At 65.1% G+C, this 226639-nt stretch carries 206 protein-coding genes, 1 tRNA gene, 1 pseudogene and 1 riboswitch (2 of these 209 running past the window's edge); of the genes and pseudogenes, 104 read left to right on the top strand and 104 right to left on the bottom strand.

Annotated elements, in window-relative coordinates; all coding sequences use genetic code 11:
- The 4 genes from AB8841_RS10760 to AB8841_RS10775 form a co-directional block, all read left to right on the top strand.
- On the top strand, positions 1-1380 hold the 3' end of the coding sequence (locus AB8841_RS10760) for a 2-oxoglutarate dehydrogenase E1 component (RefSeq protein WP_370435848.1). 1581 nt of this gene lie to the left of the window's left edge; only the last 1380 of its 2961 coding nucleotides appear in the window; its start codon lies off the left edge, out of view; the stop codon is at positions 1378-1380.
- Positions 1381-1441: 61 nt separating this feature from the next.
- Complete coding sequence (gene odhB, locus AB8841_RS10765) at positions 1442-2668, top strand: 2-oxoglutarate dehydrogenase complex dihydrolipoyllysine-residue succinyltransferase (protein WP_370435849.1); 1227 nt, start codon at positions 1442-1444, stop codon at positions 2666-2668.
- A gap of 120 nt (positions 2669-2788) precedes the next feature.
- Positions 2789-4189, top strand: a complete 1401-nt coding sequence (gene lpdA, locus AB8841_RS10770; RefSeq protein ID WP_370435850.1) for a dihydrolipoyl dehydrogenase — start codon at positions 2789-2791, stop codon at positions 4187-4189.
- Positions 4190-4198: 9 nt separating this feature from the next.
- Positions 4199-4825, top strand: a complete 627-nt coding sequence (locus tag AB8841_RS10775; protein ID WP_370435851.1) for a thymidine kinase — start codon at positions 4199-4201, stop codon at positions 4823-4825.
- Positions 4826-4838: 13 nt separating this feature from the next.
- On the opposite strand, the gene AB8841_RS10780 is transcribed toward AB8841_RS10775, so the two are convergent.
- Positions 4839-5819, bottom strand: coding sequence for a tyrosine recombinase XerC (locus tag AB8841_RS10780; RefSeq protein ID WP_370435852.1), 981 nt, complete (start codon positions 5817-5819; stop codon positions 4839-4841).
- Positions 5820-5913: 94 nt separating this feature from the next.
- Between AB8841_RS10780 and AB8841_RS10785 the strand changes: the two genes are divergently transcribed.
- Positions 5914-6534 (top strand): class I SAM-dependent methyltransferase, encoded by a 621-nt coding sequence (locus AB8841_RS10785; RefSeq protein ID WP_370435853.1) that lies wholly within the window; start codon positions 5914-5916, stop codon positions 6532-6534.
- Between the two features lie 42 nt (positions 6535-6576).
- Positions 6577-8739 (top strand): primosomal protein N', encoded by a 2163-nt coding sequence (locus tag AB8841_RS10790; protein WP_370435854.1) that lies wholly within the window; start codon positions 6577-6579, stop codon positions 8737-8739.
- Here AB8841_RS10790 and AB8841_RS10795 read toward each other — a convergent pair.
- Positions 8708-8956 carry a hypothetical protein gene (locus AB8841_RS10795; RefSeq protein WP_370435855.1) on the bottom strand — a complete coding sequence of 83 codons (249 nt, stop codon included), beginning with the start codon at positions 8954-8956 and terminating at the stop codon, positions 8708-8710. The two genes, AB8841_RS10790 and AB8841_RS10795, sit on opposite strands and share 32 nt — an antisense overlap.
- Positions 8957-9306: 350 nt before the next feature.
- Between AB8841_RS10795 and AB8841_RS10800 the strand changes: the two genes are divergently transcribed.
- The 7 genes from AB8841_RS10800 to AB8841_RS10830 all read left to right on the top strand — a co-directional run bounded on the left by AB8841_RS10800 (position 9307) and on the right by AB8841_RS10830 (position 15704).
- Complete coding sequence (locus AB8841_RS10800; protein WP_370435856.1) at positions 9307-9867, top strand: histidine phosphatase family protein; 561 nt, start codon at positions 9307-9309, stop codon at positions 9865-9867.
- 285 nt (positions 9868-10152) lie between these two features.
- Positions 10153-10725 (top strand): F0F1 ATP synthase subunit delta, encoded by a 573-nt coding sequence (locus AB8841_RS10805; protein WP_370435857.1) that lies wholly within the window; start codon positions 10153-10155, stop codon positions 10723-10725.
- Complete coding sequence (atpA, locus tag AB8841_RS10810) at positions 10725-12254, top strand: F0F1 ATP synthase subunit alpha (protein ID WP_370435858.1); 1530 nt, start codon at positions 10725-10727, stop codon at positions 12252-12254. Before AB8841_RS10805 ends, atpA begins: the two co-directional genes overlap by 1 nt.
- A 37-nt stretch (positions 12255-12291) precedes the next feature.
- Positions 12292-13164: a F0F1 ATP synthase subunit gamma gene (locus AB8841_RS10815; RefSeq protein WP_370435859.1), complete on the top strand. Its 873-nt coding sequence runs from the start codon at positions 12292-12294 to the stop codon at positions 13162-13164.
- Between the two features lie 21 nt (positions 13165-13185).
- Positions 13186-14640 carry a F0F1 ATP synthase subunit beta gene (gene atpD, locus AB8841_RS10820; protein WP_370435860.1) on the top strand — a complete coding sequence of 485 codons (1455 nt, stop codon included), beginning with the start codon at positions 13186-13188 and terminating at the stop codon, positions 14638-14640.
- 114 nt (positions 14641-14754) lie between these two features.
- Positions 14755-15156 carry a F0F1 ATP synthase subunit epsilon gene (locus AB8841_RS10825; RefSeq protein WP_370435861.1) on the top strand — a complete coding sequence of 134 codons (402 nt, stop codon included), beginning with the start codon at positions 14755-14757 and terminating at the stop codon, positions 15154-15156.
- Positions 15157-15194: 38 nt separating this feature from the next.
- The gene (locus AB8841_RS10830; RefSeq protein WP_370435862.1) at positions 15195-15704 is read left to right on the top strand and encodes a 2'-5' RNA ligase family protein; all 510 of its coding nucleotides are present in this window, start codon (positions 15195-15197) and stop codon (positions 15702-15704) included.
- Positions 15705-15786: 82 nt separating this feature from the next.
- Here AB8841_RS10830 and putA read toward each other — a convergent pair whose 3' ends face one another.
- Positions 15787-18885: a bifunctional proline dehydrogenase/L-glutamate gamma-semialdehyde dehydrogenase PutA gene (gene putA, locus AB8841_RS10835; RefSeq protein ID WP_370435863.1), complete on the bottom strand. Its 3099-nt coding sequence runs from the start codon at positions 18883-18885 to the stop codon at positions 15787-15789.
- A 113-nt stretch (positions 18886-18998) separates the two neighbouring features.
- Between putA and AB8841_RS10840 the strand changes: the two genes are divergently transcribed.
- Positions 18999-19460 (top strand): Lrp/AsnC ligand binding domain-containing protein, encoded by a 462-nt coding sequence (locus AB8841_RS10840; protein WP_370435864.1) that lies wholly within the window; start codon positions 18999-19001, stop codon positions 19458-19460.
- A gap of 126 nt (positions 19461-19586) precedes the next feature.
- Here AB8841_RS10840 and AB8841_RS10845 read toward each other — a convergent pair whose 3' ends face one another.
- The gene (locus tag AB8841_RS10845; protein WP_370435865.1) at positions 19587-20621 is read right to left on the bottom strand and encodes a TerC family protein; all 1035 of its coding nucleotides are present in this window, start codon (positions 20619-20621) and stop codon (positions 19587-19589) included.
- 247 nt (positions 20622-20868) lie between these two features.
- Between AB8841_RS10845 and AB8841_RS10850 the strand changes: the two genes are divergently transcribed.
- Complete coding sequence (locus AB8841_RS10850) at positions 20869-21906, top strand: ABC transporter substrate-binding protein (protein ID WP_370435866.1); 1038 nt, start codon at positions 20869-20871, stop codon at positions 21904-21906.
- A 229-nt stretch (positions 21907-22135) separates the two neighbouring features.
- On the opposite strand, the gene AB8841_RS10855 is transcribed toward AB8841_RS10850, so the two are convergent.
- From AB8841_RS10855 to AB8841_RS10865, 3 genes are all read right to left on the bottom strand, one after another.
- A complete protein-coding gene (locus tag AB8841_RS10855; protein ID WP_370435867.1) occupies positions 22136-23287 on the bottom strand; it encodes a GTP-binding protein in 1152 nt (383 codons plus the stop codon).
- Between the two features lie 3 nt (positions 23288-23290).
- Complete coding sequence (locus AB8841_RS10860; RefSeq protein WP_370435868.1) at positions 23291-24196, bottom strand: DMT family transporter; 906 nt, start codon at positions 24194-24196, stop codon at positions 23291-23293.
- A 203-nt stretch (positions 24197-24399) separates the two neighbouring features.
- The gene (locus tag AB8841_RS10865) at positions 24400-25737 is read right to left on the bottom strand and encodes a serine hydrolase (protein WP_370435869.1); all 1338 of its coding nucleotides are present in this window, start codon (positions 25735-25737) and stop codon (positions 24400-24402) included.
- 287 nt (positions 25738-26024) lie between these two features.
- On the opposite strand from AB8841_RS10865, the gene AB8841_RS10870 reads away from it, so the two are divergent.
- A complete protein-coding gene (locus AB8841_RS10870) occupies positions 26025-27179 on the top strand; it encodes a 2OG-Fe(II) oxygenase (protein ID WP_370435870.1) in 1155 nt (384 codons plus the stop codon).
- Here the strand turns inward: AB8841_RS10870 and AB8841_RS10875 are convergent.
- Positions 27167-27571, bottom strand: a complete 405-nt coding sequence (locus tag AB8841_RS10875) for an NUDIX domain-containing protein (protein WP_370435871.1) — start codon at positions 27569-27571, stop codon at positions 27167-27169. The genes AB8841_RS10870 and AB8841_RS10875 overlap by 13 nt on opposite strands.
- Positions 27568-28146 carry a TIGR00730 family Rossman fold protein gene (locus AB8841_RS10880; protein ID WP_370435872.1) on the bottom strand — a complete coding sequence of 193 codons (579 nt, stop codon included), beginning with the start codon at positions 28144-28146 and terminating at the stop codon, positions 27568-27570. The genes AB8841_RS10875 and AB8841_RS10880 overlap by 4 nt, the downstream gene beginning before the upstream one ends.
- A 151-nt stretch (positions 28147-28297) precedes the next feature.
- Between AB8841_RS10880 and AB8841_RS10885 the strand changes: the two genes are divergently transcribed.
- Positions 28298-29464 carry an acetyl-CoA acetyltransferase gene (locus tag AB8841_RS10885; RefSeq protein WP_370435873.1) on the top strand — a complete coding sequence of 389 codons (1167 nt, stop codon included), beginning with the start codon at positions 28298-28300 and terminating at the stop codon, positions 29462-29464.
- Positions 29465-29534: 70 nt separating this feature from the next.
- Here AB8841_RS10885 and AB8841_RS10890 read toward each other — a convergent pair whose 3' ends face one another.
- Complete coding sequence (locus tag AB8841_RS10890) at positions 29535-29801, bottom strand: BolA family protein (RefSeq protein ID WP_370435874.1); 267 nt, start codon at positions 29799-29801, stop codon at positions 29535-29537.
- Positions 29802-29890: 89 nt separating this feature from the next.
- On the opposite strand from AB8841_RS10890, the gene AB8841_RS10895 reads away from it, so the two are divergent.
- From AB8841_RS10895 to AB8841_RS10910, 4 genes are all read left to right on the top strand, one after another.
- Positions 29891-30520: a J domain-containing protein gene (locus AB8841_RS10895; protein ID WP_370435875.1), complete on the top strand. Its 630-nt coding sequence runs from the start codon at positions 29891-29893 to the stop codon at positions 30518-30520.
- Between the two features lie 113 nt (positions 30521-30633).
- Positions 30634-31623, top strand: a complete 990-nt coding sequence (gene cobS / locus AB8841_RS10900; RefSeq protein ID WP_370435876.1) for a cobaltochelatase subunit CobS — start codon at positions 30634-30636, stop codon at positions 31621-31623.
- Between the two features lie 139 nt (positions 31624-31762).
- Entirely contained in the window at positions 31763-33658 is a 1896-nt protein-coding gene (cobT, locus tag AB8841_RS10905) for a cobaltochelatase subunit CobT (RefSeq protein ID WP_370435877.1), read from the top strand.
- Positions 33655-34674, top strand: coding sequence for an esterase-like activity of phytase family protein (locus tag AB8841_RS10910; protein WP_370435878.1), 1020 nt, complete (start codon positions 33655-33657; stop codon positions 34672-34674). The genes cobT and AB8841_RS10910 overlap by 4 nt, the downstream gene beginning before the upstream one ends.
- Positions 34675-34817: 143 nt before the next feature.
- On the opposite strand, the gene AB8841_RS10915 is transcribed toward AB8841_RS10910, so the two are convergent.
- Entirely contained in the window at positions 34818-35447 is a 630-nt protein-coding gene (locus AB8841_RS10915) for a queuosine precursor transporter (RefSeq protein ID WP_370435879.1), read from the bottom strand.
- Positions 35448-35591: 144 nt separating this feature from the next.
- Positions 35592-35882, bottom strand: a complete 291-nt coding sequence (gene rpmB, locus AB8841_RS10920) for a 50S ribosomal protein L28 (protein WP_370435880.1) — start codon at positions 35880-35882, stop codon at positions 35592-35594.
- Positions 35883-36124: 242 nt separating this feature from the next.
- On the opposite strand from rpmB, the gene AB8841_RS10925 reads away from it, so the two are divergent.
- The 6 genes from AB8841_RS10925 (at position 36125) to AB8841_RS10950 (ending at position 43212) form a co-directional block, all read left to right on the top strand.
- Complete coding sequence (locus tag AB8841_RS10925) at positions 36125-36991, top strand: DUF3108 domain-containing protein (protein ID WP_370435881.1); 867 nt, start codon at positions 36125-36127, stop codon at positions 36989-36991.
- A gap of 192 nt (positions 36992-37183) precedes the next feature.
- On the top strand, positions 37184-40321 hold the full coding sequence (locus AB8841_RS10930; RefSeq protein ID WP_370435882.1) for a helicase-related protein: 3138 nt from the start codon (positions 37184-37186) through the stop codon (positions 40319-40321).
- 9 nt (positions 40322-40330) lie between these two features.
- Positions 40331-40633 (top strand): RNA-binding S4 domain-containing protein, encoded by a 303-nt coding sequence (locus AB8841_RS10935; protein ID WP_370435883.1) that lies wholly within the window; start codon positions 40331-40333, stop codon positions 40631-40633.
- A gap of 165 nt (positions 40634-40798) precedes the next feature.
- Complete coding sequence (gene fdxA, locus AB8841_RS10940; RefSeq protein WP_370435884.1) at positions 40799-41137, top strand: ferredoxin FdxA; 339 nt, start codon at positions 40799-40801, stop codon at positions 41135-41137.
- Between the two features lie 443 nt (positions 41138-41580).
- Entirely contained in the window at positions 41581-42165 is a 585-nt protein-coding gene (locus AB8841_RS10945) for a CarD family transcriptional regulator (RefSeq protein ID WP_370435885.1), read from the top strand.
- A 174-nt stretch (positions 42166-42339) separates the two neighbouring features.
- The gene (locus AB8841_RS10950) at positions 42340-43212 is read left to right on the top strand and encodes an RNA polymerase factor sigma-32 (protein WP_370435886.1); all 873 of its coding nucleotides are present in this window, start codon (positions 42340-42342) and stop codon (positions 43210-43212) included.
- Between the two features lie 248 nt (positions 43213-43460).
- Here AB8841_RS10950 and AB8841_RS10955 read toward each other — a convergent pair whose 3' ends face one another.
- The 4 genes from AB8841_RS10955 to AB8841_RS10970 all read right to left on the bottom strand — a co-directional run bounded on the left by AB8841_RS10955 (position 43461) and on the right by AB8841_RS10970 (position 46539).
- Complete coding sequence (locus AB8841_RS10955; protein WP_370435887.1) at positions 43461-44885, bottom strand: M48 family metalloprotease; 1425 nt, start codon at positions 44883-44885, stop codon at positions 43461-43463.
- 6 nt (positions 44886-44891) lie between these two features.
- Positions 44892-45734 (bottom strand): thermonuclease family protein, encoded by an 843-nt coding sequence (locus tag AB8841_RS10960; protein WP_370435888.1) that lies wholly within the window; start codon positions 45732-45734, stop codon positions 44892-44894.
- Between the two features lie 228 nt (positions 45735-45962).
- Complete coding sequence (locus tag AB8841_RS10965) at positions 45963-46304, bottom strand: hypothetical protein (RefSeq protein WP_370435889.1); 342 nt, start codon at positions 46302-46304, stop codon at positions 45963-45965.
- Positions 46276-46539, bottom strand: coding sequence for a hypothetical protein (locus AB8841_RS10970; RefSeq protein ID WP_370435890.1), 264 nt, complete (start codon positions 46537-46539; stop codon positions 46276-46278). The genes AB8841_RS10965 and AB8841_RS10970 overlap by 29 nt, the downstream gene beginning before the upstream one ends.
- Positions 46540-47275: 736 nt before the next feature.
- Here AB8841_RS10970 and AB8841_RS10975 point away from each other — a divergent pair.
- Complete coding sequence (locus tag AB8841_RS10975; RefSeq protein ID WP_370435891.1) at positions 47276-48034, top strand: outer membrane protein; 759 nt, start codon at positions 47276-47278, stop codon at positions 48032-48034.
- A 74-nt stretch (positions 48035-48108) separates the two neighbouring features.
- Here the strand turns inward: AB8841_RS10975 and AB8841_RS10980 are convergent, their stop codons facing one another.
- Positions 48109-48321 carry a sugar phosphorylase gene (locus tag AB8841_RS10980; protein ID WP_370435892.1) on the bottom strand — a complete coding sequence of 71 codons (213 nt, stop codon included), beginning with the start codon at positions 48319-48321 and terminating at the stop codon, positions 48109-48111.
- Between the two features lie 608 nt (positions 48322-48929).
- Between AB8841_RS10980 and AB8841_RS10985 the strand changes: the two genes are divergently transcribed.
- Positions 48930-49006 (top strand) — tRNA-Arg (locus tag AB8841_RS10985).
- Here AB8841_RS10985 and AB8841_RS10990 read toward each other — a convergent pair.
- The 6 genes from AB8841_RS10990 to AB8841_RS11015 all read right to left on the bottom strand — a co-directional run bounded on the left by AB8841_RS10990 (position 48965) and on the right by AB8841_RS11015 (position 56903).
- Complete coding sequence (locus tag AB8841_RS10990; RefSeq protein WP_370439243.1) at positions 48965-51697, bottom strand: AMP-binding protein; 2733 nt, start codon at positions 51695-51697, stop codon at positions 48965-48967. The genes AB8841_RS10985 and AB8841_RS10990 overlap by 42 nt on opposite strands.
- Positions 51698-51920: 223 nt before the next feature.
- The gene (locus AB8841_RS10995; protein ID WP_370435893.1) at positions 51921-54146 is read right to left on the bottom strand and encodes a PAS domain S-box protein; all 2226 of its coding nucleotides are present in this window, start codon (positions 54144-54146) and stop codon (positions 51921-51923) included.
- Positions 54147-54390: 244 nt separating this feature from the next.
- On the bottom strand, positions 54391-55260 hold the full coding sequence (locus AB8841_RS11000) for a TonB family protein (RefSeq protein ID WP_370435894.1): 870 nt from the start codon (positions 55258-55260) through the stop codon (positions 54391-54393).
- 38 nt (positions 55261-55298) lie between these two features.
- On the bottom strand, positions 55299-55742 hold the full coding sequence (locus tag AB8841_RS11005; protein ID WP_370435895.1) for an ExbD/TolR family protein: 444 nt from the start codon (positions 55740-55742) through the stop codon (positions 55299-55301).
- Positions 55742-56428, bottom strand: coding sequence for a MotA/TolQ/ExbB proton channel family protein (locus AB8841_RS11010; protein ID WP_370435896.1), 687 nt, complete (start codon positions 56426-56428; stop codon positions 55742-55744). The genes AB8841_RS11005 and AB8841_RS11010 overlap by 1 nt, the downstream gene beginning before the upstream one ends.
- Positions 56429-56438: 10 nt before the next feature.
- A complete protein-coding gene (locus AB8841_RS11015) occupies positions 56439-56903 on the bottom strand; it encodes a Tat pathway signal protein (RefSeq protein ID WP_370435897.1) in 465 nt (154 codons plus the stop codon).
- Between the two features lie 672 nt (positions 56904-57575).
- Here AB8841_RS11015 and AB8841_RS11020 point away from each other — a divergent pair.
- Positions 57576-57767 (top strand): hypothetical protein, encoded by a 192-nt coding sequence (locus AB8841_RS11020; protein WP_370435898.1) that lies wholly within the window; start codon positions 57576-57578, stop codon positions 57765-57767.
- A 112-nt stretch (positions 57768-57879) separates the two neighbouring features.
- Positions 57880-58161 carry a DUF2218 domain-containing protein gene (locus AB8841_RS11025; RefSeq protein WP_370435899.1) on the top strand — a complete coding sequence of 94 codons (282 nt, stop codon included), beginning with the start codon at positions 57880-57882 and terminating at the stop codon, positions 58159-58161.
- A 350-nt stretch (positions 58162-58511) separates the two neighbouring features.
- On the opposite strand, the gene AB8841_RS11030 is transcribed toward AB8841_RS11025, so the two are convergent.
- Entirely contained in the window at positions 58512-59474 is a 963-nt protein-coding gene (locus tag AB8841_RS11030) for a catechol 2,3-dioxygenase (RefSeq protein ID WP_370435900.1), read from the bottom strand.
- 242 nt (positions 59475-59716) lie between these two features.
- A complete protein-coding gene (locus tag AB8841_RS11035) occupies positions 59717-60604 on the bottom strand; it encodes a LysR family transcriptional regulator (RefSeq protein WP_370435901.1) in 888 nt (295 codons plus the stop codon).
- Positions 60605-60791: 187 nt separating this feature from the next.
- Here AB8841_RS11035 and AB8841_RS11040 point away from each other — a divergent pair, with 187 nt between their 5' ends.
- From AB8841_RS11040 to AB8841_RS11070, 7 genes are all read left to right on the top strand, one after another.
- Entirely contained in the window at positions 60792-61814 is a 1023-nt protein-coding gene (locus tag AB8841_RS11040; RefSeq protein ID WP_370435902.1) for a Bug family tripartite tricarboxylate transporter substrate binding protein, read from the top strand.
- A 176-nt stretch (positions 61815-61990) separates the two neighbouring features.
- The gene (locus tag AB8841_RS11045; protein ID WP_370435903.1) at positions 61991-63166 is read left to right on the top strand and encodes an ABC transporter substrate-binding protein; all 1176 of its coding nucleotides are present in this window, start codon (positions 61991-61993) and stop codon (positions 63164-63166) included.
- 63 nt (positions 63167-63229) lie between these two features.
- A complete protein-coding gene (locus AB8841_RS11050; protein WP_370435904.1) occupies positions 63230-64084 on the top strand; it encodes a branched-chain amino acid ABC transporter permease in 855 nt (284 codons plus the stop codon).
- 31 nt (positions 64085-64115) lie between these two features.
- Positions 64116-65138, top strand: a complete 1023-nt coding sequence (locus AB8841_RS11055) for a branched-chain amino acid ABC transporter permease (RefSeq protein WP_370439244.1) — start codon at positions 64116-64118, stop codon at positions 65136-65138.
- A gap of 1 nt (position 65139) precedes the next feature.
- On the top strand, positions 65140-65892 hold the full coding sequence (locus AB8841_RS11060) for an ABC transporter ATP-binding protein (RefSeq protein WP_370435905.1): 753 nt from the start codon (positions 65140-65142) through the stop codon (positions 65890-65892).
- Positions 65885-66619 carry an ABC transporter ATP-binding protein gene (locus tag AB8841_RS11065; RefSeq protein WP_370435906.1) on the top strand — a complete coding sequence of 245 codons (735 nt, stop codon included), beginning with the start codon at positions 65885-65887 and terminating at the stop codon, positions 66617-66619. Before AB8841_RS11060 ends, AB8841_RS11065 begins: the two co-directional genes overlap by 8 nt.
- 23 nt (positions 66620-66642) lie before the next feature.
- Positions 66643-67743 carry a 5-methyltetrahydropteroyltriglutamate--homocysteine S-methyltransferase gene (locus AB8841_RS11070; RefSeq protein ID WP_370435907.1) on the top strand — a complete coding sequence of 367 codons (1101 nt, stop codon included), beginning with the start codon at positions 66643-66645 and terminating at the stop codon, positions 67741-67743.
- An 84-nt stretch (positions 67744-67827) separates the two neighbouring features.
- Here the strand turns inward: AB8841_RS11070 and AB8841_RS11075 are convergent, their stop codons facing one another.
- The 3 genes from AB8841_RS11075 to bglX all read right to left on the bottom strand — a co-directional run bounded on the left by AB8841_RS11075 (position 67828) and on the right by bglX (position 71979).
- Positions 67828-68667 carry a DUF1206 domain-containing protein gene (locus tag AB8841_RS11075; RefSeq protein WP_370435908.1) on the bottom strand — a complete coding sequence of 280 codons (840 nt, stop codon included), beginning with the start codon at positions 68665-68667 and terminating at the stop codon, positions 67828-67830.
- Between the two features lie 182 nt (positions 68668-68849).
- Entirely contained in the window at positions 68850-69644 is a 795-nt protein-coding gene (locus AB8841_RS11080) for a YoaK family protein (RefSeq protein ID WP_370435909.1), read from the bottom strand.
- Positions 69645-69744: 100 nt separating this feature from the next.
- Entirely contained in the window at positions 69745-71979 is a 2235-nt protein-coding gene (gene bglX / locus AB8841_RS11085; RefSeq protein WP_370435910.1) for a beta-glucosidase BglX, read from the bottom strand.
- Between the two features lie 142 nt (positions 71980-72121).
- Between bglX and AB8841_RS11090 the strand changes: the two genes are divergently transcribed.
- A complete protein-coding gene (locus AB8841_RS11090) occupies positions 72122-73597 on the top strand; it encodes a response regulator (RefSeq protein ID WP_370435911.1) in 1476 nt (491 codons plus the stop codon).
- 6 nt (positions 73598-73603) lie between these two features.
- Here AB8841_RS11090 and AB8841_RS11095 read toward each other — a convergent pair whose 3' ends face one another.
- On the bottom strand, positions 73604-74305 hold the full coding sequence (locus tag AB8841_RS11095; protein ID WP_370435912.1) for a gamma-glutamyl-gamma-aminobutyrate hydrolase family protein: 702 nt from the start codon (positions 74303-74305) through the stop codon (positions 73604-73606).
- Positions 74302-75279 (bottom strand): amidoligase family protein, encoded by a 978-nt coding sequence (locus AB8841_RS11100; protein WP_370435913.1) that lies wholly within the window; start codon positions 75277-75279, stop codon positions 74302-74304. Before AB8841_RS11100 ends, AB8841_RS11095 begins: the two co-directional genes overlap by 4 nt.
- Before the next feature lie 116 nt (positions 75280-75395).
- Here AB8841_RS11100 and AB8841_RS11105 point away from each other — a divergent pair, with 116 nt between their 5' ends.
- Positions 75396-76844 carry an MATE family efflux transporter gene (locus AB8841_RS11105; protein ID WP_370435914.1) on the top strand — a complete coding sequence of 483 codons (1449 nt, stop codon included), beginning with the start codon at positions 75396-75398 and terminating at the stop codon, positions 76842-76844.
- A gap of 97 nt (positions 76845-76941) precedes the next feature.
- Here the strand turns inward: AB8841_RS11105 and AB8841_RS11110 are convergent, their stop codons facing one another.
- The 8 genes from AB8841_RS11110 to crtI all read right to left on the bottom strand — a co-directional run bounded on the left by AB8841_RS11110 (position 76942) and on the right by crtI (position 86542).
- On the bottom strand, positions 76942-78228 hold the full coding sequence (locus tag AB8841_RS11110) for an FAD-dependent oxidoreductase (RefSeq protein ID WP_370435915.1): 1287 nt from the start codon (positions 78226-78228) through the stop codon (positions 76942-76944).
- Positions 78225-79883, bottom strand: coding sequence for a squalene/phytoene synthase family protein (locus AB8841_RS11115; protein WP_370435916.1), 1659 nt, complete (start codon positions 79881-79883; stop codon positions 78225-78227). Before AB8841_RS11115 ends, AB8841_RS11110 begins: the two co-directional genes overlap by 4 nt.
- Before the next feature lie 4 nt (positions 79884-79887).
- Positions 79888-80991 (bottom strand): glycosyltransferase family 2 protein, encoded by a 1104-nt coding sequence (locus AB8841_RS11120; RefSeq protein WP_370435917.1) that lies wholly within the window; start codon positions 80989-80991, stop codon positions 79888-79890.
- Positions 80988-81728: a lysophospholipid acyltransferase family protein gene (locus AB8841_RS11125; RefSeq protein WP_370439245.1), complete on the bottom strand. Its 741-nt coding sequence runs from the start codon at positions 81726-81728 to the stop codon at positions 80988-80990. The genes AB8841_RS11120 and AB8841_RS11125 overlap by 4 nt, the downstream gene beginning before the upstream one ends.
- Before the next feature lie 92 nt (positions 81729-81820).
- A complete protein-coding gene (locus AB8841_RS11130) occupies positions 81821-83356 on the bottom strand; it encodes a phytoene desaturase family protein (RefSeq protein ID WP_370435918.1) in 1536 nt (511 codons plus the stop codon).
- 130 nt (positions 83357-83486) lie between these two features.
- Positions 83487-84569, bottom strand: coding sequence for a cyclopropane-fatty-acyl-phospholipid synthase family protein (locus AB8841_RS11135; protein WP_370435919.1), 1083 nt, complete (start codon positions 84567-84569; stop codon positions 83487-83489).
- A gap of 7 nt (positions 84570-84576) precedes the next feature.
- Positions 84577-84981: a DUF2141 domain-containing protein gene (locus tag AB8841_RS11140; protein ID WP_370435920.1), complete on the bottom strand. Its 405-nt coding sequence runs from the start codon at positions 84979-84981 to the stop codon at positions 84577-84579.
- A 10-nt stretch (positions 84982-84991) separates the two neighbouring features.
- The gene (gene crtI / locus AB8841_RS11145) at positions 84992-86542 is read right to left on the bottom strand and encodes a phytoene desaturase family protein (RefSeq protein ID WP_370435921.1); all 1551 of its coding nucleotides are present in this window, start codon (positions 86540-86542) and stop codon (positions 84992-84994) included.
- Here crtI and AB8841_RS11150 point away from each other — a divergent pair.
- The 8 genes from AB8841_RS11150 (at position 86541) to AB8841_RS11185 (ending at position 93395) form a co-directional block, all read left to right on the top strand.
- Positions 86541-86702 (top strand): hypothetical protein, encoded by a 162-nt coding sequence (locus tag AB8841_RS11150; protein ID WP_370435922.1) that lies wholly within the window; start codon positions 86541-86543, stop codon positions 86700-86702. The two genes, crtI and AB8841_RS11150, sit on opposite strands and share 2 nt — an antisense overlap.
- 170 nt (positions 86703-86872) lie before the next feature.
- Positions 86873-87256 carry a septal ring lytic transglycosylase RlpA family protein gene (locus AB8841_RS11155; protein ID WP_370435923.1) on the top strand — a complete coding sequence of 128 codons (384 nt, stop codon included), beginning with the start codon at positions 86873-86875 and terminating at the stop codon, positions 87254-87256.
- A gap of 79 nt (positions 87257-87335) precedes the next feature.
- On the top strand, positions 87336-87692 hold the full coding sequence (locus AB8841_RS11160; RefSeq protein ID WP_370435924.1) for a hypothetical protein: 357 nt from the start codon (positions 87336-87338) through the stop codon (positions 87690-87692).
- Positions 87693-87794: 102 nt separating this feature from the next.
- Positions 87795-88100, top strand: coding sequence for a hypothetical protein (locus AB8841_RS11165; protein ID WP_370435925.1), 306 nt, complete (start codon positions 87795-87797; stop codon positions 88098-88100).
- A 165-nt stretch (positions 88101-88265) separates the two neighbouring features.
- Positions 88266-88577, top strand: coding sequence for a polyhydroxyalkanoic acid system family protein (locus AB8841_RS11170; protein WP_370435926.1), 312 nt, complete (start codon positions 88266-88268; stop codon positions 88575-88577).
- Between the two features lie 193 nt (positions 88578-88770).
- A complete protein-coding gene (locus AB8841_RS11175) occupies positions 88771-89988 on the top strand; it encodes a glycosyltransferase (protein WP_370435927.1) in 1218 nt (405 codons plus the stop codon).
- Between the two features lie 5 nt (positions 89989-89993).
- On the top strand, positions 89994-91148 hold the full coding sequence (glf, locus tag AB8841_RS11180; RefSeq protein WP_370435928.1) for a UDP-galactopyranose mutase: 1155 nt from the start codon (positions 89994-89996) through the stop codon (positions 91146-91148).
- A 75-nt stretch (positions 91149-91223) separates the two neighbouring features.
- A complete protein-coding gene (locus AB8841_RS11185; protein WP_370435929.1) occupies positions 91224-93395 on the top strand; it encodes a family 1 glycosylhydrolase in 2172 nt (723 codons plus the stop codon).
- A gap of 255 nt (positions 93396-93650) precedes the next feature.
- On the opposite strand, the gene AB8841_RS11190 is transcribed toward AB8841_RS11185, so the two are convergent.
- Complete coding sequence (locus AB8841_RS11190; protein WP_370435930.1) at positions 93651-96401, bottom strand: glycoside hydrolase family 2 protein; 2751 nt, start codon at positions 96399-96401, stop codon at positions 93651-93653.
- Positions 96402-96725: 324 nt separating this feature from the next.
- On the opposite strand from AB8841_RS11190, the gene AB8841_RS11195 reads away from it, so the two are divergent.
- The 6 genes from AB8841_RS11195 to AB8841_RS11220 all read left to right on the top strand — a co-directional run bounded on the left by AB8841_RS11195 (position 96726) and on the right by AB8841_RS11220 (position 105085).
- The gene (locus AB8841_RS11195; protein WP_370435931.1) at positions 96726-97016 is read left to right on the top strand and encodes a hypothetical protein; all 291 of its coding nucleotides are present in this window, start codon (positions 96726-96728) and stop codon (positions 97014-97016) included.
- Positions 97017-97151: 135 nt separating this feature from the next.
- On the top strand, positions 97152-99698 hold the full coding sequence (locus AB8841_RS11200) for a DUF3772 domain-containing protein (RefSeq protein WP_370435932.1): 2547 nt from the start codon (positions 97152-97154) through the stop codon (positions 99696-99698).
- The gene (locus AB8841_RS11205; protein ID WP_370435933.1) at positions 99695-100192 is read left to right on the top strand and encodes a CAP domain-containing protein; all 498 of its coding nucleotides are present in this window, start codon (positions 99695-99697) and stop codon (positions 100190-100192) included. Before AB8841_RS11200 ends, AB8841_RS11205 begins: the two co-directional genes overlap by 4 nt.
- Positions 100193-100327: 135 nt before the next feature.
- Positions 100328-102274: an ABC transporter ATP-binding protein/permease gene (locus AB8841_RS11210; RefSeq protein WP_370435934.1), complete on the top strand. Its 1947-nt coding sequence runs from the start codon at positions 100328-100330 to the stop codon at positions 102272-102274.
- Between the two features lie 108 nt (positions 102275-102382).
- Positions 102383-104185 (top strand): glucan ABC transporter ATP-binding protein/ permease, encoded by a 1803-nt coding sequence (locus AB8841_RS11215; protein WP_370435935.1) that lies wholly within the window; start codon positions 102383-102385, stop codon positions 104183-104185.
- Between the two features lie 27 nt (positions 104186-104212).
- Complete coding sequence (locus AB8841_RS11220; protein ID WP_370439246.1) at positions 104213-105085, top strand: alpha/beta fold hydrolase; 873 nt, start codon at positions 104213-104215, stop codon at positions 105083-105085.
- A gap of 119 nt (positions 105086-105204) precedes the next feature.
- Here AB8841_RS11220 and AB8841_RS11225 read toward each other — a convergent pair whose 3' ends face one another.
- The 3 genes from AB8841_RS11225 to AB8841_RS11235 are packed head-to-tail and all read right to left on the bottom strand — an operon-like array spanning position 105205 to position 108277.
- Complete coding sequence (locus AB8841_RS11225) at positions 105205-106506, bottom strand: HlyC/CorC family transporter (protein ID WP_370435936.1); 1302 nt, start codon at positions 106504-106506, stop codon at positions 105205-105207.
- A gap of 2 nt (positions 106507-106508) precedes the next feature.
- The gene (gene aroB / locus AB8841_RS11230; protein ID WP_370435937.1) at positions 106509-107651 is read right to left on the bottom strand and encodes a 3-dehydroquinate synthase; all 1143 of its coding nucleotides are present in this window, start codon (positions 107649-107651) and stop codon (positions 106509-106511) included.
- Positions 107648-108277 carry a shikimate kinase gene (locus AB8841_RS11235; RefSeq protein WP_370435938.1) on the bottom strand — a complete coding sequence of 210 codons (630 nt, stop codon included), beginning with the start codon at positions 108275-108277 and terminating at the stop codon, positions 107648-107650. The genes aroB and AB8841_RS11235 overlap by 4 nt, the downstream gene beginning before the upstream one ends.
- Positions 108278-108411: 134 nt before the next feature.
- Here AB8841_RS11235 and AB8841_RS11240 point away from each other — a divergent pair, with 134 nt between their 5' ends.
- Both AB8841_RS11240 and xerD read left to right on the top strand, forming a co-directional pair.
- Positions 108412-108561, top strand: a complete 150-nt coding sequence (locus AB8841_RS11240) for a histidine kinase (RefSeq protein ID WP_370435939.1) — start codon at positions 108412-108414, stop codon at positions 108559-108561.
- The gene (gene xerD, locus AB8841_RS11245) at positions 108558-109490 is read left to right on the top strand and encodes a site-specific tyrosine recombinase XerD (protein ID WP_370435940.1); all 933 of its coding nucleotides are present in this window, start codon (positions 108558-108560) and stop codon (positions 109488-109490) included. Before AB8841_RS11240 ends, xerD begins: the two co-directional genes overlap by 4 nt.
- Positions 109491-109523: 33 nt before the next feature.
- Here xerD and metW read toward each other — a convergent pair whose 3' ends face one another.
- On the bottom strand, positions 109524-110108 hold the full coding sequence (gene metW / locus AB8841_RS11250) for a methionine biosynthesis protein MetW (protein ID WP_370439247.1): 585 nt from the start codon (positions 110106-110108) through the stop codon (positions 109524-109526).
- Positions 110109-110167: 59 nt separating this feature from the next.
- A complete protein-coding gene (locus tag AB8841_RS11255; RefSeq protein ID WP_370439248.1) occupies positions 110168-111337 on the bottom strand; it encodes a homoserine O-acetyltransferase in 1170 nt (389 codons plus the stop codon).
- Between the two features lie 197 nt (positions 111338-111534).
- Here AB8841_RS11255 and AB8841_RS11260 point away from each other — a divergent pair, with 197 nt between their 5' ends.
- From AB8841_RS11260 to AB8841_RS11270, 3 genes are read left to right on the top strand one after another with little or no spacing between them, the layout of a single operon-like run.
- The gene (locus tag AB8841_RS11260) at positions 111535-112374 is read left to right on the top strand and encodes a chorismate mutase (RefSeq protein WP_370435941.1); all 840 of its coding nucleotides are present in this window, start codon (positions 111535-111537) and stop codon (positions 112372-112374) included.
- Positions 112375-112421: 47 nt separating this feature from the next.
- Positions 112422-113531: a histidinol-phosphate transaminase gene (hisC, locus tag AB8841_RS11265; protein WP_370435942.1), complete on the top strand. Its 1110-nt coding sequence runs from the start codon at positions 112422-112424 to the stop codon at positions 113529-113531.
- Positions 113524-114474 (top strand): prephenate/arogenate dehydrogenase family protein, encoded by a 951-nt coding sequence (locus AB8841_RS11270; RefSeq protein WP_370435943.1) that lies wholly within the window; start codon positions 113524-113526, stop codon positions 114472-114474. The genes hisC and AB8841_RS11270 overlap by 8 nt, the downstream gene beginning before the upstream one ends.
- Positions 114475-114636: 162 nt before the next feature.
- On the opposite strand, the gene AB8841_RS11275 is transcribed toward AB8841_RS11270, so the two are convergent.
- Complete coding sequence (locus AB8841_RS11275; protein WP_370435944.1) at positions 114637-115686, bottom strand: DUF2125 domain-containing protein; 1050 nt, start codon at positions 115684-115686, stop codon at positions 114637-114639.
- Between the two features lie 123 nt (positions 115687-115809).
- On the opposite strand from AB8841_RS11275, the gene AB8841_RS11280 reads away from it, so the two are divergent.
- Positions 115810-116346 (top strand): gamma-glutamylcyclotransferase, encoded by a 537-nt coding sequence (locus tag AB8841_RS11280; RefSeq protein ID WP_370435945.1) that lies wholly within the window; start codon positions 115810-115812, stop codon positions 116344-116346.
- On the opposite strand, the gene AB8841_RS11285 is transcribed toward AB8841_RS11280, so the two are convergent.
- From AB8841_RS11285 to ftsE, 5 genes are all read right to left on the bottom strand, one after another.
- Positions 116334-116732, bottom strand: a complete 399-nt coding sequence (locus tag AB8841_RS11285) for a hypothetical protein (protein ID WP_370435946.1) — start codon at positions 116730-116732, stop codon at positions 116334-116336. The genes AB8841_RS11280 and AB8841_RS11285 overlap by 13 nt on opposite strands.
- A gap of 95 nt (positions 116733-116827) precedes the next feature.
- Entirely contained in the window at positions 116828-117598 is a 771-nt protein-coding gene (locus AB8841_RS11290) for a lysophospholipid acyltransferase family protein (RefSeq protein ID WP_370435947.1), read from the bottom strand.
- Positions 117599-117846: 248 nt separating this feature from the next.
- On the bottom strand, positions 117847-118638 hold the full coding sequence (locus AB8841_RS11295; protein ID WP_370435948.1) for a YdcF family protein: 792 nt from the start codon (positions 118636-118638) through the stop codon (positions 117847-117849).
- 81 nt (positions 118639-118719) lie between these two features.
- Positions 118720-119700: a cell division protein FtsX gene (locus AB8841_RS11300; protein WP_370435949.1), complete on the bottom strand. Its 981-nt coding sequence runs from the start codon at positions 119698-119700 to the stop codon at positions 118720-118722.
- Positions 119701-119705: 5 nt separating this feature from the next.
- On the bottom strand, positions 119706-120413 hold the full coding sequence (ftsE, locus tag AB8841_RS11305) for a cell division ATP-binding protein FtsE (RefSeq protein ID WP_370435950.1): 708 nt from the start codon (positions 120411-120413) through the stop codon (positions 119706-119708).
- 287 nt (positions 120414-120700) lie between these two features.
- On the opposite strand from ftsE, the gene hpt reads away from it, so the two are divergent.
- Positions 120701-121270 (top strand): hypoxanthine phosphoribosyltransferase, encoded by a 570-nt coding sequence (hpt, locus tag AB8841_RS11310; protein ID WP_370435951.1) that lies wholly within the window; start codon positions 120701-120703, stop codon positions 121268-121270.
- A 104-nt stretch (positions 121271-121374) separates the two neighbouring features.
- On the opposite strand, the gene AB8841_RS11315 is transcribed toward hpt, so the two are convergent.
- Complete coding sequence (locus AB8841_RS11315; protein WP_370435952.1) at positions 121375-121884, bottom strand: TspO/MBR family protein; 510 nt, start codon at positions 121882-121884, stop codon at positions 121375-121377.
- Positions 121885-121956: 72 nt separating this feature from the next.
- On the opposite strand from AB8841_RS11315, the gene AB8841_RS11320 reads away from it, so the two are divergent.
- The 3 genes from AB8841_RS11320 to AB8841_RS11330 all read left to right on the top strand — a co-directional run bounded on the left by AB8841_RS11320 (position 121957) and on the right by AB8841_RS11330 (position 126388).
- Entirely contained in the window at positions 121957-123108 is a 1152-nt protein-coding gene (locus AB8841_RS11320; protein WP_370435953.1) for a PLP-dependent aspartate aminotransferase family protein, read from the top strand.
- Positions 123109-123350: 242 nt separating this feature from the next.
- On the top strand, positions 123351-125294 hold the full coding sequence (locus AB8841_RS11325; protein WP_370435954.1) for a bifunctional 2',3'-cyclic-nucleotide 2'-phosphodiesterase/3'-nucleotidase: 1944 nt from the start codon (positions 123351-123353) through the stop codon (positions 125292-125294).
- Positions 125295-125665: 371 nt separating this feature from the next.
- Positions 125666-126388, top strand: a complete 723-nt coding sequence (locus tag AB8841_RS11330; protein ID WP_370435955.1) for a hypothetical protein — start codon at positions 125666-125668, stop codon at positions 126386-126388.
- Between the two features lie 19 nt (positions 126389-126407).
- Here AB8841_RS11330 and AB8841_RS11335 read toward each other — a convergent pair whose 3' ends face one another.
- On the bottom strand, positions 126408-127295 hold the full coding sequence (locus tag AB8841_RS11335; protein WP_370435956.1) for a YihY/virulence factor BrkB family protein: 888 nt from the start codon (positions 127293-127295) through the stop codon (positions 126408-126410).
- A 460-nt stretch (positions 127296-127755) separates the two neighbouring features.
- Between AB8841_RS11335 and AB8841_RS11340 the strand changes: the two genes are divergently transcribed.
- Positions 127756-128610 (top strand): DMT family transporter, encoded by an 855-nt coding sequence (locus AB8841_RS11340; RefSeq protein WP_370435957.1) that lies wholly within the window; start codon positions 127756-127758, stop codon positions 128608-128610.
- A gap of 54 nt (positions 128611-128664) precedes the next feature.
- Here AB8841_RS11340 and AB8841_RS11345 read toward each other — a convergent pair whose 3' ends face one another.
- From AB8841_RS11345 to AB8841_RS11360, 4 genes are all read right to left on the bottom strand, one after another.
- Positions 128665-128832, bottom strand: a complete 168-nt coding sequence (locus AB8841_RS11345; protein ID WP_370435958.1) for a hypothetical protein — start codon at positions 128830-128832, stop codon at positions 128665-128667.
- 146 nt (positions 128833-128978) lie between these two features.
- Positions 128979-130067, bottom strand: a complete 1089-nt coding sequence (locus AB8841_RS11350) for a TRAP transporter substrate-binding protein (protein ID WP_370435959.1) — start codon at positions 130065-130067, stop codon at positions 128979-128981.
- Positions 130068-130252: 185 nt separating this feature from the next.
- Positions 130253-130867 (bottom strand): hypothetical protein, encoded by a 615-nt coding sequence (locus AB8841_RS11355; RefSeq protein WP_370435960.1) that lies wholly within the window; start codon positions 130865-130867, stop codon positions 130253-130255.
- Between the two features lie 119 nt (positions 130868-130986).
- Entirely contained in the window at positions 130987-131733 is a 747-nt protein-coding gene (locus AB8841_RS11360) for a DUF4142 domain-containing protein (RefSeq protein ID WP_370435961.1), read from the bottom strand.
- 139 nt (positions 131734-131872) lie between these two features.
- Between AB8841_RS11360 and AB8841_RS11365 the strand changes: the two genes are divergently transcribed.
- Positions 131873-132979, top strand: a complete 1107-nt coding sequence (locus AB8841_RS11365; RefSeq protein WP_370435962.1) for a S1C family serine protease — start codon at positions 131873-131875, stop codon at positions 132977-132979.
- 94 nt (positions 132980-133073) lie between these two features.
- The gene (gene hpf, locus AB8841_RS11370) at positions 133074-133478 is read left to right on the top strand and encodes a ribosome hibernation-promoting factor, HPF/YfiA family (RefSeq protein ID WP_370435963.1); all 405 of its coding nucleotides are present in this window, start codon (positions 133074-133076) and stop codon (positions 133476-133478) included.
- A gap of 431 nt (positions 133479-133909) precedes the next feature.
- Here hpf and clpB read toward each other — a convergent pair whose 3' ends face one another.
- On the bottom strand, positions 133910-136534 hold the full coding sequence (gene clpB, locus AB8841_RS11375) for an ATP-dependent chaperone ClpB (protein WP_370435964.1): 2625 nt from the start codon (positions 136532-136534) through the stop codon (positions 133910-133912).
- A gap of 189 nt (positions 136535-136723) precedes the next feature.
- On the opposite strand from clpB, the gene AB8841_RS11380 reads away from it, so the two are divergent.
- The 3 genes from AB8841_RS11380 (at position 136724) to AB8841_RS11390 (ending at position 138310) form a co-directional block, all read left to right on the top strand.
- A complete protein-coding gene (locus AB8841_RS11380) occupies positions 136724-137047 on the top strand; it encodes a hypothetical protein (RefSeq protein WP_370435965.1) in 324 nt (107 codons plus the stop codon).
- 6 nt (positions 137048-137053) lie between these two features.
- On the top strand, positions 137054-137323 hold the full coding sequence (locus AB8841_RS11385) for a hypothetical protein (protein WP_370435966.1): 270 nt from the start codon (positions 137054-137056) through the stop codon (positions 137321-137323).
- Positions 137324-137527: 204 nt separating this feature from the next.
- Positions 137528-138310, top strand: a complete 783-nt coding sequence (locus tag AB8841_RS11390; protein WP_370435967.1) for an MOSC domain-containing protein — start codon at positions 137528-137530, stop codon at positions 138308-138310.
- A gap of 207 nt (positions 138311-138517) precedes the next feature.
- Here AB8841_RS11390 and AB8841_RS11395 read toward each other — a convergent pair whose 3' ends face one another.
- The 6 genes and pseudogenes from AB8841_RS11395 to AB8841_RS11420 form a co-directional block, all read right to left on the bottom strand.
- Entirely contained in the window at positions 138518-139414 is an 897-nt protein-coding gene (locus tag AB8841_RS11395) for a DUF4167 domain-containing protein (RefSeq protein WP_370435968.1), read from the bottom strand.
- 381 nt (positions 139415-139795) lie between these two features.
- Positions 139796-140650 (bottom strand): peptide chain release factor N(5)-glutamine methyltransferase, encoded by an 855-nt coding sequence (prmC, locus tag AB8841_RS11400; protein ID WP_370435969.1) that lies wholly within the window; start codon positions 140648-140650, stop codon positions 139796-139798.
- Positions 140647-140775 (bottom strand): annotated as a pseudogene (locus AB8841_RS11405) (FosX/FosE/FosI family fosfomycin resistance thiol transferase); the annotation flags it as partial. The pseudogene AB8841_RS11405 and the gene prmC, both read right to left, overlap by 4 nt.
- 395 nt (positions 140776-141170) lie before the next feature.
- On the bottom strand, positions 141171-142259 hold the full coding sequence (prfA, locus tag AB8841_RS11410) for a peptide chain release factor 1 (protein ID WP_370435970.1): 1089 nt from the start codon (positions 142257-142259) through the stop codon (positions 141171-141173).
- Entirely contained in the window at positions 142259-144526 is a 2268-nt protein-coding gene (gene ptsP, locus AB8841_RS11415) for a phosphoenolpyruvate--protein phosphotransferase (RefSeq protein ID WP_370435971.1), read from the bottom strand. The genes prfA and ptsP overlap by 1 nt, the downstream gene beginning before the upstream one ends.
- A gap of 103 nt (positions 144527-144629) precedes the next feature.
- Positions 144630-145868: an aspartate kinase gene (locus AB8841_RS11420; RefSeq protein WP_370435972.1), complete on the bottom strand. Its 1239-nt coding sequence runs from the start codon at positions 145866-145868 to the stop codon at positions 144630-144632.
- A gap of 130 nt (positions 145869-145998) precedes the next feature.
- On the opposite strand from AB8841_RS11420, the gene ubiG reads away from it, so the two are divergent.
- Positions 145999-146742 carry a bifunctional 2-polyprenyl-6-hydroxyphenol methylase/3-demethylubiquinol 3-O-methyltransferase UbiG gene (gene ubiG, locus AB8841_RS11425; protein WP_370435973.1) on the top strand — a complete coding sequence of 248 codons (744 nt, stop codon included), beginning with the start codon at positions 145999-146001 and terminating at the stop codon, positions 146740-146742.
- Here ubiG and nhaA read toward each other — a convergent pair.
- Positions 146715-147929 (bottom strand): Na+/H+ antiporter NhaA, encoded by a 1215-nt coding sequence (nhaA, locus tag AB8841_RS11430; RefSeq protein WP_370435974.1) that lies wholly within the window; start codon positions 147927-147929, stop codon positions 146715-146717. The two genes, ubiG and nhaA, sit on opposite strands and share 28 nt — an antisense overlap.
- Positions 147930-148101: 172 nt before the next feature.
- Between nhaA and aac(3) the strand changes: the two genes are divergently transcribed.
- Entirely contained in the window at positions 148102-148938 is an 837-nt protein-coding gene (gene aac(3) / locus AB8841_RS11435; RefSeq protein ID WP_370435975.1) for an aminoglycoside 3-N-acetyltransferase, read from the top strand.
- Between the two features lie 39 nt (positions 148939-148977).
- Here aac(3) and AB8841_RS11440 read toward each other — a convergent pair whose 3' ends face one another.
- Positions 148978-149499 carry a metallophosphoesterase family protein gene (locus AB8841_RS11440; protein ID WP_370435976.1) on the bottom strand — a complete coding sequence of 174 codons (522 nt, stop codon included), beginning with the start codon at positions 149497-149499 and terminating at the stop codon, positions 148978-148980.
- A 273-nt stretch (positions 149500-149772) separates the two neighbouring features.
- Here AB8841_RS11440 and AB8841_RS11445 point away from each other — a divergent pair, with 273 nt between their 5' ends.
- Positions 149773-150102: a hypothetical protein gene (locus AB8841_RS11445; RefSeq protein ID WP_370435977.1), complete on the top strand. Its 330-nt coding sequence runs from the start codon at positions 149773-149775 to the stop codon at positions 150100-150102.
- Between the two features lie 3 nt (positions 150103-150105).
- On the opposite strand, the gene AB8841_RS11450 is transcribed toward AB8841_RS11445, so the two are convergent.
- The 4 genes from AB8841_RS11450 to AB8841_RS11465 form a co-directional block, all read right to left on the bottom strand.
- On the bottom strand, positions 150106-150549 hold the full coding sequence (locus AB8841_RS11450) for a DUF1178 family protein (RefSeq protein ID WP_370435978.1): 444 nt from the start codon (positions 150547-150549) through the stop codon (positions 150106-150108).
- Positions 150550-150585: 36 nt separating this feature from the next.
- Positions 150586-151452: a carbon-nitrogen hydrolase family protein gene (locus AB8841_RS11455; protein ID WP_370435979.1), complete on the bottom strand. Its 867-nt coding sequence runs from the start codon at positions 151450-151452 to the stop codon at positions 150586-150588.
- Between the two features lie 13 nt (positions 151453-151465).
- Complete coding sequence (gene grxC / locus AB8841_RS11460; protein ID WP_370435980.1) at positions 151466-151723, bottom strand: glutaredoxin 3; 258 nt, start codon at positions 151721-151723, stop codon at positions 151466-151468.
- A gap of 156 nt (positions 151724-151879) precedes the next feature.
- Positions 151880-152587, bottom strand: a complete 708-nt coding sequence (locus AB8841_RS11465; protein WP_370439249.1) for a ComF family protein — start codon at positions 152585-152587, stop codon at positions 151880-151882.
- Positions 152588-152808: 221 nt separating this feature from the next.
- Here AB8841_RS11465 and AB8841_RS11470 point away from each other — a divergent pair, with 221 nt between their 5' ends.
- The 4 genes from AB8841_RS11470 to AB8841_RS11485 all read left to right on the top strand — a co-directional run bounded on the left by AB8841_RS11470 (position 152809) and on the right by AB8841_RS11485 (position 155817).
- On the top strand, positions 152809-153690 hold the full coding sequence (locus AB8841_RS11470) for a methyltransferase domain-containing protein (protein WP_370435981.1): 882 nt from the start codon (positions 152809-152811) through the stop codon (positions 153688-153690).
- A 77-nt stretch (positions 153691-153767) separates the two neighbouring features.
- On the top strand, positions 153768-154133 hold the full coding sequence (locus AB8841_RS11475) for a DUF427 domain-containing protein (RefSeq protein ID WP_370435982.1): 366 nt from the start codon (positions 153768-153770) through the stop codon (positions 154131-154133).
- A gap of 92 nt (positions 154134-154225) precedes the next feature.
- Positions 154226-155374, top strand: a complete 1149-nt coding sequence (locus AB8841_RS11480; protein WP_370435983.1) for an iron-containing alcohol dehydrogenase — start codon at positions 154226-154228, stop codon at positions 155372-155374.
- Positions 155375-155382: 8 nt separating this feature from the next.
- Positions 155383-155817: an acyl-CoA thioesterase gene (locus tag AB8841_RS11485; RefSeq protein ID WP_370435984.1), complete on the top strand. Its 435-nt coding sequence runs from the start codon at positions 155383-155385 to the stop codon at positions 155815-155817.
- Here the strand turns inward: AB8841_RS11485 and AB8841_RS11490 are convergent.
- From AB8841_RS11490 to argJ, 3 genes are read right to left on the bottom strand one after another with little or no spacing between them, the layout of a single operon-like run.
- Positions 155801-156727: a DMT family transporter gene (locus AB8841_RS11490; protein ID WP_370435985.1), complete on the bottom strand. Its 927-nt coding sequence runs from the start codon at positions 156725-156727 to the stop codon at positions 155801-155803. The two genes, AB8841_RS11485 and AB8841_RS11490, sit on opposite strands and share 17 nt — an antisense overlap.
- A 9-nt stretch (positions 156728-156736) precedes the next feature.
- Entirely contained in the window at positions 156737-157150 is a 414-nt protein-coding gene (gene mutT, locus AB8841_RS11495; RefSeq protein WP_370435986.1) for an 8-oxo-dGTP diphosphatase MutT, read from the bottom strand.
- Positions 157151-157162: 12 nt separating this feature from the next.
- On the bottom strand, positions 157163-158404 hold the full coding sequence (gene argJ, locus AB8841_RS11500; protein WP_370435987.1) for a bifunctional glutamate N-acetyltransferase/amino-acid acetyltransferase ArgJ: 1242 nt from the start codon (positions 158402-158404) through the stop codon (positions 157163-157165).
- Positions 158405-158583: 179 nt separating this feature from the next.
- Between argJ and AB8841_RS11505 the strand changes: the two genes are divergently transcribed.
- The gene (locus tag AB8841_RS11505; RefSeq protein ID WP_370435988.1) at positions 158584-158766 is read left to right on the top strand and encodes a hypothetical protein; all 183 of its coding nucleotides are present in this window, start codon (positions 158584-158586) and stop codon (positions 158764-158766) included.
- Positions 158767-158968: 202 nt separating this feature from the next.
- Here AB8841_RS11505 and AB8841_RS11510 read toward each other — a convergent pair whose 3' ends face one another.
- Positions 158969-159865: a peptidylprolyl isomerase gene (locus AB8841_RS11510; RefSeq protein ID WP_370435989.1), complete on the bottom strand. Its 897-nt coding sequence runs from the start codon at positions 159863-159865 to the stop codon at positions 158969-158971.
- A 252-nt stretch (positions 159866-160117) separates the two neighbouring features.
- On the opposite strand from AB8841_RS11510, the gene secA reads away from it, so the two are divergent.
- The gene (gene secA / locus AB8841_RS11515; protein WP_370435990.1) at positions 160118-162931 is read left to right on the top strand and encodes a preprotein translocase subunit SecA; all 2814 of its coding nucleotides are present in this window, start codon (positions 160118-160120) and stop codon (positions 162929-162931) included.
- 258 nt (positions 162932-163189) lie between these two features.
- On the opposite strand, the gene AB8841_RS11520 is transcribed toward secA, so the two are convergent.
- From AB8841_RS11520 to AB8841_RS11535, 4 genes are all read right to left on the bottom strand, one after another.
- Positions 163190-164107, bottom strand: a complete 918-nt coding sequence (locus tag AB8841_RS11520) for an oxygenase MpaB family protein (RefSeq protein ID WP_370435991.1) — start codon at positions 164105-164107, stop codon at positions 163190-163192.
- 151 nt (positions 164108-164258) lie between these two features.
- Positions 164259-165521 carry a L,D-transpeptidase family protein gene (locus AB8841_RS11525; RefSeq protein WP_370435992.1) on the bottom strand — a complete coding sequence of 421 codons (1263 nt, stop codon included), beginning with the start codon at positions 165519-165521 and terminating at the stop codon, positions 164259-164261.
- Positions 165522-165876: 355 nt separating this feature from the next.
- Complete coding sequence (locus AB8841_RS11530; RefSeq protein WP_370435993.1) at positions 165877-166830, bottom strand: acetyl-CoA carboxylase carboxyltransferase subunit alpha; 954 nt, start codon at positions 166828-166830, stop codon at positions 165877-165879.
- Between the two features lie 82 nt (positions 166831-166912).
- Entirely contained in the window at positions 166913-167332 is a 420-nt protein-coding gene (locus AB8841_RS11535; RefSeq protein ID WP_370435994.1) for a DUF2306 domain-containing protein, read from the bottom strand.
- A 72-nt stretch (positions 167333-167404) separates the two neighbouring features.
- On the opposite strand from AB8841_RS11535, the gene AB8841_RS11540 reads away from it, so the two are divergent.
- Positions 167405-168004, top strand: coding sequence for a TetR/AcrR family transcriptional regulator (locus tag AB8841_RS11540; protein ID WP_370435995.1), 600 nt, complete (start codon positions 167405-167407; stop codon positions 168002-168004).
- Between the two features lie 184 nt (positions 168005-168188).
- On the opposite strand, the gene AB8841_RS11545 is transcribed toward AB8841_RS11540, so the two are convergent.
- On the bottom strand, positions 168189-168932 hold the full coding sequence (locus tag AB8841_RS11545) for a methyltransferase domain-containing protein (protein ID WP_370435996.1): 744 nt from the start codon (positions 168930-168932) through the stop codon (positions 168189-168191).
- 278 nt (positions 168933-169210) lie between these two features.
- Here AB8841_RS11545 and gloB point away from each other — a divergent pair, with 278 nt between their 5' ends.
- Together gloB and AB8841_RS11555 are read left to right on the top strand one after the other, a co-directional pair.
- Positions 169211-169978: a hydroxyacylglutathione hydrolase gene (gloB, locus tag AB8841_RS11550; RefSeq protein WP_370435997.1), complete on the top strand. Its 768-nt coding sequence runs from the start codon at positions 169211-169213 to the stop codon at positions 169976-169978.
- A 31-nt stretch (positions 169979-170009) separates the two neighbouring features.
- Positions 170010-170768 carry a GNAT family N-acetyltransferase gene (locus AB8841_RS11555; RefSeq protein WP_370435998.1) on the top strand — a complete coding sequence of 253 codons (759 nt, stop codon included), beginning with the start codon at positions 170010-170012 and terminating at the stop codon, positions 170766-170768.
- Here the strand turns inward: AB8841_RS11555 and AB8841_RS11560 are convergent.
- From AB8841_RS11560 to AB8841_RS11570, 3 genes are all read right to left on the bottom strand, one after another.
- Positions 170746-171621, bottom strand: a complete 876-nt coding sequence (locus AB8841_RS11560) for a DMT family transporter (protein ID WP_370435999.1) — start codon at positions 171619-171621, stop codon at positions 170746-170748. The genes AB8841_RS11555 and AB8841_RS11560 overlap by 23 nt on opposite strands.
- Before the next feature lie 238 nt (positions 171622-171859).
- Positions 171860-172585 carry an acetoacetyl-CoA reductase gene (gene phbB / locus AB8841_RS11565; RefSeq protein WP_370436000.1) on the bottom strand — a complete coding sequence of 242 codons (726 nt, stop codon included), beginning with the start codon at positions 172583-172585 and terminating at the stop codon, positions 171860-171862.
- A gap of 396 nt (positions 172586-172981) precedes the next feature.
- Positions 172982-174160, bottom strand: a complete 1179-nt coding sequence (locus AB8841_RS11570; protein WP_370436001.1) for an acetyl-CoA C-acetyltransferase — start codon at positions 174158-174160, stop codon at positions 172982-172984.
- 217 nt (positions 174161-174377) lie between these two features.
- Between AB8841_RS11570 and phaR the strand changes: the two genes are divergently transcribed.
- Complete coding sequence (phaR, locus tag AB8841_RS11575; protein ID WP_370436002.1) at positions 174378-174956, top strand: polyhydroxyalkanoate synthesis repressor PhaR; 579 nt, start codon at positions 174378-174380, stop codon at positions 174954-174956.
- Between the two features lie 315 nt (positions 174957-175271).
- Here phaR and AB8841_RS11580 read toward each other — a convergent pair whose 3' ends face one another.
- The 3 genes from AB8841_RS11580 to mtgA form a co-directional block, all read right to left on the bottom strand.
- The gene (locus AB8841_RS11580) at positions 175272-176885 is read right to left on the bottom strand and encodes an EAL domain-containing protein (protein WP_370436003.1); all 1614 of its coding nucleotides are present in this window, start codon (positions 176883-176885) and stop codon (positions 175272-175274) included.
- Positions 176886-177084: 199 nt separating this feature from the next.
- Positions 177085-177270, bottom strand: coding sequence for a 50S ribosomal protein L32 (rpmF, locus tag AB8841_RS11585; RefSeq protein WP_036358586.1), 186 nt, complete (start codon positions 177268-177270; stop codon positions 177085-177087).
- 145 nt (positions 177271-177415) lie between these two features.
- Positions 177416-178198 carry a monofunctional biosynthetic peptidoglycan transglycosylase gene (gene mtgA, locus AB8841_RS11590; RefSeq protein WP_370436004.1) on the bottom strand — a complete coding sequence of 261 codons (783 nt, stop codon included), beginning with the start codon at positions 178196-178198 and terminating at the stop codon, positions 177416-177418.
- Here mtgA and AB8841_RS11595 point away from each other — a divergent pair.
- Positions 178197-179123, top strand: coding sequence for a polyprenyl synthetase family protein (locus tag AB8841_RS11595; protein ID WP_370436005.1), 927 nt, complete (start codon positions 178197-178199; stop codon positions 179121-179123). The two genes, mtgA and AB8841_RS11595, sit on opposite strands and share 2 nt — an antisense overlap.
- Positions 179124-179149: 26 nt before the next feature.
- Here the strand turns inward: AB8841_RS11595 and AB8841_RS11600 are convergent, their stop codons facing one another.
- The 7 genes from AB8841_RS11600 to AB8841_RS11630 form a co-directional block, all read right to left on the bottom strand.
- Complete coding sequence (locus AB8841_RS11600; RefSeq protein ID WP_370436006.1) at positions 179150-180064, bottom strand: DMT family transporter; 915 nt, start codon at positions 180062-180064, stop codon at positions 179150-179152.
- Between the two features lie 77 nt (positions 180065-180141).
- The gene (locus AB8841_RS11605) at positions 180142-180690 is read right to left on the bottom strand and encodes a GNAT family N-acetyltransferase (protein WP_370436007.1); all 549 of its coding nucleotides are present in this window, start codon (positions 180688-180690) and stop codon (positions 180142-180144) included.
- A gap of 18 nt (positions 180691-180708) precedes the next feature.
- Positions 180709-182640, bottom strand: coding sequence for a potassium transporter Kup (locus AB8841_RS11610; RefSeq protein WP_370436008.1), 1932 nt, complete (start codon positions 182638-182640; stop codon positions 180709-180711).
- A 310-nt stretch (positions 182641-182950) separates the two neighbouring features.
- Positions 182951-184237, bottom strand: a complete 1287-nt coding sequence (gene ispG / locus AB8841_RS11615; protein WP_370436009.1) for a flavodoxin-dependent (E)-4-hydroxy-3-methylbut-2-enyl-diphosphate synthase — start codon at positions 184235-184237, stop codon at positions 182951-182953.
- Between the two features lie 285 nt (positions 184238-184522).
- Entirely contained in the window at positions 184523-185017 is a 495-nt protein-coding gene (locus AB8841_RS11620) for a Fur family transcriptional regulator (RefSeq protein ID WP_370436010.1), read from the bottom strand.
- Between the two features lie 168 nt (positions 185018-185185).
- Entirely contained in the window at positions 185186-185836 is a 651-nt protein-coding gene (locus tag AB8841_RS11625) for a methyltransferase (RefSeq protein WP_370436011.1), read from the bottom strand.
- Complete coding sequence (locus AB8841_RS11630; RefSeq protein WP_370436012.1) at positions 185833-186981, bottom strand: glycosyltransferase family 4 protein; 1149 nt, start codon at positions 186979-186981, stop codon at positions 185833-185835. The genes AB8841_RS11625 and AB8841_RS11630 overlap by 4 nt, the downstream gene beginning before the upstream one ends.
- A gap of 228 nt (positions 186982-187209) precedes the next feature.
- On the opposite strand from AB8841_RS11630, the gene AB8841_RS11635 reads away from it, so the two are divergent.
- The 15 genes from AB8841_RS11635 (at position 187210) to AB8841_RS11705 (ending at position 206319) form a co-directional block, all read left to right on the top strand.
- The gene (locus tag AB8841_RS11635) at positions 187210-187584 is read left to right on the top strand and encodes a SemiSWEET family sugar transporter (protein WP_370436013.1); all 375 of its coding nucleotides are present in this window, start codon (positions 187210-187212) and stop codon (positions 187582-187584) included.
- A 26-nt stretch (positions 187585-187610) separates the two neighbouring features.
- Entirely contained in the window at positions 187611-188792 is a 1182-nt protein-coding gene (locus AB8841_RS11640; protein ID WP_370436014.1) for a DNA topoisomerase IB, read from the top strand.
- A 60-nt stretch (positions 188793-188852) separates the two neighbouring features.
- Positions 188853-189191, top strand: a complete 339-nt coding sequence (locus AB8841_RS11645) for a hypothetical protein (protein WP_370436015.1) — start codon at positions 188853-188855, stop codon at positions 189189-189191.
- A gap of 271 nt (positions 189192-189462) precedes the next feature.
- On the top strand, positions 189463-190266 hold the full coding sequence (locus tag AB8841_RS11650; RefSeq protein WP_370436016.1) for an MBL fold metallo-hydrolase: 804 nt from the start codon (positions 189463-189465) through the stop codon (positions 190264-190266).
- Positions 190267-190416: 150 nt separating this feature from the next.
- Positions 190417-191853 (top strand): cytochrome ubiquinol oxidase subunit I, encoded by a 1437-nt coding sequence (locus AB8841_RS11655; RefSeq protein ID WP_370436017.1) that lies wholly within the window; start codon positions 190417-190419, stop codon positions 191851-191853.
- Positions 191854-191864: 11 nt separating this feature from the next.
- Positions 191865-192908 (top strand): cytochrome d ubiquinol oxidase subunit II, encoded by a 1044-nt coding sequence (cydB, locus tag AB8841_RS11660; RefSeq protein ID WP_370436018.1) that lies wholly within the window; start codon positions 191865-191867, stop codon positions 192906-192908.
- 117 nt (positions 192909-193025) lie between these two features.
- A complete protein-coding gene (locus AB8841_RS11665) occupies positions 193026-193157 on the top strand; it encodes a hypothetical protein (protein WP_370436019.1) in 132 nt (43 codons plus the stop codon).
- A 722-nt stretch (positions 193158-193879) separates the two neighbouring features.
- Positions 193880-195655: a type I secretion system permease/ATPase gene (locus tag AB8841_RS11670; RefSeq protein WP_370436020.1), complete on the top strand. Its 1776-nt coding sequence runs from the start codon at positions 193880-193882 to the stop codon at positions 195653-195655.
- Complete coding sequence (locus AB8841_RS11675; RefSeq protein WP_370436021.1) at positions 195656-196978, top strand: HlyD family type I secretion periplasmic adaptor subunit; 1323 nt, start codon at positions 195656-195658, stop codon at positions 196976-196978. It begins immediately after the preceding gene.
- 316 nt (positions 196979-197294) lie between these two features.
- The gene (locus AB8841_RS11680; RefSeq protein WP_370436022.1) at positions 197295-199529 is read left to right on the top strand and encodes a trehalose-6-phosphate synthase; all 2235 of its coding nucleotides are present in this window, start codon (positions 197295-197297) and stop codon (positions 199527-199529) included.
- On the top strand, positions 199522-200292 hold the full coding sequence (otsB, locus tag AB8841_RS11685; RefSeq protein WP_370436023.1) for a trehalose-phosphatase: 771 nt from the start codon (positions 199522-199524) through the stop codon (positions 200290-200292). Before AB8841_RS11680 ends, otsB begins: the two co-directional genes overlap by 8 nt.
- A 4-nt stretch (positions 200293-200296) precedes the next feature.
- Positions 200297-202108: a glycoside hydrolase family 15 protein gene (locus tag AB8841_RS11690; RefSeq protein ID WP_370436024.1), complete on the top strand. Its 1812-nt coding sequence runs from the start codon at positions 200297-200299 to the stop codon at positions 202106-202108.
- A 101-nt stretch (positions 202109-202209) separates the two neighbouring features.
- On the top strand, positions 202210-203145 hold the full coding sequence (locus AB8841_RS11695) for a glucokinase (protein ID WP_370439250.1): 936 nt from the start codon (positions 202210-202212) through the stop codon (positions 203143-203145).
- Between the two features lie 69 nt (positions 203146-203214).
- Positions 203215-204330: a succinylglutamate desuccinylase/aspartoacylase family protein gene (locus AB8841_RS11700; RefSeq protein WP_370436025.1), complete on the top strand. Its 1116-nt coding sequence runs from the start codon at positions 203215-203217 to the stop codon at positions 204328-204330.
- Positions 204331-204735: 405 nt separating this feature from the next.
- Positions 204736-206319, top strand: a complete 1584-nt coding sequence (locus tag AB8841_RS11705) for a peptide chain release factor 3 (protein ID WP_370436026.1) — start codon at positions 204736-204738, stop codon at positions 206317-206319.
- Between the two features lie 96 nt (positions 206320-206415).
- On the opposite strand, the gene AB8841_RS11710 is transcribed toward AB8841_RS11705, so the two are convergent.
- From AB8841_RS11710 to AB8841_RS11730, 5 genes are all read right to left on the bottom strand, one after another.
- Complete coding sequence (locus tag AB8841_RS11710; protein WP_370436027.1) at positions 206416-207318, bottom strand: sugar kinase; 903 nt, start codon at positions 207316-207318, stop codon at positions 206416-206418.
- Between the two features lie 78 nt (positions 207319-207396).
- The gene (locus tag AB8841_RS11715) at positions 207397-208305 is read right to left on the bottom strand and encodes an N-acetylglucosamine kinase (protein WP_370436028.1); all 909 of its coding nucleotides are present in this window, start codon (positions 208303-208305) and stop codon (positions 207397-207399) included.
- Between the two features lie 45 nt (positions 208306-208350).
- Entirely contained in the window at positions 208351-209244 is an 894-nt protein-coding gene (locus AB8841_RS11720) for an N-acetylmuramic acid 6-phosphate etherase (protein ID WP_370436029.1), read from the bottom strand.
- A 216-nt stretch (positions 209245-209460) separates the two neighbouring features.
- A complete protein-coding gene (locus AB8841_RS11725; RefSeq protein WP_370436030.1) occupies positions 209461-210486 on the bottom strand; it encodes a serine hydrolase domain-containing protein in 1026 nt (341 codons plus the stop codon).
- 6 nt (positions 210487-210492) lie between these two features.
- Positions 210493-211590 carry an anhydro-N-acetylmuramic acid kinase gene (locus tag AB8841_RS11730; protein WP_370436031.1) on the bottom strand — a complete coding sequence of 366 codons (1098 nt, stop codon included), beginning with the start codon at positions 211588-211590 and terminating at the stop codon, positions 210493-210495.
- Between the two features lie 140 nt (positions 211591-211730).
- Between AB8841_RS11730 and AB8841_RS11735 the strand changes: the two genes are divergently transcribed.
- From AB8841_RS11735 to AB8841_RS11750, 4 genes are all read left to right on the top strand, one after another.
- On the top strand, positions 211731-213230 hold the full coding sequence (locus AB8841_RS11735) for an ABC transporter substrate-binding protein (RefSeq protein ID WP_370436032.1): 1500 nt from the start codon (positions 211731-211733) through the stop codon (positions 213228-213230).
- Between the two features lie 73 nt (positions 213231-213303).
- Positions 213304-214251, top strand: coding sequence for an ABC transporter permease (locus AB8841_RS11740; RefSeq protein ID WP_370436033.1), 948 nt, complete (start codon positions 213304-213306; stop codon positions 214249-214251).
- Between the two features lie 3 nt (positions 214252-214254).
- Positions 214255-215094, top strand: a complete 840-nt coding sequence (locus AB8841_RS11745) for an ABC transporter permease (protein WP_370436034.1) — start codon at positions 214255-214257, stop codon at positions 215092-215094.
- A gap of 2 nt (positions 215095-215096) precedes the next feature.
- Complete coding sequence (locus AB8841_RS11750) at positions 215097-215537, top strand: GNAT family N-acetyltransferase (RefSeq protein ID WP_370436035.1); 441 nt, start codon at positions 215097-215099, stop codon at positions 215535-215537.
- A 111-nt stretch (positions 215538-215648) separates the two neighbouring features.
- Here the strand turns inward: AB8841_RS11750 and nagA are convergent, their stop codons facing one another.
- The 7 genes from nagA to thiB all read right to left on the bottom strand — a co-directional run bounded on the left by nagA (position 215649) and on the right by thiB (position 222883).
- Entirely contained in the window at positions 215649-216785 is a 1137-nt protein-coding gene (nagA, locus tag AB8841_RS11755) for an N-acetylglucosamine-6-phosphate deacetylase (protein ID WP_370436036.1), read from the bottom strand.
- On the bottom strand, positions 216785-217834 hold the full coding sequence (locus AB8841_RS11760) for an SIS domain-containing protein (protein ID WP_370436037.1): 1050 nt from the start codon (positions 217832-217834) through the stop codon (positions 216785-216787). Before AB8841_RS11760 ends, nagA begins: the two co-directional genes overlap by 1 nt.
- The gene (locus AB8841_RS11765) at positions 217824-218603 is read right to left on the bottom strand and encodes a GntR family transcriptional regulator (RefSeq protein WP_370436038.1); all 780 of its coding nucleotides are present in this window, start codon (positions 218601-218603) and stop codon (positions 217824-217826) included. The genes AB8841_RS11760 and AB8841_RS11765 overlap by 11 nt, the downstream gene beginning before the upstream one ends.
- Positions 218600-219481, bottom strand: a complete 882-nt coding sequence (locus tag AB8841_RS11770) for a BadF/BadG/BcrA/BcrD ATPase family protein (RefSeq protein WP_370436039.1) — start codon at positions 219479-219481, stop codon at positions 218600-218602. The genes AB8841_RS11765 and AB8841_RS11770 overlap by 4 nt, the downstream gene beginning before the upstream one ends.
- Before the next feature lie 124 nt (positions 219482-219605).
- Entirely contained in the window at positions 219606-220307 is a 702-nt protein-coding gene (locus AB8841_RS11775; RefSeq protein WP_370436040.1) for an ATP-binding cassette domain-containing protein, read from the bottom strand.
- The gene (locus AB8841_RS11780) at positions 220294-221868 is read right to left on the bottom strand and encodes an ABC transporter permease subunit (RefSeq protein WP_370436041.1); all 1575 of its coding nucleotides are present in this window, start codon (positions 221866-221868) and stop codon (positions 220294-220296) included. Before AB8841_RS11780 ends, AB8841_RS11775 begins: the two co-directional genes overlap by 14 nt.
- 10 nt (positions 221869-221878) lie before the next feature.
- Positions 221879-222883 (bottom strand): thiamine ABC transporter substrate binding subunit, encoded by a 1005-nt coding sequence (gene thiB, locus AB8841_RS11785; protein ID WP_370436042.1) that lies wholly within the window; start codon positions 222881-222883, stop codon positions 221879-221881.
- Between the two features lie 68 nt (positions 222884-222951).
- A riboswitch (TPP riboswitch) is annotated at positions 222952-223059 on the bottom strand.
- A gap of 127 nt (positions 223060-223186) precedes the next feature.
- On the opposite strand from thiB, the gene solA reads away from it, so the two are divergent.
- A complete protein-coding gene (gene solA, locus AB8841_RS11790) occupies positions 223187-224365 on the top strand; it encodes an N-methyl-L-tryptophan oxidase (RefSeq protein ID WP_370436043.1) in 1179 nt (392 codons plus the stop codon).
- Between the two features lie 93 nt (positions 224366-224458).
- Here the strand turns inward: solA and AB8841_RS11795 are convergent, their stop codons facing one another.
- Positions 224459-226639, bottom strand: the 3' portion of a protein-coding gene (locus tag AB8841_RS11795; protein ID WP_370436044.1) for a Tex family protein. 168 nt of this gene lie beyond the right edge of the window; the window shows 2181 of its 2349 coding nt (coding positions 169-2349); the start codon falls outside the window, past its right edge; it ends in the stop codon at positions 224459-224461.

The following is a 226639-nucleotide window of genomic DNA, read 5'->3' on the forward strand; positions in this document are numbered from 1 at the left end:
CGGGACGAGGGAATCGTCACTGAGGCCGACATCGAGGAGATGAGGAACAGCTGGCGCTCCAAGCTCGACGCCGAGTTCGACATCGCATCCAACTACAAGCCCAACAAGGCCGATTGGCTCGACGGCCGCTGGTCGGGCCTCAAGGCCGTGCGCGAGGACCAGGACGATCCGCGCCGCGGCAAGACGGGCGTGTCGGTCGAGACTCTGCAGCAGATCGGCAAGGCTCTGACCTCGGTTCCGGAAGGATTCCACGTTCACCGCACGATCCAGCGCTTCCTCGACAACCGCAAGAAGATGCTGGAAACCGGCGAGGGGATCGACTGGGCCATGGCCGAGGCGCTCGCCTTCGGTTCACTGCTCGTCGAAGGCCATCGCGTGCGCCTGTCCGGCCAGGATTGCGAGCGCGGCACCTTCTCGCAGCGCCACTCCGTCCTCACCGACCAGGAGAACGAGGAGCGTTACACCAACCTCAACCACATCAGCGAGAAGCAGGCCCGCTACGAGGTCATCAACTCGATGCTCTCGGAAGAGGCGGTGCTGGGCTTCGAATACGGCTACACGCTCTCCGAGCCGAACGCGCTGACCCTGTGGGAGGCGCAGTTCGGCGACTTCGCCAACGGCGCGCAGGTGGTGTTCGACCAGTTCATCTCGTCGGGCGAGCGCAAGTGGCTGCGCATGTCGGGTCTCGTATGCCTTCTGCCGCACGGCTATGAAGGCCAGGGCCCCGAGCACTCCTCCGCCCGTCTGGAGCGCTATCTCCAGATGTGCGCCGAGGACAACATGCAGGTGGCCTACTGCTCGACGCCCGCCAACTACTTCCACATCCTGCGCCGTCAGCTGAAGCGCGACTTCCGCAAGCCGCTCATCCTGATGACGCCGAAGAGCCTGCTGCGTCACAAGCGCTGCACCTCGACGCTTGCCGCAATCTCGGAGGGAACGTCCTTCCATCGCGTTCTGCAGGACGATGCGCAGACGGGCCGCGAGGGCGTCAAGCTGGTCAAGGACGACAAGATCCGGCGCGTGGTGATCTGCACCGGCAAGGTCTATTACGACCTGCTCGAAGAGCGCGAGAAGCGCGGGCTGGACGACGTCTACCTCCTGCGCGTCGAGCAGCTCTATCCCTTCCCGGCAAAGTCGCTGGCGGCCGAGCTCTCGCGCTTCAAGAAGGCCGATGTGGTGTGGTGCCAGGAGGAGCCGAAGAACATGGGCTCCTGGAACTTCGTCGAGCCCTATCTCGAATGGGTGCTCAAGACGGCAGGCTCCAAGGTGGACCGTCCGCGCTATGTGGGCCGTCCCGCTTCCGCCGCCACCGCCACCGGCCTGATGTCCAAGCATCTCGCCCAGCTCCAGGCATTCCTCGACGAGGCTTTCGCGGCTTAACCCCGCGAAGGCTCCCATCCTGTCCCCGTGCCCCGGCACGCCCGAAAAGACTAGAACGAACATGGCAACCGAAATCCGCGTACCCACTCTCGGCGAATCCGTTTCAGAGGCCACCATCGGCCGCTGGTTCAAGAAGCCCGGCGATCCCGTGAAGGCCGACGAGCCCGTTCTCGAGCTCGAGACCGACAAGGTCACTCTCGAGGTCAATGCTCCTGCGAGCGGCACTCTCGGCGAGATCGTCGCCAAGGACGGCGAGACGGTCGCACCGGGCGCGGTGCTCGGCTCGATCGTCGAAGGCGGCGCGGCTGCCTCGGCTCCCGCCCCCAAGGCCGAGGCTCCCAAGGCTGCGGCTCCGGCTCCTGCCGTTTCAGCTCCGGCTCCGGCCGCCCCCGGCGCCGCCCAGGCTCACGGCCCCGCCGTGGCCCGTCTGGCGGCCGAAAGCGGCGTCAGCCCGGCAGGCGTTTCCGGCACCGGCAAGGACGGCCGCGTGACGAAGGGCGACATGCTCGCCGCGATCGCCACCGGCGCTGCGGCTCCGGCCCCTGCCGCTCCGGTCTCCGTGCGGGCTCCCTCCGCTCCGGTCGATGCCGAGCGCGAAGAGCGCGTGAAGATGACGAAGCTGCGCCAGACCATCGCGCGCCGCCTCAAGGACGCCCAGAACACCGCCGCCATGCTCACCACGTTCAACGACGTGGACATGAGCGCCGTGATGAACCTGCGCAGCCAGTACAAGGACGTGTTCGAGAAGAAGCACGGCACCAAGCTCGGCTTCATGGGCTTCTTCACCAAGGCCGTGATCCAGGCCCTGAAGGACGTTCCGGCCGTGAACGCCGAGATCGACGGACAGGACCTCGTCTACAAGAACTACTACCACATCGGCATCGCGGTCGGCACCGAGAAGGGTCTCGTGGTTCCTGTGGTGCGCAACGCGGATCTGCTTTCGGTTGCCGGCATCGAGAAGACCATCGCCGATTTCGGACGCCGCGCCCGCGACGGCAAGCTCGGCATCGACGAGATGCAGGGCGGTACTTTCACCATCACCAACGGCGGCATCTACGGCTCGCTCATGTCGACGCCGATCCTCAATGCGCCGCAATCGGGCATTCTGGGCATGCACCGCATCGAGGAGCGCCCCGTGGTCCGCAACGGCCAGGTGGTCGTGCGCCCGATGATGTATCTCGCGCTGTCCTACGATCACCGCATCGTCGACGGCAAGGAAGCCGTGACCTTCCTCGTGCGCGTCAAGGACGCCCTCGAGGATCCGGCCCGCCTCGTTCTCGACCTGTAAGAATCATCTTCCGTTCAGCGTCATGGCCGGGCTCGCCCCGGCCATCCACGACTTCAAACCTTCTGACAAGACGTGGATGCCCGGACCAGGTCCGGGCATCGCGTTAAGTGGAGACAAAAGATGTCCTACGACCTCATCGTCATCGGCACGGGTCCCGGCGGCTACGTGGCCGCCATCCGGGCCGCGCAGCTCGGCCTCAAGACCGCCGTCGTCGAGAAGCGCAAGACCCATGGCGGCACCTGCCTCAACGTGGGCTGCATCCCCTCGAAGGCGCTGCTCCATGCCTCGCATATGTTCGAGGACGCGCGCGATCACTTCGCCGGTCTCGGCATCGGCGTCTCCGCCCCGAAGCTCGATCTGACGACCATGCAGGCCTTCAAGCAGGAAGGCGTCGACGGCAACACCAAGGGCGTCGAGTTCCTGCTCAAGAAGAACAAGATCGACGCCTTCCACGGCACCGCGCGCATCGCCGCCGTCGGCCAGGTCGAGGTGAAAGCTGAGGACGGCTCCAACCAGGTTCTCCAGACCAAGAACATTCTCATCGCCACGGGCTCCGACGTGACGCGTCTGCCCGGAATCGAGATCGACGAGAAGGTGGTTGTCTCCTCCACCGGAGCGCTCGAACTCGACGGCGTTCCGAAGCGCCTCGTGGTGATCGGCGCCGGCGTGATCGGCCTCGAGCTCGGCTCCGTCTGGCGCCGTCTCGGCTCCGAGGTGACGGTCGTGGAATATCTCGACCGCATCCTGCCCGGCATGGACGGCGAGGTCGCCAAGAACTTCCAGCGCATCCTGTCCAAGCAGGGCTTCCAGTTCAAGCTCGGCGCGAAGGTCACCGGCGTCGAGAAGACCGACAAGGGCGCGACGCTCACCTATGAGCCCGCTGCCGGCGGCGCCGCAGAGACCATCGAAGCCGATGTGGTGCTCGTGGCCGTGGGCCGCGTGCCCTATACGCAGGGCCTCGGCCTCGACCATGTGGGCGTCCAGCTCGACAGCCGCGGTCGTATTCAGACCGACGCGCATTTCGCCACGAACGTCACGGGCATCTACGCTATCGGCGACGTAATCGCCGGCCCGATGCTCGCGCACAAGGCCGAGGACGAGGGCGTCGCGGTGGCGGAGATTCTCGCCGGCAAGGCAGGCCACGTGAACTACGACGTGATCCCGAGCGTGGTCTACACGTTCCCCGAGGTCGCCTCCGTCGGCAAGACGGAAGAGGAACTGAAAGCCGCGAGCGTCGCATACAATGTCGGCAAGTTCCCCTTCACGGCCAACGGCCGCGCCAAGGTGAACCGGACCACGGACGGCTTCGTGAAGATCCTGGCGGACGCTTCCACCGACAAGGTGCTCGGCGTGCATATCATCGGTCCCGAGGCCGGCAACCTCATCCACGAGGCGGCCATCGCCATGGAGTTCGGCGCTTCGTCCGAGGACATCGCCCGCACCTGCCACGCGCACCCCACGCTCGCGGAAGCTGTGAAGGAAGCAGCCCTCGCGGTAGAGAAGCGCGCCATCCATATGTAATATGGATTCATGGCAAAACTTCACTTCCTCTACTCGGTGATGAACGCAGGCAAGACCACGCATCTCCTGCAGGTTCGTCACAACTACATCGAGAACGGCGGCCATGTGCTGCTGTTCACGAGCCCCATCGACGACCGGTTCGGCGTCGGCAAGGTGAAATCGCGCATCGGCATCGAAGCCGATGCGACGGTTCTGAGGAAGGACGAGGCCGTCGACGCCATCGTGGCGGCCGAGCACGCCAGGAGGAAGGTCACGGCAATCCTCATCGACGAGGTGCAGTTCATGACGGCCGATCAGGTCCGCCAACTCGCCTGGATCGTCGATGAGCTCGGCATCCCGGTCATGGCCTACGGCCTCAAGAACAACGTGTACGGCACGCTGTTCAGCGAAGCGATCCAGGCGATGATGGCCCTGGCCGACGACTTTCAGGAAATCAAGCAGCTCTGCCATTGCGGCCGAAAGGCCACGATGATCCTGAAGTTCGACCCAAACGGCGAGCCCGTGCGTTCGGGCGAGGTGGTCGAGGTCGGCGGCGAGAACCGCTACGTATCGGTCTGCCGTCCGCATTGGATGAAGGGCGACATCGGCCCCGCCGCGCGCCAGCTTCTCGCCCGGGCCGTCATCGCGGCGGAATAACAACGGCTGTGGGCTACTTGACCCGCGCCCTCGGATGCGCTGCGTTGAAAGCATCCATGAGCCGTGCCGCATCCACCTTCGTGTAGAGCTGCGTCGTCGAGAGCGACGCATGGCCCAGAAGCTCCTGGATGCCGCGCAGATCGCCGCCCTTGGCGAGAAGATGCGTGGCGAACGAATGGCGCAGGGCGTGCGGCGTCGCGCTGTCGGGCAGTCCCAAAGCGCCGCGCAACTCCTCCACCGCGAGCTGGATGATGCGGGGCGACAACGGTCCGCCGCGCGCGCCGACGAAGAGCGGGCCTTCCGGCGGGACCGCGTACGGGCAAAGGTGCAGGTATTCCTCCACCGCGCGCTGGATCGGCGGAATCACGGGAACGCTGCGCATTTTGCTGCCCTTGCCCGTCACCGTGATCGAATCGACCCCGTTGACAGGGGCATCCCGGCGCTGGAGGCCGAGCGCCTCGGAAATGCGCAGGCCCGCGCCGTAGAGCAGCGACAGCACGGCGGCGTCGCGCGCCAGGATCCACGGCTTGCGGGCCTCGGAGGCGCGGGTCTCCTTGTCGGTCACCGCAACGGCCGAGGAGGCGGAGAGGGGGCGAGGCAGGTTCTTGTCGACCTTCGGCGAGCGGATCGCCGCAAAGGCGGAGGCCGTGCCGTGGCCCTCCCGCTCGAGATGGCGGGCGAAGGAGCGCAAAGCCGCGAGCTGGCGCATGAGGGAGCGGCTCCCCACCCCTTTCATGCGGCGGGCGGCGAGAAAGGACCGGATATCGAGCGGCTTCAGGCCAAGCACGCCCCTGATGGAGGGAGGTTCGCCCAGATGCTCCGTCAGGAAGGTCAGGAACTGCCGCAGGTCGCGCCCATAGGCCTCCACGGTCTTGGGCGAGAGCCGCCGCTCCTTCGCAAGGCCGTTGAGCCAGGCGATCACCTCCCGGCGCGTATCCTCCGCGCCGGGCAGCACGAGATCGAGGGCTGAAGGTTGGTTCTGTCCGTTGGTCACGGGCTCAATATCGGATGGCGACCTTGCCAAATGATGAAACAGGAGGTCCATTGGAGGGCATGAACAATGTTCTATCCCCATGGGGAGGATGGATGTGAGCGCCGATGAGGGACAGGTGCCGGGAATCGCCGGCTATGCCGAGGCGGCCGATTCGCTGGTCGATTCGTATGAGAGCATTACCTTCGAGGACGTCTATCGTCCGGTCCTGGATCTTCTCCCGAAAAGAGGCCTGGCCCTCGATATCGGCGCGGGAACCGGCCGCGATGCGGCCGCGCTGGCGGTCAGAGGATTTCGCGTCCACGCGGCCGAGCCGACGGCGGAAATGCGCGCTCATGCCCGGCGTCTTCATCCCGATCACGGCATCGTATGGACGGACGACGCCCTGCCGGATCTCGCGCGACTGCGTGCCGAAGGTCTCCGCTTCGATCTCATTCTGATGACGGCCGTGTGGATGCATCTCGACGAGGCCGAGCGTGAGAGAGCGCTTCCGAACATCGTTCATCGGCTCGCTCCGGGCGGGCGCTTGTTCATGACCGTCAGAAAGGGCCCCGTTCCTCCGGGACGGTGCATGTTCCCCATTCCGATCGGACCGTTGATTGCGGCGGCGAGGACGTCCGGCCTCCATCTTCTGCGGCGCTGCGACTTTCCGGATGTCCTCGGCCGTCACGACGTCAGCTGGACCCTGCTTGCCTTCGAGAGGGAAAATCGGGTCTAAGCATTGCGACCCGATGCACGAGATGGACCCGTTCGCTCCCTGATGGCCTCCAAGATTGCCGATGTCCTCATTCCGCTGGCGCTGGATACGGCCTATTCCTATGCCGTGCCGGACGACCTCGCGCTCGAGGAGGGCGATGTCGTGCAGGTGCCGCTCGCGACCCGGGAGGTGGCGGGCGTGGTGTGGACCCTGCGCGAAGGGCAGGGCGCCAATTTCAAGAAGGTGACGGGCCTCCTCGAAGGGCCGAACCTGTCGCCCAAGATGCGCAAGTTCATCGATTGGGTGTCCTGGTACACCCTGTCGCCCAAGGGCTCCGCGCTCGCCATGAGCCTGAAATTTCCCGATCCGGACCGTACGGAGGTCGTGCGGGTGGGCGTCAGGCTGACCGAGAGCAGGCCCAAGCGCATGACGCCCGCACGGCAGAGAGTGATCGAGGTCGCGCAGGACGGCGTGGTGCGCCTGAAGAGCGAGCTTGCCCATGCCGCCGGCGTCAGCCCCGGCGTCATCGACGGGCTCATCGACGAGAACGTTCTCGAAACGCTGACGCTTCTGCAGGAGCCGGTGGCCGGACGGCCCGATCCCGGTTTCGGCGATACCACGCTCTCCGATGGCCAGGGAGAGGCCGCGAGGGAGCTCGTCGCCGCCTTGGGGGAAGAGCACCCGCCCGTCATCCTGCTCGAAGGCGTGACCGGATCCGGAAAGACGGAGGTGTATTTCGAGGCGGTGGCCGAGGCCGTCCGCAAAGGCAGGCAGGCCCTGATCCTCATGCCGGAAATCGCCCTCACGGCGCAGTTCCTCGACCGGTTCGCGGCGCGATTCGGGGTCAAGCCCGCGACCTGGCATTCGGGCGTCACGGGCCGCAAGCGCGAGCGACTCTATGCGGCGATCGCCTCGGGCGAGGTCAAGGTGGTGGCGGGCGCGCGCTCGGCTCTGTTCCTGCCCTACGCGGATCTTTCGCTCATCGTGGTCGATGAGGAGCACGAGACCGCCTACAAGCAGGATGACGGCGTGCACTACCATGCCCGTGACATGGCGGTGGTGCGGGGCAAGATCGAAAACGCCATGGTGGTCCTGGCCTCGGCCACGCCGTCCATCGAGAGCCGGGTGAATGCGGAGCGCGGACGCTATCGTCACGTCAAGCTGCCGGAGCGCTTCGGCGGACGCTCCATGCCGCAGATCCGCGCCGTGGACCTGCGGCGCGAGCAGGTCCCGAAGGGGCGCTGGCTCTCGCCCACGCTCGTCGCCTGCGTGGAGGAAACTCTCGGGCGCGGCGAGCAGGCGCTGCTCTTCCTCAACCGCCGGGGATATGCGCCGCTCACGCTCTGCCGTGCCTGCGCCCATCGCTACGAATGCCCGAACTGCTCGGCTTGGCTGGTGGAGCACCGCTTCAGGCGCGCCCTCGTGTGCCATCATTGCGGCCATGTGGAGCGCACGCCGCACGCCTGCGTGGAATGCGGCAGCATCGATTCGCTGGTGCCCTGCGGGCCCGGCGTGGAGCGGATCGCCGAGGAGGTGGCCGAGCTCTTCCCCGACAAGCGCTCCATCGTACTCTCCAGCGACTTCCCAGGCGGTACGGAGCGGTTGCGGTCGGAACTCGCCGCCATCGCGGCGGGCGAGGTCGACATCGTCATCGGCACCCAGCTCGTGGCGAAGGGGCACAATTTCCCGCTCATGACCCTGGTCGGCGTGCTGGATGCCGATATCGGCCTGACCTCCGGCGATCCGCGCGCCGCGGAGCGAACCTTCCAGATGCTGCAGCAGGTGACGGGCCGCGCCGGGCGCGGCGAGAAGCCCGGGAGGGCGCTCGTCCAGACCTGGCAGCCGGACCATCCGGTCATCGCCGCCCTGGTGTCCGGTGATGCGGAGCGATTCTACGAGGAGGAGACCCGCGTCCGCGAGATGGCAGGCCTGCCGCCCTTCGGACGGCTCGCGTCGCTGATCGTATCGGCGGAGGACCGGGCGGTCGCCGAAGCCCATGCCAGGGCCATGGCCCTGGTGGCGGAGCCGCCACCAGGCGTCATGGTGCTCGGGCCCGCCGAGGCGCCGCTCGCCCTGATCCGGGGGCGTTATCGCTACAGGCTGCTGGCGAAGACGGAGCGGGAGGTCGATCTCCAGGGCTATCTCCGGGCCTGGATGACCCGCTGTCCGAAGGTGAGGGGCAGTATCCGCGTCTCTATCGACGTGGATCCGCAGAGCTTTCTGTAAGAGCGTTTTCCGCAAGGTTTACCGCGGCGGTCTCGCCGGGCCGCCCCCGAATGTCCTTCGGCGCGAGCACGAGGACGGGCTCGCGCGGAGCCGGCCAGGACACGACCTTGGAGGACGCGACCTTCGCGCGCAGGGTCCTTTCGAGCCCCGGGCCCAGGAAGGGATAGCTCCAGAACAGACCCAAGGCGAGCAGGGTGAAGCCGGCGAACAGGCGCATGGAGGCCTCCTTGGGTTACCGACGCCTCACAACGTCGGACGGGCAATCGAAATCACGTCCGACGCTGTAACATTCTGATTGTGAGCATCTTTTCACGCAAAACTGGTTCCCACTTTTGCGCTCGATGCTCTAATGGTGTCGCCCAGCTCCGGGTTCTCAAGGGCACAAAGACCCATCTGCGACCGAGTACCTCAATCGGGTCGACCCGAAGACGCTTTTGTGATCGGTAGCACCCTGTGCGGAAGGGCAGATCCGGCCCGACGCCCCATACACCGGCTGAAACTGAACACCGGACGGATCCGCGAAGGTGGATTTCACTTTTTCGTCCGGTTCTCCAGCGAAAGGACCCCATGCCCAAGATCGTTCACTGCATCCGCCACGGCCAATCCACCTTCAATGCCCATTTCGCCGAAACTGGCGAAGACCCGCTGCACTTCGATGCGCCGCTTACCGAGCTCGGTCTCAGACAGGTTCAGGAGCGGGCCCGTGAGCTGCACTGGCACCCTTACGAGCTCGTCATCACCACGCCGCTCACCCGGGCGATCCAGACGACCATGGGGCTGTTCGGCGACCATCCGGCGAGACCTCCGATCCATGTGGAATGCCTCCATCGGGAGCATCTGGAGAGCAGCTGCGATGTGGGGCGTGCTCCGGCCCTGCTGATGCAGGACTTTCCGCACCTCGCCTTCGACCACCTGGCCGAGGTCTGGTGGCACCACGAGGGCGAGCCGGATCCGCGCGGCTTCGTGTATGAGCCCAGCCACATCTTCGAGGGACGGGTCGAGCAGTTCCGGCGCTGGCTCGAGGACCGGCCGGAACGGATGATCGCCGTCGTGGGGCACGGCACCTTCTTCAGCCGGCTCACCGGCCGGTACCTCGGCAATTGCGAAGTCGCCGTTCTGGAACTCTGACCCGGTCCTTCCACGTACCGGGCGATGCGGCCCGCGAAAAGTTCGGGCCGCGCATGAAACGGCATTCCGTCCCGGGGCGATGCTTCCGGGCGGGCTCACCGAATTTTTACAGGCCGCTCCTGGCTTAGCTCGCCTTGCGTCCCGGGAAAACCCATGCTAGTGCACCCCCGCCTGTGGGCGGAGACGGTCCCGCCTAAGGCTCACTTCCATCGACCCGACGGGTTTCCCGACAGCTCGCTTCAAAGCTCGCCGGTGAGAAACCCGTAACTTGAGAGAGACGATTACGTGGCGCAAAGCGGTTCGCAAGAAGGACCCCTCCTGTCGGGCGTAGCGTTGCGCTATGCATCGGCGCTGTTCGAGCTCGCTCGGGAGGCCAATGCCGTGGACGCCGTCGCTGGCGACCTCGGCCGCTTCGAAGAGATGATCCGGGGCAGCGAAGACCTGCAGCGCCTGATCCGCAATCCCATTTTCACGGCTGAAGAGCAGTCCCGCGCGATGGATGCCCTCCTGGCGAAGGCCGGCATCGCGGGCCTGGCGGGGAACTTCATCCGCCTGGTGGCCTCCAAGCGCCGCCTGTTCGCCCTTCCGGACATGATTCGCGCCTATCAGGCGCACGTGTCCGACGCGAAGGGAATCGTCCGGGCTCAGGTGACCCTGGCGGAGGCTCCGTCGGATGCCGTTCTCAACGAAATCAAGGCGGCGCTGCGCGACGTCGCCAAGGCTGACGTCGCTGTCGACGTCAAGATCGACCCGAGCCTCATCGGCGGCCTCATCGTGAAGGTGGGCTCCCGCATGGTGGACGCATCGGTGCGCACCAAACTCAATTCCATTCGTCTAGCGATGAAAGAGGTCCGCTGATGGACATTCGAGCCGCTGAGATCTCCGCGATCCTCAAAGAGCAGATCAAGAACTTCGGCACCGAGGCTGAAGTCACCGAAGTCGGTCAGGTCCTGTCCGTCGGTGACGGTATCGCCCGTTGCTACGGCCTCGACAAGGTCCAGGCCGGTGAGATGGTCGAATTCGAGAGCGGCGTGCGCGGCATGGCCCTCAACCTCGAGACCGACAACGTCGGCGTCGTGATCTTCGGTTCCGACCGCGAGATTGCCGAAGGCCAGACCGTGAAGCGCACGGGCGCCATCGTGGACGTGCCGGTCGGCAAGGGTCTCCTCGGCCGCGTCGTCGACGCCCTGGGCAACCCGATCGACGGCAAGGGTCCGATCGAGTTCACCGAGCGTCGCCGCGTCGACGTGAAGGCTCCCGGCATCATTCCGCGCAAGTCGGTGCACGAGCCGATGGCGACGGGCCTCAAGGCCATCGACGCGCTCATCCCGGTCGGCCGCGGCCAGCGCGAGCTGATCATCGGCGACCGTCAGACCGGCAAGACCGCGATCGCCCTCGACACGATCCTGAACCAGAAGCCTCTCAACCAGGGCAACGACGAATCGCAGAAGCTGTACTGCGTGTACGTCGCCGTCGGCCAGAAGCGCTCCACGGTCGCTCAGTTCGTGAAGGCCCTCGAGGACAACGGCGCTCTGGAATACTCCATCGTGGTCGCCGCGACCGCTTCCGATCCGGCCCCGATGCAGTTCCTGGCTCCCTTCGCCGGCTGCGCCATGGGCGAATTCTTCCGCGACAACGGCATGCACGCCGTGATCACCTACGACGACCTGTCCAAGCAGGCCGTTGCCTACCGCCAGATGTCGCTTCTGCTTCGCCGTCCTCCGGGCCGCGAGGCTTACCCCGGCGACGTGTTCTACCTGCACTCCCGCTTGCTGGAGCGCGCCGCGAAGCTGAATGACGCCAACGGCGCCGGTTCGCTCACCGCTCTGCCGGTCATCGAGACGCAGGCGAACGACGTGTCGGCCTACATCCCGACCAACGTGATCTCGATCACCGACGGCCAGATCTTCCTCGAGACGGATCTGTTCTACCAGGGCATCCGTCCGGCCGTGAACGTCGGCCTCTCCGTGTCGCGCGTGGGCTCCTCGGCCCAGACGAAGGCGATGAAGAAGGTCGCGGGCAAGATCAAGGGCGAGCTGGCGCAGTACCGCGAGATGGCGGCCTTCGCTCAGTTCGGCTCCGACCTCGACGCCACGACGCAGCGCCTTCTGAACCGCGGCTCGCGCCTGACCGAACTCCTGAAGCAGCCGCAGTTCTCGCCGCTGAAGATGGAAGAGCAGGTCGCCGTGATCTATGCCGGCGTCAACGGCTACCTCGACAACCTGCCGCTCAACCGCGTGCGCGCTTTCGAGGACGGTCTCCTGGCGCTCCTGCGCGGCAAGCACGCCGACATCCTGGAATCGATCCGCGCTTCCAAGGACCTGTCGAGCGACACCGAAGCGAAGCTCAAGGACGTCGTCCAGTCCTTCGCAAAGTCGTTCTCGTAAGATCCAGCCGGAATTCCGGAGAGGGTAGGGCCGCTCGATGCCGAGCTTGAAAGACCTTCGTAACCGCATCGCCTCGGTCAAGGCGACGCAGAAGATCACCAAGGCCATGCAGATGGTCGCCGCCGCGAAGCTGCGCCGCGCGCAGACCGCGGCGGAGGCCGCGCGTCCCTATGCGGAGCGCATGGCCACGGTGCTCGGCAACCTCGCGTCCGGCATTACGGTCGGGCCCGAGACGCCGCGTCTGCTGGCCGGAACGGGCGCAAACCAGGTTCATCTCCTGGTCGTCTGCACGGCCGAGCGCGGCCTTTGCGGTGCGTTCAACTCCTCGATCGCGCGTCTTGCCCGAGAGCACGCCAACCGGCTCCTGGCCGAAGGCAAGACGGTCAAGATCATCTGCGTCGGCAAGAAGGGCTACGACATCCTGCGTCGTCAGTTCGCCGAGCAGATCATCGATCTCGTCGATCTCCGCTCCGTGCGTCAGATCGGCTTCGAGCAGGCGGACCAGATCGCCCAGAAAGTGCTCGGACTCTTCGAGGCCGGCGAATTCGACATCGCGACCCTGTTCTACTCGCGTTTCCGCTCCGTGATCGCCCAGATCCCGACCGCGCAGCAGATCATCCCCGCCCAGATCGAAGCCACCGGCACCACATCGGACGCAGTCTACGATTACGAGCCCGACGAGGGCGAGATTCTGACGACGCTTCTGCCGCGCAATCTCACGGTGCAGATCTTCCGCGCGCTCCTGGAGAACGCCGCCTCCGAACAGGGCGCCCGCATGAGCGCCATGGACAACGCGACCCGCAACGCGGGCGAGATGATCAAGAAGCAGACGATGACCTACAACCGGTCGCGTCAGGCGATGATCACCAAGGAACTGATCGAAATCATTTCGGGCGCCGAGGCGCTCTGACGAATCCGAGAGGAGCCTCACATGGCTAACACCGCTAATCCCGCCGGCAACGTCGGCCACATCACGCAGGTCATCGGCGCCGTCGTCGACGTGCAGTTCGAGGGCCATCTCCCCGAGATCCTCAACGCTCTCGAGACCACCAACCAGGGCAATCGCCTGGTGCTCGAAGTCTCGCAGCAGCTCGGCGAGAACACCGTGCGCTGCATCGCCATGGACACTTCCGAGGGTCTGGTGCGCGGCCAGGAAGTCACCGACACCGGCGCCCCGATCTCCGTGCCGGTCGGAGCCGCCACCCTCGGCCGCATCATGAACGTCATCGGCGAGCCCGTGGACGAGGCCGGCCCCATCGTCGGCGAGACCGAGCGCGCCATTCACCAGCCCGCTCCGTCCTACGCCGAGCAGTCCACCGAGGGCCAGATCCTCGTGACGGGCATCAAGGTCGTCGACCTGCTCGCTCCCTACGCCAAGGGCGGTAAGATCGGCCTCTTCGGGGGCGCAGGCGTCGGCAAGACCGTGCTCATCATGGAGCTCATCAACAACGTCGCGAAGGCGCACGGCGGCTACTCCGTGTTCGCCGGCGTCGGCGAGCGCACCCGCGAGGGCAACGACCTCTATCACGAGATGATCGAGTCCCGCGTGAACGTGAACCCGGCCGAGAACAACGGCTCGGCCGCCGGTTCCAAATGCGCTCTCGTGTACGGCCAGATGAACGAGCCCCCGGGCGCCCGCGCCCGCGTCGCTCTGACCGGTCTGACGGTCGCCGAGCACTTCCGCGACCAGGGCCAGGACGTGCTGTTCTTCGTGGACAACATCTTCCGCTTCACCCAGGCAGGGTCCGAGGTGTCGGCGCTTCTCGGCCGCATTCCCTCGGCCGTGGGCTATCAGCCGACGCTCTCTACCGACATGGGTGCCCTGCAGGAGCGCATCACCACCACCACCAAGGGCTCGATCACCTCGGTGCAGGCCATCTACGTGCCCGCCGACGATCTGACCGACCCGGCGCCGGCCACGTCCTTCGCCCACCTCGACGCCACGACCGTGCTGTCGCGTTCGATCGCCGAGAAGGGCATCTACCCGGCCGTGGACCCGCTCGACTCGACCTCGCGCATGCTGTCCGCCGCCATCGTCGGCGAAGAGCACTACAACGTCGCCCGTCAGGTCCAGCAGGTGCTGCAGCGCTACAAGGCGCTCCAGGACATCATCGCGATCCTGGGCATGGACGAGCTCTCCGAAGAGGACAAGCTCTCCGTGGCCCGCGCCCGCAAGATCGAGCGCTTCCTGTCGCAGCCCTTCCACGTGGCGGAAGTCTTCACCGGCTCGCCCGGCAAGCTCGTCGCGCTTGAAGACACCATCAAGGGCTTCAAGGGCCTCGTCGACGGTCAGTACGATCACCTCCCGGAGGCCGCCTTCTACATGGTCGGCACCATCGAGGAAGCGATCGAGAAGGCCCAGCGCCTCGCGGCTGAAGCTGCTTAATTGAACGTAAGGCTCGTCCCGGAGCGTGCCCTCACGCTCCGGGACTCGCTTTTAAAGCCTGTCTCCAACGACCCCGGACCGCTCCCCTCGAGCGGCGGATGACGAGAAGCTCAGATGGCCACCTTCACTTTCGAACTCGTCTCTCCCGAGCGCGTGCTGTTCTCAGGCTCCGTCGATGCGGTTGTCCTGCCCGCGAGCGAAGGCGACATGACGGTTCTCGCCGGTCACGCGCCGACGATGACGACCCTCAAGACCGGCTTCCTCGTCATTACGAGCAATCCCGGCAACGGTCGCCGGGTGCTGGTGCGCGGCGGCTTCGCCGACATCAACCAGAGCGGCCTCACGGTGCTGGCCGAGCGCGCTCTTCCCGAGGAGGAGCTGACGCAGGAGCTCCTGGACAAGGAAATCCTCCAGGCCGAGATGATCTGGGACTCCACCGCGGAGCCGGCTGCCAAGCACGCAGCCGAATCGACCATCGCGCAGCTGCGCGAAGCGAAGGCGGCGCTGAACTACTGAATCGAAACAACCCGGCCCCGAGCCGGGTTTTTCTTTGCATGACCAAGTCTGCGCCCCTGATCCTGACGCTCGCTCTCGACGAGCGCTCCTTCGCCTTTCTCGACCAACAGAGGCGGCGCTATTTCCCGCCCGAGCGAAACTTCATTCCGGCGCATCTGACGCTGTTCCACCAGCTACCCGGCGAGCGGGTTGCCGCCATCCAGGACTTCCTTGAACAGACGAGCCGCGAACAGGCCCGATTCGCGCTGAGCGTCACGGGTCTGCGCTCGCTCGGACGCGGCGTTGCCTACATGCTCGACGCTCCTGAACTCACGGGTTTTCGCAGCACTCTCGCTCGTGAATGGGGATCCTGGCTGACGGCTCAAGACAGACAGAAGCATCAGCCCCACGTCACGATCCAGAACAACGTCGATCCCAAAGACGCGAGAGACCTGTTGCTGAGGCTCTCGGCCGAGTTCGTGCCGTTCGAAGCGACAGGCATCGGCGTGGACCTCTGGTGGTATCGCGGTGGTCCATGGGAAAAGGTGGCGCGCTCCGCATTCCGCTGAACGGCACGACCATCGGTTGTGCCGAAGATGAAGATGCCCGGTTCAACACCGGGCATCACGGCAGACGCGAGCGATCCGACGATTATTCGCCCATCGCGATCAGATTGGCGTTTCCGCCAGCAGCAGCCGTGTTGATCGTCACGGTCTGTTCCGTTGCGAACCGCAGCAGGTAGTGAGGGCCGCCGGCCTTCGGACCCGTGCCCGACAGGCCATGGCCGCCGAAGGGCTGCACGCCGACCACAGCGCCGATCATGTTGCGGTTCACATAGACGTTGCCCACGGAGAGCGCATCGACGATGCGTTTCACGGTGGCGTCGATGCGGGAGTGAACGCCGAGCGTCAGGCCATATCCCGTCCCTTCGACGGCCTGGATCACATCCTCAAGGCGGTTGGCCTTGTAGCGCACCACGTGCAGCACGGGGCCGAACACCTCCTGGGCCAGATCGTGCGGCCGGTTGAGCTCGAAGATATGCGGCGCCACGAAGGTCCCCGCGCTGGGCGCAGTGCCCGCATAGCGCACCTTTGCCTGCGTTTGCATGGCCGCGATATGGGCATCGAGCTTGTCTTTCGCCTCGCGGTCGATCACCGGCCCCACCTGGACCGAGATGTCTCGAGGGTCGCCGAGCTTCAGTTCGCGCGCATTGCCCGCGATCATCTCGATCATCCGGTCGGCCACGTCCTCCTGCACGCACAGGAGCCGCAGCGCCGAGCAGCGCTGGCCCGCCGAACGGAAGGCCGACATCACCACGTCGTCCGCCACCTGTTCCGGAAGCGCCGTCGCATCCACGATCATGGCGTTGATGCCGCCGGTTTCCGCGATCAGCGGGACGATGGCCGCGTCCTTGTTCGCGAGCGTCCGATTGATGATCCGCGCCACGTCCGTGGAACCGGTGAACACGACGCCCGCCACATCCCTGTGCTCGACGAGGCGCGCGCCCACGCGGCCGTCTCCCGGAACGAGATGAAGGGCGGTCTTCGGTACGCCCGCCTCATGCAGAATGCGCACCGCCATATCGGCGATCAGCGGCGTCTGTTCGGCGGGCTTCGCCACGACAGCGTTGCCCGCCATCAGGGCCGCGCTCACCTGCCCGAGGAAGATCGCGAGCGGGAAATTCCAGGGAGAGATCGCCACGAACACGCCACGTCCGCGAAGGCGCAGCACATTGCTCTCCCCGGTCGGCCCGGGCATGGCCTCGCCGGAGCCGAAGAGGGTGCGGCCCTGGACTGCGTAATAGCGGCAGAAATCCACCGCCTCACGGACTTCCGAAAGCGCGTCGTCGAGGGTCTTGCCCGCCTCGACCTGCAGCAGATGCAGCAGCGCGCCGCGCCGTTCCTCCAGAAGATCGGCCGCCCGCTCCAGCGCTTCGGCGCGGGCCGTGGCATCCGTACGGCTCCACGGACCGAAGCCTGCCCGGGCCGACGCCATGGCGCGGTCGGCGACCTCCGGCGTCGCTTCCGCAACCTGGCCGACGACCGTCGTTCCGTCGACGGGGCTGACGACCGGGCGCGTCTCACCGGACGCGGCCTTGCCGTCGATCAGGGGATCGGCGCGGAAGCTCCGCTGGCCCGCGTGTGAGATCTCCTTGAGCAGGCCTTCGAGCGAGGTGCGATGACCGAACTCCACGCCCTTCGAATTGGCGCGCCCGGCTCCGTAGAGATCGCGGGGCAGCGGCACCTTCGGGTGGCGGGCCTGATCGGCCGAGACGATGATGTCGGCCGGCCGCTTGAGCAAGGCCTCCACCGGCACGTTCGGATCGGCAGCCACCGACACGAAGGAGGAGTTCGCGCCGTTCTCCAGCAGGCGGCGCACGAGATAAGCCAGTAGATCGCGGTGGCCGCCGACCGGGGCGTAGGCGCGGCAGGCCAAGCCCGGATTGTCCTCCAGCAGGCGCGCATAAAGCGCTTCGCCCATGCCGTGCAGACGCTGGAACTCGTAGCCTTCCGTACCGCCGGCGCGCTCGAGAATCGACGCGACCGTGAGGGCGTTGTGGGTGGCGAATTGCGGATAGATGCGCGGCCGCAGGCTGAGCATCTTCTCGGCGCAGGCGACATAGTGCAGGTCCGTCATCGCCTTGCGGGTGAAGACCGGATAATCGTCGAGCCCGCGCTCCTGGGCGCGCTTGACCTCGGTATCCCAGTAGGCACCTTTCACGAGACGCACCATCATCTGGCGATCATAGCGTTCCGCGATGGCCGCGATCGCGTCGACCACGGAGCCCGCGCGCTTCTGATAGGCCTGAATGGCAAGGCCAAAGCCCTTCCAGTCCGCCAGCGACGGATCGGCCACCACGGCCTCGATCACCTCGAGCGAGAGTTCGAGACGGTCGGCCTCCTCGGCATCGATGGTGAAGTTGAGGTCGTAGGACTTCGCCTTCTGGGCGAGCTGGATCACCAGGGGGACGAGCTCGCGCATCACGCGGTCGCGGCTCGTCGCCTCGTAACGCGGGTGCAGCGCCGAGAGCTTCACGGAAATACCGGGGCGGTTCGGCAGCGGCTCGTTGCCTGCCGAGCGGCCGATGGCGTCGATGGCGGAGGCGTAGGACTCGAAGTACCGCCGCGCGTCATCCGCCGTGCGGGCTCCTTCGCCCAGCATGTCGAAGGAGTAACGATAGATGCGGCCCTTGGAGGAAGAGGCGCGCTTGAGCGCCTCCTCGATGGTCTGGCCCAGCACGAAATGGTTGCCCATCACGCGCATGGCCTGACGGGTGGCGGTGCGGACGGCGGGAACACCGATGCGCTTCGTGAGCTGGCCCAGGATGCTCTCCGGCGTCTCACCCGGCTGGATCACCCGGGCGGTGATGCCGAGCGCCCAGGCCGAAGCCGAGACCAGGAAGGCATCGGATTTCGCCTCGTGCCCGGCGAAATCCGCCTGGCCGAGCTTGTCTTCGATGAGCTTGTCGGCGGTGGCGGAATCGGGCACCCGCAGCAGCGCTTCCGCCAGCACCATGAGGGCCAAGCCCTCCTTGGTGGAAAGGGCATATTCCCGCAGCATCTCCTCCACGCCGCCGAGGCCGCCGCCCTTGGCGCGGATGGCCTCGATCAGTCGTGTGGCGCGCTCGTCCACGCGGCGCTCACGCTCCGGAGGCAGGCGGGAGCTCGCCAGAAGGCGGGCGGCGATCGCCTTGTCGTCCTCGGCGAAGGGCGGATTGAAGGAAAGGGCAATGCTGGGATTGACGGTCATGGCGGGCCTCTGAAGGTTTCCGCAACATATAAGCGGTCCACGGCCGTGTTTCGATGGCAATATTGCGGGTTTGTCCTTAAGATACGCGGCCAAGCTGGCAATCGGGCGTGAAAATGACGGAAATTGACCGGATCGATAGGAAGATCCTAAAGCTGTTGCAGCAGGACGGCAGGATTTCCACGGTGGACCTCGCCGAGAAGGTCGGCCTTTCGGCGACTTCCACCAGCGACCGGGTGAAGCGCCTGCAGCGGGAGGGCTATATCGCGGGCTTCGGCGCGAGGCTCGATCCCCATCGGCTCGGCCTGGAGCTTCTGGTCTTCGTGGAAGTCTCCCTCGACAAGACCACGCCGGACGTCTTCGAGAAATTCGCGGAAGCCGTGAAGCGGGCACCCGAGGTTCTCGAATGCCACATGGTGGCGGGCGGGTTCGACTATCTGGTCAAGACGCGCGTCGCCGACATGGGAGCGTACCGCCACTTCCTCGGAGAGATCCTGCTGGCGCTGCCAGGCGTCAAGGAGACCCGCACCTATGCGGTGATGGAGGAGGTCAAGAGCGACGGCGTGCTGCCGGTCTGATGGCCTTTGCACGATCATGGCCGGATCAGGTCCGGCCATGACGTCTTCAGGAACGATGCGCTCATCGAAGAAGGGAGCAAAGGTTTCGATCCCAAAAGTGCAAATCCACTTTTCATGTCCGATGCTTTAACCGGCGACCCGGTCGCCTTCAGGAGCTTCATCGCGCGTTTTCCAGAGGCTCCACCCCACGCCCGCGGCCAGGATCGCGAAGGTCACGCCGAGCGAGACCGAAGCCGGGATCTTCGCAAGGCCCAGCAGGTCGGCCACGAAGATCTTGGAGCCGATGAAGATCAGCACGAACGCCAGGGCGTATTTCAGGTAATGGAAGCGGTGCACCATGGCGGCGAGCGCGAAATAGAGCGCGCGCAGACCCAGGATCGCAAAGATGTTCGACGTGTAGACGATGAATGGGTCCGTCGTGATGGCGAAGATGGCCGGAACCGAATCCACCGCGAAGATCACGTCCGCGATCTCGACGAGCACCAGCGCCATGAAGAGCGGCGTCATGAACCACGCGAGCCTGCCGGTCTTCGGATGCGGCTTCTTCACGAAGAAGTGCTGACCATGGTGCTCGTCGGTGACGTTGAAGCGCCGCCGCATGAAGCCGATCACCGGATTCTTCGCGATGTCGTATTCCGTGTCCGAGAAAGCGAGCATCTTCACGCCCGTGCCGATGAGGAACGCGGCGAAGAGATAGAGCACCCATGAGAACTGGGAGATCACCGCCGCGCCGAAGCCGATCATGAGGGCACGCAGAACGATGACGCCCAGAATGCCCCAGAACAGCACCCGGTGCTGATAGAGGCGCGGCACCGCGAAGAAGGAGAAGATCATGGCGATGACGAACACGTTGTCCATCGCCAGCGCCTTTTCGACCGCAAAGCCGGTCAGGTAGTTCATGCCCGCCTCGGGGCCGATATGCCACCAGACGAAGCTGCCGAAGGCGACGCCGAGGGTGATGTAGAAGGCGCTCATGAGAAGGCTCTCACGCACGCCGATCTCACGGTGCTTGCGATGCAGCACGCCGAGGTCGAGCACAAGGAGAGCGACGACGATTCCAAAGAAGGCGAGCCACATCCATAAAGGCGTGCCAAGCCAGCTTAAGCCTAAGACTTCAAGCATATGACCGAACCCGTTGTTGAACCACGTCGGTTCCGACATCGCAGGGCTTCATGCGCCTGCCAGAGGGGCCCGGTCACCGACGAAAGCCAACATGGGAACGGTATCGAAATGCTTCAAGGGTCCCGCGAACCGAAGACGGTGCTCAATTTTTCGTCAGATGACGGCCCACAGGGCAGGCGTGTCCCGGCAACGGACTTGACCCGGCGCGCCGATCTGTTTGCATGGTTCTCAACCAGGCAAAGCTGGCATTCGGGACAGCTCGGCTAGAACAAAGGTGGTGATAGTGATGGTGTCGGAACGTTCGGCGAAGGCGCAATGGGTCAGGGGGCTTCTGGCCGGTGCCGCAGTGCTTTTCGGCACTGTCGTCGCGCAGGCGCAGACTCCCGTGCGGTTTTCTCTCGACTGGCGCTGGGAAGGCCCGGCGGCTCCCTTCGCCGTGGCGCTCGACAAGGGCTACTTCAAGGCCGAGGGACTGGACGTCACGATCGATCCGGGAGCGGGCTCCCGCGAGCCGATCTCGCGCATCGCCTCCGGCACTTACGATGCAGGCTTGGGCGACGTGAACTCGCTGGTGCGCTTCCGCGACGAGAATCCCGGCATGGACATCAAGGCGGTCATGATGATGTACGACCGCCCGCCTTTCGCGATCATCGGCCGCAAAAGCCGTGGCATCACCAAGGATGTCTCGAGCCTGCAGGGCAAGACGTTCGGTGCACCGGCCGCGGATGGCGCCTTCGCGCAATGGCCGATCTTCAAGGCGGTCAACTCCATCGACGATTCCAGCATGAAGTTCGAGAATGTGGGGTTTCCGGTCCGCGAGCCGATGCTGGCGCAGGGCGAGGTCGATGCCGTGTTCGGTTTCGCCATGTCCTCCTATATCAACCTGAAGTCCCGCGGCGTGCCGGCCGACGACATCATCGTCCTGCTCATGAGCGATTACGGCGTGGACCTCTACGGCAACGCCATCATCGTGTCGGACAAGTTCGCGAAGGAGAAGCCCGAGGCAGTGAAAGGTCTTCTGCGTGCGATCATGAAGGGCGTGCACGACACGATCAAGGATCCGGCAAGTGCCGTGGATTCGGTCATCAGGCGCAACGACGTCGCCAAGAAGGACGTGGAACTCGAACGTCTCAAAATGGTGCTGGAGCAGAACATGATCACGCCCTGGGTGAAGGAGAACGGCTTCGGCGGCATCGACCAGGAGCGTTTCGCCAGGGCTCTCGACCAGATCGGGCTTACCTTCAGCTACAAGAAGAAGCCGACCGTGGAGAGCGTGTTCACGGACGAGTTTCTTCCCGCGGCCGATCAGCGGAAAGTAAACTGAGCCATTCCGAGGCGCGGTCGCAGCCGTGACCGAACCTCTTTCATTTCGCATGGAAGCGGCCCGCAGCATGATCCCGACGGGCTTCGGGCTCGCCATGGAGTTCCCGTGCAGGTTGCGTTCGATGCGCTAGAACCTTTTCCATGAACTTCGGTTCATGGAAAAGGCTCTTGTTGTTTGAGAAAGACGCCTTTTCTTCGCAAAACCGGCATCCACTTTTGCGGAAAAGGCCCTAGCGCCTCAGCGACAGGGGATTGTCCGAGAGCGCGGCCGCATCGGGCTGGTCGATGGCGGGACGTCCGAGAAAGGCGTTCCAGAGCTTTTCCACCGTCTCGCGCTCCAGGTCGTCCACGATGAAGACGAGACGGCTGCGCCGGTCCTCGCTCGGCCAGCGCGGCAGGATGGCCGGAACATGGATCACGTGCTGCACGCCGTGAATGACCACGGGATGCTCCGGATCTTCCGCGAGAGCAACGAGCCCCTTCACGCGCAGGAGCTTCGCGCCTTGGGTGGAGCGGAGCAGATCCAGGAACATGTCGAGCGTGCCCTGGCGGATCGGCCGGTCGCTGGTAAGGCAGAAGGCGCGGATGCGCTCGTCGTGCCGATTCACGTCGTGATGGTGATGATGGTCGTGACGACCAGGATGGCCATGGTGATGATGCCCGTGCTGATGGGTGTGGCTCGCATGCTCGGCTTCTTCCACCGCCTCCGTCTTCAGCCACTCGGCCACGTCGGAGATCTTGCCCTCGAGATCGAACAGGCCCCCCGCGATGATCTCGCCCACCGGTGCGTTGCCTTCGAGAATCGTTGCGCCCGGGTTGAGCCGGTGCAGTCTTTCCCTCAGGCCGTCGAGGGCCGCCTTGTCCTGGGCCAGATCGGTCTTGGTCAGGACGATTCGCTCCGCGACGGCCGCCTGCTTCACCGCTTCATGATGCGCATCGAGGGTTCGGGGGCCGTTCACCGCATCGATGACCGTCACCACGCCCTCGACTGCGTAGCGCATGGACAGATACGGGTGATAGAGCATGGCGTGGAGGATGGGCGCAGGATCGGCGAGACCCGTGGTCTCGATGATCACGCGCCTGAAGGGCATGATGCGGTCGTTGTCGCGCTTGCGCAGAAGATCCTCGAGGGTTGCGATCAGATCGCCCCGTACGGTGCAGCACAGGCAGCCGGCGGACAGAAGCACCATGCCCTCATCGATCGTCTCCACGAGCAGATGGTCGAGGCCGATCTCTCCGAACTCGTTGATGATCACGACCGTATCCTGCAGCGCCGGATCCTTCAGCATCCGGTTGAGCAGGGTGGTCTTGCCCGCTCCCAGGAAGCCCGTGAGGATCGTCAGCGGGATCGGTTGAGGCGGGGTCATGGGAGTGTTCGTCATGGCTTAATCCGCAATCGGAATCAGATGGGCGTTCTTCAGGCGGCGCTGTTCCAGAAGAACGTTGGTGATGATGGCGGCCAGCACAAGGGCTCCGCCTGCGACCTGTATCGGAGAAAGGACCTCGTCCAGGATCAGGGCCGAGACGACGGAGGCGACCACAGGCTCCGTGCAGAAGACGATGCCGGCCGCGACCGCCGGGATCCGCCCGAGAGCCAAGAGCTGGAGCACGAAGCCGCCGACATAGCCGCCGATGGTCATCGTGACCGCAAAAGGGGCCAGGGCCAGGGTCGATGGCGGCGCGAGCTGCCCCGCCACGAGGCTGACGAGGATGGCGGTGGGCAGTACGATCAGCTGAACCCAGAACACCTTCGCCACCACATCCGATTTCGGGCAGCGCGCCGCCGCGAAGAACTGGACGGCCGTTCCCACGCTGCCGCCGAAGGCAAGCGCCAGGCCACGCCAGTCGAGCCCCGTGAAGGCCGGGCCCACGACCAGGCAGACGCCCGCGGATGCGACCGCGGCTACGCCAAGAAGCTCAGGCGTCAGCGGCGTCTTCTCCACGAGCGGGTTCGTAAGGACGATGATAATCGGATAGGTGTAGAAGACCACTGCGGCGACCGTCACCGGAATGAAGGCGACGGAGGACAGATAGCAGATGCCCTGCATGGCGCTGGCGATGCCGAGCAGAAGAAGCGGCCCTCGCTCCTTTTCGACCATGGCGAGCGAACGCCGCGCGATCAGGGCCACGGCGGCCACGAGCGCCAGCATCACGAAAACGCGGTAGACCACGATGGCCGACCCGCTGGCGCCGGCAAAGGAGGCCATGCGCGCGAAGACGATGTTGAAGCCGTACAGGCCGGCGGAGCCGATGGCGAGGACGAGGCCGGAGGCGTGGGCGGAGCGCGTCATGTCCAGGATGGGGTTCGCGGAATGTGTAACCGTTCGCCCGGATCGGCAGGGAATGCAAGAGGCTGGGATATCGGCGGAAAGTCGGGTCCGGTCTTCACGCCCGCGGCCCTTCGGGCGCCGATGCGGAGCTCCCGTTCTCTCCGATGCACCAACGCAAAACGCCCGGCGCTGGGCCGGGCGTTGCTCTTCATGGAGAAGGGAGATCAGTTCGCGGCCGACTTGGCCTTCGAGGATGCTTGCGCCTTCTGGTCCTTCTTGGCGGGCGCTTTCTTGTCCTGGCCCGCCACCGGCTTCACGGTAACGCTGACGCGGCCTTTGGACTTGGCCTTGTCGCCCTCCTCGATCACGGGCGTCACGTCCGGCTTCTTGGCCGCCTGCTTGCCATTCTTCTTAGAGGAGGCCGCTCTCTTCTTCTGACGGGCCTGTTCGGCCGCCTCCTCGGCCGCAGCCTGCGCGGCAAGCTCTGCCTCCGAAGGCGGATTCAGGCCGACCCAGACGCGCTCGGGCTGCACGGCGGTGCGGGGGCCAAGCACCGTGCGCACGGGCTTCTGCGTATCGCCCGCGAAGGCCATGACGTCGGACGAGAAGAGATTGGGAATGTTCGAGGTGTCGTCCTCGGCCACCACCGGAGCATCTTCTTCCTGCGGCACCGGCCCGCGGCGGTCGCAGATCACCGAGCGCATATCGGGCGGCGTCGCGTTGGCCGAGGCTGGCAGAGCGGTGAGTTCGGGATTCGTGAAGTTCACGCGGCTGTTGAAGCCGCGGTCGAACAGTTCGGCGGCCTGCATCGTCCGCTCGTTGGCGGAAGGCGCGCCGAGCACGACCGTGATCAGGTGGCGGCCGTTGCGGGTGGCGGTGGCCACCACGTTGAAGCCGGACGAGCAGATGAAGCCGGTCTTCATGCCGTCGGCACCCGGATAGCGGCCGATGAGGCCGTTGGTGTTGCGCATGATCCGACGGCCGAACTGCACCGCACCGATATGGAACAGGTCCTGATATTCGGGAAACTCCCGCAGCAAGGCACGGGCGAGGATCGCCATGTCGCGGGCGGTGGTCTGGTTGCGCTCGTCGGGCAGGCCGTGCGGATTGGCGAAATGGCTGCCCGTCATGCCGAGCCGCTGCGCCTGGGCGTTCATGAGCGCCGCGAAACCGTCGGTCGATCCTCCGATATTATCCGCGATGGTGGCCGCCACATCGTTCGCCGATTTCACCAGCAAGATCTTGAGGGCGTTGTCGAGGCGGATCTGGGTGCCCGGCTTGAAGCCCATCTTGGAGGGCGGCAGTGCGGCGGCGCCGTCGGTCACCGTCAGGAGGGTATCCATGCTCAGCTGTCCGGAGCGCACTTTGTCGAGGGCGACATAGGTTGTCATGAGCTTGGTGATGGAGGCCGGATACCACGGATCCGTCGCTCGCTCCGCGTGCAGCACGCGGCCGGACTCGACCTCGACCACGAGGGCGGGGGTTCCGGCGGCCAAAGCCTGACCGCCCAGAAGGGCGGCCACGGCAAAGGCGGTCACGCGAAGGGCTCGGCTAACGTTCATAAGGAACGACTCCTTGACTTAAGCAACGTTCGGAGAGGGGATCTGAAAGCCCCGCTTGCCAGCTGAGCTATATTGTTAGTCCCAAACCTCGGATTTGACTAGGTAAGGGCAGTGCGTCGCAATCCCAGTCTGACCTTTGTACCAAACTCCGTGGCAAGAGAGTGGCAAGAGCCGCTCCCTTTTAAAGAACAACCAAGCGCGGCCATTGTTTCCGGTGGATCGAGTCTTGTGGTATGTGAGGATGATCGATATAAAATTACGTCAAGCGACGCCTCAATGATCTTGTCATGACCGATACTGCCGATTCTGCCATCGTGAAGCCCGCCTATCGCGTCCTGCAGGTCGGCGATCCCGCCCCCTGGTTCACGCAAAATTCGACGAGCAATCCCCGCTATCACTTCGAAGCGGCGGCTGGGCGTTATCTAGTCCTCTGCTTTTACGGGACGGGATCGGACGAGGTCGGGCGGGAGGCTCTGAGAACCGTCCAGGAAACGCACCGGCATCTCTTCGATGACGACAAGATCGCCCTGTTCGGGGTGAGCGTCGATCCGTCGGATCTGTCGGAGCAGCGGGCCCGCCAGATCCTGCCCGGAATCCGGCATTTCTGGGACTTCGACGCAAGCATCGGCCGGCTCTACGGCGCCATCCCGCACGATGCCGAGCCGGGCCGGAGGGAGGTCCCAACGCGCCGGTTCTGGATGGTGCTCAATCCGACGCTTCGCATCCGCGCCATCTTCCCGTTCAAGAGCGACGGCAGCGACCGCGAGGAGGTGATGGCCTATCTGCGCGACCTGCCGCCGGTCGACCGCTTCGCCGGTTTCGAGATGCCGGCGCCCATCCTCGTCATTCCGGACGTGTTCGAGCCCGCCCTCTGCCGGCATCTCATCGGCCTCTATCAGACGCACGGGGGGCAGGAATCGGGCTTCATGCGCGAGGTCGACGGCAGGACCGTTCCGGCGCACGATCCGGACCACAAGCGGCGCAAGGACTTCACCATCACGGATCCCGAGCTGATCGGGCAGTTGCAGCGCCGCATCCTTCGCCGCGTCAATCCCGAGATCGAGAAGGTGCACTTCTTCACCCCGACCCGCATGGAGCGCTATATCGTCTCCTGCTACGCGGCGGAGGATGGCGGACATTTCCGTCCGCATCGCGACAACACCACCAAGGGGACGGCCCACCGGCGCTTTGCCGTATCGATCAACCTCAACGACGATTTCGAGGGCGGGGAGGTGAGCTTCCCCGAATACGGATCGCGCAGCTACAAGGCCCCGCTCGGAGGCGCCGTCGTATTCTCGGCTCCGCTGCTTCACGCCGTGTCCAAAGTCACCGCGGGGCGGCGCTTCGCCTTCCTGCCCTTCCTCTATGACGAGGCTGCCGCCAAGGTCCGTGAAGCGAACAATGCTGCCCTTGGGGAGGGGGTGGGAGCCTACAGAGCCTGATTCCCCAGCGACAGGGCGAGCGGCAGGATCGTGTCCCGCGTGAGGGGAGCGAGGATCCGCTCGCCCGGCTCGCGCGGATCCACCCAGGCATATTCGACGATTTCCGCCCGGCAGGCGACGGAGCCTCCGATCCGGGCCGCATAGGCCCGGGCCCGCACCCATTGACCGGGCTCGTTGGCGGCAGGGGCCTCGAAAACGCCGAGCGCCCGCGTAGAGCCCGGAACGAGGGTGCAGCCGAGCTCTTCGCTCACCTCCCGCATGAGCGCCGCTTCGTCGCTCTCGCCGGGTTCAGGCTTGCCGCCCGGCTGCATGAAGCTCTGCGTGCCGCGCTTTCGGACGAGCAGCACATGGCCTTGCCCGTTGCGGATGAGGGCCGTGACGATATCGATCAACGCTCGCCCGCCTTGATCCATTTCGTGACCTTCGGCGGCTCGTATCGACGAATCTCATCGATCAGGGCCGCCGGTTCGTCATGGACGATCAGCATGGCGCGGTGAATGGGTTTGACGAAGCCGCGTTCCACCACGTCGTCGAGGAAGTCCGCCAGCTTGTCGTAGAAGCCGGCGGCATTGAGCAGGGCGCACGGCTTCTTGTGATAGCCGAGCTGGGCCCAGGTCCAGACCTCGAATAACTCCTCGAAGGTGCCAAGGCCGCCCGGCAGGGCGATGAAGCCGTCGGACAGCTCGGCCATCAGGGCCTTGCGCTCATGCATCGAGCCGACCACCCGCAACTCGCTCAGGCCCGCATGGGCGATCTCCTTGTCGACAAGGGATTGGGGCATCACGCCGACCACGCGGCCGCCGGCGGCCAGCACCGCATCCGCCACGGCGCCCATCAGGCCGACCGAGGCGCCGCCATAGACGAGCTCGATGCCGTTTCGCGCCAGGGTCTCGCCCAGCACGCGGGCGGTCTCGACATAGACGGGATCCTGGCCCGCGCTGGAGCCGCAGAAGACGCAAAGACGCATGGGACTTGTCCGTTGATTCGTTCCGAAACGTCTATGGAGGCCGAGAGCGCCCCAAATTCAAGGCTGTTCCACCCTGTGCCGAGGCCAGCTTGCCGAATGGTCGGAAGCATTCCACCTTATGCCGAAGCACCAAACTCCCGAGGAGATCCCCATGACCGCCTGCATCGTCGGTTGGGCCCATACGCCCTTCGGCAAGCTCGACGCCGAGAGCGTCGAGAGCCTCATCGTCCGCGTGACCAACGAAGCGTTGGACCACGCGGGAATCGGCCCGGAGGATGTGGACGAGGTGGTGCTCGGCCATTTCAACGGCGGGTTCTCGCCCCAGGAATTCACGGCCTCCCTGGTGTTCCAGGCGAGCGATAAATTCCGCTTCAAGCCCGCCACCCGGGTGGAGAATGCCTGCGCCACGGGCTCCGCAGCCGTCCACCAGGCCATCAAAACCATCGAGGCGAAGCGCGCCAGGACGGTGCTGGTCGTGGGCGTCGAGCAGATGACCCGCACGCCGGGGCCGGAGATCGGCAATATCCTGCTCAAGGCCTCCTATCTGCCGGAGGACGGTGACACGCAGGGAGGATTCGCCGGCGTGTTCGGCAAGATCGCGGGCCAGTATTTCCAGCGCTACGGCGATCAATCCGATGCGCTGGCGCTGATCGCTGCCAAGAACCACAAGAACGGCGTGGACAATCCCTATGCGCAGATGCGCAAGGATCTCGGCTTCGCGTTCTGCCGCGCCGAGAGCGAGAAGAATCCGTTCGTGGCCGGTCCCCTGAAGCGGACCGACTGCTCGCTCGTCTCCGACGGCGCGGCCGCTCTTGTGATCGCCGACACGGAAACGGCGCTTCGCATGCGCCGCGCCGTCGCCTTCCGGGCGAGCGCGCACGCGCAGGATTTCCTGCCCATGTCGAAGCGCGACATCGTCGATTTCGAGGGCTGCGCAGAAGCGTGGCGGCGGGCGCTGGACCAGGCCGGAATCCAGCTCTCCGACCTCTCCTTCGTCGAAACCCACGATTGCTTCACCATCGCCGAGCTCATCGAATACGAGGCGATGGGGCTCACCCCGCGCGGGCAGGGGGCGATCGCCGTCAAGGAAGGCTGGACGAACCGCGACGGCCGGCTGCCGGTGAATCCCTCCGGCGGCCTCAAGTCCAAGGGACATCCCATCGGCGCGACTGGCGTGTCCATGCATGCCCTGTCGGCCATGCAGCTCTGCGAGGAGGCCGGCGGCATCCAGGTCAGGAACCCGGTGCTGGGCGGCATTTTCAACATGGGAGGCGCGGCGGTCGCCAATTACGTGAGCGTGCTCGAGCGAATCAAATAGCGACGGGATGACATTCCGAACGCCGTCCCCGGACGTGTTCCGGGGACGGCCATGACGGCGAGGGGAAGCACTACTCGCCCGGCGCCTTGGCATGGACGGCCAGGGCGTGCAGGCCCTTGTCGAAGGCCTCCTTCAGCACCTCGTTGACGAGGCGGTGGCGCTCGACCCGGCTCTTGCCGGAGAAGGCCTCAGACACGATATGAAGCCTGAAGTGAGTTTCACCCCCCTCCCGCCATCCGCCGTGACCGCGATGCTGTTCCGACTCGTCCGTGACGGTCAGTTGGGACGGGTGCAGGCGCTCCTGCAGAGTTTGCGTGATCCAGTGATGAAGGGTCATGCGTCTTGATAAACCTTTTTGAACGGGTCTGCGGCGAAAAGCTCTTAAGCCTTGGCTCAGGGCCTCAAGCCCCTCATAATGTTTGAATCATGGATCTCAACTCGCCACTTTTCGACCGAATCCGGATTAAGCCTTCCTGCGAGGAGCCGCGGGACACGAAGGGACCTGCCTGCGAGCATCCCGGCTGCAAGGCCTCGGGTGAATACCGCGCGCCCAAGGGACGGGACCGAGAGGGCCAGTATTGGCGCTTCTGCCTCCAGCACGTGCGCGAGTACAACGCATCCTACAACTATTTTTCCGGCATGTCCGATTCGGCCGTCGCAGCCTATCAGAAGGACGCGATCATCGGGCACCGCCCCACCTGGGCCATGGGCGTGAACGCCTCCGGCAAGGCCGAGGAGACGGAACCGAAACAGGACACCCGCGACTGGGCATATTTCGATCCCCTGGGAATCCTCCGGGGGGAGGATTTCACCCAGGCGCGCGGCCGCAGGACGCAAGCCGAGCCCCGGCGCCCCCGCTATACGGGCGCTGTCCGACGGGCGCTGGACATCCTCGGGTTGGACGAAACGGCCGACGGGCCCGCCATCAAGGCCCAGTACAAGTCCCTGGTGAAACGCTTCCACCCGGATGCCAATGGCGGGGACCGCTCCTTCGAGGAGCGGCTTCGCGACATCATCAAGGCGCACGACACCCTCAAAAGCGCCGGTCTGTGCTGAAGCGCTGTCGTTTCACGCAGCCCCTTAGGCGTTTAGGAAATTGCACCACACAGCCATGGGGTTTAAGAAGCCATGGCACATATCTGAAACCACCATCCGATCGAGAGGCCCCTATGACGGCACAAACCGATACAACGACCCTACTGCCGGATATGAAGGTCTCCGTGCGACAGGTCTTCGGCATCGATTCGGATCTGGAAGTTCCGGCCTTCTCCCAAGCGGAAGAGCATGTGCCCGATCTCGATCCGGATTATCTGTTCGACCGGGAGACCACGCTGGCCATTCTGGCAGGTTTCGCGCGCAACCGCCGCGTGATGATCACGGGCTACCACGGCACGGGCAAGTCCACCCATATCGAGCAGGTGGCCGCCCGCCTCAACTGGCCCTGCGTCCGCGTGAACCTGGACAGCCATGTGTCCCGCATCGACCTGGTCGGCAAGGACGCCATCGTCCTCCAGGAGGGCAAGCAGGTGACCGCCTTCCAGGACGGCATTCTTCCCTGGGCGCTGCAGCACAACGTGGCCCTGGTCTTCGACGAGTACGATGCCGGCCGTCCCGACGTGATGTTCGTGATCCAGCGCGTGCTTGAGCAGTCCGGCAAGCTCACGCTGCTCGATCAGAAGCGCGTCATCCGTCCTCACCCCGCCTTCCGCCTCTTCGCCACCGCCAACACGGTAGGCCTGGGCGATACCTCGGGCCTGTATCACGGCACGCAGCAGATCAACCAGGGCCAGATGGACCGCTGGTCCATCGTCACCACGCTCAATTATCTGCCGCACGACAAGGAGGTGGACATCGTCCTCTCCAAGGCGAAGCATTATCAGGACAGCCCGGAAGGGCGCGACATCGTCAACAAGATGGTGCGCGTGGCCGATCTCACCCGCAGCGCCTTCATGAACGGGGATCTCTCCACCGTCATGAGCCCGCGCACGGTGATCACCTGGGCCGAGAATGCCGAGATCTTCGGCGATACGGGCTTCGCCTTCCGCGTCACCTTCCTCAACAAGTGCGACGAACTGGAACGCGCCCTCGTGGCCGAGTTCTATCAGCGCTCCTTCGGCAAGGAGCTGCCGGAGAGCGCCGTGAACATGGTGCTGTCGTAATTGCACTCCTGTCATCCTGGGCCGCGGAAGCGGAGCCTAGGATCCATAACCGCTGACGATGCAAGGCTGGAGAACGGCCTGTGTTTATGGATCCCCGCCTTCGCGGGGATGACAGAAAGCGGATGTCAGGAGAGGTGAGATGTCCATCTCGAACCGCAAGCCGGGTGAGAAGAAGGAAGCGCCGGCGGAGCCACTGAAGCGCTCCATCGCCGGAGCCATGAAGGCCATCGCCCGCAAGCCCGATCTGGAGGTCGCCTTCGCGTCCGACCGGCCGGTGCTCATGGGCCAGGAGAAGGCCCGCCTGCCCGAGCCGCCCCGCCGGCTCACGCCCCAGGATGTCGCCATTCTCCGCGGTAACGCGGATTCCATGGCCCTGAGGCTCGCCTGTCACGATGTCGGTCTCCACCGGCGGCTCGCCCCCGAGGGGCAGGCCGCCCGCGCCGCGTTCGACGCGGTGGAGCAGGCGCGCGTGGAATCCATCGGATCGCGGCGCATGGCCGGTATTTCGTCCAACATCACGGCGATGCTGGAGGACCGCTATCACCGCGGCGGCAAATACGAGGAGATCACCGATCGCGCCGATGCGCCCATCGAGGATGCGCTGGCGCTCATGGTGCGCGAGCGGCTGACCGGCCAGAAGCCGCCCGCTGCCGCCGCCAAGATCGTCGATCTCTGGCGCGACTTCATCGAGGAGCGCGCGGGCAGGAACCTCGACGGGCTGTTGAAGAACATCGACAGCCAGCGCGATTTCGCGCGCGGCATCCGCGAGATGCTCTCCTCCCTGGACATGGCCGAGGACGTGTCCCTCGACCAGGAGGACGAGGAGAACGAGGAAGACAACGAATCCGAGCAGCAGGAGCAGCAGGGCGAGGGCGAATCCGAGCAGGAATCGCAAGGCGACCGCGCCGATGTCGAGGTCAGCGAGGATTCGAGCGACGACATCGAGGAGGGCGCAACCGAGGAGGCCGATGGTCCTTCCGGCGAGTTGCCCGAGGAGGCGGACGAGGCGGATTCGGACGAGGCCGGCGAGTCCTGGCGTCCGCCGTCCCGCTCCAACGAGGCGCGCGGACCCGACTACAAGGCCTATACGAACAAGTTCGACGAGATCATCCATGCGGAGGATCTCTGCGATGCGGATGAGCTGACGCGCCTGCGCGCCTATCTCGACAAGCAGCTCGCCCATCTTCAGGGTGTGGTGGGGCGTCTCGCCAACCGTCTGCAGCGCCGCCTGATGGCGCAGCAGAACCGCTCCTGGGAGTTCGACCTGGAAGAGGGAACGCTCGATCCGGTGCGCCTACCGCGCATCATCATGGATCCGTTCCAGCCCTTGAGCTTCAAGCAGGAACAGGACACCAATTTCCGCGATACGGTGGTGACGCTGCTGCTCGATAATTCCGGCTCCATGCGCGGACGTCCGATCACGGTGGCGGCGACCTGCGCTGATATTCTCGCGCGCACGCTGGAGCGCTGCGGCGTGAAGGTGGAGATCCTCGGCTTCACGACCCGCGCCTGGAAGGGCGGACAGTCCCGCGAGACGTGGCTGCAGAGCGGCAAACCGGCCAATCCCGGACGTCTCAACGATCTGCGCCACATCATCTACAAGTCTGCGGATGCGCCCTGGCGGCGCGCGCGCAAGAACCTGGGCCTGATGATGCGCGAAGGCCTGCTAAAGGAAAACATCGACGGCGAGGCGCTCGACTGGGCGCACAAGCGCCTGCTCGGCCGGCCCGAGCAGCGGCGCATCCTGATGGTGATCTCCGACGGCGCGCCGGTGGACGACTCGACGCTTTCCGTCAATCCGGGCAATTACCTCGAGCGGCATCTGCGCTACATCATCGAGGAAATCGAGACCCGCTCGCCGGTCGAGCTCATCGCCATCGGCATCGGCCACGATGTAACGCGCTATTACCGCCGTGCCGTGACCATCGTCGACGCGGAGGAACTCGGCGGCGTGATGACCGAAAAGCTGGCGGAGCTGTTCGAGGAAAACGCGCAGCCTGCGCGAGGAGCGCCCCGTCGACGGGCTCACGCGTGAGGCTTCTCACCCGGCGAAATCTGCTTGTGGGCGGCGGTGCTCTCACCGCCGCGGCCGTTGCAGGCGCGGCTCTCGCGCAGCGACCGCAGGCTTTTCATGGTGCGACACCGATCAGGGTCGCGGCTCAGCCGATCAGCCACCTATCCAATACCGATCCCGACCGGACGCGGTTCGGATCGCTCGTCTTCCGTTCCGGCCTCGTCCTCAAATCGGATGTCTCCGCCTTCGGTGGTTTCTCCGCCCTTTGGCGGTCCCCGGAGGGTGATGAGATCGCGGCGCTGGCGGACAATGCGCAGATCCTGAAGGCGCGCGTGGACATCTCGGACGGGCGACTATCGGGGCTCTCCCAGGCGGCGATGGCGCCTCTGCTGCTGAGCGACGGAACGCTCGCGCGCCGCTCCCCCTACTACGATACGGAAAGCCTCGCGATCTCCGGCAACGTGGCGTTCGTCGGGGTCGAGCGCAACCACGCGGTGCTCCGCTTTCAGCGCGACCGGGAAGGGAGGCTCGTGCAGGGTGTCCCGATTGCGGTGCCGGGGGATCTCAAGGAGGATCTCAAGGACCTGCCGAACAACGGAGGGCTCGAGGCGCTCGCGCTGACGCCGCCGCGATCAAGCCTCGCGGGTGCGCTGGTGGGCATCTCGGAGGGTGGCCGGGGCTTCATTCTCACGGGCGCGCGGCCGGGTTCGTTCGAACTGGTGCGCCGCGACGGCTACGACGTGACGGACCTGGCGTTCGTCGATTCCGACGATGCGCTCGTCCTGGAGCGCCGCTTCTCGCTGCTCGGCGGTTTCGGATGCCGCCTGCGCCGCATCGCCTCATCCGCCGTGAGGCCCGGCGCGAGCGTGGACGGCGAAGTGATCTATCAGAGCGAGGCCTCGCACCAGATCGACAACATGGAAGGTCTCGCGGTTCATCGGGAAGGGCGCGAAACCGTCGTCTCGATGATCTCGGATAACAATTTCAACGCCAGTCTTCAGCGAACGCTGCTGCTTGAGTTCGCCCTCGTGGCGTGAGGGACGGGTTTTCTGGATCAGGAACCCGGACAAACGGCCCTACAGCATCGGGTGTGAAATCGAACCCATATCCGATGCTGTCAGTCTAGGGTCTTGCGCATCTTTTCACGCAAAACCGGTTCCCACTTCCCGCGTCCGATGCTCTACACCGTAGCGCGCTGCGCCAAGCCTGGACTCATGAGGCGCAGCACCACGCCGTAGGGCAGGATGGAGAAGACCGAGAGCGCGAGCTTGACGCCGTAATCCGCGAGGCCCAGCGTCACCCAGGGAAGCGCGATGCACTGATCGGTGATGCCTGCCTGAGCGAGCACCTGATCGATCGTCAGGCCGATGCCCGGAATCGCGCCGCAATAGAATGCGAAGGAAAAGAAAATCGTCGTGTCGACGGCCGCCGAGATCGTCGAGGAGGCGAAGGGCGGCAGCCACCAGGCCATGTTCCTCAGGCGCGAGAAGATGCCGATATCGAGCAGCTGCGCCGTCAGGAAGGCGCTGCCCGAAGCGATGGCGATGCGCGGGGTCGCGAGAATGATCGAGAGCGCGACCGCCAGGACGAAGCCTACATAGACGACCTTCCGGGCTCCTTTGGGTCCGAAGCGGCGGTTGGCCAGCTCCGTTACCAGGAACGAGAAGGGATAGGTGAAGGCGCCCCAGGTGAAATAATCCTGAAGGCCCCAGGCCTCGAAGGGATATTGCACGAGGATGTTCGAGGCCAGCACGACGATGGTCATCGCGACGAGGGCGATCGTGAAGTCGCGGCGATCGAGGGCGGTCATCTCATCCGGCTCCTGAGGGTCCTGGTCGTCTGCCTTGCAAGAGACGGGACCTTGCAGGAGCAGAGAAGATAAGCCCGTCGATTGCAACGCAAAACGGGCGGCCGTGAGGCCGCCCGCAGCGTCGAAGACGGGAAGAGGTCGAGATCAGCTCGCAGCCGCGAGCTTCTTCTCGATCTCGCGCTTCACAGCGAGGGCGGTGGTCGACAGCTCGGTAGCCGAGGCCTTCGCCAGGAAGGCGTCGAGGCCGCCGCGATGCTCGACAGAGCGCAGAGCATGGGCGGACACGCGCAGGCGCACGGAGCGCTGCAGGGTCTCAGACTGGAGCGTGACGTTGCAGAGGTTCGGCAGGAACTTCCGCTTCGTCTTGCGGTTCGAGTGGCTCACCAGATGGCCACTCAGCACGGCCTTGCCGGTCAGTTCGCAACGGCGCGACATGGGTTCAATCCTATCGTCATAAGGGTCGCGGCTTCATTTCGCGGGTTTGCCTCATCGCAGATCCCACGCCGCCGGACACCAGAAGTCCTTGGAAGGTGCAGGGCTATAGGCCGAAAACCTGGCCCGCGTCAAGAATAGTGCGGTGGCACAACGCCTTTTTTTGCGCCCCCTCGGTCATGATTTATTCGGAATCTCATGCGATGCAACAAAATAGACTAACGGGACAGCCCCGGGAAAACTCAATGCGCCTCCTCGCTTCAGCCCTGTTGACCGTAAGCCTGGCCGGAATCGGCTCTCAGGCCGAGGCTCAGCCTGCCCAGACGCTCAAGGTGAACTACAATCTCTCCTTGGCGGGCCTGCCGTTGGGGAAGGCCGACCTGTCGTCGACATTCACCGGGCCGAAATACGAGATGCAGGGCAGCGTGAAGCTCTCGGGCCTCGTGAAGATGATCACGGGCGGCAAGGGGGCGGGCACGGCCTCCGGCACGATCGCGGGCGCTCAGCCTCAGCCACGGGGCTTTGCCGTCAACACCAAGTCTTCGGGCGAGCAGCGCGTCGTGCGCATGGCGCTCGACGAAGGCAACGTCGCCGAGGTCGAGGTCGTCCCGCCCATCGAGGCGAAGGAGGATCGAGTGCCGGTCAAGGAGGCCGACAAGAAGGGGGTCATCGATCCCTTGAGCGCCCTCATCATGCCCGCGGTGGCGTCAAAAAGCCTCACCGACCAGGCGAATTGCAACCGCACCATCCCGGTCTTCGACGGAGGGGCGCGCCAGAATATCGTGCTCTCCTATTCCGAGACGAAGACCATCAAGGTTCCGGGCTATTCCGGTCCCGTCCTCGTCTGTAACGTCCGCTGGGTGCCGATCTCCGGCCATCGCCCGCAGCGCGCCACCGTCAAGTTCATGCAGGAGAACAGGGACATGAACGTGTGGCTGGCGCCCGTGGAGGGCCCCCGCGTGCTCTTCCCGATCAAGGTCGTCGTGCGCACCATGATCGGCATGGGCGAGCTCGAGGCAGCGAGCTGGTCGGTGGAGGGCAACGGCGCGGCGGCCACGGCAGGGCGCGGGACCAAGGGGCGCGAGCCCGTCAGGGCCGGGGCCGGTCAATAAGCTCTCAAGAATCCTGACGAATTCCGGAAAAAGCCGGTAGCGAAACCGGCGCAAGGTCCCATATAAGGGGGAGCCTGCCGCCGGACGTTCGGGCCAGGCCCGTTTTGTGAGAAGGCTGCCTGCATCCCCCGATGCGGGAGCGTCTCGTCCCTCTCACCCGGGATCGTATCCGACATTACCCCGCATTCAGGCATGGTTCGTCGTTCCCTTCCTCCGCAGGTGCGTGCGCGCGGCGTCACCGCCGTGCTCGGCCCTACCAATACCGGCAAGACCCATCTCGCTATCGAGCGCATGCTCGGGCACGACAGCGGCATGATCGGCCTGCCGCTGCGCCTGCTCGCGCGCGAGGTCTACGGCCGGGTCGTCGAGAAGGCCGGCCCGCACAATGTCGCCCTCATCACGGGCGAGGAAAAGATCAAGCCGGATCGGCCCCGCTACTGGATCTCCACCGTGGAGGCCATGCCCCGCGACATCGACGCGGCCTTCGTGGCGATCGACGAGATCCAGCTCGCCGCCGACCTCGACCGCGGCCATGTGTTCACCGACCGGCTCCTGAACCAGCGCGGCCGGGAGGAGACGATGCTGATCGGCTCCTCGACCATGCGCCCGCTCATCGAGGCGCTGATTCCCGGCGTCCATGTGGTCACGCGTCCGCGCCTCTCCCAGCTCACCTTCGCGGGCGAGAAGAAGGTCTCGCGTCTGCCCCGCCGCTCCGCCATCGTGGCCTTCTCGGCCGAGGAGGTCTACGGCATCGCGGAGCTGATCCGGCGCCAGAGCGGCGGCGCCGCGGTGGTCCTGGGCGCGCTCTCGCCCCGCACCCGCAACGCGCAGGTCGAGCTCTACCAGAACGGCGACGTGGATTACCTGATCGCCACGGACGCCATCGGCATGGGCCTCAACCTCGACGTGGACCATGTGGCCTTCGCGTCCGACAAGAAGTTCGACGGTTTCCGCTACCGCAAGCTCTACAACCCGGAGCTCGCCCAGATCGCGGGCCGTGCCGGCCGCCACATGCGCGACGGCACCTTCGGCTCAACGGGCCGCTGCCCGCCTTTCGATGCGGAAACCGTGGAGGCCCTGGAGAATCACACCTTCGATCCGGTCCGGATCCTGCAATGGCGCAACCCCGACCTCGATTTCTCGACCCTCGGGCGCCTGCGGGACTCCTTGAGCCAGCAGCCCCGGGAGCACGGCCTCGTACGCGCCCCGATGGGAGAAGACCTGGCGGCCCTCGAATTGCTGGCCCGGGACGACGACATCCAGGCCTTCGCCCGCACGAAATATGCCGTCGAGCGCCTCTGGCAGATCTGCCAGGTGCCCGATTACCGAAAAGTTTCGCCCCAGACCCATGCGGATCTGGTTGGCCAGCTCTACCGTTTCCTCATGAAGGAGGGGGCGGTTCCAGCAGACTGGTTCGCCCGTCATTTGTCGGCTTCCGACCGTACGGATGGCGATATCGACACCCTGTCCAACCGCATCGCCCAGGTGCGAACTTGGTCTTTCGTCGCTAACCGTCCCGACTGGTTGAAGGATCCGGAGCATTGGCAGGGTGTTGCGCGTCAGGTAGAGGACAAGCTATCGGATGCGCTTCATGAACGTCTCGCCCAAAGATTCATCGACCGGCGGACGAGCGTTCTCATGCGGCGCTTGAGAGAGAACACGATGCTCGAAGCGGAAATCACGACCACCGGCGACGTCACTGTCGAGGGGCAACATATCGGCCATCTGCATGGCTTCCATTTCGTGCCTGATTCCCAGGCCGATGCCACGGAGGCCAAGACCCTGCGCAATGCTGCCAGCAAGGCCCTGGCCGGCGAAATCGAGGCGCGGGCCGATCGGTTCGCCGAGGCGCCCGACACCACCCTGGTGCTGTCCAATGACGGCACGATCCGCTGGATGGGCGATCCCGTGGCCAAGCTGGAGACCGGCGACAAGCTGTTCGAGCCGCGGGTTCGGATCCTGTCGGACGAGCATCTCACGGGCCCCGCCCGCGACAAGGTCGAGAGCCGCCTGCGCGCCTGGCTCAAGGCCTATGTGGTGCGCCTGCTCGGGCCGGTGATGGATCTCGAGACCAATGCCGAGCTGACCGGGATCGCCCGGGGCATCGCCTTCCAAGTCGGCGAGGCGCTCGGCGTGCTGGAGCGCGCCAAGGTTCTCAACGAGGTGCGCAGCCTCGACCAGGATGCCCGCGCGGCCCTGCGCAAGGCGGGCATCCGCTTCGGGGCCTATCATCTCTATCTGCCGGCCCTTCTGAAGCCCGCGCCCCGCGTCCTCGCGACGCAGCTCTGGGCGCTCCAGAACGGCGGCCTGGACCAGAAGGGGATCGACGAGATCGCCCATCTCGCCCAGTCGGGCCGCACCTCGATCCCGGTCGACCCGGAGATCGCGTCGGGCCTCTACCGCGCCGCGGGGTTCCGGGTCTGCGGTGGCCGTGCCGTGCGCGTCGACATCCTCGAGCGACTGGCGGACCTGATCCGTCCGGCGATCGCCTATCGTCCCGGCATCACGCCCGGCGAGCCGCCGGCAGGCGCCGCCGACGGAGAGGGCTTCGTGCCGACCGTGGCCATGACCTCCCTGGTCGGCTGCGCGGGCGAGGATTTCGCCACGATTCTGAAGTCGCTCGGCTATGCGATGGAACGTCGTCCCGGCCCGGCCATCACCGTGCCGCTGGCGGCGGCGCCGCAACCTGCCGCGATCGAGGCCGCGCCTGCCGAGGTTCCCGCCGAGGCGTCTGCCGAGACAGCGGCGGAGACGGCGGCCGAAGCGCCCGCTGAAGCGCCGCCCGTGGCAGAGGAGACCGGTGCCGTGGCCGTGGAGGCTCCCGAACCCTCCGTTCCGGCCGAGGCTGTCGAGGCCAGCGCCGCCGAGGCCGTGGCTTCGCCCGAAGGGCAGGCAATGGGTCCGGCCGAAGAGGCTGCGGAGGAACCAGCTCAGGCTCCGGCCGAGCCCGAAATGATCGAGGTCTGGCGCCAGCACCGGCGTCACCACGAAGGCGGGCAGGCCCGTCAGGGCCGCGAGGCCCGCGGAAATCGTGGCGAACGCGGCGAGCGTGGTGAGCGCGGCGATCGACGCCCGCGTCACGGCGAAGGCAAGGGCGAGCGTCCGCGCCGGGAGGCCCAAGGGGAGGGTGGACGTCCGGAGGGCGGACGTCCGCAGAACCGTCCGCCGCGGGGACCTCGGCCCGACGACCGCCGCGGCCCGCGTCCCGACAAGCGCGGCGAGAACCGCCGCGACGGGGGCCAGGAGCGCCGCGAGAAGCAGCCCGATCCGAATTCGCCGTTCGCCAAGCTCATGGCCCTCAAGGCTCAGCTCGAAGACGGGAAGAAGTGAGATCGGCATATGCGTGAGGACCGGCAGCGGCTCGACAAGTGGCTCTGGTTCGCACGTTTCGCCAAAACCCGGACGCTGGCCGCCAAGCTCGTGACGAGCGGCTTCGTCCGGGTCAACGGCCAGCGCATCGACAACGCCGCCAAGGCGTTATCCATCGGTGACGTGGTCACCGTCGCTCTGGCCCGCACGACCCTGGTGGTGCGGGTCGAAGGCCTCGGCGAGCGCCGCGGGCCTGCGCCGGAAGCAAGACAGCTCTACGCCGACCTCAACGAGGGCGACGGAGTGCTTGTCAGGGAAGGCGACAAGAGCTAGAGCATCGGTCCCAAAAGTGGAATCCACTTTTGGGATTGAATCCGATGCTCCCTCCTTGGAAAGAGCGCATCGTTCTCGCGAAAAACCGGATCCACTTTTTCGCACGATGCGCTAGAGCGGCGATAGTCGCGCGCTTTTTTGGAATAGACTCTCGAAGGACCGTTCATGACCTACGTCGTCACTGAAAATTGCATCAAATGCAAATACATGGACTGCGTCGAGGTATGCCCGGTGGATTGTTTCTACGAGGGCGACAACATGCTCGTCATTCACCCGGACGAGTGCATCGATTGCGGCGTCTGCGAGCCGGAATGCCCCGCGGAGGCGATCAAGCCGGATGCGGAACCCGGCCTCGAGCAATGGCTGAAGCTCAACGCCGATATGGCCAAGAGCTGGCCCAACATCACGCAGAAGAAGGATCCTCCGGCCGACGCCAAGGATTTCGACGGCGTGGCCGGCAAGTTCGAGCAGTATTTCTCGCCCAATCCCGGCGAGGGCGATTAACGGAGCGACGTGCCGGGCAAGGCCCGCTCTCGCGGTTCGGCCATCCGGGCTCGTCCCGGGCGAATCTGCCGATCCGGCAGGTCCGAAGCCCGGACATAAGGCGAGCTTCTTTACGCTACGCTTTGAAATATTTTTGCTTTTTGGGCCAGACTGTGATAGGGTCTGCGAATGCCGTCGCTTGCGCTCAAGCCGTGCACCGTCCCAGCAGGTCGTCGGTTCACACACTGAAGCAATGATGCACGAAACCTGATCGGAGGAAGATAATCCCCTTCCTTGGGTCCAGGGTGAGCGTGTTCTAGCTGCTGGCTTACATCAGGGAGTCGGGCGGAATAGTCAAGTTCCGTTCTCGCTCAGCTCATTCCTGTTTCCCTGGGTCCCTGCCCAGGGGAACCACCGCTCTCGCGCCTGTCAGGCCGGGAGCCATGCAAGGAGGCCTCTCTCGCATGACAACCGCTAAGAAGTCCGCCCAGCGCCTGGGTTTCAAATCCGGTGAAGCCATCGTTTACCCCGCTCACGGCGTCGGCCGCATCACGGCCATCGAAGAGCAGGAAATCGCCGGCTTCAAGCTGGAGCTTTACGTGGTCTCCTTCGACAAGGACAAGATGGTCCTGCGGGTTCCGACCGCGAAAGCCGCGAGCGTCGGGATGCGTAAGCTCGCCGAGCCGGCCGTGGTTCAAAAGGCTCTGGACGTTCTGACGGGTCGTGCCCGTGTGAAGCGCACCATGTGGTCGCGCCGCGCCCAGGAATATGAGGCGAAGATCAATTCCGGCGACCTTCTCTCCGTCACCGAGGTCGTGCGCGACCTGTACCGGTCCGAGGCGCAGCCGGAACAGTCCTATAGCGAGCGTCAGCTCTACGAATCCGCCCTCGACCGGGTCGTGCGTGAAATCGCCGCCGTAAACAAGATCACCGACACCGAAGCCCTCAAGCTCATCGAGCAGAGCCTCGCCAAGTCTCCGCGCCGCGCCAAGGGCGCCGAGGCGGACGCCGACGGCGAAGGCGACGACATGCAGGAAGAAGCGGCCTGATCGAACGGCCCAAATTCATTATGATTGCTTTGGAAAGCCTGGCTTTGCGCCAGGCTTTTTTATTGGCCGCAAACCCTTGTTTTCGCAGGACGGGAATCTATTTCGCAAAACTTGGCTGTTGAGGGTGAACTTTTTCCCGCCTCGACCGTTGTGTCTCTGCCAAGGGAGGACACAATGGGAGAAATCTCAGGCGTTCGTCGTCGTTTCGTCCGCGCTGCAATGAATGCGCCTTTTCTCGAAAGGGAAGAGGAGCATGCTCTCGCCGTGCGCTGGAAGGAGAACCGCGACGAAACAGCTCTTCACCAACTGACGGCCGCGCATATGCGCCTCGTCATCGCTCTGGCGGCCCGTTTCCGCCATTATGGCCTGCCGATGGCGGATCTCGTCCAGGAAGGGCATGTGGGCCTTCTCGAGGCCGCCGCCCGGTTCGAGCCTGAACGGGAGGTCCGTTTCTCGACTTACGCGACCTGGTGGATCCGCGCTTCGGTGCAGGACTATATCCTTCGTAACTGGTCAATCGTCCGCGGCGGAACAAGTTCCGCCCAGAAGGCCCTCTTCTTCAACCTGCGCCGGCTGCGCGCCCGCCTGACCCGTGGCGGCGAGGAGCGCATTTCGTCGGACGTACACGAGAAGATCGCCGAAGCCATCGGCGTCTCCAAGGCCGATGTGGCCCTTATGGATGCCCGCCTTTCGGCCCCCGATACGTCTCTCAACGCGCCGGTTCTCGATGCGGACCCGTCGAATTCGGCTGAGCGCATGGAATTCCTCGTCGATACGAGCCCGCTTCCGGATGAGAGCGTGAGCGACGTGATCGACACCGAGCGCCGGGTGCGCTGGCTCAAGCAGGCGCTCGAAGTGCTCAATGAACGCGAGCTGCGCATCCTTCGGGCGCGCCGCCTCGACGACGAGCAGGTGACCCTTGAATTCCTGGGCGACCGCCTGGGAATTTCCAAGGAGCGCGTCCGTCAGATCGAGAATCGTGCCCTTGAGAAGCTCAAGCGGGCCCTGATGGACAAGTATCCTCAGGCCTCGGGCGCTTTCGTCTAAGGAAGTCGAGACCCTTAGAGAACCCCAAGTCAGGCGGGCCGGCTACCGGCCCGCCTGACTGCTATTTTACGAGCCGTTATCGGCGAAGAGCGGAGTTCCTTGACGCATCGTGCGAAAGAGCGAACTCGGTTTTTCGCAAGAACGATGCGCTCCTTCCAGGAAGAGAGCATCGGAGAGAATCCCAAAAGGGCAAATCCAAGTCCCGCGTCCGATGCTATGAGAAAGTGAATCTCACCCTGAGGTAAGGCTCATTCGACGATGATCTTGTACCGCTCGCCGACCCTCAAGGGGCCGCCGCGGTCGAGCCCGTTGAGCAAAAGGAACCGGTCGAGCGCCTTGTCGACGGGCATGCGGGCGGACAACGACTGGGCGGTGTCGCCGCGCTGAGCCGCCACGATCTGGAGCTTGAGCGGCCGGATGCGGCGGGCTTCCTCCGGCTGCACTTGGCGTATGCTGCCGAGGGTCCGCTGGAACATGTCTTCCAGATCCGGGCCGCCGCTGCGGGCCGCCATGATGAGGCGGTAGGTCGTGTTGCCGATGCGAATGGCCGAAAGCCGGAAGGTCCATTCCTTGCCGTTGGAGAGGGCCGTCACGACGGGGAGGTCGTTGAGGGTGGTCGTGACCAGGCTGCCCGCCTCGATGGTGTCGGTCCAGGTGGAGCGCAGAACCTCTTCCAGGCTCTGCCCGGCGGGCGTGTCTGCCGCATCGAAGAGCAGGCGGCGCTCGCCGTCGTTCGAGGAGCCGAGAACGGCCTGGGAGGTGTTTTCCAGGGTGAAGCCCGCCGGCGCCTCGAAGGCGACGCCGAGGCGGGCATGGATGAAGCGGCGGCCCTTCACGACGCCGTCGCTCGGGTCGTCCCCGTAGGCGAGCCCGTCGAGGGCCGTCAGGTATTCGAGCCGTCCGGTCTCTCCCATGCCCGGAGGTCCGGCGCGCCGGGCCGCCTGGAGAGCCTTCGCGACGCGCGCGGCCGTGCTGGGATGGGAAGCGACCCGGTCAGGGCCCGTATTGCCGCTGCTGCTCGCCGAGCGGCCGAGGGCCGTGAGGAAGCGGGGTGCGCCATAGGGGTCGAAGCCCGCCCGGGTGAGAACGGTGATTCCGGTCTGATCGGCCTCGAGCTCCTGCGAGCGGGAGAAGCTGGCAAGCGTCGAACGGGCCTGGTCCTGCACCACGGCCGCTTCCTGGGAATTGTTCAGGACGTTTTCCGCCACGCGCTCGATCAGCTCCGAACGGGCCTGCAGCTCGCTGCGCTGAGAGGCATGGCGGAGCGTGACATGGGCGATCTCGTGCGAGAGCACGGCTGCCACCTCCGACGTGTCGTTCGCCAGGGCGAGCAGCCCGCGCGTGACATAGAGCCGTCCGTTCGGCAGGGCGAAGGCGTTCACCACGGGCGAATTGAGGATGGTGACCTGGTACGACTCGTCCGGCCGGTCGGTTGCCATGACGAGCCGGTTCACCGCGTCGGTCAGAAGACGCTGGAGCTGAGGCGCGCGGCCTTCGCCGCCGAAGGCCGACACGAGGCGGATATGGTCGCGGTCGCGGTCCGGCCCGAGCACCCGGGGCGCATTGGCCGGCAGGGCGCCGTTTCCGCCAAAGCTCGAGCAGCCCGACACCAGGCCTGCGAGCATCAGACTGGCCGCGATCCGGATCTTACCTCTGTGACGTCTATCCTGCATGCTTGCTCATCGGGCCAAGCGTCGATTGTCTTCCCCGTCGCCTTGAGGACGGCTGTCGTCAAGGCGCTCGATCATCTCCGGTAGATCAATGGTAAGGGCAGTGCCCTGCCAAGACTGCAAAATGCCTCGGGCCCGGAGGGGTCTGCCTTTCAGCGAAGCCGCCGAAATGCCCCTCTCCGCCATCCGGATCCAGGCTTTCCGAGAAATGATGATCGTGAAGTCGTCTGCCCACTGCCCCCCGAAATTCAAATAGGTTCTCTGTTTGCGCTCGCCGACGCTGCGAACCCGCCCCTCGATGATGACGAAACGGCCGACTCGCTCGTTCAAGAGCTCGGCTTGGTCTACTGGGACGGGGTTATAGCGGTCATCGGCCCAAAGACCAAGGCGTCGTTCACGCGCCGTTTCCTCAAAAGCGAGCAGTTCGGTCTGACAGAAGACGGAATCGGCCCCTGGATCGACGAGGGCGAGGCCCGCCTCGACGAGACCGTGGCTCAGGTCGAGAGGCTGCGGCTCACCGAGACGCGCGCGCAAGGGAAGGCGGTTCCAGCGGTCCCGGCCGCCCTGAACGGTGACGTCGAGGGGCTGGCCGATGCGGGCCTTGAGCCAGTCCAGGGCCTCACCCCTATGGAGCGCGTCATCGGGAAGCCGGATGCCCGGAAGCCGGGCCAACCCCAGCCCTTCGAGCAGCAACTCGCCTTCGGGCGTGATGCCGGCGAGACGGTCTTGCCGCGTCTCGCCTGCGCAGCTGGGGGATGCGGCCCGACCCGGATGAGGCGATGCGGAAACCTGCACCGCCCCGAGCCCCGTCGCAAGCACGGCCCAAACACTGATCGCCACTCCGCCCCGCATGAGAGATCCCGGTTGAACATTGTATCATACGGGGTGCGGACAGGACGGCTAGAGCAAATTGCATTCTGACGGGATCGGAATGCTTGCTCCCTCTTTGATGAAGCATCGTTCTTCGCGAAAAACTGGTTCCCACTTCTCCGCACGATACTCCAGGCCCGGGAGGGCGCCATCAGCGCTTTTCCTGTGCGGGAGTGCGCTTTTGGGGTTTGTGTCCGCTTCGACACACATCTATTGCCCGGAGCGCGATGCTGTCTGATCGGGCGCCGGAGCCTGGGGCGCGAGGGTGATCGAGGCCCCGGAGGGACCGCCGCCACTACCGCCACCGAGATAACGCTTCGTCGCTTTGTCGACGCGCTGACTGTTTGCGGTGAGACGGGTGTTGCCCGAATTCGGGGGCCAGGGATCGTCGATATGCACGACCTTGTCGAAGGCTAGGGCATCTCCGGCGGAGGCCGTGACCGTATCGCTGCGCTTCACGTAATCCGCGCATGCGCTAAGAGCGAGCACCGGCAGAAGCGTCGCGCAGGCGATGAGGCAGGGCTTAACGTTTGACGATTTTCTTGGGGGCATTGCTCTGCTCCGGCTTCAGGTTGACGATATGCCCGTAGGGTCCGACGACGCCCGTACCCTCGACGAAGCGGCGGCGCATGTCGCCGCTGACTTCCAGGTTGCCGAGCAGGAAGAACTCCGCATCGTTGCTGGGCTTTGCGGAATCGAGCGGCGTGCGCAGGGGCTGTCCCGGCTTCGCGGGGCGGACCAGATGGGGCGTGACCTGTACGCATGGCCTTCTCCAGTGCTTGTGCATGGGGCGATCGCAATGCCGCCGGGGAGCGGGCTTTGGCAATGGGAGCCGCAGCGCGCTTAACGGAGCTTAGAGATCGTTTCGTGGATACAACGATATAATGTTTAAAAACGCCAGCAGTAAACACGGGCGTTCCACGACGGGGAGCGTCGCGGAAAGCTCGAATTGCGAAGGTCTTACGCTGGACTATGACCGGGAGCGGTGTAGTCAATATTACAAATCATGCCCGGACTCGCTTCTGCCTAAATTACGTTACAGAATCCGGATGGGAAACTCTTCATTGGTTCAAGGATTTAGAGCTGGCGGTCGAGAAAGGTAGCGGGATCGCAAGACACCGGGTCCTCCGAAAGCTTCCGTAACGAGAGTGCAGTCGCGATAGCACGCGAACTTTGCAACATTGCATGCGGCCAATTGCTAAATCGCACAGGCTCGGCATCGCTTCATACTCCGCAGCATCTTCCCCGGGAAGCCCCGGCTATCTTCGGGCGCAGTGTTCCCTTTCCCAACCAGGACACCGTCCTGAAAGGCACTTGCGGCCCGCGAAATGCTTTTTTATGCAAACAACTGACGAAATGTGCCTCCGGTTAGTGTGGCCGCCGCCAGTCCCCAGTCTCGTTCAGGGACCATGGTCGTACCAAGCATTAAGCTTAACTCTCCCTTTACATGAATCGTTTCATCATAACGTTGCTGCACGATGTCGCAGCGGCATCAGTGACTCGTTGAGTGAAGAAGAATTCCTATGAACGTGATCAGGATCGTGGCCGTGACAGGCCTTTGCGCAGCAACGGGGTCGGCCGCCTTGGCCGCCGACCTGCCCCAGACTTTCCTTGCTCCGACGCCCGTCCTGCGGGAAACGAGGGAGACCGCTCTCGGCTGGTATCTGCGGGGCGAGGTCGGCTATGTCGACTACAAGCGTCCCGAGGCAGACTTCGCCGTTCAGCCTTTCACCGCCGGTTTCACGCATGAGACCATGGGCAATGCCGCCGTGATCGGTGCCGGCGTGGGGTATCGCTTCAACCCGAATGTCCGGCTGGATCTGACGCTGGATCATGCCTTCGATGCCCGGTTCAAAGGGATCGCTCCTGCCCCCACCCTCGCCACGGCATCGATCACGGATCGGGCGGCCTTCCAGACCTCGACGTTCATGGTGAACGGCTATCTGGATTTCAGGCCCGTCCTGGGGTTCACGCCCTATGTCGGCGCCGGTATCGGGGTGGCGCACAACGTGCTCTCCCGCCACATGCTGACGACCTATGATGCGGCGACGAGAGACGAGGTGACGGAGCGTCTGGCGGGGGGCGATTCCTTCAATTTCGCTTGGGCGCTCATGGCGGGTTTGGGATATCAGATGTCCTCGAACTTCACGCTCGATCTCGGCTACCGCTATGTCAGCCTCGGCGATGTGAAGACGCGCTCCTATGGCGACGGCACCGGGGTCGATGTCGGTTCGATCGGCGCACATGAAGTCCGGATGGGGGTCCGTTACAACTTCAGATGAGGACACCCATTCTCATCTGACATGACGCTCGCAGCCGGTATGGCTCTACCGATCGCTCGGCTGAAAGGGGGCCACTACCAGCGGATCACCACCACCGTCTGATGGCCGTTGCCGAGCTCGACGGCTTCCAGTCCCTCGGTTCTCTTGGTCTGCTGCTTGGCATTCTCGACGATCTCGAACTCCTCCACATGCGTGGCGAAAGCCTCATCCACTTCCGCAACGCAGAGCAGGGTGTCGGGGGGAAGATTTTCAACTTTCCTGAGAAAATCACGCAGGGTCTGAGCCATGGAATGCCTCCGGTTCCTGTCACAAACCGATCCACGGGAAGGGAGTTCCGGCAAGCGTGGCGCTTTCGTGCTCAATCGGTCATTCTTCGGACTATAGAGAGGAGTAGAGGAGGCGGGCCGGTCGCGCAACAATGGGCGATGAGTCATGAAAAGACATCATGCTCTCGCGTGGGTCGCATCCGGCATCACGGCTGCCGCCGGAGCCGTCACGGCATGGGCCCGTGCGGGTTCGTGGGGGTACAAGTACCGATGGGAGGCTGTCCCGGACCCGAGAGGCCCGACACGCCGCAGCCCTCTGTCGTGCGGCCGGACACGTCCCACGGGCACCTCATGCCTCCAGTTCGCATGCCGGAGGCCGCGAAGCATTCAGGTCCCGATGGCCCCTATGTCGATGACGAGGCTTCGGGCTTTGCCTAACCGAAGCGTTACGGTCTTCTACCGTAACGGCAGGCCATTTCGGAGAGGAGACCGGCACGCTCCATATGGTCGAACGGAAAAACATGCCGCCGGACCGGACTTCAGCGCGACGGTGCAGCCCGCATGAGGAGCATTCCTCCACAAGGGTCTGGTCCCCCGGGGGTGACCGTGCTAAATCCCCTTCTCTCAGCGGTCCCGTAGCTCAGCAGGACAGAGCAGCGGTTTCCTAAACCGAAGGTCGGAAGTTCGAGTCTTCCCGGGATCGCCAGTCTTTCGCGATGATCGCAGATTTCATGATGCCGATCGCCGTGGTCGGCTGGTGTCGGGCCAGAGCACCGAAGCGCTGCCGGATATCTCCGGCCAAGATTTCAGCCCCTACCGAGATGCAGAGGTTGTGCTTGCCGGGCAACTCAACGACCGTAAGGTCAGGGCTGAGCCGCCGCCATCTGCGCCCGTCGAATTCGGCTGCGTAATACACCACCGGCACGGCCAAGGGCCGGGGCCTGTAGCGGGCCATGAGGGGGGTGTAGATTTCGTTAAGGGTCGACAAGGGAGCGCCGGAGGCGCCCCGCCCTTTGGCCATAAGGGCCGTTGACCTGGCCAGTCGCTGGCCCCAGGGCATCTTCGGCAGCCTCTCGTACCGGTTCATCTGCTCGTAGACCCAGGCGAGCGCCGCAGGTGGCGCGACATGGTCGACCAGTGAGAGGGCAAGACGCATGGGCACATGCGCGCTGGTGGTGGGGATATCGACCAATCCCACGAACTCGACCCTTTGGCCCGCCTGCGTCAACAGATGAGCCACTTCAAACGCGACCAATGCACCCTTGCATGAACCGATGATCCGATACGGTCCGGTGGGCTGCCGCTCCAGGATCAGCTGCAGGCGCTCCTCCGCCATGTCCTCGATTGACCGGGGAGCGGGCCCGCCGCGCGAGCCATGGGGCTCGATCAGGACAATGGGTTGATCCGGCGGCAACAGATGCACCAGTCGGCGGACCAGGAGGCTGCCCGTATCCAGATCGCCGTGGAGGAAGAAGAACAGAGGAGGCTGGTCGCCCTCGGCATTGAACACGGCGCAAGGACCTTCGGGGGCATGGATCTGCCGAGCCATCTTCGGCGCGAGGAGACGGATGGTTTCGCCCTGAAACAGGACCGAGGCTGGAAGCAGGAGGCCGATCGTTCTCTCAACCTCCAGCAACATCTCGACGGCCAGCAGGGAGTCGCCCCCGCGCTCGAAGAAGTCGTCGTCGACCGTCAGGTCCTCCAGCTTGAGCACCCTGCGCCATATTTCCAGCAACTCGCGCTCGAGCCACCGGATGCGTGCGCAGTCGGACGGGACGCCGGACCCTTTGGCCTCGTCCGAGCCTGCCGTGAGGAGATCCGCCAGTTGCCGGCGCTGAACCTTGCCGGTGATCCCCTTCGGCAGCTGTTCCAGGACCAGGATGGTGCGTGGGATCTTGTAGGGTGTCAGCTTGTCTTCGAGGAACAGGCGAAGGTCCGACGGTTCGGCGGACGCGCCGGGATGGAGGACGACGGCCGCAGCGACATCCTCGCCGTAACGGGGATGGGGAGCCGCGAAGGCGGCGGCTTCCGCCACCGCCGGATGGCGCAGGAGCGCATGATCGATCTCGGCGGGTGAGACCTTCTCGCCTCCGCGATTGATCACTTCCGTCAGACGCCCATGGAGGGAGAGAAAGCCGTCCTCGTCGATGCTGCCGAGATCGCCCGTTCGCAGCCAGCCGTCGACGAAAGCGGATCGATTGAGTTCAGGATCATCCAGATAGCCGGCGATCAGGGTGGGGCCGCGGACCCAGACCTCGCCCTGCTTGCCGTGCGGCAGGGGAAGTCCCGCTTCGTCGACGATCGCCACGGTTCCAGGCCAGGGCACGCCACAGGTTCCCGGCTTGCTCGGACCCGGCGGCGGCAGATCGGCGGCGATCTGCGCGGCCTCGCTGGAGCCGTAATGCTCCAGGACCGGCACATTCAGGGTTGTCTGCAGGTTCTCGCGCACGGCCTGGGGGAGCGGCGAACCGCCCGAGGTGATGAACCGCAGGGCGTGCCTCGCGGCGATATCCGCGATCGCGACGGCCTTGTCCAGCACGGCACGGTGGAGCGTCGGCCCTGCCGAGTACCAGGTCGGGCGAAGCGTCTCGAACCACTCCGTCAGATCGACCGAGGAGGGATCCGCTGGAAGCGCGATGCTTCCGCCGGTGAGCAGGGGCGTGAAGGCCGTCACCTTCAGGCCATGCGAGTAGAAGGGCGGCGACACGCTGAGGCAGCGGTCCTGGGGCGTAAGCCCGAACCAAGCCTGAAGCCGGGCCGCCGCTGCCAGCATGTTGGCGTGACTGAACGGGATCAGCTTCTGGCGCCCGGTCGTTCCGGATGTCTGCAGGATGAAGGCCGGGTCGTGGGGCGCGGGCTCGCCGTCAGGGGCGGGGGAGCGGGAATCCGGAACGTTCAGGTCCAGGCTGAGCCGGTCACCCCCTTTGGGTGCAGCCTCGATAATGGCGAGGTCGCGCCGTTCGGCCGCCAGCCGCAGCTCGAGATGGCTGCCTTGCAGCACCAGGAGGGCGTCCAACCGGAGAGCCCCAACGCGTTGATCGAGCTCGGCGGTCGTCAGCCTTGGATCGAGCGGTACGGCCACGGCCGCACAGGCGATGGCCACGATGGCGATGACCGCCTGCGGCCCGTTCGGCAGCAGCACCCCGATCCGGGCGCGGTGGGACAGTCCACCGCGACGCAGCCGGCTGCGGACCTCGTCGATCCGGCTCTGCAGGTCGAGATAGCTCAAGGGTGCAAAACCGGGAGTGAGAATGGCCGGATTCTGCGGTTGCAGGGCGGCAAGCCGGCCGATCACCTGGCCTAGAGTCAGCTGCGCCTCCGCGGCAGGCGCACGATCCGGCGTCAACAGGGCAGAGGACGCCAGGGCGGCCCGCAGGTTATGGTTCTCGCTCGTCACCGAGGCCGTCCTTCGGATTACATGCCAAGCACGCGGCTGATCACGGATAGTGAAGAACGTCCTAGTGCGCGATTTTCTCCCGTGGATACTCCCGAAGAGGTGATCATCATCCCATTTGGCTGATGATCATCCCATCAAGGCACCAATCGAGGTGTTTATCCTCCGATTAAGTCTGAAGTTCCATCGGCTCGGGCCTCAGCGGATGGAACTCGGGGCGGCCCGGTCACGACGGCTTGGGCAACGTTCTCAAAGGGAAATCGATGCTGCAGACGACCCCTGTCGGCGCGTAGCAAAGGCGAACATCGCCATTCAGTTCGCGGGCCAGGCCGCGCTCGAGAAGGCGGGTTCCGAAGCCGTTGCGGAGCGGGGGCGAGACGGCAGGACCGTCACGTTCCTCCCAGCGGATGGCAAGACAGGGACTGTCTCCGGACGGGCGCTCGGTCCAGGTGATCTCGACCCGCCCTCCGGGCTTGCTCAAGGCACCGTGCTTGACGGCATTGGTGCTGAGTTCGTGAAAGGCCATGGAAAGGCTGAGAGCGGTCTGAGGCGGCAGGCGGATGTCGGCCCCCGACAACCGAAAGGGATCGCTGCCGGTCAATCGTCCCTGATAGGGGGCGATCGCCTGCCTGAGAAGATCGACGAGACTGACGGTATCCCAGTTCTCCCGCGTCAGAATGTCGTGAGCCCGAGCCAGCGCAAAGAGGCGCTCCTCGAAGGCGCTCTTTGCGGCGAGTGCCGTGCCTTCGTCCGACAGCCGGACCTCGCGGAGGCTTTGAGCTGCGAGCGACTGGACCGTCGCCAGGGTATTTTTGACCCGGTGGTTCAGCTCGTTGATCAGCAGACGCAGGTGCTCCTCGGCGCGGGTTCTCTCCGTCACGTCGTAGAACGTGCTCATGGCCAAGGTCTCGCTGCCGATGCCTTCGACCGGCGCGGAACTGACCACCAGGCTCATGGTCCGGCCATCCGCCCGGCGGTAGACGACCTCGTCCTGATCCACGCTTACGCCGCGCAGGATGGTCCGGATGACGGATTCCTGCTCCTTACGGGGAGCCCCGCCGCGGCGCATCGCTTCGAACCTTGCCTCTCCCGGATCCTGAAGGAACGCCGCCCGCTGCCCGAGCAGATCGACGGCCATCGCGTTCTGGAAGAGGATTTCGCCCGTCGGAAGCCTTGCCAGGGTCACCCCGACGGGCATGCGCTCCAGCAGCTTTCTGAGACGCTCTTCGCTGGCCCTGACCGCATCCTCGGCGCGCCGATGCTCGGTCACGTCGATTTGCACGCCGTCCCAGATCACTTCATCTTCGGATGAGAGGCGCGGGGCCCAGATGAGCCGGCACCAGCGGATTTCGCCGCTTCGCGCGTGACGGATCGCGATCTCGACATCCAGCGGCTGGAGGTCGCGCAAAGCCGCCGTTTCGGCCGCCGCGAGCACGGGGACGTATTCGGGCAGAACCAGCTGGTAGAGAAGAGATGGGTCTTTCATGACGTCGTCCGACGCCACGCCGTTCACCGGCCGGCAGCTGCGGGAGACATAGACGAACCTGCGCTGGGATCCGTCCCTGGAGCTCACGATCTGGTAGATCATCGTCAAGGGGATGTTGTCGGCCACCGCCATCAGCCTTGCTTCGCTCTCGCGAAGGGCGTCCTCCACGGCCTTGCGATCCGTAATGTCCAGGAGCACGCCGATCATCCGGACCGGAGCGGCCTTTTCGAAGAGGATCTCCGCTCGCAGAAGGAACCATCTCCAGATGCCGTCCCCGCAGCAGAACCGGAACTCGGCATCGAAGTGTCTCTCACCGCGGGAGACCGCGTCCTCGGCGATCGCACCGAGGCGTTCCCGATCCTCCGGATGGTACCGGTTTCGAAGCTCCTGGGTGGTGAGGTCCTGGTCCGGGCGAAATCCCAGGAGCATCCTGAGCTCCCGCGAGGGATGGAGAACCCTCCCCGGAACATCGTATTCCCAGACCGCGAGGCGGCCTGCATTGATGGCCAGCCGAAGCCGGGTCTCGCTTTTGCGCAGAGCCTCTTCCGTCCGGCTCTCGCCCGTCCTGTCCCTGAACTGGACTCCAAGGCCGTCGCCGTAGCGAAACAGGCGGACCTCGCAGATCCTGTTCGGAAGCCGTGCCGATGCCGTCGTGAAGATGGCGGGGACGCCCGTTTCCAGAACCTGCTCGCAGCGCGCTTTGAGATCGCCGCCATCGGTCCAGGGAACCGCGTCCCAGATCATCGTTCCCAGCATCGCGTCCTGCGGTTTGCCGCAATAGGCCGCGGCGGCCCGGTTGACGGAGATGTAGCGCCAGTTGCGGTCGAGGGCGCAAAACGCATCGCCGATTCCCTCAAGGATGTCGGCCAGGCGCTTTTCCGCCGTAGCCGGCCCGAAAGCCGTCCCGGGCAAGCCAGGCTCTGTTGGTGCGGCGCTCTCCGCGCTTTCGTAGGAATTCAGGGTCACGGCCGATCCAGACGTCATTGCCATTCCGATGACGGGATTGCGCTCGGGGAAGCCATCATCACTCCCGGTTCAGGGGGAATTTTCTTTCTATATAACGATACAACAATTCTGGCTATCGGGCGAAAGCCTAAAATGCTGCCGGGATCCGAGGGAGGAGAGGTTGGACAACCTGGCGGGACACTCCGGAGATCGCGCTCCGGTCGCAGACCCGGTTTCGGAGCTGAAGAGGAGCGCCGGCTTCCCTTCAGCGGAGATTGAAGCGCAGAGGGACCGTGAAGGTGAACTGCTGCTGCGGCAGGGCATCCGGCGCCGCGGGAAGAGACGAGCCCGGACGCGCCGCCGCGAGGGCCGCTTCGTCGAGCAGGGGGTGCCCCGCGCTGCGGACGAGGGCGGCGCTGAGGATCCGTCCCGAGCGATCCATGGAGAACCGCACGAGGGCGATCCCGGTCGTGCTCTGGCTGCGTGCCCGATCGGGATAGCGAAGGCGGTTGCGGAGAGAGGCTGCAACGCTTGCGACATAATGGTTGAGCACGTTCGGATCCGCCGACGCGGCCGCTCCTTGCAGATTCTCGCGCGAGGATGACGCTTGCCCTCGGTGGGGATCGGCAGGTGGCGGGCTGCGCTCCGCCGTCACGCGGCGCGGCTTGGCCACGGGCTTGCGCTCCACCTCCTTGGGCGGTGCGGGCTTCACGGGTTTGGGCGCGGATTTCTCTTCGATCGGCTGGGCGACGACAGCATCTGCGGGGTCGAGGGCCGGCACGGCCTCGGGCGCAAGGCTCTCCTCCGCAGGCACGGCCTCGACCTCCGTCGCCTCCGTCAGCTCCAAGAGGGGGTCCTCGGCCATCTCCTCGACCATGTCCTCCGTGACGTCTTCGGTAACGTCCTCGACGGGCAGCGCCTCGGCCTCGACTGGCTGGACCTCGGGCGCGGCTACCTCGGCCGGCGCGACCGACTCGACATTGTCCATGGCGGGGGCGAGATCGATGGTGATCTGCTGCTCGCCGGGCGGACTCACGGCCTTCTGCGACTGCCAGAGCGCCACCGCCAGCAGCACCCCCGCATGGAGGGCGAGCGCCGTCAGAAATGCCAGGCCGACCCGGCCCGACTCCTGCATCGATCCTGTGCTCTGAGCAAACATGGGATGGCGGCCGCTTAACGATTGGACCCGCCGGGCGCCTGCGCGATCAGCGAGACTTTCTGAAAGCCCGCTGCATTGATCTGGCCCATGATTTCGACGATGCGCCCGTAAGGCACGGCTGTGTCCCCGCGCACCAGAACGACCTGCGTGGGATCGGCGCCGGCGAGATCCCTCAGGCGCGGCATGACCGCCTCGGGAGCCAGCGGCTCCTTGTCGAGGAAGGGCTGACCCTGGGCGTCGATGGTGACGACGACCGGCTGCTTCGGCTGCGAAACCTTCGGCGCGGCGGTCTTCGGCAGCTGCACGGGAACGCCGACCGTCATGAGGGGCGCCGCGACCATGAAGATGATGAGCAGCACGAGCATCACGTCGACCATGGGCGTGACGTTTATCTCGGACAGAGGGGCTGCGGTGAACTCGTCCCCTGAATCCGTCGTGCGGAGCGGTCCCATGCCCATTATTCGGCGGCCTCCGATCGGAGGTGAAGCTTGCGGTCGCGGGCCAGACGATCCCCGAGCGAGGCGATCCCCGCCGCGAAGGATTGCTGAAGGCGTCCGAGATCGGTGGTGAGCTTGTTGTAGGCGATCACGGCGGGGATCGCCGCCACGAGCCCGATGGCGGTGGCGAAGAGAGCTTCCGCAATGCCGGGAGCGACCACGGAGAGGCTCGTGTCCTGGCTCGACGCGATGGCCGAGAACGAATTCATGATACCCCAGACGGTGCCGAACAGGCCGATGAAGGGAGCGGCCGAGCCGGTGGTGGCCAGAAAGGCAAGACCCACCTGGAGCTGCCGAAGATCGACGGAGAGCGCCCCGCGCATGGCGCGCTCGATCCGCTCGCGGCGTTCCGCGCGGGTTTCCGAGGCGTCCTGATCGCGCCATGCCTCGTAGCCTGCCGCCACGATGCGACCGCTGGTTCCGGGCATCTGCGGGTCGATCTTGGCGCCGGCGCGGGCCGATGTCTCGAAGGCGCGCGCCTGCCGGCGGATGGTCATGAAACGCAGGAGCTTGTCCAGGATGATGGTCCAGCAGCCCAGGGATGCCAGTGCGAGCAGGATCATGACCCCTTTGACGATGGGGTCCGCCTGCAGAAAGAGGCTCAGGAAAGAGAGATCATGCGAGGGAGCGGCAGCGATCTGATCCATGGCGCGATCCTCACTTGGCAAAGGTGACGGCGTCGATCTTCGACGCCGTTTCGATGGCGGCCAGGCACTCCTCCCGCGAGGAGGCTGCACCGTCGCAGGCCACGACGTCGTTGAGGAGGACGCTCCCGATCCGCGGACAGCTCAGGCCCGGGAAGTCGAAGAGCTTGATGAGTTTCTTGCTGCCCGGCACGGGGCCCACTTCCACGGCGAGCCGCTTGGCGGCGACGCCGTCCTTGTCGAGGGCGAACAGATCGAGTTTGAGCGAACGCCAGGATTCCTGCTGCCGGTTGTCGATCATGAAATAGGTGCGGCAGTTTTCCCCGGCCGCTTCGATCTTGTTCAGCTCGACGCGCAGGGGCGTCGCGCCCTTCGAGGCTTCCTGGGCGACCGTCATGGTGCTGAAGCAGGCGATCGCGGAGATGCAGGCAGCCCCCCTGATGGTCGACGTCACGGCATTCCGCCTGTTCCAGCGCATGGCCACAATCTCCTTGGACCGGCAAGCATCTCGGATGCGGCGAGCGCCCGGATGCAGCCTCCAGTAAAGGCGCCGATCGCAAAAACTCGTCGGCAACTTCGATCAATCGCAGGCCGTCCGATCGAGATCAGTCGGCGACAATCTGGAGATATCTGAAAGAAGATAGGAAGATCAAGGCTTTGAGAGTAAGTCAGATCTATTCTAAAAAAGCCTCTACTGCTTTGAGTTTCGAGTGGGAATGGCTTCTTTATAAACGCTTCAAAGTGTTTTTCTTCTCCGTCGGGCCCGGTCTGTTGTGCAAATGGCTGCCTCTCGAGGTGGGATGGCCGCCTGCCGCCTGCCGCCTGCCGCCGAGCCGTGACGTTCGTTTATGGAAGTTCTTTTATGAAGGAGGCCGCCACGTGCCCGAGAGCACCGCCAGGACAGCGATGATCCATTACAGATCTGTAATGCGACTGTAAGCATGGCGTTGCTCCGGCACGCCTAGGCTCATGACGAAGCGGCGGGCCGTCGAATCCTCAGCTCACATGCTGATGGGCAATGAGGGCTTCGGGGCCTCAAGGAATTGGCGGCCCGCAAGCCACCCGGCCATCCACCGGGACATTGTTGGATTTTCGCGATTGCATCGAACCAAGTGGAGCCATGCCGATGATTATGGAACGGAGTTCGATCATGGACGAAGCCCTGCCTGTTGCGGCTCATTCCATCAGCGAGATCAAGGACGCGGTGCGGGAACTCAGGGATTCGATGCCCGACAGTGTGCTGGCCAAACTTGCAGAGCAGAAGATCGAGAGGCTCGAACGGGAGCGGCCGACGGATCCCGGCATCGGCGACGAGGGCATCGCCGGCTTTCGCGGGCTGTGAAACCCGTTCCGTCCTCTGGTACTCTGCGGGAAAGGGCCTGCCTCGTCCCGGGTTGCCGTTCCTGACGGTGTGCCACGTGTCCGCCATCACTCAGGAAGAAGGATCAAAAGACATGGTTTCGACCGAAGCCGAGGTCGCCACGGCGAATGCGAGCCGATACCTGCAGCAGCTGAGCAAGCACTGGTCGCATAAATTCGTCGTGACGTTCGACGAGACGAAGAGCACGATTATCTTTGCCGAGGACCGGAAGGCCGAGCTCACGGCCGCGCCGGATCGTCTTCGGATCAGGCTCAGGGTGCCGGACGAAGAAACACGGGATCGGATGCGCCGGGTTCTCGAGGAGCATCTGAACCGTTTCGCATTCAGGGAGGCCCTCGAATACCGGTGGACATGATGACCATGAACCCCGGACGCTCGCGACATCTCCGTCGGAGCTACAGCATCGGACACGGGAAGTGGATTTGCACTTTTGGGACCCATCCGATGCTTCCTCCTTGAATGAGAGCATCGTTCGGGCGGACCCGAAGGGCCGCGTCAGCGAATACCGGATCCACTTTTCGCTAGAGCATCGAACGCAAAAGTGGGAACCGATTTTGCGTGAAAAGATGCTCAAGACCATAGACTTATAGCGTCGGACGTGAGTTCGATTTCACGCCCGACGCTGTAGCGCGGCCCGCTGGGTCCGCACGATGCACTAATGCGCTCGCCTCGCCTGACGGCCTCTTGACGCACGCCGGCCAGTGCTCACTCCCTCGCGTCGACGGAAGGGGTTCCGTAGGTGTGGAAGGATTCGACCGTCTTCATGCCCCAGGCCTGGCCCTTCTTCCGCTCTTCCTCCGTCCAGACGATCGGCTTCCAATCCGGAGCCAGGATGAGGCGTGCGCCCGCGTTGCACACCTCGACGCGGTTGCCGCCCGGTTCGTAGACGTACAGGAAGAACGTCTGCTGCACGGCATGCTTGTGCGGGCCGGATTCGATCGGGACGCCGGCCTCCAGGAAGATGTCGGCTGCTCTGAGGACGTCCTCGCGGCTGTCGAGGGCATAGGTCAGGTGGTGAAAGCGTCCCTTCGCTCCCGTATGGTCGCGGGTATACGCGAAATCGTAGCTCTTGTTGGTGACCGTCATCCACATGCCGGCCTCCGTGCCGTCATTCATGACGATCTGCTCGGTGAGGCGGCATCCCAGATACTCCTCGAAGAAGATGCGGTTCGCCCGGACGTCGGATGCGAGGCAGTTGACGTGGTCGAGCCTGCGCACGTTGACGCCGCGCGCCGGGAAGCGCTGCGCCTGGTTCTTCAGGGCGGGCTTCAGCTCGGGCGGCGGTGCATACCATTCAGTCTCGTAATAGAGCTCGATCGCGTGGCCGTCGGGATCCTGGCAGCGGAAAGCCGGTCCGTGGCCGAGATCGCCATCCGTCCAGCCGATATCGTAGCCGGATCCCTTCAGGGCGGCGACGCGCCGCTCCAGCGCCTGCGGACTGCGCGTGCGGAAAGCCATGTGCCCCATACCGGGCTTCTTCGCCGCCGTGAGCTTCAAGGTATGATGCTCGTAATCGTCCCAGCCGCGAAGATAGACGGAATCTCCCTGGCGGCCGCTCTCCGTCATTCCCATGACATCGACGAAGAAACGCAGGCTCTCGTCCGGCCTGGGCGTGAGCATTTCAAGATGGCTCAGATGGGCAAGATCGAGCACGGGTTCGGGCGGCATTCTCAATGTCCTTCTCAGGAAGTCCTGTTGCGCGTTTCCTCCAAAGTCGGGCGGGCGGGTCGAGAGCGCGAGAACGGTTCTTTCGTCTCTCCAAACCCGATGTCGTCGTGTGGGGACACGCAATCGTCAAGCGCCTCAACCTGCCCGATGCCGCAGGATGTAACAAATGGCTTTTTTGGCACCTTCCGTGAATTCGATTCATGAGCGTCTGCCCCTTATCGCGCGGCCGCAGGTGCCGTGCCTCACGCGAAGGTCCGGACGACGATCCTTCGGAATTCATCGGCGAGGGGGGACAGGGGAACCCCGCGCTTCGAGACGATGCCGAGTTGGCGGGTCACGCTCGGATTCTTCAAGGGGACCAGCCTGAGACCGCGCTCGTCGACCGTATCCATGGAGAGGCGCGGCACCACCGTCAAAGCGACGCCGGTCCTGACCAGGGCGACGGCCGTTTGGATGTGCTGGACCTCGAAGCGCCAGCACTGAGACTCGCGCCGGCTCCCCAGGGCGTCGTCGATGATGATCCTGTTGCCGGCGCGGGCGCTGATCCTGATCAGGGGCTCCTCGGCGATATCCGACCAGCTCAGGGAGGTGTGCGAGGCCAGGGGATGGTCCTTCGGGCATACCAGCACGAAGGAATCCTTGATCAGCAGCTCGATATCGAAGTCCCATCGATGGGCCGCCACCATGGTGATGCCGAATTCGACCGCGCCCGACTGGACGAGTTCGGCGATCTCCGAGGCGGAGTTGTCGTAGATGCGGACGAAGACGTCCGGGTGCCGTTCCTGAAAACACTGCAGCGCCTGCGGCAGCCGCCCGGATGCGACCGTGGGAAGGCAGCCGATCGCGAGGGTCTCCTGGCGGCTGCGTCCCGCCCGGCGGAGTTCGTCCAGCGAGCCCGCCAGGCCCTCGATGGTTTCCTTCACCTTGGGCAGGAGGCCGAGGCCGGCCTGGGTCAGCGAAACCTCCCGGGTCGTCCGGGACAGGAGCTTGACGCCGAGATCCTCCTCGAGCTTGCGGATGCGATGGCTGAGGGCCGTCTGCGACAGGTTCAGATGGGCCGCAGCATGCTGAAAGCTGCCGCGCTCGGCGATGGCGACGAAAGCGTGAAGACCCAGAAAATCGATACGCATACCAAGCTCCGGCAGGGGCCGTTCTCATCGGGGGACGATCGAGCCCCAATAGCAGCATGAGTTATATTCATGAATAGTGCAAAATAAACCATTTGCTTCAGGTCGCGTTTGCTGGCGTGCTGATGGTGAAGCCACAACGCCATGAACCTGCGCGAAGACGCGGGGCGACGTGGGAGGAGACTTTGCTATGACCGACAGCCCGAGCCCGTCCCGCGGGTCGATCCGTCCGGACATGACGCGCCGCGGCGTCCTTCGGGGAGCGGCGGTCTGCGCCGCGGCCGCTTTGCGCCCGGGGCGGGCTGCGGCGCAAACCTATCCGAGCCGCAACATCCTTCTGGTGGTTCCGTTCACGCCCGGTGGATCGACCGATATCCTGGCCCGGCTTCTCGGGCAGAGGCTCGAGACCGCCTTGAAAGTTCCGGTCATCGTCGAATCCAGACCCGGGGCGGGTGGCTCCGTCGGCGTGGGATCGGTGGCTCGCGCCGATGCCGACGGGCATACGCTCGTGATGGGCCATATCGGGACATTGGCCGTGAACCCGGCCCTTTATCCAAAGCTTCCGTACGATCCTCTGAAGAGCTTCGAGCCCGTCAGCGGCATCGGGAACGTGCACAACATGCTCGTCGTCCATCCGGATGTTCCGGCCAGGACGCTTCAGGAGCTGGTCGCTTATGCCAAGCAAAAGCCCGGAGAGCTGAATTACGCGTCGGGCGGCATCGGGAGCGCCGCCCATATCGCGATGGTGGCCCTTGCCGACCGGGCCGGCATCACCATGACCCACGTGCCCTATCGGGGCACCGCGCCGGCCGTGACGGACCTGCTCGGCGGGCGCGTGCAGCTCACCTTCACGGGAGCGCCCAATCTCGTCCAGCATGTGGAGGCCGGCACGATGCGCGCCCTCGCGGTCTCCGGATCGTCGCGCCTGAAGGCGGCTCCCACGGTCCCGACGGTCGCGGAATCGGGTTATCCCGGGTTCGAGGCGTCCCAATGGTACGGGATCCTGGCGCCGGCCGGCACGCCGAAACCCGTGATCGAGACGCTCAACGCCGAAATCCGGACCGCGATGGCGGCTCCCGAGATTGCCGAAAGATTGTCTCTTGAAGGCGCCGAAGTCTGGACCAATACTCCGCAGGAGTTCCGCGAGCACATCACGAAGGAAATGGCGCGCTGGGGGGATCTCGTAAAGCGAACGGGGATCAAGGCCGAATAGCCTGCGAAAGAGCGGGCTGATTTCGGCCCGAGGCCTTCAAGGAATGGCCGGGGGAGAACATGTCCCGACGGGGCCGAAGGGCTTTGCGCCCGGCACTCTCTACCGGTTGCGGCATCTCGCGATGCAGCGGATTTTAAAAGAGAAGGCAGGAAATGCCGAAGAGGGAGGGAAGAACCATGCGACGTAGAACTGTTCTGAGCGCAGCGGGTGCCGCTCTGGCCATGCTGGCTCTCGGGGGCGCGGCATCGGCCCAGGAGGCAATGAGGATCGGCCTGATCCTGCCGATGACGGGGCCCTTCGCGTCGACCGGCCGGCAGATCGAAGCCGCCGTGAAACTCTACATGCAGCAGAATGGCGACACGGTCGCGGGCAAGAAGGTCCAGCTCATCGTCAAGGACGACACGGGCGTCGCCGACGTGACCAAGCGGCTCGCGCAGGAGCTCATCGTCAACGACAAGGTCGGCGTGATCGCGGGGTTCGGGCTGACGCCTCTCGCCCTCGCGCCCGCGCCGCTCGCGACCCAGGCGAAGGTGCCTGCCGTCGTCATGGCGGCGGCCACCGCCACGATCACCGAGGCATCCCCCTATATCGTGCGCACGAGCTTCACGCTGCCCCAGGCCACCGTGCCGCTGGCGGAATGGGCCTCGGCGAACGGCATCAAGAAGGTCGTCACCCTGGTCTCCGATTACGGACCGGGGATCGACGCCGAGAAGGCGTTCTCCGGAGCTTTCTCGGCCAAGGGCGGTCAGGTGGAGAGCCTGCGCGTGCCGCTGGCGAACCCCGACTTCTCGCCCTTCCTGCAGAAGGTCGCCGATGCCAAGCCCGATGCGCTCTTCGTGTTCGTGCCCTCCGGCGTCGGCGCGCAGTTCATGAAGCAGTTCGTCGAGCGCGGCCTCGACAAGAGCGGCATCAAACTGATCGGCCCCGGCGACGTGACGGATGACGATATCCTCAACGGCATGGGGGATGTCGCACTGGGCGCCATCACCACCCAGCATTATTCGACGGCGCATGACAGCCCGGAGAACAAGGCTTTCGTGGAGGCATTCAAGAAAGCCAACAACGGCATGCGGCCGAACTTCATGGCGGTGGGCGGCTATGACGGCATGCACCTGATCTACGAGGGCCTGAAGAAGACCGGCGGGGCCGGCGGCGAAGCGCTGATCACCGCCATGAAGGGCCTGAGCTGGACGAGCCCGCGCGGCCCGGTCGCGATCGATCCGCAGACCCGCGACATCGTCCAGAACATCTATGTGCGCAAGGTCGAGCGGGTGAACGGCGAGCTCTACAACGTCGAGTTCGCCACCATTCCGAACGTCAAGGACCCGGTCAAGGCCGCCAAGTCCAACTGATCGACCAACGGACGGAAGCGCCGCCGCGAAGGCGGCGCTTCCGTCAGCATTTTCGGAGACCCCGTGCTCACCATCCTTTTCGACGGCATCGCCTATGGCATGCTGCTCTTCGTCCTGGCCTGCGGGCTGGCCGTGACCCTCGGGCTGATGAACTTCGTCAATCTCGCCCACGGGGCCTTCGCCATGGCGGGCGGCTACGTGACCGCCGTCCTGATGAATCGCTACGGCATGCCGTTCCTGGCGACGCTGCCGCTCGCCTTCATCGTTCCGGCCCTTGCAGGGCTCGTGCTCGAGCGCACCCTCTACAGGCAGCTCTATGCCCGCAGCCATCTCGACCAGGTGCTGTTCTCGATCGGCCTGGTCTTCATGGCGGTGGCCGCCGTCGATTACGCCATGGGCTCTCAGCAGCAGCTGATCCAGCTGCCCTCCTGGCTGCAGGGGCGCGTCGATCTGTTCGGCATCCAGGTCGGGCTCTATCGCAGTTTCATCATCGCGGTCTGCGGGATCCTGGTCGTCGCGCTGCAGCTCGTCCTGACCAGAACGCGCTTCGGCAGCCGCCTCAGGGCCGCCGTCGACGATCCGCGGGTGGCCCGCGGGCTCGGGATCAATGTGAGCCTGATCTTCGCCGCGACCTTCGCGGTCGGCTCGGGCCTCGCGGGGCTCGGCGGCGCGCTCGGTGCGGAAATCCTGGGGCTCGATCCGACCTTCCCGTTGAAATTCATGATCTACTTCCTGATCGTCGTCACGGTGGGCGGAACGACGAGCATCACCGGTCCGTTCCTGGCCTCTCTTATTCTCGGCATCGCCGACGTGGCGGGCAAATATTACGTCCCGAGCCTGGGGGCATTCGTCATTTATACGCTCATGATCGTCGTTCTCATTCTTCGACCGCAAGGACTCTTCGCCCGTGCACGCTGATCCGACTGCAAAGGCCGCGCCCTCGTCGACCATGACCGATTTCGTCCGCAGGAGCCTGGTTCGGAAGGGTCGTTGGGGCGTCGCCGAGATCGCCTTCTGGGCCGTCGCGGCCGCGACCCTGTTCTTCCTGCCCGAACGCCATCTCATCCTCAACGAGATCGCGATCATCGGCTTGTTCGCGGTCTCCCTCGATCTGATCCTGGGTTATGCCGGAATCGTGTCCCTGGGCCACGCGGCCTTTTTCGGACTGGGCGCCTATGCGGCCGGCATCGTGGCGAAGCACGGCTGGACCGATCCGCTGCTGGGACTGGCGGCCGCCGCGGTCGCGGCCGCGTTTCTGGGCTTCGTCACGAGCTTTCTCGTGCTGCGCGGAACCGACCTCACGAAGCTCATGGTGACGCTCGGCGTCGCGCTTCTGCTCGGAGAGATCGCCAACCAGGCCTCCTGGCTGACCGGCGGCGCCGACGGTCTCCAGGGCATCACGATGGGGCCCGTTCTCGGCCGGTTCGAGTTCGACATCTTCGGAACGACGGCCTATGCCTACAGTCTCACGGTGGCCTTCGTGCTCTTCGTGATCGCGCGGCGGATCGTCGTCTCGCCGTTCGGGCTTTCGCTTCGCTCGATCCGCGATAACCCGCTTCGCGCCCGCGCGGTTGGCATTCCGGTCAATCGCCGCCTCGTGGCGGTCTACACGCTGGCGGCGGCCTACGCGGGCGTCGCCGGAGGGCTCCTGGCGCAGACCACCCAGTTCGTGTCGCTGGACGTGCTCGCTTTCCACCGCTCCGCCGATATCATGCTCGTTCTGGTGATCGGGGGTGTCGGCTATCTGTACGGCGGGCTTCTCGGCGCCATCGGGTTCAAGGTGCTGCAGGACATCCTTTCCGCCTGGACGCCGCAATACTGGCAGTTCTGGATCGGGCTGATCCTGGTGGTGCTCGTGCTCGTGGGACGCGAGCGTCTGACGGGCTCGATCAAGGCCCTGCGGCCACGTCCGAAGGCGCAACCCGCCGAGCAGGCACAGGCCCTGCCGGCCACGACGGCGCGGGAGGTGTGACATGGCGGCCGCTCTCGAAACCCGAGGCCTCGTGAAACGCTTCGGCGGTCTCGTGGCCACCGACAATGTCACGTTCCGGCTGGAGCAGGGCGCGCGCCATGCTCTCATCGGCCCGAACGGTGCGGGCAAGACGACCTTCATCAATCTTCTCACGGGAGTGCTGACGCCGACCTCGGGGCAGATCCTACTGGCGGGATCCGACATCACGCGCATGCGGCCGGAGCGCCGGGTCCAGCAGGGCTTGGCCCGCACGTTCCAGATCAACCAGCTCTTTCCGGCGATGACGCCCCTGGAGACTATCGGTCTCGCCGTATCGGAGCGCATGGGGGGAGGGCGCGACTGGTGGCGCGTCACGGGCAGCCATCGCGCGATCGTGGACGAGATCGCCGAGATCGCCCAGCGCTTCCGTCTGACCGACGTGCTCGACGAGCGCACGTCGAACCTGGCCTACGGCAAGCAGCGCCTTCTCGAAATCGCCGTCGCCTTCGCGTGCCGCCCGCGGGTGCTGCTTCTCGACGAGCCCGCGGCCGGCGTGCCGGAGGCGGAGCGCCAGGAACTGCTCGCCACGGTGGCGGCCCTGCCGCGCGACGTCTCCGTGCTTCTCATCGAACACGACATGGATCTCGTCTTCAGTTTCGCCGACCGCATCTCCGTTCTCGTCAACGGGGCGCTCTTCACCGAAGGCACCGTCGCGGAAGTCTCGTCCGATCCGCGCGTGCGCGCGGTCTATCTCGGAGAAAGCGTCGATGAGTGACCTTCTCGATCTGCAGCAGGTGTCGGCGGGTTATGGCGAGGCCATCGTCATCACGAGGATCGATCTGCGCCTGCAACCCGGCGAATCCCTTGCGGTTCTGGGGCGCAACGGAACCGGCAAGACCACCCTGCTCAACACGATCATCGGCGTGACGCGCCACCGGGGTGGAACCATCGCGCTGGCAGGCCGAAACGTGACGGGCCTGCGTCCGGACATGCGGGCGCTCGCAGGCATCGGCTGGGTGCCGCAGGAGCGCAACATCTTCAAGTCGCTGACGGTCGAGGAGAATCTGACCGCCGTGGCCCGTCACGGCCTCTGGACGGTGTCCCGCGTCTACGAGATGTTCCCGCGCCTGAAAGAGCGCCGCGCCAATATGGGAAACCAGCTCTCGGGGGGCGAGCAGCAGATGCTGGCGATCGCGCGGGCGCTCGTCCTGAACCCGAAGCTCCTGCTGCTCGACGAACCCACGGAGGGGCTTGCTCCGATCATCGTCGACGAATTGCTGGCGGCCCTGAAGCGCATCATCCGGGACGAAGGCATGTCGGCCATCGTGGTGGAACAGCATGCCCAGAAAGTCCTAGGCGTGACGGATAGCGCCGTCATCCTCGATCGCGGTACGATCGTTCATGCCGGATCGAGTCGATCCCTGATCGAGAATCCCGCGCCCCTCGAACAGCACCTGGGAGTCACGGCCAGGAAGACGCCACGCCGGGCCGCCAATCACTGAAAACACTACCGGAGGACAAGTCCATGCAGCGCACCCAACCACCTTTTCGAGCCGATATGGTCGGCAGCCTTCTGCGGACGGGGGCGCTGAAGGATGCGCGGCACCGGCACCATGACGGGCAGCTTTCGGATGCGGGCCTGAAGGAGATCGAGGATCAGGAGATCCGCAAGATCATCAAGCGCCAGGAAGAGATCGGCCTTCAGGCTGTCACGGACGGCGAGTTCCGCCGGGCCTTCTGGCATTTCGACTTCCTGGAGCATCTCGACGGCGTGACCTCGATCGAGGCCGATTCCGGCATGAACTTCAAGGGTGGCGTCGGCATCACCAAGGCCCTGCGGGTGACCGGCAAGGTAGGCTTCTCCAGCCATCCGATGATCGACCATTTCCGCTTCGTGAAGGACAATACGAGCCGCGTCGCCAAGATGACGATCCCCGGTCCGAGCATGCTCCATTACCGCGGCGGCCGGAAAATGATGAATGTCGGGGTCTATCCGGAGATGGACCAGTTCTATGCCGATGTGGGCGCGGCCTACAACAAGGCCGTGCACGCCTTCTACGACGCGGGCTGCCGTTATCTTCAGTTCGACGACATCTCGTTCGCCTATCTGTGCGATCCCGATCAGCGCGAGATGCTGCGCCAGCGCGGCGACGATCCGGAAAGGCAGCCGGACATCTATGCCGGCATGGTGCGCGAGGCCCTCAAGGACAAGCCCGAGGATCTCACGATCACCATGCACCTGTGCCGGGGGAATTTCCGCTCCACCTTCATCGCCTCGGGCGGCTACGAGCCCGTGGCCGAGACGCTGTTCAACGCCATGCCGGTCGACGGCTACTTCATGGAATGGGACACGGATCGGGCGGGCGGTTTCGAGCCCCTGCGTTTCCTGCCCAAGGGCAAGACCGTGGTTCTCGGTCTCGTCACGTCCAAGACGGGCACGCTGGAGAGCAAGGACGATATCAAGCGCCGGATCGACGAGGCCACGAAATATGTCGGTCTCGACCAGCTCTGCCTTTCGCCGCAATGCGGCTTCGCCTCGACCGAGGAGGGCAATGTCCTCGCGGAGGACGAGCAATGGGCGAAGCTGCGCATGATCGTGGAGATCGCCCAGGAGGTCTGGGGATAAGGGTTCCGACCCTGCCTTGCAGGCGGCCCACGCGCTGCAAGGCAGGACGGGCGTGTCGTTCGAGAGTCTTTTCGACAGCGCCGCTCAGGGCTTCATCTGTGCCACGGCCGCTTTCGCATCGTCGAGACCCGGCGCGTCGATGTGGCGGTAGCGGGCCTGCACCAGGCCATAGAGGCCGAAGGCGAAAAGGCCGATCGCCGTGAGCGCCAGAAGGATCCAGCCATAGGGCTGGCGCTGCAGGGCCTTGAGGGCGCCCCCAAGGCCGTGGACCTCCGCGGACGAATGGTTGAGAGCGGCCAGGATCAGGAATCCGCCGACGATCACGAAGACGACGCCGCGGGCGGCAAAGCCCATGCGCCCGAGGAAGGCGATCCAGTTCTTCCTGTCGGGCGGCAGGACGAGATAGGCGGCAACGTTGCCGCGCCACGCCTTCCAGGCGAAGCCGAGCCCGGTCGCCGCGATGCCGACCCCGATGAGCCCCACCAGCCAGGGGCCGAGGGGCTTGCTCATGAGCCAGACGGTCCAGTCCTGGGCGGATTGGTCTTCACCGCCCCCGGAGCCTTGGCCCAGTGCAAGGTTCAGCGCGGAGAGCGCAAGGCCGGCATAGATCGCGCCGCCGATCAGGTGCCCGGCTCTGATCGCCCAGCCTTTCACGTCGGATCCGCGCCGGTCGGTATCGGTGAGGGCCTCCACCACGCGCCAGGTGCAGAATCCGAAGAGGCCGAGCGCGATCAGAACCAGCCAGACCTGCCCGAAAGGCTGCGCGAGCAGCGCCTGCAATGCGGACCGGCTGCCGCCGGCCTGACCGCCAGAGCCGAAGGCCGCGAGAAGGGCCAGACCTCCGACGAGCCCGTAAACGACTCCGCGCGCGCCATAGCCGAACCGGGCCAATGTCTCGAGGGGGTTGAACGTGGGGTTCGACATCACAGGCGGCTCCGCTTTCATGATCATGAACCGACGAGACTCGCCGGATGTTCCTCGGACAGGCCGGTCTGAAGGCGGATCCCCTGCCGGCCGAGCGTCAGGAGCGCGACCATCACGATGGGATCGAGGAAAAGTCCGATCAGACCGAAGGTCTCCAGCCCCCAAAGGGCTTAGGGAGAGGTCTAAGAGTCGCGCGAGCGCTCGGTGCGGGCGATCATGTCGTCGGCCAGCGTCGGCCCTGCAAGCAGCACGAGCAGAAGCGCGAATGGCAGGGAGAACAGGAATCCGATGGAGCTGAAGCCGATGGCTCCCGTGATGCCGCCGATGAAGAAGGAGCCGAGCAGCAGGAGGAGAAGGCGCAGCTTCTCCCGGTCCGCCCTCACGATCTCGCCCGCATGACGGTTCCAGTAGAGCATTTTGCCGAGTTCGATGCCGACATCCGTCACGATGCCGGTGACGTGGGTCGTCCGCATGCGCGCGCCGGAGATCTTGGTGATGGTCGCGTTCTGCAGGCCCATGATGAAGCACAGCAGCGGCACCGCGCCCGCCACGAATGCCGGCGACGGATGAGCGAGCCAGCCGAGCACGCCGAAGAGGCAGAGAAGAACGGCCACCAGCAGGAGCGGGAGGGCGTAGCGGCTGCCGAGACGATGCCTTCGGCCCCAGTTGATAAGGACGGCCGAGCAGGCGGCGCCCGACACGAAGGGGACGAAGGCGGCAAGGCCCAGAGTGACGAGGGTGGCGCTGCCGACGGCGAGATTGTCCGCCATGGACGAGAGAATACCCGACATGTGGGACGTGTATTGCCCGACGGCGAGAAAGCCGCCTGCATTGATCGCGCCGGCGATGAATGTCAGCGCCATGCCGAGCAGGGTATCCGTGACGCCCGTGCGCTCCGAGGCGGCAATCGCCTTCACCGATCCAAGGGCGCGGGCGGCCAGGGTGCGATGCTTTACGGATGTACGCTTGAGGTCCATTTCGAAAAGAGTTTACCGCGGCGCTCCGCCCGGGTCATTCATCGAACAATGGGCCGCTCGCAAAGGGCCCTCGACGAATATCGAGCGGCCCTCTCGTTGCTCATTGCGCGAGGCCTGTCGAGGCGGAAGCGCGCCGCTCTTCGGGCGGCATTCTGATCGTCTTCGCGATCTCCGCCTCGCCGGCGCTTTCGGCGAGAGAGTTTCCGCCGACGAAGACCTGGATCGCGCCGGCCTCGACGACATAGCTGCCGTCATCGAGATGGAAGCCGAGGGATTCCACGGGAACCCGAAGAGTCACCCGTTTCGTCTCGCCGGGAGCCAGATCGACTTTCTCGAACGCCTTCAATTCCCGCAGAGGTCGGCTGCGGCTCGCCACCGGATCACGCGTATAGAGCTGCACGACCTCCTGGCCGGCTCGCGAACCCTTGTTCGTCACGTTCACGGCGACATCGAGAGACTCGCCCGACTCGAGCGAGCGCTTCGCGATGGCGGCGTCGGAATAGGCGAATTGGGTGTAGCTGAGGCCCCAGCCGAACGGGTAGAGCGGCGTGATCGCCTCGTCGATATATTGCAGCGTGAAGCGGTTGTTCGCGAGCGTCGGACGGCCCGTGGGCAGGCGGTTGTAATACAGGGGCAGCTGGCCGGTCGCGCGCGGCCAGGTGAGCGGGAGTTTGCCGCTCGGGTTGACGTCGCCGAACAGCGCATCTGCCACGGCATTGCCGCCCTCCGTGCCGGGATACCAGGCCATGAGAATCGCCGGAACATGTTCCGCCACCGGGCCAAGGATCTGCGGGCGGCCGCCCATGATCACGAGCGCGACCGGCTTTCCGGTCGCAGCCAGCGCTTCCAGGATCTGGATCTGCTTGCCGGTGAGCCTGAGATCGACGCGCGAGGCCGCTTCGCCCGAAAGCTCCTGCGGCTCGCCGAAGACCGCGATCACGAGGTCCGCCTTCTTGGCGGCATCGAGGGCAGCGGGCAAAAGGTCCGTCGAACCGCACATGAGATCACAGCCCGGCGCGTGGCTCACCGTGATGCCGGCGGATTGCGCGCGCCGACGGATGCCATCGAGGATCGTGACACTATCTTGCTTGTGGCCGCGAGCCGCGTGCGGGCCCAACTGGTCCTGGGGCGCATCGGCCAGGGGGCCGATGACGGCGATCGAGCGCGTGCCGGATTTGACGGGAAGGACGTCTCCCTTGTTCTGCAGGAGCACGAGGGTTTCGCGCGCCACCTCGCGGGCGGCCTGGCGAGCCTCCTTCGAGGGAAAATCGTCATCCGTGCGTGCGGGGTCGATGGGAGCCTGGTCGAACAGGCCGAGGCGGAACTTGGTGCGCAAGACCCGACGCACCGACTCGTCGATGACGCTTTCCGGCACACGCCCGGCGCGCACCTCGTCAGGCAGGTGCCTGATGTAGAGCTGCCCCATCATGTCCATGTCGACGCCGGCGAGAACGGCCTTGCGGGCGGCTTCGGCGCCGTCCGCCGCGATGCCATGATTGATCAGCTCGCCGATGCCGACCCAATCCGAGGTGACGAAACCGTCAAAGCCCCATTGGTTGCGCAGAACATCGGTCAGCAGCCAGGGATTGGCCGTGGAAGGCTCGCCGTTGAGCGCATTGAAGGCGGCCATGAAGCTCGCCGAACCGGCCTCGACCGCCGCCCGGAAGGACGGCAGGTAGGTATCGTACATCTCCGCACGGGGAATGTAGGTGGTATCGTAGTCGCGGCCGCCCTGCGGCGCGCCATAGCCTGCGAAATGTTTCGTCGAGGCCGCGAGCCCGCCCTTGCGGAACCCTTCCACCCGGGCAGCGGTCAGGACCGAGCCGAGATAGGGATCTTCGCCGAAGCCTTCGACGATGCGGCCCCACCGGCTGTCGCGCGAGAGATCCGCCATGGGGGCGAAGGTCCAGTTCACGCCCACATAGGACGCCTCCTTGGCGGCCCATTCCGACGCGAGAAAGGAGATCCGCGGGCTGAATGCCGCAGCCTCTCCCAAGGGAAGTGGGAACTGGGTGCGGAAGCCGTGCAGAACATCGAGGCCGAAGAGCAGCGGGATCTTGAGACGCGATTGCCGGACGAGGGCCTGAGCCCGGGCCACGTCCCCGGCATTGTTGAAGTTCAAGACCGCCCCGGCCTTGCCCTCGGAAATATCCTCCCAGCGCAAAGGCGGACCATGGGAGACGAGATTCAGCTGCCCGACCTTCTCCTCGAGCGTCATCTGTCCCAGCAGGTCGTCCACGCGCCGCTCGACGGCGTCCTGAGCCGAGGCTCCCGCTTGGAGCAGGCTCGATACGGCCAGGGCGGAAAAAAGGCCTAGGACATAAGAAAGCCGCACATTCGTCTCCATAAATCGGCACGAAAACATGATGGCGAGAGCCGTCCCGCTTCCTATTTCTTCGTGCTCCACAAGACAGCGCCCCGAAGTGGCGTCTTGCGGGTCCTAGGTCAATGGCTTTGTGAGAATACGCGAGCAACCCGTGCCGACAATCCTGAGGCTGCCCTTCCTGGCTTTGTCCTGCGCCCTGATTCTGTCAGGTCTGGCGCTGGCGGCGGCCGCCTATACCCGCAATGCCGAGGCGCTCGCCACGTCCCTGGCCTTTTTCCTCGCGGTGGCGGCCGGCGCCCCCCTGCTGGTCGGCCGCCAGATCGGTCGGCTGCTCGACGAGCAGGCCGTCGAGGATGCTTCCATTTTCACGGCGGTCACGGCGGAGCCCGCCATGGAGCCGGAGCAGGTCCAGGCCGTGGAGGAGCTCGTGCCGGAGGAGAGCGACGAATCCTTGCGCCGCCTCCAAAAGGCCGAGGCCGTCGGGCATCTGAGGGACGGAATCGTCCATGATCTCAACAACAAGCTCACGGTGATCAGCGCCAATATCGACGCGGTTGCCCGCCATATGAAGGATCAGCCGCCGGTCCAGCGCAAATTGCTCTCGGCCCTCGTCGCGGCCGACCAGGCGGCGAAGCTCATCGCGAAATCCGCGTCCTTCTCCCGTCAAAGCGAGCCGCAGGTTCAATATCTCGATCTGTCGGAGAGAATCAGCTCGGTCGCGATCCTCATGGGACGCTCGCTCCTGCGCGACACGGTGGAGCTGCAAGTGTCGCTGGCCGAGGATCTCTGGACCGTGGAGGCCGATCCAGACGATATCGAAACGGCGATCGTCACCTTGAGCGCCTATGTCCGGGATACCCTGACACAGGGCGGCACGATTTCTCTCGAAGCGCAGAATACGTGGATCGAGAAGGGCACTCTCCCCCAACTGACCATCGAAGGCGATTTCGTCGAACTCAGGATCTGCAGCGCTCCTGCGAGCGAGAGTCCGCAGAACCCCGATGACGGCGTGGAGCGGGCGTTCATGCTCCGGGAGGTCGATGTCTCGTCCTGGCTTCGCCTCAGCCGCAGCCTGCACTTTCTCCAAGGCATCGGTGGCGCCTCGAAGGTGTTCCGCAGCGGTGTCGAGATGACGATCGCGCTGTACCTGCCCCGCGCGCGCGCTGCGACGATGCTGCCCTTCGGCACTCAGGCGGAGGACGAGCCGCCCGAGGACGCAGTCCAGCAGAATGCCGAAATCCTCATCGTCGACGACGAACTCGAGGTTGCGCTCGCGTTGCAATCCACATTGGAGGAGTTCGGCTACGTCACGAGCATCGCGACGGACGCCGCGCAGGCGATCAGAAACCTGAAGGCGCGCCGGCCGGGCCTCGTGCTGACCGATATGGCCATGTCCGGGACCATGAACGGCGTCATGCTGGCCCGCGAGGTACGGCAGATCTTCCCTGGCCTCCCGGTCCTGCTGATCACCGGCAATCCCGTCATGGCCGATGAAAACGGCGAGTTCCCGTTGCTGCAGAAGCCCATCGTCAGCCGCGATCTGCACGCCGCGATTCAGCGGCAACTGGTGCCGCGGGACGAGGGAAACAAGGTCATTCCGCTGTTTCCGCGCTCGCGGAGCGCGTGAGGATCCTCACGTCACCAGGGTTTTGGCCGCCAGGGGAGATGCCACCCGGCCCGCGGCCTGCGCCAGCGCCGCGAACAGCCGTTGCTGCGGCTTTTTCCAGACCAGAAGCTCCGGGTGCCATTGAACGCCGATCAGGAAGGGCGCTTCGTCGCTTTCGATGGCTTGAACGATTCCGCTTTCGTCGCGGGCCGCGATCCTCAAGCCTTCCCCGAGCTTGTCCACGGATTGGTGATGCAGGGCATTCACGAGACAGGGATTGCAGCGCAGAATTCTGTCGAGGCGGGAATCGGCCTCGATCGCCACGCGCTTTTTGGGCAGGACCGTGCGCATCTTCGGAGCCTGAACATAGACCTCGTAAATATCCGTGTAGAGGGTGCCGCCCAAGGCCACGTTGATCATCTGCGATCCGCGGCAGATACCCAGGACGGGAAGCTGCCGGGGCAGTGCGGCCTTCAGAAGCGAGAGCTCCATCCTGTCGCGATCGGGGTCGATGCGGACGTCCGGAAGAACCTTGCCGCCATAGATCTCCGCGCCGATATCGTCGCCGCCGCCGATGACGAGGCCCTGGAGAGGCTCATCCGGCAATGCCTCTCCCGGAACGAGGCGGGCGGCGCGGGCGCCCACGCGGGTGAGCGCCAGCCAGTGCATCAGATAGCTGCGCCAGCCGCCCCGCCGCGACGTGGTGATGCCGATCAGAGGCGCTGTCATGATCGTACGACCTGCTCCACGATATTGGCCCAGCTTTTGTCCTCGCCCTTGAAGGCAAGGTAGGTGTTCCCGACCAGGTCGAGCATCGCGCGATCCGATGCCAGGCGCTCGACGGCGACCCAGCGGTTCCAATCCGGTGCGATGCTCCAGCCGGGATCGCTCACGCGCGCGTCCGGGAGCCGGTAATGGAAGGTCGGGCGCCCATTGATCTTCTCGCTCGGAAGCATGGCCCGGACGCGGTCCTGGTCGAGATGATGCAACAGGGGCAACAGGTCCAGGTCGCGATTGCGGGTCGGATTGACGGCCAGATAATCGTTGATGAAGCGCGGGAGATCGGGCCAGTAATCGGGCGAGACGATCAGGTGGACGTAATCGGGCGGAAACGGATCGGCAAAGCCGAGAAGGTCTCGGGTGCGGTCGGGCGAGACCTCCCGGCGCAGCCAGGGATTCAGGAGGACGAAGCTCTTCAAGAAGGCGGTGACGGTGGAGGCATCCTGGCACGGAATCTCCGGATTGAAGTGAAGGCCGAAGGCATAGAAGGGCGCATCCTGCGTGCCCTTCGCGCCGAGACCGCGCAAAATCTCGAGAATGCGATCGAGCTTCTGCAGGTGGTTGATGGGCGTCGGTGCCGTCACCAGCTCGCAGGGCACGAGATAGCTCGCCGCGAAGCCGAAAAGGGCCGCGATCTTGGGCAGCACACCTTTCTGTCCGCCCCCGTTCTTGCCCGGATGCAGGATGCGGCTGTCGAGTTCGACCATCAGCTCGCCGATCGACGAATCCTTCAGCGCGAAGGAATGCGGGTCCACCTCGATGAGGTGGCCTCCGAGCGCCTCCTGGAGGGCCTGCACGGTCCTTTCTGCGGAGGGGCCGACGAACTCGATCTCGACCCCCACGGTGCGCACTTCGCCGCGCTCGTTGTACAGGACGGGCGGGGACAGGAAGTCGATCGAGGTCGGAAGAGCCGACTGCACCATTCAGGACTCCGGCAGAACGCAAAAATGCGAGGCGTTTGAGGAACGGGCGCGGTGTGGCTGAGTTCCTTGACCCGACCGTCCCGCTTCTTTTCGAAAGGCCCGGTGTGGCTTTCCGGATGTCCTTTGGTTACAAACCCGCCATCATGATCGCGAACCATCGGAACTTCGACAAATCCGCCTGGATGGCGGAGCTGCGCGCCACGATTGCCTTGGGCTGGCCCTTGGTCCTGACCAACGTGGCCCAGAACTCCCTGATGACATCGGACGTCATCCTCATGGGATGGCTCGGCTCCGATGCGCTGGCGGCGGGCGCGCTCGGCACGAATCTCTATTTCGCCTTTCTGATCTTCGGCATCGGCCTCATGAGCGCGACGTCGCCCCTGATCGCGGAGGAACTGGGGCGCCGACGGCATTCGGTTCGGGAGGTGCGCCGCACGGTCCGGCAGGGGTTCTGGGCCGCCATCACCGTTGCGGTGCCGATCTGGATCGTATCCTGGAACGGGGAGATCCTCCTCCTCGCCATGGGGCAGGAGCCCGCGCTCGCCCACATGGCGGGTCAGTACATCCGTGCTCTCCAATGGAGCCTGTTGCCCTTCCTGCTCTACCTGGTCCTGCGTTCGTTCCTGGCGGCGCTGGAGCGCCCGGGCTGGCCGCTCATCATCGGCAGCCTTGCGGTGCCGGTGAACCTGGGCGCCGCCTATTGCTTCATGTTCGGCAAGTTCGGCATGCCTCATCTGGGGCTGATCGGGGCGGGCGTCGGCACCGTGATCTCGAGCGTCTTCATGTTCCTGGGGCTTGCCCTCGTGATCTGCCTGGATCCGCAACTCAGGCGCTATCACATCTTCGGCCGCTTCTGGCGGCCCGATTGGCCGCGCTACCGCACCCTGTGGCGCATCGGCGTGCCCATCGGCCTGACACTCGCCTTCGAGGTGACGATCTTCAACGCGGCCGCACTGCTTATGGGGCGCATCGGCGCCAACGAGCTGGCGGCTCATGCCATCGCCCTGCAGATCGCCTCCTTCTGCTTCATGGTCCCCTTCGGCCTCAGCCAGGCGGCGACCGTGCGGGTCGGCCGGGCCTACGGGGCCCAGGATCCGGCGGGGGTGAGCCGGGCAGGCTGGACGGCCTTTGCCCTCGCCACGAGCTTCATGGTCGTGACGGCCTCGCTCATGCTCTTCGCGCCGCGTCTGCTGCTGAGCGCCTTCCTCGATCTCAACGATCCGAAGAACGCAGCCGTGATCGGCTTCGCCGTTTCGTTCCTGGTCATGGCGGCGGTCTTCCAGCTCGCCGACGCGTCGCAGGCCATCGGAGCGGGCATGTTGCGCGGCCTGCAGGATACCCGGGTGCCGATGATCTATGCGGCCTTCGGTTATTGGGGAGTCGGCCTGCCGCTCGGCGTGATCCTCGCCTTCGGGACGCCGCTTCGCGGCATCGGCATCTGGATCGGCCTGGCGACGGGCCTCGGTGTCGTTGCCGGCCTGATGCTCTGGCGCTGGGTGCGGCGCGACAGGCTGGGCCTTGTCACGGCCGTGCCGAAGGACGTTCAGGAGGCATTCGCGCGCTGAGCGGTCGGCCAGCGCATCGTGCGAAAAAGTGGCCCCGGTTTTCCGCTCAAACGATGCGCTCTTTCCAAGAAGGGAGCATCGGAGGGACGGTCCCGGATCATGCCGCGTCCTCGCGCCGGGGCGAATGATGGCGTGCGGCGTGCGTTCCGGCGCTCGGACTGCGTTCCAGCACCGCGGCGGCCTCCTCGCCGGAGATGACGGCACTCTCGATCGTGGCCGGGAGGACACCCAGCCAGTCTCCGGCAAGCGCCAGGTTCGCGAGAGGCAGCCGGGGCGGCTGAGGCAGCAAGGTCGCATCCTGGCGGATCGTCGCGCGCTTTTCCTTGACGACCCGCGCCTCGGGCTGTCGGGCGGCGGAAGCGTCGATGCCGATGTGACTCAAAATCGGGGCGATCTCGTGCCAGACGGCGGATGCGAGATCCGCCGCAATCTCGTTCAGGGTGGCATCGGCCGCCGAGATCGTGACGCTCACATGATCCCGGCGCACCAGGAGCCATTGAGCGCGCGCGCCGGTGACGCCGATGAAACGCGGCCTTTCGGGTCCGGCCAGGCGGAAATGCACGTTGAGGATGGCCTCGAAGCGCCGGGGGACGGGCAGGGCGGGCAGCAACCGTCCGATTTCATAAGGGGGCAGGGCCAGGATCACCCGTTCGTCGGGCCCAAGAGCAACGGTGCGGTCCGTGAGGCTCAGGCCGATAACCCGATCGCGGCTGGTGACGAGGTGTCTGAGGCGTTGCCCCGCCAGAATGGGAACACCTTGCGTCTGCAGGGTCTCGACCGCGGGGCGGACGAGATCTTCGCTGAGCCCGGTGCCGGCCACGAGCAACCGGCTTGCACGCGGCCACATCAGCCGCCGCAATGCCAGACCGAGACGCTGGGCGGACGCCACGTTGGGCGGTGTGTTGAGAACCGCAATGGTGAGCGGTCCGATGAGGCTGTCCATGATCGGTCTGTCGCCGATGATGGAGGCGACAGGGCACTCCTGCGCGGAAAAGGCGAGGCGAAGGATCCGGGCGAGATCGGTAATGCCCAGACCTGCCGGGCGGTGAGACCGCCGGAGCCACGACCATGGCGACAATCCGATCTGCCGCATCGTGCCGGTGTGGGTTTCATAGAGCGGAAGTCCCTTCCGCTCAGGCTCGATCCATCTGGCCCTTGCGCCGACAGCCTTGAGCAGATTCAGCGCGTGCCGATTGGCCGTGAACAGGACATGGGTGCCGTTGTCATGCGCGAAGCCATGATCGGGATGGATCGTCCGGCAGCGGCCTCCGGGCTGGGGCGCGGCCTCGTAAAGGACGGCCTCGCCTCCTTGCCGGGTGATCGCGAGCGCGGCGCTCAGACCGGCGATGCCGGCACCGACGATGTGGGTGCGTCCTACCGTCATGTGGGCCTCATGGCGCGGGTGAGCAGGTGCAGTTTGTCTCCCGCGGTCAAGTGGAGCCTGCCCTGTCGTGCGTTCCATCCGCGGGCCGTGAGCCGGTCGAGGACGCAGCGGTAATTCTCCATCATCAGGATCGCGGGCTTGAGAGCGGCCCGATCGAGGCGCTCCAGGGACTCGTCCGCGGCGGCAAAGCCTGCCCGCGCCTCCCCGGCCAGGATTTCGCAGACGCGGGCAAAGCGTGGGTCGGCCACAAGAAGGGGCGCCGGCGCATCGTCGAGCCCGAGCCGGGCGAGACGCGAGAGCGGGATGTAGACCCGGTCGCACGCCGCGTCCTCATCCACGTCCCGCAGGATGTTCACGAGCTGCAGGGTGCGGCCGAGGTCGAGGGCGAAGGCGCGGGCCGTCGGCACGCCGAAGATGTGAACCGACAGAGTGCCGACGGACCCGGCGACACGCCGCCCGTAAAGCTGAAGGTCGTCGTCGGTTGCCAGCCGCACCCGGTTGGCGCTGTCGGTCTCCATGCCGTCGAGCAGGGCATGGCATTCGTCGAGAGGCAACTGGAACAGGCTGGAGGCGCGCGAGAGTTCGCGGCCGATGGGCGTTTCTGGGGCACGGTGGAGACGGTCGATTTCCCGGCGCCATTCGCGCAGGGCATGCAGCTTCTCCGAGGCTGGGGCGGCTCCGTCCGCGACATCGTCCACGGCACGGCAAAAGGCATAGACCGCGTGGATGGCGCGGCGGCGCTCATGGCTCAGGCTCTGCATGCCAAGCCGGAACGAAGAGCCGGATCGGCGCACCGCCGCCGCCGTGACGCGGGAATCGCTTCCCTTCGGCCGATGGACAAGTCCGGACAGCCCGGCCAGAAACGCGCGGGCCGCATCCAGCTTGCCGATCTGGGCGCGCTCGATCGCCGGGTCGATCCGGCGCAGGATCCGGCTCAGGCGCTCCGCCAGAGCGATGGTGGCCACGCTTTGGGCGCGCAGGCGCCTGTTCTGGAGCCGCTCGGGCAGAACCCGGGCTCGGTCGATCAGCTCATCGACGCGATCCAGCATGGCATCCAGAACCATGCGTCTCGTCGCAGCCTGGGCCGGGGTGAAAAAGGCCGTCTCGCCCCCTGTGAGCAGCATCCATTGGACAGGAATGTAGATGCGCCCCAGGCGCTCGTGGTCCTGGCGGCAATCCTGCAGGTGGTTGAGGATCTGCAGGGCGGTGCACAGAGCATCCGCCGGCGCCTGCGCCGTGGCTGCTTCTCCATGCAGCTGCAGCAGGAAGCGTCCTGCCGGATTAGCCGAGAAGCGGCAAGAGTCGAGAAGGTCCGCCCAGTCGTCGTAGCGCGACTTGATCGCATCCTGCCGGAAGGCCCGCAGCATCTCGCGCGCCTGCGCGATACCGGTGTTGTAAGTCCTCTCGATCCGGAAAAGCCCATAGGCCTCGGGAACCTTCGGGTCCCCTGTGACGAGCGCCTGCTCGATGGCCTCGAGCTGCGTCAGCTTCTCGGCCGTGGTGAGATCCGGTGCATCGGCAATGTCGTCGGCCGATCGTACGAAGGCATAGAAGGTGAGCACGGCCTCCCGGTGCTCAGGCGACAGCACCAGGGACGCGACGGGAAAACTCTCATCCTTCAGACCCTTGGTTGCATTCCTGGCCAGCGTGCTCATGGCCTCACCCCACCGGATAGAGCCTTCCCTTCCAACCTGTCCGACCCGCACGGCCGATCCGCAGGAGAACGCACCATTGGAGTGCGAGGCTGACAAGAATGGTGAAGGGATGGAAAGGAATCGAGACAGGAGACTCTCGCGTGGCGACCGTGACCATGGCGCGCGTCGCGAGCGACAGCAGCGCGGCACAGGCGATGGGCCATGCCGGCGCGAAGGGCAGCAATAAAAACGGCATGACGTGCCCGCCGAAGAGCAGGAAAGTCCACACCGGCAGCGCCACCGGCTTTGCCATCCCTTCATGGGCATTCTTGGCAAAACCATTCCATGCGTCCCCGAAGCGAGAATACATGCGGCACGCAGCGAGCCTGTCCCCCGGCACGAGATCGGTCATGAAGCCGTTGCGCCGGATCTGGCGGGCAAGCTGAATGCCGTCGTGGATCAGAGACCGGATGGCGGCATGCCCGCCGCTTGCATGATACGCCTTTGTCTCCACGAGCATCAGCTGTCCGCAGGCTGCGCCGAAACCCGGATGCGGCGAGGCGCGCATGAGGCTTACGGGGAGATAGCCGAGGAGCAGCAGATTGATCGTCGGCACGGTCAGCCACTCGCCCGGCGTCTTCATGATCTGGCGTGGGACCGCACTGACAAGGCGAGCGCCCGTCGTCTGCGCGTGGCCCGTCAGAAGAGCCGCGGCACGAGGCGCCACCCTGACGTCGGCATCGACGAAGAGGAGATAGGTTCCACGCGCGTGCTGCGCGAGATGATGGCAGGCATGGACCTTGCCGGTCCAGCCTTCCGTCAGAGGCGGGGCGTCCAGCAATCGCAGGCGCGGGTCACGGGCGGATAACGCCCGGACGATATCCGCCGTGGCGTCCGTCGAACCGTCATCCATGACCAGCACTTCGATCTCGACGTCCCGGCTCGCAAGGGCCGCCTCGGCGGTGGACGCGATATTCGCAGCCTCGTTGCGGGCGGGGATCAGGATCGAAACGAGCGTGCGCGCCTGTGCGGGAGCATGGGGCGCTCTGCCCAGGACGGCAAGGTTGATGACGACGAGTGTTGCGGGAAGGGTCGCGAGTGCCAGAAGGATGATGCCGAGCGTCGTCATGATCGGTGGCCCTCGTGCGACGGATCGAAGGCCCGCCCGCGCAAGGTGGACGTCAGGCGACGCCAGCCGTCGTAGATCCCGCCGATCCCGGCGCGGCCCTCGAGCAGCGTCCGGAGGCGGGCAGGATCGCGCGCCTTCACATCCTCGCTCAGCCGGTCGAGCACGCTCGCGAGTTCGCCATCGAGGCGCTGCAGGCGAGCAGGGCGTGGAAGTTCGCGCAGATCGGCGCTGCGCATGGGATTGCCGAAGGCAATAAACGCTTCCGCTCCCCGTTCGAGCCAGAAGCCGTACTCGATCGCGAGAGGGATGACCGTGCAGTCGGGCGAGATCTCGATCAGCCGCGCGATGCCGGGTTTCAGGCCCAGCGGGCGCTCCCGCGCATCCGCGAAGCGGCCCTGTGCCGCGATCCAGAGCGCACGATCGGGGGACGACAGAATACGAGCGCTTGCCTTCATGAAATCGGCGGCTCCCCGCCGGCTGCCCGGGTCTATGCCGAAAGCGCCGATGCGGCGGAAGATGCCGTATCGCTTCAGCATGCCGGCATCGATGGGAGCATAGCTTTCGTAGTCCGGAAAGAGACGATCGGCAGCAAGGATATAGATAGCCGCGTCCCACCATGACGGATGGTTGGAATAGACGATGAGCGGGCCCTTGGGTGCCACCATGGGCTGGCCCCAGCCCGCGATCCGCAGCGCATTCATGTGACGTGTGAAATAGCGGCGGAATGCCGAGACCATGAAACGGTGGGTGATGGGCGAGCGAAGCGCGACGGGGGAGGGCTCTGCCTGTCGGGAGAGCCGGCCCCTTGCCGCGCTGTGTCGTTGCTGCATCAAGATGCGTTCCGCAAGTTGTCGGCTTTGAGATCCGAATCCAGAGCGTCGGCTGCGATCCAGCCCGACATCATCACCATCGGCATTCCGGGTCCCGGATGAGCCGCGCCGCCTGCGAGATAGAGCCCGCGGATCTGCCGGCTTCGATTGCCGGGCTTGAAAGCTCCCATGAACTTGCCGTGGCTCGCCAGGCCATAGATGGCCCCATTCAGCACCCTGTAACGATCATGGATGTCCTGGGGGGTCAGATGACGCTCGAAAACGATGCGGTCCTCGATATCCTGCATGCCGGCGGTGCGCTTGAGCTTGTCGATGATCGCCCGACGGTAGGCGGGAAACATCCGAGACCAATCATGGTGCGGCCTTAAGTACGGCGTGTGCACCAGAACGTAGAGCGCCTCGCCGCCGTCAGGCGCGACGGTGGGATCGGTCGCAGCCGGAGCGGCAAGATAGCAGGTCGGATCGGGAGCAGGCTCGCCTCGGCGGTAGATGAAGTCGAACTCTTCCTCCGGATCGCGCGAGAAGACGAAGTCGTGATGAAGAATGTGGTCGTAGCGCTTGCTCAGGCCGAGATAGAGCACCACGCCCGAACAGGCCGGTTCGAAATCCTTTCGCGCATAATGTTCGCCGACCTCGCCGCCGACGAGTTCGCAGTACGTGCGGATGGAATCCATATTGGAGATCACGCGGTCGTACGATGCCGCCTCGCCATCGGCGAGGACGAGGCCCTTGACCTCGCCGTTCTCGATCTGCAGGGACGCCACCTCCGATTCGGGCTTGAAGGTCACGCCAAGCTCGGCTGCGAGCTTTATCAGTGCCTCCGCGACGGCGCGCGTGCCGCCCATGGGATACCATATGCCTTCGGCGGCCTGCATATGAGCGATGGCGCAGAGGACGGCGGGCGATCCATAGGGCGAGGACCCGACATATTGCGTGAAGTGATCGAGCATCTGCGCCAGACGTTCGTCCTTCACGTTGGACCGGATGGTGCCCGCAACGGATGAGCCCATGCGCAGGGACAGGACATCCCGCAGGGTCGCCGGATTCATGTTCGCGCGGATGTCGATCGTATCGAAGAGGTCCTCCACTGACTTCCAGAAGAAGAAGCGGTTGGAGATATCATGAAGATGAGCCGAGATTTCCTGAAAGCGCTTATAGCCGGCACCGGCGCTCGTTCCGGGCGCGAAGCGGTCCATGACGGTCGCCATCGCGTCGATGCTTTCTTGCAGATCGATATGGGTGTCATCGTCGAAGAAGCAGCGCCATTGCGGATCGAGCCGCACGAGATCGAGATGGTCGGACAGATTGCGTCCGGCTTCCGCGAAGATGCGTTCCAGCACGCGCGGCACGGTGAGGATCGTTGGTCCCATATCGAAGCGAAAGCCGCCTTCGCGCAGAACGGCCGCCTTGCCTCCGAGCCAGGGATTTTTGTCATAGAGCGTCACGGCGTGGCCGCGCGCCGCCGCGACGCAGGCCGCGGCCAATCCCCCAAGGCCTCCGCCGATCACGGCAACCGAAGCGCTTCGAGCATTCACGACGTTCCTCCCATCGGGTCCGGACGGCGGAATTCGGGCCGGAAAGCGCGCAGATCTCGTTTCCCGGTGTCTCGTTTCCCGGTCATGCGCCTCACCTGAGGTTTTGGTTGTAGGAGGGCCCCAACGCAGTTCAAGGTGAACTCCCGGCCAAGGGACGGCGGGCGCAGATCATTCGAATGGTGCGCCCGCCCGGTGCCCGGATGACAGGATCGAAGCCGGCGGCGACAAAGTGCGGTTTCAGACTGTCAAGGCTGCGGGCGCCGCCGCCCCAAAGCAGGTTCTTCAGGCGATTGAGGGAGGAGGAGATGTCGGGCCCCCGATCCGCCAGCACCGCCACGAGGAGCCAGCCGCCAGGACGCAGGCTGTGAAAGATTCGCCAGGCCGCCTCCGCCACGATGGCGCCCGGCAGGAACATTTGCGGCAAGAAGGCGAGGTCGAAGGCAACTTTGTCCTCCATTTCTTCCACGCGCTGGCGACGCAGGGTGATGCGTGTAGAAAGCCCCGCCTCGCTCACGCGCCGTTCCCCGATGACGGCCGAGGGCTCCGCCGGCTCGAGGGCGACGGCCGTCAGGTGAGGAAAGGCCCGGCACAGGGTGATCGACAGCCCCGCCGCTCCGGCGCCGACGTCGAGGAGGCTTGCGCCTTGTCTCTCCAGGCACGGGACGAGACCGGGCAGGAATCTGAGTTTCGGCAGAGCCTTCGCGGTCCAAAGCCGTGTCAGTGCGCCCTGCGCGTCGATGATGGCTTCGTCGGTATGCGTCCAGCCCGCGAGCGCAAGACGGCCTTCCCGGAGCCTGGCTCGGAAATCTTCCGTCTGCAGAAGCGGAGCCTGCAGGGCGGCCTTGAAGGCCCTTGCCCCGTCCTCGGAGGTGAAGGACTGCAAGGCCGGGGCTGCCTGGACGCGGCCGTCCTCGCAGCTCGCGAGACCTGCGCCGATCAGGACATCGACGAGGGTCGCGACGAGTGCCGGATCGAGAGACATTCTCCCGGCCATTCCCTCGATCGTCGAGGGCGTCTCGAGGCCACGGATCACGCCGGAATCGGCACTGGCCATGAGGGCGCTCGCGAGCCATAGGGCTTCGTCCGTCCGCTCCAGCAGATCGAGCACGTCTTCGGGGCGCTGCCGGAGAGGAGGGCGCGCGGGCCTTCGCCAGGAGCGCCACCCCATGCGATCTCCGCCATGGGACAGAAGGGCATAGGCGCGCCACAACATGGCAGGCCTACCGGACCGGGATGACGATTGTCGTCGAGGGCTCCCTCACGACGATCCGGGCAGCGTCGAAATTCGGCGGGCCGCGGCGCCCCACGTCGTTCGAGAAACCGTAGGGTTCGCTCGGCAGGCCGAGGATATTCCGGTCGAGCTTGCCGTTTCCATTGGTGTCGTGAAACACCGCGATGGAATAGGAGCCCGGCTTGACGTTCCGGATGCGCAATTCAACGGTGCCGAGCCTTGCCGCTTCCCGGTCCCTGTAGGGGCAGGTCCTCTCGTCAAAGCTCGTGTCGCAGATTCCCGCATAGATCATGCCCTGCGCCGAGGCGACGCCCTCTGCCCGGATCGTGAGAGTGGCGGCCTGGGCCGCGGGGGCGATGAAAACGAGGCCGAGAATACATCCAGCGCGTCTCATGGGTGGTCCCTCACGATATGGCCTCGCGGATCGCTTCGCCTTCCGGTTCGGGCTGAAGCCAGCCTGCGCGCCCGCGCTTCCGGTCTTCCATCAAAAGACGTGCGGTGATGCGCGCGCCCTCGAAGATCACGGGCAGGCCGCTGCCGGGATGGGTTCCGCCGCCGACCAGATAGACATTGCGGCCGAACCGGTTGTGCGGCCGGAAATACAGCATCTGCGTGAGATTGTGCGCGAGGTTGAAGGTCGCTCCCTCGAAGACGGAGAACTCGCACTGCCAGCCGTAAGGCGTGACCGTGCGCTCGAAGCGAATGCGGCTCTCGATATCGCCGAGCCCCAGCAGCTTGAGGCGCTCGAGCGCAAGCCTGCGATATCTCGGCGCCTCCTTCTGCCAGTCGATGTTGCATCGCAGGTTCGGTACCGGAACGAGGATGTAGAGGCTCGTGTGCCCTCGCGGGGCCAGCGTCGGGTCGGTTGCGCCCGCATGCTGGACGTAGATGGAAGGCTCGTCCGAGAGAATGCCTTCAGTGATCTCGCGAATGTTGCGTTCGTAATCCTTCGCGAGAAGGATCGTATGATGGGACAGATCGCCCACATCCCCCTCAAGGCCGAGATAGAGCATGAAGGTCGAGCAGGAGAGTTTTGCGCGATCGAGCTTTGCGTTCGTCCAGCGCGGGCGCATGGCTTCCGGCACGAGGCGGCGCATGGCATGACCGAAATCGCCGTTGACGACGATGGAGCCTGCCGCGAACGTCTCCCCGCCGGCTTCCACGCCGACCGCTTCGCCATTGTCGTAGAGAATGCGATCGACCGGCGTGTCGAGGCGGATGTCGACGCCCATCTTGCAGGCGACAGCCGCCATGGCTTCCGAGACGGCGCCGCAGCCGCCAATCGGGTGATAGACCCCGTGCTCGTATTCCAGGAAGGATAGAATCGTGAAGAGGCTCGGGCACTGGAACGGCGACATCCCGAGGTATTTGGTCTGGAACGAAAAGGCCAAGCGCACACGTGGATCCGCGAAGTAGCGCTTCAAATCACCATCGACGCTGGACAAGGGGCGCAGCTTCGGCAAGGCCGCCAGCATGGCAGGGGACACGAGATCGGCAGGGCTTGTGAATGCCTGCTCGAGAATCGGCCGGAAGGCCTCGAGCTTCCCGCGATTGTCGTCGAGGAAAGGGCGAACGTTGCGCGCATCCGCAGGCGCAAGTCTCGCGATTTCCTGCTCGAGACGCGCGAGATCGGCTGTTGCGCGCATCTCTCCGCTGCCCTCGAAGACGAGATGGTATTGCGGGTCGAGCCGTCTGAGTTCGACATGGTCTTCGAGGCGCTCGCCGCAGGCCTCGAAGATGTCTTTCAGGATGCGCGGATAAAGAAAAAACGTAGGCCCGAGATCGAATTTGTAGCCGCCCGGCGCGTGGACCGTTCGCGTGCGGCCGCCGACGGCAGGTCCGCTTTCGAATAAGGTTACAGGAACGCCCTCGCGGGCCAGCAACATGGCGGATGCGAGACCTCCGGGACCTGCGCCGACGATGGCCACACGCAAGGAGTGCGAGGCATGCGACATGAAGCGGCAATCCTTATGGACCGAAGGCGGCAGGGCCGATGGTGAATCATGGCAAGTAGAACACGCTTTCCCGGTGACCAGAGGCATGGCCGGGAAGAAGATAAAAATCGAAAATTTCTCTTATGAAAATGAAACCATGTTCAGGCTATATCTTGCCTGAAGCAAGGGTAAGCAGGGTATAATCTCAGTTTACTCGCTGCTCCACAAGTATGTGGTTATAAAGGGGAAATCGAGCCGCCTTATTCTTGCCTTTTTAAAGTTGAGCTTCACTTCCAACTGAAACGGAAGGGGAGACCATCTTTGAAAAACATCCTCACCCGCATGTCCGCAATGGCACCACTTCTATTCGTTGCGGCATGCAATACGACTGCTTCCCATGATCCTTCGACAACAGGATCCATCTCGCAAGCCGGCCTGGGTAAGGAATTTCAGCGTGGCGCGGCATCCTGGTACGGCCCCGGCTTCCAGGGCAGAAAGACCGCCAGCGGCGAGCGCTTCAGCTCCAGCGCCATGACGGCGGCCCACCGTTCCCTGCCTTTCGGCACACGGTTGAGGGTCGTCAACGAAGAGAACGGCCGCTCGGTGGTCGTGCGCGTCAATGATCGTGGACCCTTCGCCCATCGCCGCATCATCGACCTGGCGCAGGGGCCTGCCCAGGCGCTGGGACTGACCTCCGCCGGAACCGGATATGTCTCCCTTCACATGGTCGAATGAGGCTGATCGGCCAGAATTAGGCGCTTCTTAATCCCTTGCGGCGAATCTTGGCCCCGATTCGGGACCAAGGGTTGCTTATATGGAATCGAGATCGTCTCAGCCGACGAACGTCATCCGCTTTCCGGGCGCACGCTCGTCAGCCAGTCACCGCCGCGATCAGAAGAGCCTCATGGATGCGGTCTATACCGCAGGCTCGCTTCCGATTGCGGCCGCCGATCGGGCGACCAAGGACATGGCGAAGCGGCTCCACATCTTCGGCTTCGTCGTCATCGACGAGGTTCTGTCCGACGGCACGGTCCGTCGCCTGCGTCCCTCCGAGTCGTTCCACTCCTCCATGCTCCATCCGTGGCGCATCTCGAAGCCTTCGGGCCGCTATCGGGTCGATGACGATTGGCCCGAGACGGATCGGGAGCTTTTCGCAGCCATTCTGGCGTGATCGTCGGCCTCGCCTTTTCATCGGCATGAACTATTTCCTGCAGGGCACTGCGGAGTGGCTTGCGCAAGCTCCGCGAAGACTCGCGATTGCAGGGACGGGACGATGCACTTGGTGCAGCTTCTTCTGCCGCTGGCCGACAATGCCGGCCGCCGCTTCGACGAAAAGGCCTATGGCCGCGTCCGCACCGAATTGTCGGAGCGGTTCGGCGGCGTCACAAGCTTCACCCGCGCCCCGGCCGTGGGTGTCTGGAAAGAAGGCGGTCATACCGCGCACGACGATATCGTGGTCTTCGAAGTAATGGCCCGGGAGATCGACCACGGCTGGTGGGAGAATTATCGTGCGGAGCTGGAGCGGCGATTCCAGCAGGAAGCCATCGTGATTCGCGCCATCAAGGTCGAAATGCTCTGACGGTGGAACCCAGGCCGTGCCGCTTCGCTTGTCGTGTCAGTGAAGCGCATCCTTCGGCAGGGTGGGGCCGTTCTCCCTGCCGAAGGATGCGTACCGGTCAGGGAGAGCATCGGACCGGCTCCGGGAGCGGGGTTATTCAGGTCCGAGCTCCAGCGGAGCATCGTCATGTCGAAACCTCTTGTCGTTTCCATCCCTCACAATCTCGGCAAGGCCGAGGCACTGCGCAGGCTTCAAGGGGGGATGAGCAGCCTGAAATCCCAGTTCAGCGACAAGATTGCCGCCATCGATGAAAGCTGGGCAGGAGACCGGATGGATTTTCGCGTCGGCGCCATGGGACAGAACGTCGTCGGAAACGTTCTGGTGATGGAGGAGCAGGTGCGCGTGGAAGTGCAGCTGCCATGGATCTTGGCCATGGTCGCTGAAAAGGCAAAGACCTTCATTCAAAAACAGGGGACCTTGATGCTGGAGAAGAAGTGATGTGACCGATCATCATGAATAGCTGTTCACGAACATGAATGTAGATGGAACCAAATAGCACCCGAGGCGTTGAATAAATGATTGCGCCCGTGACCCATCTCCGGTGCGCTTCATTAAAGACATCGCATAATTCGCCCCGGACCGTGATTTTCCGTCCGATCGTGACAACACATCTGTTTCTGAGGATCGCGCCATGCATGAGCGTTTGATGACGCAGTCGCATGCCTTTCGTTCTCCCCCTAAGCCTGGTTTCGAAAAGCCTCTCCTCGTCTGTTTCTCGCACCTTCGCTGGGACTTCGTCTGGCAGCGGCCGCAGCACCTGCTCAGCCGCGCCGCCAAGTATTACGATGTGCTGATTGTCGAAGAGCCGATCTTCAAGGCGGACATCAAGCCGCATATGGACGTGACCTCACGTCCACAGGGCGTTACGGTCGCGGTTCCGATGTTGCCGGAGGGCCTCTTGCCGGAGGATATCCTCGCCGAGCAGCATGACCTCGTCGAGACCCTGATCGGCCGTGAATCCCACGGGGCGCGCGTGTTCTGGTACTACACGCCGATGGCCATGGCCTTCAGCAGCGATTTCGAGTGCGATCTGTGCGTCTACGACAATATGGACGAGCTGTCGCTCTTCCGTGGCGCGTCGCAGGAGCTGCTCGACCTGGAAACCGCGCTCTTCTCCCGCTGCGACCTCGTCTTCACCGGCGGCATGAGCCTCTATGAAGCCAAGAAGAGCCGCCATCGCAGCGTTCACGGCTTCCCGTCCTCCATCGATTTCGGCCACTTCTCGCAGGCTCGCTCCATCAAAAAGGACCCGGACGATCAGGCCCATATTCCGCATCCCCGTCTCGGCTTCTTCGGCGTCGTGGACGAGCGCATGGACGCGGATCTCCTGGCCGACGTCGCGGAGCTGCGCCCCGACTGGCAGTTCGTGATGATCGGACCCGTCGTGAAGATCGATCCGGCGACGCTGCCCCAGCGCCCCAACATTCATTGGCTCGGCGGAAAGCATTACAGCGAATTGCCGCACTATCTCTCCGGCTGGGATGTGGGATTCATGAATTTCGCCTTGAACGAGGCGACGAAGTTCATCAGCCCGACGAAGACGCCTGAATTCCTCGCCGCTGGCGTCCCGGTCGTCTCGACGCCCATCACCGATGTGGTGAGGCCCTACGGCGAAAAAGGGCTCGTCGAGATCGCCCGCAGCGCCGAGGAGGTCGTGGCAAAGGTCGAGACAATTCTGACCCGCCCGAAGGAGGCCTGGCTCGCCAAAGTCGACCGGCACCTGGCGCAGGGATCCTGGGACAAGACGTGGAGCGCAATGCACAGGCTGATGCTCGACGCGACCGGCGACACGGCATCGGACCGCTCCGCCGCCTCCCTTCCCGTCTATGCCACGACTCCTGCGGAGTAATATGAATGTACGACTGGCTGATTGTCGGCGCCGGCTTCGCGGGTAGCGTACTGGCCGAACGCCTCGCAACCGAGCGCAACGAACGCGTTCTCCTTATCGACCGCCGCAACCATATCGGCGGAAACGCCTATGACCGTTACGACGATGACGGCCTGCTGATCCATCAGTACGGGCCGCACATCTTCCACACCAACTCGAAGCAGATCTTCGATTATCTTTCCCGGTTCACCGATTGGCGCTTCTACGAGCATCGGGTCCTGGCGGAAGTGGATGGCATGCAGGTGCCGATTCCGATCAACCTCGATACCGTCAACAAGCTCTATGGGTTGAATCTCAGTTCCGAGCAGTTGAAGGACTGGTTCGCCGAGAGGGCCGAGACGATCGGCGAGATCAAGACCTCCGAGGACGTGGTGGTGTCGGTGGTCGGACGTGAACTCTACGAGAAGTTCTTCCGCGGCTACACCCGCAAGCAGTGGGGCCTCGATCCGTCCGATCTCGATAAATCCGTCACCTCGCGCGTGCCGACCCGTACGAACCGGGACGACCGTTATTTTACGGACGAATTCCAGTTCATGCCCAAGCACGGTTACACACGGATGTTCGAAAAGATGGTGAGCCATCCGAACATCAACATCATGACGCAGACGGATTATGAGGACGTCAGGCACGTCGTGCCGCATCGCCGCGTGATCTACACGGGCCCAATCGACGAGTACTTTAAGTTCCAGTTCGGGAAGCTGCCCTATCGCTCCCTTCGCTTCGAGCACGTCACTCTCGACAAGCCATGGCATCAGTCGGTGGGTGTGGTGAATTACCCGCAGACGCACGATTACACGCGCGTTACGGAGTACAAGCATCTTACCGGTCAGGAGCACGCGAAGACCGCTCTGACCTATGAGTACCCGTCCGCCGAAGGCGATCCCTATTATCCAATTCCGAAGGCGGAGAATCAGGAACTCTTCAAGAAGTACGAGCGTCTGGCGCTCGCGACTCCCGATGTGTGGTTCGTGGGCCGTCTGGCGACCTACCGCTACTACAACATGGACCAGATCGTCGGTCAGGCGCTCGCCACATTCCGGCGCATCAACGAGGCCCTGCCGGCCGATGCTGATACGTCGAGCGTCAAGGCCATGTCGTCACCGGCCGCCCTCGTTTCCTGAAGGGGGAATCTTCATCGAACATTTCGCAATGAGCGCAGTTTTGAGTGCTTGATAAGAATAGCTCGGAGATGAACGATGAAGCGACCCCTGGAGCTGTGGGGCGGGATTGAATGCACCGTTGCGCGCGTCGGCGACGAATACCGCGATCAAAGCCGGGAGACCGGGTACAGTGACCGGATCGACGATCTCGACCGCATCGCCGCGCTCGGAATCCGCACGCTACGCCATCCGGTGCTCTGGGAAACGATTTCTCCTGAGAGCCCGGATCGCACGGACTTTTCGTGGCATGACGAGCGGGTCCGCCGAATGCGGACGCTCGGGATCCGCCCGATCGCAGGTCTATGCCATCACGGCAGCGGGCCGCGTTACACCCATATGCTCGACCCGGCCTGGCCCGAGCTTCTCGCGCGGCATGCCGCCAATGTGGCCAGGCGCTATCCTCATATCGACCTTTACACGCCGGTCAACGAGCCGCTCACCACGGCGCGGTTCTCCGGGCTTTACGGGCACTGGTATCCTCACGGCACGGATTACGGGTCCTTCCTCAGGATACTCGTGAACGAGTGTAAGGCGACGGTCCTGTCCATGCGGGCCATTCGCAAGGTGCAACCCGATGCCAAGCTCGTCCAGACGGACGATATGGGCAAGACCTTCTCTACGCCTTTGCTCGGCTATCAGGCGGAGCACGAGAATCAGCGGCGCTTTCTCGGATTCGATCTCCTGTGCGGCATGGTGGATCGCGGGCACCCCTGGTGGCCCGTCTTCATCGAGTGCGGGGTCGAGGAAAGAGATCTCGAGCTCCTCCTCGAGGGCGATGCAGCACCGGACCTTATCGGCATCAATCATTATCTCACGAGCGAGCGCTATCTCGACGAGCGAATGAAGCGCTATCCCGAGCATCATTGGGGAGGAAACGGCAGGCACCGGTATGCGGATGCGGAAGCCGTTCGCATGCCCTTGCCGCCCGGGGATCTCGGTCCGGCCGCCCGGTTGCGGGAAGTCTGGGAGCGCTACAAGCGTCCCATCGCCGTAACGGAGGCCCATCACGGCAGCTCGCGCGACGATCAATTGCGCTGGCTCATGGAGGTATGGAACGACGTCAACATGCTTCGGGACGAAGGGGCCGATATTCGGGCCGTAACGGTTTGGTCGCTGTTCGGCGCCGTGGACTGGAACAGTCTGCTCACGCAGCGCAACGGCTTCTATGAGCCAGGACCTTTCGATGTGCGGACCGCCGAACCTCGGCGCACGGCCCTGGCTCATGCCGCCGAGGCGCTGGCGAAGACCGGCACCTACGATCACCCGGTTCTTGACCGCGCCGGCTGGTGGAAGCGGGATATTCGCTTCTACAAGCGCCCTGCCCAGCAATCCCGGGCCTGCTGGCTCGCCGACGAGCCGCGCCAGCTTCTGATCACGGGCGCCACCGGCACGCTGGGCCGCGCCTTTGCGCGCCTCGCCGAGTTCCGGGGGCTCAACCACGTGCCGCTCTCGCGCGGCGATCTGGATATCGCCGATGCCAGGAGTGTGAAGGCCGCGCTTGCGCGTCACCGTCCTTGGGCGGTGATCAATACGGCCGGATATGGGCGCGTCTCGGAGGCGGAGAACGATGCAACGGCCTGCTTCCGCGAGAATGCCGTCGGGGCCGAAGTGCTGGCGAAGGCCTGCGCGGATCTGGAGATCCCGCTCGTCACGTTCTCGTCGGACCTCGTCTTCGACGGAACGCTCGACAGATCTTATGTGGAGAGTGACGAGGTCAATCCGACCACGGTCTACGGCGCCAGCAAGGCCGAAGCGGAGCGGCGGGTTCTGGCTGCGCACGACACGGCACTCATCATTCGGACGGGCGCCTTCTTCGGACCATGGGACCAAAGGAATTTCATCTGGTCCGTTCTCAATGTCCTGAGCAGGGGCGAAGGAGTTCGGGCCAGTGTCGACGTCGTGTCGCCGACCTATGTGCCGGATCTCGTCAATGCCTCTCTCGACCTGCTGATCGACGGCGGCACCGGAATCTGGCACATGGCGAATGTCGGCGAAGTCTCCTGGCGCGATTTGGCCGCGCAGGCCGCGGAGCGCGCCGGCTTCGATCCGGATCTCGTGACGGATGCAGGCGATCTGCCGGTGCTGAATACCGCTCTTGCCACCGAACGCGGCATCCTCATGCCCCGGCTGGACAGCGCCATCGACCGGTTCTTCATCGACAGCGAGGTGGACTGGTCGGAGGAGAACATGAAAGTGGCGGCCGAGTAGCGCATCGTGCGAAAAGTGGCCCCGGTTTTCGCAAGAACGATGCGCTCTTTCCAAGAAGGGAGCATCGGATTGGATCCCAAAAGTGCAAATCCACTTTTGGGTCCGATGCTCCGGCGCATCGTGCGAAAAGTGGCCCCGGTTTTTCGCAAGAACGATGCGCTTTCCAAGAAGGGAGCAGCCCCGCGCCGTCGGGAGTTCTCATGAAAACGGCGCGGAAGGATCCGCGCCGTTCCTTTTTAAGGATGGGGAATGGGATCAGGCGGCGGCTTCCGCCGCCCGCACCGCATCCTCGAGGCGGGCGGCCCGCGATTCGACGGCGAGCTCCACCAGGGCATCCGTCAGGATGGTGGCCGTCGGATCTGCGAGCGGCTTATCCCGCAGCAGACGAAGAGTGGAGGCGACGAGGCGACCGCGTCCGTAGGAGCGCTCGACGCCGAGCGCCACCGGCTTATGGATCCAGCCGACCACGAGGCCGGCAAAGACGCGGGCCTGGAAGTCCAGCAGGTTGCAGCCCGAGATCACGTGATCGGGCAGAACCCGGTCCATGGTCTCGTCGAGGAGCGGCCCCGAGGGGAAGCGGGCGAAGTGACCCGCGCGGCGCAGCCAGGCGAAGGAGGAGGCCCAATCGCCTGACCACAAGGTGCCGTGACGCGCCTGCACCTTCACCGCCTGCCAATGCGGGAAGAAGGGATAGAGGCTCATGTCCTCTTCCGGCAGGAGCAGCAGCTTGGCTCCGGCGCGCACGTGATCGGCAATCGCCTTGTTGTGCGTGCGGGAAACGATCAGCGTCGATTCCTCGAAGGCCCGCGCCATGGTGTAGCCCAGGGCGCTAAAGCGCTCGCGGAGGTCTTCGTCGGGCGACCACACCAGCTCCCGGACATGCACCGGGCGGGTGCGAACGGGATGGATGGCGATGTCGTGGTGATTCTGAGCCACGAGGTCTCCGTCGGATGAACGCAGGGTAAAGCTGATGCGTCGCAGCGACGGCTCGTTCATCTCCGGCACCCGGATCTCGATGCGCCCGATATCGAACACGGACGGAGCCTCGATGCGAGGCAGGTCGATCGTCTGCGTCTCGTTGCAGATGCTGATCTCGAGCTTGCAATCCTCAAGAGCCGGTCCTGCGCCCTGGGCGACGGCGAGTTCCAGCGCAACCGTCTCGCCCGACCAGTAGGAGGCGCGCTCCCATTTCGGCACGATGACGGTATCGGAATTGAAGATGTGGAACAGCTCGTGGAACACGCGCGTGTTGCGGCGCATGTCGAGAAGACCGTTCGACTCCCAGTGGCAGTCGTGCAGTTCGGTGATCACATAGCCGGCTAGGTTCGGCTTCCTGCGCATGGCCTCGATCTCGTACTTGAAGGCACGAAACTGCTGCCATTGCGCTGCGATCACGAAGCGGCGGAGGTCGCCGAAGACCCGATCCATGCTCCAGTCGGAGAAGCGGTTCTCGACGCCATGGGCGTACATCACGCCCTCACCCCAGTCGTGGCCGGTCTCGAACCACCAGGGCTCTTCGCCTTTCGCGTCACGCAGGTCCTTCGGATAGGGCAGACCCCAGTTTCCGAACTCGGAGCACATGAGGGGCTCCCGGCCTGTGATCACCGCATCGCCGTGGGGCGAATAGAGCCAGGAGGCCCGGTTCGAGAGCTCGTCCACGAATTGATCCCACTGCGCCCGGTGGTCGGGGTAAGCGGCGTAGAAGTGATAATCCGCGATGTCGGATTCCACGTGGAAGCTCGGGGCGAGGGGCGAGTTGTCGACGACGAGGCGCGTCGGATCGTAGGCCTTCAGCCACGCGAAGGTGCGCTTGAGCCAATCGCGATGGTCAGCGTCGTTGACGAGGTCGACACCCCAGTTCTCGTTGATGATCGTCCAGATGATGATGGACGGGTGATTGCCGTCGCGGTCGACGATGCCCTTCAGGAGCTTTTCCTTGCGCCCGCGCGAGCGGTCGGTGGCCATGCCGCCGTTGGGCAGTTCCGTCCAAATCAGCATGCCCATACGGTCGGCGGTTTCGTAATAGCGCGGATCCGCCGCCTTGATGTGGCAACGCAGGCAGTTGAGGCCGAGCTCCTTCGCCTTTCTGAACTGGTCCTCCAGGAACTCCACCGATGGCACGGTGCAGATCGTGTCCGGATAGTAGTCCTGGTCGAGCGCCGCGCGCAGGTAGAGGGGTTCTCCGTTGAGGTAGAACTTGCCGTTGCGCGCTTCGATGGTGCGGAATCCGAAATGATCGACGATCTCGTCCTTCACGTCGCCGCCGCGCATGAGCTGCAGGCGAATGCGATAAAGGTTCGGGTGATCGGGCGACCAGGGCTGTACGTCGTGCACCGTCAGCTCGAAGGGCATGCTGGTCACGCCCACTTGCGTCTCGTGCATCTCGTCGACGACGGTCCTGCCGGACGGGTCGGTCACCTCGATGTGAGTCTGCGTGGCATCCGAGAGCGGACGCGCGAAGAACACGCCCGACGTCACGCGGCCCGTGGCCAGCTGCGGAACGAGGCGGACCCGGCTCATGTGGTCGGGAATGCGGCGCTCCAGATAGACCGATTGCCAGATGCCGGAGAGCGGACCGTACCAGCTCTGCTTGCCGAAGGGGATTTCGGCGAGCGGCGAATCGGGAAACTCGGCCGGGTTGTCGGTGGGCGAATCCACACGCACCTTGATCTCGTTGGGGCCGGGCCTGAGATAGGGCGTCACATCGAACGAGAAGGGCAGGAAGCCACCCTCGTTATGACCTACGGCTTCGCCGTTGACGAAGACCTTCGTGTTGTGGAAGACGGCGCCGAAACGGATCCAGATGCTGTCGTGCAGCCACGCTTCATCGACCTCGATCGTCTTGCGATAGATGCCGATTCCCGCCCGCATGCGCAGATCCGAGAACTGGGCCTGCCAGGGACTTGGCACAACAATCTGGCGAACCTCTGCCGGGCCCGACAAACGGTCGTCGGCCACGTGCAAAAATTCCCAAGTCCCATCCAGACTGATGCGATTGTCCTGCATGATTTCTCCTTGAATCAGAGATTACCCAAGGGTCTCCAAGACGGCGAAAAAAAGGCTACGGACCGGAAGATGAAAGCCTTGCCGGCAGGTGCGACAATCGATGCCCTTAAATTGCGTCCGAACCATCGGCCCTCGTCCCGGGCCCCCGTAGGCGGCCCGTTTCGAACAACGGCGGAGTCCGGCATTGGATCCAGGAACGCATCAGCATGAAGGTCATGCGACCTGCCCGGCTTGGCAGGAACCGCCCCTTGGATCCGGCGTTGCCCTGATAATGCCGAGCCTTGCCGCTCGCCCGACAATCCCTGATTTCCGAAGAGGCTTCAGATGGCTCAACAAGTTCCAGACGATCGCGCCCGCCAGGGTGCTCCCGGACGCCCGGTCCTGGGGGTCCTGCTCGGCGCGTTGCTTCTCGCTGCGATCGCCGGCACCGGCTACATGATCTGGGCCGGGTCGCAATCGCCGGCCGATCCAGGCACGGACGCCGCCCGCGCGGCCACGACCGGATCGACGACCGGCTCCTCGAATGCAAACCCGACGAACCGGATCACGCCTGCCAATCCGGCCTACCCCGCGCCGGAAGCTCAACCCTCCGCGAACCAGCCGGCGCAGCGTTAAGGAGCCGTCTTCCCGTCAAAGGCCTGGGGAGTGCCCCCAGGCTTTTTTGTTGCACTTCGTTCGCCCGGCGGCGAGTTTCTGCCTTATTGATTCGCAATGAACCGGCCCACAAGGGAATGTGATAAGGCGAACTGCATGACTGGGATTGGACTGAAGCGGCTGTTTGCGGCCGCAATCGTTGCGTGCGGCCTGGCCTCGGGTGGCTTTGCTTTTGCCCAGCAGGCGCAGGCGCCGGCCCAGCAACCGACGTCCGCTTCCCAGGCTCCCTCTTCCGAGGCGCCGGCCAAACCGGCCGCACCGCCCGATGCTCCGGCCGTCAACGTGTCGACCGAAACGAAGGCGGCCCGCGCCAAGCTCGATGGTTTCAAGGCCGATCTCGATCAAAAGGAAATGGCGCTCCAGGGCCGCGTTCTGTCCGATCCGGAACTGCAGAACCTGCGCCAGCAGATCGAGCCGATCATCGCCGACATCCGCGCCGTCATCGAGGAGCAGGCTCCGCGGCTGGAGGCGAGCCGCCAACGCCTCTCGCAGCTCGGGCCGAAGCCCGCGACCGGCCAGCCCGAAGAAAGCGCCGATGTGGCCCGCGATCGGGCGGACCGGGAGGCAGCCGTTGCGGAACTCGACGAAACGCAGCGTCTCGGACGCGCGCTTCTGGTCCAGGCCGAACAGCTGAGCGCTCAGATCGGCGACCTGCGCCGGGCCGGCTTCACGCGCGCGCTGTTCGAGCAGGGCGACGGGCTCCTCAGCCCCAATCTCTGGATGAGCGTCATCCATGCGATTCCGCGGGAGTTGCGGGCTCAACGGATCGTGCTGTCGGACAATTTCGAGCAGATGCAGCGTACTACGACCCTCGGCGTGCTGCTGCTTCTGGGCCTCGCCGTCGGCGTTGCCGTGGCGCTTTATGCCGGCCGCCGCTCCATTGCGCCCCGCCTCGTCCGGCGCGATCCGGCAATCACGGATCCGTCGCGCCGCAGCCGCCTGATGGCCGCAGTCGCCGTCCTTGTCCTGGGCGCCGGCCCCGCCGTCGCAGGAAGCTGGCTCGTCTGGATCGCCTTCGATTCGGTGGACATCGTCACCCCCCGTCTGGAGGCGGTGGCGCGATCGATTCTCGGCGGCCTGGCTTTCATTGCCTGCGTGCGTGCCCTCATCGACGCCATTCTCGCGCCGGACCATCCGTCCTGGCGCCTGATCCCCCTGCGGGATGCATCCGCCACCCGCATCATGAACTTCTCGGTGATCCTCGCAACCGTCCTGATCATCGGAAAGGTCATCGAATCGTTCAACAAGGCCATCGCGGCGGCCCTGCCGATCACGGTCATCACCCGGGCTGTTTTCGCCCTGGCCATAGCGCTTGTCTTCGCAGATCTGCTGCGCCGCTTCGCAGCGCGTGAGAACGAGGAGAACTGCCTCGGCCCCTACGTCGCGCAGGAAGTCGACATCGGCGGCCCGGTGCGGGGATTGGGATGGTTCGTGGTGGCCGTCGTGATCTGCGGCGTGCTCGGCGGATACACGGCGCTCGCGTCGTTCGTGATCGACCAGGCGGTTTCGATCTCCCTCATCATTGCGATGCTCATCCTCTGCATCACCCTCGCGGACGAGTTCATTGCGGGCTCCCTGCGCGCTCAGAGCAGGCTCGCCACGACGCTCCAGGCCAATACGGGCATCCGCCGGCGTTCGCTGGAGCAGATCGGCGTGCTGGCGAGCGGCGTTGCGCGCCTGGCGCTGATCGTCATCGCGATCCTGCTGGTTCTGCTGCCCTGGGGCATCGAATCGACCGATGTGGCGAGTTCCCTGCGGGCGCTGTTCTTCGGCTTCAGTGTCGGCGATGTGACGATCTCCCTTTCGTCGGTCCTGATCGCGGCGCTGCTCTTTGCGGCGGGCTTCACGGTCACGCGCATCATCCAGCGCTGGCTCGACAACACCTTCCTGCCGGCGACCGACCTCGATGCGGGCCTGCGCAACTCGATCCGCACGGCGGCGGGCTATGTGGGGGTCATCACGGCGGGCGTCATCGCCTTCACCTATCTCGGCCTGAGCCTGGAGCGGCTGACCATCGTGGCCGGCGCCCTGTCGGTGGGTATCGGTTTCGGCCTCCAGTCCATTGTCAACAACTTCATCTCGGGCCTTATCCTGCTGTGGGAGCGCCCGATCCGGGTGGGCGATCTCGTGGTCGTAGGCGACGGCGAGGGCTATGTTCGCCGGATCAATGTACGCTCCACCGAGATCCAGACCTTCGATCGCTCGACGCTGATCGTGCCGAACTCGAACCTGATCTCGGGGATCGTCCGCAATCGCGTGCGCAACGACCGCGTTGGGCGCGTCATCGTGTCGATCCCCGTGCCGCGTGCGACTGATCCCGATCTGATGGCCGACATCATGCGCAGCGCCGCGCTGGCGCATCGCGAGGTGATGAGCGAGCCCAATCCGCGCGTCCTTTTCAAGAAGGTGACGGAGAACACCATCGATTTCGATCTCGTCTGCTTCGTGGACGATATCGACGCCGCGGGCCGGGTTTCGAGCGATCTCTATTTCGAGATTTTCCGGGGCCTGCGGAAGGCGGGTATCGGCGTGCCCGTGCCCGCCGCTCCAGAGCCCGAGGACGAGCCGAATGCCGATCTGTCCAAGAAGGAGGGGGATGAGGATGAAACCTTAACCCTTCTCAAGGATAAGTCGCCGGCATGAAGAGCCTCCTTTGCCTCAGCCTTTCCGCGCTTGCCCTTGCGGGCTGCCAGTCCGAGCAGCGTTATGTCGGTTCGCAGACGCCAAGCTTCTACGCCTCCATGGCCAATGCCGGGGCCGTGGTTGACGGGGCCATGGCGCGGGACATGATCGGCGCCTATCGCCGGAACAACGGCTTAGGGCTGCTCACGCTCGATCCCGAATTGCAGGCGGCGGCGCAGGCCGAGGCGGACGCCATGGCGAGGGCGGACAAGCCCAGCTCGGCCGAGACGTTCAAGCGCCGGCTGGCCTCGGGGGGCTTCGCCGCACCGGCCGCCAATCTCTCCGCCGGATACCACACCCTTGCAGAAGCCTTCTCCGGCTGGCGCGAGAGCCCGCAGCACAACAGGGTAATGCTCGACCCCAGGGCGACGCGGATCGGCATCGCTACGGCCTATGCGCCCGGTTCCAAGTACAAGGTCTATTGGGTTCTGGCCGTCGCGGCGGATCGAAGCTGAGCCGGAGCAAGGCATTTCCGGGGCAGTCTGGAACCTAACCCGAAGCGTAGCTCTTTAGCATGGGCGCCAGAGTCGGCGGTGTAAGAGCGTGCCTCGGTTCCAATGCCGGATTTCGACCCAAAGTTGGGTAAGCAGATGCCCCCGCCCCCTGCCACCGGAAGCGACCAGGAGGTCGGGCCGGGGCAGGATCAGACGCTCGCGAAGGAGGCGGATCAGGTTGCCGCTCACCAGCCCGAGCCCCAAGATCCGGAAGCATCCCACGAGTTAGGGCCCAGCATCGGGCGGGAGCTGCTCCTGCTGTTCCGGGACATGGTCCGGAACCGGAAGGGCTGGCCGATGATCCGGCTGGCCATCGCGATCGTGGTCGTTCTCATCGGCAACATGGTGGGGCAGGTCCGGCTGAACCAATGGAACGGCGCATTCTTCGACGCCGTGGAGAAGCGCAACACGGCGGCCTTCTTCGACCAGCTTCTCGTCTTTGCGGCCATCGTTGCCGTGCTGCTGGTCCTCGTCGTGGGGCAGACCTGGCTGCAGGAGCGGCTGAAAATCCGCCTGAGGCAGAGATTGACGCAGGTTCTGCTCAATCTCTGGCTGAAGCCCAACCATGCCTACCAGCTCGGTTTCATGGGAGAGGCGGGCCATCAGCCCGATCAGCGCCTCCAGGAGGATTGCCGTCTCTTTTCCGAGCTCTCGACGGAGCTGGGCGTCGGCATGCTGCAGGCATTCCTCCTGCTGGTCAGCTTCATCGGCGTCCTGTGGACGCTCTCGGGCGCGACGACCTTCGTCATCCATGGGGACGAGATCACGATTCCCGGCTACATGGTGTGGGTCGCCATAGGCTATGCCGGCATCGGCTCCGGCCTGACCTGGCTGGTCGGGCGCCCGCTGATCCGGCTCAACACGCTCCGTTACGCCCGCGAGGCCGATCTGCGCTTCGCTCTTGTGCGCGTCAACGAAAGTGCCGAGAGCGTTTCCCTTTACAACGGCGAGGCCGACGAGCGGCGCAATCTCGACGAGTTCGTGGAGGCGGTTCTCAAGGCGACGCGCCGGCTGTCCGGCGCGCTCGCGCGCCTGACCTGGATCACGTCGGGCTATGGATGGCTCGCGATCGTCGTGCCGATCCTGGCCGCGGCGCCGGGTTATTTCAGCGGAAAGCTCTCCTTCGGCGGCATGATGATGGTGGTCGGCGCGTTCAATCAGGTGCAGGCGGCCCTGCGCTACTTCGTCGACAACTTCCCGAAGATCGCCGATTGGCGCTCGGCGGTCCTGCGCGTCGCCACCTTCCGGCAGGCGGTCATGGATCTGGAGGAGGTGACGGCCGAGAACGGCAAGATCGACATTCAGCCTCATCCCAAAGGTTGGCTCAGCTTCGAAGGGCTCTCCATCGCCTTGAACGACGGCAGCATCCTCATCGAGGACGCGACGGCGGAGATCCGGCCCGGCGAGCGGGTGCTGATCATGGGCGAATCCGGAGCCGGCAAGAGCACGTTGTTCAGAGCCATCGCGGAACTCTGGCCCTGGGGATCCGGCACAATCAGGATGCCGCCGGGCAACGAGATGATGTTCCTGCCGCAGCGCCCGTACCTCCCGCTTGGAACGCTCAGGGCTGCGCTCAGCTATCCGGCTTCGCCCGATACCTTCGACGACGCGGACATTCGCGCCGCCCTGGAGCGCTGCGGGCTGGGCGATTTCGTGGATATGCTCGACAAGAACGAGCGCTGGGACAGGACGATGTCGCTCGGTCAGCAGCAACGCGTCGCCTTCGCCCGCGTCCTGCTGCACAGGCCCCGATGGGTCTTCATGGATGAGGCGACCTCGGCTCTCGACGAGGAAAACCAGGCCTCCATGCTGTCCCTGTTCGAGAACGAGCTGAATGGCGCAACCGTGATGTCCATCGGACATCGGCCGGGGCTCGAAGAGTTCCACACGCGCACGCTCCACATCCGCAAGACCGACGAGGGGGCCATCCTGCTCGCGAGGCCCCGTCTTCAGCGGACTGCGTCATCGCGGCGGAGATGGATTGGAAATCTCCGGAAACGGTTCAGGAAAGCCGGTCATCGTCATGAGCCCGGCGAGAGTTGAGGCGCCGATGCGGTCCGGACTTGGCATCCCAACCGAACAGGATTACGAAACTCCCTGCGGCGACGGGAGTTCTCTCCTTCGGTTTCGTCGTGCTGGCAGGTTGATCCCATGCGGCTGATCAGGCTTTACGTGCGCGTTCTGGGCCAGCTCGGGTCGGACCTGAGGATCGGCGCGGTGCTCGCCCTGGCGAATATCGCCCTCGCCATTTCGGCCTTTGCCGAGCCGATCCTCTTCGGCCGTATCATCGACGTTCTGACCCGTGCGCAGGTCCCGGGTTCGACGCCGGTCACTTTCCCGATGCTGATGCCCTTGATCCTGGCATGGGTGGCTTTCGGCCTCTTCTCCATCGGGGCGGGCGCACTCGTGGCGCTCCATGCGGACAGGCTGGCTCATCGCCGCCGTCTGGCTGTGGTGGCCAATTACTTCGAGCACGTTCTCGAACTCCCGCTCGCTTTTCATACCACGACCCATTCGGGCCGTGTTCTGAAGGTCATGCTGGAGGGCTCCGGCGGCATGTCCTGGCTCTGGCTCGGCTTCTTCCGCGAGCACCTCTCGGCCCTCATTGCTCTCGTGGTGCTTCTGCCGCTCACCGTCTTCCTGAACTGGCGGCTGGGACTTCTCCTCGTGGTGCTCGTCGGCATCTTCACGGTGCTCACTGCCATCGTGCTGCGCAAGACCGAGACCCTGCAGGGATCCGTCGAACGCTATCACTCGACTCTCGCCGAACACGCGTCCGACGCCCTCGGCAACGTGCCGGTCATTCAGTCGTTCACGCGCATCGAAGCCGAGAGCCGATCGCTGCGCGTGATCATCCAGCAGCTCCTGCAGGCGCAGAATCCCGTTCTGTCCTGGTGGGCGCTCGCCTCCGTGGCCTCTCGCGCGTCGGCCACGATCACGGTCACGGCCATCTTCCTGCTCGGCACCTGGCTGCATCTGAACGGTCTGGCGACCATCGGCGAAGTCGTCATGTTCATGAGCATGGCCACGATGTTGATCGGGCGGCTCGAGCAGGCGGTGAGCTTCATCAACCAGCTCTTCATGCAGGCACCGAAGCTGCAGGAATTCTTCGAGATTCTCGATACGACGCCCGCCGTTCACGATCGGCCGAACGCCAAGGCCGTCGACCGCTTCCGCGGTGAGGTCGTGTTCGACGATGTGAGCTTCTCCTATGATGGAAAGCGTTCCGCCGTGCAGGATGTATCCTTCGCGATTCGGCCCGGGGAGAATGTGGCGCTGGTCGGCGCGACCGGGTCGGGCAAGTCCACGACGCTCGGCCTGCTGCACCGGGCCTTCGACCCGCAATCGGGCTGCATCCGCATCGACGGCGACGACATTCGCGACCTGAGCCTCGCCTCCCTCCGCCGCAATATCGGCGTCGTGTTCCAGGAGCCGATGCTCTTTGCCCGCACGATCCGCGAGAACCTCCAGGTCGGGCGTCCCGACGCCACGGATGCCGAGATGATCGAGGCCCTGCAGCGCGCGCAGGCGATCGAATTCATCTCCCGCCAGGCGGAAGGGCTCGATACCGTCGTCGGCGAGCGCGGCCGCTCCCTCTCGGGCGGCGAGCGCCAGCGTCTTTCCATCGCGCGCGCCCTGTTGAAGAATCCCCCGATCCTGATCCTCGACGAGGCGACGAGCGCCCTCGACGCGGCGACCGAACAGAAGCTGCAGCGTGCGCTCGACGAGGTGATGAAAGGGCGCACGACCTTCGTGATCGCCCATCGGCTCGCCACGATCCGCAACGCCGACCGCATCCTGGTCTTCGAACAGGGACGCGTCGTCGAGACCGGGTCCTTCGACGAGCTCGTGGCCCGAGGCGGGCGCTTTGCGGAACTGGCCCGCGCGCAGTTCATGGCCGCGGAGGAACCGGCCAGACCGGTGGTGCGGGACGCCGTCGCCGCGCCCGTATGAGTGCGCTCCCAACCTCTCGGACAAGGCATCGTGCACACGATCGATCCCCACACACCCGGCATCCATCTCAAGGTCAACGGCATCACGCTCCATGGCATCGAGGCCGGGCCGAAGGACGGTCCCCTCGTCATCCTGCTGCATGGTTTCCCCGAATTCTGGTGGGGCTGGCGCTACCAGATCGAGCCTCTGGCGAAGGCGGGCTTTCGCGTCCTCGCGCCGGACCAGCGCGGCTACAATCTCAGCGACAAGCCCGAGGGCCGAAGGGCCTACGATCTCGATACCCTCGCCCAGGACGTCATTGGCCTCAGCGAGGCGCTGGGATACGGCACGTGCTCGCTCGTGGGCCACGACTGGGGCGGTCTCGCCGCCTGGTGGACGGCCTCGCGCCATCCGGACAGGATCGAACGGCTCGTGGCGATCAACGCGCCGCATCCGGCCATCGCGGGCGACTACATGCGCCGTCATCCGAGCCAGATGCTGAGGAGTTCGTATATCGGGTTCTTCCAGCTGCCCTATCTGCCCGAGTTCCTGCTTTCGGCGCAAGGCTACCGGAGCCTCAAGCGAGCGCTGCGGCGCACGAGCCGGTCCGGCACGTTCCCGGAGGCGGATCTGGCCGAATACGAAAAAGCCTGGAGCCGCCCCGGCGCGCTCACGGGCATGCTCGACTGGTATCGGGCGCTGCCCTTCAGGCCGCCGCACCGCTCCCTTGCGCAACTTGCGATGCCGGTGCTGGCGATCTGGGGCATGCAGGACCGGTTCCTGGAATTCGGCCTCTGCGAGCAGAGTTTGGCGCTGTGCCCGCGCGGCAGGACATTGCCCGTTTCACAGGCGACCCATTGGGTTCACCTCGAGGAAGCCGATACGGTCAACGGCGCGTTGCTCGACTTCCTGAAGTCCTGACTGAGCGCATCGGATGCTAGCCCATCGGACGTGAAATCGAACCCACACCCGATGCTGTCAGTTTCTGTTTTTGAGCATCTTTCACGCAAAACCGGTTCCCACTTTTCACGTCCGATGCTCTAGCTCTCCCTTGCGCGCACCAGCGAGAGCGGTGTGATCCTGAGCGCCGTGATGCGGTTTCGCGATTTGCGCAGGACCTGGAAGCGGAAGCCGTGGAAGGTGAAGATCTGCCCGGTATCCGGGATCGTCCGCGCCTCATGGATCACGAGTCCGGCGATGGTGGTGGCCTCTTCGTCCGGCAGGTTCCAATCCATGGCGCGGTTGAGATCGCGGATCGGCACCGAACCGTCCACGTTCACCGAGCCGTTCGGCTGGGGGCGCACGCCCTGCACGGAGAGATCGTGCTCGTCCTTGATGTCGCCGACGATCTCTTCGAGGATGTCCTCCAGGGTCACGAGGCCCATCACCTCGCCGTATTCGTCCACGACCAGGGCGAAGTGGGTCTTCTTGGCCAGGAAGGCCTTGAGCTGATCGCGCAGCGAGGTCGTGTCCGGCACGAACCAGCTCTCCAGCGCGATCGCCTCCACTTTCAGCCTGCTCGCGTCGCCGCCCACCGCATCGAGCGCCCGCAGCAGGTCCTTGGCATGGAGAACGCCGACGATGTTCTCCTGGCTGCCACGCCAGAGCGGCATGCGCGTATAGGGTGAGGAGAGCACCTCGCGCACGATCTCCTGCGAGGAGAGATCGGCATTGATGGTGCGCATCTTGGTGCGGTGAACCATGACCTCCGAGACGGTGAGGTCCTCGAGATCGAGCAGGCCGCCCAGCATGTCGCGCTGCACCTTCGCGACGCCGCCTTCCTTGTGCAGCAGGTCAACCTGGCCGCGGATTTCCTCCGACGCGGACAGGATCAGCGTATTCTCCCCGATCCGGATGCCGAAGGGACGCAGCATGAGGCGTACCAGCCGCTCGATGGCGATCGCGATCGGGCCGAGAAACGCGACGACCCAGGACATGGGGCGGGAGAGAAAGAGCGAGACGCTGTCGGGGGATGAAATGGCGATGGTCTTCGGCAGAACCTCCGCGAACACGATCACCAGCGCCGACATGATCGCTGTCGCATAGAGCGCGCCGCCGTCGCCGAAGATCGCCACCAGCACGCTGGTGGCGAAGGCCGACACGCCGATATTGACGATGTTGTTGCCGATCAGGACCGTGCCGATGAAGCGCTCGCGTATTTCGAGGAGACGGTTCACCAGGCGGGCGCGCTTGTCGCCGCCCTTTTCCAGCATGAGCATGCGGGAGCGGGATGCGCCGGTGAACGCCGTCTCGCCCGCCGAGAAAAAGCCTGAGAGCAGAAGGCAGAAGATGACGACAAGGGCGGCGAACCAGAGGTCGCCGGAGGAGGATGCCTCGGTCATGGCTACGATGCGTCGATTTCACTCGTCAGGAAGGAGCGGACCTTGTCGGCTTCGATGCCCGGGGCGATGAAGCTCCGTCCGATCCCCCTCGCGAGAATGAACGTGAGCGAACCGCCCTTTACTTTCTTGTCCTGTGCCATGGCGTCCAGAAGCTCGTCGACCGTGCCGCATCCGCCCGGTACATGGGACAGCCGCGTGGGAAGTCCAACGCTCTTCAGATGCGCTTCGACACGCTCTGCCTCCGACAGGGGGCAGAGCCCGAGCGCGGCGGAGAAGCGGAAGGCGAGATTGAGGCCGATGGCGACGCCTTCCCCATGAACGAGACGGGCGGAATCATACCGCGTGATCCGCTCCAGGGCATGGCCGAAGGTATGGCCGAGATTGAGCAGCGCGCGGTCGCCGGTCTCATGCTCGTCGCGCACCACGACGGCGGCCTTGGCGCGGCAGCTCTGCGCGACGGCCTCGTCGCGCTCCGGGCCGCCGTCGAAGATCCCCTTCCAATGGGCTTCGCACCAGGCGAAGAAGCGTGCATCGTCGATGAGGCCGTACTTCACGACTTCCGCGTAGCCCGCGCGCATCTCGCGAACGGGCAGCGTGTCGAGAAGGGCCGTGTCGGCCAGAACGAGGCTCGGTTGGTGGAACGAGCCGACCAGGTTCTTGCCGTGGCGCGAATTGATGCCGGTTTTGCCGCCGACGGATGAATCGACCTGCGAGAGCAGGGTGGTGGGCACCTGGACGAAGCGCACGCCGCGACGCACCACGGCGGCGGCGAAGCCTGCGAGATCCCCGATCACGCCGCCGCCCAGCGCGACCACGAGATCGCCGCGCTCGATCCTGGCCTCGAGCACGGCGTCGCAGACCCGTTCCAGATTGGCATAGGACTTCGTGGCTTCTCCCGGCGGAAGGGTGAGCACGGAGCTGCGCAGGCCGTTGGCCGTCAGCGATTGGCCGAGGGCCTGCGCATAGAGGGGGCCCACATGCTCGTCGGTCACGATGGCAGCGGCGCGGGCGCCGAGGGCCGCGATGCGCGGGCCTGCGCTCTCGATCAGGCCGCGCCCGACCAGGATGTCATAGGCCCTTTCGCCGAGCGGAACCGGGACCGTGATGGTGGACGCGCTGCTGGCGTGAGCCGGTACGCTGCTCATTCGGCATTCCCCTGCTGTTCCCTGTCGAACCAACCGCTCAGGGCCTTGATGATGTCGGCCACCACGCGATCGTGCGGCGCTTCGTGCGAGTCGATGGTGAGATCGGCCAGGGCGTAGACCGGATGGCGGAGCTCCATGAGCCTGCGCATGGTGCCTTCCGGGTCGGGATTGCGCAGGAGGGGTCGGGTGTCGCGCTTGCGCACGCGCCGCATGAGGATGTCGAGATCGGCTTTCAGCCACACGGAAATGCCGTGCTCGGCGACGTTCCGGCGGGTTTCCTCGTTCATGAAGGCGCCGCCGCCGGTCGCCAGCACCATGGGGCCTTCCTGGAGCAGGCGCGCGATGACCCGGCGCTCCCCGTCGCGGAAATGCTCTTCCCCGTGAATGGCGAAAATGTCAGGAATCGTCATGCCGGCCGCCGCCTCGATCTCGTGATCGGCATCGCGGAAAGGCAGCTTGAGCATCTGGGCCAGTCTGCGGCCCACCGTGCTTTTTCCGGCGCCCATGAGCCCGACGAGCACGATCGACCGCGCGCCGAGCTGGCGACCGATGGGATGGCCGCGTCGGCGAGTATCCGTCTGCCCGCCAGCTTCATCGAGCGGATTGAAGCGGCTGATTTCGTTCATGGCCCTGTCCTAGCACGGGTCCCGGCTCTGTCACAGGGGCTTGTCGGGTCTCCGGCCAAGGCCAAACTCAAGGTTAGGTCTTGCCTTTGCGGTCCATGCATGGTTCTACCGAGGTAACGCTCAAAGAGGATCCATTGCCCACGCTCTTCCGGTTTCTTCTCGTCGTCGCCATTCTCGCGGGCCTCGGGTTCGCGGCGATGTACGCGTTGGCGACCCTCGTGCATCCGGATCCCCGCGAGATCACGGTGCCGGTCCCGACCCCGCGTCCGCCCTCGTCCTCATGAACGGGGCCCGCCAGGCCAGCCTTTTCCTGGATATGCTCGCCGCCGAGCGCGGCGCCTCCAAGAATACCCTCGAGGCTTACCGGCGCGATCTCGACGATTATCTTGCCTATCTCCGTGAGGCAGGCGCTCAGCCCGACACGGCATCCGCCGCCACCATCCGCGGCTTCATGGCAAGCCTCGAGGAACGGGGCCTGAAGGCCTCCTCCGCCGCCCGGAGGCTCTCCGCCGTCCGACAGTTCCACAAGTTTTTATATGTGGAGGGCCATGCCCTGGCCGATCCGACGGCGGCGGTCTCGGCTCCCAAGCGGGGCCGGGCCCTGCCCAAGGTCCTGTCGGTCGATCAGGTCGATCGCCTGCTGCAGGCGGCCCACGAGGGTGTTGCCCGACCGGAAGCCTCGCCCGCCGAGCGGCTGCGGGCGGCCCGCATGGCCTGCCTGCTCGAACTCCTCTATGCCACGGGCCTGCGCGTCTCGGAGCTGGTCTCGCTGCCCCGCAGCGCGGCCAAGACTCGCGACCGCTTCCTGGTGGTGCGCGGCAAGGGCGCCAAGGAGCGTCTCGTGCCCCTCACGGACGTGGCCCGCGACGCGGCGCGCGCTTATCTCGCGCTGCTGGAGGCGCAGGGAAAGACCGCAGGTTCATGGCTGTTCCCTGCGGACAGCGAAACCGGCCATCTGACCCGGCAGGCCTTCGCGCGGGATCTGAAGGTCGTGGCGTCCGGCGCGGGACTGCGCGCCGATACGATCAGCCCCCACGTGCTGCGCCATGCCTTCGCGAGCCATCTGCTCCAGAACGGCGCGGATCTGCGCATCGTGCAGGAGCTTTTGGGCCATTCCGACATCTCGACCACGCAGATCTACACGCATGTGCTCGACGAGCGCCTGAAGAGCATGGTCCGCGACCTGCACCCCTTGTCATCGGGGGAGGGGTAATTTCCCGTCATCCCGGGGCGAGCAAAGCCTGTGCTATCGCCGCTTCAGCAGGAACACGCCCTGGTCGCCGAGCAGGTTCCACACCCACCAGGGCAGGCTCACCTGCATGGGCCGGCCGCCGGCGTTCAGCGCCACGGCCTTTTCCATCTGCGCGCCGACCTCGCGGCACAGTTCCACGAAGTCGCGGATGGTGCAGAAATGGATGTTGGGCGTATCGTACCAGGAATAGGGCAGGTTCTCGGTCACGGGCATCCGGCCGCGGAGGGCCAGTTCCACGCGCACGCGCCAATGGCCGAAATTCGGAAACGACACGATGGCGCGGCGGCCGATGCGTAGAAGATGTTCGAGCACCACGCGCGGCTGGCGCGTCGCCTGGATCGTCTGCGAGAGGATGACGTAGTCAAAGGCATCGTCCGGGTAGTCGGCGAGGTCCGTATCCGCGTCGCCCTGGATCACGGGCAAGCCCTTGGCGAGGCAGGCATTCACCCCCTCACGGGACAGCTCGATGCCGCGTCCGTCCACGCCCCTGCGGTCCCTCAGGAGCGAGAGCAGCGCGCCGTCGCCGCAGCCCACGTCGAGCACGCGGGAGCCCGGCTCCACCATCTCGGTGACGAGCATGAAGTCGAGGCGATGGCCCGTGACGCTGTCGGTCGCGGGCACGGCGAGGCTCGACGCCATCACGCGATCCCCCGCACCCGGGCCGCGGCATCGATGAAGCCCCGCGACGCCGCGAACATCTCGGGCTCGTCGAGCAGGAAGGCGTCGTGGCCCTTGTCGCTTTCCACCTCCACGAAGGCCACCGATGCGGCGGCCGCGTTGAGCGCATGGACGATGGCGCGCGAGTCCGAGGTCGGGAACAGCCAGTCGGACGTGAAGGAGATCACGCAGAAGCGCGTAGCCGTGCCCTTGAAGGCCCTGGCGAGCGAGCCGCCCTGCTCGGCGGCGAGGTCGAAGTAATCCATCGCGCGCGTCATGTAGAGATAGGAATTGGCGTCGAACCGCTCGACGAAGGAGATCCCCTGGTAGCGCAGATAGCTCTCGATCTGGAAGTCCGCGTCGAACGAGAAGGTCGGCGCGCTGCGGTCCTGGAAGTTGCGGCCGAATTTCCGGTGCAGGGCCATTTCGGACAGATAGGTGATATGCGCGCCCATGCGGGCCACCGCGAGGCCCTTGGAGGGGCGCGTGCCTTCGAGCAGGTAACGGCCGCCGCGCCAGTCGGGATCGGCCATCACGGCCTGGCGCCCGACCTCGTGGAAGGCGATGTTCTGCGCGGAGTGGCGTGCGGCGGTGGCGATGGGCAGGGCCGCGAAGACCCTGGCGGGATAGCTCGCCGCCCATTGCAGCACCTGCATGCCGCCCATGGACCCGCCGATGACGCAGAACAGGGTCTCGATCCCGAGCTTGTCGACCAAAGCCGCCTGTGCCCGCACCATGTCGCGGATGGTGACCACCGGAAAGTTCAGGGCGTAGGGCTGGCCCGAGGCGGGATCGATGGAGGCTGGGCCCGTGGAGCCCATGCAGCCGCCGATCACGTTGGCGCAGATCACGAAGAACCGGTTCGTATCCACCGGCAGGCCCGGACCCACCATGGTCCGCCACCAGCCGGGCTTGCCCGTCACCGGGTTGTCGTTCGCGGCATGCTGGTCGCCGGTCAGCGCATGGCAGATCAGGACCGCGTTCGACTTCTCGGCATTGAGCGTGCCGTAGGTCTGGTATGCGATCTGCCAGGGGGCGAGCGCGATCCCGGCATCCATCATCAAAGGCTCGTCCGCGCCAAAGCGCATCACGAGGCTCGACGGATCGTCGACCTGGCTTCGCGCTTCCTGGGAGAGGGAGGACAATGTCATGGATCGGGCAGCAGCTGCGTTCGGTTTGCCGAACAAGCCGTAATTCGAATAGGTCCGATCGTCAACGAACATGACGCCCGGTGCGCCGCATTCGCCTCGGGCGGGATGACACGGTGGCGGGCCGACATGAGAGGCGAGGGATGACAAAGGGCGGTAAAATGTCCAAAGAAGAGCGCATTGTCTGAAAGATCGAAGCCATGACCAGCGAGAAGTCCGTTCCATCCCTTGCCGAGTTGCGCCAGGACATCGACCGTATCGACGAGGCGATGCACCGGCTGCTCATGGAGCGCGGCACGATCATCGACCGGCTGATCGAGTCCAAGAAGGCTTCCGAGACGGGCCTGAGCTCCGCCTTCCGGCCGGGCCGCGAGGCCTCGATGATGAGGGCGCTGGCCGAGCGCCACACGGGCCTGCTGCCGCTCGACACGGTGGAGAGCATCTGGCGGGTGATCATCGGCACCTTCACCTATGTGCAGTCCAACTACGCGGTCCATGCCGACGTCTCGGGCGGCGACGCGCCCATGCACGACTCGGCCCGGTTCCATTTCGGCTTCACGGTGCCCTACATCACCCACCCGAGCGCCGCGGCCGTCATCGAGGCTGTCGCGGGCTCGAAGGGCGACCTCGGAATCTTCCGCCTCGACCAGGGGGCGACCAGCGGCGCCTGGTGGCGGACGCTCGCCGAAAAGGAGCGTCCGAAGATCATTGCGCGCCTGCCCTTCATCGAGCGCCCGGATCATCCGGCGGGCACGCCGGTCTTCGTGATTTCCAAGCCCCTCACCGACGCCTCCGTGCGGGACGTGGTGCTCTATGCGGCCCAGTTCGAACGCTGGCACAAGGGGGCGAACGAAGCATTGACACGGCTCGGCGGCGAGGTGGTGGCGAGCGCAGCCGATGCCAGCGGCCTGTCCGAGCTGATCGCCGTTCCCGGGAGCGTGGAAGCCTCCCGCCTCCAGCAGGAGCTGACCGAAGCCGGGGCGAGCCTCGCTCAGCTCGCGGAAGTCGGCAGCCATGCCGAACGTTTCCGCGTGAAATGATCGCGAAGCTGCGCTAGAGCCCTGTGCGCCATCGATTGTGTAGGAAGTTGTCCATGTCCGTTCGTCCCGAACCCCGTCCCGGCGTGATGCAGATCGACGCCTATGTGCCCGGCAAGAGCAAGGCCGCAGGGGTTTCGAAGGTCTACAAGCTCTCCTCCAACGAGACGCCGCTCGGCCCCTCGCCGAAGGCCATCGAGGCGGTCAGGACATTCGACCAGCTGGAGCTCTACCCGGATGGATCTGCCACGAGACTGCGCGAGGCGATCGGCGCGAAATACGGCCTCGATCCCGCCCGCATCGTCTGCGGCGCCGGCTCCGACGAACTGCTCAGCTACATCACCAACGTTTATGTGGGCCCCGGCGACGAGGGAGTCTTCAGCGAGCACGGCTTTCTCGTCTATCGCATCGCGATCCTGGCCGCCGGCGGCACGCCGGTGGTGGCCGAGGAGAAAAACTATCGCACGGATGTGGATGCGATCCTGGCGAAAGTGACGGACAGGACGAAGATCGTCTTCCTGGCCAATCCCAACAATCCGACCGGCACCTACATCCCCTTCGACGAGGTCAAGCGCCTCCATGCGGGCCTTCCCTCCCATGTGGTGCTGGTGCTCGACGCGGCTTACGCCGAATACGTGCGCCGCAACGATTACGAGTCGGGCCTCGAACTCGTCGCCACCGCCGAGAACGTGGTGATGACGCGCACCTTCTCGAAGATCTACGGCCTGGCGAACCTGCGCATCGGCTGGATGGTGGCGCCCGCGCATATCGTCGATGCGGTGAACCGCATCCGGGGCCCCTTCAACATGAACGGTCCCGCGATGGCGGCCGGAATTGCGGCGGTCCAGGACGAAACGCATGTGGCGAAGGCGGTCGAGCACAACGCCCAATGGCTCGAATGGCTCACCCGGGAGATCGAGGCCCTGGGGCTGAAGGTCACGCCGAGCGTCGCCAACTTCCTGATGATCCATTTCCCCGACGAGCCGGGCAGAACCGCGAAGGACGCGGATGCCTTCCTGTCCGGCCGGGGCCTGATCCTGCGCCGGATCGATGCCTATGGCCTGCCCCAAGCCCTGCGCCTGACCGTGGGCAGTGAGGAGGCGAACCGCCTCGTCGTCGAGGCCCTGCGCGATTTCGTGAATGGGGCCAAAAATGCCTGAGCGTCTGGGACCGCCCCTTGAGAAGCCTCTCTTCGACCGTATCGCGCTGATCGGCCTCGGCCTGATCGGCTCGTCGATCGCACGCGCCGCGAAGCATCTCAACCTGGCCGGCCGCGTCGTCGCCATCGATCGCAGCGAGGAGGTGGTGGCGCGCGTCCGCGAGCTTCGGATCGCCGACGAGGAGACGACGGATCCGGTGGCGGGCGTGCAGGGCGCGGACCTCGTCATCCTGTGCGTGCCCGTGGGCGTTTGCGGGGCCGTTGCCGAAGCCGTGAAGCCGGGATTGAAGCCCGGCTGCATCCTGTCCGACGTAGGCTCCGTGAAGGCTTCCGTGGTAGGGCAGGTTCAGCCCCACCTGCCCGAGGGCGTCCATTTCGTTCCGGCCCATCCGGTGGCGGGTACGGAGCATTCGGGCCCCGATGCGGGCTTCTCGACGCTCTTCCACAACCGCTGGTGCATCCTCACACCGCCGGAGGGCACCGACGAGCAGGCGGTCGAGCGCGTGCGCGCCTTCTGGACCGCCATGGGCTCGAACGTGGAGATCATGAGCGCCCAGCACCACGATCTCGTGCTCGCCATCACGAGCCATGTGCCGCACCTGATCGCCTACAACATCGTGGGCACGGCGGCGGACCTGGAGACCGTCACTCAAGGCGAGGTGATCAAGTTCTCGGCCGGCGGTTTCCGCGACTTCACGCGCATCGCCGCGTCCGATCCCACCATGTGGCGCGACGTCTTCCTGCACAACAAGGAAGCCGTGCTCGAAATGCTGGCTCGCCTCAACGAGGACATCGCGCTGCTCGCCCGCGCCATCCGCTGGGGCGAGGGCGACAAGCTGTTCGATCTCTTCACCCGCACGCGCGCCATCCGGCGCGGCATCATCTCGTCGGGGCAGGAAACGCCCGAGCCCGATTTCGGGCGGAGGCGCGAGGACAAGCCGTAATCCGGCTGAAGCCGATCGGCCGTCATGGCCCTCTCGTCATGGCCGCCCCCGACTTGATCCGGGGATCAGTCCCGGCCATCCTTGCCTTGGGAATACCGACCCTCAAAAACGTGGATGCCCGGCTCAGGGCCGGGCATCATGATGCCGCATGGGCCGTGCCGCTCAATAGAGCGGCTGCAGCCTGAAATTGGGGATCACGAAGGGCCCCATCGCCAGAAAGCCGTTGTTGAGGGAAAGCGGCGGCAGCGGGGCCAATTGCGGCTGAGCGCCGGTCTTGTCGCGGGCGCGCGGATTCTGCCCGAGCAATGCTCCCAGGAGGGCCCCGCCCGTGCGACTGCCCGTGATGTTGCCGATGAGGCCGTCGAGGCCCGCGGCGGCCACGTTGAGCTGGCCCGCGGGGCGGTGCTCCTCGTCGAGATTGAGCTGGCCCTTCGCCTCCAGGCGGCGCGGTCCCTTGGTCACGGAAAGCATCAGCACATCGAGAACGCCGCCCGCGCCGCGCCACCGCTCGAGTTCCTGGGCCAGGGGACGGCCTTGAAAATCCGCCGTCTGGGTGGCGGTGACATCCGCGTTCAGGTCCGTGAGTTCCGTGCCGCCGATGAGCGCGTCGAGCTGGGGGATGCTCGCCTGCTTCACCGACAGGGCGGCGTCATAGGCCTTCTCGGAGGCGCGGGAGGGGTTGGGCCTCAGGTGCAGTTCCAGATGCTGGCCGGAGGTTGCGATCTCCTGGGGCAGGAGTCCCGTCACCGTCACCTTCGGCGCATTCGCGGCGATCGAGAGGCGCTGGAGCCCGGTCTGGGACGCGTGGATGCTCGCCTGCAGCAGATCCCAGCGGCCCTGCACCGTCACCTGGCCGTCGCTCACATGCAAGGGACCCGCGACCTCGGCGATCACGAGGCGCGGCTGATACACCTGCGCGATGGCTTCCGTCCGTCCGAAGGAGGCGGTCACCGCTCCCTGTTTCAGGGAGAGGGCGCCGCAGACGATCTCGATGCGGAAGGGATACCCGGCGATGGTGCGGTCCGTGCAGGTCCAATGGCGGCCGATGCGCTTTTCCGACATGATCCAGGTATCGAGCATCTCGGCCGTGCGGTTGCGGATCACGAACCACGCCACGCTCCAGGCGGCGGCGACGAGAAGCAGCAGAATGAGGGGCGTATAGAGCCAGAAGCGGCTGCGACGCCCGCTTTCCGCCGTGATGGCCTCGGCCATGCAAGATCTCCTGTTGTGCGGCTGCTTCGTAACTGGTAGCGCCGCGGAGGAAAAGTGGTCTTCGCTTTTCCGGGAAGCAGGCGGCTTAAAAGGCAAAGCAGGCAAGGTTCGGGCAGGGGAACGATGACGGACGGCTCGGAGGATCTGTGGGTTTTCGGCTATGGCTCGCTTATGTGGAGGCCGGGTTTTCCCTTCGCCGAACGCCGCCATGCGCATCTGTTCGGCTATCATCGCGCGCTGTGCGTTCTCTCCCACGTTCATCGCGGGACGCCCGATAATCCGGGGCTCGTGCTCGGCCTCGACCGGGGCGGACGCTGTCACGGCGTCGCCTTCCGGGTCCTGAAGGAGGAGGCCCGGGCGACCGTGCATTACCTTCGCGAACGAGAGCAGGCTACGAGCGTCTATCTGGAGCGGTACCTGCCCGTGCGCCTCGACGACGGCCGCGCCGTTACGGCCTTAGGGTATGTGGCCGACCGCAAGCATGAACAATATGCGGGAACCCGCTCCTTCGAGGAGGTGCTTTCCCTGGTACGGCAAGGCAAGGGAATATCGGGTGCCAATCCCGACTACGTGCGCTCGACCCACGAGCATCTCTTGGGTATGGGCGTCGTCGATCCGCTGATGGAGCGGATCGTCATGGTGCTCGATCAGGAGGCCTGATCGGCGTTCTCGCGCAAGTCGGCCAGAATCTCGCGGCGGCGCGCCTCCGTGTCGGCGAGGCGATGGATGTGGAGTTCGTTCGCACCGCGCTCCCGGGCCCGGTCGAGCCACCGGGAGCGGGTTTCCACGCTCGGCTCATCGCCCGCCAGAACCGATTCGACCACGTGAGCGGTGCCCGTCTCGTCACGGCTGACGGCGAGGATCACGGCATCGGTGACCTCTAGCAATTCCTTCAGGTCGAGGGCATGCACGCCGACGATGTAGCGACGGCCCGACAGGCCGCGCCAGGAGCTTAAGGTGGACGAGGACCGAAGCCCCGCCGTTGCTCTCAACCGTTCCTCGCGCACGCCAGCCCTCCGCATCCGGTCGTTGCGGAGATCCCGCATGGCCGTGTTCCAGGATATGGTCCGTTTGTTCGCCATTTGTTCTTATATATAGGGAGGGCGAGGGTCGCCGTCAAGATTGGGAAAGCTTAGCAGTATCAGATATTTGAGGCAGGAGCCGTCGGCGTCCGGGCCGAATCGGGAAGGCCGAGTTCCCGGCGCCCTTCAGCCAGCAGCCGGCTCGAGGAATCCTCGATGTCCGTCTGCACGCGCCTGAAGAATTCCTCGCGGGGCAGGCCGGGCGCGATGGGATCGAGAATCTCGACACGAATCGTGCCGGGGCGGCGGATGAACTGGCGGCGGGGCCAGTAGAGACCCGAATTCAGCGCGACCGGGACGCAGGGGAAGCCGAGGTTCTGGTAGAGATGCGCCACCCCGTATTTATAGGCGGCGGGCGCCCCCGGCGGACGGCGCGTGCCCTCGGGGAAGATGATGATCTGGCGGCCGTGCCGGGCCTCCTCCTTCGCGCGGGCCGTCATCTGCACGAGCGCCTGGGTTCCCGCCTTGCGGTTCACCGGCACGCATCGCGCCTTGCGCAGATACCAGCCGAAGAAGGGGATCCACATCAATTCGCGCTTCAGGATGAAGGTCGGGTCGTCGAAGATCGTCAACAGCGCGAAGGTTTCCCAAAGGGATTGGTGCTTGGCCGCCACGAGCGCGCCGCCCGCCGGGATCTTCTCCGCCCCGCGGATCTCGATCTTGGTGCCGGCGAGAACCCGCAGCAGCCAGAGGGACACGCGCGCCCAGACCTGGACCAGCCTCAGGAAACCCAGGCGCGGCAAGACAACGGCCGGAATCAGAATGATCAGCCACAGGACGAGGTTGGCGTAGAAGGCGACGTTGAAGAGCAGGGAGCGGACGAACAGCATGGCTTCGCGAAAAGGAAAAGCGGAGCAGCAGGCTCCGCGGGCGGCGCACCTTAGCGCATCGTGCGGAAAAGTGGACCCGGTTTTCCGCACTGAACGATGCGCTCCTCTAGGAGGAAGCATCGTGCGGAAAAGTGGACCCGTTTTCCGGCGCGGGCATGACGGCGGTGCGTGCGGCAGCCCGCACGGCTCGCCCATTGACCCCTTGATCTGTGGAACGGGTCGGCAGACGCCTGACGGGCGTACCGGCCTCAGCGCACGGTCGTTTCGGCGTTCACTCGCTGGCTGGGGGCGCCGCCGCTGATGAGGTGGGCGACGGACGAACGTTCCGGGTCGTCCTCGAAGCGTGTGCGAAGCCAGACGGCCAGGAATTTCAGGTATTCGGATGCCAGGATCTTGGCCGTCGCCGGATTGCGCCACCACTCGTGCGGATCGATGGTCGCCGCGACCGGATAGGGAATCTTCTGCAGGTTCGGCAGAGCGTGATCGAGCTCCACCATGGTGCGGGGCATGTGGTAGTTCGACGTCACGATAATGATCGTGTCGAACCCGTTCGCTTCGGCCCAGCGGCGCGTCTCGATGGCGTTGCCGATGGTGTTGCGGGCCCGGTAGTCCAGATCGACGCAGCAGGCGAAGAGCTGCCGCTGGCCGGGATTGAGGCGAGAGATCTGATCCCGGCTGGTCTTCTCGTTGACGCCCGAGATCAGGAGACGCTTCGCATAGCCCTTTGCCAGGAGGTCGATGGCATCGCCGATGCGCTGCGCGCCTCCGGTCAGGGCCACGATGCCGTCGGCCCGCGTCTCGGGCCGCTGCTCGAACCGATCGAGGCTGTAGACGAAGGCGAGAAAGCCGAAAAAGCCCAAGAGGCAGCAGGCCACGAAGCCCCAGGCTCCGATGCCGAGGAGCCGCCGGGTCAAGGAGCGTCTCACGGGAGGTGCGTGATCACCATGCATCGTCCAGCGCCAGCCCAGGGCCTCGGCAGGTTCCATCGTGTCCGGCGTCGTCCAGTTCTGCGCCGGCCAAGTCTGCGTTCGCGAGCTCATTCTGGGCGATGATAGGGGTGAATGCGGCAATGGAGAGGCAGCCCTCTTTATCCACGGAAAACGATCACAGGTAACCGAGGATCAACCATTTCCGTTAAGAAAACGTCTCACCGTGAGCCGCGACACGATGCCTGTGATCAGCGCCACCAGGAGCGCGATCAGGACCACGACCACGTAACCGGTCCAGCTGATGCTGAAGGCGCCGAACAGGGCTTCGATCTGGTCGCCGGCCGGGCTGGCGCGCCAGGAACGGGTGATCAGGCCCAGCGCGACGGTCAGCGCGAGCGCCGCTCCGGCCCCCACGGCGCTGCCGCGCAGGCCGAGCTTGAAGAAGCGGCGCTGGAACTCCTTGGCGATGAAGTCGTCGTTCGCGCCCACGAAATGGAGCACCTCCACCACCTCCTTGTTGCCCGCCATGGCTCCCCGCGTGGCGAAGATGACGGCAAGGCCCGCCGCCACGAGGACGAGGGCGACCAGGAAGATGCCGGTGCCGATGATTGTGTTGGCCATGGTCGAGAGGCGGGATACCCAGAGCGCATGATCGTCGAGGGTCGCGCCCGGAACCTCCTTCTGGAGGCTCTGGCGCAGCGGCCCGAAATCAGGCCGCGCGTCCTCCTTCAGCTTGATGACGATGAGGCGCGGCACGGGCAGATCCTTGAAATCGAGGCCACTTCCGAGCCACGGCTCGAGGAGACGCTCGGATTCCTCCTTCGTGAAGGCCTGCGCCTGCTCCACCCCTTGCGTCTGGCGCGCCAGGGCCACCGCCCGGGCGACGTCGCTGTCGATGGCGCGCTGGGGATTGGGGCGGATCTGAATGGTCACCTCGCGGGCGATCTCCGAGCGCCATTGCGCGGAACTGGCGGCGACGAGCTCCGCCCCGCCCGCGCAGAGGGCCGCCAGGAAGGCCAGGATCGCGATGACGGCGGCAAGCGCCTGCCCCCCAGCCGAATCCACGGGCACGAGAGGCGCGTTGCGGCTCAACGAGGCGGGCACCGAGCGTTTCTCGCTTCCCTTCGCTTTGTCGCGGGCGGCCTTTCTCAGGTGAGGTTGGGGGGCGCTCATCCGGCTCACTCGTCGATATGCAGCCTGCCGTCGCCGAGCACGAGGCGGCGGACGTTGAGCTGATCCATGAGGCTGAAGTCGTGGGTGGCGATCACCACCGAGGTCCCGAGGCGGTTGAGTTCGATGAACAGGCGCAGCAGACGCCGGGCGAGGGAGGGATCCACGTTGCCGGTCGGCTCGTCCGCGAGCAGAAGGTCGGGCCGCACGATGAGCGCGCGGGCGATGGCCGCGCGCTGCTTCTCTCCGCCCGAGAGCACCGGCGGCAGCATATGCATGCGGTCCCCGAGGCCGACCCAGCGCAGCAATTCCACGACCTCTGCGCGATAGCTCGACTCCTCCTTGCCCTGGACGCGCAGGGGAAGGGCGACGTTCTCGTAGGTCGTCAGATGGTCGAGCAGACGGAAATCCTGGAACACCACGCCCATGCGCCGGCGAAGCCCGGTCAGCTCGTCCTTGGAGATCCGGGAGACGTCTTCGCCGAAGAGGGAGATCAGGCCCCGCGTCGGCTTGACCGAGAGCAGGATGAGGCGAAGCAGGGTGGTCTTGCCCGCGCCCGAGGGCCCTGTGAGGAACTGGAAGGAGTTCGGTTCGATGGAGAAGGTCAGGTCGCGCAGAACCTCGGGCCCCATGCCGTAACGCACGCCCACATTCTCGAAATGCACGGACGGAGCCGCCGCGCTGTCATCGAATTCCTCGTCGTAATAGGCTCTCACGCGCGCCTGAATCCTCCTGAAGAAGCTGGCGAAGTAACGGACTTGAGATGTCGGTCACGGGCGATTCGCCTTGTTATCGCCCCGTCATGGTTAGCAAGCCATAAACTTGCGGGCAGACGACGCAAAGCGAAGCGCTCGTGGAACATTGACGCAGGATCCGGGTAAAGCGCTTCAAAGGCTCGGAATCGCCCGGAAAATCATTAAGTCCGTTTGACTTCCGCGCTCCGCCATGATCGACAGACGAGAGACTTTTGAGTGTTTCCGTGAATTTTCTGGACTGACAGACGATGACCGTTGCCCACCGTATCCGGGTTCTCTTCGACGAAGACGCCATCGCCAAGCGTAACGAGGCGCTGGCGAAGGAGATTGCGAACGCCAAGCCGGAGAACCTGCTCGTGGTCGCCGTCCTCAAGGGCAGCTTCATGTTCGCGGCCGACCTGATCCGTGCCCTGCACAGGACGGGCCTCGAGCCGCAGGTGGAGTTCGTGCACCTGTCCAGCTATCTGGACGGAACCGTCTCCTCCGGTCAGGTCACTATTCTTCGCGACGTGGAGAGCGACGTGCGCGGCCGGGACGTGTTGCTCGTGGACGATATCCTCGAATCAGGCCGCACGATCACTTTCGCCAAGGACCTGCTGATGGCCCGCGGCGCGAAGAGCGTGAAGACCGCCGTTCTCCTGGAAAAGCCCGGCAAGCGCGCCGTGAGCATCGATCCGGACTATGTCGGCTTCACCTGCCCCGACGTGTTCGTGATCGGCTACGGCATGGACGTGGCCCATTCCTACCGTCAGCTGCCGTTCGTCGGCGTTCTCGACCGCCACGACACCAATCCGGACCTGTTCGACAAGCGGGATTAGCGCATCGGACGCGGGAAGTGGGAACCGGTTTTGCGTGAAAAGATGCTCCAAAACAGAAACTGACCGCATCGGACGTGGGTTCGATGTCACGTCCGATGCTGTCGTCAGCCGTTCATCTGCCAGATCGCCCCGTTCAGGGCGGTCGCGAATATGACCCAGGCGAGATACGGCGCGAGCAGAAGGGCCGCGATCCGGTCGAGCGGCCGGAAGGCGCGCATCGTCGCCAGGATTGCGGCGACCAGGGCCAGGATGACGATGAGGCCCGCGGCCGGGCTGTGCGCGCCGAAGAAGGCGAAGGACCACAGGCAGTTCAGGGCCAGCTGCACGAAGAACGTCGCGACGGCGCCGGAGCGGCCTGGGGTCTCCTTCGGCAGGGACAGGATCCGCCAGAGCGACAAGGCCATCAGTGCATAGAGCAGGGTCCATGCGACCGGAAAGGCCCAGTTCGGCGGCGTGAAGCCCGGCTTTTCCAGACCGGCGTACCAGGCGGGAACGTTCGGGCCGGTGACGAGGCTTCCCGCCACCCCGACGGCCATGACCGGGAGCACCGCGATCAGGAGCTTCTGGAACGGCGGCGTTGCATGGCTGCCCGGCATCGTTTGATCTGTCCGCATCCTCGAAGTTCCTTTATGTCGGCTGCATCGTTTCCAGGTGACGAAACCAGTCACGCTTTTGGAGGTTCCCCCATGTCGTCGCGTTCCCCTTGGTCGAAGCGTAGCCTGACCGCCCAGGCGATGGGCCATGTGGATCCCCTTACGAAGGCGATCGTGCCTCCGATCCATCTGGCGACCACCTATATCCGCGACGAGGACAACGGCTATTCCTCCGGCTTTGTCTACGGCCGCCCGGACAACGCTACGATCCGCGAGGCGGAGGAGGTGCTGGCCATGCTGGAGGAGGCGGAAGCCGGGGCTCTGCTGTTCTCCTCGGGAATGGCAGCGGCCACCGCCGTGTTCCAGGCTCTCGATCCCGGCGATCACATCGTCGCCTCCAAGGTGATGTACTGGGCCCTTCGCAGCTGGCTGATGACGGAGGCCGTCCGCTGGGGGCTTCACGTCGACTTCGTGGAGACGGACGATCTCGATGCCGTGCGCGCCGCCGTGATCCCGGGCCGCACCAAGCTGATCTGGGCCGAGACGCCGTCCAATCCGCTCTGGACCATCACCGACATCGCGGCCGTGGCCGAGATCGCCCATGCGGCAGGCGCACGGCTGGCGGTCGATTCCACGACCGCCTCGCCGATCCATACGCGGCCGCTGACCTTTGGCGCCGACATCGTGATGCATGCGGCCACGAAGGTGCTCAACGGCCACTCTGACGTGGTGGCGGGCGCGCTCGCGGGCGCCAAGGCCGATGCGTTCTGGGCAAAGGTCGCCTCCATCCGCAAGATGCAGGGAGCGATCCTCGGCCCCTTCGAGGCCTATCTGCTCATGCGCGGCATGCGCACGCTCCATGTGCGCGCGGCGGCTCAGGCGAAAAACGCGCTCGACCTCGCGCAGCGCTTCTCCGTGCATCCGAAGGTGGCGCGGGTGCTCTATCCCGGCCTGCCGCAGCATCCCGGCCACGATATCGCCAGCCGGCAGATGGAAGGCGGCTTCGGCTACATGCTGTCCATCCAGGTGGCCGACGGAGAGGCCGCCGCGATCAGGACGGCCGCGCAGGTGCGCCTGTGGAAAAGGGCTACGTCGCTTGGCGGCGTCGAGAGCCTCATCGAGCATCGCGCCTCCATCGAAGGCCCCGGCACGCCTTGTCCGCCGGACCTCCTGCGTCTGTCCACCGGCATCGAGGACGTGGAGGACCTTTACCGCGATCTCGACGAGGCGCTCAGGGCATCCTGAGACATTCCTCCCGTTATGAGCCTCTCACGTCATGGCCGCACTCGGTGCGGCCATCCACGTCTTCACGAATCGTAGCGCCCTCAAGACGTGGATTCCCGGGACAAGCCCGGGGAACACGGGGAGGCGCCGAGATGACGGAGTGGAGATGCCGCCCGGACCCTTGAGCCGGCTATCTTGATCCTGTCATAAAAGTTGTGCTCTCCTCTGCTTTAGGAACATCGTTCCACAAGGGGAAGCCGTCCATGACATCGTCGATCACTCGCCGCCGCGTCCTTCAAACCGGCGTGGCCGCCGCCGCTCTCACCGGCCTGCCGCATTTCGCCTGGGCGGCCGGCCCAGTGGTGAAACTACGCATCCTGGAGACCACCGATCTCCACGTGAACATCTTCCCCTACGACTACTATCGCGACGCGCCCGACGACACGGTCGGCCTGGCGCGCACGGCGACTCTCGTGAAGGCGGTACGGGCCGAGGCGAAGAACAGCCTGCTCTTCGACAATGGCGACATCATCCAGGGTTCGCCGCTCGGCGATTACGTGTCTTATCGCAAGGGCATGAAGAAGGGCGACGTGCATCCCATCGTGGCCGCCATGAACACCCTGAGCTACGATTGCGGAACGCTCGGCAATCACGAGTTCAATTACGGCCTGGAATTCCTGCAGAATTCCCTGGGGGCTGCGAAATTCCCGGTCGTCTGCGCCAACGCGGTCAAGGCGGACGGCGAGACCCTCTACAAGCCCTGGCTCGTTCTCGACCGCGAACTCGTCGACGAGTCGGGCGCGAAGCAGAAGCTGAAGATCGGCGTGATCGGCTTCGTGCCGCCGCAGATCGTCCAGTGGGACAAGGCCAATCTCGACGGCAGGGTCACTACCATCGACATCGTGGATGCGGCGAACAGGCATGTACCCGATCTCAAGAAGACGGGCGCCGACATCGTCGTCGCGCTCTGCCATTCCGGCATCGCGGGCGGCGAGCGCAAAGGGGGCGAGGAGAACGCGGCGCTCCATCTCGCCAAGGTCGACGGCATCGACGTGATCCTCACCGGCCACCAGCACTTCGTGTTTCCCGGCGGTAAGGAGTTCAACAATATCGAGGGTGTCGACGTGCAGAAGGGGACGCTGCACGGCAAACCCGCCGTCATGGCCGGCTTCTGGGGCAGCCATCTCGGCCTCATCGACCTCGATCTCGTGAAGGACGGGGATTCCTGGAAGGTCGCGCAGTTCCGCACCGAGGCACGTCCGATCTACGACCGCGTTGACCGCAAGGTGGTGGCGAAGGTGGATTCGGAAGCGGGCGTGCTGGCGGCCGCCCAGGCCGATCACGATGCGACGCTCAAATACGTGCGCGAGCCCGTCGGATCCACGGCGGTTCCAATCCACTCCTACTTCTCCCTGGTCTCCGACGACGCATCCGTGAAGCTCGTCGCCGAGGCGCAGGCCTGGTACGTCGCGGATCAGCTCAAGACCTCACCCTTCAAGGACCTACCAATCCTCTCGGCGGCTGCTCCCTTCAAGGCGGGCGGCCGCGGCGGCCCGAACTACTTCACCGACATCAAGCCCGGCCCGCTCGCCATCAAGGACATGGCGGATATCTACATCTATCCGAATACGATCCGCGTCGTGAAGGTGACGGGCGCACAGGTACGCGAATGGTTGGAGCGGTCCGCCGGCATCTATAACCAGATCGATCCGGCGAAAGGCGGCGAGCAGGATCTCGTCAACGCGAAGTTCCCCGCCTACAACTTCGACGTCATCGCGGGCGTGCAGTACAAGATCGATCCGACCCAGGCCTCGCGCTACGACGACAACGGCAAGGTCGTGAATGCCGATGCGCACCGCATCAAGGACCTGACCTACAACGGCAAGCCGGTGGCGGAGGATCAACAGTTCCTCGTGGTGACGAACAATTACCGCGCGGGCGGCGGCGGCAACTTCCCCGGCAACGATGGCAACACCATCGTGTTCGAGGCGCCCGACCTCACTCGCGATGCGATCATGCGCTACATCGTCGAGAAGAAGGAAGTCGCGCCGAAGGCCGACGGTTCCTGGTCGCTCGCCGTGCCTGCGGGCGTCACCATGACCTTTACCACCGGCCCGAACGCCGCCGCGTATCAGCCGGCGGGCATCAAGGTCGAGAAGATGGGCGATGCTCCCGAAGGGTTCGTCAAATACCGCGTCGTCGGTTGATTGTCCCGAGAGGGTGACGGGAAGCGGCCGGGTTCAGCCCGGCCGCTTCCGTTTAGAGCATCGGACGCAAAAGTGGGAACCGGTTTTGCGGGGAAAGATGCTCAAGACCATAGCCTGACGGCATCGGACGTGGGTTCGATGTCGCTGCCGATGCTGGAGCGCCATGCGTCTTTGTGTCCAGCCCTCACTTTTGAGGCAATTCTGCCAAGGCGCAGAAGGAATTTTCAGGATGTGGTTGGTCAGCCGAATCGGGTTTGATGAATATTTGTTCATCGTCAAGTCTATGATGAGGCTTGTCGCTTTGTTAAACCAATTGAATTCGAATGAACTACGTACATCTCTTGGTTTAAGATTATATTCTTTGTTGATCTATGCCTTTCCAGTCCCGGAACATCGCTGCCGCGCTCGTTTGTCTTCTTGCCTCTGCGTCTGCGGCTCAGGCGCTTGAGGACGGCGGAGGCATCACGGCCGAAAGCCAGCCTTGGACGATCGACGATGTCGTCGCCCGCCGCGTGAAAGCTCCAGGAACCGCCTTTTCGCTGAGCCGCACCCAGACATGGGCAAGCGGCCTCGTTCCGTCGGGCATCCCTGCCTTCACGCCATCCCCCGTCGACAGGACCCTCGGGGCGAAGCTGCAGCCCTTTCACGATTGGAATTTTCTGATCGGCACGGAGCTCACCCGCGGCGGCGGGGAGGGCGGGTTCCTGTCGTCGAAGGCGATGTGGGAATCGTCCTGGTCGCAGGATGTGGAGAGGTTTGGGGGGCTCACATTCGGCCTCTCGACGACAGGCTCCGTCAGCAACGCACAGGCCGATTATCTCCAATCGTTCAGCGGGAGTCTGAACCTGCCTCTGGATCTGCCTCTGAATGCATGGAACCTGGAACTCCGGTTTTCGCCCAACATGAACCTGGATGTCTCGAAGGGAGCTCTCAGCTCGAATCTGATGTCGGAGCTCGTCGGGCAGACGGTGCTCAGCCCTCAGAACGGCGCGTTCCGATCGGTGCTCGACGTGTCGGTCGGGTATAATCTCGCCCCTGATGCGCGCCCGGCCGCATCGGCCCGGATGCAGCTCACGATATCGCCGAAGCTGTGAAGGGAAACTGCGCTGCCCGTCAGGGGAGCGTGATCACGTCGCTGGGGTTGGGGTGCGGTTCGTCGTCGAGGCGCCTCTGCTTCGCGGCCAGGATGGTTCCGTTCAGTTCCCCGCCGAACAGAAAAATCGCCCCCAGCGTGTAGAGAAAGATCAGCGCCACCATGGCGGTGGCGAGTCCGCCATAGGTGGACGCGTAGGCGCCGGGATAATAATCGAGATACCAGCTGAATCCGAAGCCTCCGAGGAGCCACAGGACCAGCGTGACGCAGACGCCCGGCACCAGGGAGCGGAACGTGCGGCGCCCGGCCGGGACGAGCTTGTGCGCCATCGTCAGTCCAGCCACGATGATCAGGGTTGCGATACCCAGGCGGAGGAACCCGACCAGGGCGTCGAACGGCTCGAGAGCGGGCAGCCACCACAGGACCCCGCGCCAGATGAAGGGCCCGAGGACCACGAGGAGAGCCATGGCCATGAGCACGAAGGCTCCGCCGATCACGAAGGCGATGGATTCGAGGCGCGTCAGCCACCAGGCGCGCGTTTCGCGCACGTTGTAGGCGCGGTTCAAGCCGACCCGGAGGCTCTCCACGCCGCTCGAGGCGAAATAGAGGGTCAGAACGACGCCCAGGGTCAGGACGTCGCTGCGCCGTCCTGTCAGGATGTTGTGAACCTCTCCGGCGATAGGACCGGCGATCTCCCGCGGCCACGCTTCGAGGATGAGGTCCGCCACCTCGTCGGCCAAACTGCCCGTGCCGAAGACGCTCGCCAGGGCCGTGACCAGGATGAGGAACGGGAAGAACGACGTGAGCACCGACAGCGCGATATGGCTTGCGATCGCCCACGCATCGTGCAGCACGAACCGGTTCATCGTGATCGCAAGCAGTTCGAGGAAAAGACGCAGACGTTTCAAAGGCAGGGCTCCAGACTGCTGGAGATGGTGTGGCGGAGGGCAGGCGAGGCAAGGTTCATGGCTTGGTTCATCGCTTGGTCCATCTCTTGGTCCATCTCTTGGTCTTGGCGTAGACTTTGCCCGAACCCTCTTAAACGGCAAAGCTGCCGTTCGTTCCGTCCTGCCCCTGCGAGCGCCCAAGGTCGGTCCGATCCATGCAATGTCCCGCGATGGGTTTTCGAGGGAAGGCCCATGTCCAGCTTCGCGGCCGTTGTCTACCGAAAAACTGGTTCTTCCGCGCGGCCTCGCCAATTTCGATGCTACCCGGCTAAAGCATGGCTGTGCTCGGGCGCGTGGCTCGGCTAGAGCATCGGACGTGAAAAGTGGAATCCACTTTGGGGTCGAATCCGATGCTCCTTCCTAAAGGAGCGCATCGTCGATGCGGGCCTTCGGTTCCGCAGGATGCACCAGGACCTTGCCGATGCTGACCCGCCTTGCTCCCCCCCTCTTCGTGGTCATCTGGGCCACCGGCTTCATCGTCGCGCGGATCGTGGCGCCCCATGCCGAGCCGCTCACCTTTCTGCTGGTGCGCTACGTTCTGGCGCTGCTGGTGCTCGGCGGGATCGTCCTGGCGGTGCGTGCGCCCTGGCCTCGCCACTCCCGTGAATGGGGGCAGGCCATGGTGGCGGGCGTCCTCCTGCACGGTTTCTATCTCGGCGGCGTATTCTGGTCGGTGAAACATGGGCTGCCGGCAGGCATCTCCGCCCTGGTCGCGGGGCTTCAGCCCCTGGTGACGGCCGCTCTGGCCGGGCCTCTTCTCGGAGAGAAGGTGTCCGGCCGCAAATGGGCCGGGATCCTCACCGGGCTCGCCGGGGCCTCCCTCGTGGTCGCGCCCAAGATCGGCGACGGCGGGGTGCCGCCTCTGGCGCTTGGGGTCTGCTTCTTCGGCATGCTGTCGATCACCCTCGGGACGATCTGGCAGAAGCGGACCGGCCACACCCTGGACCTGCGCGTGAATGCCCTGGTGCAATATGTGGGGGCTGCCCTTGTGACCCTACCCCTCGTTCTGCTGCTGGAGGAGGGCCGGATCGAATTCACGCCATCGCTCATAGGGGCGATGGCCTGGGCCGTGTTCGGCCTGTCCGTCGGAGCGATCGGGCTTCTGCTTTACCTGATCCGGCAGGGAGCGGTCGTGGGCGTGGCGACGCTGCTTTATCTCGTTCCGCCCGTGGCCGCCCTCATGGCTTTCGTCCTGTTCGGGGAAACCTTGAGCCTCGTGCAGATGATCGGCATGGCCCTCGCCGCAACGGGAGTCGCCGTCGCGAGCCGCAGCTGAGCAGGGCAAAAGAAAGCCCCAGGTCCTCAGACCCGGGGCCGATCTCTCCCGATGTTACTTCGTGATCTTCACGGAAACCGGATCGCTGGCCGGAAAGGTCTCTTCCACGCCTTCATCGAGCTTCTCGTCGAGGGATTCCTTGGAGTTTTCCGGCAGCTTATCGTCCTTCGGGACGGTCTTGCCGGCCGATTCGTCCTGCTTGTTGTGAATCTTCTCGTTCATGTCGTGTCTCCAGGGGCTTGAAGAAAAGTTGGGGCTTGAAGAAAACTTGGGGCTTGAAGAAACCTTGTCCTGGAGACAACGCGGCAGAGCGGGCAACGATCCCGCCCATTGTGGAAAAGGCGACGCTTGCGCGCCGCCTCTTCTGGTTAACGCTGGCCCTGCTGCTGGTTGACGAAGTAATCGAAGGGCAGCTCCGCGATGCGGAACCAGGTCAGTTCCTTGTCGCGGAACGCGTTCCAGTGATCGAAGACCTTCTTGAACTTCGCATTGGAGGCCGCGATCTCGTTGTAGACCTTGAAGGCTTCCTTGTAGCTCTGCTCCATCACGTCCTTCGGGAAGGCGCGAAGCAGCGCGCCCTGCGCGACCAGACGGCGGATCGCCTCGGCGTTCTGGGCGTCGTACTTGGCCATGCACAGCGCGTTGGCCTCGGCACAGGCTGCTTCCAGAATGGCCTTGTAGGAGGCGGGCAGCGAATTCCACTTGTCCATGTTCACATAGACGGAAGGCTGCGCGCTTCCTTCCCAGAAGCCCGGATAGTAGTAGTACTTCGCGACCTTCACGAAGCCGAGCTTCTCGTCGTCATAGGGACCGGAGAACTCCACGGCGTCCAGGGTGCCGCGCTCGAGAGCCGGATAGATGTCGCCGCCTGCGAGAACCTGCGGCACGACGCCGAGCCTGGCCATGATCTGGCCGCCCATCCCCGCGATGCGCATCTTCAGGCCCTGCAGATCGGCAACGGAATTGACCTCTTTCCGGAACCAGCCGCCCATCTGCGCGCCGGTCTGGCCGGCCGGGAAGGAGATGACGTTGTAGTCCTTCAGGAATTCCCGCACCAGTTCGAGGCCGCCGCCGCAATACATCCAGCCATTGTGCTGGCGCACGTTCAGGCCCCACGGCACCGAGGTGTCGAACATGAAGGTCGGATCCTTGCCGATGTAATAGCTCGACAGGGTGTAGCCGCATTCGACGGTGCCGTTCTGCGTGGCGTCGAGCACCTGCAGGCCGCTCACGATCTCGCCGGCTGCGAAGACCTGAATCTGGAACTTGTTGTCGGTTGCTGCGGCCACGCGCTTGGCGACCATCTCGCCGGCGCCATAGAGCGTATCGAGGCTCTTGGGATAGCTCGACGCCATGCGCCAGCGGATTTCCGGTTGCGACTGCGCGATGGCCGGGGACGCGACAGCGCCGGCGGCGGCGGCGAGACCCGCGCCTTTGAGAACCTTTCTTCTATCCATGGGAGTTTCCTCGTCACTTTATTGCATGAAAGCCGATCGGGCTGGAACGATGCATAGAGCGCGAGGCTGCCGGCTGTCACTCCATCTTCCGTCTGACGAGCCGATTGGGAGAGGATGAAGGCGTAACGGAATTACCCCGGAGGCTCGGCGCCTCCAGGGCGATCATGAGTTCCTGGCGAAAACCGTCACCGCTCTTCCGAACTGCCCTTGGCGAGGGGACGCCGATCCTGCCCTTCGCCGGCGCGGGCGGAGCGCTTCGGAGGCTTCTCGTCGCCTGTCGAGGATTGCGAACGGCCGCCGGACTGGCTTGCGGTGGGGTGCCCGCGCACGAGAGTGCCCTTCGGCGCCTCGACGGCGTTGCCCGGAGCCGGCACGCGCTTGCGCGAGGCCGCGCCGCCGCTCATCCCGGTAGGCCCCGTCTCGTCGTCGGTTTGCGCCGAACGCGGGGCTGGGCTCTTGTTCGCCGTCGTCGAGACGCCTTCGGCGATCTCCTCGTTCGACATCGTGAAGCCGGCGTCGTCATCCTCCTGATCCGGCACGTCCTTGAACGATCGGATGCCTGCGTTGGAGCCGCTGGTCACGCGGCCGTCGTCCACATGATCGATGTCGAGATCGGGATCGATCTTCTTCGAGGCGCCCATCACGCCGGTGGCTTTGGCCGCTGCGCGCTTGGTATTGCCGACATCGTTGCGCTGGGTGGGGCCTGCAATGAAATTGTCGCTGCCCTCTTCCTGAACCACCTCGTTCAACACCTCATCGACCGGGGGCTCCGGCGGGTTTCCGCGCTTGTCTCGCGCCATCGGATATTCCTCTTCTCGATTCTTCGGCGGGCCCGGAAGCGGCCCGCGCCTCCTCAGGCAACGACCTGTCGAAAGAGGGGTTCCGGCTCCGCGGCACAAACGGGCGGAGCCGGAAATCCTTAGCGGCCAAGCCCTTTCTGAATGTCTTCGAGCAGCGCAATGTGTTCCTTGATCTGCCCGCGTGCGAGCTTGGCGATGTTGATCATCTCGCGGTTGCCGGAATTCTGCAGATAGCTCTCCTGCAGCTTCAGCAGCTTCTGGTGTCCTTCAATCTGCATGCCGACATATTCGCGATCCAGCGCTGCGCCAGGCTGCGCTTTCGAGAGCCGCTCCATGGTGGCCGAATCCGCCTGCGACAGCTCCGGCGCGGTGGATGCAGAACCCTGAGCGCCCTTGGTCGTCGATGCGGTCGCCGCAGGATCGGCGAAGGAATGCAGAACGTCGGTGAGGGTGTTCTGCTCGCCGATCTCGAACTCCGCAAATTGTTTCACACGTGGATCCTGTGCCTTCGATAGGGCGAAATTCGACTGCTGAAGCGAGACCGTGCTCAATGCGAGCGCCTGCTGAACGTATTGGCCGTCTTCCTGCGATTGCTGCTGCCCCTGCGCGGCAGGCGCGCTGTTGGCCTGTCCTTGACGCATATGGCTCTGCGTATCCTGAGGTGCGCCTCCCGCTTGCGTGCGCTGCTGACGCTGCTCGGCGCCTTGTCCGAGCGCCTGATTGGGCTGGGTTTCGGCAGGCTGCGGCGTCACGGAATAGGGGATCGCCTGCTTCTGCTGCTGAGCAAGGGCCGGGAGGGCAAAGGCAACGGCGATGCCGGCGATCATGGCATGGCGGACGGATATAGGCTTCTCCTGCGAAGGCATGGGCTTCTCCTGCGAAGATCTGTCGGGGCGAACGCTCGCGAGCGGCTTTTGTTCGAGAGGGGATCGAGGGAGGAACGAAGTCTGCCCAGGCGCGTCCATTGTAGAGACCATCGTAAGCCACCGATGGCAGGGAGGCGTGATGCAGGATCGGTTAACGCGCGTGATCATGCTGGCGGTCGCTGTGCTGCTTGCGATCCTGGTCGTTCAGCCCTATGTGGACTCGTATCTCTTCTCCGCACGCACGCCGCGTCCGGTCGCGGCGCGTGGCGACCTTTCGGAACTCGAGCGTTCGACGATCCAGGTCTTCGAGACCGTGGCGCCCTCGGTCGTACAGGTGGTCAGTCTGTCGCGGCGCAGCCCCAGGACGGAAGCGGAGCCGTCCGAGTCGGGAACGGGCTTCATGTGGGATGCGGCCGGGCATGTGGTCACCAACGAACATGTGGTGGCGAGCGGCTCGGGTTTCGTCGTGCGTCTCGCCTCCGGCGAGGTGCTGCCCGCCGAGGTTGTCGGACAGGCGCCCAACTACGATCTCGCGGTGCTGCGCCTCAACAGCCGGACCGGTCTGCCGCCGCCCGTGATGGTGGGCAGCTCGGCGGATCTGAAGGTGGGGCAGACGGCCTACGCCATCGGCAATCCGTTCGGCCTCGATCAGTCGCTCACGACCGGCATCATCAGCGCGCTCAAGCGACGGCTGCCCACCAGCGGCGGGCGCGAGATCGCGGGCGTAATCCAGACCGATGCCGCCATCAACCCCGGCAATTCCGGCGGTCCGCTGCTCGATTCCGCGGGGCGGCTGATCGGCGTCAACACGGCGATCTACTCGCCGTCCGGAACGAATGCGGGCATCGGCTTCGCCATTCCCGTGGACGTGGTGAACCGGGTCGTGCCCGAGCTCATCCGCGAGGGGAGGGTTCCCACGCCAGGAATCGGCATTCTCGCCGCCGACGAAACCGTGGCGGCTCAGCTCGGCGTCACAGGGGTCATCGTAGCTGGCGTCGCGCCGGGATCACCCGCGGAACAGGCCGGCCTGCGCGGGGTCAACCCGGCCGTCGGGGCGATCGGCGACGTCATCGTCGGTGTCGGAGACGAGCCCGTGCGGCGTCTGTCCGACCTCACGGACAGCCTCGAGCGCGCCGGGGTCGGACAAACGGTGGCCCTGAAAGTCATGCGCAACGACAGTACCCGTACGGTCGAGGTTCGCATCGTGGATATCGGGCAGGAGCCGTCGCGACCGCGCAGACCTTGAAGGCGCGCCGTCGAGCCGTTTATCTTGAGCCGTCGCGGCAACCATCGCGTCTGTGTCCCGTTAGCCATTGAATCTTCATCCATCGGAGGAGCGAATGAGTCTTGAAGGCGCCGAGAGCAGCATTCTGGTGCAAAGCTCGAATGTCGATCTGGGAGATGCGTTTCCCGAATTCGCCAGGACCAATATCCGCCAGGTGGCCGGGAAGTATTTCGGACGGCTGAGCAATGCGTCCGTGTATGTGAGCCGCGAGGGCATCACCTATCGGTGCACGGTGAATATCCAGATGGGCGCACTGAAGATGATGACCGGCGAGGCCAAGAACAAGGAGGTCTATGCCGCGTTCCGTCAGGCCCTGCAGAAGGCCGCCAAGCAGCTTCGCCGCTCCAAGCGCGAGCTTCGCGAGGACAAGGCGGAGCGTATCGACAAGGATATGGTCCTGCGTGAAGGCGCTCGGGCGCCCGCTCGGGACCAGGACGAGTTCCGGGCGGCCGCGGAATAGGCCAGGTCGCGCCTGAAATTCCACCAGACGAGTCGCAGACCCATTGTCATCCCGGGCCTGGAAGCAGAGCCCGGGACCGATAGCCGCTAGGGCATCGGACGTGAAAAGTGGACTCCACTTTTAGGATCGATCCGATGCTCTCCTTGGAAAGAGCGTATCGTTTCCGCACGATGTGCTAGGGCTGTTTCCACCGATATGGAAACAGCTCTTTTCTTTGCTCTGGCGCATTTCGCGGCGAGCCTGGAACGTCGTGTCTATGGTTCCCTGCTGCGCGGGAATAACGACGGGCGGTGAAGCTCCATTGTCAGGCCCGTATTCCGGCTTCCGCTCACCGATGCCGGGATCAGACCCGAAAGGACCTTACGGTCGGTCTTCCGACGCAAAAGCCCCGCAGAAACCGCGGGGCTTTCCTATCGCTGCCATCAATCGGCTTAGTTCAGCCGCACGCCCTCCGGCGGACGCTCCGCCGTCTTGGCCACGGTGGCGTTGCCGATGGTCAGGCCCATCGGGCCCGCATGCACGGGGATGGTCTCGCCGTCCTTGATCTCGCCGGCGAGGATCGCCTCGGCAAGCGGATCCTGCACGTTCTTCTGGATCACGCGCTTCAAAGGCCGGGCGCCGTAAGCCGGGTCGTAGCCCTTCTCGGCGAGCCACTCGCGGGCATCCTCGTCGAGCTCCAAGGTGATCTTGCGATCGGCGAGCAGTTTCTGCAGGCGGTCCAGCTGGATATCGACGATGGCTCCCATCTCCGAGCGCTTCAGGCGGTGGAAGAGGATGATCTCGTCCACGCGGTTGAGGAACTCGGGCCTGAAGTGCGATCGCACCACGCCCATGACTTCGTCGCGCACCGCGTCGCTATCCTGGCCCTCGGGCTGGTTGACCAGATATTCGGCCCCCAGATTCGAGGTCATGATGATGAGCGTGTTGCGGAAGTCCACGGTACGGCCTTGTCCGTCCGTGAGGCGGCCGTCGTCGAGAACCTGCAAGAGGACGTTGAACACGTCCGGATGCGCCTTCTCGATCTCGTCGAACAGCACTACCTGATAGGGCCTGCGGCGGACGGCTTCCGTCAGGGCGCCGCCTTCCTCGTAGCCCACATAACCGGGAGGCGCGCCGATGAGTCGGGAGACCGAGTGCTTCTCCATGTATTCCGACATGTCGAGGCGCACGAGCGCGGTCTCGTCGTCGAACAGGAAGGCCGCGAGCGCCTTTGTCAGCTCGGTCTTGCCGACGCCCGTGGGGCCGAGGAACATGAACGAGCCGATCGGCCGGTTCGGATCCTGCAAGCCCGCGCGGGCACGGCGCACGGCGGTCGAGACCGCCTCCACCGCTTCGCGCTGGCCGACGACACGCTTTCCGAGATCCTGCTCCATGTGCAGCAGCTTCTCGCGCTCGCCTTCGAGCATCTTGTCGACGGGCACGCCCGTCCAGCGGGAGACGACCTGCGCCACGTGGTCGGGCGTCACCGCCTCTTCCATCAGGCCGCCGCCATCCGCCCTGGCTTCGACTTCGGCGAGCTGCTTCTCGAGACCCGGAATGACGCCGTAGGAGAGCTCGCCCGCCTTCGCCCAATCGCCGTTGCGCTGCGCGGCAGCCAGCTGATTGCGGGCTTCCTCGAGCTTCTTCTTCAGGTCTGCGGCGGTGCCGAGCTTGTCCTTCTCGGATTTCCAGCGCGCCGTGATGGCGGCGGACTGCTCCTCCAGATCCGCGAGCTCCTTCGTGAGGCGCTCGAGGCGATCCTTCGAAGCGGCGTCCGTCTCCTTCTTCAGGGCCTCCTGCTCGATCTTGAGGCGCACGATCTCACGGTCGATGTTGTCGAGCTCCTCCGGCTTCGAGTCGACCTGCATGCGCAGGCGCGACGAAGCCTCATCGACGAGGTCGATGGCCTTGTCCGGCAGGAAGCGGTCGGTGATGTAGCGGTTCGACAGGGTCGCGGCCGCAACGAGCGCCGAGTCGGTGATGCGCACGCCGTGATGCTGCTCGTACTTTTCCTTCAGGCCGCGCAGAATCGACACCGTATCCTCGACGGTGGGTTCGCTGACGAAAACCGGTTGGAAACGGCGGGCGAGCGCGGCGTCCTTCTCGACGTGCTTGCGGTACTCGTCGAGCGTGGTCGCGCCGACGCAGTGCAGCTCGCCGCGCGCCAGTGCGGGCTTCAAGAGGTTTGAGGCGTCCATCGCGCCGTCGGCCTTGCCCGCGCCGACGAGCGTGTGCATCTCGTCGATGAAGAGAATGATGCCGCCTTCGGCCGCGGTCACCTCCTGCAGAACGGCCTTCAGGCGCTCCTCGAACTCGCCGCGATATTTCGCGCCCGCGATCAGCGCGCCCATGTCGAGGGCGAGCAACTGCTTGTCCTTCAGGGATTCAGGCACGTCGCCGTTGACGATGCGCAGCGCCAGGCCCTCGACGATGGCGGTCTTGCCGACGCCGGGCTCGCCGATGAGAACCGGGTTGTTCTTGGTGCGGCGAGAAAGGACCTGGATCGTGCGGCGGATCTCCTCGTCGCGCCCGATCACCGGATCGAGCTTGCCCTCACGGGCCGCTTCGGTGAGATCGCGCGCGTACTTCTTCAGCGCATCGTATGCGTTCTCCGCCGTCGCGTTGTCGGCCGTGCGGCCCTTGCGCAAGGCATTGATCGCGGCATTGAGGCCTTGAGCGGTCACGCCGGCCTGCGCGAGAATCTTGCCGGCCTCACTGTCCTTCTCGACAGCCAATGCCAGCAGCATCCGCTCGACGGTAACGTAAGAATCGCCCGCCTTCTCGGCGGCTTTCTCGGCCGTGTCGAAGAAGCGCATCAGCTCGCGCGTCGCCTGCGGCTGCGCGGCGGAGCCGGATACCTTCGGCTGCTTGGCGAGCCATTGCTCGATCGCCGCATGCGCATCACGCGAGCGTCCGCCCGCCCGGTCGATGAGACCGGCGCACAAGCCTTCGGGGTCGTCGAGCAGAACCTTCAGGACATGGCCCGGAGAGAGCTGCGGATGCCCTTCCCGCATGGCCAAGTTCTGAGCAGCCTGGACGAAACCCCGGGCACGCTCGGTGTATTTTTCAAAATTCATCGTGTCATCCTCCTCAGATCCGCCCGCCCTCTTCGGAGGCACGGGCCGACCCTGCGATGTCGGACCTTCGCCAGGAAGCATCCGCTGTATCTAAGGTGGGAACATCGATCCGGAACAACAAGAGGGGAACCCCGGTCGGGCCCTCGCATTGACCCTGCAAGCAGTTCCAATGGATTGAAGGAGGCTTCCATGACGCGCGACCCGCGCTCAGATGCCGAGAAGGCCCGCGCCGATCTGGCGCGCAATGCCGAGCTGGGGCTCGCCGTGCCGGAGAGCCCGCTGGAGGAGCAGCCTTCGGTGACTCCCCAGACCTTCGGCGACAACACCGAGAACGGGCGCGTGCTCCGCGACGAGGAGGGCCCTATGGCCGTCGACGAGGGTCAGGAGATCGGTGATTCCACCGGCACCATGAAGACCTCCCACGACATCCCCGAGAACCGTCAGAACGTCGAAACCCCGCCCACGCATCGCAGCGACCGCAGCGATGGCGTGCTCTCGCGCGCAAAGGAGTGATTCATCATGGGATTTTCCGATCTTCTCGCCCGTTTCAACCCGAAGAAGCGAAAGGCCGAACAGGCCCGCCAGGAGCTCATGGCCAATGCCGAGAAAGCCCTACGCATGAAGCAGGAGGCCGGGCCCACGGCCAACATTCCCGAGCACCAGACGTCACATGAGGGCATGCAGAAAGACCCGCATATGGTCGAATTCGACCGGACCAGCGGACGCGAGGCAGGCTTCACGCCCCAGCTGAAGCGCTCGAAGGTCGCCCGCTCGGGAGATGCTTCGTAACCGACGCCCTCTTCCTATGCCGTTTTTCGCGATCCCCGGGCTCGTCCCGGGGATCCCTTCTTTGCAGGAGGCATGCGTGGCTGGAACACGTCCGGCCATGACGTGGAGCGGAACGCTCAAACAAGATGCCTTGCCAAGATGCCTCGCCAAGACACCTTGCGAAGACGCCTTGCTCAGCGATCCCGCGACCACTATCGATAGGGCATGAGCATCCGCATCGCCTCCCTCCAACGCTATCCCGTGAAGGGCCTGTCGCCCGAGACGCTGGAAACCGCTGCCCTTGCCAAGGGCGGGTATTTCCCCGGTGACCGGCTTTTTGCCATCGAGAACGGTCCTGCCGGGTTCGATCCCGAGAACCCGCAGCACCAGCCCAAGATCAAGTTTCTCATGCTCATGCGCAACGAGAGCCTGGCGCGGCTGAGGACCCGCTATCTCGACAGCATCACGACGCTCTTCATCGAAGAAGGCGAGCGTGAAGTGGCGCGGGGCGATCTCACCACGCGGGAAGGACGGCTGGCCATCGAGGCTTTCTTTCGCCGCTTCATGGCGAAAGAGCTGCGCGGTCCGCCGAAGGTGCTCGCCGCTCCGGAGGGCTTCCGCTTCACCGATTCCCGGCGCGGCTTCGTCTCTCTCATCAATCTCGCCAGCGTCCGGCAGATCGAGAGCGTGGTCGGCGCCCCGGTCGATCCCTTGCGTTTCCGCGGCAATGTCCACCTCGACGGACTGGAGCCCTGGGCCGAGTTCGACCTCGTAGGTCAGGTGCTCACCACCGCGTCCGGCGTGCGCCTGAAGGTGACGAAGCGCATCGAGCGATGCGCGGCCACCAATGTGGACCCCGCGACCGGCATCCGTGATCTGCAGATCCCGAAGAGCCTCATGGGGGCATACGGGCATTTTGATTGCGGCATCTATGCCGAGGTGTTGAGCGACGGCGCCATCGCGGTCGGAGACAGCCTCGAGACGGAACAGGCCAGTCTGGCTCTTTAGCGCATCGTGCGGAACAGCGGACCCGGTTTTCACGAACGTGGCCCTTCGGGTCCTCACAAACGATGCGCTCATCTAAGGAGTGGAGCACCGAACGCGGGACGTGGAAACCGGTTTGAACCGGATCCACTTCGCCGAAATTGCTTTAGGCAACAAAAAAGGGAGAGCAGTGCTCTCCCTTTTTCCATAGTGCTGTAGCGCTCGACGCCGTTACTCGGCAGCGGGCGTCTCCACATCCGGCGTGAAGTTTGCGGCCTCGTCGCCCGTGCTCTCGACCACGTCGCGACGGGTGCGGCGGGTGCGGCGGCGCGGACGCTCCTCGACGGGCTCGCCGCCGAAATCCAGCGTCGGAGCCGGGTTCGGCTCTTCGGCGGCAGCGACCGGGGCGGGGCGCACCGGGTTCGTCAGGAAGGCCGGCAGGGTGCCCGCATCGGAGGCATCGGCCTCCTCGCGACGGCGCTCACGCGGGAAGCGTTCGCGGCGCTCGGGACGCTCTCCACGTTCGGGACGCTCCCCGCGTTCGCTGCGCTCCGGGCGCTCGCTGCGCTCAGAACGCTCACTCCGCTCGAAGCGAGTGGGACGCTCGCCCTCGCCGCTGGAGGATTGTTCATCGCGCTGGAAATCCTGGCGAGGGGCACGCTCGCGCTGGAAGCGCTCGCGGCGTTCGCCGCGCTCCTGACGCTCGCCGCGCTCGGGGCGCTCATTGCGCTCGAAGCGGGCCGGGCGGTCGCTCTCGCCACGCATCTCGTAGGGCTGCGGTTGGGAGCCGAAATCCGCGTCCTCGCCGTTGCGTTCGAAGTTCGGGCGCTCGCCTTGAGCGAAGCCCTCTTCGTCGCCGTCCTCGTCGAAACGCTGCTGGTAGCCATACTGCTCGCGCAGCTGCTCCTGAGCGGCCGCGATGATGCGGAAATAGTGCTCCGCATGCTGGAAATAGTTTTCTGCCGCCACGGGGTCGCCGCTCGCCTGCGCATCACGGGCAAGCTGGCTGTATTTTTCGGCGATATGCTGAGCCGTGCCGCGGATCTTCACGTCCGGACCGTTCGACTCATAGCTCTTGGTCAGGGGATTAGGCCCCTTGTTCCCGTTGTTGCGGTTGCGACCGCGCATTCGCCTGTTCTGTCCTGGTCTCATTTTATGCTCTACGAGCCTCGCTGGTTCTTAAGCCCACGCGATATTGCAAGCCAATGTTCACCGAACGGGCTCAACGCCCACCGTTCGCGTGGCAAACCGTCTGTTGTTCAGCCAGAGCCGATCGAGCGCCTGACTATCCTTCAGTATCGGGTTCAGATGATCGCGCCCGGCTGTTCAAAAGCCCCTGCCTGCGCGATGGATATCGTTTGGTCTTCCGTCATGTCCCCCTCAGGGGCTGCCGTTTTCTTCCGACCGAGGACGATGTCTATGATCGAATCTAGCGGGTTCCTCTCGGTCCAACAAGCCATTTTTCAGCTTTTACCCCTTCCTGAGGCAAGAATGCCTCACCCAGCACGGTCACGTTCGCCTCATGGCGACGCATCGGGGATTGTCAGATAGATCGTGTGTCACCTTCAGGATGTCAAGGGCATGGATGGCGGCCAGGCTGCGCAGGGCCTCGGCCTGATCGAAGCCGATCTCGACGACCAGGAGCCCGCCGGGGACCAGGAGGCGTTCGGCGTCTCCGAGGAGGACCCGGTAGGGAGCAAGGCCATCCGGACCGCCGTCGAGAGCCAGCAGCGGGTCGTGCTCGCGCACCTCCCGGTCCAGGGTCGGGATCACCGGCGAGGCGATATAGGGCGGGTTGGAGACGATCAGGTCGAAGCGGCCGGCGATCGCGTCAGCCCAGTGGGAGAGGGCGAAAAGGCTGCGCTCGCCTACGCCGTTCCTCCAGGCGTTCCCGCGGGCGGTTCTCAGGGCTCCAGGCGACAGGTCCACGCCGAGGCCGGTGGCCCGGGGCAACTCGTGCAGGAGCGCCACCAGAAGACAGCCCGATCCCGTGCCGAAATCCGCCATCAGCAACGGCGCCTGCCGGTCGGGGAGCAGTGCGAGGGTGGTCTCCACCACCGTTTCCGTATCCGGGCGCGGCACCAGGGTCTCGGGCGACAGGGCAAAGGGCAGTCCCCAGAATTCCCGCTCGCCGACGATGCGCGCCACAGGCTCGTGACCGAGGCGGCGGCGGGTCGTGGCCTCCAGGCGCCGGATCTCCTCGGCGGTCAGCGGAACCTCGGGACGGGCCACAAGCTCCATCGCCGGAATGCCGAGCACGGACAGGAGCATGAGCCGCGCGTCGAGAGCGGCCGTTTCGAAGCCTGCATCCGAGAGGGTCCGGCGCAGGTTCTTCAATGCCTGGACGCGGGTGAGGGCGGTCAAGCGGCGATGCCCCGGCGATACCGTTCGAGCCGCTCGTCCAGGGTGCCGGTATGCAGTTCGAACAGGTGATTGTCGTGGTCGTAGAAATAGAGCGAATGGCCCTCGCCATCGACGCGCGGGCGCGACTCGCGCAGCTCCAGCGCATCGTGCGAAACAGTAGCCCCGGTTTTTCGCCAGAACGATGCGCTCTTTCTAAGAAGGGAGCATCGGATTGATCCCAGAAGTGGATTCCACTTTTGGGTCCGATGCTCCAGGCCGAGGCGTTCGATGCGGGCGCGATAATCGCCGATGGCCGTCGCCGGGATCTTGAAGGCGATGTGGTTGTAGCTGCGCGAGGGCAGGCTCTCGCCCTCCATCACGGCGATCCACTGGCCGCCGACGATGAAGAATTTCTCGCGCGAGAGGGAGAAGGTCTCGTCGCCGGAAGAGTAGATTTCCTGTCCGTCGAGAACGTGGCTCATGATCGCGCTTATTCGGGCCAGGTCGCTGGTGATGAGCGTGATATGGCTCAGGCCTTCGATCACGCGGCCTGATCCTGAGCGGCGAGCTGAGCGGCCTGATGCTCGGTGATGAGCGCGTCGATGAGTTCGTCGAGCGCGTTGCCGGCGATCACCTCTTCGAGCTTGTAGAGGGTGAGGTTGATCCGGTGATCCGTGACGCGCCCTTGCGGGAAATTGTAGGTCCGGATGCGCTCGGAGCGGTCGCCGGAGCCGACCTGCGACTTGCGGTCGGCGGCACGCGCAGCGTCCTTGGCCGTGCGCTCCGCGTCGTAGAGGCGCGAGCGCAGAAGCCCCATGGCGCGGGCGCGGTTCTTGTGCTGCGAACGCTCGTCCTGCACGAACACCACGGTGCCGGTCGGAAGATGCGTGATGCGGATCGCGGATTCGGTCTTGTTCACGTGCTGACCGCCCGCTCCCTGGGCGCGCATGGTCTCGATCTTCAGATCGGCGTCGTTGAGAACGATGTCGACGTCCTCGGCCTCCGGCAGAACCGCGACGGTCGCGGCGGAGGTGTGGATGCGCCCTTGCGTTTCGGTATCGGGCACGCGCTGGACGCGGTGCACGCCGCTCTCGAACTTCAGGCGTGCGAACACGCCGCGCCCCTTGATCTCGGCGACCACTTCCTTGTAGCCGCCGGCCGTGCCCTCGCTCTCTGATACGATCTCGACCTTCCAGCCCTTCAGGTCCGCATAGCGCGTGTACATGCGCAGGAGATCGCCCGCGAAGAGGGCCGCCTCGTCGCCGCCCGTGCCAGCGCGGATTTCGAGGATCGCGCTCTTCTCGTCGGCCTCGTCCTTGGGCAGCAGCATGATGCGCAGATCCTGCGCCGCCTTTTCGAGGTCCTCGCGCGCCTGCGGCAGCTCTTCCTCGACGAGCTTGCGCATCTCGGAATCGGTCGACGGATCGTCGATCAGCGCTTCGAGCCCGTTCAGGTTGTCCTCCATGGCGTGATAGGCGCGGATCGCGCCCGCGACTCCGTCGAGCTCCGCGAGCTCGCGCGAGAGCGCCACGAAGGTTTCCGGATCGGGGCCGGCATTGAGCGTCGCCGTGATGATGTCATGGCGGGCCAGGATGGCGTTCAGGCGGTCGGAGGGAGGAGCGATCGTCATCAGACGGGAATACCACGGGTTTCCGCGAAATGGGCAAGCTTCGGGCGCAGCGTATCGCCGCTCCCTGCATGCTCCAGCTCTTCGTGAAGAAAGGTTTCGAGCTCGCTCACGTCAAGGGCGAGGAGCATGGCTTTGACCGGCCCGATGGAGGCTGGAGACATGGACAGCGAGCGGAAGCCCAGGCCGAGCAGAGTCATCGCTTCGAGGGGGCGTCCGCCGATCTCTCCGCACAATGTCGCGAGGCAGCCGGAGGCCTTCGCCTGCTCGGCCACGAGCCGCAGGGCCCGCAGCATGGGCGTGCTCAGCGGATCGAAGCGATCCGCCACGCGCCGGTTCTCCCGGTCGATGGCGAAGAGAAACTGCATCAGGTCGTTCGAGCCGATGGAGATGAAATCGGCGCGGTCGCAGATTTCCTTGAGCTGGAAAAGGAGCGAGGGCACCTCCAGCATCACGCCGAGCTTCAGGTCGGACGGGAGGGCGTGGCCATGGTGCGAGAGATAGCTCTTTTCGCGCTCCACGATGGCGCGCGCGCGCTCGAACTCGTCGCAGGTCGCCACCATGGGGAACATGATCTTCAGGGGGCGTCCGGTGGCGGCCTTCAGGAGCGCGCGGACCTGGGCCCGCAGCAGGCCCGGCCGGTCGAGGCCAATTCGGATCGCGCGCCAGCCGAGAGCCGGGTTCTCCTCCTCGACCGCCTGCATGTAGGGCAGGATCTTGTCGCCGCCGATGTCGAGGGTCCGGAAAGTGACCGGCCGGTCGCCGGCTTCCGCGAACACGGCGCTGTAGAGCGCCTGCTGATCGGAGGCCGAGGGCATCCTCTCGGCGATCATGAACTGCAATTCGGTGCGGAACAGGCCGACGCCCGCAGCCCCGGTTTCCGAGAGGTGGGGCAGGTCGACCAGAAGGCCTGCGTTGAGCTGCAGGGCGATCTCGATCCCGTCTCTGGTGACGGAGGGCACGTTGCGGAGCTTCTGATACTGCTCCTGGCGCTTGGCGCGAAGCCGCGCCTTCTCGGCATAGGCCGCCTCCACGTCGGCGCTGGGGCGGATCTGCACCTCGCCCGCGGCGCCGTCGACGATGATCGCGTCGCCCGGCTCGGTGATCGACGTGGCATTCTGCACCTCGCCCACGGCCGGGATGCCGAGGGCCCGCGCCACGATGGCGATGTGGCTCGTGGGACCGCCTTCCTCGAGCACGAGGCCGCGCAGGCGCGAGCGGTCGTAATCCAACAGGGCCGCCGGCCCCATGGAGCGGGCCACGATGATGGCGTTCTCGGGCAGGGATCCGCGCTCGGCCACCATGTCGCGCCCCACGAGGCGGAAGAGCAGCCGGTTGGCGAGATCGTCGAGATCGTGCAGGCGCTCCCGCAGATAGGGGTCGGTCTGGCGCAGCATGCGGGCGCGGTTGTCGGACTGGACCCGCTCCACGGCCGCTTCCGCCGTGAGGCCGGAAGCCACCGCCTCTCGCATGCGGCGGAGCCAGCCCTGGTCATGCGCGAACATGCGGAAGGTTTCGAGGACTTCCCGGTGCTCGCCGTGATGGGCCACGTCGCCGCGTTCGATCAGCTCGTCGATGGAGGTGCGGACCTGGGCGATGGAATCGTCCAGGCGCTGCAGTTCCGCCTCGACGTTCTCGGCGATCAGGTTCTTGATGACGACACGCGGCTCGTACAGCACCACGTAGCCGAGGCCCACGCCGTCGGCGAGCGCCATGCCCTTCTGGTAGACAGGGCGGCGCAGCGCGATGCCGGTCTCGACCGGAGCGAGGGCCTGCAGCTCGCCCGTCGCCAGCATCTCGGCCACCACCATGGCGGTGGTCTGAAGCGCCTCGACCTCTTCTTCCGTATAGACGCGATAGGTGCGGTTCTGGACGACGAGGACGCCGAGGGTGTTGCCCGCCCGGAGCAGCGGGACGCCCAGAAAGGCGTGGTAGATCTCTTCGCCCGTTTCGGGCTTGTAGGAGAAGGCCGGATGGCTCTGGGCATCGGACAGGGCCAGGGGCTCCGCCGTGGATGCGATGAGGCCGACGAGGCCTTCGCCCGAGCGCATGATCGTCTGGTGGACCGCTTCCCGGTTCAGGCCTTCCGTGGCGAACAGCTCGAGGACGCCATCGCCGCGCAGGACATAGACGGAGCACACCTCCGCCACCATGTTGGCGGCGATTTGGATGACGATTCTGTCAAGGCGGTCCTGCGCCCCCACCGGCTCCGCCATAATCTCGCGGAGGCGGCGCAGCAGAAGGCGCGGACCGCCGGGAGCACTTGGCATGAGCGTTTACGTTCCCGTCCTTCGGAGCCGGCAAAGCGAACCGGCGGTGGTGCCTTAAGTGTTGCAGCCCGACCGACCAGCCGTCAATCGGGCTGCTCACCGATTAGGCCTTGTCCAGGCCGTATAGCGAGTGAAGCGTGCGGACGGCAAGCTCCGTATAGGCCGAGTCGATCAGAACGGAGAACTTGATCTCCGAGGTGGTGATCGCCCGGATGTTGATGCCCTTGTCCGCCAAGGCCTTGAAAGCCCGGGCCGCCACGCCGGCATGGCTGCGCATGCCCACTCCGATGGCCGAGACCTTCACCACGTCGGTGGCGCCCTGAAGATCGCGGAACTCGATCTCGTTTTTGTGAGCGTTGAGGACGGTGCAAGCCCGCTCGTACTCGGCCGACGGGACCGTGAAGGTGATGTCCGTGGTGGTGGTGTCGTCCGAAACCACCTGGATGATCATGTCCACGTTGATGTTGGCGTCCGCCAGGGGCACGAAGATCGAGGCGGCAATGCCCGGCTTGTCGGCCACATTCCGCAACGTAATCTGGGCTTCGTCGCGCGAATAGGCGATGCCCGTGACAACCTGCTGTTCCATGATGTCTTCCTCGTCGCAGATGAGGGTGCCGAGCTTGGGGTCGGCGGGATCGTCGAAGCTGGAGCGGACATAGGTCGGAACCCGGTGCATCATGGCGAGCTCGACCGAGCGCACCTGGAGCACCTTGGCCCCGAGGGAGGCCATCTCCAGCATTTCCTCGTAGGACACCTTATCCAGGCGCTGTGCCTTGGGCACGATGCGAGGATCGGTGGTATAGACGCCGTCCACATCCGTATAGATGTCGCAGCGCTCGGCCCCGATGGCGGCGGCCAGCGCCACGGCGCTGGTATCCGAGCCGCCACGGCCGAGGGTCGTGACGCGGCGGGTCTCCTGGTGAAGGCCCTGGAAGCCGGATACGACGGCGACCTCGCCCTTCTTCTCGAAGCTTTCGATGATGCTCGAGCCGTCGATATCGACGATTCGCGCCGTTCCGTGGGCGCTCGAAGTCATGATCGGGATCTGCCAGCCCTGCCAGGAGCGGGCCTTGACGCCCATTTCCTGCAAGGCGATGGCGAGCAGCCCCGACGTAACCTGTTCGCCCGAGGCGACGACCACGTCGTATTCCTTGGCGTCGTAGAGAGCATGGGCATCCTTCACCCAGCCGACCAGCTCATTGGTCTTGCCGGCCATGGCCGAGACCACGACGGCCACGTCGTACCCGGCCTCGACCTCGCGTTTGACATGCCGCGCCACGTTACGGATGCGCTCTACATTGGCGACGGATGTACCGCCGAACTTCATGACAAGACGGGGCATGCGAAGAAGGCCGTTAGGTTAAGGGAAAAATTTTGCCCTTCGCGAGTTCGGAAAGGCGCGTATACATGACGGTAGGGCCGCGCGCTGTCAACGCGCGGAAATCATTTCTTCGGACGAGGAATTTTATCTTATGGCTCACGGCGCATCCACGACCATCGATCCGGCCGAAGTCGCCCGTTTCGAAAAGATCGCCGCGACGTGGTGGGATCCGAGCGGCCCCATGAAGGTCCTACACCGGTTCAACCCGGTACGGCTGGCCTATATCCGGGACGAGGCCTGCCGCCGGTTCGGGCGCGACCCGCGCTCCGCCCGCTCGCTCGAGGGGCTGACGATCCTCGACGTGGGCTGCGGCGGCGGGGTCCTGTCGGAGCCGCTGGCGCGCCTTGGGGCCGGCGTGACGGGGCTCGACCCGGCGCCCACCAACATCTCGGTGGCCCGCCTCCATGCGGAGCGGGCCGGGGTGCCGGTCGACTTCCGCAACGAAACCGTCGAGGCGGTGGTGGCGCGGGGCGAGCGCTTCGACGTCGTTCTCGCCATGGAGGTGGTGGAGCACGTGGCGGACGTGCAGGCCTTCGTGACGGCCTGTACCCAGGCCGTGAAGCCGGGCGGCTGCCTTGTCATGGCGACGATCAACCGGACGCTGCGCTCCTTCGCGTCCGCCATCGTGGGGGCCGAGTACATCCTCCGCTGGCTGCCGAAGGGCACCCATGAATGGGACAGGTTCGTCACTCCGGACGAACTCTCCGACGCCATCAGGCAGGCGGGCTTTTCCGTGAACGACCTCACCGGCGTCGGGTACAATCCCTTGCGGGACAGCTGGTCCCTCTCGCAGGATCTGTCCGTCAACTACATGCTTCTGGCCTCGCGGACCTGAAGCCTTTCGCGCGGGGCGACGCTGAGAAGCGCGTAGCCTGCCAGGGCGGAGAGGGCCGAGCCCATGAGCACGCCGATCTTGGTGGCGCTGGTGAGGTCCGGGTTGTCCGGGAAGGCGAGAGCGCCGATGAACAGGCTCATAGTGAAGCCGATGCCGCAGAGCAGCGCCACGCCGTAGCATTGCAGCCGCGTGGCGCCCGCCGGCACATCGGCTAAGCCCAGACGGATCGCCGCCCACGCGAAGGAATAGACGCCCGCCTGCTTGCCGATGAACAAGCCCAGAGCGATGCCGAGGGGCAGGGGGCTGAGCAGGGCATCGAGGGACAGGCCCGAGAGCGGAACGCCCGCATTGGCGAGGCCGAAGATCGGGATGACGCCATAGGCCACGGGTCCATGGAGCGCATGCTCCAGGCGGTGCAGCGGCGCATCCTCCGCGCGTGTCTTCTTCGGGGCGGCCTGTAGCGGGATGGTGAGCGCCAGGGCGACGCCCGCCAGCGTGGCGTGAATGCCCGATTGCAGCACGAAGAACCACAGCACCGCGCCCACGAGCAGGTAGGGCATGAGGTGCGTGACGTTGAAGCGGTTGAAGGCCACCAGCACCGCGAGACAGAGCGCGGCCCCACCCAGCATCGTAAGCGAGAGATCGGTCGTATAGAACAGCGCGATGATCACGATCGCCCCGAGATCGTCCAGGATGGCGAGCGCCGTCAGGAAGATCTTGAGGGAGGTGGGCACGCGCGATCCCAGGACCGCCAGCACGCCGAGTGCGAAGGCGATGTCCGTGGCGGTCGGGATCGCCCAGCCTTGATGGAATTGCGGCTCGTTGCGCGTGACGACGAGAAACACGAGGGCAGGCACGATCATGCCGCCGAGCGCCGCGATGCCGGGCAGGATTCGGCGCGGCCAGGTGGAGAGCTGTCCGTCCAGCATCTCGCGCTTGATCTCGAGCCCGACCAGCAGGAAGAACACCGCCATCAGAGCATCGTTGATCCAGTGCAGGACGCTGAGGCCGGCCACGTAGGTCTTCAGAATTCCGAAATAGGCCTCTGACAGGGGAGAGTTGGCGAGAACGAGGGCGATCACCGTCACGCCCATGAGGATCATGCCGCCCGATGCCTCGCTGTCGAAGAACTGGCGCATCAACGACGCGCGACGCTTCGGCGGTACGGTCCTGCCCGGCTGATCCATGCTTTCATCCTCCTTCACCCAAACCGGTCATACGATGAAAGGTTCGGTATGGAAGCGCGAAGGTCCCGCCGTCCCATCACAAAACCAGGAGCAACTCTGCTCCTCGCGCCATGAGCTCCTCGGGGCCAAGCCATTGATTGACTCGCGAAAATCCATCCGTGATGGTGCGCGCATGCTCGCTCCTGTTCTCCTCTTTCACACGCGCGCCTCGCTCCGGAAGGATCTGGAACGCTTCGGGATTCGAACGGGAGACACCGTCATGGTGCACGCGGCCATGAGTCGGGTGGGGCGGCTGCTCAACGGGCCGGACGCGCTCATCGGGGCCCTCCTCGATGCGGTCGGGCCCTCCGGCACGATCCTCGCCTATACCGACTGGGACGGGGCTTACGACGAATTGCTGGACGCGGACGGGCGCATACTGCCGGAATGGCGCGATCACATTCCGCCCTTCGATCCTGCGGCCTCCCGGGCCATCCGTGACAATGGCGTGCTCGCGGAGTTCATCCGCACGACACCGGGCGCGCGGCGCAGCGGCAACCCGGGAGCTTCGGTCGCTGCCATCGGCGCCCGCTCCGACTGGCTCACCGTCGCCCATCCCCTCAATTACGGCTACGGGGAGGGAAGCCCCCTCGCCAAGCTCGTGGAGGTCGGCGGCAAGGTTCTGATGGTCGGGGCCCCGCCCAACACGATGACGCTTCTTCATCACGCCGAGCACTTGGCGCGTCTTCCGAACAAGCGCCTGCGCCGCTACGAGGTGCCGTTCGCCACAGCCATGGGAGTGGAATGGCGCCTCCTGGAGGAATTCGATACCTCGCAGCCCGTCGCGCCCGGTCTCGACGACGAGGCTTTCGCCCTGATCGTGCGAGACTTCCTCGCGAGCGGGATGGGTGCGCAGGGCCTGATCGGCGAGGCAAAATCCGTGCTCGTCGATGCGGGGCCTGTCTGCGCATTCGCTGTCGCATGGCTCGAACGCCATGCCGGTGGCGTGGGAGGCCGGACGGGAGAATAGGACACCCTGTGATAGACGGGGATCGACACCGAGCCGGCGTCAGGATGCCAAGGTCGGTTTAGGCCTCCGCCTGGTGCCGAGGATCGTCTCGAGCGTGATGGGCCGGTAGTTCCACACATCCACCCCCACGTCGTATTGCCGCGTCTGGGGCTTCAACTTGCCGTGCGAGTGGCCGTGCAGATCGACCCAGCCGCGGCCCATGTTCTTCCAGGTGCGGAATGCATAATGGCACATCACCACGAAGCGGCCGCCGACGTTCAGCTCCGCATAGGTCTGCACGTCGGCCCACCCCTTGGCGGCGAGCGTTGCCGGGCCGTCGTTGTTGCCGACGATCAGATGCTTGTGCCCATTGAGTCTGGAGAGCAGTTCGTCGATGCGTTCCGGGCGGGCGTGCAGGGCGAAATCGCCGAGGTGCCAGACCTCGTCGTCCGGCGCGACAGTCTCGTTCCAATAGGCGACGAGCGCCTCGTCATGCTCGGGAATCGTCTTGAACGGGCGCTTGTCGATCCGCAGCACCCGCGGGTCGCCGAAATGAGTGTCGCTGGTGAAGAATACCGCCAAGGGACCGCCCCTGCCACGCTTCAGGAGGAAATGGAGCGGCGAGCGCGAAGGTCGAGAGCCGTAAAGCTCCGTTCCGGGCAGCGATGGCGCGCGCCGCATCGGAATTGATAGGACAATAAGGCAATAAGCCTATTTACCTAGCGTAAGATTGTGTTATCGCCACGGGGGCATCCAGGGAAGCCGAGACAATAAAAGTCACAAACAGCTAGTCTCGCCGGAACTCGGGTGCGGCCGGCAGGACCATCCTGCTGCATTCAAAACCCTGGGGCTCTCTTGAAAATCATCGCAACGCTTGCGGCAGCCGGCTTCATCGCCGCGCTCGCCTCGACTGCCGCTTCCGCCGCCGACCGGAAGGTCGACATCATCAACGAGACCGGCCTGACGATGTCGGAATTCTATGCCTCGACCACCGGCACGGAGGACTGGGAGGAGGACATCCTCGGCGCGGACATCATGGAGCCCGGCGACACCTTCGAGATCGACATCGACGACGGCAGCGGCGCTTGCCAATTCGACTTCAAGGCGGTGTTCACCAACGGCTCCTCGCACGTCCGGCGCAACGTGAACGTGTGCAAGATCTCCAGCTTCACCTACACGCGCTGACCATCAGTTCCGGTCATCCGGCACATGAGGGATCGGCAGCACGTCGATCCCTTCCTCCAGCAGCGCGCGCGCTTCCTCGAGATCGGCCTCGCCGTAGATCGAGCGCTCTTCCGCTTCGCCGTAATGCATCTTGCGGGCTTCCTCGACGAAATCCTTGCCCACGTCCTCCGAGTTCCTGATCACGTGCTCGCGAAGGGCGCGCAGCGCTGCCCGGATCTCGCGCTCCCTGTCCGAGAGAACCGCCATGGGCTGCGCCTCCGGTTTGGCGTCGGGAGCCTTGTCGGTTCGGGCCACGGACGGCGCCATGATCTGCTTGTCCACCTTCGGCGAGTCGCAGAAAGGGCAGGTGACGAAGCCGCGTTCGCGCTGCGTCTCGAACGCCTCGCTTGAGGGAAACCAGCTCTCGAATTCGTGGGCCTGTTCGCAGGCCAGGGCGTATTTGATCATGTCCTTGAGGATTACAGTACGCGCAATGTTGAACGATCAGGCGGAAGCCGCCCGGCCGAGAGGCTGAGGGTCCAGCGCGATCGCCACCTTGAAGCTGCGCGCGTTCTTCAGGGTGGGAATGCGCCCGCGCACCTCCGTGACGAGGGCAGGATCGATCTCCGCCAGGATCACGCCGGGCTCCGTGCCCGCTTCCGCGAGCACGCGCCCCCAGGGATCGACGATGATCGAATGGCCGAAGGTCTCGCGGCCGCTCTCGTGAAGGCCGCCTTGGGCGGCGGAGATCATGAAGGACCCGGTCTCGATGGCGCGCGCCCGGTGCAGCACCTCCCAATGCGCCTCGCCCGTCTGTCGGGTGAAGGCGGCCGGGGCGGAAAGAAACGACGCCCCGTTCTCGGCAAGTGCCCTGTAGAGGGCGGGAAAGCGCAGGTCGTAGCAGATCGTCATGCCGAGAAGGCCCCAGGGCGTCTCGGCCAGCACCGCCGTGTCGCCGCCCGTATAGGTGGCGGATTCGCGCCAGCTCTCGCCGTTCGGGAGGTCGACGTCATAGAGATGGATCTTGTCGTAGGAAGCGACGATCTCTCCCTTGGCGTCGATGAGGAAGGAGCGGTTGGCGACCTTGTCGCCGTCCTTCACGGCGAGCGAGCCGATCTGGACCAGAACGCCCCTCTCACGCGCCACCTCGCGAAGGGACGCCAGCACCGGATCCTGATCCTGCGGACCGATCTTCTCGAACAGATCCGCCCGGTCGCGGCTGATGAGCGATGTCATCTCCGGCGTCTGGGCGAAATGCGCGCCCTTGTCGGCGGCCTCGCGCACGAGGGCCACGGCGGCATCGCGGTTCTTCAGAACGTCGCGGCCGGAGCGCATCTGGATGCAGGCGGCGGTGAAGCGGGGGGCGGCCATCGGTCCGTTCCCGTCAGGCCTGCAGAAGAGGCTGGAGCTGCCCCCGGTTATCGAGAGCATAGAGGTCGTCGCAGCCGCCCACATGGGTCTCGCCGATGAAGATCTGCGGCACGGTGGTGCGTCCGCCGGCCTTCTGGATCATCTCAGCGCGCAACCCGGGGGTCTTTTCGATGTCGATCTCGGTGAAGGCCGCGCCCTTCTCGGTCAGAAGCTCCTTCGCGGCCGAGCAATAGGGGCACCAGCCTTTGGTGTAGATTGTGATGGACGGCATCCATGTCTCCGTGCGTTGGACCTAGAGCATCGGACCCAAAAGTGGATTCCACTTTTGGGTCCGATGCTCCCACTATAGAAGAGCGCATCGTTTGAGCGGAAAACCGGGGCCACTTTTCCGCACGATGCGCTAGATATAGGAACAATCAGGGCCGGTTCACAACTCCCGTACGACCCTCGCGAAGGTCAGAACGTCCACCGTGGCCGCGCCGCCTCGCAGAAGTGCCCGCGCGGCGGCATTCGCGGTCGATCCGGTGGTGAGCACGTCGTCGACGAGGAGCGCCCGTCTGCCCTTCAGGCGGGCTTTCGCCTCGGGCGGCACGCGGAAGGCGCCCTGAAGGTTCTCCTGCCTCTGCGCCTTGGTCAGGCCTACCTGCCGCCGGGTACGATTGACGCGGGCGAGAAGCGAGGGATCGCACGGCACGCCGCTTTCGGCCGAGACGGTCTTCGCCAGCGCCATGGCCTGATTGAACCGCCTCCGCCAGAGCCGCCAGCGATGGAGCGGCACGGGGACGATCACATCCGTCTCGCGGAGAAGGTCCGCACCGGCCCGGACCATCATGCCGCCCAGGGCGCGGGCCAATTCCAGGCGGTCGTTGTATTTGAGCCGATGCACGAGCAGGCTCGCGGTCCCGTCATATTCCGCCACCGCCCGGGCGCGCCCGAACACCGGAGGATCGGCCAAGGCGGCCGGCGAAATCAGCGGCTGCCCGAGATCGACCTGGAACGGCGTGCCGAGCCGTTCGCAGAATGGGCGCTCGATGAAGCGGATCCCCGACCAGCAGGCGGCGCACAGGCCATGAGGATCACCGGTTGCCGCCTGGCAGGCGATGCAGCCGGGCGGATAGACGAGATCGATCATCATGCGCCCGGCCGTCCGCGCCAGGCGGAGCACCTGGGAGGCGTATCGCAGCCTTCGCGTCTCGACAGAAGCCCTCATGGGCCGAGCTTAACGGATCGAGAGTGAGTGATCGATACATAGTTTCAATGTCGTTTGCCAGGGGACACGGTTGCATCCCTCGAAAATGATGCATCTTCCGAAAATTGCTTGGCTCCTGCGGCACGAGGGGCCATATCGAGCGCCTTATGACAACACCTCTCGTCTTCGATCGCACTCTTGTCCGCCTGCGCCTGGCGCGCGCCTTGAAGGCGGGCTATGCCGATTTCCTCCTGGCGCGGATGGTCGAGGATCTGCAGGAACGGCTCTCGACCGTGCTGCGCTCCTTCTCCCGGGCCATCGATGTGGGGACGCCGACGCCGGCTGCCGCCGAGGCCCTGTCGCAGGCGGGGCTCGCCGAGAGGGTCGTTCGCCTGTCGCCGACCCCTGAGCCCGGAAGCGTGTTCGGCGACGAGGAGCGACTGCCGTTCTCCGGCGAGCGCTTCGACCTGGCGGTGTCGCTTCTTGCCCTCCACAGCGTCAACGATCTCCCGGGTGCGCTCATTCAGATCCGCCGCGCGCTCAAGCCCGATGGTCTCTTCATCGGAGCCATGCTCGGCGGCGCCACCCTGACCGAATTGCGACAGGCCCTGACCCAGGCCGAAGCCGAGATGGAAGGCGGCGTGAGCCCGCGCGTCGCGCCCTTCGCGGACCTGCGCGACATAGGGGGCCTGCTCCAGCGGGCGGGATTCGCCCTGCCGGTTACCGATACGGACGTCGTCCGGGTGCGCTACGGCCATGCCTTTGCGCTCATGCGGGATCTGCGCGCCATGGGGCTCACGAATGCCCTGAACGACCGCCGCCGCACGCCGCTGAAGCGGGCCACCCTGATGCGCGCGGCGGAAATCTATGCCGAGCGTTTCGCCGATCCGGACGGGCGGATCCCGGCGACGTTCGAGATCATCTGGCTCTCCGGCTGGGTGCCGCACGAGAGCCAGCAGAAGCCGCTCCGTCCCGGCTCCGCCAAGATGCGGCTCGCGGAGGCTCTGGGCGTGAAAGAAGGAGGGTCCGCGCCGCAACGGAAGGAATGATCTTTCGTAGCGAGGCCCTTTGGCCGTGACCGGACTGCTCTATCTTTGTTCCTGAGAGTCCCTCGGGAGTCCTGCCCATGAAAGAGCCCGGTCCGGATCATCCAATCACGATCACCCGAAACCCGCACCGCATTCGGGTCATGCTCGGCGGCTTCATCATCGCCGAGACGACGCAGGCGCTGACCCTCCAGGAGGCGACCCTTCCGTCGGTCTTCTACATCCCGAGGCAGGACGTGCGCATGGATCTGCTCGATGCCACCGAACACACGTCCCACTGCCCCTACAAGGGCGACGCCTCGTATTTCACGGTGTCCGGCGGCGGCCTCGTGCGCGAGAACGCGGCCTGGAGCTACGAGGATCCCGCGCCCTCCGTCGCCGCCATCAAGGAGCATGTGGCCTTCTATCCCGAGAAGGTCGACGCGATCGAGGAATTCCGGGACTGACAAAAACAGGACAGCCCCCGACCAGCGGTCCAATGCGAGGCTTGCCGTCGCCGCCGCGCCGGGCCACTCTCTTCGTGAAAACGGATGATCCCATGCCGCCCTTCACGTTCAACACCGCTCCTTCCCTGATTTTCGGCTCCGGCTCCATCGCGCGCATCGGCGAGATCGCGGCGCAGCGGCTGGGGCCCCGGATCGCTCTCGTGACCGATGCCGGGCTGGTGAAGGCGGGGCTGCTCGGGAAGGCCCTCCAGTCCCTCGAAGAGGCAGGGGTCGCGGTCGATGTGTTCGACGGGGTGGTGGCCGATCCGCCCGAGGCCGTCGTGCGCGCGGCCGTCGAGAAGGCGAGAGCCTTCGAGGCGCGGGCGGTGATCGGCTTCGGCGGAGGCTCCTCCATCGACGTGGCCAAGCTCGTGGCCCTGCTCGCCACAGGCGACGAGCACCTGTCCGACATCTACGGCGTCGGGGTCGCGAAAGGCCCCAGGCTACCGCTTCTCGCGGTTCCCACCACGGCGGGCACCGGATCGGAGGTGACGCCGATCTCCATCGTCACCACCGGCGCGCACGAGAAGAAGGGCGTGGTGTCCCCCCTCATCATTCCCGACATCGCGCTCCTCGATCCGGATCTGACCCTGAACCTGCCGTCGGCCGTGACGGCGGCGACGGGCATCGACGCGATGGTCCATGCCATCGAGGCCTATACCTCCACGAGCGCCAACAACAATCCCGTCTCGAAGGTGCTCGCGAAAGAGGCGCTGAGGCTCCTCGGGCGCAACATCGAGCGGGCCGTCCACCACGGCCAGGACGGGGAGGCGCGGGCGGCGATGCTCCTCGGATCCATGCTGGCGGGCCAGGCTTTCGCCAATTCGCCCGTGGCCGCCGTGCATGCGCTCGCCTATCCGGTCGGCGGTCATTTCGGCGTGCCGCACGGCCTTTCCAACGCGCTCGTCCTGCCGCACGTGCTGAGCTTCAACGCGGGCGCCTGCGCGGGAGCCTATGAAGAACTCGCGCCGCTCGCCTTTCCGGATCTCGAGGAGCGTGGAAGCGCCGATGTCTTCGTCGAGGCGGTGGCCGGACTTTGCGCGAGGGTCGGCCTCCCGCCGCGCCTGCGCGACGTCGGCATCCCGCAGGGGGCTCTGCCGATGCTGGCGGAGGATGCGATGAAGCAGACTCGCCTGCTCGTGAACAATCCGCGCCCGCTCTCCCTCGGCGACGCGCGCGCCATCTACGAAGCCGCCTGGTGAGCAGCACCATGTCCGAACGTCCCGTGCGGCTGACCCGCTCCGCCTTCAGGCTGTTTCGCCCCATCGCCACGCGCTGGATGGACAATGACGTCTACGGGCACGTGAACAACGTGCATTACTATTCCTATTTCGACAGCGCAGTGAATGCCTGGCTCGTCGAGGAGGAACTGCTCGATATCGGGACGAGCCCGGTGATCGGGCTCGTGGTGGAATCGGGCTGCACCTATTTCGAGAGCGTCGCCTTTCCCGAACGGCTGGAGGCCGGCATCGCCGTCGCCCATCTCGGCCGCTCGTCGGTGCGCTACCTGATCGGCATCTTCAAGGAGGGAGCCGAGATCGCGGCGGCGCAGGGCCATTTCGTCCATGTGCACGTGGAGCGGGCGACGCAGCGCCCCGCCGACATTCCCGCGAGGACGCGCGAGGCGCTTACGCGGCTCGCCTGAGCCGGCCCGTGAAGGACACGAGGGCGACGCCCGACAGCACCACCGCGCCGCCGAACAATTCGCGCAGGCCCACGCTCTCGTTCAGGAACAGGACCGCGAGCAGGATGGTCCAGACCGGCCCGAGGTAGCTCACCATGGAGGCCCGCGTCGGCCCCGTGCGCCGGATCAGGTACATGAAGAGCAGGATCGGCAAGGCGGTCGACATGACGCCGAGCGCCAGGAGAGGCGCAAGATGCGACGGCACGGGCGCGAAGGCCACGGGGCCGGCGATCAGCAGCGCGAGGAGCGTCGCCGCCGTGCCGGAGCCGATCTGCTGGCCGAGCGCCATGCGCGCCGGGTCCACGTTTCGGACGGTGCGCACATAGACATTCGCCGCCCCATAGCTGCAGGCGACCAGCACCATGGCGGCTATTCCGAGGGGGCTGATCCCGCTGTCGGGCAGGGCCGCCGGGCCGATGAGGATGCCCATGCCGACAAAGCCCACGAGAACGCCGAGGAGCCGCTGCGGGCTCAGCCGCTCCTCCGCGAACAGCAGGTGGGACACGATCGTGACGATCAGCGGGGAGGAGGCCTGGATCATCGCGGCGGGCGCGGTGTCGATCTGCGTCAGCGCATAGGCCACGAGGACGTTCGGAAGCCAGCCGTTGAAGGTGCCGAGAAAGGCCCAGACCCGCAGCTCATGGCGCTGCGGCAGGATGGTCTTGCCCTGGGCCAGGAACCATGCGGCCAGGGATGCCGCTCCGATCAGCCCGCGCATGGCGGCCAGCACGAACGGGTTCAGGTTTCCGCTCAGCTTCACGAACAGGAGCGCGCTGCCCCACAGGAAGGAGCAGACGAGCAGATTGGAGAGAATGAAGGCCGGAGACGGGGCTGGGGGCGATGAAGCCGCCTCGGCGGTTTGGGACGACATGGATGGGCCTTACGATCTGAGAAGATCGAGAAGGAAGGGGATCAGCGGCTCATCTGCGGGCGGCATCGGATAGCTGCGCAGCTCCTGCGGCTTGACCCACTTCAGAGCCTGACCCTCCATGGATTGCACGAAGCCCTCCCAGCGGCGGCAGATGTAGAGCGGCATCAGGAGGTGGAAGTTCTCGTAGGCGTGGCTCGCGAAGGTGAGCGGCGCGAGACACGGCTCCTTCACGGTGATGCCGAGCTCCTCCTGAAGCTCGCGGATCAGGGTCTCCTCCGGCCGCTCGCCGGGCTCCACCTTGCCGCCCGGAAACTCCCACAATCCAGCAAGCTGCTTTCCCTCGGGCCGCTGGGCCAGAAGGATGCGGTTGTCCGTGTCGATCAGCGCGACCGCGACAACGAGGGTGAGTTTGAGCGGCTGCATGGCTCCTGGGCCTCAGCTCCGGTAATCGCCGTTGATTTCCACATAGGCCTTGGTGAGATCGCAGGTCCAGGCCGTGGCCTCGCCGCGTCCGAGGCCGAGATCGACCCGGATCGTGATCTCGTCGCCTTTCATGTAGGCCGAGGTTTTGGCCTCGCTGTAGTCCGGATCGCGCGCGCCCTTCACGGCCACGCGGATGTCGCCGAACCAGATGGCGAGCTTGTCGCGCTCGGCCGGCTCGCCTGCCTTGCCCACGGCCATGACCACGCGGCCCCAGTTGGCGTCCTCGCCGGCCACTGCCGTCTTCACGAGCGGGGAATTGGCGATCGCCATGGCGATGCGCTTGGCCGAGGTCGCGCCCGTCGCACCCGTCACCTTCACGGTCACGAACTTGCGCGCGCCCTCGCCGTCGCGGGCGACCTGCTGGGCGAGGTCGCTGAGCAGGCCCTCGAGCGCCGCGCGGAATTCCTTCAGGCGCCGGTCGCTCGGCAGCGAGATCGCGGGCGCTCCGCGCTTGGCCGCAGCGCCGGTCGCGAAGAAGAGCAGGGTGTCGGAGGTCGAGGTGTCGCTGTCCACCGTCACGCAGTTGAAGCTCTTGTCGGCGCCCTTCTTGAGCAGGGCCTGGAGGACGGGAGCGGCGATCGGCGCGTCTGTGAAGATGAAGGAGAGCATGGTTGCCATGTCGGGCGCGATCATGCCCGCGCCCTTGGCGATGCCGTTGATCGTCACCTCGACGCCGCCGATGGTGGCCGTGCGGGTCGCGACCTTCGGGAAGGTGTCCGTGGTCATGATGGCCTTCGCGGCGTCGAGCCAGGCCGAGGGCTTCGCCTTCTTCTCGCAGGCCTCCAGCACGCCCTGGAACTTCGACGCGTCGAGCGGCTCGCCGATCACGCCCGTGGAGGCGATGAACACCTGGGAGGCACGGCAGCCCGCGGCCTCGGCGGCGATCTCGGCCGTGAGCTTCACCGCCTCGGAGCCCTTCTTGCCGGTGAATGCATTGGCATTGCCGGAATTCACCACGAGCGCGCGGGCCGTGCCCTTGGCCAGGTTCTTGCGGCACCAGTCGACGGGAGCCGAGGGGCATTTGGAGCGCGTGAACACGCCCGCCACGGTCGTTTCCTTGGGCAGGGTCACGTAGAGCACGTCCGTCCGGTTCTTGTATCGGATCCCTGCCTCCGCCGTGGCCAGCCGGACTCCGTCGATGGCGGGCAGGCTGGGGAACGTCTTGGGCGCGAGCGGGGACATTGTCTTGGACATGCGGGCTCTCAGAAGGTGAGCGGATGGAACACTGTTAGGAACCGCGACCTGTGGTTTTTTAAGGCTTTTTGTCAAGTCAAAGCTGCACGGGGAGCGGCCGTGGCGGCAAGGAACGCGGGTGCTGTGCCCTCGTTGACCCGGTCTGCAACCGATGGAGGCTTACACCGATGGAGGCTTACATGGCCGGCAAGCACCCCAAGACGAAGTCCGAGGAGAGGCCGCGCAGCGACCTTGACGTGGACCCTGGAATCGGACGGTCCAAGGGCACCACCATGGCCGGTGAGGATCCGCACAATCTGGACGGCGGCTCGACCTTCAAGGGCGGCATCGACCCGGACCGCATGGGCCGGACGAACAAGTGACGGCCGCAATTGCTGCAACGAGATGGAGGTTTCGCTGACGGCCTCACTCCTTTATCCCCGGACCTGGTCCGGGAAGCCACGGCTTTGACGGCTGCGGTTGTGAAGACGGGGATGGCCGGGACAAGCCCGGCCATGACGAAATGGAGCCTGAAACAAAAAAGGCGGCCCGAGGGCCGCCCTTTGGATGTCTGAGCCGGCGTTCCTACTGCTTCTTCTGCTCGACCAGGTTGCCCTTGTCGTCCAGCCGTTCGATCTTGGCGTCCTTGCGCAGGCCCGTGATGAGGTCCTGCTGCGCCTTCCGGCCGAGATAGGACTCGACCTGATCCTTGGTTTCATCGAAGCTCGGCACCGGCTTGGTGCGCTTCTCCTCCACCTTGATCACGTGCCAGCCGAACTGGCTCTTCACGGGCTCGGAGATCTGACCCGGCTCGAGCTTGAAGGCGGCTTCGGCGAAGGGCTCGACCATGCGGTCCTTGGTGAAGAAGCCGAGATCGCCGCCGTCGGTCTTGGAGCCGGGATCCTTGGAGACCTCGCCCGCGACCTTGGCGAAATCCTCGCCACCCTTCACGCGGTCATAAGCCTTCTTGGCCTCTTCCTCGCTATCGACGAGAATGTGGCGGGCACGCACCTCCTGCTCGGCGGGCAGGCCCTTGATGGTCTCGTCGTAGAGCTTGCGGGCGGCTTCGGGGTTTACGGCCTTCTTGGCAGTCTGATCGAGATACGCGTCCAGGAGGGTTTTGTCCCGGTTATAGGCGAGCTTACGGGCGAAATCCGCACCGCTGCCGACCTTGGCGGCTTCGGCGGCCTTGGCGCCGAGCTTCAGGTCGATCAGGTAGCCTATCAGAAGCTCACGCTTCTGCTCGTCGGGCACGTTCGGCATCTGCAGGGCGGGATCCTCGGCCGCGACCGCGAGATCCCCTTCGGTAATCTCCATGCCGTTCACCCGGGCGACCACCTTGGAGGGGTCCACGGCTGGCACGGCGGCCGGCGAGGTTGCCGGGGACGAGGCCGGGGGCGTCTGGGCGAAGGCGGCCCCGGCCATCAGGGGCAGGGCGACTCCAAAGGCGAGAAGGCTTTTACGTACCGGGAGTGAAGACATGTCGGATCCTCTGGTGGGCTGACTGAGCCCATGGACAGCAAGTTCAGATGGCTCAACCTGTTTACGTTTGCAAGCGATGGCATAATTATGCCACAGCATGCCGCAGAGCGCGGCCTTTTTCCGGGCCCGTTCGCGGAGTCTTAGGCTGCGCCGTTCCGGCGCGGTCTTTAAGATGCGCATCCGCATAATTAGGTCTATAAGGCGGCCCCAATGCCCCTTATCTCCTGGAATCTGGAATTCTGAAGGCTCTCGATGTTCGGTTCATTCGCGAAGAAAATCTTTGGCTCGGTCAACGATCGCCGACTGAAGTCCTACCGGCCCAAGGTCGCGGCCATCAACGCGATGGAGGCCGAGCTGGAGGCTCTCTCCGATAGCGAGCTGCGTGCCCGCACAGAGGAATTCAAGGCTCAGCTCAGCCAGGGCAAAACCCTGGACGACATCCTGGTCCCCGCCTTCGCCACGGTCCGCGAGGCGGCCAAGCGGACGCTCGGCCAGCGCCACTTCGACGTTCAGCTGATCGGCGGCATGGTGCTCCACGAGGGCTCGATTGCCGAAATGCGCACGGGTGAGGGCAAGACCCTGGTCGCCACCCTGCCGGTCTACCTGAACGCCCTTGCGGGCAAGGGCGTCCATGTGGTCACGGTGAACGACTACCTCGCCCGCCGCGACGCCGAATGGATGGGCCAGATCTACCGCTTCCTGGGGCTGACCGTCGGCATCATCGTCCACGGCCTCGACGATGCCGAGCGTGCCCAGGCCTATGCGGCCGACATCACCTACGGCACCAACAACGAATACGGCTTCGACTATCTTCGCGACAACATGAAGTACGAGATGTCGCAGATGGTCCAGCGCGGGCATAATTTCGCGATCGTGGACGAGGTGGACTCGATCCTCATCGACGAGGCCCGCACGCCGCTCATCATCTCCGGCCCCCTCGACGACCGCTCGGAACTCTACAACGCCGTCGACAAGGTCATCCCGCGCCTGAACAAGAGCGACTACGAGCTCGACGAGAAGCAGCGCTCCGTGGCCCTGACCGAGGACGGTACCGAGAAGATCGAGGAGCTGCTGCGCGCCGAGGGCCTGCTCAAGGAGGGCGACCTCTACGATGCTCAGAACGCCACCCTCGTCCACCACATGAACCAGGCGCTTCGCGCCCACACCCTCTTCCAGCGCGACAAGGACTACATCGTCCGCAACGGCGAGGTGGTGATCATCGACGAGTTCACCGGCCGCATGATGCCGGGCCGCCGCTATTCGGAAGGCCTGCACCAGGCGCTCGAGGCCAAGGAGCACGTGCAGGTCCAACCCGAGAACCAGACGCTCGCCTCCATCACCTTCCAGAACTATTTCCGCCTCTACGAAAAGCTCGGCGGCATGACCGGAACGGCCGCGACCGAGGCCGACGAGTTCCTGGAGATCTACAACCTCGAAGTGGTCGAGATCCCCACCAACCGTCCCGTCTCGCGCATCGACGACGACGACGAGGTCTACCGCACGGCGGAGGAGCGCTATCACGCGGTCATCCGCGACATCGAGGCTGCGTCCGCGCACGGCCAGCCGATCCTGGTCGGCACCACCTCGATCGAGAAGTCGGAGTATCTCGCGGACTTCCTCGTCAAGGAAGGCTACAAGCTCATCGACTTCGAGGACCCGCAGGCGCTGGAGCCCCTCTACAGGGATGCGCGCGCCGGCCGCGGCACGAAGCATTTCGCCGTGCTGAACGCCCGTTTCCACGAGCAGGAGGCCTTCATCGTCGCTCAGGCCGGCGTGCCGGGCGCGATCACCATTGCGACCAACATGGCCGGCCGCGGCACCGACATCCAGCTCGGCGGTAACGCCAAGATGCGTATCGAACGCGAGCTCGTCGGGGTCGAGGGCGAGGAGCGCGCGCGCCGCGAGAAGGAAATCCTCGACGAGGTCGCAGCCTTCAAGGAGAAGGCCCTGGCCGCCGGTGGCCTCTACGTGCTCGGCACCGAGCGCCACGAGTCCCGGCGCATCGACAACCAGCTGCGCGGCCGCTCGGGCCGTCAGGGCGATCCGGGCCGCTCCAAGTTCTACCTGTCGCTCCAGGACGACCTGATGCGCATCTTCGGCTCCGACCGCATGGACGGCATGCTGCAGAAGCTCGGCCTCAAAGAGGGCGAGGCCATCATCCATCCGTGGATCAACAAGGCCATCGAGCGGGCTCAGGCGAAGGTCGAGGCGCGCAACTTCGACATCCGCAAGAACATCCTGAAATACGACAACGTCATGAACGACCAGCGCAAGGTCGTGTTCGAGCAGCGCAAGGAGTTCATGGCGGAAGAGAGCGTGCGCGAGACCATCGACGACATGCGCCACGGCGTGATCGAGGACACCGTGTCCCGCGCCATCCCCGAGAACGCCTACGCGGAGCAGTGGGACATCCAGGGCCTCAAGCAGAACGTGGCCAACTTCCTCAACCTCGACCTTCCCGTCGAGGACTGGGCAAAGGAGGAGGGCATCGCGGACGACGAGATCCGCGAGCGCATCACCAAGGCAGCCGACGAAGCCTATGCGCAGCGCGTGGAGGCGAACTCGGCCGAGGTCATGAACTACGTGGAGAAGCAGGTTCTGCTGCAGAGCCTCGACCACCTCTGGCGCGAGCACCTCGTCACCCTCGACCACCTGCGCCAGGTCATCGGCTGGCGCGGCCTCGCCCAGCGCGACCCGCTCAACGAGTACAAGTCGGAGGCCTTCGAGCTGTTCAACAACCTCGTCGCGCATCTGCGCGAGCAGGTAACCGGCCAGCTCATGCGCATCCAGGTGGTGTTCCAGCAGCCCGAGGCGCAGCCTCTGCCGGCCATGTTCCCGCAGCATCTCGATCCCGCCACCGGTGAGAACGAATTCGAGATGCCGCAGGGCGCGGCCTTCGGCGAAGGCGGAGCCCAGGGCTTTGCCGCGACCTCCATCAACCCGGCCACGGGCGCGCAGCGCGACCCGAACGACTCCTCCACCTGGGGCCGGGTGAGCCGCAACGAGCCCTGCCCCTGCGGATCCGGCAAGAAGTTCAAGCATTGTCACGGCCAGTTCGTGGCTTAAAGCCGAACCATCGAGAAAGCCCGCCGAACCGGCGGGCTTTCTGCTTTCTCGGTGCGCCTCCGCCGCCATTCCCGCGCGGGTAGGGATGCACATCCGCGCTATACCTGGAGCCTCGAATTGATCCCAAAGGTGGAATCCACTTTTGGCTCCGATGCCCAACGCCATAGGCTTGCCGCATCGGATGTGGGTTCGATTGCATGCCCGATGCTGGAGATGCGGTTGGGCCCGACCAGGACGCGACGGGCGGTCGCGCTGCCGTCACCGGCGGTAGAGATAGTCGTCGGGAAGGCCGAGGCGGCGGCAGGACTGGACGGCGGGCGAGGACGGCAGGACGAGCCGGTCGGCCGTCCGAGCCATGGTGTGGATGAAGGCACGCTCGAATGCATTGAGGCTCCAGCGCTCCTCGAGACCGAGCCGTTCGCGCACCCAGGGAGGCAGGATCTCGACGGCGGCCTTGAGCAGCACCCTTTGCAGGGGACGCGCCGGGGCGGGGAGGATCGGGGCCCGCCTCATGATCTCCAGAAATTCGAACACGATGGGCGAGGGAACGATCCTCGTTCTCATCGCTTCGAACAGGCCGTCGAGCTCCTCCGGCGAGGAAGGAGCTCCTACGGCCCCATAAAGCCGCGCGATCGGTGCGGATTCCACGAACAGCGAACGCCGTTCGCTCGTGGTCAGGCGCGTCGCATAGGCCTGATAGGCCTGGGTGAAGCCGAAGCCGGCCGTGGCCTGAACCCAGGAGAGCAGGGTTGGATCATTCGCATGATACGGCTCGCCCTCGCGGGTGCGTCCGACGACGCGGTCATGGCGCCTGACCACGCCCGCGATCATCGCCTCCGCCTTGCTGCGGGGTCCATAGACGGTGATCATCGCGGCAAGGCCGGTCCGCCGGAGCCGGGTGAGGGGATCCGTCCGAAAGCGGCTGTGCTGCCACACGCCGTCGCGGACGCGCGGCTCGCCGAATTCGAGCAGGACCGCCGTCACTCCGCCGATGAAGACGCTGACCGGGTTCTTGAAGACGCGCCAGGAAACGGATTGCGCCGGGACCAGGGCGGGCTCAAAGGGCGGAGACGAGAAGTCGAAGGTCCGGACAGGCTGCAGGAGCGACCGCGCGAAGCTGTCGATCTGACGCTGCAACAGCTTCGGGACGGCGATGAGACTCGGATCGTCGGACACGGCAGGCCTCCGATCTTCAATTCGCTCGCAAACGGGAAGTTGCCGAGCGCATCTTTTCACGTCCGATGCTCGAGCCATGGGAAGCCCGCCGGAGCATCCATGGAAAAGCCCGCCGAAGGGGCGGGCTTTTACACGAGGTCGTTCGGGCCGGTCAGTTCCTGACCTGGGCCAGCTTCAGGCCGGATTCCACGTCCGCGCGCTTCTGCGGCTTTGCCGGAATCCTGGCGGCCGGGGCGATCGCGGCCGGCGCGGCCTGAACCGATTCCGCGGCGGGCTGAGAGGGGGCGCTGAAGAGGTCGGCGACGTTGCCGAACATCTTCTTGTAGAAGGGCGTCTCCTCAGAGGACGGAGCCGGAGCGGAGGCCGCCGGCTGGGCCGCCGCCACGACCTTGGGCTTCGGGGTTTCGGCGGGCACTTCCTTCATGGACGCGAAGGCCAGGGCCGGAGCCGGGGCCTCGATCTTCTCGCGGCCGCTGTCGTCGAGGGCGATCTGCTGCGGTCCGGACGCGATGCCTTCGGTCCGGCTCACGAAGCCGAGCTTGGTGTCGGTGACGCCGGACGCGTTGGCCAGTGCCGTGCGGAAGGATTCGTGGGTGTCGCCGTCGTGATAAACGAGCTTGATCGGCTTCACGCCCTTGGAGACGAGCTCGGCCACCTCCTGCTCGTCATGGCGCTGCTTCTGCGCCACGGCGGAGGCCACCTCGGAGCCGGCATAGAACTGATAGCGCCGGTTGGCGACCGACACCTGCACCTCTTCCTTCGTGATGTCGAAGGTGTCGGAGCCTTCCTTCAGGTTCTTCCAGAAGGCGATGTTCGTATCGAGGCGGTGCTTGGCCAAGTTATCGGGCGTCATCCGGAACGGGTAGGACTGGAACTGGAAGGCGCGCTGGCCGCTCGCGAAGGCCTCGCGGGCAATCGCGTAGATTTCCGCGATGTTCTGGTCCGTCATGGCGAAGCAGCCGCGCGAGGAGCACGAGCCGTGAACCATGATGTCTCCGCCGTTGCGGCCGAAGGACCGGTCATAGGCGTTCGGATAGCCGGTGTCGAACGACAGGTAATAGGCGGAGTTCGGGTTCATCTGCGCCGGAGTGACCGCGTAGAAGCCTTCCGGCACCTGGCGGTCGCCCTCGCGGGTCTTGGGCCCGAGCTGGCCGGACCAGCGGCAGATGGGATAGGTCTTGAGCAGCGCGTACTTCCCGTTGGAGCCGCGCTTCCAGACTTCCAGCTCCGATTCCTTCTTGTAGGCCCGGACCAGGATGGGATCGTTCTTGGACATGCCCTTGGTGGACATGAGCGCCATGGTGGCCGGCGGAATCGGTGAAAGATGGCGCGTGGAGCCTCCGGCGAAATTCTCGTCCTGGCAGGCGGCGAGCGCGAGCGCCAGGCTCGCGGCCAATGCGATACGCTTCAACATGGGGGACCCCGCAATTCTGATCTGTCGGCTCTATGCCTGACAGTTCCCCTTAATCCTTAAATCGTTAGCCTTAACTGCTCATTACTGCAAGCGTGGCCGTGATAAAGTCATAGTTAAGGGGAGGTAAACGCGCCCCCTTCAGGGTATTCCGGAGGGCCACCTCTTCGGAGGGAGAGGTGGCCTGAAAGGGACGCAAGGGCCGCGACCGGAGGCGGCCCTGGCAGGTCGCGGCGATCCGTTTAGCGCATCGTGCGAAAATGTGGCCCCGGTTCTTCTCCAGAACGATGCGCTCTTTCCACGAAGGGAGCATCGGATCGATCCAAAAAGTGCAAATCCACTTCCCGCGTCCGATGCTCTAGAGCTTGCGGCCGATATTGAGGAACTTCTCGGCCCGGTGATCCCGGATCTCCGCCGGACCCATGTTGCCGAGATCGTGGAGGGCTTCCTCGATGGCCGCGCCGGCGGTCTGGATGGCGGCTTCCGGGTCGCGATGGGCGCCGCCCACCGGCTCGGTGACGATGGCGTCGATGATGCCGAGGCGCAGGAGATCCTGGGCCGTGATCTTCATGTTGGTGGCGGCGTCCTGGGCACGGGCCGAGTCGCGCCAGAGGATCGAGGCCGCGCCTTCCGGCGAAATCACGCTGTAGATGGCGTGCTCCATCATCAGCACCTTGTTGGCGGTGGCGATCGCGATGGCGCCGCCCGATCCACCCTCGCCGATGATGATGGACACGTTCGGCACGCCCAAGCCCAGCTGAGTCTCGGTCGAGCGGGCGATGGCCTCGGCTTGGCCGCGCTCCTCGGCCTCGATGCCCGGGTAGGCACCGGCGGTATCCACGAAGGACAGGACGGGCAGGCCGAAGCGGTCGGCCATTTCCATCAGGCGCACGGCCTTGCGGTAGCCTTCGGGGCGGGCCATGCCGAAATTGTGCCGGATGCGGGTTTCCGTATTATGACCCTTCTCCTGGCCGAGCACGCAGACGGGCTGGCCCCGGAAGCGGCCGAAACCGGCCATGATGGCCTCGTCCTCGGCGAATTTGCGGTCGCCGGAAAGCGGCGTGAACTCTGTGATCAGGCCGGCGCAGTAATCGACGAAGTGGGGCCGCTGCGGATGGCGCGCGACCAGGGTCTTCTGCCAGGGCGTGAGCTTGGAATAGAGATCCTTCAGGGCATCCGCCGCTTTGGCTTCCAGACGGGACACGTCCTCCGTGATGGAGACGGCGTCCCGGTTCTCCCCGAGGGCACGGAGCTCTTCGACCTTCGCCTCAAGCTCGGCGACTGGCTTTTCGAAATCGAGATAACTGCGCATCAGACTCTATGAAAAATGAACGCCGGCGATGCTGAAGAGCCTCGCCGGTGGGGGCGGACACTGGCGATTTAGGGCCTTCAAGTCAAGTTCCGAGCCCGATCGAGCTTCCAAACACCACTTGGTGCATGAGTCGTCCGGGGATCAGCGTGAATGCTCCCGTGAGGACAAGGCCGATGAAGAAGAGGAGCATCATCGCCCTGCGGTGGCCCGCGATCCGGCCGCGTCTGGCGTGGATCACGGCGAGCGGCAGGGTCATCAGGGTCAGGGCGGAGAGGGCATGGATCGGGCCGAGGGGCCCGATCCATGGGCGGCTCGAGACGATCCCGAGGGAGCTGAGCGCCACCACTCCCATGAGCACGACCCAGACCCAGCCGGCCCGCCGGTGGCCCCGCATGCCCTTGCGGCTCGCCATCTGGTAGGCGCCGAGCCCGAAGGCCCCCAGGGCGGCCGCTGCGTGAAGCTGGACGACAGGCGAAGCGGACAGAAGGGGTGCGAAGGACATGGTGCGGCCTTGGCTTTCACGGCAGGATCGATCATTTATGTTGGCAGTGACAACATAAGGGTAATGTTGATCGTGTCAACATCGGAATCCGATAGACCGGAAAGGCGTGGCGGCCGATCCGGCAAACGAGGGCGCTCCGCTTTCGGATATCACCATGGCGATCTCCGGCGGGCGCTGATCGCGGCGGGGCGCGAGCTCGTCGCGCGGGACGGGCCCGCCGCCCTGAGCCTGCGCGAGGCGGCCCGGCTCGCAGGGGTCTCGCACAACGCTCCCTATCGCCACTTCGAGAACCGGGAGGCATTGCTCGCCGCGATGGCGGCGGCGGGCTTCGCCGATCTCAGGGATGCCCTCCTTCGGGCGGCAGCGGAAGCGCCGCCCGAGCGACGGCTGGAGGAACTCGGCAAGGCCTATCTGAGCTTTGCCCTGAACCACCGGGCCGACTTCCTGCTGATGTTCGGCTCGGTTCTTCCCATCGGGCAGCATCCCGAGCTGAAGGAGACGGCCGCATCCGCCTTCGATGCTCTCCGGCAGACCGTCGCGGATCCATTGCGTCCAGCCCCCGGGCAGGAGCAGCGTGCCATCCGGGCCTGGGCCCTGGCTCACGGGCTCGCGCATCTCGTCGCCGATGGGCAGCTGACCCTGGAGGCAGCCATCGAAGCTCTTGAAGCCTAGCGTATCGTGCGGACCCGGCGGGCCGCGCGAGCGCATCGTGCGGAAATGTGGCCCCGGTTTCCCGCGCCGAACGATGCGCCATTGAAGGATTGGAGCATCGTGCGAGAAAGTGGGCTCGGCTTTTTGTATGAACGATGCGCTCCTCGAGGTGGGAGCATCGGACGTGCGGCAGGACGATCGAGGATCAGCGCTCCGTGGACATCCGAGTTGCGGTTGCCGGAACGAAGGCCGGGGCCGCGCGGCGGGAGCGGCGCACCGCCATGACTGTGCCGGGGCGGTAGAGCTGCTTGGTGGCTTCCACGATGTGAAGCCCCGCGAAGGGCAGGGAGAAGCCCGAGCCGATGCGCTCCCACGCCTGGGCGGTGCCGAGCACGAGGCGATTGGTCAGGGGCGGCACGTAGAGGGTCTCGGCCCAGCCCTCGGGCGAGAACCAGGTCTGCCGCATGAGGCTCTTGAGCTGGGAGCGGCTGTAGGGCTGCCCGTAGCCGAAAGGGGTGGTGTCCATCCGGGCCCATAGGCCGCGACGGTTGGGGGCCACCATGATGATGCGCCCGCCCGGGGTCAGGATGCGCCAGATCTCGTGGAGGAGCTCGCTCGGGCTCTCCACGGTTTCGAGGGCGTGCACCAGGAGCACCCGATCGATGGAGGCCTCGGGGAGCGGCATCATCAGCGGGTCCACGAGGGCGGAGGCCGAAACGCCCGTGCCGGGCCAGTTCACCACGCCCTGGCTCGCGGGCATGAAGACGATCGTCCGCTCGCTGTCGGCCCTAGCGGGCGAAAGATAGGGCGGCGCGTAGCCCAGGCCGAGCACCCGCAGGCCCGTCAGCGGCCCCCAGAAGCGGCCGATGGCTCGGCCGACATAGCGGCGCGTCACGGCTCCGAGGGGGCTCGCGTAGAAGCTGCGCAGGTCTGTGATGTCGATGCTCATGGCCTCATCGAGACATGTTTCGTTTCATGCGGACAACGCATGACGGCGGACCCGGTTTTTCGCTGCCGCGGACCCTCCGCCCCCGCCGGACGACGTGGTGCGCCAGGAATCGAGCGCCGGATGAATCCGGAAGGTGGATTCCCCTTTTGGGATCAATTCGATGTTCCCTTCTGAGATGAGCGCATTGTCCTTGCGAAAAATCGGGGCCACTTTTTCGCACGATGCGCTAGTTTAAGTCTTCCATGACAGCTTCCAGCACATCAAGACAAGGTTCGGCGATGTCGGCCCAGATTCACGCCTTTCTCTGCCTCCAGGACAATATCGGTGTTCTGATCAACGATCCCGACACGGGCTCCTGCGCGGCGATCGATGCCCCGGAGGAGGGGCCGATCCTGGCGGCCCTGGCCGAGACGGGGTGGACGCTCACGGATATCCTCGTCACCCATCGCCACAGCGACCACGTCCAGGCCGTCGAGGCCTTGAAGAGCCGCACCGGCTGCCGGGTCGTGGCCCCCGCCAAGGCTCGCGAGGCGGTGCCCTCCGCCGACCTGTGGGTGCGCGAGGGCGACGGGGTGCTGGTGGGGACCCTTCAGGCGCGGGTCCTCGAGACGCCGGGCCATTGCGCGGACCATGTCTCCTATTGGTTCGACGAGGACGGTGTGCTGTTTGCAGGCGATACGCTCTTCACCCTCGGCTGCGGGCGCATGTTCGAGGGCACCTATGCTGATTTCTGGCATACGCTGCAGCGCCTCGCGGGCCTGCCCGATGAGACGCGGGTCTATTGCGGCCACGATTACACGCTCGCCAATGCGCGTTTCGCCCTGGCGGCCGATCCGGACAATGCGGCCCTGAAGGCGCGGGCGGCCCAGGCCGAGCGGGCCGCGGCCGAGGGCCGTTTTCTGGTGCCGTCGACGATCGGCGACGAAAGGGCCACCAATCCCTTCCTGCGGGCGGGGGAGCCGGCGCTTGCGAAAACCGTTCATAAGGAAGGCGCCGCGCCCGTGGAGGTCTTTCAATCGTTAAGGGAATGGAAGAACAGGTTCTGATGCGCAGCGCATGCGAGGAGCGGCAGGTTTCATGAACGATCACAGCCTCATCATCGGATTGGAAAGCCGGCTCCTGAATGCGTGGCCGTCCTTCGAGTATCAGGCCTATGACGGCTGGATCCTGCGTCTGGCCAACGGCTATTCGAAGCGCGCCAATTCCGCGACGCCGTTCCTGCCGAACGCATCGCTCGACGAGGAGCTGATCGATCACATGATCGCGCGCTTCGTCGAGGCGAACGTGCGCCCCACCTTCCGGCTCAACGGGCTGGAGGCTGCGGAAGTGAACGAGCGTCTGAGGATGCGCGGCTTCAAGGAGATCGAGCCCACCCATGTCCTCGTGGCGGAGATCCGGCAGGGGGATTGCGAGGCCGATCCGGAGGTCGAGCTCCAGTCTCAGGTCTCGAAGAGCTGGGTGCGCGAGACGGCGGAATCCTATGGCGGCGACAAGGCCGACGGCGCGACCCTGATGCAGATCGTCTCCCGGATCCGGCAGACGACCGCCTTCGCCACGCTGAGCCTCGACGAGAAGCCGGTGGCCTGGGGTCTCGGCGTCGTGGAGCGGGGCTATGTCGGCCTCTACGACATCGTCGTCGCACCGGACCTGCGGGGGATCGGCCTCGGCCGCCGGGTCGTCACGAGCCTCATGGCCTGGGGCTGCAAGGAAGGCGCGCACAGCGCCTATCTCCAGGTGCGCGAGGAGAACGAAGTCGCGCGCTCCCTCTACGGAACGCTTGGTTTCGCGACGGCCTATCGCTACACCCACCGGGTCATGCCGGGACGGTCCGTTTAGGCGTCAGCGTCGCCACCAGCGCGCCCGCGACGATGAGGCCGCAGGCCAGCGCGAGCGTGAGCGTCGGCTCCGCATAGCCCGCGAAAACGAGCACGAGCGTCGAGAGGACGGGCGTCGCATAGGAGGCGACGCCGAGCAGCCGGATGTCGCCGCGCTTCATCCCGACGTCCCACACATAGAAAGCCGCGCCCACGGGGCCCAAGCCCAGCGCCAGGACGGCGAGCCACTGGGTCGCCGTCTGCGGCCAGACGGTGGTCTCGAACGCAAAATGGCAGATCCAGCTCAAGAGCGACGTCAGCAGGCAGAAGCCCGCCACCGCGTCCGTGGGAACCTGGCCGAAGCGGCGCGAGAGCACGGAATAGCCGCCCCAGACGAAGGCCGCCACGAAGGAGCAGAGATAGCCGGGGAGGAACTCCGTCCGCGCATCGAAGGCGCCGCGCCCGGCGATGAGCACGATCACGCCGGCAAAGCCGAGCAGCGCGCCCGCGACATGCGCGCGCCGCAGATGCTCGCCCGGCAGAAGCGACGAGAACAGGACGATGAGCAGCGGCCAGAGATAGTTGATCAGGCCCGCTTCCGCGGGCGGCGCCAGGCGCAGAGCCGCGAAATAGAGCGCATGATACCCGAACAGGCCGCCGATCCCGAGCGCCCAGACGACGGGCTTCTGCCGGAGCGCCTTGATCCCCTGCGGACGGATGACCCAGCTCACCATGCCGACGAGTCCGCCGATGAGGAACGTCATGGCGTTGAGCTGGAACGGCGGGATCGTGCCCGTGGCCGCCGTGAACAGGGCCAGCAGGGACCAGAGCAGAACGGCGATGAGGCCGATGGTGGTGGCGGTGCGTGTCGTCATGGTGCACGCCTCGTAGAGCATCGGGCCCGAAAGTGGAATTCGCTTTTGGGATGGGCCCGATGCTCGCTTTCCGGATAGGCGCTTCGCCCTGGGAGGGCGCGAGGAAGCCATACGGAAGAGGGCCATGACAGGGAGGGGGCGTGAAGGTGGAGGGCCGGCGTGGCCTTGGGGATCACGCGCGGCGCTCCGGCTGTCCTGTCTCGCCCTCATCGCTCTCCAGCGCGGGGAGGGCGGCGCATCACGCCATGTACTGGCCGCCGTTGATGGTCAGGGTCGAGCCTGTCACGAAACCCGCATCGTCGCCCGCGAGGAAGAGCACGCCGCGGGCGATCTCCTCCGCCTCGCCGAGGCGGCCGACGGGAATGAGCGGCAGGATCTTGGATTTCAGGACCTCCTCCGGCACGGCCTTCACCATTTCGGTGGCGATATAGCCGGGTGCGATCACGTTAACGGTAATGCCCTTGTTGGCGTTTTCCAGCGCCAGCGCCTTGGCGAAGCCGATCGCGCCCGCTTTCGCGGCGGCGTAGTTCGCCTGTCCCATCTGGCCCTTCTGGCCGTTGATGGACGAGATGATGATGATGCGTCCGAAACTGCGCTCGCGCATGCCCTCGATCACGGGGCGGGTACAGGCGAACATGGAATCGAGATTGGTGCGGATCACGGTGGACCACTGGTCGAACGTCATCTTGTGGAATGTGCCGTCGCGGGTAATGCCCGCATTGTTGACCAGGATGTCGACCGGACCGAGTTCGGCCTCGATCGCTCGGATGCCCGTCTCGCAGGCAGCCGGATCCGCAACGTCGAATTTGTGGACGGGGATCCCCGTCTCGGCCTTGAACCGGCTGGCCGCCTCGTCGTTGCCGCCGTAATTGGCGGCAACCCGATAGCCGGCCTGCTTCAGGGCCGTCGAGATCGCGGCACCGATGCCGCGAGTGCCTCCGGTAACCAATGCAACGCGCGCCATGCTTTTTCCTTCCCTCAAGCCGTTCCATCGCGGATTTTTATGAACCCGTTGAAGAGATGAAGTTCTTTCCGCCGCCGACAGCTTAATACATGGAACACGGCCTGGCACCGTGTAGGTCCGTTCTTTGACCTAGCCCTTTCGATATCTACGAAAACGGCTTGCGCTCCCTCGAAAGCACAAGCCGCCTTTGGATCATAACGCAGCGTCAGCGCGACGCCGCGGAGGGGAGGACGCTTCAGCTCTCCAGGCAGCTTCTGGAGCACCGAACGCAAAAGTGGGAACCGGTTTTGCGTGAAAAGATGCTCAAAAACAGAGACTGACAGCATCGGATGTGCGGGGCGATTTCACACCCGATGCTAGAGCGTTCAAGGCAGCTTTTAGCGCTCAAGGCAGCTTTTAGCGCTCAAGGCACATGGCGACACCCATGCCGCCGCCGATGCACAGGGTGGCGAGGCCCTTCTTCGCGTTGCGGCGGCCCATCTCGTGCAGCAGGGTCACCAGCACGCGCGCGCCGGATGCGCCGATGGGATGGCCGATCGCGATGGCGCCGCCGTTCACGTTCACGATGGACGGATCCCAGCCCATGTCCTTGTTGACCGCGAGCGCCTGGGCCGCGAAGGCCTCGTTGGCCTCGACGAGTTCAAGGTCGGAGACTTTCCAGCCCGCCTTTTCGAGCGCCTTGCGGGAGGCCGGGATCGGGCCCGTGCCCATGATGGCCGGATCGACGCCGGCGGTGGCCCAGGAGGCGATGCGGGCGAGCGGCGTGAGGCCGCGCTTCTGCGCTTCCGCCTCCGTCATCAGCACGACGGCCGCTGCGCCGTCATTGATGCCCGACGCGTTGCCGGCGGTGACCGTGCCGTCCTTCGAGAAGGCGGGTTTCAGCTTGGCGAGGCCTTCGAGGGTGGTGCCGGCGCGGATGTATTCGTCGTTCTCCACGACGATGTCGCCCTTGCGGGTCGCGATGGTGACGGGCGTGATCTCGTCCTTGAAGCGGCCTTCCTTCTGCGCCGCCTCGGCCTTGTTCTGGGAGGCGGTAGCGAACTGGTCCTGCTCCTCGCGGGTCAGCTGCCAGCGTTGCGCCACGTTCTCGGCGGTGTTGCCCATGTGATAGCCGTTGAAGGCGTCCATGAGGCCGTCCTTGAGCATGGTGTCCATGAGCTTGAAGTCGCCCATCTTGGTGCCCGAGCGCATATGCGCGGCGTGTGGGGCGAGCGACATGGATTCCTGGCCGCCGGCCACGATGATGTTGGCGTCGCCGTTGGCGATCTGCTGCAAGCCGATGGCCACCGTCCGCAGGCCCGAGCCGCAGAGCTGGTTGAGGCCCCAGGCGGTCTTTTCCTGCGGAACGCCCGCCGCCATGGCGGCCTGGCGGGCCGGGTTCTGGCCCTGAGCCGCAGTGAGGATCTGGCCGAGGATCACCTCGTCCACCTCTTCGCCGCTCACCTTCGCGCGCTCGAGGGCGGCCTTGATGGCGATGGCGCCCAGCTCGTGGGCCGGCGTATTGGCGAAGGCGCCGTTGAAGGAGCCGACCGGCGTGCGCGCGGCGCCGACGATGACGATGCTGTCCTGGGCCATTCCTCATCTCCTGTGCTGGATGTGTGAAAATAGATATGGCTGGTTCGATCAAAGCCCCAGCCCCTGCGATGTCAAGAACAGGATAAAGCAACTCAGGCATGCGGCCCTTAGACTTTTGGCGCTTTGATCGTGGGGCATAAGGCTTATAATCAGGAGCGGCCGCTGATCTCTTGGCGGGAACCCCGGCCACCGATCTGCAGGAGCGTATTGGGTCCAAATGGCGACGGAAAATCAGCCGACTGTCATCAAGAAATATGCCAACCGCCGCCTCTATCACACCGGCACCTCGACCTATGTGACGCTGGAAGACCTGGCCGGCATGGTCCGCCAGGGCGAGGATTTCGTCGTCTACGATGCGAAGTCCGGCGAGGACATCACCCGCACGGTGCTGGCTCAGATCATCTTCGAGCAGGAGAACAAGGAAGGGCAGAACCTTCTGCCCGTCACCGTGCTGCGCCAGCTCATCCGCTTCTACGGCGACAGCATGCAGGCCCTTGTGCCCAGCTATCTCGAGTTTTCCATGAACAACCTGTCCCAGGAGCAGCAGAAGCTCCGGGATCAGATGGCCCAGGCTTTCGGCACCGGGGCCTTCCAGGCCATGGAGGAGCAGGTGCGCAAGAACATGAGCTTCTTCACCGAGGCCATGCGCATGTTCGCGCCCTTCCCGCAGGGAGGCCCGGCCGCTTCCGGTCCGAAGACCCCATCGCCGCAGGTGGACGAGGCGAACGACCTGGACGCCCTCAAGCGCCAGATGGCCGACATGCAGGCCAAACTCGACAAGCTGGCGAACAAGTAAGCTCTTATGCTCACCATACGTTTCACAGACGGAGCGGAGTGGTGGGTGTCGGGAAGAACCTTCGACTGACTTTTTCAGGCTGGACTGGACGCTGGAATCATCGCCCCAGAACAGGAGGCTTGGTGGCATAGCGCCAGCGCCAATGGCGGCTTGAGCTTTGCCCTTATGAAATCGAGTGAAGCGGAGGCGCTCGCTAAAGCTCTATGCAATACCGCAGAGAAGGAACTTTCGAAACTTCGAACGGTACAGGATCCGATGCCTGAAGACAGGTTTTACGAGGATGGGCTTTTGAAGCTGTTAAAAGCCTGAATAGGATCAGGCTCGTAGCTTTTGCGAAAGCGTCTGAGACAGTCCGACCGCCTCCGGCTCCCCGAACAGGCTCCCTTCCAGATAATCGACGCCCCAGGCGGCGAGCAGCCGCGCGGTCGCTTCGTCGTCGACCCATTCGGCCGCGACGGCGATCCCCAAGTTTTGAGCCCGGTCCACGAGGGCGCGCACGAAAAGCCGGTCTTCGGTCGAGCGCTTGAGAGGCTGGATGAAGACGCCGTCCACTTTCAGTATGTCGAAGGGCATGTGGCGTAGGGATGACGGCGGGACGTGCCCCAGCCCGAAGCCCGAGAGCGACAGGCCGATTCCGATGGCCTTCATGGCGTGGAGGCGGCCGAGAAGAGCCCCATCCGCGCCGAGCGCGATCTCGGGGACCTCGATCATCAGACGCGACTCGATTCCCGGCCGCGCGCCGAGATGGGCGGCGAGCATCGGCAGCCACTCCCCGTCCTTCAGGGTCGCCGGTGCGACGGGCAGGGCGAGACGCTGATGCGGATGGCCGGCAAGGTAATCCGCCGCCAGTTCCAGCATGCGTCCGTCCACGAGCAGGCTGAGATTGCCCTCCTCCAGGGCAGGGATGAAGCCGAGAGTGGTCGTCCGTCCGTCCGGACCGGCGACGGCTGTCGCGGCCTGCATCAGAACGGGGGTCCTGCCATAGGCGTCCACCATGGGGCGACAGGCCAGGGTCAGGCGCCGGTCGTTGAGGGCCGCTACCACGTCGAAGGAGGCGTTCTTGCTTCGCGCCGCGCGGAAGGCCGTGCGGGAATCGTAGAGCACGAAGGGCTGAGAGCCCGAATGGGCCGATTCGAGCGCCTGTTCGGCAAAGCGCAGCAGCTTGGCGGCCTTGAAGGTATGGTCGGGCGCACAGGCGGCCGCAATCGTCAGTTCGCCGGAGCAGTCCTTCAGGAGGCCCGCCACCCGCTTCATGGCGCCCGGAGCTTCCGCGGCCGGGCATCCGGTCAGGGTCAGGGCGAAGCGGCTCGGGCTCAAGGCGCCGAAATGATCCTGCCGCCGCATCATGGGGCGGAGCTTGCGGGCGATGACGTCGAGGGCGTCCGCGCCGTCACCCTCCAGGGCCCCGACGATCAGGGTGCAGGTCTGCGAGATGCGAAGCGCCTCGTTGATGCCGTTCTGGATCTGCGCCAGCAGGCCGGAGCGGGCCTGGATCCGGGCCGGAAGGCAGATTTGGCCCGCATCGGCCCGCAGCAGGCCGCGGACGAAGGCGGGGCGCCCCTGGTCATCCGGTTGCCAGCGGCCCGTCTCCTCGACCATGAGCACCCGGTCGGGCGCGAGGCGGAGGGCATAGCGGGTCTCGAAGCTGCCGTCCGCGCCTGCTCCGGCCGCCATCGCGGCGCGGCGGTCGGGTCCGCTTTCCGGCTCGACGAGGTGGGAGAAGGCCTTGCCCGTGCGCGGCAGGTCCCGTGCCGGGAGGCCCAGGAGCGCGGTGGCATCCGGGCACCAGATGAGGGCGTCGGACAGGATATCCCAGGAATAGGCGGCGCCGGAATGAGAGGCGGGGCAGGCGATCCCGCCGTGACGTTGATGCGGGGTCCGGGGTGCTCCTCGAAAGATCCCCGCCCGGCCCGGCCGCTTCGTCGCCATCGCCCAATCCTCACCGCACTCGCTACACGCCGGGGCAGGAAAGGCAGTGCCCGACCCCGTTGAAACTGATCGCCCAAGGATCGGGCCTCAGGCTTAACGAACTGTAAAAACAGAGGAAAAATCAGGGCCTTTGGGGATTGCGGGCATAAAAAAACCGGCGCATTTCGCGCCGGTTCTTTTTGCTCGCATGCCGCGTGAATTACGCGTCAGCCTTCACCTTCAGCACCTGACGACCGCGGTACATGCCGGTCTTCAGGTCGACGTGGTGAGGGCGGCGAAGCTCGCCGGAATCCTTGTCCTCGATATAAGTCGGGGCCTTCAAGGCATCGGCGGAGCGGCGCATGCCACGCCGCGAGGGCGACGTTTTTCTCTTAGGAACGGCCATTTCTCGTCTCCGGTCAAAAAAGCGGAGCGCCCGCTTAAGCCGGGGAACGCTCACATCTCAAACTTGATGAGGTTGCGCCTCATACAAGGTCTTGAAGCAAATATCCAGCCCTTTCCTGCATTGAAAGGCTTTTCATCGTCGCACGTCAGGGCTTCATGCATGCGCCGTAGGGCGCCGCCGCCGTCATCCGGGCCTGGAGCTGGCCGGCCAGGGCGCTCAGGCGCTTGGTCGGACGGCTCGGGTTGCGCTTGAGCGGACTGGGCAGGGCCCGGGCGAGCAGGGCCGCTTCCCGGCGGGTCAGGTTCTTGGCCGATTTGCGAAAATATTTCTGCGCCGCCGCCTCGGCCCCGAAGACGCCCTCACCCCATTCGGCGACATTGAGATACACTTCCATCATCTGCCGCTTCGACCAGATCAGGTCGAGATAGAGGGCGACGGGGATCTCCAGTCCCTTGCGGATGTAGGAGCGGCTTGGCCAGAGGAACAGGTTCTTGGCTACCTGCATGGGAATGGTCGAGGCCCCCCGGGAAGGACCGTCCTCGTCGGCGTCCTCCACCACCTCCCGAAGCGCGATCCAATCCACGCCGCCATGCTCGCAGAACCGGCTGTCCTCCGAGGTCATGACCGCGAGCGGCAGATGGGGCGAGATGTCGTCCAAGGGAACGTAGACCCGCTCCACGCTCCGAAGGGTGAGCCAGCGGCCGAGCATCAGCGTCGAGGCGGGAGGCACGACCCAGTACAAAAGGCCTAGCCAAACGACGGCTCCGACCCATAAGAGGATAAGGCCGAGGCCGATTTGGACGAGGCGGCGGAAGAACCGGGCGGCCGAGACCGGCCGGGCCGGCCGCAGCGTCCATCTCCGGCCCGATCGTCCACCACCATTATCCTCGGACGGAGCGGCTGCTCCTTCCGAATTCGGGCTCATCATGACGCCATCCACCAGCACTTTCGGCCTGCGGCTCAATGAGACCGCCAAGCTCATCGAAGCCAATCTCCAAGCCTTGCTAGCAGACAATGCCCGCGACGGCGAGATTGCGCGGCCCGTCCGGCTGATGGCGGCGATGCGCCATGCGGTGCTCGGCGGCGGAAAGCGCCTGCGGCCTTTCCTGGCCATCGAGGCGGCGCGCCTCTTCGGCTTCGAGGGGCCAGGGGCCCTGCGCACGGGATCGGCGGTCGAGCTGCTGCACTGCTACTCCCTGGTGCACGACGATCTTCCCTCAATGGACGACGATGATCTGCGACGCGGCCGCCCGACTGTGCACAAGGCCTTCGACGAGGCGACCGCGATTCTCGTCGGCGACGCCCTGCAGACCCTGGCCTTCGAGGTGCTGGCCGATCCCGAAACTGCCGCCGACGCGGCGGTGCGGTCCGAGCTCGTGCTGGGGCTTGCCCGCGCCTCGGGCGTCGGGGGCATGGTCGGCGGGCAGATGCTCGACCTGTCGGCGGAGGGCCGCTACGGCGCCGTCGCCATGGGGGAAGCCGAGGTGCGCCAGCTTCAGATGATGAAGACGGGCGCGATCCTCACCTACTCGGTGGAGGCAGGCGCAATCCTCGCCAAGGCTGACGAAAAGGCCCGCCGGAGCCTCGTCGAATACGGGCGCGCCCTGGGGGCGGCGTTCCAGGTGGCGGACGATATCCTCGACCGCGAGGCCTCCGCGGAGGCGCTCGGCAAGCGCACCGGCAAGGATCAGGAGAAGGGCAAGGCCACGCTGGTCGACCTGCTCGGGATGGACGGTGCGAAGCGCGAGTGCCGCCAGCTCGTCGACAGGGCGGATGCGGCGCTCGCCGGCTTCGGAGACGAGGCGCAGACCCTGCGCGATGCCGTGCGCTTCGTGGTCGAGCGCGAGGTTTAGAGCATCGAGGTTTAAGCTATCGAGGTTTAAGCTCTTGCCGCCTCGCGCCGCCCGAGCCGGCGCGGCAGCTTCATCTCGCTCACGATGACGCCCGCGACGATCAGTGCCGCTCCGATGAGGGCGGCGGCGGGCAGGCGCTCGCCGTAGACGCGCCCGACGATTCCCGCCCAGACCGGCTCGCCCGCGTAGATCACCGTCGCGCGGGTCGGGGAGACCGTCTTCTGGGCCCAGTTCATCGCGAGCTGGATGCCAGCGCTCGCAAGGCCGAGGCCGACCGCGCTGAGGACGAGAAGCCACGAGGGTCCGGGCAGCGGCTCTCCGAGCGGCGCCATGAAACCCAGCGCGAGGCACGCGGTGACGGTGAGCTGCACCACCGTGACCCGGCGCGCATCGACCTTCCCGGCAAAGCCGCCGATGAGAATGATCTCGGCCGAGATCGCAACGGCGCAGAGAAGCGTGACCAGTTCTCCGAGGCCGAAGCCGATGGCGGTTCCGTCCGGGCCCGCGAGCAGGGCGAGCCCGATGAACGCGAAGGTGATTCCCGTCCAGGCCATGATGCTCGGCGGCTTTTTCAGCACCAGCCATTGCAGGAGGGGCACGATGGGTACGTAGAGCGCCGTGATGAAGGCCGATTTGCTGCTGGGGATATATTGCAGCCCATAGGTTTGAAGCGTGTAGCCGAGGAAGATCGCGAGGCCGATCATCGCGCCCGCCCTGACCTCCAGCCATGTCAGACCGCGCAGCACGGGCGCCGCGACGAGCGCCATCGCGAGAGCCGCCGTGCCGAAGCGAAGCCCCACGAAGAACAGCGGACCGCTGACGCTCAGCGCGTTCTGGACCACCAGGAAGGTCGCGCCCCAGATGATCGTGACGAACACCAGCACCGCCTCGCTGCGGCTCAACGAGAGGGACGAGACGGAACGGGAAGGGACGGCGCTCAAGACAGGCTCCTCGACAGACCCGCGTCGGTAGGAGCAATCGAGCGGTCGGTCAAGGCAGGCCGCGACCGCGGCGGCCGTCAGCGTGCTGCCGTGGACACCCAGAAGGACAGCTTGAGGCGGCCCGGCCGGGTCGGATGCGGGAAGCTGCCGCCCCAAACGCCCCCATTGGCGAGGATCACCTTGCGCGAGCCCTCGTTGTCGTCGTCGCAGGTGATCTGGACGCGGGCGAAGCCCTCGTCCCGGGCGACGGTTAGGATCCGGCGCAGGGCCTGCGTGGCGTAGCCGCGCCGCTGTTTCCAGGGGACGATGGAATAGCCGACATGGCCGTAGGCCGACGGGGCCAGCGCGGCGACGCCGCGTTCGAAGCGGAAGTTGATGCGCCCGCAGAATTCGCCGTCGCTGATCCAGAATTCATGCGCGGGCAGCCGCGGCACTTCGCTGCCGTCGGGTCGGCGGACCGTCGGGCTGTTGTAGAGCTCGTCCAGGAAGCGGGCGGGATCCGCTCTGAGCGCCGCCAGCTGCTCCCGGCCGTTATCGTGGTCCGAATTCGGCGACCAGCCCCTCGCAAGGGCCTGCTCATAGGCAGGCAGCCATGCGAGGCTCGGGCGAAGGAGAGCGATACTCATCTCTTACAAGGCGATTCCCTACACGGTGACCTGGGTTCCCACCTCCACCACGCGTCCGGTGGGAATCTGGAAGAAGTCCGTCGCATCGCTCGCGGATTTCGCAAGGCTGATGAATACCTTGTCCTGCCAGAGCGGCATGCCCGACTGGCTGGCCGGCCGGATCGAGCGCCGCGACAGGAAGAACGATGTCGCCATGATGTCGAACTTGAAGCCCTGCTTGCGCAGGATGGCGAGCCCGCGCGGGATGTTGGGGGTCTCCATGTAGCCGTAGCTCAGGCGGATCCGCCAGAACGAGTCGCCCACATGCTCCAGGAAGACGCGGTCCTCGTCCTCCACACGGGGAATGTCCTCGCTGCGGACGGTCAGGATCACGTTCTTTTCGTGCAGCACCTTGTTGTGCTTGAGGTTGTGCAGGAGGGCGGCCGGCGCCGTGTCCGGATCGCTCGTCAGGAAGACGGCGGTGCCCTTCACCCGGTGCGGCGGGCTCTTTTCAAGCATCTGCACGAGTTCGAGGAGCGGCACGTCGACCTTGCGGGTCTTCTCGAAGAGAATGTTCGTGCCCTTCACCCAGGTCCACATCAGGGTGATGAGGGCGGAGGCCAGGAGGACCGGCACGTAGCCGCCGGTGAACAGCTTCAGCAGATTGGCGCCGAAGAAGGCCAGATCGATGAACAGGAAGGGCAGCATCACGGCGAGCGTCAGTCCGAGCGACCAGCGCCAGCCTTTCCAGATCACGATGATGGCCAGGATCGCATCGACCGACATGGAGCCGAACACCGACACGCCGTAAGCGTGGGACAGATTGCTCGACGAGCCGAAGATCAGGACGAGCACGATCACGCCGAACAGGAGCAGCCAATTGACCCGGGGCAGATAGATCTGGCCCTGATGGGTCGCGGACGTGAAGCGGATCTCGAGACGCGGCAGAAGGCCGAGCTGGATCGCCTGCCGGGTCAGCGAGAAGGCCCCCGTGATGACGGCCTGGCTGGCGATGATCGTCGCGAGGGTCGCCAGGATGATCATGGGAACGAGCGCCCAGTCCGGCACGAGATGGAACAGTGGCGATTCCGCTTTCTCGGGATGGGAGAGCACGAGCGCGCCCTGCCCGAAATAGTTGATCACCAGCGCCGGGAAGATGATGTAGAGCCAGGCGCTGCGGATCGGCTTGGCGCCGAAATGACCGAGATCGGCATAGAGCGCCTCGGCTCCCGTAACGGCCAGGCAGACGGCACCGAGAACCGCCAGGGACACGCCCGGGTGGTTGACGAAGAACATGAGGCCGTGGAGCGGGTTGATCGCCGTCAGGACCGTCGGGTCGTCGGCGATGTGCATGGCCCCTGCGACGGCGAGCGCCAGGAACCAGACCAGCATGATCGGGCCGAAGAAGGACGCGACCCGCCCGGTCCCACGGCTCTGGACGACGAAGAGCGCGGCCAGGATGGTGAGCGTGATCGGCACCACGAAGGATTGGAGGTCGGGCGCGACGAGCTTCAAGCCCTCAACGGCCGAGAGAACCGAGATGGCGGGCGTCAGGACGGCGTCGCCGTAGAAGAGGCCGGCCCCCATGATCCCGAGAGCCAGCACGAGGCCGCCCCTCTGCCGGACGGCGCGCTGTGCCAGGGCGACGAGAGTCAGGGTTCCGCCTTCGCCCTTGTTGTCGGCCCGCAGGAGGATGACGACATACTTGACCGTCACGACCAGCACCAGAGACCAGAGGATCAGCGACAGGACGCCAAGGATGATGCCACGGGTCACGGGCCCGCCCGCGGCGGCGGCGGCGACGGATTCCTTGAAGGCGTAAAGCGGACTCGTGCCGATATCGCCGAAAACCACGCCGATGGCGCCGAGCATGAGCGGCCAGAAACCGACATGGACGTGGTTTTCGGGAAGGGTGGTCTCCGGGACTGCGGAGTCGGCACGTCCTGGAGCGACGGCTTGCTGTTCTGCCATGGGTGCTTTTCGTTGCGGATATGCCCGCGGACGGCCCTTTGTTGAAACACTCTGCCAAACGACGAAGGGCGGCCCCTTCTTCGAGCACCGGACCCGAAAGAGAGTTCCACCTTCGGGATCGATCCGATGCTCCTCTCCTCGGCAAGCGCATCGTTCGGGCGGAAAACCGGATCCGCTTTGTCCGCACGATGCGCTAGCGAGCGCAGTGGCCGTCATTGCCGGCGCGGCGGCTCTCTAGCATATCGCGCCTGAGCTTAAAACGGAATTTCGCTGGAGGTTCCCTCAAGGTCCCTGACCGCGCCCGACACCCTCATTCGGCGGCGTCGCGCCCCGCCTGGCCGTAGGTCTTCTCGATATAATCGAGCACGATCGCGTGGAAGTCCTGTGCCAGGGTCGGACCGCGCAGCGTCATTGCCTTCTTGCCGTCGATGAAGACGGGGGCCGCCGGCTGCTCGCCCGTGCCGGGCAGGGAAATGCCGATATTCGCATGTTTCGACTCGCCGGGGCCGTTCACGATGCAGCCCATGACGGCCACGTTGAGGTTCTCGACCCCAGGGTAGGTGCGCCGCCATTCGGGCATGGAGGTGGAGATCCAGGTCTGGATGTCACGCGCCAGTTCCTGGAAGACGGACGAGGTGGTGCGCCCGCAGCCCGGGCAAGCGGCGACGAGGGGCACAAAGGTGCGAAAGCCCATGGTCTGGAGCAGTTCCTGCGCCGTCTTCACCTCGAGGGTGCGATCACCGCCTGGTTCCGGCGTAAGGGAGTAGCGGATCGTGTCGCCGATGCCCTGCTGGAGCAGGATGCCGATGGCCGCCGAGGAGGCAACGATGCCCTTGGTGCCCATGCCCGCTTCGGTCAGGCCCAGATGGATGGCATAATCGGAGCGGCGCGCGAGCTCCTGGTAGACCGCGATCAGGTCCTGCACGGCCGAGACCTTGGCCGACAGGATGATGCGGTCTTTGCCCAAGCCGATCTCCTCGGCGCGGACGGCGGACAGGAGGGCGGACTGGACCATGGCTTCGCGCGTCACCCAGCGCATGTCGCGCGGGTTCGCGGAGGCCGCGTTCTCGTTCATCAGATGGGTGAGGAGCTCCTGGTCGAGGGAGCCCCAGTTGGCGCCGATGCGCACGGCCTTGCCGTACCGGATCGCCATTTCGACGATGGCCGCGAACTGCCGGTCCTTCTTTTCCTTGAAGCCGACATTGCCCGGGTTGATGCGGTACTTATCGAGCGCTTCCGCGCAGGCCGGGTGATCGGCCAGGAGCTGGTGCCCGATATAGTGGAAATCGCCCACGAGCGGGACGTCAACGCCGAGCCGGTCGAGCCGCTCGCGGATCTTCGGCACCGCGGCCGCGGCCTCGTCCCGGTCGACGGTGATACGCACCAGTTCGGACCCGGCCCGGGCGAGCGCCGCCACCTGGGCGACCGTGGCGTCCACATCCGCCGTGTCCGTGTTGGTCATCGACTGGACCACGATCGGCGCGCCGCCGCCAACCGTGACGGAACCGACGCGGACGCCCACCGTCCGGTGGCGCGGAGCGGGACCCGCGAGGCTTTCGGGGGAGGCGGCTTCGGGGGAAGGGGACATCATCGACATGCTGCGATCCACGGCGGCCGGTGGGTTCAAGGCCATCGCCGTTTAGCTGATGCCAAAAGCCCGTCCCGTCAAGCGCGGCATGCTCGACCGGGAGACCTGCGTGTGTCACGCGCGATGTGCCTTCCTCTCGAAGGCGCATCGTTTGAGCGGACCCGAAAGGGCCACGTTCGTGAAAACCGGGTCCACTTTTCGCTCCCGCGGCCCGCTGGGTCCGCACGATGCTCCCTTCTTGGAAAGAGCGCATCGTTTGTGCGGAAAACCGGGTCCACTTTTCCGCACGATGCGCTAGCAATGGGCGCAGCGGCCCGTGATCTCCAGAATGCCCAGGGCCGGCGTGAACATGAGACCGTCCTGCAGCTTCGACAGCGCGTCCGAGAATTCCGGTGAAGCGGCTTCGTTCACGTCGCCGCAGCTCTCGCAGATGAGGAAGGCGGTAGGCCCGCAATCCTTGGAGGCGTGGTCGCTGGCGATATACGCATTGAGGCTGGCCAGCCGGTGGGCCAGTCCCTGCTCGATCAGGAAATCCAGGGCCCGGTAGATCGTGATCGGGGCGATACGGCGGCCCTGGGGGGCGAGGCTGTCGGCCAGATCGTAGGCGCCGACGGGCCTCTGGGCGCGATGAAGGGCTTCGAGAACCCTGCGGCGGATGGGAGTCAGGCGAACCCCATTGGCCCGGCACAGCTCTTCCGCGCGAGCGAGGGTCTTCGCAACCCTGGCCGGTTGCTGAATGAGCCGGGGACGATGAAACGGCTGATAATGAATGGCGGGCTGAGACATCATGATGACCCTGGATTTTTTTTAAATAAAACGAACGTGATCGAAGTGCTGAGGCGCGTGGGAAGGCTCGACTACCGCCTTTCCCGCCAGAATCGTTAGGTTATAAAGATGCCTTTTTGAGGGCACGAAGAAGCCGGACGAAAGAGCCTCGCAACAGGCGTGAGCGCTCCGTTACGCCGGCTTGAATTCGAACACGCTGGTCTTCTTGATCTCGGCGTCTTCGAGGGTGCGCGTCACCGGAACCTCGTAGACCTGGAGCCGGTTCAGTCGGTCCGCAGGAAGATAGCTGCGCCCGGGATCGCCGATGAGGACGGCAGCGCCTCTCCGGCTGAGGTCGAACAGCCAGTCCGTCACACGGGCGGCGAGATCGCGCTCGTAGCAGATGTCGCCGGCCAGGACCGTGTCCCACCCCCGGTCCTGGCCGATAAGATCGCCCCGAACGGGCGTCACCGCGACGCCGTTCGCCGCCGCATTCAGCTCGATTGCCGCAATGGCGAAGCCGTCGATATCGCAGGCCGCGACCTCGGCCGCGCCCGCTTTCATGGCCGCGATAGCCACGAGACCGGAGCCCGAGGCGAAATCGAGGACGTACCGTCCGCGGACGGTATCGGGATGATCGAGGATATAACGGGCGAGCGCCTGGCCGCCGGCCCAGGCGAAGGCCCAGAAGGGGGGAGGCAGGCCGATCTCGCCCAGTTCCTCCTCCGTGCGCTGCCACAGCTCCGTCGCCTCGTCGGCCACGTGCAGCGAGATTTCCGGTGCATGGGGCACCGGCAGAAGCCGCGTCTCGGCGCGAATGAAGGCTTTGGGATCGGTGATCATGAGCCCAGCATGGAAGCGTAAAGCCGCTTGACGTCGTCCATGACATTCCTCTCCGTGAAGCCGTCGAGGATCCGGGCGCGTCCCGCCGCACCCATGCGCGCCACCCGCCCCCGGTCGGCGGAAAGGACCGCCAGCGCATCCGCGAGAGCCCCGGCATCGCCGGGCGGCACGAGAAGGCCTTCCACGTCGTCACGGACGAGGGCGCGACAGCCGGGGACATCCGTGGTGACGATGGCCCGGCCGCAGGCGGCCGCTTCCAGGAGCGTTCGCGGGAGTCCCTCGCCGCCTCTGGAGGGAAGGCAGGCCACGTGATGGTCGCGCCAGATGGCGGCGACGTCCCGGGTCGTGCCGTGCCAGGAGATCCCCGGTTCCGCTCCCCAGGCCTTCAGGGTCTCTTCCGGAATGGCCTTCGGGTTCGAGGGATCGGGGGCGCCGTAGAGGGAGAGTTCGATTGGGGCTCCTTTGCCCCGGGCCGCACGCACGGCCTCGACGGCGAGGTCCACCCCCTTCGACCAGAGCATGCGGGCGACAAGCGCGACCTTCAGCGGCGGCTGCGCGGGAAGGGGCGAGGGGCCGAACGTCCCGGGGTCGATGCCGGCTCCGCCGACGATGGTGATCTTCGGGGCTGTGGGGTCGAGACCGAGAAGACGGGGATCGTCGGCATTCTCGAAGAGATAGCGGGTCTTCGTGGTTTCGAGGCCGCGAACCAGGAGCCGTATCGCACGCTGCGAAAGGCGCCCCAGCCGATCCGTCCGCGCTCCCAGGAAGCCGAGGCCGGTCAACGCATAGACCCGGCGGCTGACGCCGGCGAGAGCGGCGGCGAAGCCGCCCACCAGAATGCTTCTGAGCGCGATGCAGTGAACGATGTCGGCCTTCTCGTCCCTCAGGATCGCGGCGAGCTGCCCGGCGGCATAGCCCGCCGTCATCGGATTGACGCTGCGCCGTTCGACCTGCAGCGGGATCACCCGCGTGCCGGTGGCTTCGATGGCCTCGCGGTGCGCGCGCACGCGGGTGACGACGGCCACGTCAAGCCCCAGCTCGCGCGCGGCGCGGGCCATGGGGAGGAAATGAGACGCGAAGAACCAGTCCTCGGTGACGATGAAGACGAGCTTGCGGCCTGCGGGATCGGGACGATCGGACGACAAGGGAAACCTTGGAAGAGAAACCTGGAATGGTGCAGCAGGGCCGTTCTAGAGCATCGGACCCAAAAGTGGAATCCGCTTTTGGGCTTGAATCCGATGCTCCCACTATAGAGCAGCGCATCGTGCGAAAAACCGGGTCCACTTTTTCGCACGATGCGCTAGCGGTCCGGCCCCTGAAGGGAACCACTCATTTCCCCCGTCCGTTCCACTCCGCCCGGAAAGGAGGCGTGAATGAATGAGTGGTTGCCGACGATTCTGGCGACGGTTGCGGGAATTCTGTCCACGGCAAGCTTCGTTCCGCAGGTGCTGAAGGCTTGGCGGGAGCGCGACACGGCCGCAATCTCGAAGCGCATGTATCTGGTGACGGTAACCGCCTTCACCCTGTGGTCGGTCTACGGTTTTCTGATCGGGGCCATGCCACTCATCGTCTTCAATCTGCTGAGCCTAGGCTTAAGCGGCACCATCCTGTTCCTGAAGATCCGCAACGAGCGCCAGAAGACCGGCCGCCAGAAGACCGGGAGCCAGAACACCGGGAGCCAAGTGACGCGGACGGGCAAGTCTGCCGCAGTCGCCGAGAAGGAACCCGGCATGGCGCAGTCCGGTTGACCCCCTGCTTCAAAGCAAGGCAAGACATGCTGCTCGATCCGCCGTCCTCCGCCGATTCCATCGTCGATCCGCGCGACGCCGCCGAAACGGCGGGGCTCACCTACGTCTCCGACGAGGAGCCGGGGATCCGGCGCAAGAGATCCGGGAAGGGGTTCACCTATCTGCGCCCCGACGGCAAGAAAGTGGAGGATCGGGCCACTCTCGACCGCATCAAGTCTCTCGCGATTCCTCCCGCCTATACGGATGTGTGGATCTGCCCCAGGGCCAACGGCCACATCCAGGCGACAGGCCGCGACGCGAAGGGGCGCAAGCAATATCGCTACCACGCCGCTTTCCGCGAGGCGCGGGAGAGCACGAAATACGAGCACATGCTCGAATTCGCGCGCGGCCTGCCGGCCATCCGCAGGACCATCGACGAGCACATGAGCCGGCGCGGCCTGCCACGCGAGAAGGTGCTGGCGACAGTGGTGCATCTGCTCGAGACCACGCTGATCCGTGTCGGCAACGAGGATTACGCGAAGCAGAACAAGAGCTATGGCCTCACGACGTTGCGCGATCCCCATGTAAAGGTGGAGGGCAGCGAGCTGCGCTTCCAGTTCAAAGGCAAGAGCGGCAAGATCTGGAAGCTGCAGGTCAAGGATCGCCGCATTGCCAAGATCGTGAAGGCCTGCCAGGATCTGTCGGGTCAGGATCTCTTCCAGTATCTCGATGACGACGGCGAGCACCAGTCGGTCACGTCCTCGGACGTGAACGCCTATCTGAAGGAGATCACCGGGCGCGACATCACCGCCAAGGATTTCCGCACCTGGGCCGGAACGGTTCTTGCCGCCCTCGCCTTGTCCGAGTTCGAGCAGTTCGACAGCGAGGCCAGGGCGAAGAAGAACATCCGCGCCGCCATCGAGCAGGTTTCTGCGCGCCTGGGCAACACGCCGACCATCTGCCGCAAGTGCTATGTGCATCCCGAGGTGTTCTCCTGCTATCTCAAGGGCGAATTGCTGCTCGAGATCAAGGGGAGGGTCGAAGCCGAGCTGCGCGAGGACCTGCCCTCGCTCCGGCCCGAAGAGGCCGCGGTGCTGAGCCTGCTGCAGGAGCGGCTCTCCGAGGAGATCGGGCGGCAGACGGAAAAGCCGGCCGAAAAGCCCGAAAGGGGCCGGCGCTCTTCGACGGGCCGGAAACAGGCCGGAAGCCGGCCGGAGCTGCCGGCGTGACACCTTGACCCGAGCGCGGTCCCATGCTGCATCTCCCCGGCGCAGGAGCCGAGGGATGAGATGGGCCGCTCGATCGTAACGCTGACGTCGCTCGCGATCATGCTGGCCGGATCGGCTGGCGCTGCGCGCCTGGCCGCGCAGGAGCCGAGCTGGGTCGAGGTGAAATGCGCCCGCTACAAAAAAGCCTGGAGCGAGGCCCTCGACCGGACGAAGGCAAAGGGCCTGGGACGGGAGTTTCTCGAACGGCACGATGCTTTTCTGGCGTCCGGCTGTACGACGAAGGCGAACGTCTGCCCACGTTCCGACGAGGAGATGGCGGTCGCGAACATGATGGTCGTCGCCGCCATGAATGCCGGAACGGCAAGCACTTTCCCTCCCTTCGCCTGCAGCAAGGATTAGAGCATCGGACGTGAAAAGTGGATTTGATCTTTTGGGATTGGATCCGATGCTCCCATCTTGGAAAGAGCGCATCGTTCTGGCGAAAAACCGGAGCCACTTTCTCGCACGATGCTCTAGCTGCTGCCTGCGCCGTCTCGAACATTTTCCTCGGCTCTGGCGTTAGGCTTTCGCTTCATCCCGCCAGCGAGGCTTTCCCATGCGCATTCATCATCTCAATTGCGGCTGCATGTGTCCGGTCGGAGGACGACTTTGGGATGGGGTGAGCCGGGGAATGACCGGGCAGCTCGTGTGCCATTGCCAGTTGGTCGAAACGGACGGCCACGGGCTGGTCCTCGTCGATACCGGCTTCGGATCCCGCGATGTGGACGACCCTTACGGGCGCATGAGCCCGTTGTTCGTCAACATGAACCGGATCCAGCTCGATCATCGCTACACGGCACTGGAGCAGGTAAGGAACTTGGGCTTTTCGCCACGGGACGTTCGCCATATCGTTCTGACGCACCTCGATTTCGACCATGCGGGCGGGCTCGAGGATTTTCCCGAGGCGAGGGTTCACGTGCTGCGCGCGGAGGCGGAGGAGGCGGAGGTCCGCCAAGGCTTCATCCATCGGCGGCGCTACCGCCCGGAGCAATGGGACGAGGTGCGCGACTGGCGCTTCTACGATCCGTCGGGCGAGAACTGGTTCGGCTTCAATTCCGTGCGCGATCTCGACGGCCTTCCGCCCGAGATCCTGATGGTTCCGCTGCCCGGCCACACGATGGGACATGCGGGGATCGCCATCGATACGCCGGAAGGCTGGCTTCTCAATGCGGGCGACGCCTATTTCTACCGTCACGAAATGGATGAGGAGCCGTCCTGCACGCCGGGCCTTCTCGCCTATCAGACGCTGATGGAAGAGAACCGGGCCATGCGCCTGCGCAACCAGGAACGCTTGCGGGACCTGGCGAACGACCCTTCCACCAACGTGCGGATCTTCTGCAGCCATGATCCGGTCGAACTGGAGGCCCTGCAGCGCCTCAGCACCGGGTGGCGGCCGCTTTACGCGGAATCTGTTCCGATTCCTCGCTACTCCTAGGACCGGAGCCTCTGGTCCCGTGCGGCCCGCGCCCTAAAAGCCAAGGCTGGACGGCGGCGCATCGTCCGATGTCCCGCCCGGGAGAGACGCGTCGGACGGATCCTGAAACGTGGCTTCCACTTTCGGGGCGATGCTTGAGAGGGAGGCGGTATGGAACTCGATGCCCTGATACTGTCGCGCATCCAATTTGCGTTCACGATCTCGTTCCACATCATCTTTCCGGCCTTCACCATCGGCCTTGCGAGCTGGCTCGCCGCGCTCGAATTCAACTGGCTGCGTACGAAGAACCCGCTTTACCGCAATCTCTTCCGGTTCTGGGTCAAGGTCTTCGCCGTATCCTTCGGCCTCGGCGTCGTGTCGGGCATCGTCATGAGCTACCAGTTCGGCACCAACTGGTCGCGCTTCTCCGAGTTCACCGGCAATGTGCTGGGTCCCGTCATCGCCTACGAGGTCATCACGGCCTTCTTCCTGGAAGCGGCCTTTCTCGGCATCATGCTCTTCGGTTGGGAGAGAGTGGGCGACCGGCTGCATTTCTTCGCCACCTGCATGGTCGCCCTGGGAACCTTGATTTCCGCCTTCTGGATTCTCTCCGCCAACTCCTGGATGCAGACGCCGGCAGGCTTCGCCATCGAGAACGGCAAGGCGGTGCCGGTCGACTGGTTCAAAGTCGTCTTCAACCCGTCCTTTCCCTTGCGTTACGCGCATATGGTGATGGGCTGCTACATCACCACCGCTTTCGCGGTCGCCGGCATGTCGGCGTGGATGCTCCTTCGCCACCGGCACGACGCGCCGGAAGCCAAGCTCGCGGCTTCCCGACGCTCCCTATCGATGGCCTTGTGGTTCGCGGCCATCTTCGTGCCCGTCCAGATCGTGATCGGTGACCTTCATGGATTGGGGGTGCTGGAATATCAGCCGACGAAACTCGCGGCGATCGAAGGCAATTGGGAGCGAATGTCCAACATGCCGCTGCGCCTTTTCGCCATTCCCGACGAGGGGGCTGAAACCAATTATTACGAGATCGGCATTCCGAAGATCGGCAGCTGGGTTCTGACCCATGCCTATGACGGCGTCGTGCCGGGCCTCAAGGAGGTGCCACGGGAGAACCGGCCGCCGGTCTGGCCCGTCTTCTTCTCGTTCCGCATCATGGTTGGCTTGGGCTTCGCCATGCTCGGGATCGGGTTGTGGAGCCTGTATCTGCGCTGGAAGGGAACGCTGTTCACCGACAGAATCTTCCTCACCGCCACGATGCTCATGACGCCCTCAGGCTTCGGTGCGGTGCTGTTCGGCTGGTTCACGGCGGAAATCGGCCGCCAGCCTTACGTGGTCTACGGGCTGATGCGCACCGCCGATGCGGTTTCACCCGTCGCGGCGGGAGCGGTGACGGCGTCGCTCCTCACCTTCTTCGTCGTCTATGCCTTCATCTTCGGGTTCGGTTCCTACTATCTCGCCAAGCTTTTGCGGCGTGGGCCCGATCCCGCCGAGGACATTCGCGGCGACGATCTCCGCAAGAAGCCGAAGCGTCCGTTCTCCGCATCGGACGAAGGGATCGAGGGCAGGTCCGGCCATCGGGCCCAGCCGGCGGAATAGGAGGCGCGAGCATGTTCGGCTTTGGCAATGAACACGAGGGTCTCGCCTTCTGGCTGCCGCTGATCTGGGCCGGGTTGATCGCGCTGGCCGTGGCGATGTATGTGATCGTCGACGGGTTCGACCTCGGGGTCGGAATCCTGTTCAAGGCGGCCCGCAGCGAGAACTGGCGCGACCGGATGATGGTCTCCGTGGCTCCGATCTGGGACGGCAACGAAACCTGGCTCATTCTCGGCGGAGGCGGCCTCTTCGCCGTGTTCCACATCGCTTATGCGGTGCTCATGCCCGCGCTCTACGTGCCGATCATTCTCATGCTGATCGCCCTGATCTTTCGCGGCGTGGCCTTCGAGTTCCGCTTCAAGGCCGATCGCTCGAAATTCCTCTGGGACAACGCGTTCTTCTTCGGCTCGCTGCTGGCGACTTTCTTCCAGGGCATGGTGCTGGGCGCCTTCGTGCAGGGCTTTGCCAATGACGGGCGCCAGTTCACCGGCGGCACCTTCGACTTCCTCACGCCCTTCAGCGTCGTCACGGGCCTCGGCCTCATCTGCGGCTACGGCCTTCTCGGCGCGACCTGGTGCGTGATGAAGACCACGGGCGAGCTCGAAATCTGGGCGCGGCGCATGGCGGTGCGTTTCCTGGGAGCGACGGTCCTCGCCATGGCGGTCGTGTCCGTCTGGGTCCCGTTCCTCGGGCGGCAGATCGAGATGCGCTGGTTCTCCTGGCCCCATGTCGCCTTCGTGGCGCCGGTTCCGCTGATTACCGGCTATGTGGCCTACCGCCTGCTCCGCGATCTGGACGAAGGGCGCCCCTATCGGCCGTTCTTCCTCGCCGTCGGCCTCTTCCTGCTGGGCTATCTCGGGCTGGGCATCAGTCTGTTCCCGTACATCGTGCCGCCGAACCTGACGATCTGGGATACGGCCAACACCGTTCATTCCCAGCTCTTCGCGCTCGTGGGCTTCGCCATCGTGATGCCGATCACCTTCGCGTACACGGCTTATGCCTATTACGTGTTCCGAGGGAAGGTGGCCGATGACGTCCGGGGCGGCTACGGGTACTAGCGCATCGTGCGAAACAGTGGATCCGGTTTTTCGCCCGAACGATGCGCTCTTTCCAAGGAGGGAGCATCGGATTCGATCCCAAAAGTGGATTCCACTTTTGGGTCCGATGCTCTAGCGATGACGGCGGACACGCACCGCCCGCCCGGAGGGCGCCTGAAGCGCCTCACGTGGTTCGTGCTGATCTATCTCGCGAGTCTCGCGGCTTTCACCGCCCTGGTCTACGGGTTGAAGCTCGTCATCCCGCGATAAAGGCGGCCGGGATCAAGTCGCACACATCTCCATCGGGGCTGCGATGCTGCTCGTGTGAGAGACCTTCAGCCCTGCCATAATCTGGCCTTCGATCCGGGTGAGAAGGTCCTGAAGAACAGGACTTAGAGCATCGGACCCCAAGTGGACTTGCACTTTTGGGATCAATTCGATGCTCAAACTATAGAACAGCGCATCGCTTGCTGCGAAAAGCCGGGTCTACTGTTTCGCACGATGTGCTAGCGCCAAGGTTCCGAAGGGTGACCACACCCTCTCCGCCACCTTCGGAATCTCCCCGTGAAGGGAAACAGAGGCGCTATCGGGCGTGTTCATAATGCGACCTCATTTCTGGGTCACAGACCGCGCATTGTATTAACGAAGAGTTATTTTCGAACGGGAGGGGGCATTACGTTCCCCTCCAAATAGAGGGCAAGACTACGCCTTCTGAAAATTTGACGACACTTTTAGTTGACAATTGCGTATGAAATAGGGTTACAAGTTAGATGGCGTAACGGAAGCGCCGACTTTGGGGGCCTCTCGCTATCCTTAAGAGCACCACGAAGGCAGGGAAATCGAATTCGGACCTGCTAGGATGCTCTTATGGTCCAAAGCCCGACATCGAAGTTGTCGCAAGACAGCGGGTCGTTTGATAGGATATAACCTGTCGATCAATCCGCTGAACTGAACGGTGTGCCGCGCAGCCGGACCATCGATGGAAAGAGATAATGAAGCAAACATCGAGAAATCGGGAAGAGAGCACGGAAGTCCAAGACGCTCTGAAATCGTGCCTGCCTTCCTTTACGAACGTCGCCATTTTCTCGGCGGTCGTGAACATCCTGGCGCTGACCGGTTCGATTTACATGCTCCAGGTCTACGACCGGGTCCTGTCGAGCCGGAGCATTCCGACCCTGATCGGGCTTTCGCTGATCACCCTGGCGGCTTTTGCCCTGTCCGGCGGTCTCGACATGCTGCGCGGCAGGATGCTCGCCCGCATCGGTGCCCGCTTCGACGAGATCCTCGCGCCTCGCGTCTTCGACCTGGTCGCCACCATGCCTCTGAAGGGAGCCAAGGCGTCCGAGAGCATGCAGCCGATCAGGGACGTGGATACGATCCGCGGCTTCCTGTCGAGCCTGGGCCCCACGGCTCTCTTCGACATGCCGTTCATGCCGATCTTCCTCATCGGCTGCTTCATGATCCATCCGTGGATCGGCGTCTTTTCCGTGATCGGCGGCGTGTGCATCATCATTCTGACGATCTACACGGACGCCAAGAGCAAGGAGCCGTCCTACGAGTTGACGAAGAGCGGCGCCGAACGGCACGCCCTGGCGGAAACCAGCCGCCGCAACGCGGAGGCGATCCGCGCCCTCGGCATGCTCGGCCATCTCGGCAAGCGCTATGACGAGGTGCATGTCCGCCACGTCAATGACGGCCTCGTCGCCAGCGAATCCTCGGCGGGCATCAGCGCCTTCGCCAAGGTGTTCCGCATGGCCCTGCAATCCGGCATTCTGGGCCTCGGCGCCCTCCTGGTGATCGAGGGGCAGATGTCCGGCGGCCTGATGATCGCGGGGTCGATCCTCATGTCCCGCGCCCTTGCGCCCATCGAAATCGCGGTGGCGAACTGGAAGGGCTTCACTGCCTCCCGCCAAGCCTATCGTCGCCTCCAGCACATCATGACCCTGGTTCCGGCGCAGGGCCAGCGCATGCCGCTGCCCGCCCCGAAGCAGGCCGTCTCGGTGGAGGAGGTCTATGTTTCGGCTCCGGGCGCCCAGCTCCCGATCGTGCAGGCGGCCTCCTTGAGGCTGCAGGCCGGCCAGGGCCTGGGCCTGATCGGGCCCAGCGCTTCCGGCAAATCGTCCTTGGCCCGCGCACTCGTCGGCGTCTGGCCCACCCTGCGCGGCGAGATCCGGCTCGACGGTGCCGCCCTCGACCAGTGGGAGCCCGACAATCTCGGGCGTCACATCGGCTATCTGCCGCAGGACGTGGAGCTGTTCGAGGGCACGGTAGCCGAGAACATCTCGCGCTTCCATCCGAATGCGAAGCCCGAGGACGTGATCGCGGCCGCGAAGGTGGCTGGCGCCCATGATCTGATTCTCAACCTGTCGGACGGCTACGATACGCGCATCGGCGAAGGCGGAGCCTCCCTGTCGGGCGGCCAGCGCCAGCGTGTCGCCCTGGCCCGGGCGCTCTACGGCGATCCTTTCCTCGTCGTGCTCGACGAGCCGAATGCCAGCCTCGACGGTGCGGGCGACGAAGCCCTGAACCAGGCAATCCTTGCTGTTCGGCAGCGCGGCGGCATCGTCATCGTCATCACCCATCGCCCGGCCGCTCTCGGGCAGGTCGACCAGGTCGCCATCATGGAAGAGGGCCGCATCAAGGCCATAGGCCCGCGGGACGAAGTTCTGCAGGGTGTGATGAAACGCAATATGACTCCGGCGCCAGCGCCCGCAGTGCGGGTGCAGCCGGCGCAGGCGCAGGCGGGCAACCTGCGGGAGGTTGGTTAAATGATCGTCATCCAGAAACCCCAGAAGCCTTCGTTGCACGAGAAGGTTCTGCGCCGGTCGAGCGTCGCGGGCCTGTCGATGATCGCCCTGTTCGCCGGTACGATCGGACTTTGGGCGGCAACCTCGACCCTGTCGGGCGCCGTCGTGGCCGGCGGCCAGTTCGTGGTCGACAGCAGCGTCAAGAAGATCCAGCATTCCACCGGCGGAATCGTCGGGGAGCTGAAGGTGAAGGACGGCGACCGCGTCAAGGCGGGCGACCTCCTCCTCCGCCTGGACGAGACCCTGACCCGCGCCAATCTTCTGGTGGTGTCCAAGCAGCTCGACGAGTTCATCGGGCGCCAGGCGCGCCTGGAGGCCGAGCGCGACGGCACGAACGAGGTCAAGACGCCGCAGGAATTCGCGGATCGCCTCGGCGAAGCCGCCGTCCAGAAGATCCTGGCCTCCGAGCGCACGCTCTTCGAGGCGCGCCGCGCCGCGCGCGACGCCCAGAAGGATCAGCTCAGGAAGCGCATCTCCCAGTCCCAGGACGAGATCACGGGCCTGAAGGCGCAGCAGGAGGCGAAGTCCCGCGAGGCCACTCTGATCAAGGAGGAGCTCGTCGGTGTCCGCGATCTCTATCAGAAGAACCTGGTGCAGCTCCCGCGCCTGAATGCGCTCGAGCGCGATGCCGCCAGCATCGAGGGGCAGCGCGGCCAGCTCATCGCCTCCGTGGCTCAGGCCGAAAGCCGGATCGCCGAAACCTCGTTCCAGATCATCCAGATCGACGAGCAGATGCGGGCGGAAGCGATGCAGGAGCTGCGCGATATCCAGAGCAAGATCGCCGAGTACAGCGAGCGGCGAGTGGCGGCTGAAGATCAGCTGAAACGCACCGATATCCGCGCGCCGAGCGACGGCTACGTCCACCAGCTCAATGTGCACACCATCGGGGGCGTCATCTCTCCGGCCGAGCCCGTCATGCTCATCGTTCCCACGAACGACAGGCTCGAGCTCGAGGCGAAGGTGCTTCCCAACGACATCGACCAGGTGAAGATGGGGCAGAAGGCGATCGTCAAGGTGCATGCTTCGAATGCGCGCATGATGCCCGACCTGCACGGTACGGTCAGCCGCATCTCGGCGGACGTGTCCCGCGACCAGCAATCGGGCGTGACGTTCTATACGATCCGCGTGGAGCTGCCTCAGGAGGAGATCTCTCGCCTCGAAGGCTTGCATCTCATCGCCGGCATGCAGGCCGAAGTCTTCGTCGAGGTCAACGAGCGCACGCCCCTGGAATACTTCTTCAAGCCCATGAAGGATCAGATCGCCCGCGCCTTCCGCGAGCACTAGCATCGCGTTTTCGCCTTCGCGCGACCAGGGAGCATCGGCCTGATTCGAAAGGAAAATTTCCTTTTCGAATCCCGAGTGCCGGATCACCTCGAAGGGGATCGTTCAGACCGCGCCAGGTCCATAAGGCCTGGCGCGGTTTTTTAATGCCCGGGTCACCGGACCCGGCCTCAAACCTGGAAAGTTCGTGACAGGAACCCATAACAGTGACGGGCGAGCCTCCAGGGCAGCGCCCGGACGGGGGCGGAACGTCGCAAAGGTTTCGACATTTCGCCCGCGCTCACTCGAAATGTCTTGGGTATCCTGAGGAAGCAGAGGTTTGAGGATTATTTTTCGCTTCGGCGGTATTGCGTTGCTTGTTGCGGCCATCGTCATCCTGGCCGTTCTCCCGTTCGCCACCTCCTTCGTCGAGCAATGGGCCCGGCGGGATGTGGAATTGCGGTCTCAGCTCGTCTTCAATTCGGCCCGGGATCAGGTCGCCGGTTTCCTGGCGCGCGACGATGAGGGAAGGCTTACGAATCTCTTCGAGCGAATCGCTTCCGACGAGCGGGTTCTCGCCATCGGCTATTGCGACGGGTCGGAACTGCGTTCGCCGACGCGGAACATGCCGCCGTCCTTCTCCTGCGAACAGGCGGCCCGGGGCGAAACCGTGAGCTTTTCCACCATCCGAAGCGACGGCCGCAACATCCTGGTCAGTTCGTTTCCGCTCACCGCCGCAGGACGCGAGGGGCACTTGGTGGTGCTGCATGATCTGAGCTACGCGGAACTTCGCGGTGGGGAGGCCCGGAACTACCTGTTCCTGGCTCTCGTCGGGGTCGCCTTCGGGGCGGCCGCCCTCGCGGCCCTGATCGCGGCCTTCATCATGCGCCGATGGCTCGCCTCCATCCGGCAGGCCCTGGACAATGCCCGCGCGGGCGCAGCAGGCCCGCCCGAGCGGGAGGACATCATTCCTCTCGGCCAAGAAATCCGGGACGTCCTGCAGGAGCTGGAATCCTCGCGCCGGACCATCGATGCGGCCCATACGGACTGGAGTCCCGAGACCCTGCGCGCGGCCCTCTCGAACGAGCTGTCGGGGTCCGAGGTGATCGTGGTCTCGAACCGCGAGCCCTACATTCACAACCGGACGGAAAACGGAGGGATCTCGCTGCAGATCCCGGCGAGCGGGCTCGTCTCCGCCCTGGAGCCGGTGGTGCGCGCCTGCGGCGGCACCTGGGTGGCCCATGGCAGCGGAACGGCCGATCGCGACACGGTGGATGCGAACGACCGGGTGCCGGTGCCGCCCTCCCAGCCCACCTACACGCTGCGCCGGGTCTGGCTGACCGACGAGGAGCAGGACGGCTATTATTACGGCGCCGCCAATGAGGGGCTCTGGCCGCTCTGTCACATCGCCTTCGTGCGGCCGGTCTTCCGCGAACAGGACTGGCAGTATTACCGCTCCGTCAACGAGAAGTTCGCCGATGCCATCGTGGCGGAGGCCAAGCGCGAAGACCCGATCATTCTGGTGCAGGATTATCATTTCGCCCTTTTGCCGCGCATGATCCGCAACCGGCTGCCGCAGGCGACCATCGTGACCTTCTGGCACATTCCCTGGCCGAACGCGGAAACCTTCGGCATCTGCCCGTGGCGCGAGGAAATCATCGACGGCCTGCTCGGCTCGTCGATCCTCGGCTTCCACACGCAGGCCCATTGCAACAACTTCATGGATGCGGTGGATTCTTACGTGGAAAGCCGCATCAACCGGGAAAACGACTCGATCACCTTCGGCGGCGAGGAAACCCTGATCCGTCCCTATCCCATTTCCATCGAGTGGCCCCCGACCGCCCTGGAGGGCCAGAAGCCCGTCGAGGAATGCCGTCGGGCCGTGCGCGAGCGGCTGGGGCTTCCCTTGGACATGCGCATCGGCGTCGGCATCGAACGGTTCGATTACACCAAGGGCATTCTCGACCGGATGCAGGCGATCGATGCGCTGCTGACCGAGCATCCCGAATGGCGGGGCCGTTTCTCCTTCGTCCAGGTGGCGGCTCCCACCCGCAGCAAGCTCGCGAATTACCGGCAGCTGCAGGAGGAGGCCGAGGCGCTCGCGCGGGACATCAACGAGCGGCATGGCGACAACGGCTACGAGCCGATCAAGCTCCTCATCCGGCATCACGAGCCCAACGAGGTGTTCGAGCTGTTCAGGTCGGCCGACCTCTGCATCGTGTCGAGCCTCCACGACGGCATGAATCTCGTGGCCAAGGAATTCGTGGCGGCACGTGACGACGAGGAGGGCGTCCTGATCCTGTCCGCCTTCGCCGGCGCATCGCGCGAATTGTCGGAAGCGCTGATCGTGAACCCCTACAACGCCCATGCCATGGGTGAGGCCATCAACCGCGCGCTCACGATGCCCCAGACGGAGCAGCGCGAGCGGATGCGCCTGATGCGCGACCAGGTGAAGGAGCGCAACGTCTATCGCTGGGCCGGGCAGATGCTGCTCGCTGCGTCCCGCCTGCGCAAGCGGCAGAGAATCCGGCGATTGATCGCAGCAGGCAGAAACCGGGCCGTCGCCCATGTATGACATCCCCGTTCAGACTTCCCGCGAGGAGGGGGCCTATGCTCTCTTTCTCGATTTCGACGGAACGCTCGTGGACATCGTGGACCGTCCGGAGGCGGTCGTGGTGGACCCGGCGCTGCCCGGCACTCTTCTGCGTCTTCAGGAGAGGCTCGGTGGCGCGCTCGCCATCGTCAGCGGCCGGCCCATCGCGTTTCTCGACCGGCACTTCCAGCCTCGTCGCTTCGACATGGCGGGATTGCACGGCCTCGAACAGCGCATCGCGGGCGAGCTTCATCTGTGTGAGCCGGACGAGCACCCCCAGTTGCGCCGGATGATCGGTCGCTTGACGGACGTGGTCGCCGGCAAGACCGGCGTCCTGATCGAGGACAAGGGCTGCTCCGTCGCGATCCACTGGCGTCTTGCGCCGCAGGAAAAGGAGTTCGCGCTCGCCACGGCCCATGCCGCCGTCGAGGCGCTCGGAAGCGAATACCGTCTTCAGTACGGCAAGGCGGTGGCCGAGATTCTTCCATCGGCGGCCGGCAAGGGAAAAGTCATCGAGCATTTCCTCCACGAGGCGCCCTACAGGGGGCGCCGGCCCATCTTCATCGGTGACGACCTGACCGACGAGAACGGCTTCAAGACGGTGAACGCCCGCGGCGGCCTGTCCATTCGGATCGGTTCCGGCGATACCCTTGCCAAGGTTCGCCTGGGAACGCCTGCCGATCTGCGACATTGCCTGTCCATATGGGCTACGGATGGCTGTCTCCCCTTCAACCTGGATGATTGATCAGATGAGTTCGTTGGACCTCGCCGTCATCGGCAATTGCATGATCTCGGCCCTGGTGGACCGCCGGGCTCAGATCGTCTGGAGCTGCTTTCCCCGCTTCGATGGCGATCCGGTCTTTTCGGCCTTGCTCGATTGCCCGGACGGGCGGACGGACGCGGAACAGCAGGGCGTGTTCGCCATCGACATGGTCGGCATGGTCAGCTGCGAGCAGTGCTATCTGCAGAACACCGCCGTTCTCGTTTCCCGCATGACGGATTCCTTCGGCAACATCCTCGAGATCACGGATTTCGCCCCACGATTCAAGCATTTCGACCGCACCTTCCGGCCGCCGCTGCTGATCCGCCGCGTGACGCCCGTCAAGGGGCGTCCCCGCATCCGCGTGAGGCTGCGGCCGCATTACGAATGGGGTGGCTGCGCTCCGGACACGACCCGGGGCAGCAATCACCTGCGTTTCGTGGGGCCGCATTATTCCTTGAGGCTGACGACCGATGCCTCCGTCTTCTACGTGCACGAGGAGCGGCCCTTCGTGGTGGAGCGGCCGATCTCCTTCTTCTTCGGAGAGGACGAGCCGCTGCGCTCCGAGACCGATACGACGGCCCGCGAGTTCCTCGACAGCACGATCGATTTCTGGCGCGACTGGGTGCGCTCGCTCTCCATTCCGTTCGACTGGCAGGAGGCGGTGATCCGCGCGGCGATCACGCTGAAACTCTGCAATTTCGAGGAAACGGGCGCTATCGTGGCGGCGCTCACCACCTCCGTGCCGGAAGCGCCGAACACGCAGCGCAACTGGGATTACCGCTATTGCTGGCTGCGTGATGCCTATTTCGTCATTCAGGCGCTGAACCGGTTGGGCACGACGAAGACGATGGAGGAATACCTCACCTACATCACCAATATCGTCGACGATATGAAGGCCATTCCCGATCAGAGGGATATGCCGCCACTGTTCAGCATCACGCGCTCGCCCGATCTCGAGGAGCGCGAGGCGACCGCATTGGCGGGCTATCGCGGCATGGGGCCTGTGCGTGTAGGCAATGCGGCCTATACGCAGATCCAGAACGATGCCTATGGCAGCATCGTTCTCGCCTCCGTGCACGCGTTTCTCGACAAGCGCTTGATCCGGGCGGTCGGCAACCGGGCCCTGTTTTCGCATCTCGAGGAGCTGGGGCAGCGCGCCATCGAGGTGTTCGATCAGCCCGATGCCGGGCCTTGGGAATTGCGCACCAAGGCGGCCGTGCACACCTTTCCGAGCGTGATGTGCTGGGCTGCCTGCGACCGCCTCGCCAAGATCGCCATCGCCATGGGTCGCGAGGACAGGGCCGCCTTCTGGCGCGAGAACGCCGATCGGATGCATCGGACGATCGATCAGCAGGCCTTCAATCCCGCGAAGGGAACCTTCGTCTCGTCCTTCGGGGGAGAGCATCTCGATGCGACGCTGCTTCTGCTCTCCGAACTCAATTTCGTGAAACCGGACGATCCGCGCTTCGTCGCCACCGTGGATGCAGTGGGCAAGACCCTGCGGCGCGGGGATCTTCTCCTGCGTTATGATGTGGAAGACGATTTCGGGCGCATGCACACGGCTTTCATGATCTGCGGCTTCTGGTACGTGGATGCCCTGAACGCCATCGGGCGCAGGGACGAGGCGAGGGAGTTGTTCGAGCGCATCCTGAGCTTGCGCAATTCTTTCGGTCTCTTTTCCGAGGATGCCGACTTCACGACCGGCGAGTTGTGGGGCAATTTTCCCCAGACCTACTCCATGGTGGGTCTCATCAACTCCGCCGTGCGCCTGAGCCGGAGCTGGGAAGACGCGCTCTGAGGGTGGCTGCTCCGTTCGGGGTCACAGGAGGATAGGCTCGCTCGATGTTCGCATTTCCCGTTCTGCTTGGAGACATCGGCGGCACGAATGCACGGTTTGCCGTGCTGCCCGCGCCCGGCGAGCCCGTTCACCTGCTGCCCCGCACCCTGACCGCCCAGACGCCCGATCCGGTCGGCGCCATCAGGATCGCCCTGCAGGGATATCAGGGGGAGGCGCCCCGCTCGGCCATGATCGCGGTGGCGACCCGGGTGGATGCGCCCGCCATTCGCCTCACCAACGCGCATTGGGTGATCGACGCCGAGGTGATCGGCAGGGCTCTGGGGCTCGAGCGCGTGACTCTCGTCAACGACTATACGCCCGTTGCGGCCTCCGTGGCGGTGTTGAGCGAGGAGAGGGGGGATCTCGCCCCCATCGGCAGCGGCCATCCGGGGTCGGGGGCCCGGGTGGTGCTCGGGCCGGGCACCGGTCTCGGGGCGGGCGCGCTGGTCCCCGTCGAGGACCGCTTGGCGATCCTGGCCACCGAGGCGGGACACATCGAGTTCGGACCGGCGACGGACGAGGAGGCGGCGCTCTGGCCGCATCTGGAGCGGGTCGGTGGCCGGGTCTCGGCCGAGGTGGTGCTGTCCGGTCCCGGGCTCTTCCGCATCGTGAAGGCGATCGCGGCCCATCGCTGCGTGGCTTGCCCCTACGACAAACCGAACGATGTCCTGTCCGCCGCCCGGGACGGAGACGAGCTGGCGCAGGCCGCGCTCGATCTCTTCTCCCGCTGGCTCGGGCGCTATGCGGGCGATATGGCGCTGACCTTCGAATCCTCCGGCGGCGTGTTCATCGCGGGCGGCATTGCGCCGCGCATGGTGGATATTCTCCAGAATGGCGGCTTCCGGGAGGCCTTCGATCACAAGGCGCCCCACGACGCCTGGGCGCGCAGGGTACCGGCTTTCGTGATCGTCAACGCGGAGCCGGCCTTGCAGGGGCTTGCCGCAATCGTTACCAATCCGGGACGCTTCGTGTTCAAGTCGCAAGGGTGGGCCGCCTGAGAGGGAGCCCGGCCTCTTGGGCACGGTTCACCGCAACCTCGCTCAGGCTGACGCAACCCTTCGCCCACCATGAAAACAGAACAGATCGCTCTTTCGCCGCTTGCTCCCGGTGCCGGCCTGTCGCTGACCGTTCACCGCTTCGGCGAGGCCGGCGCACGCCCACGCGTCTATGTGCAGGCCTCCCTCCATGCGGATGAGATCCCCGGCATGATCGCGGCCCATCACCTGCGCGAGCGTCTCGTGGCGCTCGAGGCGGAGGGCAGGATCAAGGGCGAGATCATCCTCGTTCCGTTCGCCAACCCGATCGGCCTCGCCCAGCGCGTTCTCGGCGATCACATCGGGCGCTTCAATCTTGCCGACGGCCTCAATTTCAACCGTGGCTATCCCTATCTGGTCCCCAAGGCGGCCGAGCGGATCAAGGGAAAGCTCTCGGCCGATCCGGATGCCAATGTCCGCCTGATCCGCGAGGCTCTGCGCGCCGAGCTCGACGCCTGGGAGACGAACAATCCCGCCGAGGTGATGAAGAAGGCGCTCCTCACCCTCGCCATCGAGGCCGATATCGTTCTCGACCTGCATTGCGACTCGGAGGCCGTCGAACATCTCTATACCCACACGCGCTCGGCGGACGAGTTCGCGCCGCTTTCCGCGCTCATCGGCGCCCAGGCGTACCTGCTCGCGGACGAGTCGGGCGACGATCCCTTCGACGAGGCCTGCAGCCGCCCCTGGGGCGAGCTGGCCGACCGTTTCCCGGATCATCCGATCCCCTTCAGCTGCCATTCCACCACTCTCGAATTCCGGGGCGAGCGGGATGTGAGCCATGAGCTGGGCCGGCGCGATGCGGCCTCGCTCATCGCCTACATGACCCTGCGCGGTGTCGTCGCAGGGGATGCTCCTCAGATTCCGGCCCCGCATTGCCGCCCGACGCCGCTTGCGGCGTCCGAGCCGGCTCCGGCGCCCGCCACCGGCATCGTGGTGTTCCTCGCCCAGATCGGAGACCACGTGAAAGCGGGAGACGTGATCGCGGATATCGTGGACCCGCAGACGGGTACCGTCACCCAGGCGAAGTCCCCCTGCGAGGGGGTGGTCTTCGCCCGGATCGCGCAGCGCTTCGTCACGAAGGGGGCACGGCTCGCCAAGGTGGCCGGCACCACGGCCCAGCGCACGGGCAAGCTCCTCAGCGCCTGACCTTCCAGAGCAACGGACGCGGGAAGTGGATTTGCCCTTTTGGGATTCCATCCGATGCTCCCTCCTTGGAAAGAGCGCATCGTTTGAGCGAAAAAGCCGGAGCCACTTTTTCGCACGATGCGCTCGGCAAAAAGAAAGGCCGCCTTGCGTAAGGCGGCCTTTCCATTGTCGGTTCCACGGCCCCAAGAGGAGCCGGACTTCACGTGCGTTACGCACCGATCTCGGCAGAGGCCAAGATCCAGGTCACGGCAACCGGGGACCGTAAGGTATGACAATGAGACACTGGATCACCTCCTTTCACTGTTGACGGGAAACCCCCATATGGGGTGAGAAGAATGATACGAAAGGGCGGAGCGCTGCGGCGTTCTGTCCTCCAACCGGGTTTCCCTGAAGTACCTGAGCGCCATGACCGATCTTCCGGCCCCTGTGGGCCGCCGCCGAACCTTTGCCATCATCTCGCACCCCGACGCGGGTAAGACCACGCTTACCGAAAAGCTCCTGCTGTTCGGGGGCGCGATCCAGCTCGCGGGCGAGGTGAAGGCCAAGAAGAACCGTGTTTCCACCCGGTCCGACTGGATGGGCATCGAGAAGGAGCGCGGCATCTCGGTCGTGACCTCGGTGATGACCTTCGAATACGGCGGATGCGTCTTCAACCTGCTCGACACGCCGGGCCACGAGGACTTCTCGGAGGATACCTACCGCACCCTCACGGCGGTGGACTCGGCCATCATGGTGATCGACGCCGCGAAGGGCATCGAGGCGCGCACGCGCAAGCTCTTCGAAGTGTGCCGCATGCGCGACATCCCGATCGTGACCTTCATCAACAAGTTGGACCGCGAGGCGCGCAGCCCCTTCGATCTGCTCGACGAGATCGAAAAGACGCTCGCCCTCGACACGGCGCCCGTCACCTGGCCCATCAGCCAGGGCAGGAGCTTCGCCGGCACATTCGATCTGCGGCGCAACGTGGTCCGCCGCATCGATACGGATGAGGAGCCGATGCCCGTTTCCGGCCCGGATGATCCGAAGGTGCTGAGCCTGGTGCCGCCGGAAGAGGCGGAGGCCTGGCGGGAAGAGGTCATGCTGGCGCAGGAAGCCTGCAAGCCGTTCGACCTCGACGCCTTCCGCGAAGGCCATCTCACGCCCGTGTTCTTCGGCAGCGCCCTGCGCAATTTCGGCGTCCGCGATCTCATCGATGCGCTGGCCGAATACGCTCCGCCCCCGCGCGGGCAGGAGGCGGACAAGCGCCTCGTGGAAGCGGGCGAGAGCCGCATGACCGGCTTCGTGTTCAAGATCCAGGCCAACATGGATCCGAACCATCGCGACCGCATCGCCTTCATGCGCATCTGCTCGGGAAAGCTCCAGCGCGGCATGAAGGCGAAGCTCGTGCGCACGGGCAAGCCCATGAGCCTCAACACGCCGCAATTCTTCTTCGCGCAGGACCGCGCGATCGCGGACGAGGCATGGGCAGGCGATGTGGTGGGCATCCCCAATCACGGCACCCTGCGCATCGGCGATACGCTGACGGAGGGCGAGGACATCGTGTTCCGCGGCGTTCCGAGCTTCGCGCCGGAAATCCTGCGCCGCATCAAGCTGCAGGATGCCATGAAGGCCAAGAAGCTGCGCGAGGCGCTGCAGCAGATGGCGGAGGAGGGCGTCGTCCAGCTCTTCGTTCCGCAGGACGGCTCCGGCGCCATCGTGGGCGTCGTCGGGGCGCTGCAGCTCGACGTGCTGAAGGAGCGCCTGGGCGCCGAGTACGGCCTGCCGATCGATTACGAGCCGACGCGGTTCTCGATCTGCCGCTGGATCACGGCGGACGACCAAAGAGAGCTCGACAAGTTCATCGAGAGCCACCTGTCGTCCATGGCGCGCGATCTCGACGAGGCGCCCGTGTTCATGGCGGCGAATACCTTCAATCTGCAATACGAGATGGACCGCTACAAAGCGATCCGGTTCTCGGATGTGAAGGATTATCAGAAGAAGGCGGCTTAACAGCCGCCTTTCTTTTTGGCTCTTGGGCGTCCTTGACTGTCCGCGTCATGGCTGGGCTTGTCCCGACCATGACGATGAGGAGCTGACGCCGGGCCCTCAGGCCGCCAGCTTGCGCTCGCTGAACCGCGCCTGCGTCTGCGCGATATCGTTCAGGTTCGGCAGGCTCGCCTCGTTGCCGAGATGCTGAATGGCGTGGGCGGATGCCGCGCGGGCGAAGATGAAATGTTCGCGCCAGGGCAGTTCGGGGCGCGCCATGGCGGAATAGACGTAAGCACCATGGAAGATGTCACCCGCGCCGTTGGTGTCCACCACCGTCGATGCGGGAATGTTGAGGGCGGGCAGGACGCTCTCCGTGCCGCTCTCGTCGTACCAGAGCATCCCGCGCTCACCCAAGGTCACGCCGCCGATCCTGCAGCCGCGGCCCTTCAGATAGGCCAGCATGCCGCTGGGGCTGAGGTCCATCTGCTCGCAGAGGCGCTCGGCCACGATGGCCACATCGATGAACTCGAGAAGCTCATGGGTGTTGGAGCGCAGGCCACCGCCATCGAGCGAGGTGAGAATTCCGGCCTCCCGGCAGGCCTTGGCGTAGTGCATCGCCGCATCGGCCTGGTGGCCGTCGAGGTGGAGCGCACGGCAATCCTGCAGGTTGAGCGGCGGCACCGGATGAAGATAGTGATCGTCGCGGCAGCGCACGATGGCGCGCTTGCCGCCGCGCGGCATGATGAAGGAGAGAGAGGATTCCTTCACTTTCCGGTGATGGACCGAAATCCCATATTTCGCCGCCATATCGATGAACATGCGGCCCAGCCAATCGTCGGCGATCGAGGTCAGAAGATCAGGCGCAATGCCGAGCTTCGCGCAGGCAAAGGCGGCCGTGACCGCGTTGCCGCCGAAGGAAATGGCGTAGTCCCGGGCAACGGTCTTTTCGTCTCCCGTGGGGAGTTCGTCCGCCAGGAACGTCACGTCGATATAGGTCTGGCCTACGAAGAGGGCTTGCATGGCTTCAACAACAACCTCAGTCCGAATGGAGACGGAAGTCTTGGACGAGGAGAGGCCATTAGGCAAGCCTCGCCATGGTCACGCCCTGGTCAGCGTGGCCGCGAGCCTCGCCGCGGTCAGGCCCGCATCCAGATCGGTCGTGATGAACTCGACCGGAGCGACAAGGTCCCGCCGGAAGGCTTCCGCCACGATGGGATGGAGGCGGGAGCTGCCGCCCGCCAGGGCGACGGGCCGGGGGCCGACGCGTTTGGTCAGGCTGTTGGCGAGACGGGCCAGCTCCTCGCCGGCCTCCTGCAGGATCCGCAGGGCCGTCTGGTCATCCGCCCTCGCGGCCTCCGAGACGGCCCTGGCAAGGGAGCCGATCTTGCCCCTGTCGCCGCCATAGACAAAGGAGCGCACTACGTTCCAGTCCGTGCCGCCGACGGCCTTCTCGAGATGGCGGCCCAGGGGCGTGGCCCACCCTTCGCCAGGGCTCTCCTCTTCCTTGCGCAGAATCGTCTTCAGAGCTTCGCGGGCGATCCAGAAGCCGGAGCCGCCGTCGTCGATCAGGTTCCCGCGTCCGCCGACCCGGATCACTTCCTTCGCGTCGGACAGGTAATAACCGATGGAGCCCGTGCCGCTATAGACGAGGATGCCTTCCCCCAGGGCGAAATAGGACAGGTACGCGATCCACATATCCTCCGCGACGAAGACCTTGTCGGGCAAAAGCTCGAAGATCTCCGCGAAGAGGGTGCGCATCTTCGCTTCGGACGGCGTGTCCCGGGTCAGGCCCGTGATGCCTGCGACGATGCCGAGGGGCTTGCCCTCGCGCAGAACGGCTTGAGCCATGTCGAGGATGATCTGGCGAGCCCGCTCCTCGGCGGCCGCGGAAAACAGGTGGCCGGTCAGCGGTTCCGCATTGCCCTTGGCAACGCAATGGCCTTCATCGTCCACCAATCGCCAGCGCGTCGCCGTTCCGCCCGCGTCGATGCCAAGCCCCAATGCCATGACGCTTTTTCCAACCCTTTTCTGCCATCGGCCCTCTGCGGCGCCTTATGTCTTCAGTGTCGAGAACTCTGCCAGGGCCCCGCGCAAATTGCCAGCACTGCGCGCAAGCGCGTCCCGCGCTTCCTGCGCGTTCGCCCCCATGGCGATGAGGACGGCAGTCTTCAGGTCGCCGCCTGCCTGGAGAATGGCATCGGCGGCTTTGGCCTCGTCGCAATCGGTGATCTGGCAGACCATGATCTCACTGCGGCGGCGCAGCTTCGCGTTCGTCGCGCGCATGTCCACCATGAGGCCGCGATAGACGCGTCCCATGCGTACCATGATGAGGGACGAGAGCAGGTTGAGGATGACCTTCTGGGCCGTGCCGGCCTTCATGCGGGTCGAACCGGCGATCACCTCTTCGCCCGTATCGGCGAGAATCGGATGGGAGCAGGACTGGAGAATCGGTGCGTCCGCGTTGTTGGAGATGCCGATGGTCTGCGCGCCGCGCGCGGCTGCTTCCTTCAGGACCGCGAGGGTGAAAGGAGTTCGGCCGCTTGCGGCGACGCCGATCACCACGTCGTTCGGGCCGATCCCGTTGTTGCGAATGCCGGCCGCGCCTTCCTCGACCGAATCCTCCGCGTTCTCCACCGCCTTCATGATGGCGCGATCGCCGCCGGCAATCAGGTAGACGAGCCTGTCGTCGGGCCAGTTGAAGGTGGGAGGCAATTCCGTGCCGTCCTGTACGCCGATGCGGCCGGAGGTGCCGGCGCCTGCATAGACCAGGCGTCCGCCCCGGTGCAGGCGCTGCGCGGCTTCTTCCGCCGCCGCAGCGATCGCCGGGAGCGCCGACCTGACGGCGGCGACGGCCGAGAGCTGCCCCTCGTAGAAGGCGGACAGGACATCGAGGCTCGGCCACGTATCGAGATCCTGAAATCGGGCGCTGAAATGTTCCGTTGCCATGGCCTGCCTTTCTAGAGCATCGGACCCAACAGTGGATTTGCACTTTTGGGATTCCATCCGATGCTCCCTCCTTGGAAAGAGCGCATCGTTGTTGCGAAAAACCGGGTCCACTTTTCCGCACGATGCGCTAGCAGACCAATATAGGTCCAGTTGGAGGCGCCAGCAATCGGGACTGGCTCACGGAGCGCCGGCCTCACCAGATATTTGCGGACATCCTTAAAGCCGGGTCCGGCCGTCGAACAACGCGATCACCTGCTCGCCCGTTGCACGGCGCAGATCCAGGATTCCGCTATCCTTGTGCCGCGAGGGGTGGACCCGGTTGGTCAGGAGAGACCAGGCGAGACCCCGGTCGAAATCGATCCAGAGTCCGGTCCCCGTGAAGCCCGTATGTCCGATGGTCGTGGGCGAGCAGGCATCGCCCCCGTGCCAGCCGGGGTAGAATCCCTCCCAGCCTACCGTCCGTTTCTCCGATTCCCGGCTTCTGATGGCCGCAAGCGAATGCGCCGAGAGAACCGAGCCGTCGAGAAGGCCGCGGGCGAAGTCCAGCACGCCGTCGATGGTGCCGAACAGGCCCGCGTGGCCGGAGGCGCCGCCCAGCGCGAAGGCGTTCTCGTCATGAACCTCTCCACGGATCACGCGCCCTCTCCACGTGCAGTTCTCCGTCGCCGCGCACAGGTGCGGGTCCGGACGGAAGGAGAGGTTTCGAGGGAGCGGATGCTCGATCAGAGGCCGTCCCGTGATGCGCTCGATGGCGATGCCGAGCAGCATGAAATTGATGTCCGAATAGACCGGCGGGCCGCTTCGCCAGACGCGCTGGAGGATGAAGGCTCGCAGCGTGTTCGGATCCTGCCCGTAGGTATAGAGCGGCTCGACGGCCGGCAGATGGGTCCGATGCGCAAGGCATTGGCGGAAGGTGAGCCGCCGTTCGGCGGCGTTCATGTCGTACTGGCGCAAGTCCGGGACGACCGCGATCAGCGGATCGTCGAGCGCGATGCGGCCCTCTTCCACGAGTTTCAGGACGGCCGTGGTCGTGAAGATCACCTTCGTGAGCGAAGCGAGGTCGAACCATGTCTCGCGCGAGAGACTCTCTTCATGAGGCTCGATCTGCGCAAGGCCGTTCCAGCGGACGGCGCGCCGTCCGTCGGCGGTGACGATGCCCAGCGCCGCGCCGGGAATGTCGCGACGCGTGATGGCGGCGGCGGCAGGCAGGAAGGCCTGGTCCACGATTTGTTCGAGGGGCATGGGCGCTCACGCGGCGCGGTGCAGTTCGCCGCCCGGCATGGGATGCGGCACGCCCGTCGTGGTGGGAAGACTGAGAGGAAGGCCGAGCGTGGAGCGGACGGCCAGATAGCCGAAGGCCTGGGCCTCGAGGAAGTCGCCGTTCCAGCCCACGGCTTCCACGGGATCGACGGGAACGCCGAGGCGCTCGTGCAGCCGATGCATGAAATGCGCGTTGAGGCGTCCGCCGCCGGTCACGAGCCAGCGCTGCGGCGCGCGCGGAACATGGCGCAGCGCAGCGACGACGGACTCGATGGTGAAGGCCGCGAGCGTCGCCGCGCCGTCCTCGTCCGAGAGCGCCTCGACGCCTCCGGCGCGTGCGTGAAAGTCCTGCCGGTCGAGGGATTTGGGGGCGGAGCGGTCGAAGAAGGGATTGCTCATGAAGGCGGCGACGAGGTTTTCGTCCACCCGCCCGGATGCGGCGAGCCTGCCGTTCTCGTCGAAGCTCAGACCCCTGCGGCGCAGGACGAAATCGTCGAGCAGGGCGCTCGCCGGGCCGGTGTCGAACGCGATCACCGTGTCGCCGTCGATATAGGTGACGTTTCCGACACCGCCGAGATTGAGGATCATGATCGGCTGCGCCAGCGCGCTCGCAAGCGCGCGGTGATAGAGCGGTACGAACGGCGCGCCTTCGCCGCCCGAGGCGACATCCGCATGGCGGAAGCGGGACACGGTGGTGATGCCGATTTCCCGCGCGACCAGCGCGCCGATGCCGAGCTGGCGGGTGAAGCGGATCTCCGGACGGTGATAAACCGTCTGGCCGTGAAAGCCGATGAGGCTGACCTGCGCTGGTCCGACGCCGGCCTCATCCATAAATGCGCGTATCGCGGCGATATGTGCGCTCGTGACCGCGCGCTCGAGCTCGTCGAGCGGCTCGCTTTGCGCGCGGGCAGGCTGAGCGATCAGTTCCTGGAGTTCCCGCCTCAGGTCGGCCGGATAGGAGAACGTGCGGCCGGGTCCCGGCGCCACGAAGGCATCCCCGTCCGTTTCGACCATGGAGACGTCGATGCCGTCCATGGAGGTTCCGCTGATCGCGCCAATGGCTTTGACGGGCGGGCGTTGCGACATCGGTTCCTCCAGGGCATCGGGCTGTTTCGCGAACCATAGCACAGGCCGGCAAGTGGTCCAGAGAGGTATGATATTGGACCATGACAGACCCCGGAACCTCCTCTATAAATTTCCCGCGGCTTCCAAGGGAGAAAAGACGCATGTTCAGGTCAACGCTGCGCGGCATGATGAGCGCGGGCTTCATGGTGGCGGCAATGGCGACCGCCTCGGCTCAGGTCCTGGAGATCGGGGCGGATAACGGCCCCACGGGCCTCGATCCTCACCTCATCACGGCCTTTCCGAGCTTCATGGTGGTGAACGGCAACATCTATGAGGGCCTCACCGCCGTCGACAAGGACCTGAAGATCGTTCCGAGCCTCGCTCAATCCTGGATCGTGTCCGAGGACGGGAAAACCTATACGTTCAAGTTGCGCCAGGGCGTGACGTTCCACGACGGCTCGCCCATGGAGGCGGCGGACGTGGTCGCGTCCGTGAAGCGCCTCCTGAGCAAGGAGATGGCCTCACCCCTCGCGAGCCGCCTCTCGGCCGTGGAGAGCGCCGACGCGGTCGACGCGCAGACCGTGCAGCTGAAGCTCAAGGAGCCGTCCGCGGCGCTTCTCAGCTCGCTCTCCCTGATCGCCATCGTGCCGCGCGCCATGGAGACCAACAAGGACGCTCTCCAGAAGGCGCCCGTCGGCACGGGCCCCTTCAAGTTCCAGGAATGGCAGCCGAACGGCTATATCCTCCTGACCAGGAACGACGCCTATTGGGAGAAGGGGCTGCCGAAGCTCTCGGGTCTCAAGTTCAACATCGTGCCCGAATCCGCGACCCGTCAGGTGGGGCTCGCCAACGGCCAGTACGCCCTTCTGCCGAACATCGACGCGGCGACGGCCCTTCAGCTGAAGGGCAGGCCGAACGTGAAGCTCGCGGAGACCATGGATCTCGCCTACACGCTGATCGGCATGAACGTGTCGAAGCCGCCCTTCGACAACCCGAAAGTGCGCGAGGCCGTCAACTACGCCATCAACCGGCAGGAGATCGTGGACGCGGCGCTCTTCGGCGCAGGCGTGCCCGGCGGGCCGCTGTCGCCGGCGCTCAAGTCCTGGGCGCTGGATGTGAAGGAGTTCGGCTGCTACGCGCCCGATCCGGCGAAGGCCCAGGCGCTTCTGAAGGAGGCGGGCGTCGCCATGCCGGTCGCCGTGTCCATGAAGGTTCTGCCGCGCCAGGACATCAAGGACATCGCCCAGGTGGTGCAGGAGCAGATGAACAAGGCGGGTTTCAAGGTCGAGCTGATCAACCAGGAGCAGGGCCAGTTCATCCAGGACTGGCGCAACAGCAACTTCGACATGTTCGCGTCCATCAATGCGGGCCAGCCGGATCCGGACGAGTATTTCTATCGCACCTTCCGCACGGGCGGCTCGACCAACGTGTTCAAGTATTCGGACCAGGAGATCGACGGGCTGCTCGACAAGGCCCGCACCCTGTCGGATCAGGCCGAGCGCAAGAAGGCCTACGACCAGGTGCAGAGGAAGCTCGCCTGCACGGGGCCGGTGGCGCATCTGACCTACGGCACCCTGTTCTCGGCGATGAACGACAAGCTCAAGGGCTATGACGTGATGCCGAACCGCTCGCTCATGATGCTGCGCGGCGCATCCTACTGACCGTTCTTCGCACCGGCGCGGCCTTTTCGAGGCTGCGCCGGTGCTTTTCTTTTTTCAGGAGAGCCTGTTCCCGATGAGCCGCGTTCTGCTCGCCCGTCTGATCGATCTCGTCATCGTTCTCTTCGGCGTGTCGATCATCGTCTTTCTGATGATCCGCCTGATTCCCGGCGACGCGGTGGCGATCATGCTGGGGGCGAACACCGAGATCACGCCGGAGCGCATGGCGGAGCTCAACCGGCGCGTCGGTCTCGACCGTCCCGTGATCGAGCAATATCTGCTCTGGGCGGGATCCGCCCTGCGCGGCGATTTCGGCACGTCGCTCTGGACAGGGCGGCCGGTCTCGGCCGAAATCCTCCTGCATCTGTGGCCCACCCTCGAACTGACGGCCCTTTCGCTCGTGCTCGGGGCCGCTCTGGCCGTTCCCGTCGGCTGCCTGATGGCGCAGACGCGCGGCGGCGCGGCGGATGTCGCCATGCGCATCGGGGCGATCGCGGGGCTTACGATTCCATCCTTCTGGCTCGGGATCGTCATGATCCTCCTGCTCTCCGCCTGGGCGCCCGGTTTCGCATCGCTGGGCTATGTGCCGTTCTGGGAGGATCCCATCGGCAATCTCCAGCGGATGCTGCTGCCCTCCATCGCCCTGGCCCTGCCGATCCTGGCCAATCTCTCGCGCCTCGTGCGCTCGGCCATGCTCGACGCCCTGGGGCAGGATTATGTCCGCACGGCGCGCGCCAAGGGCCTGCCGGAGCGGCGCGTGGTCTACAAGCATGCCCTGCGCAATGCGCTCATCCCGTTCCTGACCTCGGTCGGCATCATGACGGGCTATCTGCTCGGCGGCGCCATCGTGGTCGAGCAGGTCTTCGCCATTCCGGGTCTCGGACGTCTGATCCTCGGGGCCATCGCGGAACGCAACTATCCCTTGATTCAGGCCACGATCCTCGTGGTGACGGCGGGGTTCGTCATGGTGAACTTTCTGGTCGACTTCCTCTATATGCTCGTCGACCCGCGCGTGAGGGCCTGAGCCGTGGTGAAGTCTCTCGCCAGGACGATCACGAAGAACAAGCTTCTGACCTTCGCGGCGCTGCTCGTGGCGATCCAGCTCGTTCTCGCGGTCGGGGCGCCCCTGATCGCGCCTTTCGACCCCATGACTCAAAGCGTCGCCCGCCGTCTGAAGGGGCCGAGCGAACTCCACTGGCTCGGGACCGATCAGCTCGGCCGCGACGTGCTCACGCGCATTCTCTACGGCTATCGCACGTCGCTCATCGCCTGCGTGCTCGCCGTCGGCATCGCACTTCTCGCGGGCGGAGCCCTCGGGCTCGTTGCAGCCTTCTACCGGGGCTGGCTCGACCGGATCATCATGCGCGTCATGGATGTGCTGTTCGCCTTTCCGGTCATGCTGCTGGCGATCGGCATCATCGCGGTCCTCGGGCCGCACACCTTCAGCGCCGCGGCCGCCATCGCGGTGGTCTACACGCCGATCTTCGCGAGGCTCCTGCGGGGGCCCGCCCTCGTGTTGTGCGAGAGCGAATTCGTGGCGGGCGCGCGCGCCATCGGGGCTTCCGACGCGCGCATCATCTTCCTGCATATTCTGCCGAACCTGGCCTCGGTGATCCTCGTCCAGACGAGCCTTCTGTTGTCGGCCGCCATCCTGGTGGAGGCCTCGCTCTCCTTCCTGGGCCTCGGCACGCAGCCGCCGACCCCGTCCCTGGGGCTCATGCTGTCGGAAGGCCGCAACTTCCTCATGCTCTCTCCCTGGAGCGCGATTTTCGCCGGGTTCGCGATCCTCTTTCTGTCCTTCGGTTTCAACCTGCTGGGCGACGCCCTGCGCGATACGCTCGACCCGCGATTGAGGGGGCAGTCTTGATCGTGAGGCAGGCAAGGATCGGAGACATTCCGATTCTGTCCCGGGTCGCGGCACGCTCCTATCGCGCCGCCTTCTCGGGGATCCTGGAGCCGGAGGCGCTTGCGAACCGCGACGCGGCCCTGTTCGCCGAGCGGTTCGCATCGTCCTGGCGGCGCATGCTGGTCGCCGTGCAGCGGGACGAGGCGATCGGCTTCCTGCTGATGACCGATGGCCATATCGACATGTTGTTCATGGATCCCGACGCGAGCGGACGGGGCGGGGGCGCGCGCCTCCTCGCCGAGGCGGAAGCGCGGGGCGCGAAAAGCCTCGAATGCTTCCGGGACAATCACGGCGCGCGACGTTTCTACGAGCGCCACGGCTGGCGCGTCACGCGCGAATACGAGCGGGACTTTGCAGGCCGTAATCGCAGCTTCGTCTTCTATGAGAAGGGCGAAGCCGTTTAGCGCATCGTGCGAAAAAGTGGATCCGGTTTTTCGCCAGAACGATGCGCTCCCTTAGGAGGGAGCATCGGATTCAATCCCAAAAGTGCAAATCCACTTTTCACGTCCGATGCTCTAGGACAAGGCCTCGCCCGCAATCCACGTATCCTGCACATGCAGGTCTTCGTCGAGCAGGACGAGGTCGGCGCGATAGCCCGACGCGATGCGCCCGAGTTCGTGGTCGAGCCTCAGGAAGGCGGCCGGAACGAGGGACGCCATCCGGAGCACGTCGGGGAGGCCGAGGCCGAGCCGCTCCACGCCGTTGCGGATCGCCGAGGCCATGTCGAGATCGGAGCCGGCGAGCGTTCCGTCCTCCGTGGCGAGCTTGCCGTCCTTGCGGTAGATCGTGCGGCCGTGGAGATCGAAGGCCTTCATGTCCGTGCCCGTCACCGCCATGGCGTCGGTCACCAGCATCATGCGCTCCGTGCCCTTCGCCGCAATGGCAAGCCGCAGGGCGGCATCGCTCACATGGTGGCCGTCCACGATCAGCCCGCACCAGGCGTCGCGATTGTCGAGGGCCGCCCCCACGGGGCCGGGATCGCGGCCCGCGAGCGGCGGCATGGCGTTGTAGAGGTGCGTGAAGCCCCTGAGACCGTGGCGGAAGGCTTCCATGAGCGTGCCGTAGTCGCTCATCGTGTGGCCCGCGCAGACGAGCACGCCCTCCGTCGCCAGCCGGGCGATGGTCTCCATGCTGTTGCGCTCGGGCGCGAGCGTCACGAGGGTGCGCCCTTCCTTCAGGGACGTCAGGATTTGGAGGTCCTCGACCTCGAGGGGCCGGATGAAGTCCGGGTTGTGGACGCCCTTCTTGGCCGGATTGATGAAGGGGCCTTCGAGATGGATGCCGAGAATGCCGGGAACGCCGGCCGCCAGAGCAGCCCGCGCCGCCGCGACGGCCTCCGCCATCTTATCCCGGGTGTCGGTGATGAAGGTCGGCAGCAGGCCGGTGGTGCCGTATTTGCGGTGCGCGGCCGCGATGGCCTTGAGGCACTCCACGCTGCGCTGATCGTTGAACATCAGACCGCCGCCGCCGTTCACCTGAACGTCGATGAAGCCGGGAGCGAGCAGGCCCGTCACCGGGCGGCGCTTGATGCCCGCGCCGAGGTCGCGTTCCTGCGGAACCGCGACGATGCGGCCGTTTTCGATCACGGCCGCGCGCCCTTCGAGCATGTGCGTTCCGTCGAAGATGCGGGCGCCGGTGAGGGCAAGAGGCATCAGACCGTCTCCGTGACCTTGCGCAGACGCGGGGGATTGTCCGGGTTGCGCCCGCGCGCCAGCGCGATGGCGTTCACGAGCGGATAGAAGCTCTGAATCATGGCGATCGGGGCAAGATAGGGATGCACGTTCTCGACCGAGGGCAGCATCACGGCAGCCGGGCCTTCGGCCGCGCCGGCCACGACGACGGGAACACCCTGGTCGTTGAGCTTCGTGACGAGATCGTTCACGCCGCTCAGCGTCTCGTCGCGCTGGCTCAGGACCAGAATGGGGAAATGATCGCCCGCCAGGGTCCAGGGGCCGTGCATCAGTTCGGCGGCGCTCATGGCTTCCGCGTGGACACCGGAGGTTTCCTTCAGCTTCAGGGCCGCTTCCTGCGCGACGGCAAAGCCGACGCCGCGGCCGACGACGAAGAGGTTGTCGGACGCGGACAGCCGGGAAAGCGCGGCCGACCAGTCGATGGCGGCGGCCTTCGCGAGCACGTCCGGCAGGGTGTCGAGCGCCGACAGCAATTCCTTGTCCTGCGACCAATGCGCGACGAGCTGAAACCCTGCGGCAAGCGCCGCGATGAAGGACTTCGTCGCGGCCACGCTCTTCTCAGGGCCTGCATGGAGCGGCAGCACGACCTCGCATGTGGAGGCCAGCGGCGAGGTGGTGTCGTTGACGAGCGCGACCGTCAGCGCCCCGTCGTCGCGCCCGGCCTGGGCGAGGTTGAGAATGTCGGGGCTGCGGCCCGATTGGGACACGGCGAGAAAGAGCGCGTCGCGCATGCGCGGGCGGGCTTCGTACACCGAAGTCACGGAAGGACCGACAGAGGCCGTGACGAGGCCCGAATGGATCTCGAGCATGTATTTGACGAAGGTCGCGGCATTGTCCGAGCTGCCGCGCGCGCAGGTCACCGCGAAGGGCGGCGGCGATGCGCGCAGGCGCGCGCCGAGATCCCGGCACAGGGGCGCGTTCTCGTCGAGCAGGCGTGCGACGACCTGGGGCGCCTCGCGGGCCTCGGTCAGCATGGCGGTCATGGCGGAGGAAGTCTGATCAGGCATCATGTTGAATCCGTTCGGGCTGGCTGATGGTCAGCTCGGCCACGAAGTCATAGGCATCGCCCCGGTAATAGGACGAGGTGAACTCGACGACCTCGCCCGTCGCCGCAAACGATCGCCGCTCGATATAGAGGGCAGGGCTCTGGGGTGGAACGTGGAGGAGTGAGGCCTGTTCCTCGTTCAGGAGCACCGCATGCAGCCTTTGCAGCGCGCGGACCGGCATGAAGCCCTGCTCGTGCAGTGCCGCATAGAGCGACTGCTTCACGAGGCCCGGATCAGGCAGAAATCGGGACGGGAGCACCGCGTGCTCGATCGCCATGGGAATGTCATTGGCCATGCGCAGGCGGTTGACGCGGCTCACCGTTTCGCCGGGCGAGAGGCCCAGCGCCATCAGCTCGTCGGGCGAGGCGGCTCCCGTGGACCGGCTCAGGAGCACGGCGGAGGATTGCAACCCGCGCGCCGACATGTCGTCCGTGAAGCTCGACAGGCGCGAGAGCGGCTGCTCCAGGCGCATCTGTGGCGCGATGAAGGTGCCCGAGCCCCAGCGCTGGACCAGAACGCCCTTCCGGACCAGGCCGGTGATGGCCTTGCGCACGGTCACGCGCGAGATGCCGAGCTGTCTCGCGAGATCCCGCTCGCCGGGAAGGGCGTCGTCCGCCTTGAGGGAGCCTTTGCGGACGGCATCCTCGATGGATTGCTGAAGCTGCAGGTAGAGCGGCGTGGGATTGCTCTCGTCCAGGGGAAGGGTGAGGGCCGCCGTCGCGTGGCCGCTCATGTCGGCCTCCGGGAGGCAGCGCTGCGTCCGAGAAGGATGGCGCCGTCCAGGGCGTCCGCCTGCGGCGGCACGATCGTCTGCTGAACCGGCGGCGGCATCCACGGGCGCAGGGGCTCGGCTAGGCCGCCGAACAGGCACAGGGCTGGCGCGCCGAGTTCCAGAAGCCGTGTGGCGATGTGTGTGGCTCCAGCCGCCGAGTCCTGGACCAGCGCGATGGCGAGCGGATCGCGCCGGTCGGCATGGGCGAACACGAGGGGCGCATAACGGGCGTAATCGCCCGGGCGGGCCGTGCCGACCCAGTCGACGAGCACCTCGAGATCGTTGCGGAACTCGGCGAGCAGTGCATCGGAGAGCGGCGTGGAGGCAATCCGCCCGTCATGAGCCCAGACGCAACGGCGCAGAAGCTCGCGTCCCAGGGCGGCTCCGCTGCCCTCGTCGGAAATCTCGAAGCCCCAGCCGCCGACATAGCGGCATTGTCCGCCGACGCCGCCATAGCCGCAGGAGCCCGTGCCCAGGATGAGGATGGCGCCGTCGCCGCCGTTGAAGGCACCGAGCCAGGCGGTATGGGCGTCGGTATCGATGGAAAAGGACGCGAAGGGGTGCGGACGAGACAGGAGCCGTTCGACGGCGCTCGCCTGTCCCGCGCCTGCGGCCCCCATCCCCACATGCGTGGACGCGAAGACCTCATCCCGAAGCCCAGCCTGGGCCACGGCCTCGCGGCAGGCGGTCAGAATGGAGTTCCAGACCAGATCGGGATCGAGGCGGACATTGGAGGGTCCTCCGGAGCCTTCCCCCAGCAAATTCCCGTCCGCATCCCGCAGCCGCGCCCGGCATTTCGTGCCGCCGCCGTCGATGCCGAGAAACAGGGGAATGCTCATGGGGGAGGAGGACTTTCAGGAAAGCGGAAGACCAGACCGGTATGATGCCACTTAATATCCAGTTGGGAAAGGGGCGCGGCGCCGCCATACCCAGGCCTTTCGGGGCAGGCGCTCCGTGAGGGTCTCACGTCTCCGAGACCGCCGCCGCGATCCGGGACGCGAGGGATCCGCCGAGAATGACCGAGGGTTTGTCCGACGCGACGACCCTGCCGTCTGCCACGAACACCATCTGGTCGGCCAGGTCGGCGACGTCTTCGGGCGTATGGATCGTCATGAGGATCGTGACGGGTCGCCGGCGGCGCAGATCGTCGACGAGGCGGACCATGTCGCGGCGAAGGCCTGGATCGAGGCTGCTGAACGGCTCGTCGAGGAGGATCATCGGCCTTCCCGAGACGAGGGCGCGCGCCAGGGCCACGCGCTGGCGCTGCCCGCCCGACATCTCGCCGGGCCTGCGCGCGCCGAAGCCCTGCAGGCCGACGGATTCCAGCGTCCCGTCGATGTGGCGCGCCTCGTCGTCGGACATGCGCAGGGACGGCCGGATCCCCAAGGCGACGTTCTGCGCCGCCGTCAGATGCGGGAAGAGATTGTGGTCCTGAAAGACGATCGCGACCGGGCGCCTGGCCGGTTCGAGGGGCAGAAGATCGATCCCGTCGAAGGCGAGCCTTCCGGTCTCCGGCGTCTCGAAGCCCGCGATCATGTGGAGCAGGGTGGTCTTCCCGCCGCCCGAGGGGCCGACGACGGCGCACAGGGCGCCCTTCTGCACCGTCAGGGAATAATCGGCCGTAAAATCCGGCCATGTGAGACGGCAGTTTTCAATTACCAGCATGAGACAGGCGGCCCGAAACGTGAGCGAGGACAAACGCGACGAGGACGATGAAGAGGCCGATGGCCGAGGCTTCGTCGAGCCGGTACGATCCCAGGCGCTCGAAGAGGAGATAGGGCAGGGTGACGAGATCCTGCCCGCCGAACAGGGCGATGATTCCGAAATCGCCGAACGAGAGAGCCATGGCGAGCGCGAAGGCGGAGCCGAAGGGACGCCTGAGCAGGGGCCAGTCCATGATGGCGAGCTTGGACACGCCGGCAAGTCCCAGGGACGCGGCGATGCGGCCGTATCGTTCCTCCGCCGTCAAGAGGCGCGGCGCGAGCGAGCGATAGGCGAAGGGAATGGCCGCCAGGCCGTTGATCAGGGGCAGGAGAATGAGGCCCGCAGCCGAGGGATCGGCAAAGCGCCGCACGATCAGGAACAGGCCGGCCGTCAGCGCAAAGGGAGGAACGGCCAGCAGGGTGTTGGGCAGGGCATCGTAGATGGCCGCGATCCGTGGCGAGCGGTGAACGACGCGCCATCGCCGCGCGGCGGATGCGAGGGCGAGCGCGGACAGGCAGGCGATCGTCGCGGCAAGGGCGGCGATCGCCATGCTCGTGACGAAGGCGCGCGCGAGGTCTGCGTCGATGACCGAGACGATATGGCTCAATCCGCCCAGAGGACTGAGCGCGAGGGGCGCGATGAAGAGCGTCCCGATCCCGAGAATGGCGGCGTCGAGGATCTTCAGGCGTCGGTTGCGCGCGTCGGGACGCTCGACCAGTCCCCGGATGGTGTGGGTCGTCGGGGGGCGCGTCAAAGCCCAGTTGAGGACGCCCGTCAGGGTCAGGCAGATGGCGAGCTGGATCAGCGAGAGCCAGGCCGCGCGTCCGAAATCGAGGTCGATCTTCAGCGCTTCGTAGATGGCGACTTCGAGGGTGGACCGGGACGGCCCTCCGCCGAGCGCCAGCACGATGGCGAAGCTCTTGAAGCAGAGCAGGAAGACGAGCCCTGCGAGCCCCGGCAGTTCGGCGCGCAGCACCGGCCAGTCGAGATGGCGGAAGATCTGGCCCGGCGTGAAGCCGAAGGCCGATGCGAGGCGCCAATGCTCGGCGGGAACGAGGCTCAAGGAATCGAGGAGGATGCGCGCCACGAAGGGTGCGTTGAGAAACACGTGGGCGATCAGGATGCCGGGATAGCCGAAGATGCTGAAGCCGCCCGTCCATCCCAGATGCGAGAGGATCTGTGCGGCCCATCCGCTTCGTCCGTAGACGGCGAAGACCGCGAAGACGGTCACGATGGTGGGGATCACCATGGTGGTGCCCAGAAGCGCCAGAACCCCGCTGCGCCCCGGAAAGCGGCGGCGCGCCAAGGCAAGCGCCAGGGCCGCGCCGAGCAGGAGGGAGAGAAGAGTGGAGAGAGCGGCCTGAACGATCGAGAAGGCCAGGACGCGCCAGAGATAGAGGCCGATGGAGAGAAGCGTCGGCTTCTCTCCTCCGACGACCGCAAGAGCGATGAAGCCGCCCGCAACCAGAGCCAACAGGGTCAAGGCCACGAGACTTCCGGGATGGGGCAGCGTTCTCGTCATCGAGATGCGGTCAGCGCGCCGTGGCGTTGAGCCATGTATCGGTGAAGGCGCGACGGTTCTGCAGCACTTCCTCCGGCGTGAACAGCAGAGCCTTCTGCGGCTGCGCCAGATCCTTGAACGCGGCCGGCAGGCCTGCGGCGGGCGTCTTTACCGGCAGCATCCAGTTGCCCTCGGGCATGGCCGACTGGAAAGGCTCGCTGAGCAGGAAGGCCATGAACTTCTTCGCGAGTTCGGGCTGCCGGGTCGTGCGCGTCATGCCGGCGATCTCCACCTGCATGTAGTGTCCTTCCGAGAAGATGGCGGCCTTGTAGTTGGACTTCTTCTCGACGGCGATGTGGTAGGCCGGAGACGTGGTGTAGGACATCACCATGTCGGCTTCGCCCTTCAGGAACAGGCCATAGGCCTCCGACCATCCCTTGGTGAAGGTGACGATGCGCGGTTTCAGCTGGGACCATGCCTCGCCCGTCTTGTCGCCGTAGACCTTCTGCATCCAGAGCAGGAGGCCGAGGCCGGGCGCGCTGGTGCGCGGATCCTGCAGGACCACCTTCGGGCCGTTCGGGTTCTCGACGAGCTCCTTGAGGCTCTTCGGTGGATTGGGGAGCTTGTCGGAATCGTACACGAAGGCGTAGTAGCCCCAGTCGAAAGGAATGAAGGTGTCGTCGCTCCAGGCGATCGGCAGCGCCAGATCCTTCACCACCATGCCGTGCGGAGCGAAGACGTCGAGCGCCTTGGCTTCCGCCGCGAGGTTCACGTCGAGGCCCAGGACCACATCGGCCTTCGTGCCGGTGCCTTCGAGGCGCAGGCGCCCGACGAGGCTTCCGGCGTCCTCGGCGGTGACCCAGGTCAGCTCACAGCCGCAGGTCGCCTCGAATCGCTCCTTGACGGTCTTGCCGGGGCCGTATTTTCCAGCGAACGAGCCGTAGGTATAGACCGTGAGAACGGGTTTGCTCTGGGCAAAGGCGGCATTCGCCGCGAGAGCGAGCGAGGCGAGGGTGAGAAGAGTTCGGCGTAACATCAAGATTGCTCCCATGCATGATGCAAGCCGGGTTGGCGGCACAATTCGCACGGGGCGCAGTTTCGTCTGCGATGTCGCATGCTCATTCCCTCCGCCGGCATGACCCGGATCAGGTTCGACGGGTCGGCGGCCATTCCGCCTCTCAGCCCCTTCGTGAGGCTCCCCGTGAGACACAAGCGGTTCTAAGGGAGATTGTCCTTTAAGACAAGCTGAGCCCCGGGGAACCATTCCCGGGCTCATGCGCCGGTCTTGCGGCCAGGAGACGATTCTGGTTGGAATGGAAAAAACAAGGACCTTTCTCGAATGAGCCTTCCCCAAACGTGTGATGTTGTCGTCGTCGGCCTCGGCGCCATGGGTTCGGCTGCGCTCTACCAGCTGGCGAAACGAGGCATGAACGCCGTCGGCATCGACCGGTTCTCTCCGCCCCACGATCAGGGCTCGACCCATGGCGAGACGCGCATCACCCGCCAGGCCATCGGAGAGGGCGAGGTCTATGTGCCGCTCGTCCTGCGCTCCAACGAGCTCTGGAAGGAGCTGGAAGCGGAGACCGGAGAGCGGCTTCTCGTGCAGAACGGGTGCCTGATCATGGGGTCGAGTGCGCCCGCCTCGGGCGGCGTGATCCGCTCCGCCTTTCTGGAGCGCACTCAGAAATCCGCTATCGCCTACGATATTCCCCATGAGATGCTCGATGCGGCCGAGATCCGCCGTCGCCATCCGCAATTCATGCCCCGCGAGGACGAAATCGGCTATTTCGAGCCGGGCGGCGGCTATCTCAACCCGGAGCGGTGCGTCGCGGTCCAGCTCGAATTGGCCCGCGCCCTGGGGGCGGTCGCGCAGCTCGGCACGCGCGTGATCTCCGTCTCGCCGGAGGGCAGCGGGGTCAAGGTCGTCACGGATCAGGGAGAGCTTCTGGCCGGACAGGCGATCGTCTCCGCCGGATCCTGGGCTTCCTCGCTTCTGGGTGCGCCGTTCGCGCGGCTGCTCTCGCCCGCCCGTCAGGTGATGCACTGGTTCGAGGTCGATCCGGATTATGCGAGACACTGGTCGCAAAGCCCGGTCTTCGCCTGGGGGCATGGACCGAGCCCCAACGACTTCTTCTACGGCTTTCCGTCCTTGAGCGGCAGCAATGCGATCAAGACGGCGGGCGAGCAATATGACGCCTTCGTGCATCCGGACGAGGTCGAGCGGACCGTGACGCCTGCCGAGTCCATCGCCATGTACGAGACGCATCTTGCCGGCCGGGTCCGGGGCCTTCGCCCCCATGCCAAGCGGGCGGTGACGTGTCTCTACACGGTAACGCCGGATTCCCATTTCCTGATCGACCGGCATCCGGAAAGCGAGCGCATCCTCGTCGTGTCGCCGTGCTCGGGCCACGGCTTCAAGCATTCGGCGGCCATCGGCGAAGCGGCCGCGCAATGCATGATCGACGGAACGAGCAAGGTCGACATCTCGGCATTCGGGCTGTCCCGCTTCTCCCTCTGACGTTCCCGGCCGTTGCAAGCCTCATGAAAAAGCCCGCGCAGGCATGGGACCTGCGCGGGCTTTGAAAACGGCCGTCCCTGTCCGGGAGGGCGATCAGCGGCGGGAGTTCTTGTCCTTACCGGAACCCGGCCCCATTCCGGCGCGGCGCAGGGCATCGGCCAGGGCTCCGCCGGAGGCGGCCGGGGCCGCGGCCTTCTTGTCGTTCTGCGAACGGTGCTTCTGGAACGCGCCGCGATTGTCGTCCTGGCGGCCGGAGGAGCGTTTCTCGGCGGGGTCGCTCATGCGCATGCTGAGGGAAATGCGCTTGCGCGGAATGTCGACCTCGAGAACCTTCACCTTCACGATGTCGCCGGGCTTCACCACGTCGCGCGGGTCCTTCACGAAGGTGTCGGACAGCGCGGAGATGTGAACGAGCCCATCCTGGTGCACGCCGATATCGACGAAGGCCCCGAAGGCGGCCACGTTCGTCACGACACCTTCCAGCATCATGCCGGGCGTGAGATCGCTGATCTTCTCGACGCCTTCCATGAAGGTCGCGGTCTTGAACTCGGGACGCGGATCGCGGCCCGGCTTTTCCAGCTCGCCCAGAATGTCCTTCACGGTCGGCACGCCGAATTTCTCGTCCGTGAAGTTTTGAGGCGTGAGCTTCTTCAGCACGCCGCCGTTTCCGATCAGAACCTTGATGTCGCTCTTGGTCGCTTCGAGAATGCGGCGAACAACCGGATAGGCTTCCGGGTGCACGCCGGAAGCGTCCAGCGGATCATCTCCGTTGGGGATGCGCAGGAAGCCCGCGGCCTGCTCGAAGGTCTTCGGGCCGAGACCCGACACGTCGGTGAGGGCTTTGCGCGTCTTGAAGGGGCCCTTGGTGTCGCGATGCGTGACGATGTTCCTGGCGACCCATTCGCCGAGACCCGACACCCGCGCCAGAAGCGGTGCGGAGGCGGTGTTGAGATCGACGCCCACCGCGTTCACACAATCCTCCACCACCGCATCGAGCGAGCGTGAGAGCTTGTATTCGGCGAGATCGTGCTGGTACTGACCGACGCCGATGGATTTGGGATCGATCTTCACCAGCTCCGCCAGCGGGTCCTGCAGCCGCCGGGCGATGGACACGGCGCCGCGCAGCGAGACGTCGAGATCGGGAAGCTCCTGGCTCGCATAGGCCGAGGCCGAGTAGACGGAGGCGCCGGCCTCCGAGACCATGATCTTGGTGAGCCTGAGGTCCGGGTGCTTGGCAACGAGTTCGCCTGCGAGCTTGTCGGTCTCGCGCGAGGCGGTGCCGTTGCCGATGGCGATGAGTTCCACCTTGTGCACGCGGCACAGGCGCGCGAGGGACGCGAGGGCTTCGTCCCATTGGCGCTTCGGCTCGTGCGGATAGATCGTGTCCGTCGCCACCACCTTGCCGGTGGCATCCACCACGGCCACCTTCACGCCCGTGCGATAGCCCGGATCGAGGCCGAGCGTCGGGCGCGTGCCGGCGGGCGCGGCGAGCAGAAGATCGCGCAGGTTTCCGGCGAAGACCTTCACGGCCTCGTCCTCGGCGAGCTGCCAGAGCTTCATCTTCATGTCGAGCTCGATGGAGAACCGCAGCTTCGTGCGCCAGGCCCAGCGCACGGTGTCCAGAAGCCATTTGTCGCCGGGGCGGCCCCGATCGGCGATGCCGAAGGCCAAAGCCGTGCGGCCCTCGTAGCGGCTGACGTAACCGGGCTCCGCCGCATCCTTGTCCTCTTCCATGCGGAGGTCGAGGATTTCCTCCTTCTCGCCGCGGAAGAGCGCGAGAATGCGGTGGGAGGGGAGTTTGGGCAAAGGTTCGGCAAAGTCGAAGTAATCGGAGAACTTCGCGCCGTCGGTCTGCTTGCCGTCGCGCACCTTCGACGTGAGGGTGCCGCGCTCCCAGTAGATCTCGCGCAGCGCGCCCAGGAGTTCCGCATTCTCGGCGAAGCGTTCCACGAGAATGGAGCGCGCGCCCTCGAGCGCAGCTTCCGGCGTCGCAACGTCCTTGTCCGGGTTCACGAAAGCGGCGGCGGCCTCCTTCGGATCGCGCTGCGGCTCGGCGAGAATGAGATCGGCGAGAGGCTCGAGCCCCGCTTCCTTGGCGATCTGGGCCTTGGTGCGGCGCTTGGGTTTGTAGGGGAGGTAAAGGTCCTCGAGGCGCGCCTTGGTGTCGGCATCGTTGATCTGGAGCGTCAGCTGGTCGGTGAGCTTGCCCTGCTCGCGGATGCTGTCGAGGATCGTCTTGCGGCGGTCCTCCAGTTCGCGCAGATAGCGCAGGCG

The organism is Microvirga sp. TS319 (assembly GCF_041276405.1).
GTDB lineage: Bacteria > Pseudomonadota > Alphaproteobacteria > Rhizobiales > Beijerinckiaceae > Microvirga.

What these genes read in the sequence shown, in the direction of transcription:
- AB8841_RS10790 (WP_370435854.1), top strand. Translation starts at nt 6,577, where the DNA reads ATGGCCTCCAAGATTGCCGATGTCCTCATTCCGCTGGCGCTGGATACG.
- AB8841_RS11655 (WP_370436017.1), top strand. Translation starts at nt 190,417, where the DNA reads ATGGAACTCGATGCCCTGATACTGTCGCGCATCCAATTTGCGTTCACG.
- AB8841_RS11395 (WP_370435968.1), bottom strand. Translation starts at nt 139,414, where the DNA reads ATGCGCGGTCGCAACCGCAACAACGGGAACAAGGGGCCTAATCCCCTG.
- AB8841_RS11195 (WP_370435931.1), top strand. Translation starts at nt 96,726, where the DNA reads ATGGCTCAACAAGTTCCAGACGATCGCGCCCGCCAGGGTGCTCCCGGA.
- AB8841_RS11390 (WP_370435967.1), top strand. Translation starts at nt 137,528, where the DNA reads ATGAGCATCCGCATCGCCTCCCTCCAACGCTATCCCGTGAAGGGCCTG.
- AB8841_RS11215 (WP_370435935.1), top strand. Translation starts at nt 102,383, where the DNA reads ATGCGGCTGATCAGGCTTTACGTGCGCGTTCTGGGCCAGCTCGGGTCG.
- AB8841_RS11200 (WP_370435932.1), top strand. Translation starts at nt 97,152, where the DNA reads ATGACTGGGATTGGACTGAAGCGGCTGTTTGCGGCCGCAATCGTTGCG.
- AB8841_RS11620 (WP_370436010.1), bottom strand. Translation starts at nt 185,017, where the DNA reads ATGATGTCTCAGCCCGCCATTCATTATCAGCCGTTTCATCGTCCCCGG.
- AB8841_RS10830 (WP_370435862.1), top strand. Translation starts at nt 15,195, where the DNA reads ATGACCAAGTCTGCGCCCCTGATCCTGACGCTCGCTCTCGACGAGCGC.
- AB8841_RS11480 (WP_370435983.1), top strand. Translation starts at nt 154,226, where the DNA reads ATGCCGCCCTTCACGTTCAACACCGCTCCTTCCCTGATTTTCGGCTCC.
- AB8841_RS11020 (WP_370435898.1), top strand. Translation starts at nt 57,576, where the DNA reads ATGGACGAAGCCCTGCCTGTTGCGGCTCATTCCATCAGCGAGATCAAG.
- AB8841_RS11035 (WP_370435901.1), bottom strand. Translation starts at nt 60,604, where the DNA reads ATGCGTATCGATTTTCTGGGTCTTCACGCTTTCGTCGCCATCGCCGAG.
- AB8841_RS11010 (WP_370435896.1), bottom strand. Translation starts at nt 56,428, where the DNA reads ATGGATCAGATCGCTGCCGCTCCCTCGCATGATCTCTCTTTCCTGAGC.
- AB8841_RS11365 (WP_370435962.1), top strand. Translation starts at nt 131,873, where the DNA reads ATGCAGGATCGGTTAACGCGCGTGATCATGCTGGCGGTCGCTGTGCTG.
- AB8841_RS11420 (WP_370435972.1), bottom strand. Translation starts at nt 145,868, where the DNA reads ATGCCCCGTCTTGTCATGAAGTTCGGCGGTACATCCGTCGCCAATGTA.
- ispG (WP_370436009.1), bottom strand. Translation starts at nt 184,237, where the DNA reads ATGTCGATGATGTCCCCTTCCCCCGAAGCCGCCTCCCCCGAAAGCCTC.
- AB8841_RS11380 (WP_370435965.1), top strand. Translation starts at nt 136,724, where the DNA reads ATGACGCGCGACCCGCGCTCAGATGCCGAGAAGGCCCGCGCCGATCTG.
- AB8841_RS11045 (WP_370435903.1), top strand. Translation starts at nt 61,991, where the DNA reads ATGCGACGTAGAACTGTTCTGAGCGCAGCGGGTGCCGCTCTGGCCATG.
- AB8841_RS11275 (WP_370435944.1), bottom strand. Translation starts at nt 115,686, where the DNA reads ATGGCCGAGGCCATCACGGCGGAAAGCGGGCGTCGCAGCCGCTTCTGG.
- AB8841_RS11185 (WP_370435929.1), top strand. Translation starts at nt 91,224, where the DNA reads ATGAAGCGACCCCTGGAGCTGTGGGGCGGGATTGAATGCACCGTTGCG.
- AB8841_RS11075 (WP_370435908.1), bottom strand. Translation starts at nt 68,667, where the DNA reads ATGTCGAACCCCACGTTCAACCCCCTCGAGACATTGGCCCGGTTCGGC.
- AB8841_RS11005 (WP_370435895.1), bottom strand. Translation starts at nt 55,742, where the DNA reads ATGGGCATGGGACCGCTCCGCACGACGGATTCAGGGGACGAGTTCACC.
- hpt (WP_370435951.1), top strand. Translation starts at nt 120,701, where the DNA reads ATGACCGTTGCCCACCGTATCCGGGTTCTCTTCGACGAAGACGCCATC.
- AB8841_RS11645 (WP_370436015.1), top strand. Translation starts at nt 188,853, where the DNA reads ATGGGCCGCTCGATCGTAACGCTGACGTCGCTCGCGATCATGCTGGCC.
- AB8841_RS11170 (WP_370435926.1), top strand. Translation starts at nt 88,266, where the DNA reads ATGTCGAAACCTCTTGTCGTTTCCATCCCTCACAATCTCGGCAAGGCC.
- AB8841_RS11270 (WP_370435943.1), top strand. Translation starts at nt 113,524, where the DNA reads ATGCCTGAGCGTCTGGGACCGCCCCTTGAGAAGCCTCTCTTCGACCGT.
- AB8841_RS11525 (WP_370435992.1), bottom strand. Translation starts at nt 165,521, where the DNA reads ATGTTGAAGCGTATCGCATTGGCCGCGAGCCTGGCGCTCGCGCTCGCC.
- AB8841_RS11770 (WP_370436039.1), bottom strand. Translation starts at nt 219,481, where the DNA reads ATGAGCATTCCCCTGTTTCTCGGCATCGACGGCGGCGGCACGAAATGC.
- AB8841_RS10945 (WP_370435885.1), top strand. Translation starts at nt 41,581, where the DNA reads ATGACAACCGCTAAGAAGTCCGCCCAGCGCCTGGGTTTCAAATCCGGT.
- ubiG (WP_370435973.1), top strand. Translation starts at nt 145,999, where the DNA reads ATGGCTCACGGCGCATCCACGACCATCGATCCGGCCGAAGTCGCCCGT.
- AB8841_RS11780 (WP_370436041.1), bottom strand. Translation starts at nt 221,868, where the DNA reads ATGACGAGAACGCTGCCCCATCCCGGAAGTCTCGTGGCCTTGACCCTG.
- AB8841_RS11555 (WP_370435998.1), top strand. Translation starts at nt 170,010, where the DNA reads ATGAACGATCACAGCCTCATCATCGGATTGGAAAGCCGGCTCCTGAAT.
- AB8841_RS11025 (WP_370435899.1), top strand. Translation starts at nt 57,880, where the DNA reads ATGGTTTCGACCGAAGCCGAGGTCGCCACGGCGAATGCGAGCCGATAC.
- thiB (WP_370436042.1), bottom strand. Translation starts at nt 222,883, where the DNA reads ATGTTACGCCGAACTCTTCTCACCCTCGCCTCGCTCGCTCTCGCGGCG.
- AB8841_RS10865 (WP_370435869.1), bottom strand. Translation starts at nt 25,737, where the DNA reads ATGAACGTTAGCCGAGCCCTTCGCGTGACCGCCTTTGCCGTGGCCGCC.
- AB8841_RS11280 (WP_370435945.1), top strand. Translation starts at nt 115,810, where the DNA reads ATGACGGACGGCTCGGAGGATCTGTGGGTTTTCGGCTATGGCTCGCTT.
- solA (WP_370436043.1), top strand. Translation starts at nt 223,187, where the DNA reads ATGAGCCTTCCCCAAACGTGTGATGTTGTCGTCGTCGGCCTCGGCGCC.
- AB8841_RS11650 (WP_370436016.1), top strand. Translation starts at nt 189,463, where the DNA reads ATGACCGGGCAGCTCGTGTGCCATTGCCAGTTGGTCGAAACGGACGGC.
- phbB (WP_370436000.1), bottom strand. Translation starts at nt 172,585, where the DNA reads ATGGCGCGCGTTGCATTGGTTACCGGAGGCACTCGCGGCATCGGTGCC.
- AB8841_RS11320 (WP_370435953.1), top strand. Translation starts at nt 121,957, where the DNA reads ATGTCGTCGCGTTCCCCTTGGTCGAAGCGTAGCCTGACCGCCCAGGCG.
- AB8841_RS11205 (WP_370435933.1), top strand. Translation starts at nt 99,695, where the DNA reads ATGAAGAGCCTCCTTTGCCTCAGCCTTTCCGCGCTTGCCCTTGCGGGC.
- atpA (WP_370435858.1), top strand. Translation starts at nt 10,725, where the DNA reads ATGGACATTCGAGCCGCTGAGATCTCCGCGATCCTCAAAGAGCAGATC.
- AB8841_RS11505 (WP_370435988.1), top strand. Translation starts at nt 158,584, where the DNA reads ATGGCCGGCAAGCACCCCAAGACGAAGTCCGAGGAGAGGCCGCGCAGC.
- AB8841_RS11715 (WP_370436028.1), bottom strand. Translation starts at nt 208,305, where the DNA reads ATGGCATTGGGGCTTGGCATCGACGCGGGCGGAACGGCGACGCGCTGG.
- AB8841_RS11055 (WP_370439244.1), top strand. Translation starts at nt 64,116, where the DNA reads ATGACCGATTTCGTCCGCAGGAGCCTGGTTCGGAAGGGTCGTTGGGGC.
- AB8841_RS10800 (WP_370435856.1), top strand. Translation starts at nt 9,307, where the DNA reads ATGCCCAAGATCGTTCACTGCATCCGCCACGGCCAATCCACCTTCAAT.
- atpD (WP_370435860.1), top strand. Translation starts at nt 13,186, where the DNA reads ATGGCTAACACCGCTAATCCCGCCGGCAACGTCGGCCACATCACGCAG.
- secA (WP_370435990.1), top strand. Translation starts at nt 160,118, where the DNA reads ATGTTCGGTTCATTCGCGAAGAAAATCTTTGGCTCGGTCAACGATCGC.
- phaR (WP_370436002.1), top strand. Translation starts at nt 174,378, where the DNA reads ATGGCGACGGAAAATCAGCCGACTGTCATCAAGAAATATGCCAACCGC.
- AB8841_RS11470 (WP_370435981.1), top strand. Translation starts at nt 152,809, where the DNA reads ATGACAACACCTCTCGTCTTCGATCGCACTCTTGTCCGCCTGCGCCTG.
- glf (WP_370435928.1), top strand. Translation starts at nt 89,994, where the DNA reads ATGTACGACTGGCTGATTGTCGGCGCCGGCTTCGCGGGTAGCGTACTG.
- AB8841_RS11455 (WP_370435979.1), bottom strand. Translation starts at nt 151,452, where the DNA reads ATGGCCGCCCCCCGCTTCACCGCCGCCTGCATCCAGATGCGCTCCGGC.
- AB8841_RS11040 (WP_370435902.1), top strand. Translation starts at nt 60,792, where the DNA reads ATGACCGACAGCCCGAGCCCGTCCCGCGGGTCGATCCGTCCGGACATG.
- AB8841_RS11210 (WP_370435934.1), top strand. Translation starts at nt 100,328, where the DNA reads ATGCCCCCGCCCCCTGCCACCGGAAGCGACCAGGAGGTCGGGCCGGGG.
- AB8841_RS10885 (WP_370435873.1), top strand. Translation starts at nt 28,298, where the DNA reads ATGACCGCCTGCATCGTCGGTTGGGCCCATACGCCCTTCGGCAAGCTC.
- AB8841_RS10965 (WP_370435889.1), bottom strand. Translation starts at nt 46,304, where the DNA reads ATGCCCCCAAGAAAATCGTCAAACGTTAAGCCCTGCCTCATCGCCTGC.
- AB8841_RS11690 (WP_370436024.1), top strand. Translation starts at nt 200,297, where the DNA reads ATGAGTTCGTTGGACCTCGCCGTCATCGGCAATTGCATGATCTCGGCC.
- AB8841_RS11290 (WP_370435947.1), bottom strand. Translation starts at nt 117,598, where the DNA reads ATGCTGTTCGTCCGCTCCCTGCTCTTCAACGTCGCCTTCTACGCCAAC.
- AB8841_RS11545 (WP_370435996.1), bottom strand. Translation starts at nt 168,932, where the DNA reads ATGAGCATCGACATCACAGACCTGCGCAGCTTCTACGCGAGCCCCCTC.
- AB8841_RS11705 (WP_370436026.1), top strand. Translation starts at nt 204,736, where the DNA reads ATGACCGATCTTCCGGCCCCTGTGGGCCGCCGCCGAACCTTTGCCATC.
- AB8841_RS11135 (WP_370435919.1), bottom strand. Translation starts at nt 84,569, where the DNA reads ATGTTGTGGCGCGCCTATGCCCTTCTGTCCCATGGCGGAGATCGCATG.
- gloB (WP_370435997.1), top strand. Translation starts at nt 169,211, where the DNA reads ATGTCGGCCCAGATTCACGCCTTTCTCTGCCTCCAGGACAATATCGGT.
- clpB (WP_370435964.1), bottom strand. Translation starts at nt 136,534, where the DNA reads ATGAATTTTGAAAAATACACCGAGCGTGCCCGGGGTTTCGTCCAGGCT.
- AB8841_RS11355 (WP_370435960.1), bottom strand. Translation starts at nt 130,867, where the DNA reads ATGGCGCGAGACAAGCGCGGAAACCCGCCGGAGCCCCCGGTCGATGAG.
- AB8841_RS11120 (WP_370435917.1), bottom strand. Translation starts at nt 80,991, where the DNA reads ATGACGACGCTCGGCATCATCCTTCTGGCACTCGCGACCCTTCCCGCA.
- AB8841_RS10970 (WP_370435890.1), bottom strand. Translation starts at nt 46,539, where the DNA reads ATGCACAAGCACTGGAGAAGGCCATGCGTACAGGTCACGCCCCATCTG.
- mutT (WP_370435986.1), bottom strand. Translation starts at nt 157,150, where the DNA reads ATGCAGCCGCTCAAACTCACCCTCGTTGTCGCGGTCGCGCTGATCGAC.
- AB8841_RS11760 (WP_370436037.1), bottom strand. Translation starts at nt 217,834, where the DNA reads ATGATGCCTGATCAGACTTCCTCCGCCATGACCGCCATGCTGACCGAG.
- AB8841_RS11485 (WP_370435984.1), top strand. Translation starts at nt 155,383, where the DNA reads ATGTCCGAACGTCCCGTGCGGCTGACCCGCTCCGCCTTCAGGCTGTTT.
- AB8841_RS11165 (WP_370435925.1), top strand. Translation starts at nt 87,795, where the DNA reads ATGCACTTGGTGCAGCTTCTTCTGCCGCTGGCCGACAATGCCGGCCGC.
- AB8841_RS10795 (WP_370435855.1), bottom strand. Translation starts at nt 8,956, where the DNA reads ATGCGCCTGTTCGCCGGCTTCACCCTGCTCGCCTTGGGTCTGTTCTGG.
- AB8841_RS11345 (WP_370435958.1), bottom strand. Translation starts at nt 128,832, where the DNA reads ATGAACGAGAAGATTCACAACAAGCAGGACGAATCGGCCGGCAAGACC.
- AB8841_RS11300 (WP_370435949.1), bottom strand. Translation starts at nt 119,700, where the DNA reads ATGAGCGCCCCCCAACCTCACCTGAGAAAGGCCGCCCGCGACAAAGCG.
- AB8841_RS11725 (WP_370436030.1), bottom strand. Translation starts at nt 210,486, where the DNA reads ATGCCCCTCGAACAAATCGTGGACCAGGCCTTCCTGCCTGCCGCCGCC.
- AB8841_RS10845 (WP_370435865.1), bottom strand. Translation starts at nt 20,621, where the DNA reads ATGTCGGAACCGACGTGGTTCAACAACGGGTTCGGTCATATGCTTGAA.
- AB8841_RS11450 (WP_370435978.1), bottom strand. Translation starts at nt 150,549, where the DNA reads ATGATCAAATACGCCCTGGCCTGCGAACAGGCCCACGAATTCGAGAGC.
- AB8841_RS11325 (WP_370435954.1), top strand. Translation starts at nt 123,351, where the DNA reads ATGACATCGTCGATCACTCGCCGCCGCGTCCTTCAAACCGGCGTGGCC.
- grxC (WP_370435980.1), bottom strand. Translation starts at nt 151,723, where the DNA reads ATGCCGTCCATCACAATCTACACCAAAGGCTGGTGCCCCTATTGCTCG.
- AB8841_RS10915 (WP_370435879.1), bottom strand. Translation starts at nt 35,447, where the DNA reads ATGACCGCCCTCGATCGCCGCGACTTCACGATCGCCCTCGTCGCGATG.
- AB8841_RS11105 (WP_370435914.1), top strand. Translation starts at nt 75,396, where the DNA reads ATGTCCTTTGGTTACAAACCCGCCATCATGATCGCGAACCATCGGAAC.
- AB8841_RS11625 (WP_370436011.1), bottom strand. Translation starts at nt 185,836, where the DNA reads ATGATCACCGATCCCAAAGCCTTCATTCGCGCCGAGACGCGGCTTCTG.
- AB8841_RS10775 (WP_370435851.1), top strand. Translation starts at nt 4,199, where the DNA reads ATGGCAAAACTTCACTTCCTCTACTCGGTGATGAACGCAGGCAAGACC.
- AB8841_RS11610 (WP_370436008.1), bottom strand. Translation starts at nt 182,640, where the DNA reads ATGGCAGAACAGCAAGCCGTCGCTCCAGGACGTGCCGACTCCGCAGTC.
- AB8841_RS11140 (WP_370435920.1), bottom strand. Translation starts at nt 84,981, where the DNA reads ATGAGACGCGCTGGATGTATTCTCGGCCTCGTTTTCATCGCCCCCGCG.
- AB8841_RS10980 (WP_370435892.1), bottom strand. Translation starts at nt 48,321, where the DNA reads ATGGCTCAGACCCTGCGTGATTTTCTCAGGAAAGTTGAAAATCTTCCC.
- cobS (WP_370435876.1), top strand. Translation starts at nt 30,634, where the DNA reads ATGACGGCACAAACCGATACAACGACCCTACTGCCGGATATGAAGGTC.
- AB8841_RS10930 (WP_370435882.1), top strand. Translation starts at nt 37,184, where the DNA reads ATGGTTCGTCGTTCCCTTCCTCCGCAGGTGCGTGCGCGCGGCGTCACC.
- AB8841_RS11605 (WP_370436007.1), bottom strand. Translation starts at nt 180,690, where the DNA reads ATGAGTATCGCTCTCCTTCGCCCGAGCCTCGCATGGCTGCCTGCCTAT.
- AB8841_RS11115 (WP_370435916.1), bottom strand. Translation starts at nt 79,883, where the DNA reads ATGAGCACGCTGGCCAGGAATGCAACCAAGGGTCTGAAGGATGAGAGT.
- nhaA (WP_370435974.1), bottom strand. Translation starts at nt 147,929, where the DNA reads ATGGATCAGCCGGGCAGGACCGTACCGCCGAAGCGTCGCGCGTCGTTG.
- AB8841_RS10855 (WP_370435867.1), bottom strand. Translation starts at nt 23,287, where the DNA reads ATGACGAACACTCCCATGACCCCGCCTCAACCGATCCCGCTGACGATC.
- fdxA (WP_370435884.1), top strand. Translation starts at nt 40,799, where the DNA reads ATGACCTACGTCGTCACTGAAAATTGCATCAAATGCAAATACATGGAC.
- AB8841_RS11635 (WP_370436013.1), top strand. Translation starts at nt 187,210, where the DNA reads ATGAATGAGTGGTTGCCGACGATTCTGGCGACGGTTGCGGGAATTCTG.
- AB8841_RS11175 (WP_370435927.1), top strand. Translation starts at nt 88,771, where the DNA reads ATGCATGAGCGTTTGATGACGCAGTCGCATGCCTTTCGTTCTCCCCCT.
- aroB (WP_370435937.1), bottom strand. Translation starts at nt 107,651, where the DNA reads ATGAGCAGCGTACCGGCTCACGCCAGCAGCGCGTCCACCATCACGGTC.
- AB8841_RS11125 (WP_370439245.1), bottom strand. Translation starts at nt 81,728, where the DNA reads ATGGTCTCGGCATTCCGCCGCTATTTCACACGTCACATGAATGCGCTG.
- AB8841_RS10850 (WP_370435866.1), top strand. Translation starts at nt 20,869, where the DNA reads ATGGTGTCGGAACGTTCGGCGAAGGCGCAATGGGTCAGGGGGCTTCTG.
- AB8841_RS11710 (WP_370436027.1), bottom strand. Translation starts at nt 207,318, where the DNA reads ATGCAAGCCCTCTTCGTAGGCCAGACCTATATCGACGTGACGTTCCTG.
- AB8841_RS11190 (WP_370435930.1), bottom strand. Translation starts at nt 96,401, where the DNA reads ATGCAGGACAATCGCATCAGTCTGGATGGGACTTGGGAATTTTTGCAC.
- AB8841_RS11700 (WP_370436025.1), top strand. Translation starts at nt 203,215, where the DNA reads ATGAAAACAGAACAGATCGCTCTTTCGCCGCTTGCTCCCGGTGCCGGC.
- metW (WP_370439247.1), bottom strand. Translation starts at nt 110,108, where the DNA reads ATGCTCGTCACCGAGATGGTGGAGCCGGGCTCCCGCGTGCTCGACGTG.
- AB8841_RS11740 (WP_370436033.1), top strand. Translation starts at nt 213,304, where the DNA reads ATGAGCCGCGTTCTGCTCGCCCGTCTGATCGATCTCGTCATCGTTCTC.
- AB8841_RS11295 (WP_370435948.1), bottom strand. Translation starts at nt 118,638, where the DNA reads ATGAGCTCGCGAACGCAGACTTGGCCGGCGCAGAACTGGACGACGCCG.
- AB8841_RS10895 (WP_370435875.1), top strand. Translation starts at nt 29,891, where the DNA reads ATGGATCTCAACTCGCCACTTTTCGACCGAATCCGGATTAAGCCTTCC.
- AB8841_RS11065 (WP_370435906.1), top strand. Translation starts at nt 65,885, where the DNA reads ATGAGTGACCTTCTCGATCTGCAGCAGGTGTCGGCGGGTTATGGCGAG.
- AB8841_RS11530 (WP_370435993.1), bottom strand. Translation starts at nt 166,830, where the DNA reads ATGCGCAGTTATCTCGATTTCGAAAAGCCAGTCGCCGAGCTTGAGGCG.
- AB8841_RS11385 (WP_370435966.1), top strand. Translation starts at nt 137,054, where the DNA reads ATGGGATTTTCCGATCTTCTCGCCCGTTTCAACCCGAAGAAGCGAAAG.
- AB8841_RS11670 (WP_370436020.1), top strand. Translation starts at nt 193,880, where the DNA reads ATGAAGCAAACATCGAGAAATCGGGAAGAGAGCACGGAAGTCCAAGAC.
- AB8841_RS11155 (WP_370435923.1), top strand. Translation starts at nt 86,873, where the DNA reads ATGGCACCACTTCTATTCGTTGCGGCATGCAATACGACTGCTTCCCAT.
- AB8841_RS11340 (WP_370435957.1), top strand. Translation starts at nt 127,756, where the DNA reads ATGCTGACCCGCCTTGCTCCCCCCCTCTTCGTGGTCATCTGGGCCACC.
- AB8841_RS11110 (WP_370435915.1), bottom strand. Translation starts at nt 78,228, where the DNA reads ATGACGGTAGGACGCACCCACATCGTCGGTGCCGGCATCGCCGGTCTG.
- xerD (WP_370435940.1), top strand. Translation starts at nt 108,558, where the DNA reads ATGAACGGGGCCCGCCAGGCCAGCCTTTTCCTGGATATGCTCGCCGCC.
- AB8841_RS11330 (WP_370435955.1), top strand. Translation starts at nt 125,666, where the DNA reads ATGCCTTTCCAGTCCCGGAACATCGCTGCCGCGCTCGTTTGTCTTCTT.
- AB8841_RS10860 (WP_370435868.1), bottom strand. Translation starts at nt 24,196, where the DNA reads ATGACGCGCTCCGCCCACGCCTCCGGCCTCGTCCTCGCCATCGGCTCC.
- AB8841_RS10890 (WP_370435874.1), bottom strand. Translation starts at nt 29,801, where the DNA reads ATGACCCTTCATCACTGGATCACGCAAACTCTGCAGGAGCGCCTGCAC.
- AB8841_RS11560 (WP_370435999.1), bottom strand. Translation starts at nt 171,621, where the DNA reads ATGACGACACGCACCGCCACCACCATCGGCCTCATCGCCGTTCTGCTC.
- ptsP (WP_370435971.1), bottom strand. Translation starts at nt 144,526, where the DNA reads ATGCCAAGTGCTCCCGGCGGTCCGCGCCTTCTGCTGCGCCGCCTCCGC.
- AB8841_RS10935 (WP_370435883.1), top strand. Translation starts at nt 40,331, where the DNA reads ATGCGTGAGGACCGGCAGCGGCTCGACAAGTGGCTCTGGTTCGCACGT.
- AB8841_RS11510 (WP_370435989.1), bottom strand. Translation starts at nt 159,865, where the DNA reads ATGTCTTCACTCCCGGTACGTAAAAGCCTTCTCGCCTTTGGAGTCGCC.
- AB8841_RS11350 (WP_370435959.1), bottom strand. Translation starts at nt 130,067, where the DNA reads ATGGATAGAAGAAAGGTTCTCAAAGGCGCGGGTCTCGCCGCCGCCGCC.
- AB8841_RS10925 (WP_370435881.1), top strand. Translation starts at nt 36,125, where the DNA reads ATGCGCCTCCTCGCTTCAGCCCTGTTGACCGTAAGCCTGGCCGGAATC.
- AB8841_RS11465 (WP_370439249.1), bottom strand. Translation starts at nt 152,587, where the DNA reads ATGATGATCGATCTCGTCTATCCGCCCGGCTGCATCGCCTGCCAGGCG.
- mtgA (WP_370436004.1), bottom strand. Translation starts at nt 178,198, where the DNA reads ATGATGAGCCCGAATTCGGAAGGAGCAGCCGCTCCGTCCGAGGATAAT.
- otsB (WP_370436023.1), top strand. Translation starts at nt 199,522, where the DNA reads ATGTATGACATCCCCGTTCAGACTTCCCGCGAGGAGGGGGCCTATGCT.
- AB8841_RS11030 (WP_370435900.1), bottom strand. Translation starts at nt 59,474, where the DNA reads ATGCCGCCCGAACCCGTGCTCGATCTTGCCCATCTGAGCCATCTTGAA.
- AB8841_RS11255 (WP_370439248.1), bottom strand. Translation starts at nt 111,337, where the DNA reads ATGACATTGTCCTCCCTCTCCCAGGAAGCGCGAAGCCAGGTCGACGAT.
- AB8841_RS11060 (WP_370435905.1), top strand. Translation starts at nt 65,140, where the DNA reads ATGGCGGCCGCTCTCGAAACCCGAGGCCTCGTGAAACGCTTCGGCGGT.
- AB8841_RS10825 (WP_370435861.1), top strand. Translation starts at nt 14,755, where the DNA reads ATGGCCACCTTCACTTTCGAACTCGTCTCTCCCGAGCGCGTGCTGTTC.
- AB8841_RS11720 (WP_370436029.1), bottom strand. Translation starts at nt 209,244, where the DNA reads ATGGCAACGGAACATTTCAGCGCCCGATTTCAGGATCTCGATACGTGG.
- AB8841_RS11475 (WP_370435982.1), top strand. Translation starts at nt 153,768, where the DNA reads ATGAAAGAGCCCGGTCCGGATCATCCAATCACGATCACCCGAAACCCG.
- hpf (WP_370435963.1), top strand. Translation starts at nt 133,074, where the DNA reads ATGAGTCTTGAAGGCGCCGAGAGCAGCATTCTGGTGCAAAGCTCGAAT.
- AB8841_RS10960 (WP_370435888.1), bottom strand. Translation starts at nt 45,734, where the DNA reads ATGCGGGGCGGAGTGGCGATCAGTGTTTGGGCCGTGCTTGCGACGGGG.
- AB8841_RS10880 (WP_370435872.1), bottom strand. Translation starts at nt 28,146, where the DNA reads ATGCGTCTTTGCGTCTTCTGCGGCTCCAGCGCGGGCCAGGATCCCGTC.
- AB8841_RS11735 (WP_370436032.1), top strand. Translation starts at nt 211,731, where the DNA reads ATGTTCAGGTCAACGCTGCGCGGCATGATGAGCGCGGGCTTCATGGTG.
- AB8841_RS11000 (WP_370435894.1), bottom strand. Translation starts at nt 55,260, where the DNA reads ATGCAGGAGTCGGGCCGGGTCGGCCTGGCATTTCTGACGGCGCTCGCC.
- AB8841_RS11070 (WP_370435907.1), top strand. Translation starts at nt 66,643, where the DNA reads ATGCAGCGCACCCAACCACCTTTTCGAGCCGATATGGTCGGCAGCCTT.
- AB8841_RS11640 (WP_370436014.1), top strand. Translation starts at nt 187,611, where the DNA reads ATGCTGCTCGATCCGCCGTCCTCCGCCGATTCCATCGTCGATCCGCGC.
- rpmB (WP_370435880.1), bottom strand. Translation starts at nt 35,882, where the DNA reads ATGTCGCGCCGTTGCGAACTGACCGGCAAGGCCGTGCTGAGTGGCCAT.
- AB8841_RS11235 (WP_370435938.1), bottom strand. Translation starts at nt 108,277, where the DNA reads ATGAACGAAATCAGCCGCTTCAATCCGCTCGATGAAGCTGGCGGGCAG.
- AB8841_RS11775 (WP_370436040.1), bottom strand. Translation starts at nt 220,307, where the DNA reads ATGCTGGTAATTGAAAACTGCCGTCTCACATGGCCGGATTTTACGGCC.
- prfA (WP_370435970.1), bottom strand. Translation starts at nt 142,259, where the DNA reads ATGACGATCGCTCCTCCCTCCGACCGCCTGAACGCCATCCTGGCCCGC.
- AB8841_RS11665 (WP_370436019.1), top strand. Translation starts at nt 193,026, where the DNA reads ATGACGGCGGACACGCACCGCCCGCCCGGAGGGCGCCTGAAGCGCCTC.
- AB8841_RS11490 (WP_370435985.1), bottom strand. Translation starts at nt 156,727, where the DNA reads ATGTCGTCCCAAACCGCCGAGGCGGCTTCATCGCCCCCAGCCCCGTCT.
- rpmF (WP_036358586.1), bottom strand. Translation starts at nt 177,270, where the DNA reads ATGGCCGTTCCTAAGAGAAAAACGTCGCCCTCGCGGCGTGGCATGCGC.
- AB8841_RS11095 (WP_370435912.1), bottom strand. Translation starts at nt 74,305, where the DNA reads ATGACAGCGCCTCTGATCGGCATCACCACGTCGCGGCGGGGCGGCTGG.
- putA (WP_370435863.1), bottom strand. Translation starts at nt 18,885, where the DNA reads ATGACCGTCAATCCCAGCATTGCCCTTTCCTTCAATCCGCCCTTCGCC.
- AB8841_RS11765 (WP_370436038.1), bottom strand. Translation starts at nt 218,603, where the DNA reads ATGAGCGGCCACGCGACGGCGGCCCTCACCCTTCCCCTGGACGAGAGC.
- AB8841_RS11360 (WP_370435961.1), bottom strand. Translation starts at nt 131,733, where the DNA reads ATGCCTTCGCAGGAGAAGCCTATATCCGTCCGCCATGCCATGATCGCC.
- crtI (WP_370435921.1), bottom strand. Translation starts at nt 86,542, where the DNA reads ATGTCGCATGCCTCGCACTCCTTGCGTGTGGCCATCGTCGGCGCAGGT.
- AB8841_RS11535 (WP_370435994.1), bottom strand. Translation starts at nt 167,332, where the DNA reads ATGTCCTTCGCACCCCTTCTGTCCGCTTCGCCTGTCGTCCAGCTTCAC.
- AB8841_RS10870 (WP_370435870.1), top strand. Translation starts at nt 26,025, where the DNA reads ATGACCGATACTGCCGATTCTGCCATCGTGAAGCCCGCCTATCGCGTC.
- AB8841_RS11730 (WP_370436031.1), bottom strand. Translation starts at nt 211,590, where the DNA reads ATGTCGCAACGCCCGCCCGTCAAAGCCATTGGCGCGATCAGCGGAACC.
- cobT (WP_370435877.1), top strand. Translation starts at nt 31,763, where the DNA reads ATGTCCATCTCGAACCGCAAGCCGGGTGAGAAGAAGGAAGCGCCGGCG.
- argJ (WP_370435987.1), bottom strand. Translation starts at nt 158,404, where the DNA reads ATGTCCAAGACAATGTCCCCGCTCGCGCCCAAGACGTTCCCCAGCCTG.
- AB8841_RS10955 (WP_370435887.1), bottom strand. Translation starts at nt 44,885, where the DNA reads ATGCAGGATAGACGTCACAGAGGTAAGATCCGGATCGCGGCCAGTCTG.
- AB8841_RS11675 (WP_370436021.1), top strand. Translation starts at nt 195,656, where the DNA reads ATGATCGTCATCCAGAAACCCCAGAAGCCTTCGTTGCACGAGAAGGTT.
- AB8841_RS11260 (WP_370435941.1), top strand. Translation starts at nt 111,535, where the DNA reads ATGACCAGCGAGAAGTCCGTTCCATCCCTTGCCGAGTTGCGCCAGGAC.
- AB8841_RS10950 (WP_370435886.1), top strand. Translation starts at nt 42,340, where the DNA reads ATGGGAGAAATCTCAGGCGTTCGTCGTCGTTTCGTCCGCGCTGCAATG.
- AB8841_RS11225 (WP_370435936.1), bottom strand. Translation starts at nt 106,506, where the DNA reads ATGACCGAGGCATCCTCCTCCGGCGACCTCTGGTTCGCCGCCCTTGTC.
- cydB (WP_370436018.1), top strand. Translation starts at nt 191,865, where the DNA reads ATGTTCGGCTTTGGCAATGAACACGAGGGTCTCGCCTTCTGGCTGCCG.
- lpdA (WP_370435850.1), top strand. Translation starts at nt 2,789, where the DNA reads ATGTCCTACGACCTCATCGTCATCGGCACGGGTCCCGGCGGCTACGTG.
- AB8841_RS11080 (WP_370435909.1), bottom strand. Translation starts at nt 69,644, where the DNA reads ATGGACCTCAAGCGTACATCCGTAAAGCATCGCACCCTGGCCGCCCGC.
- AB8841_RS10840 (WP_370435864.1), top strand. Translation starts at nt 18,999, where the DNA reads ATGACGGAAATTGACCGGATCGATAGGAAGATCCTAAAGCTGTTGCAG.
- AB8841_RS11580 (WP_370436003.1), bottom strand. Translation starts at nt 176,885, where the DNA reads ATGGCGACGAAGCGGCCGGGCCGGGCGGGGATCTTTCGAGGAGCACCC.
- AB8841_RS10815 (WP_370435859.1), top strand. Translation starts at nt 12,292, where the DNA reads ATGCCGAGCTTGAAAGACCTTCGTAACCGCATCGCCTCGGTCAAGGCG.
- AB8841_RS11015 (WP_370435897.1), bottom strand. Translation starts at nt 56,903, where the DNA reads ATGCGCTGGAACAGGCGGAATGCCGTGACGTCGACCATCAGGGGGGCT.
- AB8841_RS11315 (WP_370435952.1), bottom strand. Translation starts at nt 121,884, where the DNA reads ATGCGGACAGATCAAACGATGCCGGGCAGCCATGCAACGCCGCCGTTC.
- AB8841_RS11285 (WP_370435946.1), bottom strand. Translation starts at nt 116,732, where the DNA reads ATGCGGGATCTCCGCAACGACCGGATGCGGAGGGCTGGCGTGCGCGAG.
- AB8841_RS11570 (WP_370436001.1), bottom strand. Translation starts at nt 174,160, where the DNA reads ATGGCCCAGGACAGCATCGTCATCGTCGGCGCCGCGCGCACGCCGGTC.
- AB8841_RS11595 (WP_370436005.1), top strand. Translation starts at nt 178,197, where the DNA reads ATGACGCCATCCACCAGCACTTTCGGCCTGCGGCTCAATGAGACCGCC.
- nagA (WP_370436036.1), bottom strand. Translation starts at nt 216,785, where the DNA reads ATGCCTCTTGCCCTCACCGGCGCCCGCATCTTCGACGGAACGCACATG.
- AB8841_RS11150 (WP_370435922.1), top strand. Translation starts at nt 86,541, where the DNA reads ATGAAGCGGCAATCCTTATGGACCGAAGGCGGCAGGGCCGATGGTGAA.
- AB8841_RS11160 (WP_370435924.1), top strand. Translation starts at nt 87,336, where the DNA reads ATGGAATCGAGATCGTCTCAGCCGACGAACGTCATCCGCTTTCCGGGC.
- AB8841_RS10975 (WP_370435891.1), top strand. Translation starts at nt 47,276, where the DNA reads ATGAACGTGATCAGGATCGTGGCCGTGACAGGCCTTTGCGCAGCAACG.
- odhB (WP_370435849.1), top strand. Translation starts at nt 1,442, where the DNA reads ATGGCAACCGAAATCCGCGTACCCACTCTCGGCGAATCCGTTTCAGAG.
- AB8841_RS11100 (WP_370435913.1), bottom strand. Translation starts at nt 75,279, where the DNA reads ATGGTGCAGTCGGCTCTTCCGACCTCGATCGACTTCCTGTCCCCGCCC.